At 59.3% G+C, this 227,755-nt stretch carries 207 protein-coding genes, 2 tRNA genes, 4 pseudogenes and 1 riboswitch; of the genes and pseudogenes, 133 read left to right on the top strand and 80 right to left on the bottom strand.

Going from position 1 to position 227,755, the window contains the following annotated elements:
• The first annotated feature begins 100 nt into the window (after positions 1–100).
• From NOM06_RS01065 to dtpB, 3 genes are all read left to right on the top strand, one after another.
• On the top strand, positions 101–1,282 hold the full coding sequence (locus tag NOM06_RS01065) for an MFS transporter (RefSeq protein WP_110303289.1): 1,182 nt from the start codon (positions 101–103) through the stop codon (positions 1,280–1,282).
• A gap of 8 nt (positions 1,283–1,290) precedes the next feature.
• Complete coding sequence (gene yidZ / locus NOM06_RS01060) at positions 1,291–2,253, top strand: HTH-type transcriptional regulator YidZ (RefSeq protein ID WP_110303288.1); 963 nt, start codon at positions 1,291–1,293, stop codon at positions 2,251–2,253.
• A 720-nt stretch (positions 2,254–2,973) separates the two neighbouring features.
• Positions 2,974–4,479 carry a dipeptide/tripeptide permease DtpB gene (gene dtpB / locus NOM06_RS01055; RefSeq protein ID WP_110303287.1) on the top strand — a complete coding sequence of 502 codons (1,506 nt, stop codon included), beginning with the start codon at positions 2,974–2,976 and terminating at the stop codon, positions 4,477–4,479.
• 60 nt (positions 4,480–4,539) lie between these two features.
• On the opposite strand, the gene ruvX is transcribed toward dtpB, so the two are convergent.
• The 7 genes from ruvX to metK all read right to left on the bottom strand — a co-directional run bounded on the left by ruvX (position 4,540) and on the right by metK (position 10,203).
• Entirely contained in the window at positions 4,540–4,962 is a 423-nt protein-coding gene (gene ruvX / locus NOM06_RS01050) for a Holliday junction resolvase RuvX (RefSeq protein WP_005343821.1), read from the bottom strand.
• A 43-nt stretch (positions 4,963–5,005) separates the two neighbouring features.
• The gene (locus NOM06_RS01045; protein WP_042010750.1) at positions 5,006–5,560 is read right to left on the bottom strand and encodes a YqgE/AlgH family protein; all 555 of its coding nucleotides are present in this window, start codon (positions 5,558–5,560) and stop codon (positions 5,006–5,008) included.
• A gap of 201 nt (positions 5,561–5,761) precedes the next feature.
• Complete coding sequence (gene gshB / locus NOM06_RS01040; protein WP_040066605.1) at positions 5,762–6,712, bottom strand: glutathione synthase; 951 nt, start codon at positions 6,710–6,712, stop codon at positions 5,762–5,764.
• A gap of 114 nt (positions 6,713–6,826) precedes the next feature.
• Positions 6,827–7,558, bottom strand: a complete 732-nt coding sequence (gene rsmE / locus NOM06_RS01035; RefSeq protein WP_075114978.1) for a 16S rRNA (uracil(1498)-N(3))-methyltransferase — start codon at positions 7,556–7,558, stop codon at positions 6,827–6,829.
• Positions 7,559–7,677: 119 nt separating this feature from the next.
• Positions 7,678–8,382: an endonuclease gene (locus NOM06_RS01030; RefSeq protein ID WP_255909241.1), complete on the bottom strand. Its 705-nt coding sequence runs from the start codon at positions 8,380–8,382 to the stop codon at positions 7,678–7,680.
• A gap of 73 nt (positions 8,383–8,455) precedes the next feature.
• Positions 8,456–8,983 (bottom strand): SprT family zinc-dependent metalloprotease, encoded by a 528-nt coding sequence (locus NOM06_RS01025; RefSeq protein WP_058057891.1) that lies wholly within the window; start codon positions 8,981–8,983, stop codon positions 8,456–8,458.
• A gap of 68 nt (positions 8,984–9,051) precedes the next feature.
• Positions 9,052–10,203 carry a methionine adenosyltransferase gene (gene metK / locus NOM06_RS01020; RefSeq protein ID WP_005338519.1) on the bottom strand — a complete coding sequence of 384 codons (1,152 nt, stop codon included), beginning with the start codon at positions 10,201–10,203 and terminating at the stop codon, positions 9,052–9,054.
• Between the two features lie 349 nt (positions 10,204–10,552).
• Between metK and tkt the strand changes: the two genes are divergently transcribed.
• Together tkt and NOM06_RS01010 are read left to right on the top strand one after the other, a co-directional pair.
• Positions 10,553–12,544, top strand: coding sequence for a transketolase (tkt, locus tag NOM06_RS01015; protein ID WP_110303284.1), 1,992 nt, complete (start codon positions 10,553–10,555; stop codon positions 12,542–12,544).
• 180 nt (positions 12,545–12,724) lie between these two features.
• Positions 12,725–13,351, top strand: coding sequence for a hypothetical protein (locus NOM06_RS01010; protein ID WP_133249565.1), 627 nt, complete (start codon positions 12,725–12,727; stop codon positions 13,349–13,351).
• Positions 13,352–13,571: 220 nt separating this feature from the next.
• Here NOM06_RS01010 and NOM06_RS01005 read toward each other — a convergent pair whose 3' ends face one another.
• Positions 13,572–14,600 (bottom strand): NAD(P)H-quinone oxidoreductase, encoded by a 1,029-nt coding sequence (locus tag NOM06_RS01005; protein ID WP_110303283.1) that lies wholly within the window; start codon positions 14,598–14,600, stop codon positions 13,572–13,574.
• A 135-nt stretch (positions 14,601–14,735) separates the two neighbouring features.
• Between NOM06_RS01005 and NOM06_RS01000 the strand changes: the two genes are divergently transcribed.
• The 3 genes from NOM06_RS01000 (at position 14,736) to NOM06_RS00990 (ending at position 17,336) form a co-directional block, all read left to right on the top strand.
• The gene (locus tag NOM06_RS01000; RefSeq protein ID WP_110303282.1) at positions 14,736–15,608 is read left to right on the top strand and encodes a LysR family transcriptional regulator; all 873 of its coding nucleotides are present in this window, start codon (positions 14,736–14,738) and stop codon (positions 15,606–15,608) included.
• Between the two features lie 145 nt (positions 15,609–15,753).
• The gene (hchA, locus tag NOM06_RS00995; RefSeq protein WP_110303281.1) at positions 15,754–16,617 is read left to right on the top strand and encodes a glyoxalase III HchA; all 864 of its coding nucleotides are present in this window, start codon (positions 15,754–15,756) and stop codon (positions 16,615–16,617) included.
• Positions 16,614–17,336, top strand: a complete 723-nt coding sequence (locus NOM06_RS00990; RefSeq protein WP_110303280.1) for a PA1136 family autoinducer-binding transcriptional regulator — start codon at positions 16,614–16,616, stop codon at positions 17,334–17,336. The genes hchA and NOM06_RS00990 overlap by 4 nt, the downstream gene beginning before the upstream one ends.
• Positions 17,337–17,408: 72 nt before the next feature.
• Here NOM06_RS00990 and NOM06_RS00985 read toward each other — a convergent pair whose 3' ends face one another.
• The gene (locus tag NOM06_RS00985) at positions 17,409–18,674 is read right to left on the bottom strand and encodes a RidA family protein (protein ID WP_255909239.1); all 1,266 of its coding nucleotides are present in this window, start codon (positions 18,672–18,674) and stop codon (positions 17,409–17,411) included.
• 1,148 nt (positions 18,675–19,822) lie between these two features.
• On the opposite strand from NOM06_RS00985, the gene NOM06_RS00980 reads away from it, so the two are divergent.
• Complete coding sequence (locus NOM06_RS00980) at positions 19,823–20,695, top strand: hypothetical protein (RefSeq protein ID WP_255909237.1); 873 nt, start codon at positions 19,823–19,825, stop codon at positions 20,693–20,695.
• 22 nt (positions 20,696–20,717) lie between these two features.
• Here the strand turns inward: NOM06_RS00980 and NOM06_RS00975 are convergent, their stop codons facing one another.
• Together NOM06_RS00975 and NOM06_RS00970 are read right to left on the bottom strand one after the other, a co-directional pair.
• A complete protein-coding gene (locus NOM06_RS00975; RefSeq protein WP_064341749.1) occupies positions 20,718–21,839 on the bottom strand; it encodes an anhydro-N-acetylmuramic acid kinase in 1,122 nt (373 codons plus the stop codon).
• A gap of 314 nt (positions 21,840–22,153) precedes the next feature.
• A complete protein-coding gene (locus NOM06_RS00970; protein WP_255909235.1) occupies positions 22,154–23,479 on the bottom strand; it encodes a peptidoglycan DD-metalloendopeptidase family protein in 1,326 nt (441 codons plus the stop codon).
• Positions 23,480–23,588: 109 nt separating this feature from the next.
• Here NOM06_RS00970 and tyrS point away from each other — a divergent pair, with 109 nt between their 5' ends.
• Entirely contained in the window at positions 23,589–24,788 is a 1,200-nt protein-coding gene (tyrS, locus tag NOM06_RS00965; protein ID WP_005347884.1) for a tyrosine--tRNA ligase, read from the top strand.
• Between the two features lie 42 nt (positions 24,789–24,830).
• Here the strand turns inward: tyrS and NOM06_RS00960 are convergent.
• Positions 24,831–25,765 (bottom strand): annotated as a pseudogene (locus tag NOM06_RS00960) (LysR family transcriptional regulator).
• Positions 25,766–25,873: 108 nt separating this feature from the next.
• On the opposite strand from NOM06_RS00960, the gene budA reads away from it, so the two are divergent.
• Entirely contained in the window at positions 25,874–26,668 is a 795-nt protein-coding gene (gene budA, locus NOM06_RS00955) for an acetolactate decarboxylase (RefSeq protein ID WP_005338506.1), read from the top strand.
• Positions 26,669–26,686: 18 nt separating this feature from the next.
• The gene (gene alsS / locus NOM06_RS00950) at positions 26,687–28,357 is read left to right on the top strand and encodes an acetolactate synthase AlsS (RefSeq protein WP_005338504.1); all 1,671 of its coding nucleotides are present in this window, start codon (positions 26,687–26,689) and stop codon (positions 28,355–28,357) included.
• A 115-nt stretch (positions 28,358–28,472) separates the two neighbouring features.
• On the opposite strand, the gene NOM06_RS00945 is transcribed toward alsS, so the two are convergent.
• The gene (locus NOM06_RS00945; protein WP_255909226.1) at positions 28,473–29,885 is read right to left on the bottom strand and encodes an MATE family efflux transporter; all 1,413 of its coding nucleotides are present in this window, start codon (positions 29,883–29,885) and stop codon (positions 28,473–28,475) included.
• A gap of 73 nt (positions 29,886–29,958) precedes the next feature.
• Complete coding sequence (locus tag NOM06_RS00940; protein ID WP_042055187.1) at positions 29,959–30,897, bottom strand: LysR family transcriptional regulator; 939 nt, start codon at positions 30,895–30,897, stop codon at positions 29,959–29,961.
• A gap of 498 nt (positions 30,898–31,395) precedes the next feature.
• On the opposite strand from NOM06_RS00940, the gene NOM06_RS00935 reads away from it, so the two are divergent.
• Positions 31,396–32,688 carry an HAAAP family serine/threonine permease gene (locus NOM06_RS00935; RefSeq protein ID WP_005338498.1) on the top strand — a complete coding sequence of 431 codons (1,293 nt, stop codon included), beginning with the start codon at positions 31,396–31,398 and terminating at the stop codon, positions 32,686–32,688.
• 91 nt (positions 32,689–32,779) lie between these two features.
• Here the strand turns inward: NOM06_RS00935 and NOM06_RS00930 are convergent, their stop codons facing one another.
• Together NOM06_RS00930 and NOM06_RS00925 are read right to left on the bottom strand one after the other, a co-directional pair.
• Positions 32,780–33,499, bottom strand: a complete 720-nt coding sequence (locus NOM06_RS00930) for an ABC transporter substrate-binding protein (RefSeq protein WP_021229181.1) — start codon at positions 33,497–33,499, stop codon at positions 32,780–32,782.
• A gap of 90 nt (positions 33,500–33,589) precedes the next feature.
• Entirely contained in the window at positions 33,590–34,606 is a 1,017-nt protein-coding gene (locus NOM06_RS00925) for an MBL fold metallo-hydrolase (RefSeq protein WP_255909224.1), read from the bottom strand.
• Positions 34,607–34,758: 152 nt separating this feature from the next.
• Here NOM06_RS00925 and NOM06_RS00920 point away from each other — a divergent pair, with 152 nt between their 5' ends.
• The 6 genes from NOM06_RS00920 to pdxY all read left to right on the top strand — a co-directional run bounded on the left by NOM06_RS00920 (position 34,759) and on the right by pdxY (position 44,191).
• Entirely contained in the window at positions 34,759–35,658 is a 900-nt protein-coding gene (locus NOM06_RS00920; RefSeq protein WP_167564664.1) for a LysR family transcriptional regulator, read from the top strand.
• A gap of 101 nt (positions 35,659–35,759) precedes the next feature.
• Entirely contained in the window at positions 35,760–37,037 is a 1,278-nt protein-coding gene (gene yjeH / locus NOM06_RS00915) for an L-methionine/branched-chain amino acid transporter (protein WP_255909222.1), read from the top strand.
• A gap of 373 nt (positions 37,038–37,410) precedes the next feature.
• Positions 37,411–38,943 carry a lysine decarboxylation/transport transcriptional activator CadC gene (gene cadC, locus NOM06_RS00910; protein WP_255909220.1) on the top strand — a complete coding sequence of 511 codons (1,533 nt, stop codon included), beginning with the start codon at positions 37,411–37,413 and terminating at the stop codon, positions 38,941–38,943.
• Positions 38,944–39,692: 749 nt separating this feature from the next.
• Positions 39,693–41,027, top strand: coding sequence for a cadaverine/lysine antiporter (gene cadB / locus NOM06_RS00905; RefSeq protein ID WP_100646560.1), 1,335 nt, complete (start codon positions 39,693–39,695; stop codon positions 41,025–41,027).
• A 77-nt stretch (positions 41,028–41,104) separates the two neighbouring features.
• The gene (locus tag NOM06_RS00900) at positions 41,105–43,237 is read left to right on the top strand and encodes a lysine decarboxylase CadA (protein ID WP_042055201.1); all 2,133 of its coding nucleotides are present in this window, start codon (positions 41,105–41,107) and stop codon (positions 43,235–43,237) included.
• 93 nt (positions 43,238–43,330) lie between these two features.
• Positions 43,331–44,191 carry a pyridoxal kinase PdxY gene (pdxY, locus tag NOM06_RS00895; RefSeq protein WP_255909209.1) on the top strand — a complete coding sequence of 287 codons (861 nt, stop codon included), beginning with the start codon at positions 43,331–43,333 and terminating at the stop codon, positions 44,189–44,191.
• Between the two features lie 76 nt (positions 44,192–44,267).
• Here pdxY and NOM06_RS00890 read toward each other — a convergent pair whose 3' ends face one another.
• Complete coding sequence (locus tag NOM06_RS00890; protein WP_255909207.1) at positions 44,268–44,711, bottom strand: PliI family lysozyme inhibitor of I-type lysozyme; 444 nt, start codon at positions 44,709–44,711, stop codon at positions 44,268–44,270.
• A 58-nt stretch (positions 44,712–44,769) separates the two neighbouring features.
• Positions 44,770–46,803: a M13 family metallopeptidase gene (locus tag NOM06_RS00885; protein WP_255909205.1), complete on the bottom strand. Its 2,034-nt coding sequence runs from the start codon at positions 46,801–46,803 to the stop codon at positions 44,770–44,772.
• Between the two features lie 180 nt (positions 46,804–46,983).
• Here NOM06_RS00885 and tilS point away from each other — a divergent pair, with 180 nt between their 5' ends.
• Positions 46,984–48,342: a tRNA lysidine(34) synthetase TilS gene (gene tilS / locus NOM06_RS00880; protein WP_255909203.1), complete on the top strand. Its 1,359-nt coding sequence runs from the start codon at positions 46,984–46,986 to the stop codon at positions 48,340–48,342.
• An 83-nt stretch (positions 48,343–48,425) separates the two neighbouring features.
• Here tilS and NOM06_RS00875 read toward each other — a convergent pair whose 3' ends face one another.
• On the bottom strand, positions 48,426–49,328 hold the full coding sequence (locus NOM06_RS00875; protein WP_005347848.1) for a GGDEF domain-containing protein: 903 nt from the start codon (positions 49,326–49,328) through the stop codon (positions 48,426–48,428).
• A gap of 118 nt (positions 49,329–49,446) precedes the next feature.
• Between NOM06_RS00875 and NOM06_RS00870 the strand changes: the two genes are divergently transcribed.
• Positions 49,447–51,399 (top strand): monovalent cation:proton antiporter family protein, encoded by a 1,953-nt coding sequence (locus tag NOM06_RS00870; protein WP_255909190.1) that lies wholly within the window; start codon positions 49,447–49,449, stop codon positions 51,397–51,399.
• A gap of 29 nt (positions 51,400–51,428) precedes the next feature.
• Here NOM06_RS00870 and NOM06_RS00865 read toward each other — a convergent pair whose 3' ends face one another.
• The 4 genes from NOM06_RS00865 to NOM06_RS00850 all read right to left on the bottom strand — a co-directional run bounded on the left by NOM06_RS00865 (position 51,429) and on the right by NOM06_RS00850 (position 55,002).
• Positions 51,429–52,574, bottom strand: a complete 1,146-nt coding sequence (locus tag NOM06_RS00865) for a patatin-like phospholipase family protein (RefSeq protein WP_005347843.1) — start codon at positions 52,572–52,574, stop codon at positions 51,429–51,431.
• Positions 52,575–52,686: 112 nt separating this feature from the next.
• Positions 52,687–53,565 carry an alpha/beta hydrolase gene (locus NOM06_RS00860; RefSeq protein WP_255909188.1) on the bottom strand — a complete coding sequence of 293 codons (879 nt, stop codon included), beginning with the start codon at positions 53,563–53,565 and terminating at the stop codon, positions 52,687–52,689.
• Between the two features lie 82 nt (positions 53,566–53,647).
• Positions 53,648–54,244, bottom strand: coding sequence for a TetR/AcrR family transcriptional regulator (locus NOM06_RS00855; RefSeq protein WP_235464122.1), 597 nt, complete (start codon positions 54,242–54,244; stop codon positions 53,648–53,650).
• A gap of 113 nt (positions 54,245–54,357) precedes the next feature.
• Entirely contained in the window at positions 54,358–55,002 is a 645-nt protein-coding gene (locus NOM06_RS00850; protein ID WP_005338467.1) for a response regulator transcription factor, read from the bottom strand.
• A gap of 171 nt (positions 55,003–55,173) precedes the next feature.
• Here NOM06_RS00850 and NOM06_RS00845 point away from each other — a divergent pair, with 171 nt between their 5' ends.
• Positions 55,174–55,800, top strand: coding sequence for a glutathione S-transferase (locus tag NOM06_RS00845; protein WP_255909179.1), 627 nt, complete (start codon positions 55,174–55,176; stop codon positions 55,798–55,800).
• 75 nt (positions 55,801–55,875) lie between these two features.
• Here the strand turns inward: NOM06_RS00845 and NOM06_RS00840 are convergent, their stop codons facing one another.
• The 5 genes from NOM06_RS00840 to NOM06_RS00820 all read right to left on the bottom strand — a co-directional run bounded on the left by NOM06_RS00840 (position 55,876) and on the right by NOM06_RS00820 (position 61,370).
• Entirely contained in the window at positions 55,876–57,987 is a 2,112-nt protein-coding gene (locus NOM06_RS00840) for an alpha-amylase (protein WP_255909177.1), read from the bottom strand.
• Positions 57,988–58,215: 228 nt separating this feature from the next.
• Entirely contained in the window at positions 58,216–59,382 is a 1,167-nt protein-coding gene (locus NOM06_RS00835; protein WP_005338464.1) for a hypothetical protein, read from the bottom strand.
• Positions 59,382–59,753 (bottom strand): GtrA family protein, encoded by a 372-nt coding sequence (locus NOM06_RS00830; RefSeq protein ID WP_005338463.1) that lies wholly within the window; start codon positions 59,751–59,753, stop codon positions 59,382–59,384. Before NOM06_RS00830 ends, NOM06_RS00835 begins: the two co-directional genes overlap by 1 nt.
• A complete protein-coding gene (locus NOM06_RS00825) occupies positions 59,750–60,769 on the bottom strand; it encodes a glycosyltransferase family 2 protein (RefSeq protein WP_255909175.1) in 1,020 nt (339 codons plus the stop codon). The genes NOM06_RS00830 and NOM06_RS00825 overlap by 4 nt, the downstream gene beginning before the upstream one ends.
• 55 nt (positions 60,770–60,824) lie before the next feature.
• Positions 60,825–61,370, bottom strand: coding sequence for a hypothetical protein (locus NOM06_RS00820; protein ID WP_041202288.1), 546 nt, complete (start codon positions 61,368–61,370; stop codon positions 60,825–60,827).
• Positions 61,371–61,686: 316 nt separating this feature from the next.
• On the opposite strand from NOM06_RS00820, the gene NOM06_RS00815 reads away from it, so the two are divergent.
• From NOM06_RS00815 to NOM06_RS00800, 4 genes are all read left to right on the top strand, one after another.
• Positions 61,687–62,451: an ABC transporter substrate-binding protein gene (locus NOM06_RS00815; RefSeq protein WP_255909173.1), complete on the top strand. Its 765-nt coding sequence runs from the start codon at positions 61,687–61,689 to the stop codon at positions 62,449–62,451.
• Positions 62,452–62,543: 92 nt separating this feature from the next.
• Positions 62,544–64,028, top strand: a complete 1,485-nt coding sequence (locus NOM06_RS00810) for a murein L,D-transpeptidase (RefSeq protein ID WP_201979346.1) — start codon at positions 62,544–62,546, stop codon at positions 64,026–64,028.
• Between the two features lie 164 nt (positions 64,029–64,192).
• Complete coding sequence (locus tag NOM06_RS00805) at positions 64,193–64,738, top strand: DUF882 domain-containing protein (protein WP_005338458.1); 546 nt, start codon at positions 64,193–64,195, stop codon at positions 64,736–64,738.
• Between the two features lie 47 nt (positions 64,739–64,785).
• Positions 64,786–65,037, top strand: a complete 252-nt coding sequence (locus NOM06_RS00800) for a hypothetical protein (RefSeq protein ID WP_005338457.1) — start codon at positions 64,786–64,788, stop codon at positions 65,035–65,037.
• A gap of 85 nt (positions 65,038–65,122) precedes the next feature.
• Here NOM06_RS00800 and NOM06_RS00795 read toward each other — a convergent pair whose 3' ends face one another.
• Together NOM06_RS00795 and cysZ are read right to left on the bottom strand one after the other, a co-directional pair.
• Positions 65,123–65,737, bottom strand: a complete 615-nt coding sequence (locus tag NOM06_RS00795) for a trimeric intracellular cation channel family protein (RefSeq protein WP_005338456.1) — start codon at positions 65,735–65,737, stop codon at positions 65,123–65,125.
• 146 nt (positions 65,738–65,883) lie between these two features.
• The gene (cysZ, locus tag NOM06_RS00790) at positions 65,884–66,648 is read right to left on the bottom strand and encodes a sulfate transporter CysZ (protein ID WP_005338455.1); all 765 of its coding nucleotides are present in this window, start codon (positions 66,646–66,648) and stop codon (positions 65,884–65,886) included.
• 214 nt (positions 66,649–66,862) lie between these two features.
• On the opposite strand from cysZ, the gene NOM06_RS00785 reads away from it, so the two are divergent.
• The 3 genes from NOM06_RS00785 (at position 66,863) to ligA (ending at position 73,528) form a co-directional block, all read left to right on the top strand.
• On the top strand, positions 66,863–70,237 hold the full coding sequence (locus tag NOM06_RS00785; RefSeq protein ID WP_255909171.1) for an AAA family ATPase: 3,375 nt from the start codon (positions 66,863–66,865) through the stop codon (positions 70,235–70,237).
• 15 nt (positions 70,238–70,252) lie between these two features.
• Complete coding sequence (gene zipA, locus NOM06_RS00780) at positions 70,253–71,422, top strand: cell division protein ZipA (RefSeq protein WP_255909168.1); 1,170 nt, start codon at positions 70,253–70,255, stop codon at positions 71,420–71,422.
• A gap of 99 nt (positions 71,423–71,521) precedes the next feature.
• Positions 71,522–73,528: an NAD-dependent DNA ligase LigA gene (gene ligA / locus NOM06_RS00775; RefSeq protein ID WP_255909166.1), complete on the top strand. Its 2,007-nt coding sequence runs from the start codon at positions 71,522–71,524 to the stop codon at positions 73,526–73,528.
• Positions 73,529–73,609: 81 nt separating this feature from the next.
• Here the strand turns inward: ligA and NOM06_RS00770 are convergent, their stop codons facing one another.
• Complete coding sequence (locus tag NOM06_RS00770; RefSeq protein WP_255909164.1) at positions 73,610–74,584, bottom strand: ABC transporter substrate-binding protein; 975 nt, start codon at positions 74,582–74,584, stop codon at positions 73,610–73,612.
• 444 nt (positions 74,585–75,028) lie between these two features.
• Here NOM06_RS00770 and nrdD point away from each other — a divergent pair, with 444 nt between their 5' ends.
• From nrdD to NOM06_RS00745, 5 genes are all read left to right on the top strand, one after another.
• Positions 75,029–77,146 carry an anaerobic ribonucleoside-triphosphate reductase gene (gene nrdD, locus NOM06_RS00765; RefSeq protein ID WP_042079841.1) on the top strand — a complete coding sequence of 706 codons (2,118 nt, stop codon included), beginning with the start codon at positions 75,029–75,031 and terminating at the stop codon, positions 77,144–77,146.
• A gap of 39 nt (positions 77,147–77,185) precedes the next feature.
• Positions 77,186–77,482, top strand: a complete 297-nt coding sequence (locus NOM06_RS00760; protein ID WP_230599605.1) for a hypothetical protein — start codon at positions 77,186–77,188, stop codon at positions 77,480–77,482.
• Entirely contained in the window at positions 77,479–77,988 is a 510-nt protein-coding gene (gene nrdG / locus NOM06_RS00755; protein ID WP_255909163.1) for an anaerobic ribonucleoside-triphosphate reductase-activating protein, read from the top strand. Before NOM06_RS00760 ends, nrdG begins: the two co-directional genes overlap by 4 nt.
• Before the next feature lie 64 nt (positions 77,989–78,052).
• Positions 78,053–78,223 (top strand): YqaE/Pmp3 family membrane protein, encoded by a 171-nt coding sequence (locus NOM06_RS00750; protein ID WP_005338440.1) that lies wholly within the window; start codon positions 78,053–78,055, stop codon positions 78,221–78,223.
• 176 nt (positions 78,224–78,399) lie between these two features.
• Positions 78,400–78,792 (top strand): TonB family protein, encoded by a 393-nt coding sequence (locus NOM06_RS00745; RefSeq protein WP_255909161.1) that lies wholly within the window; start codon positions 78,400–78,402, stop codon positions 78,790–78,792.
• A 56-nt stretch (positions 78,793–78,848) separates the two neighbouring features.
• Here NOM06_RS00745 and NOM06_RS00740 read toward each other — a convergent pair whose 3' ends face one another.
• The 5 genes from NOM06_RS00740 to NOM06_RS00720 all read right to left on the bottom strand — a co-directional run bounded on the left by NOM06_RS00740 (position 78,849) and on the right by NOM06_RS00720 (position 82,941).
• Entirely contained in the window at positions 78,849–79,205 is a 357-nt protein-coding gene (locus tag NOM06_RS00740; protein WP_005338437.1) for an MliC family protein, read from the bottom strand.
• Positions 79,206–79,347: 142 nt separating this feature from the next.
• Positions 79,348–80,112 carry a substrate-binding periplasmic protein gene (locus NOM06_RS00735; protein WP_370688880.1) on the bottom strand — a complete coding sequence of 255 codons (765 nt, stop codon included), beginning with the start codon at positions 80,110–80,112 and terminating at the stop codon, positions 79,348–79,350.
• A 172-nt stretch (positions 80,113–80,284) separates the two neighbouring features.
• Positions 80,285–81,382 (bottom strand): DUF2955 domain-containing protein, encoded by a 1,098-nt coding sequence (locus tag NOM06_RS00730; protein WP_216958824.1) that lies wholly within the window; start codon positions 81,380–81,382, stop codon positions 80,285–80,287.
• Complete coding sequence (locus NOM06_RS00725; protein ID WP_255909157.1) at positions 81,372–82,427, bottom strand: HlyD family secretion protein; 1,056 nt, start codon at positions 82,425–82,427, stop codon at positions 81,372–81,374. Before NOM06_RS00725 ends, NOM06_RS00730 begins: the two co-directional genes overlap by 11 nt.
• A 1-nt stretch (position 82,428) precedes the next feature.
• Positions 82,429–82,941 carry a MarR family transcriptional regulator gene (locus NOM06_RS00720; protein WP_005349886.1) on the bottom strand — a complete coding sequence of 171 codons (513 nt, stop codon included), beginning with the start codon at positions 82,939–82,941 and terminating at the stop codon, positions 82,429–82,431.
• 165 nt (positions 82,942–83,106) lie between these two features.
• Between NOM06_RS00720 and NOM06_RS00715 the strand changes: the two genes are divergently transcribed.
• The 5 genes from NOM06_RS00715 (at position 83,107) to NOM06_RS00695 (ending at position 89,104) form a co-directional block, all read left to right on the top strand.
• Positions 83,107–83,409 (top strand): hypothetical protein, encoded by a 303-nt coding sequence (locus NOM06_RS00715; RefSeq protein ID WP_255909155.1) that lies wholly within the window; start codon positions 83,107–83,109, stop codon positions 83,407–83,409.
• Positions 83,410–83,928: 519 nt separating this feature from the next.
• Positions 83,929–85,245, top strand: coding sequence for a 2-hydroxycarboxylate transporter family protein (locus NOM06_RS00710; RefSeq protein WP_255909153.1), 1,317 nt, complete (start codon positions 83,929–83,931; stop codon positions 85,243–85,245).
• Positions 85,246–85,268: 23 nt separating this feature from the next.
• Positions 85,269–86,819 (top strand): NAD-dependent malic enzyme, encoded by a 1,551-nt coding sequence (locus NOM06_RS00705; RefSeq protein WP_255909151.1) that lies wholly within the window; start codon positions 85,269–85,271, stop codon positions 86,817–86,819.
• Between the two features lie 17 nt (positions 86,820–86,836).
• Positions 86,837–88,405 carry a sensor histidine kinase gene (locus tag NOM06_RS00700; RefSeq protein ID WP_227341121.1) on the top strand — a complete coding sequence of 523 codons (1,569 nt, stop codon included), beginning with the start codon at positions 86,837–86,839 and terminating at the stop codon, positions 88,403–88,405.
• A gap of 3 nt (positions 88,406–88,408) precedes the next feature.
• Positions 88,409–89,104 carry a response regulator gene (locus tag NOM06_RS00695; protein WP_111805413.1) on the top strand — a complete coding sequence of 232 codons (696 nt, stop codon included), beginning with the start codon at positions 88,409–88,411 and terminating at the stop codon, positions 89,102–89,104.
• A 76-nt stretch (positions 89,105–89,180) separates the two neighbouring features.
• Here the strand turns inward: NOM06_RS00695 and NOM06_RS00690 are convergent, their stop codons facing one another.
• A complete protein-coding gene (locus NOM06_RS00690; RefSeq protein WP_164537483.1) occupies positions 89,181–90,080 on the bottom strand; it encodes a DMT family transporter in 900 nt (299 codons plus the stop codon).
• A gap of 233 nt (positions 90,081–90,313) precedes the next feature.
• Here NOM06_RS00690 and NOM06_RS00685 point away from each other — a divergent pair, with 233 nt between their 5' ends.
• Positions 90,314–91,099 carry a helix-turn-helix transcriptional regulator gene (locus NOM06_RS00685; protein WP_255909149.1) on the top strand — a complete coding sequence of 262 codons (786 nt, stop codon included), beginning with the start codon at positions 90,314–90,316 and terminating at the stop codon, positions 91,097–91,099.
• An 80-nt stretch (positions 91,100–91,179) separates the two neighbouring features.
• On the opposite strand, the gene NOM06_RS00680 is transcribed toward NOM06_RS00685, so the two are convergent.
• Positions 91,180–92,697 (bottom strand): aldehyde dehydrogenase family protein, encoded by a 1,518-nt coding sequence (locus NOM06_RS00680; RefSeq protein WP_255909146.1) that lies wholly within the window; start codon positions 92,695–92,697, stop codon positions 91,180–91,182.
• 236 nt (positions 92,698–92,933) lie between these two features.
• Here NOM06_RS00680 and NOM06_RS00675 point away from each other — a divergent pair, with 236 nt between their 5' ends.
• From NOM06_RS00675 to NOM06_RS00625, 11 genes are all read left to right on the top strand, one after another.
• The gene (locus tag NOM06_RS00675) at positions 92,934–94,613 is read left to right on the top strand and encodes a sigma-54-dependent Fis family transcriptional regulator (protein ID WP_255909144.1); all 1,680 of its coding nucleotides are present in this window, start codon (positions 92,934–92,936) and stop codon (positions 94,611–94,613) included.
• A 130-nt stretch (positions 94,614–94,743) separates the two neighbouring features.
• On the top strand, positions 94,744–95,154 hold the full coding sequence (locus NOM06_RS00670) for a VOC family protein (RefSeq protein ID WP_255909142.1): 411 nt from the start codon (positions 94,744–94,746) through the stop codon (positions 95,152–95,154).
• A gap of 101 nt (positions 95,155–95,255) precedes the next feature.
• Positions 95,256–95,945 (top strand): phosphate regulon transcriptional regulator PhoB, encoded by a 690-nt coding sequence (gene phoB / locus NOM06_RS00665; protein ID WP_005338414.1) that lies wholly within the window; start codon positions 95,256–95,258, stop codon positions 95,943–95,945.
• A gap of 8 nt (positions 95,946–95,953) precedes the next feature.
• Positions 95,954–97,249, top strand: a complete 1,296-nt coding sequence (gene phoR / locus NOM06_RS00660) for a phosphate regulon sensor histidine kinase PhoR (RefSeq protein ID WP_005338413.1) — start codon at positions 95,954–95,956, stop codon at positions 97,247–97,249.
• 178 nt (positions 97,250–97,427) lie between these two features.
• Complete coding sequence (locus tag NOM06_RS00655; protein WP_005338411.1) at positions 97,428–98,402, top strand: PstS family phosphate ABC transporter substrate-binding protein; 975 nt, start codon at positions 97,428–97,430, stop codon at positions 98,400–98,402.
• A 181-nt stretch (positions 98,403–98,583) separates the two neighbouring features.
• The gene (locus NOM06_RS00650; RefSeq protein ID WP_005338409.1) at positions 98,584–99,390 is read left to right on the top strand and encodes a M48 family metallopeptidase; all 807 of its coding nucleotides are present in this window, start codon (positions 98,584–98,586) and stop codon (positions 99,388–99,390) included.
• A complete protein-coding gene (locus NOM06_RS00645) occupies positions 99,378–99,884 on the top strand; it encodes a GNAT family N-acetyltransferase (RefSeq protein ID WP_255909140.1) in 507 nt (168 codons plus the stop codon). Before NOM06_RS00650 ends, NOM06_RS00645 begins: the two co-directional genes overlap by 13 nt.
• A gap of 108 nt (positions 99,885–99,992) precedes the next feature.
• Positions 99,993–100,895: an ROK family protein gene (locus tag NOM06_RS00640; RefSeq protein ID WP_042079821.1), complete on the top strand. Its 903-nt coding sequence runs from the start codon at positions 99,993–99,995 to the stop codon at positions 100,893–100,895.
• A gap of 41 nt (positions 100,896–100,936) precedes the next feature.
• Complete coding sequence (locus NOM06_RS00635) at positions 100,937–101,662, top strand: copper homeostasis protein CutC (protein WP_255909138.1); 726 nt, start codon at positions 100,937–100,939, stop codon at positions 101,660–101,662.
• Between the two features lie 150 nt (positions 101,663–101,812).
• Positions 101,813–102,424 (top strand): FKBP-type peptidyl-prolyl cis-trans isomerase, encoded by a 612-nt coding sequence (locus NOM06_RS00630; protein ID WP_005338405.1) that lies wholly within the window; start codon positions 101,813–101,815, stop codon positions 102,422–102,424.
• A gap of 188 nt (positions 102,425–102,612) precedes the next feature.
• A complete protein-coding gene (locus NOM06_RS00625) occupies positions 102,613–102,927 on the top strand; it encodes a DUF2845 domain-containing protein (RefSeq protein ID WP_005338404.1) in 315 nt (104 codons plus the stop codon).
• 52 nt (positions 102,928–102,979) lie between these two features.
• On the opposite strand, the gene NOM06_RS00620 is transcribed toward NOM06_RS00625, so the two are convergent.
• A complete protein-coding gene (locus tag NOM06_RS00620) occupies positions 102,980–103,198 on the bottom strand; it encodes a DUF1107 family protein (RefSeq protein WP_203118191.1) in 219 nt (72 codons plus the stop codon).
• 205 nt (positions 103,199–103,403) lie between these two features.
• On the opposite strand from NOM06_RS00620, the gene yfcD reads away from it, so the two are divergent.
• On the top strand, positions 103,404–103,886 hold the full coding sequence (gene yfcD / locus NOM06_RS00615; RefSeq protein WP_021229132.1) for an NUDIX hydrolase YfcD: 483 nt from the start codon (positions 103,404–103,406) through the stop codon (positions 103,884–103,886).
• Positions 103,887–103,969: 83 nt separating this feature from the next.
• On the opposite strand, the gene NOM06_RS00610 is transcribed toward yfcD, so the two are convergent.
• The gene (locus NOM06_RS00610) at positions 103,970–104,896 is read right to left on the bottom strand and encodes a phenylacetate--CoA ligase family protein (protein ID WP_255909136.1); all 927 of its coding nucleotides are present in this window, start codon (positions 104,894–104,896) and stop codon (positions 103,970–103,972) included.
• Between the two features lie 155 nt (positions 104,897–105,051).
• Here NOM06_RS00610 and NOM06_RS00605 point away from each other — a divergent pair, with 155 nt between their 5' ends.
• Positions 105,052–105,525, top strand: coding sequence for a peroxiredoxin (locus NOM06_RS00605; protein ID WP_255909134.1), 474 nt, complete (start codon positions 105,052–105,054; stop codon positions 105,523–105,525).
• Positions 105,526–105,651: 126 nt separating this feature from the next.
• Positions 105,652–106,620, top strand: a complete 969-nt coding sequence (locus NOM06_RS00600; RefSeq protein WP_005343920.1) for a calcium/sodium antiporter — start codon at positions 105,652–105,654, stop codon at positions 106,618–106,620.
• Between the two features lie 84 nt (positions 106,621–106,704).
• On the opposite strand, the gene NOM06_RS00595 is transcribed toward NOM06_RS00600, so the two are convergent.
• Positions 106,705–107,871: a type III PLP-dependent enzyme gene (locus NOM06_RS00595; protein WP_058056704.1), complete on the bottom strand. Its 1,167-nt coding sequence runs from the start codon at positions 107,869–107,871 to the stop codon at positions 106,705–106,707.
• A 507-nt stretch (positions 107,872–108,378) separates the two neighbouring features.
• Positions 108,379–108,494, top strand: a riboswitch (glycine riboswitch).
• 107 nt (positions 108,495–108,601) lie between these two features.
• Between NOM06_RS00595 and NOM06_RS00590 the strand changes: the two genes are divergently transcribed.
• Complete coding sequence (locus NOM06_RS00590; protein ID WP_255909132.1) at positions 108,602–109,978, top strand: sodium:alanine symporter family protein; 1,377 nt, start codon at positions 108,602–108,604, stop codon at positions 109,976–109,978.
• 114 nt (positions 109,979–110,092) lie between these two features.
• Here NOM06_RS00590 and NOM06_RS00585 read toward each other — a convergent pair whose 3' ends face one another.
• Positions 110,093–110,809 (bottom strand): protein ligase, encoded by a 717-nt coding sequence (locus tag NOM06_RS00585; protein WP_255909130.1) that lies wholly within the window; start codon positions 110,807–110,809, stop codon positions 110,093–110,095.
• A 99-nt stretch (positions 110,810–110,908) separates the two neighbouring features.
• Entirely contained in the window at positions 110,909–112,306 is a 1,398-nt protein-coding gene (locus tag NOM06_RS00580; protein WP_255909128.1) for a nucleobase:cation symporter-2 family protein, read from the bottom strand.
• Between the two features lie 246 nt (positions 112,307–112,552).
• On the opposite strand from NOM06_RS00580, the gene NOM06_RS00575 reads away from it, so the two are divergent.
• The gene (locus NOM06_RS00575; RefSeq protein WP_040066714.1) at positions 112,553–113,674 is read left to right on the top strand and encodes a GGDEF domain-containing protein; all 1,122 of its coding nucleotides are present in this window, start codon (positions 112,553–112,555) and stop codon (positions 113,672–113,674) included.
• A 33-nt stretch (positions 113,675–113,707) separates the two neighbouring features.
• On the opposite strand, the gene NOM06_RS00570 is transcribed toward NOM06_RS00575, so the two are convergent.
• The gene (locus NOM06_RS00570; RefSeq protein WP_255909126.1) at positions 113,708–113,956 is read right to left on the bottom strand and encodes a DUF2498 family protein; all 249 of its coding nucleotides are present in this window, start codon (positions 113,954–113,956) and stop codon (positions 113,708–113,710) included.
• A gap of 123 nt (positions 113,957–114,079) precedes the next feature.
• Complete coding sequence (locus NOM06_RS00565; protein ID WP_255909124.1) at positions 114,080–115,459, bottom strand: MATE family efflux transporter; 1,380 nt, start codon at positions 115,457–115,459, stop codon at positions 114,080–114,082.
• 120 nt (positions 115,460–115,579) lie between these two features.
• On the opposite strand from NOM06_RS00565, the gene NOM06_RS00560 reads away from it, so the two are divergent.
• Both NOM06_RS00560 and NOM06_RS00555 read left to right on the top strand, forming a co-directional pair.
• On the top strand, positions 115,580–116,437 hold the full coding sequence (locus NOM06_RS00560) for an AraC family transcriptional regulator (protein WP_005338380.1): 858 nt from the start codon (positions 115,580–115,582) through the stop codon (positions 116,435–116,437).
• 69 nt (positions 116,438–116,506) lie between these two features.
• Positions 116,507–118,201 carry an NAD-dependent malic enzyme gene (locus NOM06_RS00555; protein WP_255909121.1) on the top strand — a complete coding sequence of 565 codons (1,695 nt, stop codon included), beginning with the start codon at positions 116,507–116,509 and terminating at the stop codon, positions 118,199–118,201.
• A gap of 85 nt (positions 118,202–118,286) precedes the next feature.
• Here the strand turns inward: NOM06_RS00555 and NOM06_RS00550 are convergent, their stop codons facing one another.
• Both NOM06_RS00550 and NOM06_RS00545 read right to left on the bottom strand, forming a co-directional pair.
• Positions 118,287–119,324, bottom strand: coding sequence for an OmpA family protein (locus NOM06_RS00550; protein ID WP_255909119.1), 1,038 nt, complete (start codon positions 119,322–119,324; stop codon positions 118,287–118,289).
• A gap of 218 nt (positions 119,325–119,542) precedes the next feature.
• Positions 119,543–120,858 (bottom strand): annotated as a pseudogene (locus NOM06_RS00545) (IS4 family transposase).
• Positions 120,859–121,305: 447 nt separating this feature from the next.
• Here NOM06_RS00545 and NOM06_RS00540 point away from each other — a divergent pair.
• From NOM06_RS00540 to NOM06_RS00520, 5 genes are all read left to right on the top strand, one after another.
• Positions 121,306–122,544, top strand: a complete 1,239-nt coding sequence (locus NOM06_RS00540) for a uracil-xanthine permease family protein (protein WP_005334784.1) — start codon at positions 121,306–121,308, stop codon at positions 122,542–122,544.
• A gap of 551 nt (positions 122,545–123,095) precedes the next feature.
• Complete coding sequence (locus tag NOM06_RS00535; protein ID WP_005334783.1) at positions 123,096–123,827, top strand: ABC transporter substrate-binding protein; 732 nt, start codon at positions 123,096–123,098, stop codon at positions 123,825–123,827.
• Positions 123,828–123,891: 64 nt separating this feature from the next.
• The gene (locus NOM06_RS00530) at positions 123,892–125,418 is read left to right on the top strand and encodes a methyl-accepting chemotaxis protein (protein WP_255909117.1); all 1,527 of its coding nucleotides are present in this window, start codon (positions 123,892–123,894) and stop codon (positions 125,416–125,418) included.
• Positions 125,419–125,872: 454 nt separating this feature from the next.
• Positions 125,873–126,586: a helix-turn-helix domain-containing protein gene (locus NOM06_RS00525; protein WP_255909115.1), complete on the top strand. Its 714-nt coding sequence runs from the start codon at positions 125,873–125,875 to the stop codon at positions 126,584–126,586.
• A 10-nt stretch (positions 126,587–126,596) separates the two neighbouring features.
• On the top strand, positions 126,597–127,115 hold the full coding sequence (locus tag NOM06_RS00520; RefSeq protein WP_005353702.1) for a hypothetical protein: 519 nt from the start codon (positions 126,597–126,599) through the stop codon (positions 127,113–127,115).
• Here NOM06_RS00520 and NOM06_RS00515 read toward each other — a convergent pair.
• Entirely contained in the window at positions 127,105–127,524 is a 420-nt protein-coding gene (locus tag NOM06_RS00515; protein ID WP_040065353.1) for a GNAT family N-acetyltransferase, read from the bottom strand. The genes NOM06_RS00520 and NOM06_RS00515 overlap by 11 nt on opposite strands.
• Before the next feature lie 160 nt (positions 127,525–127,684).
• On the opposite strand from NOM06_RS00515, the gene NOM06_RS00510 reads away from it, so the two are divergent.
• The gene (locus tag NOM06_RS00510) at positions 127,685–128,185 is read left to right on the top strand and encodes an SRPBCC domain-containing protein (RefSeq protein ID WP_158109531.1); all 501 of its coding nucleotides are present in this window, start codon (positions 127,685–127,687) and stop codon (positions 128,183–128,185) included.
• Positions 128,186–128,391: 206 nt separating this feature from the next.
• On the opposite strand, the pseudogene glk reads toward NOM06_RS00510, so the two are convergent.
• Positions 128,392–129,363, bottom strand: a pseudogene (glk, locus tag NOM06_RS00505) (glucokinase); the annotation flags it as partial.
• A gap of 344 nt (positions 129,364–129,707) precedes the next feature.
• Here glk and NOM06_RS00500 point away from each other — a divergent pair.
• From NOM06_RS00500 to NOM06_RS00490, 3 genes are all read left to right on the top strand, one after another.
• Positions 129,708–130,565 (top strand): MurR/RpiR family transcriptional regulator, encoded by an 858-nt coding sequence (locus tag NOM06_RS00500; protein WP_005347620.1) that lies wholly within the window; start codon positions 129,708–129,710, stop codon positions 130,563–130,565.
• Between the two features lie 163 nt (positions 130,566–130,728).
• On the top strand, positions 130,729–132,168 hold the full coding sequence (pyk, locus tag NOM06_RS00495; RefSeq protein ID WP_005353698.1) for a pyruvate kinase: 1,440 nt from the start codon (positions 130,729–130,731) through the stop codon (positions 132,166–132,168).
• A 213-nt stretch (positions 132,169–132,381) separates the two neighbouring features.
• Complete coding sequence (locus NOM06_RS00490) at positions 132,382–133,167, top strand: hypothetical protein (RefSeq protein WP_255909113.1); 786 nt, start codon at positions 132,382–132,384, stop codon at positions 133,165–133,167.
• Positions 133,168–133,258: 91 nt separating this feature from the next.
• Here NOM06_RS00490 and NOM06_RS00485 read toward each other — a convergent pair whose 3' ends face one another.
• Complete coding sequence (locus tag NOM06_RS00485) at positions 133,259–135,010, bottom strand: amidohydrolase (RefSeq protein WP_255909111.1); 1,752 nt, start codon at positions 135,008–135,010, stop codon at positions 133,259–133,261.
• Between the two features lie 66 nt (positions 135,011–135,076).
• Positions 135,077–135,988 carry a GyrI-like domain-containing protein gene (locus NOM06_RS00480; protein ID WP_255909109.1) on the bottom strand — a complete coding sequence of 304 codons (912 nt, stop codon included), beginning with the start codon at positions 135,986–135,988 and terminating at the stop codon, positions 135,077–135,079.
• A 154-nt stretch (positions 135,989–136,142) separates the two neighbouring features.
• Between NOM06_RS00480 and fliE the strand changes: the two genes are divergently transcribed.
• From fliE to NOM06_RS00285, 39 genes are all read left to right on the top strand, one after another.
• A complete protein-coding gene (fliE, locus tag NOM06_RS00475; protein WP_005353687.1) occupies positions 136,143–136,460 on the top strand; it encodes a flagellar hook-basal body complex protein FliE in 318 nt (105 codons plus the stop codon).
• 62 nt (positions 136,461–136,522) lie between these two features.
• On the top strand, positions 136,523–138,232 hold the full coding sequence (gene fliF, locus NOM06_RS00470) for a flagellar basal-body MS-ring/collar protein FliF (RefSeq protein ID WP_005334750.1): 1,710 nt from the start codon (positions 136,523–136,525) through the stop codon (positions 138,230–138,232).
• A complete protein-coding gene (gene fliG, locus NOM06_RS00465; protein ID WP_005334749.1) occupies positions 138,225–139,286 on the top strand; it encodes a flagellar motor switch protein FliG in 1,062 nt (353 codons plus the stop codon). The genes fliF and fliG overlap by 8 nt, the downstream gene beginning before the upstream one ends.
• Positions 139,287–139,354: 68 nt before the next feature.
• Positions 139,355–140,179, top strand: coding sequence for a flagellar assembly protein FliH (gene fliH / locus NOM06_RS00460; RefSeq protein ID WP_255909107.1), 825 nt, complete (start codon positions 139,355–139,357; stop codon positions 140,177–140,179).
• Between the two features lie 52 nt (positions 140,180–140,231).
• Positions 140,232–141,563: a flagellar protein export ATPase FliI gene (gene fliI, locus NOM06_RS00455; RefSeq protein ID WP_255909105.1), complete on the top strand. Its 1,332-nt coding sequence runs from the start codon at positions 140,232–140,234 to the stop codon at positions 141,561–141,563.
• A 27-nt stretch (positions 141,564–141,590) separates the two neighbouring features.
• Entirely contained in the window at positions 141,591–142,031 is a 441-nt protein-coding gene (fliJ, locus tag NOM06_RS00450; protein WP_005334746.1) for a flagellar export protein FliJ, read from the top strand.
• A 67-nt stretch (positions 142,032–142,098) separates the two neighbouring features.
• Entirely contained in the window at positions 142,099–144,255 is a 2,157-nt protein-coding gene (locus NOM06_RS00445) for a flagellar hook-length control protein FliK (RefSeq protein WP_255909102.1), read from the top strand.
• Between the two features lie 57 nt (positions 144,256–144,312).
• Complete coding sequence (fliL, locus tag NOM06_RS00440) at positions 144,313–144,828, top strand: flagellar basal body-associated protein FliL (protein ID WP_255909099.1); 516 nt, start codon at positions 144,313–144,315, stop codon at positions 144,826–144,828.
• A gap of 7 nt (positions 144,829–144,835) precedes the next feature.
• On the top strand, positions 144,836–145,906 hold the full coding sequence (fliM, locus tag NOM06_RS00435) for a flagellar motor switch protein FliM (RefSeq protein WP_005334736.1): 1,071 nt from the start codon (positions 144,836–144,838) through the stop codon (positions 145,904–145,906).
• Positions 145,907–145,955: 49 nt separating this feature from the next.
• Positions 145,956–146,348 (top strand): flagellar motor switch protein FliN, encoded by a 393-nt coding sequence (fliN, locus tag NOM06_RS00430; protein ID WP_005298791.1) that lies wholly within the window; start codon positions 145,956–145,958, stop codon positions 146,346–146,348.
• The gene (gene fliO / locus NOM06_RS00425) at positions 146,345–146,725 is read left to right on the top strand and encodes a flagellar biosynthetic protein FliO (RefSeq protein ID WP_064340919.1); all 381 of its coding nucleotides are present in this window, start codon (positions 146,345–146,347) and stop codon (positions 146,723–146,725) included. The genes fliN and fliO overlap by 4 nt, the downstream gene beginning before the upstream one ends.
• Entirely contained in the window at positions 146,712–147,485 is a 774-nt protein-coding gene (fliP, locus tag NOM06_RS00420) for a flagellar type III secretion system pore protein FliP (RefSeq protein ID WP_255909097.1), read from the top strand. Before fliO ends, fliP begins: the two co-directional genes overlap by 14 nt.
• A gap of 25 nt (positions 147,486–147,510) precedes the next feature.
• Positions 147,511–147,780, top strand: a complete 270-nt coding sequence (fliQ, locus tag NOM06_RS00415; RefSeq protein ID WP_040065332.1) for a flagellar biosynthesis protein FliQ — start codon at positions 147,511–147,513, stop codon at positions 147,778–147,780.
• The gene (gene fliR, locus NOM06_RS00410) at positions 147,777–148,574 is read left to right on the top strand and encodes a flagellar biosynthetic protein FliR (RefSeq protein ID WP_005353677.1); all 798 of its coding nucleotides are present in this window, start codon (positions 147,777–147,779) and stop codon (positions 148,572–148,574) included. The genes fliQ and fliR overlap by 4 nt, the downstream gene beginning before the upstream one ends.
• Positions 148,567–149,697, top strand: coding sequence for a flagellar biosynthesis protein FlhB (gene flhB / locus NOM06_RS00405; RefSeq protein WP_005334720.1), 1,131 nt, complete (start codon positions 148,567–148,569; stop codon positions 149,695–149,697). The genes fliR and flhB overlap by 8 nt, the downstream gene beginning before the upstream one ends.
• A 107-nt stretch (positions 149,698–149,804) precedes the next feature.
• On the top strand, positions 149,805–151,907 hold the full coding sequence (flhA, locus tag NOM06_RS00400; protein WP_005353675.1) for a flagellar biosynthesis protein FlhA: 2,103 nt from the start codon (positions 149,805–149,807) through the stop codon (positions 151,905–151,907).
• A 16-nt stretch (positions 151,908–151,923) separates the two neighbouring features.
• Positions 151,924–153,348, top strand: coding sequence for a flagellar biosynthesis protein FlhF (gene flhF, locus NOM06_RS00395; protein ID WP_255909084.1), 1,425 nt, complete (start codon positions 151,924–151,926; stop codon positions 153,346–153,348).
• A 34-nt stretch (positions 153,349–153,382) separates the two neighbouring features.
• Positions 153,383–154,225, top strand: a complete 843-nt coding sequence (locus NOM06_RS00390; RefSeq protein WP_370688888.1) for a MinD/ParA family protein — start codon at positions 153,383–153,385, stop codon at positions 154,223–154,225.
• Complete coding sequence (locus NOM06_RS00385; RefSeq protein WP_005353671.1) at positions 154,218–154,937, top strand: RNA polymerase sigma factor FliA; 720 nt, start codon at positions 154,218–154,220, stop codon at positions 154,935–154,937. Before NOM06_RS00390 ends, NOM06_RS00385 begins: the two co-directional genes overlap by 8 nt.
• A gap of 111 nt (positions 154,938–155,048) precedes the next feature.
• On the top strand, positions 155,049–155,432 hold the full coding sequence (gene cheY / locus NOM06_RS00380; RefSeq protein ID WP_013723552.1) for a chemotaxis response regulator CheY: 384 nt from the start codon (positions 155,049–155,051) through the stop codon (positions 155,430–155,432).
• Between the two features lie 12 nt (positions 155,433–155,444).
• Positions 155,445–156,185, top strand: a complete 741-nt coding sequence (locus tag NOM06_RS00375; protein WP_005353668.1) for a protein phosphatase CheZ — start codon at positions 155,445–155,447, stop codon at positions 156,183–156,185.
• 11 nt (positions 156,186–156,196) lie between these two features.
• Positions 156,197–158,407: a chemotaxis protein CheA gene (locus tag NOM06_RS00370; protein ID WP_255909081.1), complete on the top strand. Its 2,211-nt coding sequence runs from the start codon at positions 156,197–156,199 to the stop codon at positions 158,405–158,407.
• 32 nt (positions 158,408–158,439) lie between these two features.
• Positions 158,440–159,555 carry a chemotaxis response regulator protein-glutamate methylesterase gene (locus NOM06_RS00365; RefSeq protein ID WP_064340924.1) on the top strand — a complete coding sequence of 372 codons (1,116 nt, stop codon included), beginning with the start codon at positions 158,440–158,442 and terminating at the stop codon, positions 159,553–159,555.
• A gap of 2 nt (positions 159,556–159,557) precedes the next feature.
• A complete protein-coding gene (locus NOM06_RS00360) occupies positions 159,558–160,295 on the top strand; it encodes a flagellar motor protein (RefSeq protein WP_255909078.1) in 738 nt (245 codons plus the stop codon).
• A 2-nt stretch (positions 160,296–160,297) separates the two neighbouring features.
• On the top strand, positions 160,298–161,218 hold the full coding sequence (locus NOM06_RS00355) for a flagellar motor protein MotB (RefSeq protein ID WP_255909075.1): 921 nt from the start codon (positions 160,298–160,300) through the stop codon (positions 161,216–161,218).
• Positions 161,219–161,222: 4 nt separating this feature from the next.
• The gene (locus NOM06_RS00350; RefSeq protein ID WP_005353663.1) at positions 161,223–162,017 is read left to right on the top strand and encodes a ParA family protein; all 795 of its coding nucleotides are present in this window, start codon (positions 161,223–161,225) and stop codon (positions 162,015–162,017) included.
• A complete protein-coding gene (locus NOM06_RS00345) occupies positions 162,014–162,886 on the top strand; it encodes a chemotaxis protein CheW (RefSeq protein WP_255909074.1) in 873 nt (290 codons plus the stop codon). The genes NOM06_RS00350 and NOM06_RS00345 overlap by 4 nt, the downstream gene beginning before the upstream one ends.
• A gap of 69 nt (positions 162,887–162,955) precedes the next feature.
• Complete coding sequence (locus NOM06_RS00340; RefSeq protein ID WP_005298836.1) at positions 162,956–163,444, top strand: chemotaxis protein CheW; 489 nt, start codon at positions 162,956–162,958, stop codon at positions 163,442–163,444.
• Positions 163,445–163,472: 28 nt separating this feature from the next.
• The gene (locus NOM06_RS00335) at positions 163,473–163,850 is read left to right on the top strand and encodes a DUF2802 domain-containing protein (RefSeq protein WP_005334692.1); all 378 of its coding nucleotides are present in this window, start codon (positions 163,473–163,475) and stop codon (positions 163,848–163,850) included.
• 198 nt (positions 163,851–164,048) lie between these two features.
• Positions 164,049–164,693, top strand: coding sequence for a cytochrome c biogenesis heme-transporting ATPase CcmA (ccmA, locus tag NOM06_RS00330; RefSeq protein ID WP_064335790.1), 645 nt, complete (start codon positions 164,049–164,051; stop codon positions 164,691–164,693).
• A 4-nt stretch (positions 164,694–164,697) separates the two neighbouring features.
• Positions 164,698–165,366 carry a heme exporter protein CcmB gene (gene ccmB / locus NOM06_RS00325; protein ID WP_005353658.1) on the top strand — a complete coding sequence of 223 codons (669 nt, stop codon included), beginning with the start codon at positions 164,698–164,700 and terminating at the stop codon, positions 165,364–165,366.
• A 170-nt stretch (positions 165,367–165,536) separates the two neighbouring features.
• The gene (locus NOM06_RS00320) at positions 165,537–166,277 is read left to right on the top strand and encodes a heme ABC transporter permease (protein WP_005334687.1); all 741 of its coding nucleotides are present in this window, start codon (positions 165,537–165,539) and stop codon (positions 166,275–166,277) included.
• Between the two features lie 2 nt (positions 166,278–166,279).
• Positions 166,280–166,486 carry a heme exporter protein CcmD gene (gene ccmD, locus NOM06_RS00315; RefSeq protein WP_019444732.1) on the top strand — a complete coding sequence of 69 codons (207 nt, stop codon included), beginning with the start codon at positions 166,280–166,282 and terminating at the stop codon, positions 166,484–166,486.
• Positions 166,483–166,974, top strand: a complete 492-nt coding sequence (gene ccmE / locus NOM06_RS00310) for a cytochrome c maturation protein CcmE (protein ID WP_108541341.1) — start codon at positions 166,483–166,485, stop codon at positions 166,972–166,974. The genes ccmD and ccmE overlap by 4 nt, the downstream gene beginning before the upstream one ends.
• An 82-nt stretch (positions 166,975–167,056) precedes the next feature.
• Positions 167,057–169,012, top strand: a complete 1,956-nt coding sequence (locus tag NOM06_RS00305; protein WP_255909073.1) for a heme lyase CcmF/NrfE family subunit — start codon at positions 167,057–167,059, stop codon at positions 169,010–169,012.
• Positions 169,009–169,539 (top strand): DsbE family thiol:disulfide interchange protein, encoded by a 531-nt coding sequence (locus NOM06_RS00300; RefSeq protein ID WP_255909071.1) that lies wholly within the window; start codon positions 169,009–169,011, stop codon positions 169,537–169,539. The genes NOM06_RS00305 and NOM06_RS00300 overlap by 4 nt, the downstream gene beginning before the upstream one ends.
• 11 nt (positions 169,540–169,550) lie before the next feature.
• On the top strand, positions 169,551–170,030 hold the full coding sequence (locus tag NOM06_RS00295; protein WP_255909069.1) for a cytochrome c-type biogenesis protein: 480 nt from the start codon (positions 169,551–169,553) through the stop codon (positions 170,028–170,030).
• Positions 170,027–171,295, top strand: a complete 1,269-nt coding sequence (gene ccmI, locus NOM06_RS00290; protein WP_255909067.1) for a c-type cytochrome biogenesis protein CcmI — start codon at positions 170,027–170,029, stop codon at positions 171,293–171,295. The genes NOM06_RS00295 and ccmI overlap by 4 nt, the downstream gene beginning before the upstream one ends.
• An 85-nt stretch (positions 171,296–171,380) precedes the next feature.
• Entirely contained in the window at positions 171,381–172,193 is an 813-nt protein-coding gene (locus NOM06_RS00285) for a VacJ family lipoprotein (protein ID WP_255909065.1), read from the top strand.
• A gap of 112 nt (positions 172,194–172,305) precedes the next feature.
• On the opposite strand, the gene sodB is transcribed toward NOM06_RS00285, so the two are convergent.
• On the bottom strand, positions 172,306–172,890 hold the full coding sequence (gene sodB / locus NOM06_RS00280; RefSeq protein WP_005334664.1) for a superoxide dismutase [Fe]: 585 nt from the start codon (positions 172,888–172,890) through the stop codon (positions 172,306–172,308).
• Positions 172,891–173,178: 288 nt separating this feature from the next.
• Between sodB and NOM06_RS00275 the strand changes: the two genes are divergently transcribed.
• On the top strand, positions 173,179–173,523 hold the full coding sequence (locus NOM06_RS00275; RefSeq protein ID WP_069555635.1) for a Grx4 family monothiol glutaredoxin: 345 nt from the start codon (positions 173,179–173,181) through the stop codon (positions 173,521–173,523).
• Positions 173,524–173,645: 122 nt separating this feature from the next.
• Positions 173,646–174,974: an IS4 family transposase gene (locus NOM06_RS00270; RefSeq protein WP_255909063.1), complete on the top strand. Its 1,329-nt coding sequence runs from the start codon at positions 173,646–173,648 to the stop codon at positions 174,972–174,974.
• Positions 174,975–175,123: 149 nt separating this feature from the next.
• On the opposite strand, the gene NOM06_RS00265 is transcribed toward NOM06_RS00270, so the two are convergent.
• The 3 genes from NOM06_RS00265 to NOM06_RS00255 all read right to left on the bottom strand — a co-directional run bounded on the left by NOM06_RS00265 (position 175,124) and on the right by NOM06_RS00255 (position 178,642).
• Entirely contained in the window at positions 175,124–176,335 is a 1,212-nt protein-coding gene (locus NOM06_RS00265; RefSeq protein ID WP_047434271.1) for an RsmB/NOP family class I SAM-dependent RNA methyltransferase, read from the bottom strand.
• A 247-nt stretch (positions 176,336–176,582) separates the two neighbouring features.
• A complete protein-coding gene (locus tag NOM06_RS00260; protein ID WP_005338217.1) occupies positions 176,583–177,968 on the bottom strand; it encodes an ATP-binding protein in 1,386 nt (461 codons plus the stop codon).
• Entirely contained in the window at positions 177,968–178,642 is a 675-nt protein-coding gene (locus NOM06_RS00255; protein WP_040066247.1) for a response regulator transcription factor, read from the bottom strand. Before NOM06_RS00255 ends, NOM06_RS00260 begins: the two co-directional genes overlap by 1 nt.
• A 156-nt stretch (positions 178,643–178,798) precedes the next feature.
• Between NOM06_RS00255 and NOM06_RS00250 the strand changes: the two genes are divergently transcribed.
• Positions 178,799–179,407: a polymer-forming cytoskeletal protein gene (locus tag NOM06_RS00250; RefSeq protein WP_370688872.1), complete on the top strand. Its 609-nt coding sequence runs from the start codon at positions 178,799–178,801 to the stop codon at positions 179,405–179,407.
• Between the two features lie 76 nt (positions 179,408–179,483).
• Here NOM06_RS00250 and NOM06_RS00245 read toward each other — a convergent pair whose 3' ends face one another.
• Together NOM06_RS00245 and tsaA are read right to left on the bottom strand one after the other, a co-directional pair.
• Complete coding sequence (locus tag NOM06_RS00245; protein ID WP_064341216.1) at positions 179,484–180,032, bottom strand: cytochrome b; 549 nt, start codon at positions 180,030–180,032, stop codon at positions 179,484–179,486.
• Between the two features lie 288 nt (positions 180,033–180,320).
• A complete protein-coding gene (tsaA, locus tag NOM06_RS00240) occupies positions 180,321–181,025 on the bottom strand; it encodes a tRNA (N6-threonylcarbamoyladenosine(37)-N6)-methyltransferase TrmO (RefSeq protein ID WP_255909059.1) in 705 nt (234 codons plus the stop codon).
• Between the two features lie 213 nt (positions 181,026–181,238).
• Between tsaA and NOM06_RS00235 the strand changes: the two genes are divergently transcribed.
• A complete protein-coding gene (locus NOM06_RS00235; protein WP_255909057.1) occupies positions 181,239–182,237 on the top strand; it encodes an NAD-dependent epimerase/dehydratase family protein in 999 nt (332 codons plus the stop codon).
• A gap of 159 nt (positions 182,238–182,396) precedes the next feature.
• Here NOM06_RS00235 and NOM06_RS00230 read toward each other — a convergent pair whose 3' ends face one another.
• The 4 genes from NOM06_RS00230 to cydD form a co-directional block, all read right to left on the bottom strand.
• Positions 182,397–182,783, bottom strand: coding sequence for a DUF488 domain-containing protein (locus NOM06_RS00230; protein ID WP_255909054.1), 387 nt, complete (start codon positions 182,781–182,783; stop codon positions 182,397–182,399).
• A gap of 9 nt (positions 182,784–182,792) precedes the next feature.
• Positions 182,793–183,164 carry an Rcs stress response system protein RcsF gene (gene rcsF, locus NOM06_RS00225; RefSeq protein ID WP_255909052.1) on the bottom strand — a complete coding sequence of 124 codons (372 nt, stop codon included), beginning with the start codon at positions 183,162–183,164 and terminating at the stop codon, positions 182,793–182,795.
• Positions 183,165–183,338: 174 nt separating this feature from the next.
• Positions 183,339–185,069 carry a cysteine/glutathione ABC transporter ATP-binding protein/permease CydC gene (cydC, locus tag NOM06_RS00220; protein WP_255909050.1) on the bottom strand — a complete coding sequence of 577 codons (1,731 nt, stop codon included), beginning with the start codon at positions 185,067–185,069 and terminating at the stop codon, positions 183,339–183,341.
• Positions 185,062–186,831 carry a cysteine/glutathione ABC transporter permease/ATP-binding protein CydD gene (cydD, locus tag NOM06_RS00215; protein WP_255909042.1) on the bottom strand — a complete coding sequence of 590 codons (1,770 nt, stop codon included), beginning with the start codon at positions 186,829–186,831 and terminating at the stop codon, positions 185,062–185,064. Before cydD ends, cydC begins: the two co-directional genes overlap by 8 nt.
• Before the next feature lie 201 nt (positions 186,832–187,032).
• On the opposite strand from cydD, the gene NOM06_RS00210 reads away from it, so the two are divergent.
• Positions 187,033–187,106, top strand: a tRNA-Gly gene (locus NOM06_RS00210).
• Positions 187,107–187,121: 15 nt separating this feature from the next.
• Positions 187,122–187,196 (top strand) — tRNA-Gly (locus tag NOM06_RS00205).
• A 161-nt stretch (positions 187,197–187,357) separates the two neighbouring features.
• Here the strand turns inward: NOM06_RS00205 and arcA are convergent.
• A complete protein-coding gene (gene arcA / locus NOM06_RS00200) occupies positions 187,358–188,077 on the bottom strand; it encodes a two-component system response regulator ArcA (RefSeq protein WP_005338193.1) in 720 nt (239 codons plus the stop codon).
• Between the two features lie 396 nt (positions 188,078–188,473).
• Between arcA and NOM06_RS00195 the strand changes: the two genes are divergently transcribed.
• Together NOM06_RS00195 and NOM06_RS00190 are read left to right on the top strand one after the other, a co-directional pair.
• The gene (locus NOM06_RS00195) at positions 188,474–188,881 is read left to right on the top strand and encodes a DUF3293 domain-containing protein (RefSeq protein ID WP_255909446.1); all 408 of its coding nucleotides are present in this window, start codon (positions 188,474–188,476) and stop codon (positions 188,879–188,881) included.
• Between the two features lie 42 nt (positions 188,882–188,923).
• A complete protein-coding gene (locus tag NOM06_RS00190; protein ID WP_255909040.1) occupies positions 188,924–189,403 on the top strand; it encodes a putative 4-hydroxy-4-methyl-2-oxoglutarate aldolase in 480 nt (159 codons plus the stop codon).
• A gap of 1 nt (position 189,404) precedes the next feature.
• On the opposite strand, the gene NOM06_RS00185 is transcribed toward NOM06_RS00190, so the two are convergent.
• Positions 189,405–189,884, bottom strand: a complete 480-nt coding sequence (locus NOM06_RS00185) for a hypothetical protein (RefSeq protein WP_255909038.1) — start codon at positions 189,882–189,884, stop codon at positions 189,405–189,407.
• A gap of 157 nt (positions 189,885–190,041) precedes the next feature.
• Here NOM06_RS00185 and NOM06_RS00180 point away from each other — a divergent pair, with 157 nt between their 5' ends.
• From NOM06_RS00180 to NOM06_RS00150, 7 genes are all read left to right on the top strand, one after another.
• Complete coding sequence (locus tag NOM06_RS00180) at positions 190,042–190,440, top strand: META domain-containing protein (RefSeq protein WP_005359119.1); 399 nt, start codon at positions 190,042–190,044, stop codon at positions 190,438–190,440.
• A gap of 242 nt (positions 190,441–190,682) precedes the next feature.
• Positions 190,683–191,051 carry a helix-turn-helix transcriptional regulator gene (locus NOM06_RS00175; protein WP_005338181.1) on the top strand — a complete coding sequence of 123 codons (369 nt, stop codon included), beginning with the start codon at positions 190,683–190,685 and terminating at the stop codon, positions 191,049–191,051.
• Between the two features lie 4 nt (positions 191,052–191,055).
• Positions 191,056–191,424 carry an arsenite efflux transporter metallochaperone ArsD gene (arsD, locus tag NOM06_RS00170; protein ID WP_005347398.1) on the top strand — a complete coding sequence of 123 codons (369 nt, stop codon included), beginning with the start codon at positions 191,056–191,058 and terminating at the stop codon, positions 191,422–191,424.
• 27 nt (positions 191,425–191,451) lie between these two features.
• Positions 191,452–193,215: an arsenical pump-driving ATPase gene (arsA, locus tag NOM06_RS00165; protein WP_255909036.1), complete on the top strand. Its 1,764-nt coding sequence runs from the start codon at positions 191,452–191,454 to the stop codon at positions 193,213–193,215.
• Between the two features lie 109 nt (positions 193,216–193,324).
• Entirely contained in the window at positions 193,325–194,389 is a 1,065-nt protein-coding gene (gene arsB, locus NOM06_RS00160) for an ACR3 family arsenite efflux transporter (protein ID WP_005338173.1), read from the top strand.
• Positions 194,390–194,463: 74 nt separating this feature from the next.
• Positions 194,464–194,889, top strand: a complete 426-nt coding sequence (arsC, locus tag NOM06_RS00155) for a glutaredoxin-dependent arsenate reductase (protein WP_255909033.1) — start codon at positions 194,464–194,466, stop codon at positions 194,887–194,889.
• A 358-nt stretch (positions 194,890–195,247) separates the two neighbouring features.
• Positions 195,248–196,459, top strand: coding sequence for a NupC/NupG family nucleoside CNT transporter (locus NOM06_RS00150; protein ID WP_255909031.1), 1,212 nt, complete (start codon positions 195,248–195,250; stop codon positions 196,457–196,459).
• 74 nt (positions 196,460–196,533) lie between these two features.
• Here NOM06_RS00150 and NOM06_RS00145 read toward each other — a convergent pair whose 3' ends face one another.
• Complete coding sequence (locus NOM06_RS00145; RefSeq protein WP_236321622.1) at positions 196,534–198,633, bottom strand: hypothetical protein; 2,100 nt, start codon at positions 198,631–198,633, stop codon at positions 196,534–196,536.
• Between the two features lie 443 nt (positions 198,634–199,076).
• Between NOM06_RS00145 and NOM06_RS00140 the strand changes: the two genes are divergently transcribed.
• Positions 199,077–199,226 (top strand): hypothetical protein, encoded by a 150-nt coding sequence (locus NOM06_RS00140; protein ID WP_005338159.1) that lies wholly within the window; start codon positions 199,077–199,079, stop codon positions 199,224–199,226.
• Positions 199,227–199,408: 182 nt separating this feature from the next.
• Here NOM06_RS00140 and NOM06_RS00135 read toward each other — a convergent pair whose 3' ends face one another.
• A complete protein-coding gene (locus NOM06_RS00135) occupies positions 199,409–200,185 on the bottom strand; it encodes a BPL-N domain-containing protein (RefSeq protein ID WP_255909029.1) in 777 nt (258 codons plus the stop codon).
• A 347-nt stretch (positions 200,186–200,532) separates the two neighbouring features.
• Here NOM06_RS00135 and NOM06_RS00130 point away from each other — a divergent pair, with 347 nt between their 5' ends.
• On the top strand, positions 200,533–201,066 hold the full coding sequence (locus NOM06_RS00130) for a metal-dependent hydrolase (RefSeq protein ID WP_255909027.1): 534 nt from the start codon (positions 200,533–200,535) through the stop codon (positions 201,064–201,066).
• Positions 201,067–201,210: 144 nt separating this feature from the next.
• Here NOM06_RS00130 and NOM06_RS00125 read toward each other — a convergent pair whose 3' ends face one another.
• The 10 genes from NOM06_RS00125 to NOM06_RS00080 form a co-directional block, all read right to left on the bottom strand.
• Positions 201,211–202,026 (bottom strand): hypothetical protein, encoded by an 816-nt coding sequence (locus tag NOM06_RS00125; protein WP_255909025.1) that lies wholly within the window; start codon positions 202,024–202,026, stop codon positions 201,211–201,213.
• A 94-nt stretch (positions 202,027–202,120) separates the two neighbouring features.
• Entirely contained in the window at positions 202,121–202,618 is a 498-nt protein-coding gene (locus NOM06_RS00120) for a hypothetical protein (RefSeq protein ID WP_255909023.1), read from the bottom strand.
• Between the two features lie 80 nt (positions 202,619–202,698).
• Positions 202,699–203,343: a hypothetical protein gene (locus tag NOM06_RS00115; protein WP_255909020.1), complete on the bottom strand. Its 645-nt coding sequence runs from the start codon at positions 203,341–203,343 to the stop codon at positions 202,699–202,701.
• A gap of 272 nt (positions 203,344–203,615) precedes the next feature.
• On the bottom strand, positions 203,616–204,056 hold the full coding sequence (locus tag NOM06_RS00110) for a hypothetical protein (RefSeq protein WP_255909006.1): 441 nt from the start codon (positions 204,054–204,056) through the stop codon (positions 203,616–203,618).
• A gap of 954 nt (positions 204,057–205,010) precedes the next feature.
• Entirely contained in the window at positions 205,011–205,817 is an 807-nt protein-coding gene (gene trpA / locus NOM06_RS00105; protein ID WP_075115669.1) for a tryptophan synthase subunit alpha, read from the bottom strand.
• Positions 205,814–207,007 carry a tryptophan synthase subunit beta gene (gene trpB, locus NOM06_RS00100; RefSeq protein WP_005347359.1) on the bottom strand — a complete coding sequence of 398 codons (1,194 nt, stop codon included), beginning with the start codon at positions 207,005–207,007 and terminating at the stop codon, positions 205,814–205,816. Before trpB ends, trpA begins: the two co-directional genes overlap by 4 nt.
• A gap of 47 nt (positions 207,008–207,054) precedes the next feature.
• A complete protein-coding gene (trpCF, locus tag NOM06_RS00095; RefSeq protein WP_255909004.1) occupies positions 207,055–208,563 on the bottom strand; it encodes a bifunctional indole-3-glycerol-phosphate synthase TrpC/phosphoribosylanthranilate isomerase TrpF in 1,509 nt (502 codons plus the stop codon).
• Positions 208,563–209,591 (bottom strand): anthranilate phosphoribosyltransferase, encoded by a 1,029-nt coding sequence (trpD, locus tag NOM06_RS00090; RefSeq protein ID WP_255908989.1) that lies wholly within the window; start codon positions 209,589–209,591, stop codon positions 208,563–208,565. The genes trpCF and trpD overlap by 1 nt, the downstream gene beginning before the upstream one ends.
• Positions 209,592–209,606: 15 nt before the next feature.
• Positions 209,607–210,206, bottom strand: coding sequence for an aminodeoxychorismate/anthranilate synthase component II (locus tag NOM06_RS00085; RefSeq protein WP_005359135.1), 600 nt, complete (start codon positions 210,204–210,206; stop codon positions 209,607–209,609).
• Positions 210,199–211,833, bottom strand: coding sequence for an anthranilate synthase component 1 (locus NOM06_RS00080; protein WP_255908987.1), 1,635 nt, complete (start codon positions 211,831–211,833; stop codon positions 210,199–210,201). Before NOM06_RS00080 ends, NOM06_RS00085 begins: the two co-directional genes overlap by 8 nt.
• Positions 211,834–212,269: 436 nt before the next feature.
• Between NOM06_RS00080 and NOM06_RS00075 the strand changes: the two genes are divergently transcribed.
• The 5 genes from NOM06_RS00075 (at position 212,270) to rluB (ending at position 216,354) form a co-directional block, all read left to right on the top strand.
• On the top strand, positions 212,270–213,151 hold the full coding sequence (locus NOM06_RS00075; protein WP_064336955.1) for a PHP domain-containing protein: 882 nt from the start codon (positions 212,270–212,272) through the stop codon (positions 213,149–213,151).
• A 106-nt stretch (positions 213,152–213,257) separates the two neighbouring features.
• The gene (locus NOM06_RS00070; protein ID WP_021231208.1) at positions 213,258–213,878 is read left to right on the top strand and encodes an L-threonylcarbamoyladenylate synthase; all 621 of its coding nucleotides are present in this window, start codon (positions 213,258–213,260) and stop codon (positions 213,876–213,878) included.
• Positions 213,871–214,740, top strand: coding sequence for a ScpA family protein (locus NOM06_RS00065; RefSeq protein ID WP_160880718.1), 870 nt, complete (start codon positions 213,871–213,873; stop codon positions 214,738–214,740). The genes NOM06_RS00070 and NOM06_RS00065 overlap by 8 nt, the downstream gene beginning before the upstream one ends.
• On the top strand, positions 214,724–215,296 hold the full coding sequence (gene scpB, locus NOM06_RS00060) for an SMC-Scp complex subunit ScpB (protein ID WP_005350230.1): 573 nt from the start codon (positions 214,724–214,726) through the stop codon (positions 215,294–215,296). The genes NOM06_RS00065 and scpB overlap by 17 nt, the downstream gene beginning before the upstream one ends.
• Before the next feature lie 134 nt (positions 215,297–215,430).
• Positions 215,431–216,354, top strand: coding sequence for a 23S rRNA pseudouridine(2605) synthase RluB (rluB, locus tag NOM06_RS00055; protein WP_005347347.1), 924 nt, complete (start codon positions 215,431–215,433; stop codon positions 216,352–216,354).
• A 153-nt stretch (positions 216,355–216,507) separates the two neighbouring features.
• On the opposite strand, the gene NOM06_RS00050 is transcribed toward rluB, so the two are convergent.
• Entirely contained in the window at positions 216,508–217,242 is a 735-nt protein-coding gene (locus tag NOM06_RS00050) for an ABC transporter substrate-binding protein (protein WP_255908985.1), read from the bottom strand.
• Positions 217,243–217,414: 172 nt separating this feature from the next.
• Here NOM06_RS00050 and tesB point away from each other — a divergent pair, with 172 nt between their 5' ends.
• Entirely contained in the window at positions 217,415–218,281 is an 867-nt protein-coding gene (tesB, locus tag NOM06_RS00045) for an acyl-CoA thioesterase II (protein ID WP_042032451.1), read from the top strand.
• A gap of 78 nt (positions 218,282–218,359) precedes the next feature.
• Here tesB and aceK read toward each other — a convergent pair whose 3' ends face one another.
• The gene (gene aceK / locus NOM06_RS00040) at positions 218,360–220,087 is read right to left on the bottom strand and encodes a bifunctional isocitrate dehydrogenase kinase/phosphatase (protein WP_255908982.1); all 1,728 of its coding nucleotides are present in this window, start codon (positions 220,085–220,087) and stop codon (positions 218,360–218,362) included.
• 206 nt (positions 220,088–220,293) lie between these two features.
• Between aceK and NOM06_RS00035 the strand changes: the two genes are divergently transcribed.
• The 4 genes from NOM06_RS00035 (at position 220,294) to thrC (ending at position 225,980) form a co-directional block, all read left to right on the top strand.
• The gene (locus NOM06_RS00035; RefSeq protein ID WP_255908979.1) at positions 220,294–221,001 is read left to right on the top strand and encodes a tRNA/rRNA methyltransferase; all 708 of its coding nucleotides are present in this window, start codon (positions 220,294–220,296) and stop codon (positions 220,999–221,001) included.
• A gap of 250 nt (positions 221,002–221,251) precedes the next feature.
• On the top strand, positions 221,252–223,711 hold the full coding sequence (thrA, locus tag NOM06_RS00030) for a bifunctional aspartate kinase/homoserine dehydrogenase I (protein ID WP_255908968.1): 2,460 nt from the start codon (positions 221,252–221,254) through the stop codon (positions 223,709–223,711).
• Between the two features lie 2 nt (positions 223,712–223,713).
• A complete protein-coding gene (thrB, locus tag NOM06_RS00025) occupies positions 223,714–224,709 on the top strand; it encodes a homoserine kinase (protein WP_255908966.1) in 996 nt (331 codons plus the stop codon).
• A complete protein-coding gene (gene thrC / locus NOM06_RS00020; protein WP_255908964.1) occupies positions 224,706–225,980 on the top strand; it encodes a threonine synthase in 1,275 nt (424 codons plus the stop codon). Before thrB ends, thrC begins: the two co-directional genes overlap by 4 nt.
• 180 nt (positions 225,981–226,160) lie before the next feature.
• Here the strand turns inward: thrC and NOM06_RS00015 are convergent, their stop codons facing one another.
• The 3 genes and pseudogenes from NOM06_RS00015 to NOM06_RS00005 form a co-directional block, all read right to left on the bottom strand.
• Positions 226,161–226,763 carry a hypothetical protein gene (locus NOM06_RS00015; RefSeq protein ID WP_255908962.1) on the bottom strand — a complete coding sequence of 201 codons (603 nt, stop codon included), beginning with the start codon at positions 226,761–226,763 and terminating at the stop codon, positions 226,161–226,163.
• A gap of 183 nt (positions 226,764–226,946) precedes the next feature.
• Complete coding sequence (locus tag NOM06_RS00010) at positions 226,947–227,363, bottom strand: hypothetical protein (RefSeq protein ID WP_255908957.1); 417 nt, start codon at positions 227,361–227,363, stop codon at positions 226,947–226,949.
• Positions 227,364–227,609: 246 nt separating this feature from the next.
• Positions 227,610–227,755, bottom strand: a pseudogene (locus NOM06_RS00005) (IS481 family transposase); the annotation flags it as partial.

Genomic DNA, 227,755 nt, shown 5'->3' with positions numbered 1-227,755 from the left:
TGGTAGCCCCCCCCTATAGTGCTCCACATAGTCACCCGCTTGCCTGCTGTTTGCCGCGCTTTTGGCCGAACAAGGGCCAGATTTTTGCTACGGAGCCTCCATGAGAACTTTTCTGCTGTGCACTTTTCTGATGATCATCCTCTATCCGGTCGGGATCGATCTCTATCTGGTCGCTGTGCCCCAGATTGCCGATGCCCTGCAGGCGAGCGAGGCGCAGATCCACACCGCCTTCTCTATCTATCTGTTCGGTATGGCGGCCACCGTGCTGCTGGGGGGGATGATTGCCGATCGCTACGGGCGGCGCTGGGTGGTGCTCGGGGGCGCGCTGATTTTTGTCCTTGCCTCGCTGGTGGCAGGCAATGCGGAGGGGATTGGCCAGTTCTATTTCGGCCGTTTCTGGCAGGGAGTCGGGGCGGGGGCGCTCTATATTATGACCTTTACCGTGCTGCGGGATGTGCTGAGTCAGGAGCGGTTGGCGATGGCGCTCTCGATGATTAACGGGGTGATCTGCGTGATCCCGGTGCTGGCGCCTGTGCTCGGTTACCTCATCCTGTCCCATTTTGACTGGCGCGGGATCTTCATGACGATGGCGCTGGTGGCTGTCGTCAGCGGTCTGGTCAATCTGCTGCTGCTCAAGGAAACCCGTCCAGCCCGGCAACCGGGCAGTGGCGCAGCGCTGCCCTTTGCCCTGCTGTGTTCGCCGCGTTTTATGCTGCTCTCCTTGCTGACCAGTGCCAGCGTGACCTCTATTCTGGTCTATGTCAGCGTCTCGCCGCTGATCCTGATGAAGGATCTTGGCTTCACCACCGAGCAGTATTCCATCGTGATGATGGTGATGGCCGGCGTGAGTATGTCCACCTCCTTCCTGACGCCCCTGCTGTTGCGCTGGCTGGGCAAACAGAAGGTGCTGGCGGTGTCTCATCTCTCCTATCTGCTGGCAGCGTGCTCACTGCTCGGCAGCTGGCAGGCGGGGGGCGATATCCATCTGTTGCTGCCGGGGTTTGCGCTGGTCTGTGTCGGCTTCTCCTGTGGCTTCGGGGTGGCGATGGGGGAGGCTCTCGACGGTTGTCAGCATAATGTGGCCTTTGCCAGCGCCGTGCTCTGCATCATGCAGATCAGCCTCTCCGGCCTCTATATCTGGCTGCTGGGTCAACTTGGCTTTGCCCCGACCGAGATGCTGATCTATGCCTTGCTGCTGGCACTGCTCAGTTATCTGGCCGTCAAAGGGCTGGTACCATGGCTCGCGCTTCGTGAAGCGCGGTCGCAGGGCGATGGAAGATGAGAGGGAATATGCGCAATCTGGGTGAACTCGATTTGAACCTGCTGGTGGTGTTCAAGTACCTGATGCAGGAGCGCAGTGTGGCAGGGGCGGCCAAAAAGCTCTGTGTCACTCCGTCGGCGGTGAGCAAGTCTCTGGCCAAATTGCGGGAGTGGTTTGACGATCCCCTGTTTGTGCGGGTGCGGCAGGGGTTGCAGCCGACCAACCTCTCCCTGACTCTGGAGGAGGAGCTGAAGGTCTGGTTCCAGCTCACCGACAGCATCACCTCGCTCAATAGCGAGGCGATCCCCGACGGTGCCCACTTCACGCTGGTGATGGAGTCCCCCTTCTACATCAGCTTCCTGAGCGATCTGCCCATGACCATCTACCAGAAGTACCCCAACTCGGTGGTCAGGATGCTGGGGTGGGATCACCACTCCCTCAACGACATCGTCAATGGCGATGCAGATCTCGGCTTTTGTGCCCGCGAGACCCATGGCCGCTCTCTGGCCAAGGTCAACCGCTTGCCTTATTACATCGATCATGAGGTGCTGTTCACCGATCGCCCGGTGGTTTTTCTGCGCAAGGATCACCCCTTGCTCGAGCAGAAGTGGTCGCTGGAGAACTTTCTGGCCTGCCCCCAGATCAGCATGGTGTGGGAAGCGAACGATACCTGGGCTCTCGACAGTCTGCTGGAAGATGAGGGGTTGAAGCGGGAGGTGCCCATCATGGTCTCCAGCTTCGAGCAGGCGCTGCATATTGCCTCCCAGTCGAGCCACGAACTGATTGCGGTGGCTCCTTCCTACTGCGGGGGGTATGCGGCCAAGCACCATGCCAACCTCATTGCCATGCCCTTGCCACTGCCGGAGAAACTCTATCAGCAGTTGGAGATCGCATTTATCCTGCTGTGGCACAAGCGGCACAATCAGGATGCCAAGGTGATGTGGCTGCGCAACGAGATCCGGCGACTCTACAACGACGAATCGCCACGCTAATGTGAGCGTGACGGTGCGCATCGATCAGCCGGAGCCATCTGCTCCGGCTTTTTGTTGTCGCATCGCTCGGATGAGCGGGCTTTGTCACGACTGAAGTGCCAAGCGCGGGTTCACGGGTTCATATGGTGTTTCATTCAACTCTCTTTATGCACAGATTGGCCTTGGTTGCACGTCTCGAGTGAAGCTATTTTCACGAAAAAAATTCATGTGGTTTCATTAGAAAACTTCACTGATGGTCACTTTTAAAGTGTGATCGACCATTAAGTTCCTGTATTTGCAGTGATATAGCATGACACCCCTTGGAATGGCGGGGTTAGATAGCGCCTGCGTAGGGTGACTGCCAGTAGAGCGCGGCGTGAGCCAGCCCCACAGGTCGTCTGTGACCGTGCCATGCCCCGGCTATCTGGCCACCAGCCATGAGTGACGGAGCAGAGGGGAATAAGCATCAAGGTTGATAAACCGGCTTGAGTAAAGGGATGCAGCAAAGGTAGAACCCGGAGCCGGTAACTGTACTGGGAGACGCCACTCACCATCCCCCGATAACCCGTAATTGAAACCGGCTAGATGAAAAACACCTTTCATCGAACGGGGCTCGTGCACCCGAAAATAGCCAGATTGGCAGGCTGACTGTGCTTTCCGTTATAGCAATGGCGGGCAAAAAAATAGTGCGGTAGCCACCACCAGATTAATAAAAATAAATCTCAGCAAAGGCAGGTTGATATGCGTCCAGCAACAGCACCGACCGGGTTGTTACAACAGCCCAAACCCTTCTTTATGATATTTTTCGTCGAACTCTGGGAGCGCTTCGGTTATTACGGCGTGCAGGGGATATTGGCGGTTTTCTTTGTGCAGCAACTGGGATTTTCCCAAGAGCAATCCTTTATTACCTTCGGTGCCTTCTCGGCGCTGGTATATGGCCTGATCTCGGTTGGTGGCTATGTCGGTGACCATGTGCTCGGCACCAAGCGCACCATGGTGCTGGGGGCCGTGGTGCTGGTGATAGGCTACTTTATGACCGGCCTCTCCATCTACAATCCCGACCTGATTTTCTATGCGCTGGGCACCATTGCAGTTGGTAACTGTCTGTTCAAGGCCAACCCGGCCAGCCTGCTGTCAAAATGCTACCAGCCAAAAGATCCGAGGCTGGATGGGGCGTTTACCCTGTTCTATATGTCGATCAATATCGGCTCCCTTATTTCCCTCTCGCTCGCGCCGGTGATTGCCGATCACTACGGCTACACCGTGACCTATAACCTGTGCGGGGTGGGGCTGATTATTGCGCTGCTCACCTTCTTTGCCTGCCGCAATATGGTGAAGGATATTGGCTCCGAGCCGGATCACCTGCCGCTCGATTACAGCAAGCTGCTGCTGGTTATATTGGGGTCGGTAGCCATGGTCTTCTTCTGTGCCTGGCTGATGCACCACGTGGTGATCGCCAACATGGTGTTGATGACGGTGACCATCGCCGTGGTGATCTTCTTCTTCCGCGAGGCATTCAGGCTCGACACAGTGGGCCGCAACAAGATGTATGTGGCCTTCGTGCTGATGCTAGAGGCGGTGCTCTTCTATGTGCTGTATGCCCAGATGCCGACCTCGCTTAACTTCTTTGCCATCAACAACATGCACCACGAAATGCTGGGCATGAGCGTCAACCCCATCAGCTTCCAGGCGCTCAACCCCTTCTGGGTGGTGCTGGGTAGCCCGGTACTCGCGATGATCTATACCCGGATGGGCAGCAAGGGGCGGGATCTCACCATGCCGCTCAAGTTCACCCTCGGGATGTTCTTTTGCTCGCTGGGCTTTCTGACGGCGGCGGCATCCGGCTGGTGGTTTGCCGATGAGCAGGGGCTTACCTCCCCCTGGTTTATGGTGCTTATCTACCTGTTCCAGAGTCTGGGCGAGCTGATGATCAGTGCGCTGGGGCTGGCTATGGTCGCCGCGCTGGTGCCGCAACGCCTGATGGGCTTCATTCTCGGAATGTGGTTCCTGACTCAGGCGATGGCGTCCCTGCTGGGTGGCTATGTGGCGACCTTTACCGCCGTGCCGCAAGGGATGACGGATCCGCTGCAAACTTTGCCCATTTACACCGGCGTGTTTGGCAAGATCGGGATGGCGACCTTGCTGATTGCGGTAGTGATGGGGCTGATGGTGCCCTGGCTCAACCGGATGATGAATGCGACGCCGACAGAGGCCGAGGGGCTGGTCGCGGGTCAATCACAGGCGTAATGAGGGGAGGATAGTGCGAGACAAGGCAAGGGCTGTGACCCTTGCCTTGCTGTTGATGGCTTAGTTGTACTGCTCTTCCATCCAGGCTTCGACGATCAGCTGCGCCGATACCCCGTCCACACTGCCTTTCTCCAGTGCGCGATAGCCGCCTCGCTCAAACAGGCGGGCGCGGGCATCTGTGGTGGTGAGTCGCTCATCTTTGAACTCCACCGGCTTGCCGAAACGGCCATGCAGCCGGTTGCCGAATTTGCGGGCCCGTACCGTGATCTCCTGATCGGTGCCATCCATGTTCAGCGGCAGGCCGACCACCAGCAGGTCCGGTTGCCACTCCTTGAGCAGCTTCTCAATCTCGTCCCAGTTGGGGATGCCGTCGTTGGCCTTGAGGGCGCGCAGAGGCTGGGCTGTGCCAGTCAGCTCCTGACCGATGGCGACGCCAATGCTCTTGGTGCCATAGTCAAAGCCCATGATGCTGCGTGATGACATAACTGATAAATCCTCTAAATAGAGAGCGGAGCGGGCCAGCCGATCAGCTGTGGCCGATATCGCTGGAGAGGTGAACCGGGTTCACCCCTATGCTGGCGGCAGCTTGCTGCCAACGTTTGTGAATGGGGGTCTTGAACACCAGAGCCGGATTGGGGGGGATCACCAGCCAGGCGCCATCCACCAGCTCCTGCTCCAGCTGCCCGGCGCTCCAGCCGGCATAGCCAAGGGCCACCAGCCAATGGGCAGGGGCCTCGCTCGTACCCAGGGTTTCCAGAATATCCTTGGAGGTGGTCACCATCATCTCATCCCCCACCTGCAGGGTGGAGTTGAAGCCGGGGCGGAAGCTGTGCAGCACGAAGCCGCGATCGGCGTGAACCGGCCCCCCTTGCAGCACCGGCTGCTTGAGTTCCGGGTTGTTGGGCGGGTTGAGCTTGAGCTGGGTCAGCATGGTTTCCAGCGACATCTCGACCGGAATGTTGACGACCAAGCCCATGGCGCCCTCTTCGTTGTGCTCGCACAGATAGACCAGCGAGCGCTCGAAGTAGGGATCCGTCAGGCTTGGCATGGCAAGCAGGAAGTGATTTTGCAGTGTTTGCATAGAGGCCAAATAGTGCAAAGGTATTTGAGGTCAATTATGGCAGTTGATCCCCATGGGAAAAACCGCTTTTTGGGCTGGACGAGATCCCGCCCCTTTCCGGATTGCCTTGAAACAGAAAGGGTGGCGCCGGGCCACCCTCTCTTTTTCCGGGCTTGTCAGGGACGGGTTACCCCTGAACAGGCCGGTTAGCCTGCCTGGCGATTATTTGCCCAGCCGACGCTCGATGGCATCCATCAGCATGCCGGTGATGTGCACATCGAAGGCCGCTTCAATCTCGCGAATGCAGGTCGGGCTGGTGACGTTAATCTCGGTCAGCCGATCGCCGATGATGTCGAGACCGACGAAGATGAGGCCTTTCTCTTTCAACGTCGGGCCCACCGCACGGGCGATGGCCCAGTCGGCTTCGCTCAGGGGGCGCGCTTCACCACGGCCACCGGCCGCCAGATTGCCACGGGTCTCCCCCTGCGCCGGAATACGGGCGAGGCAGTAGGGAACAGGTTCACCGTCCACTACCAGTACCCGCTTGTCGCCATCCTTGATGGCGGGCAGATAGGTCTGCGCCATGCAGTACTGGCTGCCGTGGGCGGTCAGGGTCTCGATAATCACGCCGACGTTGGCGTCATCTTCCTTCATGCGGAAGATGGAAGCGCCGCCCATGCCGTCCAGCGGCTTGAGGATCACGTCTTTGTGCTTGGCGTGGAAGGCGCGCAGCTTGTCGGCGCGGCGGGTGACCAGCGTGGTCGGGGTGTGCTCGGCAAACCAGGCGGTGTAGAGCTTCTCGTTGGCGTCACGCAGGCTCTGCGGCTTGTTGACGATAAGGCAACCCTCATCCTCGGCCCGCTCCAGCATGTAGGTGGCGTAGATAAATTCGGTGTCGAACGGCGGATCCTTGCGCATCAGGATCACATCGAGGTTGGAGAGGGGCTGATCCACCACCTCGCCCAGGGTGTACCAGTCGGCATAGTCATATTTGACGGTGAGCGGGCGCATGGTGCCAAAGGCGCGACCAGCTTCCATGTAGAGATCCTTCATCTCCAGATAGAAGAGCTCATAGCCGCGCTTTTGCGCCTCTTCGAGCATGGCAAAGCTGGAATCTTTCTTGATGTTGATGGCCGAGATGGGGTCCATCACGATGCCGAGTTTAATGGTCATCCGCTGTTCCTTTTTAATGGCTCGATAGGGTTGTAGGGTCGATTAGCGCAGCGTAATCGGCCGCTTGCGGCTGCGTCGATGCAGCCATGGGGCTGATTGATGCGGCCGATAGTATCAAGCGAGATCGCCAAAGCGGCACTGCAGCGCAGTAATCGCAGTCAGGGCGGCGGTTTCGGTGCGCAGCACCCGCGGCCCCAGCAGCATCTCTTTGAAATCTTCCTGCACGGTACGGGCGATCTCGTCGCTCGACAATCCCCCCTCCGGGCCAATCAGCAGGCGCACGCCGTGCTCGGGAACGGGCAGGGTGTTGATGCTGTACTCAGCGCGCGGGTGCAGGTTGAGCTTGAGCTCCTTGGTCTCTTCCGCCAGCCAGGCGTCCAGCTCCATCGGCATGCGCACCTCTGGCACCACGTTGCGGCCGCACTGTTCGCAGGCGCTGATCACCACCTTCTGCCACTGTTCGCGCTTCTTCTCCAGCCGATCGGCCGGCAGCTTGACGCCGCAGCGCTCGGAGAAGAGTGGGGTGATGCAGGTGACGCCCAGCTCCACCGATTTCTGGATGGTGAAGTCCATCTTGTCGCCACGGCTGATCACCTGACCGAGGTGGATGGCCAGCGGTGACTCCACTGATTGGACGTCGCAGCTGTCGATGGTCACTTCCACCGACTTTTTGCCGACGCTGGTGATGGTGGCGGGGTATTGATTGCCATCGCCGTTGAACAGCTCGAGCTGCTGGCCCGGCTGCATGCGCAGTACCCGGCCGATATGGTTGGCGCCGTCTTCCGACAGGGCGATGGTCTGGCCAACTTGCAGAGTGGCCGGTTCATAGATACGTGGAATGCGCATGGCTGCTTGTCAGTCTCTTGCTTGGAAACCCTTTATATCCTGCGGCGAGCAAGGCGCACGCGGCAGTGGGTAAGGGTTTCATGGTAGGAGGGGCGATCCCCCTCCCTGCTCAAATGGGGTTATTGGCACTGTTTTTCAATAAAGGGATTGGTATTGCCCTGCAGCTTGCCGATGCGGCGATTGCGCTCGCACTCCCAGCCCTCTGCCGGGTACTGGCGATCCCAAGCTTCAAACAGTTTACGCTGTTGCGCTGCCAGACGCAGCCCATACTGCTGGCTCATGTAGAGGTAGGCGCGGGCAATCTGGCCCCGTACCGGCCCCTTGGGCGGCTGCACCCGACGAGCCTTGAAATCCACCAGCATCTGGCACTGGCCGTACTGATCCGGCTTGCCATTCCAGTCGGAGAAGCGGTAGTTGGCCCGATCGCCGTTCACCTCGCCAATGGCGGGGAAGAGGTTGTGCATGTCCCCCTCCATCTTGTTGAACTCGGGGCTCGCTTTTTCGCAGTTCTTGCGACCGCCATCCTGCCAGCATTGCAGCTGGTGGCCGAACTCCCAGGCGGGGACCACGTGTTCCCACTCGATGCGGGCGGCGCGCTTGGCCTGCTTGCGCGGCTCATAGCCGCAACTGGCGAGATCCGGGCTCATTTTCTTGCCCTGATAGTCGATGTCGCAGCCGCAGTAGAAGGTGGTGACCGCAGGCTGGCTGCGATAGAGCTTCACCAGATCCTGCTTGGCTTCACGAAAGGTCTGGGCGTGCAGGGGGGGGCTGAGCAGCGGCAAACCGGCCAGCAGGGTCAGGGCGAGGGAGGAGATGAAACGCATGGGATTCCTTGCAAACGGGGTGATTGACGAACGATGGCGGGCACCCTACCACAGGGGCGCGACACAAGCTGGCTTACTGCTCTGGCTCCGGCCGTTCCCGCTCCAGCGGTTGCTTGCAGCGGCGGCAGTGGTAGCGGGCCTCGCCGCGCACCACCTTGTTGTGGCGGCGTATCGACAGTTGATGCTGCTGGCAGTGACAGCGATAGGGCACGGTGCGCTGGGCCAGTACCGCCAGATCGAAGCTGTGGGTGGTTCTGGGCTCAAGGCCGAATACCTCCCGCATTACCGATTGCCACTGGCGGCCGTGGGGCAAGACCCGGCTTTTGCCACGTCCTTCTCCCCACAGGGCGTGTACCAGCAGATGGGCCACCTCGTGGGGCACCACCTCATCCAGAAACGCCTGCTGGTTGGCCTGATAGAGGGCAGGGTTGAAGCGCAGCTCCCAGGTTTGCAGCCGCGCCGATCCTGCCGCCCGGCCCCGCATATTGCAGTAGATCCGCGGGCGGGGGAAGGTGCGGCCAAGGCGCGCCTCGGCCTGCACAAAACAGGCTTCTACGCGTTGTTGCAGCAGGGCGACAAGCTGGGCAGGGGTGGCAGACATCAACATCTCGTCAGATAGCGGATAAGCAAAAGGGGAGCCAGGCTCCCCTTTTATCACAACAGCGAGCCTTACAGGCCAGCGGCGGAACGCAGCAGTTCGGCCTTGTCGGTCTGCTCCCACGGGAACTCGTCGCGACCGAAGTGACCGTAGGCAGCGGTAGCCTGGTAGATCGGGCGCTTCAGATCCAGCATTTCGATCAGACCATACGGGCGCAGTTCGAAGTGCTCGCGCACCAGCTTGACCAGCAACTCCTCGGCGACCTTGGCAGTACCGAAGGTCTCGACGCTGATGGAGGTCGGCTCAGCCACGCCGATGGCGTAGGAGATCTGGATTTCACAGCGATCGGCCAGACCGGCGGCAACGATGTTTTTGGCAACGTAACGGGCGGCGTAAGCAGCGGAGCGGTCAACCTTGGACGGATCCTTACCGGAGAAGGCGCCACCACCGTGACGGGCCATGCCGCCGTAGGTGTCGACGATGATTTTGCGACCGGTCAGACCGCAGTCACCCATCGGGCCGCCGATAACGAAACGGCCGGTCGGGTTGATGAAGTATTTGGTGTCCTTGTTGACCCACTCGGCCGGCAGCACCGGCTTGATGATCTCTTCGCGTACCGCCTCAACCAGATCCTTGTGGCTGATGGATTCGGCGTGCTGGGTAGACAGAACAACGGCATCCACACCGATGATCTTGCCTGCGTCGTCGTAGGCGAAGGTCAGCTGGCTCTTGGCATCCGGACGCAGCCACGGCAGGGTGCCGTTCTTGCGCACTTCAGCCTGACGTTTCACCAGCAGGTGAGAGTAGGTGATGGGGGCCGGCATCAGCACGTCGGTTTCGTTGGTGGCGTAGCCGAACATCAGGCCCTGGTCGCCAGCGCCCTGCTCCAGCGGATCGCTGCGGTCAACGCCCTGGTTGATGTCCGGGGACTGCTTGCCGATGGCGTTCAGCACTGCGCAGGAGTCAGCATCGAAGCCCATGTCGGAGTGGGTGTAGCCGATTTCACGCACGGTATCACGCACGATCTCTTCGATATCTACCCAGGCAGAGGTGGTTACTTCACCGGCCACCATGACCATACCGGTCTTGACCAGGGTCTCGCAGGCAACACGGGCCTTGGTATCTTGCTTGAGGATGGCGTCCAGTACCGCATCGGAGATCTGGTCCGCAATCTTGTCGGGATGGCCTTCGGAGACCGACTCGGAAGTAAACAGCTTTGCCATGATAAGAGTCTCAGCTTGTCTGGGTTATCGCCACGGCAATAACCGGATGAATGGGATGGTGTAGAGGTATCTACATCTGGACGTCTATTTTAATTAGCGCCCCCCCCGATTGCCAGCACTATTTTGTCGCGCAGTGTCCAATGGGTCACAAGCGGTGCTCTCCTATCCCGAAAGGGATGGAAATCAAACGTTTTTCTCTGGTTGCTTTGGTCAATAGAGGGCAAGAAAAGCGATTGTCCTCCCAAAGCCACTTTATTCATCCAGATAATATTTGCACGCCGCGCGCCCTGCTGGGACAATAACGCGCCTTAATCTTGGCCATCAAATGAAGCAATCGCAGGAGATTCAGATGCCTTCTCGTAAAGAGCTTGCCAATGCCATTCGTGCATTGAGTATGGATGCCGTTCAAAAAGCCAACTCCGGTCACCCGGGCGCCCCCATGGGAATGGCGGATATCGCCGAAGTGCTGTGGCGTAGCCACCTCAGACATAACCCGAACAACCCCAAGTGGGCCGACCGCGACCGTTTCATTCTCTCCAACGGCCACGGCTCCATGCTGCTGTACTCCCTGCTGCACCTCTCCGGTTATGACCTCTCCATCGACGATCTGAAAAACTTCCGCCAACTGCACTCTCGCACCCCGGGTCACCCGGAGTACGGCTATGCACCGGGCGTGGAAACCACCACTGGCCCGCTGGGTCAGGGCATCACCAACGCCGTTGGTATGGCGATTGCCGAAAAAGCCATGGCTGAGCAGTTCAACCAGCCGGGCCACGACATCGTTGACCACTACACCTACGCCTTTATGGGCGACGGCTGCCTGATGGAAGGTATCTCCCACGAGGCTTGCTCTCTGGCCGGTACCCTGCAACTGGGCAAACTGATCGCGTTCTGGGATGACAACGGTATCTCCATCGACGGTCACGTTGAAGGTTGGTTCACCGACGACACCGTCAAGCGTTTCGAAGCCTACGGCTGGCACGTAATCCCGGCTGTTGACGGTCACAGCCCGGAAGCTATTAATGCCGCCATCGAAGCCGCCAAGGCCGAGACCGGCAAGCCGACCCTGATCTGCTGCCGCACCATTATCGGTTACGGTTCTCCGAACAAATCCGGTTCTCACGACTGCCACGGTTCACCGCTGGGCAACGACGAGATCGCCGCGGCTCGCGCCTTCCTGAAGTGGGACCACGCTCCGTTCGTTATCCCGGCCGACATCGCTGCCGAGTGGAACGGTCAGGAGAAGGGCGCCAAACTGGAAGCCGACTGGGCTGCCAAGTTCGCCGCCTATGAAGCCGCTCACCCGACTCTGGCTGCCGAATTCAAGCGCCGCACCGCAGGCGACTTGCCGGCCAACTGGGCTGCTGAATCCGCCAAGATCATCGAAACCCTGCAAGCCAACCCGGCCAAGATCGCAACCCGTAAAGCGTCCCAAAACGCACTGGAAGCGTTCGGCAAGCTGCTGCCGGAATTCATGGGTGGCTCCGCTGACCTGGCTCCGTCCAACCTGACCATGTGGTCCGGTTCCAAGTCCCTGACCAATGACGATGCCTCCGGCAACTACATCCACTACGGTGTCCGCGAGTTCGGCATGTCCGCCATCATGAACGGTATCGCCCTGCACGGTGGTTTCATCCCCTACGGCGCCACCTTCCTGATGTTCATGGAGTATGCCCGCAACGCCCTGCGCATGGCCGCCCTGATGAAGCAGCGTTCCATCTTCGTTTATACCCACGACTCCATCGGTCTGGGTGAAGATGGCCCGACTCACCAGCCGGTTGAGCAGATCGCCTCCCTGCGTCTGACTCCGAACATGAGCACTTGGCGTCCGTGTGACCAGGTTGAATCTGCCATCGCCTGGAAACACGCCATCGAGCGTACCGACGGCCCGACCTCGCTGATCTTCTCTCGTCAGAACCTGGCCCAGATGGATCGTACTGCTCAGCAGCTGGCCGACACCGCCAAGGGTGGTTACGTGCTGAAGGATTGCGCCGGTACTCCGGAGCTGATCCTGATCGCCACCGGTTCCGAAGTGGAACTGGCCGTTGCCGCCTATGAGCAGCTGACTGCCAAGGGCCGTGCCGTGCGCGTGGTCTCTCTGCCGTCTACCGACGTGTTCGACGCCCAGTCTGCCGAGTACAAAGAGTCCGTTCTGCCGTCCTCCGTCACCAAGCGTGTGGCCATCGAAGCGGGCATCGCCGACTACTGGTACAAGTACGTCGGTTTCGGCGGCAAGATCATCGGTATGACCACCTTCGGTGAGTCTGCTCCGGCCGAGCTGCTGTTCAAGGAATTTGGCTTTACCGTGGAAAACGTGGTTGCGACCGCAGAGTCCCTGTAATAGCTGACCATTGGGCCACCCTGGCCCAATAGCCGGAAAATAAAACGCCCTCCATCGAAAGATGGGGGGCGTTTTTATTGGCACAGGAAAATAGTAAATTAAAAATATATTTCAATGCCTGAGAGTTGATAGTACTTTTTCTTGATAATTGATCTTCATTGTCTTAATAAAGGCTAAGCTATGGTTATAAGAGGTTGGGTTATTATAGTTGTTGTTTTTGTACTTTTATTTTCCCCTGTTGCTTTATATGTAAATACATTTGGCGGAGATTTGTCACAAGACCACTCTCGATGGGCCGAATTTGGCTCGGCAATTGGAGGTATCTATGCACCAATACTCGGATTTATTACGTTAGTAGTTTTGATTCGTCAGCTTTCTTTACAGAAACAGATGAATGACCAGTATTATTTGCAGCAAGCACGAGAAGATATCGAGTTTTATGCATCGCAGTTATCTAATATTCTTGATGAATCACTGGTCGGTAATGTGCCGTTGAGGGCTGTACTTCACGAAAAGTTTATGTTTTGTAGCCCTGAACATCTATGTTCAATGGATATGAAGAATATTGCCATTGATATTCATAGGGTAATGCCACAGGCACTTGATATATGGGCAGCCATATACCCTGTATTAATAGGGCTATCTGCGGTTGATGACTCATTATTTAAAATGACATTGGCCTCTTCAAATCAAAAACTAGTTGCATTACTCAGTTTTGAAATATGTGTGGCTTTGGATAATTTGCATTTTTGTCGTACTGATGGGAAAAGCGGTTTTACATATACTTTTAACCAAAAATTGCAGTAGAGCTATCTAAATAGCTCGTAGGTTCGATTAGCGAAGCGTAATCGGACGTTCGCGTTCTTTAAGACGATGCCATAAAAATAATGCCCCTTCCTGTTACCTAAAAAGAGACCGGCATATAGCCGGTCTCTTTTTTATTTCCGCAACCCTTACGCCTGCGGCGGGAGACTTTCCGCGTTGGATATCACCGCATCCACCTCGGCCTGCTTCACGATGGGCTTTATCAATCTGACGACAACGGCACCATGGTTAATACCAGCTTGCCGATATGGCGGCCTGAATCCAGCAAATGGTGGGCGGCGGCGGCCTCATGCAGCGGGAAGGTCTGGTAAACCTGAGGTTTTACATCGCCGCGTTCGATAAATGGCCAGACATGAGTTTGCAGCTGGGCAATCAGCTCGGCTTTTTCCTGCGGAGTACGCGAGCGCAGGGTAGAGCCGATATGGGTCAGCCGCTTTTGCAGCATGGGAAACAGATCCAGATTGGGGGCTGCGCCCGCAATAATGCCGATCTGGACTATGCGGCCATTGATGGCGGCCGCCGCATAGTTGCGCGCGACATACTCCCCGCCAATGATATCGAGAATGATGTCGGCGCCATGGCCATCGGTGGCTGCATGCACTGCCTCGACAAAATCCTCCTCCTTGTAGAGCACGGCCACATCCGCGCCCAGCTTGATGCTGGCGGCCTGCTGCTCGGGTGAGCCGACCGTGGTGATGATTTTTGCGGCGCCAAATGCCTTGGCCAGCATGGTGGCGGTCGTGCCGATGCCGGAGGCGCCGCCATGGATCAAGATAATGTCCCCTTTTTTGAACTGACCCCGTTCAAACATATTTGACCAGACCGTCATAAAGGTTTCCGGCAGTGCCGCGGCTTCGACAAAGCTCAATCCGGGCGGCAGGGGCAGGACATTGCTCTGGTGGGCGACGCTGTACTCGGCATAGCCGCCACCCGAAATCAGCGCGGCGACCTTGTCGCCAATCTTGAGATGGGTCACCTGCTCCCCCTTGGCGACCACGACCCCGGCGACCTCCAGCCCGGGAATATCCGATGCTCCTGCCGGAGGCGGGTAGAGCCCTTTGCGCTGCATCACATCCGGCCCATTGATGCCGGTTGCATAGTGCCGGATCAAGACCTCATCCGGCTTGGGCTTGGGTGTGGCGCGGGTGGTCAGTTGCAAGACATCGGGGCCACCTGGCTGGGTAATCTCTACCGCGCTCATGGTGGCGGGAATGGAATAGGCGTTATGCATCAGCGGCTCCTTGTAACGAGGTGATATGAGGTTCCCCGAGTGGGATGAGCACCAAGATAGTGGAGATTGCTGATGAATAAACGCAGTATTATCCCTCACCTGTAATGCAAAAATGCATTTCAACCGGGAGTCGTGATGAACTGGGATGATGCGAAAATTTTTCTGGCGTTGCATCGGGAAGGGAGCCTGAGGGGCGCCGCCCGTGTGGTCGGGGTCGATCAGGCCACCATTGGCAGACGGATTGCCGCACTGGAGCATCGTCTGGCGGCCACGCTGTTTCTCCGCACATCCAAAGGGTATGTGCTGACCCATGTCGGGGAGATCGTGCTGGCCAGCGCCCAGCAGATGGAGCTGGCGGCCATTGATTTTGTGCGGGCGGCGCAAGGGGTCGACAACCGTCTGGTTGGGGAGGTCAGCGTGGCGACCACAGACACCCTGGGGATGGATTTCCTGATACCGGCTCTGACCGAGCTGCATCAGCGTTATCCCGATATCAGGGTCATCCTCAATACCTCGACCCAGGTGGTCAATCTGTCTCTGCGGGAAGCGGATATCGCGATCCGGACGGTGAAGCCGGACAATCCCGACCTGATTATTCGCAAGCTGGCCTCCTGGCCGGTCGGGTTGTATGCCTCCGCCGACTATCTGGCTCGCCATGGCATTCCCGAAGCGGGCACCGGTTTTGCGGGCCATTCGCTGGTGGTGTATGAGCCCCACTGGCAGAGCGCGCGATCCCCCATGATGCTCGAAGAGGCGGCCGAGGGAGCCACGGTCGCCGCGGGGGTCAATACCAGCCTGATGCTGCGTCAGGCCCTGTTGATGGGGTTGGGGCTTGGCGAGGTGGCGGTTCCGCTGGCCGAGCAAGCCGGGTTGATGCGGGTCTGGCCCGAGCGGCAGTTACAGCAATCCTACGATGTCTGGCTGGTGACCCATCAGGATGTGCAACATGCCGCGCGGGTCAGAGCGGTCATGGATGTCATCGTCAGGGCATTTGCCGCAGTGGCCTAAGTCTGGCGGGCGCTCTGTTCAGGTTTTGTCGCAGCGCTGTCACATCCCTTGCCATAGTCATGGCGGTTGAGGGAAAACCCTCATTTACTTGGTCTCTGACAGTCAATACTGTGAGACCGAGTCCACCACTACTGGAGCCTGACCCATGACCGATATGCTTGTTGACGATAAACAACCGACCCCGGATCCGGCAGAGCAGAATGCCTTCTTCCCGTCGCCCTACTCCCTGAGCCAGTTCACCTCGCGCAAATCTGACCTTGCCGGGGCTGACTATCCCGCTCCCTATCGGGAGGGGCGCTGGAAGATCCTGCTGATCGGGGCCGATGAGCGTTATCTGCCCACCGACAACGGCACCCTGTTTTCCACCGGCAACCATCCGGTCGAAACCCTGCTGCCCATGTATCACCTCGACAGGGCGGGTTTTGCCTTTGATGTGGCCACCCTCTCCGGCAATCCGGTCAAGTTCGAGTGGTGGGCCATGCCCGGCGAAGACGAAGAGGTGCTGGGGCTCTATGGCAAATATCAGGCGCAGTTCCGCCAACCGGCCAAGCTGGCCGATCTGCTGAAAGAGGCGCTGGCCGCCGACTCGGACTATATCGGCGTCTTTATTCCCGGCGGGCACGGCGCCCTGATGGGGCTGCCGCAGAGTGCCGAGGTGAAAGCGCTGCTGGAGTGGGCGATGGCCAACGATCGCTTCATCATCTCCCTCTGTCACGGGCCTGCTGCGCTGCTGGCGGTGGCCAATCCAGAGACCTTCGCGGGCTACAAGATCTGCGCTTTCCCCGATGAGCTGGATGCCCAGACCCCGGCAATTGGCTATATGCCGGGCCACCTCACCTGGAAGTTTGGCGAGAAGCTCAAAGAGATTGGCTTTGAGATCGTCAACAACGGCATCTCGGGAGAAGTGTGCCGGGATCGCAATCTGCTGACCGGTGACAGCCCGCTGGCGGGCAATAACCTCGGCAAGCTGGCCGCAACCACCTTGCTGGAGGCGGTTGCCAAACGATGAGGTTGTCGTCATCGCCAGCCAGTGCGCTGCAGGTCGCGGTGGCGCTGGAAGGGGGCCAGCGGCTGGAGGAGATCCAGCAACTGGTGCGCGCCTTCGCCACCCCGCTGGGATATCACCGCTTTGCGCTCTTCTCCATCAGTGCCAGCGAAGAGGGGGTGGTCGAGCACCTCTACTGGTTGGAGGGGGAGTGGCTGGAGAGCGGCGAGGCGGTCGACCTGCATGCCTATATGCGCGAGTGCCCGATGGCGATGCATATCAGAGAGCGAGACCAGCCCTTCTTCTGGAGCAAAACGGTTGGCACTGCTGGCGAGCAGTACCGTATCGTTCGCCATCCTGAGGGGCCGGGCCGACATGGCTTGCAGGTACCCGTCTATGGGCCGTTGGGACTGGAGGGGGCGATGAGCTTCGGCGGCGATCAGATCGATGCCAGCGCTCCCGCTCGGGTTGGCCTTGCGCTGATCGCGGTGGCAGCTTTTCATGCAGCTCGTCGCCTGATGGAGATGCCGGTAGCGGGCCACGAGCGCGGCCTCACTGGTCGTGAGCGCGAAGTGCTGGAGTGGGTCTCCCGGGGTTGGCGCCATGCCGACATCGCCACCACCCTGAAGCTCTCGGTGCGCACGGTCGAGAACCATCTGCGCAGTGCCCGCCGTCGGCTGGGGGTGGCCACCACGGCAGAGGCGGTCAGAGTGGCGATCAGGAACCGCGATATCGAGGGCTGAGGGGCTACCTCTTTGTCTGACATGTAAAAAGAGACCGGCATATAGCCGGTCTCTTTTTTATTTCCACAACCCTTACGCTTGCGGCGGGGTGCTTTCTGCGTTGGACATCACTGCATCCATCTGGATTCGCGCGCCAGCGGGCAGCTCGCGCACCGCGATCACGGTGCGGGCCGGCAGGTAGGCCGGGAAGTATTTGGTATAGATGGCATCCACCTCGGCCAGATCCGCGATATTGGCGAGCTGGATATTGACCTTGACGATATCGTCCATCACATGGCCGATGCTCTCCACAATCGCCTTGATATGGCTGAGGCACTGGGCGGTCTGCTCCCGCACGCAACCGGTCAGGATCTTGCCGGTGGCCAGGTCAATCGGTAACTGCGCAGAGAGATGGTTGTAGTGGGAGAAGGCGACGGTTTGGCAATGGATCGGGCTGCGCGGTGCCTTGTCGGTATTGCGGGCACGGATCACCAGATTGTGACGATCTTCCACCAGTTGCGGCGGGGTGCCGTCACCGTGGGAGATGACCGCATCCATCTGCACCAGCGCCCCCATGGGCAGAGCGGCGGCACTGACTACCGAGCGGGCAGGCAGATAGGCGACGGCGCGGGCAATGGCGGAGTCGGGGAAGAAGGTGGTGTAGACCTCGTTGACGGCCTCCAGATCGGCCAGATCGGTCAGATAGACGGTAACCTTGACGATATCGTCAAACGGCACGTCGATGCTCTCCAGCACCGCCTTGATATTGCGCAGGCACTGGCCCGCCTGCTCCTTGATGCCACCGGCAACCAGCTGGCCAGAGGCTGCATCCACCGGCAGCTGGGCGCCGATATTGTTGTAGTGGGAGAAGGCCACGGTATGGGTGGAGAACGGATTGTGCGGCGCCTTGTCACTGTTGCGGGCGATCTTCACCAGCGGGCAAGGATCTTGCGGGAAGGTACCTTCGCCGTTGGAGATGAGCGCATCCATCTGTACTTTGGCATGCAGCGGCAGAGCCGCTACGGCCAGTACGGTGCGTGTCGGCAGGTTGCGCGGGAAGAACTCGCGATAGACTTCATTGACCGCGTCGAGATCAGCCATCTCTTGCAGGAAGAGGGTCACTTTCACCACATCATCCATCACATGGCCGATGCTCTCGATGATGGCCTTGATATTGGTGAGGCACTGTCTGGCCTGCGCGGTGACATCGCCGCTCACCATCTTGCCGGTAGCGGGATCGACCGGCAGCTGGGCGGAGATATTGTTGTAATGAGAAAACGCCACCGTTTGGGTGCAGGGGCCCAGATCCTGGGGTGCATGGGGGGTATTTCTTGCCGACTTGATGATGGTGCCACTCATAGATATGCCTCTTTTTAATATTTGTTGTTCATTCAGGTACAGGTTTACCCCATCTTGTTGTGCGCCAGCGGCGGCATCCCCGGTTATTATTTGTGATCCACTCAATTACTGAGAGGAATAATGGAAGAGAGGATAGGGTAGATATTTCAGACGCAGCGATTCTATGAGTGGCTATCAGGGGTTGCAAACCGCTGATTGCATTTCTATGAGATGGCTCAATGGGCGCAAATTTAATCATATTGCTATTCAATTCACCCGAAATCGTAGCCAATTCGTGCGCAAATGGTGCCGAACCGGCGGACAGCCTTGCCCTGACTGGGTTTGCTCTCCCCCTCTTCGGGATATTGGCGTGTGAATAAAGGGTTAATATTATGCGCCGATGTGCAAATAATGCATATCATGGTGCATGGATATCTGTTTTAAGCTTTTTTAAGGGGCTATGAAAATTCCCGTGAATATGCATATCCACCTTATTAAAGATACCTCTGGAATATAATTCACGGCTTTTGCATTCCTCTCTGTTAATGATTATTCCGGCATACTCGGTGACGCCTTGCTGGCAGCCGGGATCTGTTATTAACGCCATAAAATTCTATGCCATGAATTTGCACGGCGGATCTGCTCCTGCTGCACAGGAGTGGGGAGCATGGCGTTGGCGTGACGGAGTGCGGGAGCTGTGGTGCTGGATGAGAGGTGGCGTTGGATGAGGGGCTGTGGTGGCAATCCGCTTATCTTCACGCCGGTTGCATCCCCCGATGGGGGGTGTTGCCCCGCGTCGTCGGTTTTTCCACTTTTTGCGGCTTTGTCTGATCTCCCTCTTATCTGTGGCTGGTTGTGATGATTGGGATGGTTTTCAGGGCTCGGGAACAGCTCAGGTGATTTCGCAGGTATAAAGTTCAATATATTGTTTTTAAAAGGAAATCAGCCAAAAAATGGATTTATCGACCGCTTCTTATGGTTTCTTGATGAAACTGTTAGTTAGTGGCGTGATTGCGAGTCAGGTCGCTTTTTTCATTCGCTATTAATCGTATGATTAATAAGGTAATCAAGGAGCCCTGACGGAGAGCATCGAAGCACCGGCAGGCCATTGCCCAGGATTGGCAAGCGAGATCGCATCGCGATCATCATTACCTGACTGTGGAGGATTTATGCTGGGTTTCGTTCTGGGCGATATGTATTGTCAAACATCTGGGCAGCGGTTACCTCCTCGCCTGGGAAAGAGCTTTCCCATTCCTGCCGATTACCGACTGCGCGGCCGGGTATCCGCCGCCATCATGACCATCGAGAGCCTGCTCGATACCCCTTATCCGCAAAAGCAGTTTCGTGATCTGGTCTTTGGCGCCTTTATCGAGCGCCAGCGTCGGCTGTTTGGCGAACATGTGATTGTGGCCCGCATGGAAGGGGAGGAGGGGCTGGAGCTGTCGATTGATCTCTCGTTTGTCAGCACCGCCGTACCTGTGGGCCTGCTGGCCATCTCTGAAGAGCTGGCTCTCGCCACGGCGCCGCGTCCCAAGAAGAGCCATCCCCACTACGAGGCGCTGTGCAAGGCGCTCGACTGCATGGTGATGCTGATGTTTTATGGCAAGGTGATCCGCCAGCGGAATACGGTGTTGGAAAATATCGGCCATCAGTTTGGTTATCAACCCGCGGCGACCCTGACGGCGCGGGTTGGCAAGGGTGGGGAGGATGATTACGACGCCTTCATGGTCAATATCATGACCTGTATTGCCCACTCCAACTCGCTCAAGGAGGCGCTGGAGAACGCCAGCCGGATGGGAATTCAGGAGCCCGCTTTCTTCTGCATCGTCGGTGCGATTGCCAGCACCCTGTGGGGCGTGCCCAGACAGTGGGCGTATCAAGCCTCACAGCTGATCCATCGCTCCCACCACCACTACATCCAGAATCTGCTTCGTTGTGAAACCCGTGCCGGGCGGCGCCATATCAATCTGGAGCCGCCAAAGCCCCCGCTGTTTGCACCGATCCGGCAACAGGTTGTGCGTCTGTTCAAGGGGGCACACTGATCCGCAGCCCCCTTGTCATCACTCAGGCGGGATAAAGCGCCCCCAGCACAGCCGGACGGCTGGCACCGGTGACGGCGGGCAGGTTGCCCGGCTTGCGGTGAACAAAGCACATGGCCAGCCAAGCAAAGGCAGCGCCTTCCACCCAGTCGGGGGCAAGGCCCAGCTCAGCGGTGCTGGCGATGCGCCATGCAGGCAGCAGGCTGGCCAGCTCCTTCAGCAAGGGGGCGTTATGGGCACCGCCGCCGCAGACAAACAGCTCGGCTTTCGGCTGGCTGGCACCGACTGACTCGGGCCGTGCGGGCAGTTGGCGGGCGATGCTGTGGCAGGTGAGCGCCTGCAGGGTGCGCTGCACATCCACGGGGGCGTATGAAGTGCCTGCCAGCTCCCCATCGAGCCAATCGAGGGTAAACATCTCCCGTCCGGTGCTCTTGGGGGCGGGGGCGGCGAAGTAGGGGTGAGCCAGCAGCTTCTCCAGCAGGGCCGGGATGGGCTTGCCACTGGCGGCCCATTTGCCACCGGCGTCATAGCTGCCGCCGTGGGGCTGATGGCGGCGATACCAGCCATCGAGCAGGGTGTTGGCCGGGCCTGTATCAAAACCATATACCCCGCCCGGATTGCCCGGCAGCACCGAGATATTGGCGATGCCGCCGAGGTTCAGTACCACTCGCAGGGCGCCGGGCTTGGCAAACAGCGCCTGATGGAAGGCGGGCACCAGCGGCGCCCCCTGACCGCCGAGGGCCATATCCATGGTGCGAAAATCGGCGATAACGTCGATGCCGGTTAGCGCCGCTAGCAGGGCGGCGTTGCCGATCTGCAGGGTAAAGCCAAGCTGGGGGCGATGGCGGATGGTCTGGCCGTGGCTGCCGATGGCGCGAATATCTTTGGGCTCAAGCTTCGCCTTGGCCAGCAGCGCGTGGGTGGCGGCGGCAAACTCTCGCGCCACCAGATTATCGGCCACCCCCATGCGGTCGATTTCGTTGTCGCCCGGGGTGCAGAGGGCATGCAGCGTGCGGGCGGTCTCTTGCGGCCAGGGGTGACAAAGCGCCGCTTCGACCCGCAGTTCATCCCCGGCGATCATCACCAGCACGGCATCAATGCCGTCCATGCTGGTTCCCGACATCAGACCGATATAGCGCTCAGCCATGGTGTCTCCTTACATTGCTGTTCGAAAATGCGGTGTGCAGAGAGGGTGAAGAGGGGGAACGGCTTTCATCCCATGCCACATGGCGTGGTCTTCGACATCAGACCGATATAACGCTCAACCATGTTGCATCCTCAATGCGGACCGGAAAAAGAGTGAGAGAGACAGGATAGATAAGCCCTTGCTTCCATGCCACATGCCGCTCCCGGTGTTCCATCTCATCTTATGTCTGAAAGAGGACTCATTTCAATCTTATTGCCTGGCGCGGGTTCAATAAAAGGGGCTGGCAGGGCCTTCACCCTGCCAGCCCTGATGGCTTAGTTGCCGCGACTATCCCGCTTGTTCTGGGCCAGCTGCAGCTCGGGGCTGTCGAGCTTGGCCAGTTGCGGCATCGCCAGCTTTTTGAAGTTGGCCAGCTCGCGTCCGCTCAGGGTCTCTGCCTGCGGCAGGGTGAGGGTGCGCGGGTTCTTGTGAATGCCGCCCACCACGAATTCGTAGTGCAGGTGCGGGCCGGTGACGCGACCGGTGCCACCCAGAGTGCCGATGGTCTGCCCCTGCTTCACCCGCTGTCCCTTGTTGACGGTGCGCTTGGAGAGGTGCAGGTACTTGGTCACATAGTTGCCGGCATGCTTGATAAAGACGTAGTTGCCGTTGAACTGGTTGTAACCGGCGGCCACCACGCTGCCGGAGCCCGCCGCCATGATGGGGGTTCCCACCGGCGCCACATAGTCGATGCCGTTGTGGGGGCGGATCTTGCCGGTCACCGGATGGAGGCGGCGCGGGTTGAAGTTGGAGCTGATGTATTTGAAGTTGACCGGCGCACGCAGAAAGCTCTTGCGCATCGCCTTTCCTTCCGGGGTGTAGTAGTTGCCATCTTCATTGAGCACGGCGCGGTAGGCTGTGCCCTGGTTGACGAACTCCGCCGCCAGAATATCGCCGGAGGCGACCCGCTCGTCGTCGCGGAACTTGTCTTCATAGACCACCCGGAAGCTGTCTCCCGGCTGCAAGTCCTGGGCAAAGTCGATGTCCCAGCCGAAGATGGCGGCCAAGTCCATGATCTGATCTTCGGTCATACCCGCATCCACCGCGGCGCCCCAGAAGCTGGAGCGGATCTCGCCCTTGCTCACCTGTTCGCGGGTGTCGAGGGCGATTTTGACGTTGCGGGCGACAAAGGTCTCCTCCTTGCGGCTCACCTTGAGCGCCAGCTCCAGACTGTGGGGGTAATAGAGGCTGTGCAGCTCGCCGTTCTCGGTGAGCTTGAAGGTGAGCTCCTGCCCAGGTTGCAGCATCCGCAGGGGATCGCTGCCCTCGAGCTGATCGATCAGGTGCAGATCCGTGGTGCTCAGGCCAATGCGTTGGAAGATTACTCCCATGTTGTCGCCACGGCGTACCTTCACCTGCTTGGTGATGTAGCGTGGTTTGGGCGGGGTGGCAGGCTGGGCGGCCTCGGCCGGCAGCTCGTCGTTCAGCGCGTTATCGTTAGCCGATTCCCGCAGGGCAATTTCGTTGCCGTTTTCATCGACCCGTGTTGCTACTGCCTGTTCGCTGGGCCAGGCAGCCAGCATCATGATCATGATGCTCAAGATCAGCACCATCTTGCGGTGCCAGTGGGGGAGTGCGTTGAAGGCGTGCCAAATAACCATGAGAAGCAGATGAAGTCGGGCAGAATGGACGGATTTTACAGCCTTTCCAATTGGCCCGCCATTCCAGTAATATGTTTGGCCCTGTGGAATCGTGATGGAGAGTCAAAAAATGTCCCAGCTCGAGGTGGCGCTAGCCGAGATCAAGCGCGGAGCGGAAGAAATTCTGGTTGAAGAAGAACTTGTCGCCAAGTTGAAGGAAGGGCGCCCGCTGCGCATCAAGTTGGGCATGGACCCGACCGCCCCCGACATTCACCTGGGTCATACCGTGATCCTCAACAAGCTGAAGACCTTCCAGGATCTGGGCCATGAAGTGATCCTGCTGATCGGTGACTTCACTGCCATGGTGGGTGACCCCTCCGGCAAGAACGCCACTCGTCCGCCGCTCTCCGAAGAGGCCATCAAGCACAACGCCCTCACCTATGCAGAGCAGGCGTTCAAGATCCTCGACCCGGCAAAGACCCGCATCGAGTACAACTCGACCTGGCTGAGCGAGCTGGGTGCGACCGGCATGATCAAGCTGGCAGCCAAGCAGACCGTGGCCCGCATGATGGAGCGCGACGACTTCAAGAAGCGCTACACCGGCGGCCAATCCATCGCGATTCACGAATTCCTCTATCCGCTGCTGCAAGGCTATGACTCGGTCGCGCTGAAGGCGGACGTCGAGCTCGGCGGTACCGACCAGAAGTTCAACCTGCTGATGGGCCGCGAGCTGCAAAAAGATGCCGGCATGGCGACCCAGTGCGTGCTGATGATGCCGCTGCTGGTGGGTCTGGATGGCGTCAAGAAGATGTCCAAGTCCGCAGGCAACTACATCGGTGTCCATGACGCTCCGGGCGAGATGTTCGGCAAGATCATGTCCATCACCGACGATCTGATGTGGAACTACTACGAGCTGCTCTCCTTCCGTCCGCTGGCCGAAATCGAAGAGTTCAAGGCGGGCATCGCTGCCGGTACTCTCAACCCGCGCGACGTGAAGATCTGGCTGGCCAAAGAGATCATCGCCCGTTATCACGACGAAGCGGCGGCTGAAGCGGCCCACGAAGATTTCACCCAGCGCTTCTCCAAGAACGCCATCCCGGACGAGATGCCGGAAATCGAGCTGGCTCTGGAAGGCGAAGGTCTGGCCATTGCCAACCTGCTGAAAGAGGCCGATCTGGTGGCCACCACCTCCGAAGCGCTGCGGATGATCAAGCAGGGCGCGGTCAAGGTGGATGGCGAGAAGCTGGAAGATGGCAAGGCACTCATCGGTGCCGGTACCGCTGTCTATCAGGTCGGCAAGCGCAAGTTTGCCCGGGTGACTGTCAAATAAGCAGTACCGTCAAATAAGCAGTCGCATCAGGCAAGCTGGCCATCAGGCCGGTTCAAGCTTGTTCAACAGGGCCTCCTTCGGGAGGCCTTGTCGTATCTGGGCGGCACGGATCTGGGCGATAAAGTGCCGCAGCACGGCACTGCTTGGGTGTGGCCGTGTCGCCAGACTGATACTGGTCATCATGCCGTTGCCCTCAATGGGGTGATAACTGACCCCGAGCGGGCGCAGCGCCGCCACTGAGCTGGGCACCAGAGTCACGCCAAAGCCCGCCTGCACCATGCCGACGGTAGAGATCACCTGCGGGCATTCGGGCCCCAGTATCGGCTCGAAGCCCGCCTCCCGACAGAGGCCCACGATGCCGTCATAGAGCCCGGGCCCGATGGCGTGGGGAAACAGAATAAAACTCTCGTCCTTCAGGCTGGCCAGTGACAAGGGGCCCGGCTTGGCCTTGGGGTGGCTGGTCGGCAGGGCGATCAGCAGCGGCTCCTGCTCGATAAGGTGATGGGCAAAGCCCTCGCTACCCCGGCAGGGCAGCCGCAAGATGGCGGCATCCAGCCGATCGTTGCGTAGCGCCTCCACCAGTGCCGGCATGGTGCCCTCCTGCGGGCTGAGGGCTACCTCGGGGTAGTGCTCCCGATAGTCGTGCAGCAGGGTCAGCACCGCGGGGTGGAGCACGGTGGAACCGGCAAAGCCGATCCGCAGCGCCCCCTGCTCGCCCCGGGCAATCCGCTTTACCTTCAGTTTTGCCGCATCGGCCAGCGCCAGGATCTGCGCCGCATCCCGATAGAGGCTCTCGCCCGCCTCGGTCAGTTCGACACTGCGGGTCAAACGGCGCAGCAGCGGGTGCCCAGGGTCTCTTCCAGCTTGCGGATCTGCTGGCTCAGCGGCGGCTGGGCCATGTTGAGTGATTCGGCTGCGCGGGTGAAATTCTGCTTTTCAACAACGGCCATGAAGTAGCGGAGCGTACGAAGTTCCATATCGATTGAGTCTCAAAGTCATGGGATCAGCGTATTGGTGTTGAAATGTGAACCAAGTCACCATTGGATCCGAACGCTAACAGGATTCACGGTGGAGGTGAAACCCGAATGGAACATATTGCAACATCTGACAGTGCCGGGTGCAGCTGTGCCCTCGAAGTGAGCCAGCAGTTTTCCCGCTGGCGCAGGCAGCATGACGGCGGCGAGATCTACCAGAGTTCCCTGATGAGCGCCCTGCTGGCGGGGGTCTACGAAGGGGAGACCACCATGAGCGAGCTGCTGCGCCACGGCGACTTTGGCCTCGGCACCTTCAATCACCTCGATGGTGAGCTGATCGCCTTCGAGCGCCAGATCCACCAGTTGCGCTCCGATGGCTCGGCCCGTCCCGCCCGCGCTGATCAGAAGACCCCCTTCGCGGTGATGACCCATTTTCGCCCCTGTCTGGAGCGTCGCTTCGACCATCCCCTCAGCCGTGACGAGATCCACCAGTGGGTGGATCGGTTGGTGGGATCCGACAACGTCTTCGTCGCCCTGCGCCTCGACGGCCAGTTTGAGACGGCCAAGGTACGTACCGTGCCGCGTCAGGAGCCCCCCTATCGCCCCATGCTGGAAGCCATCGAACAGCAACCGCTGTTCCGCTTTGCCGCGGTGGCGGGAACCCTGGTGGGCTTTCGCTGCCCGCCGTTCGTGCAGGGGGTCAATGTGGCGGGCTTTCACGAACACATGATCACCGCCGATCGCAAGGGGGGCGGTCATCTGCTCGACTACACCATGGCCCACGGCACCCTGCGACTTTCTGTGGTGCGTCACCTCAATCTGGCCCTGCCATCGGATCCCGCTTTCCGGCAGGCCGACCTCAACCCCGCCGATCTCGATCGCGCCATTCAGGCCGCCGAAGGCTGATAGACAAGGAGCAATATCATGGAAAACAGACAGTGGAAGTGCGGTGCCGAGCTGGTGGTTCGTCATCTGGAGGCGCAAGGGGTCAAGCAGGTGTTCGGGATCCCGGGGGCCAAGATTGACCGGGTGTTCGATGCGCTGGAGGACTCTCCCATCGAGACCATAGTGGTGCGCCATGAGGCGAACGCCGCCTTTATGGCGGCCGCGGTGGGGCGCCTCACCGGCAAGGCGGGGGTGGCGCTGGTCACCTCGGGCCCCGGTTGCTCCAACCTCATTACCGGGTTGGCGACGGCCACCTCGGAGGGGGACCCCATGGTGGCGCTGGGCGGCGCCGTGCGCCGTGCCGATGGCCTCAAACTCACCCATCAGAGCATGGATACGGTCAACCTCTGTCGTCCGGTCACCAAGTTCAGTGCTCAGGTCAACAGCGGGGCTGCGATTTCGGAAGTGATGGCCAACGCCTTTCGCGCTGCCGAGCTGGGGCGGCCGGGGGCGGCGTTTGTCAGCCTGCCGATGGATATCATCAACAAGCCGGTACAGGGCAATGTGCTGGTGCCCCGCGAGGTGCCGGAGCCGGGCTGCGCCGATGAGCAGAATATGGAGCAGGCATTGACCCTGCTGCGCAACGCCCAGAATCCGGTGGTGCTGCTCGGCCTGATGGCGAGCCGGCCGGAGAATGCGGAGGCAGTGCGCGCCTTCCTCGACAAGGCGCGGCTGCCGGTGACCGGTACCTATCAGGCTGCCGGGGTGGTGGACAGCTGCCACTTCGATGATTTTGCCGGACGGGTGGGGCTCTTTAACAACCAGCCGGGGGATCAGCTGCTGGCAGGGGCCGATCTGGTGATCTGCATCGGCTACAGCCCCATCGAGTACGACCCCGTGCTGTGGAATGGCGACAGGGAGCGGCGCATCCTCCATATCGACGTGCTACCTGCCGATATCGACAGCAGCTACTGCCCGACCGCCGAGCTGGTGGGGTCGATCCGCGCCAACCTGTTGCAGCTGACCCGCATCATGGGCAATCCGAAAATCCGTCCCCCCGAGGTGGATCGGCTGCTGCAAGGGGTACGCCAGCAGCGACTGCGACTGGCGATGCGGGCCGACGATCTGCACGGCAATCCGGTTCACCCCTTGCGTATCGTGCGCGAGCTGCAGGATCTGGTGCGCGACGACATGACCCTCTGCGTCGACATGGGCAGCTTCCATATCTGGATTGCCCGCTACCTCTACAGCTTCCGTGCCCGTCAGGTGTTGATCTCCAATGGTCAGCAGACCATGGGGGTGGCACTGCCTTGGGCCATCGGTGCGGCGCTGGTGCGGCCGGGTGAGAAGGTGATCTCGGTATCGGGGGATGGCAGCTTTATGCAGTCGAGCATGGAGCTGGAGACGGCGGTGCGGCTCAAGAGCAATATCGTTCACATCATCTGGGTCGATAACGGCTACAACATGGTCGCGATGCAGGAGCAGCAGAAGTATTGCCGCACCTCCGGCGTCTCTTTTGGTCCCATCGACTTCAAACGCTATGCCGAATCGTTCGGGGCGGCCGGTTTCGCGGTGCGCTCGGCCGACGAGCTGCGTGCCACCCTGCGGGCCGCGCTGGCGGTGGAGGGGCCTGCTGTGGTGGCCATTCCGGTCGATTACTCCGACAACCCGGGGCTGATGGCCCAGCTCAGGCCAGAAGTATTGGCATAAGTGTGGGCAGCAGTGCTGGCCTGAATCCCTGTGTAAGGGCAGGCAGACCCGTCCATATAGCAAAAACCGGCATCAGGGGATGCCGGTTTTTTATTGTTTTGCGGGATGGGTGGCCTTAACGGGCCAGCTGGACGGCGGCGCGTGCGCGGGCCGGTTGTGGGCGGTGTTTGGCTTTTGGCGCGCAGGCTATCTTCAGGCGCAGCCACTCGCGCCACAGCAGCCAGCAGAGCGGCAGGGTGAGCAGCAGCACGGTCGCGGGCTGGGCCATCAGCACCCCATCACGCCCCCACAGTTGCGGCAGCAGGAAGATGAGCGGCAGCAGCAACACGGTTTTGGCGATGGAGATGACCAGCGCCTGACGGGTACGCGCCATGGATTGCAGCAGCACGATGCCGAACATGATGATCCCCTCCAGCGGAATGGCGCCGAGGTTGAGGGTCAGGCTGCTGATGGCGGCGGCCAGCAGTTCGGGATCCTTGTCGCCGGTATAGAGCATGGCGACCTGTCCCGGCAGCAGCTGGATGGTGAGCCACACCAGCATGCCGTAGATAAAGGTGAACTTGAGCCCCATCTCCATCAGGTACTTGAGGTTGCGGTGGCGCTTGGCCCCCGCCGCCTTGCTGATGAGCGGCTGAATGCCGAACGCCAGCCCCTGCAGAATGACGATAAAGACCGCCTCGGTGTAACCGGCTACGGTAAAGCCCGCCAGATCCTTCACATTGCCATACACCATCAGCTGGCTGTTGTGCAGCATCAAGAGCAGGCCGAGATTGAACTGGGCAATCAGGCTTGGCAGGCCGGTAAAGAGCAGGTGCGGCATGGCGGGGAGGTTGGGCACCAGATCCCGCCAGCTGAGGCGAAGCCGCGCCCAGGGGGTAAAGAAGTAGCCAAGGCCGATCAGGCTCACCGCACCCTCTGCCATCAGGGTGGCTTGCGCGGTCCCGATCAATCCCAGCTCCAGCCGACCCACCATGATGTAATTGAGGATGATATTGAGCACGGCGCCGCTGCTCACCAGCACCATGGCCAGTTTCGGGCGGCCATCGTTGCGCAGCAGATAGGGCACTGCCAGATTGCTGGCCAGCAGCAGGGTACCGCCGCCAATCCAGGTGAGGTAGTCGCTCGCCTGTTTCCAGGTCTCGGTGCCCTGTTCAATCCCCAGCCCCAGCAGGATATCGGTGTGGGTGTAATAGAGCAGCACCGGCGCAACGCCCCCGAGTCCGGCCAGCAGCCAGAGGGCGTTGACCAGCGCTTGGCGGGCCAGCTTGTCGTTTTTCGCCCCTTGCTGGAAGGAGATGGCGGTGGCGGCCCCCATGCTGATCATGGCGGCCAGACCGATCAGCACCATGATGACCGGATAGACCAGGTTGATCCCGGCGAGGCCAGCGGCACCAACGTAGTGGCCGACGAAGATGCCGTCGATGAGGTAGTAGGCCCCCGAGACCAGCATGGCAAGAATGGAGGGGAGGGCGTAAGCCCAGAAGCGACGGGTCATGGCCCGTTGCCGCAGTGTTAAATAGGCAGACATATCTGTTCTCTCGGGGAGTTCGATTATCGAACAGCTAGTCTAGATTAATACTTATTTGGTGATAATCAGGGTTTCACTTGATGAATTGCTGAGTATTACTCACTAATCCGGGGTTTTGGTAGTGAGCCTTGAGCATGTCGATCAGGATGCGCAGCCCGCTGCCCAGTTGATGCCGACTGGGATAGAAGAGGTAGAAGCCGGCAAAGGTGGGGCACCAGGGCTCCAGCACGGTGAGCAGTTTCCCCTCCGCGACCTTTTGGCTTACCTCCTCTTCCAGACAGTAGGCCAGTCCCAGCCCCGCCTCGGCGGCGCCCAGATAGAGGGCCGGGGTGCTGGTGGTGAGCGGCCCGGTCACTTCGATCTCCAGCATGGTGCCGTCGGCGGCAAAGGCCCAGCGATAGTGGTGGTGCGGAGTGAGGCGATAGCCGATGCAGGCGTGGCGGCTCAGCTCGCTCGGGTGTTCCGGCGTGCCGTGCTCCGCCAGATAGGCCGGGGAGCCCACCACCAGATAGCGCTGGGGCGGGCCGAGGGGGATGCCGATCATCTCCTTGGGCAGCAGATCGCCATAAAAGAGCGCGGCATCGTAACCATCCTCAATCAGCCGGGGCATCAGCTCCTGCTCCACTACCTCCACCTGCATCCGCGGATAACGGGCCAGATAGTCGATCAGCACAGGTGCCAGCAGGCTGTCGATGGCGCCGCGCGGAGCGCAGAGCTTGAGTCGTCCTACCGGCTCGTCGCTGTTGCGGGCCAGCTCGCAAAGCGCCTCTTCCAGGGTATTGAGGGTGGGGAGCAGCTGCTTGAGCAGCCGCTGGCCCGCTTCGGTCGGCACCACGGCGCGGGTGCTGCGGTTGAGCAGTCGTACCCCCAGACGGGCTTCCAGCCCCTTCAGGCTATGGCTGAGGGCGGAGGCGGAGACCCCGAGCTCGAGGGCGGCCTTGCTGAAACTGCGGTGACGGGCGACGGCGGCAAACACTGCCAGTTCGGCGAGATCGGTACGGGTAATAGTCATCATCAATCAACAAAAAGGCGTGAGTCACAAGGGTACGCTAAGGCCGTGCTGCACACAATCCGCGCTAAATGGGTTAACTGTTGCAAATATGTAGCTGCTCGCAGGCCATTGATTCCAGTGAAACTAAGTTGAATTGTTAAAAAAAACTCACAACAAGGCGCTTTGAGTGTGATCTTGGTCGTCCGAAAGGCGACCAAAATCAAACTTTGGTTGATTAATTCAAAAAAACGCTGTGATTAATAAGGGCATTTAATTAAAGTCAGCCCATCAAGAGTGGCGCACGTTAATCGGTTGTTAAGTGAGACGGGCGCCGACCCTCAGGGTCAAAATCTCGCACTGTTGTTTGTTGCAATCCTGTTGTCACAAGGAGTGATGGCCAGGTTGCCGGGGGGCGAGAGGTTAATATCAAGGATGGACAGCAGGCGTTCCAGGGAGATGGAACCGGGCCAAGGCCCGACCAAACAAGAATCCCATTTTCCTAGATGACAGGAACAACGTATGTCTGACATGAATATTGCAGCTGATGGTCGTTTAGCCAGCAACACCTCCCGCGGCGTCAACAAGGCCGATGTGGTCTGGATGCTGGGTCTGTACGGTACCGCGATCGGTGCCGGTGTGCTCTTCCTGCCAATCAACGCCGGTGTAGGTGGCCTGTGGCCGCTGGTTGCCATGTTGATCCTGGCGCTGCCGCTGACTTTCTTTGCTCACCGTGGTCTGACCCGCTTCGTGCTGTCCGGCTCTACCCGTGATGGCGACATCACTGAAGTAGTAGAAGAGCACTTCGGCAAGACCGCAGGCAAATTCATCACCCTGCTCTACTTCTTTGCCATCTACCCGATCGTGCTGATGTATTCAGTCGCCATAACCAACACCGTCGAGAGCGTGATTGTTCACCAGCTGGGCATGTCTGCACCTCCCCGTGCCGTTCTGTCACTGGCCCTGATCCTCGGTCTGATGGCGGTTGTTCGTCTGGGCGGCCAGGTTATCGTCAAAGCGATGAGCGTGCTGGTATTCCCGTTCGTGCTCACCCTGATGGGTCTGGCGTTCTACCTGATCCCGCACTGGAACGGTGCCATCATCACTGAAGCTCCGGCCCTGTCCGACGCCTTCAACGGTGACTTCATCAAGACCCTGTGGCTGGCTATCCCGGTAATGGTGTTCTCCTTCAACCACTCCCCGATCATCTCCTCCTTCGCGGTGGACAACAAAGGTCGTTACGGTGAAGGTGCCGAGAAGAAGTGCAGCAACATCCTGCTGGGCGCCCACGTCATGATGGTGATGACCGTTATGTTCTTCGTATTCAGCTGCGTACTGAGCCTCTCCCCGGCTGACCTGGCTGCTGCCAAAGAACAGAACATCTCCATCCTGTCCTACCTGGCCAACCACTTCGATAACCCGGTTATCGGTACTGTGGCTCCGCTGATCGCCATGGTTGCCATTAGCAAATCCTTCCTGGGTCACTACCTGGGGGCGCAAGAAGGCATGAACGGCCTGATGGCCAAGGCGCTGCGCGAGAAGGGCAAGAACGTTGACACCAAGCAACTGAACAAAGTCACTGCCGTGTTCATGATCCTGACCACCTGGGCCATCGCTACCATCAACCCTAGCATCCTCGGCATGATTGAAGACCTGGGCGGCCCGATCATCGCAATGCTGCTGTTCCTGATGCCGATGTACGCCATCACCAAGGTTCCGGCCATGCGCAAATACGCTGGCAACATCAGCAACGGCTTCGTGACCATCATCGGCCTGATCGCCATGTCCGGTATCATCTACAAGCTGATTGCCTGATAACGCCGGTTACCAAGTTGAATGAAGAAGCCGCCTCGCAAGAGGCGGCTTTTTTTATGGCTGTTTGGGGCGGCGAGCGGATGCGGTATCGCTACTTCATCAGCTTCTTCACCTCGTCACTGGCCAGTGCCTTGTTGAATTTGTCCCGCGCCTCTTTCCCCTTGGCGGAGTTGGTAAAGCAGACGTGGAGAGACTTGTCCTCGAGGATCTTGCCGTTGAAGCCGAGGTTGGCGGCAACGTCCTTGAGTTGGGGATCGCTCTCCAGCAGATAGGTCATCACATTCTGGTCGATGACCGCCAGATCGAGCCGACCGTTGCCGAGCTTGAGCAGGTTCTGGCTGTCCGAGCTGGTGGCGTCAGCCGAGAGCGCCTTGCTGGCCACTTTTTCGTCGAACTCGGTGGTATTCACATAGCCGGTGACGACACCAATTTTCTTGCCCTTGAGGTCATCAAGGCTCTGCCAGGTGACCGGCTGATCGGCTCGCTGGGCAAAGCCGAGAGGGCCGTTACCTATGGGGTCGGAGAAGAGGCAACTACTTTTGGGGTCGAGATACTCGGGGAAATAACCCAGTACCTCGGGGTTGTTGGTCGCCTCGTCCACGGCCCGTTGCCAGGGATAGAACTTGATGGTCAGCGGGTCGCCAGCCAGGGCAAAGGCTGCGGTCACCACCTGACTGCTCTTGCCCTGTTCAGGGAGGCTGGCGCTGGTGTAAGGGGGCCATTCAAGGCTGGTCAACACCGCCGCCTGCGCGGCCGTCATGCCGAACAAGGGAAGAGTGGCCAGGGCGAGGTGCTTCCATTTCAGGCTCATAGAGATAACTCCTTGTGGTCAAACACCCTTAAAGATAGCCCCCGGTGTCGATTGCAGATGCCGGCCATTGCTGACCGGCATCCGTGCCATCTATTTGTTGTCGATATTCTCCGACTGCCAGAGGGCATAGCCCTTGCCAGAGGCAGTGGTGGGCAGATCAATCTGCATCAGGTCGTTGCCGATGACGAAGGGGCCCGTGTAGCGGGCACGCAGATCCTGCGCCAGATCTTTGACTCTGATCTTGCCGTTGAGCCCGATGTGGCTAAACACGGTCAGCGCTGGCTTGGCTTCGTTCATTACCCGGGCAGCCTGCTCTGGGGAGGCGAGGTGACCGGCGATCGCCTTGTAGCCAGGGTTGGCCTTCATCTGTTCGGCAGAGGTCATGGAGACGCAGTGCACCAGCAGATCGGCTCCCTTGGCCTCTTTCACCACCTGCGGGCTGTAGCGGGTATCGCCGGAGAGCACCACGCTGTGGCCGTGGTAGTCGATGCGATAGCCGAATGACGGCTTGATGTTGACCCCGTGGTCGTTGTCAAAGGCGGTTACCTTGACCCCGTCATGGTTGTAGATCACCCCGGCGGTGACCTCGTGGCTGTTGATCTCCACCCCGTCCAGCGGCGTTCCCTCATCCTTGACCCGGGTGGCGATGTCAGTGGCGTAGGCCTGCTGCAAGCCACGGGCGAGGGCGGTGGTGCCTTTGGGGCCGTAGAGTTCCATCGGCGCGTGGCGCTGGCCATAGGCCGGTTGCAGCCAGCCGGTCAGCCAGAGATCCGCCAGCCCGTTGGTGTGGTCGGAGTGAAAGTGGGTGAGGAAGAAGGCGTTGACCCGGCCGATGGGGATATGCAGCTGCCACAGGCGAGTGGCGGAGTTGCGGCCAAAATCGAACACCAGCTTCTGGTTGCCCGCTTCGACCAGGGTGCTGTAACCGCCCCGGCTGATCTGGGGTACCGGAGTGCCGGTGCCGAGCAGGCTGACCCGAAAGATATCGTGCCGGGCTTGAGTTGCTGAGGCTGGGGCGTGGTTGCTGATAAAGCTGCTTTCGGCGGCCTGACTGGCGCCGCTGGCCAGCAGACCGACCAGTAATGCGGCCAGATAGGTGCTTTTCATGGGAATTTATCCTGTGGGGAAGGGACGGCATCACTGTATTGGTAACTAAAAGTTGAATAAATTGGCTAAAATCCATTTCTTACTAAACTTTTGGTTGTGAATCGGGGCTCGGTAGCGGGTCGTGTTACTCAGGAACGAACAAAGGAGCGGTTGTGGACCGATTGACCAGCATGCGTATCTTCACCCGGGTGGTGGATCTCGGCTCCTACAGCGCGGTGGCGAGCGAAGAGGGGATCAGCGCCCAGATGGTGGGCAAGCATGTGCTGGGACTGGAGCAGTGGCTGGGGGGCAAGCTGTTTCACAAGACCACCCGCCAGCAGACTCTCACCGAGCTGGGCCAGCTGTTTTTGGCTCGCTGCCAGCGGGTGCTGGAGGAGCTGGCACTGACCGAGTCGCTCACCCAGAATCTGCTGGCCGAGCCGGCCGGCCGGCTGCGCATCGCCGCTCCCCTCAGCTTTGGCCACCACCGGCTGGTGCCGCTGCTGCCCGCTTTTCTCGACCGCTACCCCAGGCTGGATCTGGATCTGCAGCTCACCCCGCGCTGGGTCGATCTGGTGGAGGAGGGGTTCGACGCCGCCATCCGCACCCTGCGCCCGCAGGATGAGGCGCTGATTGCCCGTCCGCTGCTGACCCAGCACTACCGGCTCTGCGCGGCGCCCGACTACCTCAATCGCCACGGCGTGCCCCGTCATCCGGCCGATCTCGCCCGCCACCAGTGTCTGCACGGCAACTGGGGCGAGCACGAGCGTTGGCAGTTTGTCGGGGGCGATGGCCAGAGCGAGGAGGTGCGGGTCGCATCGCGCCTGCGCATCAACCACTGGCCGGCGTTGCTGACGGCGGCACTGTCCGGGGCCGGCATCACCTTGCAGCCCGCCGAACAGGTGCGTGACCATATCGCTGCAGGGCGTCTGCTGCCGCTGCTTGGCAACTATCAGAGCCCGGCCAAGACCCTCTACTTCATCTATCCGGCGGCGCGGCGGCAGGTGCTCAAAATCACCCTGCTGGGGGATTTTCTGGCCGAATCCCTGCAAGCTGAGCCCGAGCCTGAATAAAAGGCCGCATATTCTCGCCACCGCGCTTAACCATCGTGCTTAACAAAGGGGCGGGGGAGGCCTAACATGGCGGGATGTTTTTCTAGTCGGGACAAAAGGATATGTCTGGGTTGAAAAAGGATCTCGGGCTCTGGCAGGGGATGGGGCTGCTCGCCACCTCGCTGCTCGGCACCGGGATCTTCGTGGTACCGGCGACTGCCGCCTCGCTGGCGGGTGGGGCCTCGCTCTGGGCCTGGTTGCTGCTGATTGCGCTGGTGCTGCCCATCGCCTTTACCTTCGCTCGCCTCGGCCGTCGCTATCCCCATGCGGGCGGCGCGCCGCACCTGATCGGCCTCGCCTTTGGCAACGGCGCCGAGCGCTTCTCCGCCTTCCTGTTTCTGGCGGTGCTGCCGGTGGGGCTGCCTGCCGCCCTGATGATTGCCGCCGGCTTCTGGCACGCCCTGTTCGAGATGGGGGAGTGGACCCTCTGGGCCATCCAGCTGCTGACCCTGCTCGGGGTCTTTCTGCTGGGGCTGCGCGGGGCGCGCTCCTCCGGCAACCTGCAGCTGTTGATAGCTCTGGCTATTCTGGGGCTCACCCTGCTGATCTGGTTCAAGGGGGAGGTGAGCTGGCGCGATGCAGCCCGGCCGCTGCCGAGCGCGGACGAGTGGCCCGCCATGGCTACGGCGCTGGCGGTGATGTTCTGGTGTTTCGTCGGGCTGGAAGCCTTCGCCCACATGGGGGAGGAGTTCAAGCGGCCGGAGCGGGACTACCCCATCGCCCTGCTCGGCGGTGTGCTGCTGGCGGGGCTCATCTACTGGGTACACTCGCTGGTAGTGCTCAAATATGGCCTCTACGGCGATGAGGCGAAAAATGCCACCGCCATCCCCTCCCTGCTGGCGCTGCTGTTTGGCCCCACCGCCAAGTGGCTGGTGGCGGTGCTCGGCTACCTCTCCTGCTTTGCCAGCATCAATATCTACATTCAGGGCTTTGCCCGGCTGATCTGGAGCATGGCGCGGGAAGGCAAGTTGCCCCCCTCGCTGGCCGTGCTCACCGCGCGCGGCGCGCCGCTGCGGGCGCTCACTCTGGTGCTTGCCATCTGTCTGCTCTGTATCACCCTGATCATCTGGCTGCGACTGCCGCTCGATGAGCTGATCCGCTACGCCAACGGCAACTTCGTGCTGGTCTACCTGCTCTGCATGGCGGCGGGCTGGCGTCTGCTCGGCGGGGTGGGCAAGGGGCTGGCGGGGATAAGCGTGCTGCTCTGCGCTCTGGTGCTGGTGGCGCTCGCCACTCAGGTGCTCTATGCGGTGGTGCTCACTCTTGGCTACGGTTGCTTCTCCCTGTGGCGGCGCAGACGCCGGCTGCTGACCTCTGACGATATTTGCGCCATCAAGTAGCTCCCGAAAAAAGCCCCGCAGTGCGGGGCTTTTTGATATGGGCATAATGGATGCTCATATGGGTCATTAGTCAGCGCGCTTTTTGCCAAAATCCCCCTGTTGGATCAACTCATCGGTGATTTGTCGGCAAAAAAAGTGGGATCCGGCTCTCGTTTTGCTTAAAGTGACTCTTTTCCGGCTCAGCCCGGAATGCCCGCAAGGATGCCCTTCAGACGTCAACAGGATGGCCTGGCCAGACTGGCTCACAGAGATGTTACTGCTTCGGTTCTCTTCTCCTCTGTCGCCCTTGCGTGACAGCGCTTCGTTCCGTTCAGTCAGCCCAGGTCCTGCGTCACTCTCATCGAGCATTGTCTCCATCTGCTGCGAGTGAATCATGAGCGAATCGGTTTTTGAGATCCATGACTGGACCCTGAGCGTTGACGACAACACGCTCTGCCGTCCCGACCGCGAGGTCTACCTCGAACCCCGGCTGGTCAACCTGTTGCGGTTTCTGGCCCGCAATGCCGGCACCGTGTTTGGTCGCGATGCCCTGATCAACGAGGTGTGGGACGGCGCCGAGGTGACCGATCAGGTAGTGACCCAGTCCATCTTCGAACTGCGCAAGATCCTCAAAGATGGTCGCACCGACGCGACCGACTATATCGTTACCGTGCCCAAGCGTGGCTACAAGCTGGTAGCGCCGGTACGGCCGCAGCAGGAGCTGGTCGCTGCCGAGGAGCATGCGGTCTCCTCTGCCAATTCCCAGCTTAATCCGACCCTCTCCGATCTCAGTCCGCCCGCTGAGGATGAGCCACTCGCCAATGTGGCCCCTTTTCCCGCCGGGCCCCTGACCCGCGCCATCTCCACCCATGCCAAGGATGCTCGCAGCCGCTGGAAGATGGTGAGTTTCGATATCTTCGTTGCCATCGTGCTGATCGCCATTGTCAGCATGCTCAGCTACCAGCACACCAGCCCCCAGGTGCATGCCATGCTGGATCCCAATCTGCTGGTGTTCCGCTTCCACTCCGGTATGGATGACAACAACGAGAACGTGCGCCTCGCCGATGGCATTACCCGAGCCCTGATGGGGGAAGTGGCGGTGGCTACGCCGCTGCGGGTGCAGTATGGTGCCACCACTCTGATGGGGGGCATCATGCCCGGCAAGGAGCTGAGTGTGCGGGTCACCCGCCAGCCCCGTGGCACCTATCTCGATCTGGAGTATCGCAATATCAACACCAACCGGGTGCTGTTCAGCCATCAGTACCAGCTCAGTCGCCACAGTGTGCACGGCGTGTTGCAGGCCAGCAGCCAGGATCTGCTGCGCGCCCTCGACCAACCCGATGCCGAGCCGGGGATGGGTTGGCCGACAGATGATGCCTCCCTGATGGCGATGATGGAGGCGCAGTACTACATCAACAGCCGGGATCCGGTCGCCCTCAAGCGCGGCATCGATCTGCTGGAGCAGGCGCTGATTGCCCATCCGGATCAGCCGCTGCTGTTGGCGGAGCGCTATCTGGCGGGCGAGGCGTTGGCCACCCTTGCGGGCAAATCCGAGAGCGAGCGGCTGCAGGGGATTGGCACTCATCTCGCCAGCGTGGTGCAAAACAGCGGCGCCCTGCCAGCCCGGGTGTGGGAGGCGTTGACCCTGCAGGCGATCCTCAACGGGCAGCAACAGCAGGCCAACTATCTGCTGGAGAAGGCGGCGAGTCGCGGCCGCTCGGTGCTCTATTACATACTGCAGGGCAAGCTGGCGGAGCTGGATGGTCGCCCCGAGGCGGCGGGTGATGCCTACAGTCAGGCCTTCCTGATGGAGGCGACCGAGCAGACCTATCTGCTCTGCCAGCAGCTCGGTTTCTACAGCAATATGGAGAGCCTCACCCCGGCTCTGTTCAATGCACTGGGCCAGAGCAAGGTGAAGCTCTTCTAACACCGCAGTTTTGGTTTTCCCCCGGTCGGTGCGGTTGCCGACCCTATCCACAGGCTGCCTTCGGGCGGCCTGTGCGGTTTCTGCTTGTTTCAATCCTGCTTGTTTGCCACCGGGGATAGTCGTTCTGGTGCGGCCCGATTTATCCCCCGCAGCTCTCCACTATCCCCATTTGCCTTATCGCGGTATTTGCGGCACTCGCGTTTGTTCAGCTTCACACCGAGCGTGCAGCTTGTGACATCTGCTCATGGTTGGCGACGGGATAAGCTGTCTGTCATGACTCATTTCTCATTGCTTACCGGTTATCGCCGTTGCGCTTTAACTCTGAGTTTGGATTGTGATGAGCCGAGCGAAGGGGAAAGCAGGAGGTGAGCGGCCACTCAGGGTGATGATCCGCAGGGCTTCCAAATGGCCGCAAGGGCAGGGGGCGCAATGGAAGCTGCTTTATCGCGGGTTTATCTGGCCAAAAATATCAAGACGGCGAGATAAGGGGGTTATCAAGGGGCCAAAATGGGGCGGAAGGATATCAAGGTTTTATCAAGGTGGCGGTGTGACCTGATGTCAATTGACTGTTTTTAAATGGTTTTTATCAAAAACAATGAGACAGCGAAAAAAGTTGGCTCATATTTTTATCCGTTAGCTGGTCTTTATGTTTTCCGGGGATGAGAGGCCTAGTCTGTGCCCATTCTTTGGCGGGGCGTTCCGCCAAATGTGTATGTGACGACCCGACCTTTTATAGAACCGGAGATCTTATGTCCCTAGATACGAGCAAGAAGATTGGCCTTATCGCCTGTACAGGTGTGGTGGCCGGCAACATGATGGGGAGTGGTATTGCGCTGCTGCCTTCGGCACTGGCCACCATCGGCTCCATCTCTGTCTTTAGCTGGGCAATCTGTCTGGTAGGCGCCATGGGCCTCGCCTTCGTCTTCGCCCGCCTTGCTACCAAGAACCCGCAAGAGGGTGGCCCCATTGCTTACGCTGGCGAGATCTCTCCGGTGTTCGGTTTCCAGACCGGTGTGCTCTATTACCACGCCAACTGGATCGGTAATTTGGCCATCGCCATTACCGGCGTCTCCTACCTCTCGGTCTTCTTCCCCATTCTCAATAGCCCAATTCCGGCCGCCGCAGCCACCATCGCTGCCGTCTGGATCTTCACCTTCGTCAACCTGCTTGGCGGTAGCTGGGTGAGCCGACTCTGTACCCTGGGTCTGGTGCTGATCCTGCTGCCGGTTGTCGGTACTGCGGTGATGGGTTGGGGTCATTTTGATGCCACCGTCTACAGCCAGAACTGGAACACCACCAGCGGCAGCGACCTGCATGCGGTCATCAGCGCCGTGCTGATCTGCCTCTGGTCCTTCGTCGGTGTTGAATCTGCCGCCGTCTCTTCCGGCATGGTGAAGAACCCCAAGCGCACCGTACCGCTCGCTACCATGCTGGGTACCGGTATCGCCGGTGTTATCTACATCCTCTCTACCCAGGTGATCAGCGGCATGTTCCCGGCCGGTGAAGTGGCTGCCTCCGGCGCCCCGTTTGCCATGGCCTCTTCCGCCATCTTCGGTAGCTGGTCTGCACCCTTCGTCTCTGCCTTCACCGCTCTGGCCTGCTTCACCTCGCTGGGCTCCTGGATGATGCTGGTGGGCGAGGCGGGCAAGCGTGCCGCCAACGACGGCAACTTCCCGAAAATCTACGGTGAAGTGGACAAGAACGGCGTAGCCAAGAAGGGTCTGATCCTGGGCTCCCTCAAGATGACTGCCCTGATGGTTGGCCTGACCGCCTTCACTTCCCAGTCCGCTCACGCTGCCGATCTCTTCAACGTGCTGACCACAGATGCTGTGCTGCTGACCATGCTGCCCTACTTCTACTCCAGCATTAACCTGATCCGCTTTGAAGGCATGACCTCTCGCAGCATCGGCGCCATGATCTTCTCCGGTGTGGCCTGCGTCTTCTGTCTGGTAGCCCTGATGGGTGCCAAGGGTTCCAACCTCACCGCTACCTTCGTGGTGTCGCTCATCATCCTGATGTTCTACGCCAAAAAACTGGGTCTGCGTCAGCACGATGCCCTGCTGAACGAACAACCCAGCAACTGATTTCCCCTTTTATCTTCCGAGCGCTCTTCACTCACCATCCCTGATGGAGAGCGCCCCTTTACGTGTGGAGCATTACGATGAATATCATTGCCATCCTCAACCACCTGGGCGTTTTCTTTAAAGAAGAACCCATTCGCCAGCTGCAAGCCTCCCTCGAGCGCAAGGGTTTCGAGGTTGTTTATCCGGTCGACGTCGCCGACCTGCTGAAACTGATTGAGAAGAACCCCCGCGTTTGCGGTGCCATCTTCGACTGGGACAAATACTCTCTGGGTCTGTGCAAGGAGATCCACGATCGCAACGAGAAGCTGCCGATCTTCGCCTTCGCCAACGACCAGTCCACTTTGGATATTCACCTGACCGACCTGCGTCTGAACGTGCACTTCTTCGAGTACCGTCTCGGCATGGCTGACGACATCGCCCTCAAGATGGGTCAGGCCACTCAGGAGTATCAGGACGCCATCCTGCCGCCGTTCACCAAGGCACTGTTCAAGTACGTGGAAGAGGGTAAATACACCTTCTGTACTCCGGGTCACATGGGCGGTACCGCCTTCCAGATGAGCCCGGCCGGCAGCATCTTCTATGACTTCTACGGCCCGAACGCGTTCAAGGCTGACGTCTCCATCTCCATGCCGGAGCTGGGCTCCCTGCTGGATCACTCAGGTCCGCACAAGGAAGCCGAAGAGTACATCGCCCGTACCTTCAACGCCGATCGCTCCTACATCGTTACCAACGGTACCTCCACTGCCAACAAGATCGTCGGCATGTACTCCGCGCCTGCCGGCAGCACAGTGCTGGTTGACCGTAACTGCCACAAGTCGCTCACTCACCTGATGATGATGAACGACGTGACGCCGATCTACTTCCGTCCGACCCGCAACGCCTACGGCATTCTGGGTGGTATCCCGCAGAGCGAATTCAGCCGCGACACCATAGCTGCCAAGGTTGCCGCGACACCGGGTGCCCAGGCTCCCCGTTACGCCGTCGTTACCAACTCCACCTATGATGGTCTGCTCTACAACACCGGCTTCATCAAGGAAGCGCTGGATACTCCTTACATCCACTTCGACAGTGCCTGGGTGCCTTACACCAACTTCAGCCCGATCTATGAAGGCAAGTGCGGCATGAGCGGTGAAGCGATGCCGGGCAAGGTGTTCTACGAAACCCAGTCCACCCACAAGCTGCTGGCGGCCTTCTCCCAGGCCTCGATGATCCACATCAAGGGGGACGTGGAGGAGGAGACCTTCAACGAAGCATTCATGATGCACACCTCCACCTCGCCGCAATACGGCATCGTGGCCTCTACCGAGATCTCTGCTGCCATGATGCGTGGCAACACCGGCAAGCGTCTGATCAAGGACTCCATCGATCGCGCCATCTCCTTCCGCAAAGAGATCAAGCGTCTGCGTGATCAGAGCGAAGGCTGGTTCTTCGACGTATGGCAGCCGGACAACATCGACACCGTCGAGTGCTGGAAGCTGGATCCGAAAGATGATTGGCACGGCTTCAAGGACATCGATGACAACCACATGTACCTGGATCCGATCAAGGTCACCCTGCTGACCCCGGGTATGGGTCGTGACGGCCAACTGCTGGAGAAGGGCATTCCTGCTTCACTGGTCTCCAAGTTCCTGGACGAGCGCGGCATCGTGGTCGAGAAGACCGGCCCCTACAACATGCTGTTCCTCTTCTCCATCGGTATCGATCAGTCCAAGGCGATGCAGCTGTTGCGCGCCCTGACCGAGTTCAAACGTGGTTATGACCTGAACCTGACCATCAAGAACATACTGCCGAGCCTCTATCGTGAAGACCCGAGCTTCTACGAAGGGATGCGCATTCAGGAGCTGGCGCAGCGCATTCACGAGCTGACCAGCAAGTACCGTCTGCCGGAGCTGATGTTCAAGGCGTTCGACGTACTGCCGGAGATGAAGATGACTCCGCACGCCGCATGGCAGCAAGAGCTGGCCGGCAACGTGGTGGAAGTGCCGCTGCGTGACATGGTTGACCGCATCAGCGCCAACATGATCCTGCCGTACCCGCCGGGAGTTCCGTTGGTACTGCCGGGCGAGATGGTGACCCAGGATTCTCTGCCGGTGCTCGAGTTCCTCGAGATGCTGTGCGAGATCGGTGCCCACTACCCGGGCTTCGAGACCGACATCCACGGCCTCTATCGTCAGGCCGATGGCAGCTACACCGTCAAGGTGCTGCGTTAATCGACAGTGACAACAGTCGAAAGTGACAACAACGGGCCGCAAGGCCCGTTTTTCCCTCCGGAATTCCTGTTCTTATTGCGTGAGTCGCCAATCATGAAGCGAGTGCTCTCCATTCAATCCCACGTAGTCTTTGGCTGTGCCGGCAACAGTGCCGCCGTCTTTCCCATGCGTCGCCTCGGGATCGAGGTGTGGCCGATGAACACTGTGCAGTTCTCCAATCACACCCAATACCGCGAAGGCTGGCAGGGGATGGTGATGCCCGGCGGTCATATCCGTCAGCTGGTAAACGGCCTGGCGGAGATCGGTGTGCTGGCCCAGTGCGATGCGATCTTGAGCGGCTACCTCGGCTCGGCCGAACAGGGGGAGGAGATCCTGGCGGCGGTGGCCCGGCTCAAGGCACTCAATCCGGCCACCCTCTATTTTTGTGATCCCGTGATGGGTCACCCCGACAAGGGGTGCATAGTGGCACCCGGCGTCGCCGATTTTCTGAAACATCGGGCACTGGCTTGCGCCGATATGCTGGCCCCCAATCTGCTGGAGCTGGAACAGCTCACCGGCCGCGATATCCGCAATGTGCCGGAGGCCATCGAGGCGTGCCAGCAGCTGCGCGCGCAAGGGGTCAAGCTGGTGATGGTCAAGCATCTGGGCAAGGCCGGCTTTGCCATGGACCGCTTCGAAATGCTGCTGGTGTGCGAGGAGGGGAATTTTCACCTCTCCCGCCCGCTCTACCCTTTTGCCCGCCACCCCATCGGGGTGGGGGATCTGCTGAGCGCCACCATGCTGGCCAATCTGTTGGCCGGTTGCACCCCGGTAGCGGCGTTCGAACGTACCAACGCCAGCGTCGATGCAGTGCTGGCTCGCACCTGGCTGGCGGGGGCCTACGAGCTGCAACTGGTGGCGGCCCAGCACGAGATGGCGCTGCCGCAGGTCTCCATTCGGGCGACCCGCCTCTAGGCTATTTGCGTCAACAGCAGAAACAACAAAGCCCTGATCATCAGGGCTTTTTATATTTCAGATTCGGGGAGAGGGCTTAGTCTTGCGGGCTTTTGAGCGCCTTGACCACATCCTCTTTGGGCTCCAGCTCCTTGACCTGATTGAAGATCTCCAGCTCCCCCTGCGGGCTGACGGTGTAGGCATCGGCATCCTGATAGCTGCCGCTGCCGGCGCTCTCGATGATGACCACCAGCTCGGGCTGCTTGTCGCCATTCAAATCGACCAGTTTCAGCTCCCGGATAAAGCCGTTGCGGGCCATCACCTTGCCATCCAGAAACTCATCCAGTGGAAATTGGGCGTTCTGACCCGAATAGAGTCGCACGTCATAGCTGCCGATGGAGGCGGGTTCACCGGCCCCCTGCGCTACCCTGAGCACCTGCCCGGAGGGGAGGGTCAGTTGCTTGCTAAATCCCTCTTCGGCTTGTGCTTGCGCCGCCAGCGGCAGGGCCAGCAGCCCTGCCATGATCAATGCTCTGTTCATCTTGCAACCTCTTGCTGTCTGTTGAGGGCGGGCTCCCGGGGAGCCCGCCGTGATGTTGCTACCAGATCTTCACCCGCTTCTGGGGCGGCAGATAGAGCTTGTCCCCCGGCTGGATGTTGAATGCCTCGTAGAAGGCGGGAATGTTCGGCACTACGCCGTTGACCCGGTACTCGGGCGGCGAGTGGGGGTCGGAGCGCAGCAGCATCTGCATCAGCTCTGGGCGATACATCCCCTTCCACACCTGCGCCCAGCCGAGGAAGAAGCGCTGCTCGCCGGTAAAGCCGTCCAGCACCGGCGCCTCCTTGCCATCGAGCGACAGCTCGTAGGCCTTGTGGGCGATGGTGAGGCCGCCCAGATCGCCGATGTTCTCCCCCAGGGTGAACTGGCCGTTGACGAACTGACCGTTGATCGGCTCGAAGCGGTTGTACTGGGCCACCAGACGGCTGGTGCGGAAGCGGAACTCCTTGAGATCCTGCGGTGTCCACCAGTCGCGCATCATGCCGTCGCCGTCGGATTTGGCCCCCTGATCATCAAAACCGTGGCCCATCTCGTGGCCGATCACCCCGCCGATGGCGCCGTAGTTGACCGCATCATCCGCCGTCATGTCGAAGAAGGGGGGCTGCAAAATGGCCGCCGGGAAGACGATCTCGTTGTTGCTCGGGTTGTAGTAGGCGTTCACCGTTTGCGGCGACATGTGCCACTCGTCCCGGTCGACCGGTTTGCCGAGGCGCGCCAGACTGTCTGCGTATTCAAAGGCTTGCGAGCGTTGCAGGTTGCCCACCAGATCATCCGGTTTGATGGCGATGGCGCTGTAATCCTTCCACTTGTCGGGGTAGCCGATCTTGGGGCGGAACTTGGCCAGCTTCTCGAGTGCCTGCGCCTTGGTCTCGGGCGACATCCAGTCGAGCTCCTTGATGCTCTGGCCGTAGGCGGTGCGCAGGTTCTCCACCAGCTGCTCCATCCGCTCCTTGGCCGCAGGCGGGAAGTAGCGGGCCACATAGAGCTGGCCGACCGCTTCACCCAGATGATCGTTCAGCACCCCGAGCGCCCGCTCCCAGCTGGCCCGCTGCTTGGGCGTGCCGCTCAATGTGGTGCCGTAGAAGGCGAAGTTGGCGCGGTCGGTCTCGCTGTCGAGATAGGGGGCGTAGTCGGTCAGCAGTTGCCACTTGAGGTAGGCCTGCCAGTCGGCGATGGGGGTCTGGGCCATCACCTGATCCAGCGCGCTCAGATAGGTCGGCTGACCGATGATGATCTCCGGCTGGCCAGCAATGCCCGCGGCATTGAGATAAGCCTGCCAGTCGAGATGAGGGGCGAGCCGTGCCAGTTCACTGGCGGGGCGCTTGTTGTAGTTCTTCTCCCGATCCCGCAGGGCCACGTTGTCCCACTGGATGGTGGCGAGCCGGGTTTCGAGGGCCAGAATCCGCTTGGCCTTGCCGCTCGGGTCAGATTCCCCGAGGCGGCTCAGCATGGCGGCGATATGCTGCTGGTACTTCTGGCGCAGGGCCTGACTGTCGGGATCCTGCTTGAGGTAGTAGTCCCGATCCGGCAGCCCCAGGCCACCTTGATAGAGGTAGACCGCATAGCGGTCGGGGGACTTGGCATCGGCGTCGATCCAGATGCCAAACGGCGCGCCGCCGCCCATGCGGCCACTTTGGGCAAAGGCGCGGGCCAGCGCGGCCTGATCACCGATCCGGTCGATATCGGCCAGCGCCGGTGCCAGCGGGGTGAGCCCCTTGGCGTCACGGCTAGCCTGATCCAGATAGCTGGCGTAGAGATCGCGGATCTGCTGGGTCGGCGTGCCGGTGGCGGCCTCCTGCTTGGCCAGCCCCTCGACCAGCACCCGCACATCGGCGAGGGATTTGTCCCGCAGCATGTAGAAGGCGCCATCGGCGGGGCGATCGTCGGGGATCTTGGCGGTGGCGAGCCACTTGCCATTGACGTAGCGGAAGAAGTCATCGCCGGGTTTGACCTGGGTGTCCATATTGGCCAGCGCCAGCCCGGAGTGTTTGGGGGAGTCTTGCGGTGCCTGACTGCAGCCAGCCAGCAGGGCCAGTCCAATCAGGCCGGCCAGTAAGCTTTTCTTATTGTTCATCTTGTTTGATTCCAATTCCGATTGTTTGCTTCCCTGCCCATCTTCCTTGCTCCAACCGGTTGTGCGGCCGCCTTGAGGCCAGCTTGGTGGAGAGGGCGGGCGAGCCTCACTCTAGCAGCAGGGTTGCAGCTTGATAAGCCCGACTCTGCTAAGATCGGCCGGTCCGTTTTGGGGAAGCCTATGATTTCTCATCTTTATTCTCGCTTTTGTCTGACTATGCCAGCGCCGGAAGGTTCCACCGGTCTGCTGGTGGCCTTCAGTGGCGGCCTCGACTCCACCCTGCTGCTGGTACTGGCGGCGCAGTATGCCCGCGAGCACGGCCTGCCACTTCGCGCCCTGCACGTGCACCACGGCCTCAGTCCCCATGCCGATGAGTGGGTCGCTCATTGTGAAACCGTGTGTCAGCAATTGGCGGTTGAGCTGCTGGTCGAGTGGGTGACTCTGGCCCGTGGCAATGGCGAGAGTCTGGAGGCGCAGGCGCGCACCGCCCGTTACCAGCGGCTGACCGCCCGGATGCGGGAGGGGGAGTGGCTGCTCACCGCCCACCATCAGGACGATCAGCTGGAGACCCTGCTGCTGGCCCTCAAGCGCGGCGCCGGTCTGCGCGGGCTGGCGGGGATCCTGCCAAGCCAGCCCTTTGCCGGCGGCCTGTTGCTGCGGCCGCTGCTCGATATGAGTCGCGCCGAGCTGGCCGAGGCGGCGGCGAGCCTCCCCTTTGGCTGGGTGGAGGATGAGAGCAATCTGGACGTGAGTTATGACCGCAACTTTTTGCGCCAGACGCTTATCCCCCAGCTCAAGGCGCGCTGGCCCGCCATGGCCCAGACCGCGGCGCGCAGCATGGCCCTGTGCGCCGAGCAGGAGGCGCTGCTGGATGAGCTGGCCGAGAGCGACTGGCAGCTGGCGGGCGAGGGGGAGGCGCTCCATATCGGCCCGCTGCACGCCCTTTCACCCACCCGGCGCAACAACCTGCTGCGCTACTGGATCCGCCGTCAGGGGGGGGAGATGCCATCCCGTGAACAGCTTGCCCGACTGTGGCAGGAGGTAGCGCTGGCGCGCGGCGATGCCAATCCCCAGCTCAACTGGGGGCGCCAGAGCTGCCGCCGTTTTCAGGAGCGGCTCTATCTGGTGAGCCCGGACTTGCAACCCTGCCATCAGCTGTTGCCGCTCACCGTGGGCGAGCCGCTGACCCTGCCGGACGGGCTGGGTGAGCTGGTGGTGCGCATGGTGGAGCACGGAGAGGATCTGTTGCGTTCCCCCCGGCCGGACGAGCCGCTCTCGGTGCGTTTTCAGGTAGCGCCCGGGATCCCCCTCAAACCGGTGGGGCGAAGCGGCAGTCGGCGGATGAAGAAGCTGCTGCAAGAGTATGGTGTTCCCTCGTGGCAACGGGGACGCATTCCCATCCTCTACTATGGCGAGCAGGTGGCGGCGGTGGTGGGGCTCTTTGTCTGCGACGGTTTTATGGCACAGAGTGCCGGGCTGGTCTGTCACTGGCAGGGAAACGGTGCAGCCCCGGTTTTGCCCGAGCAGGATCTTGCCTGAGGTGATCGGTGTGAGCGGGGCCCCCAAAAAAAGAAGCTCCGGTCACATGGTGCGCATGTGCCGGAGCAAAGAAGAGTTCGGGATTATTCGTTAGGGCTGGCCTTGCCTGCTTTCTTGCGGGCGTAGAGGTGACTGTCGGCCGCCTCGTAGAGGCTCGGCACATCGACCCCGGATTGCCAGCTGGCGGCGCCAAGGCTGCATCCGACCGAGAAGGTGCTGAGCTCCTTGTTGGTCATCAACATATGCTGCAGTCGCAGCCAGACCGGGCGCCACGCCTCGGGTTCGGCCGGTTGCAGCAGCAGGGCAAATTCATCTCCCCCGAGCCGGAAGGCTTGATCCGTGCTGCGGATGCACCCCTTGAGCAGCTGGGCGAAGCGGCTCAGCACCAGATCCCCCACCGGATGGCCCCAAGTGTCATTGATCTGCTTGAAGCGATCGAGATCCAGCAGCACCAGCACCAGACCGTGGGGCTCGCGGCTGTGCTGCTCGATGGCGCGGCCGATGGCTTCGTCAAAGTAGGAGCGGTTGCCAAGGCCGGTCAGGTGATCGAGCCGGACCAGCTGATCCAGTTTTTCCAGCCGCAGATAGAGGGGCAGCAGCAGGCAGAGCAGCTGATGGTATTGCATCAGTACCCGTTGCTGGCTGCCGCTCAGCGGATGTTCCAGCTCGTAGTGGAGCTGGCCGAGCAGCTGGCCATGCTGACCGCGCAGCTCGAACGGATAGTTGTGCAGGTTGAGGGTGGCCAGCGGCGGGTGCTGGATCAGCACATGGGGTTGTCCACAATCGAGGTAGAGACCGTGGATCCTGACAATTCTTGCCGCACGATCGGCAAAAGTTGTCAGCAGACCGCCGAGATCGCTCTGCCCCAACAACTGCTCGAGCAACTGGTTGCGTTCAACGCTGGGCAACGGCGTGAGCCGCTCCATCTGGCGAACCCACTGCTCGATGCCATGGCTAAAGCCATTAAGTGACGACGTATTTTCCATGGTCTTCCACCTGTAACACCTGACTACTGTCTCCTCCATGCAATTGGCATGCCCAATATATCTTTCCTGCCCGCCAGATCGGCTGACTAAGCTTAAGTCGATAAAAGGAGAGGAAAATTTGTACACCGACCTGTTGATCCTGCTGTTCGCCGCCGTCCTGCTGGTGGCAACTTTCCGGCGCCTCGGCTTGCCGGTCATCCTTGCTTACCTGATTGCCGGCGTCTTGCTCGGCCCCCACGGGCTAGCGGTGATCACCGGCCAGTCGATCATGCAGACCATTGCCGAGCTGGGGATCGTCTTTCTGATGTTCTCGTTGGGGCTGGAGTTCTCCCTGCCGAAATTGCTGGCGATGCGCCGGTTGGTGCTGGGGGTCGGGATGTTGCAGGTGCTGCTCACGTCACTGCTCTTCTTCGCCATCGGCTGGTGGTGGGGGCTGGGTCTGGCCCAGTCGCTGGTGGTGGCGGGAACGTTGGCACTCTCCTCGACGGCTGTGGTGATCAAGCAGCTCGGCGAGCAGAAGCAGCTCCATACCCGCCGCGCCCAGCTGGGGGTGAGCGTGCTGCTGTTTCAGGATCTGGCGGTGGTGCCCCTGCTGGTGATGATCCCGATCCTCGCCCAGCCGGAAGTGCAGGGCAGCGCCCTGGCCGCCGAGATCGCCTGGGCCACCCTCAAGGGGCTGTTTGCTCTCTTCACTCTGCTGGCGGTGGGCAAGTGGTTGCTGCCGCTGCTGTTTCACGAGGTGGCGCGAGCCCGCTCCGACGAGTTGTTCGTGCTGAGTGCCCTGTTGGTGGCGCTGCTGGCTGCCTACATGACCCATTCGCTCGGGCTGTCGATGGCGCTGGGGGCGTTTCTGGCGGGGATGATGCTGGGGGAGTCCCACTACCGTCATCAGCTTGAGGTAGACATCAAGCCCTTTCGCGATGTGCTGATGGGTCTCTTCTTTATCACCATCGGCATGGCCATGGAGTGGGAGCTGGTGGCGCGGGCTTGGTGGCAGGTGCTGATCTGCGTGGTGTTGCTGGTGCTGTGCAAATCCCTGCTGGTGCTGCTGGCCGGGCGGCTGATGGGGGAGCGCAAGCGCGACAGCATGGCCGCCGGCATCATGCTCAGTCAGGTGGGGGAGTTTGGCTTCGTGCTGCTGGCGCTGGCGCTCCACCACGGCTTGCTGGGTCAACAACTGGTCTCCATGCTGATCGGCATCGGCATCATCTCCATCGCCATGACCCCCTGGCTGGTGACCCAGGCCCATTCGCTGGCCCGCAGCCTGACCGATCCGGCGTTGCTGACCCGCTCCGAAGTCGCCCAGTCGGGTCTGAGCAAAAACCAGCACGTCATCATTGCCGGGTTTGGCCGGGCGGGGCAGACCTGTGCCCGCTTTCTCAAGATCGAGGAGATCCCCTTTCTGGCCCTAGACCTCGACCCCGAGCGGGTGAGCGAGGCCAAGCTGGCGGGGGAGCAGGTGGCCTTCGGCGATGCCAGCCGCCGCGATATTCTGCTGGCCGCCGGGTTGTTGCGGGCGCGGCTGGTGATCATCACCTTCGATGATCGCAAGCGGGTGGAGGCGATGCTGGCACTGATCCGCGAATTGGCGGGGGATCTCAAGGTGCTGGTGCGTACCCGGGATGACAGTTTTCTGGAGCAGTACAAGCAGGCGGGGGCGTTTGAGGTGATCCCCGAATCCCAGGAGGGGGCCCTGATGCTGGTCTCCCACCTGCTGCTCAATTGCGATATCCCCATCGGTCGGGTGATCCGCCGGATGGAGCTGGAGCGCAGCAGTCAGTATCGCTTCCTGCACGGCTTCTACTGGGGGGATCAGAGTGCCAGCAATCTGGAGGCAGATCAGCTGCTTGAACGCCTCCATCCCCTGTTGCTGCACGATCAGGCGTGGGCGGTGGGCCATGAAGTGCGCGAGCTGCCGCTCGATGAGGTGCGGATCAAGGAGGTGCAGCGCGGGGATCAGAGTCTGGAACCCAGACCCGAGCTGGTGCTGGCGGCCGGTGACCGGCTGATCCTGTTTGGTACCGTGGTGGCGATGGAGCAGGCGGAGCAGCGTTTGCTGGAGGGGCGCTGAGTCCCCTCACACTCATCGGCCGTGCTCCTTTACTCCCGCTCTTTTGGTAGCCCTTCGATATCGAGGAAGGCGACGACGCGCTCCCGCTCCCTCAGAGTGTCCTGATAGCCCAGCTTGATCAGCTGTTGGCAATAACCCGGATAGAACATCAAAAAGCTGGCCAGACTGCTGGTCTCATCCCCCTTCACGCCCAGCACCCGCAACAGGCGGCGCAACTTTAGCGGCAGTTTGCGCAGGTAGGCCAGTGCGATGGTGTCGAGATCCTGACTCGGTTTTAGCACGCAGGTCTCCACCCGCTTCAGCTTGAGGCGATTGCGCTCCCGCTCAGGGATCAGATCCAGAGTCTGGTTGATGCGCCACAGCCGCTCCAGATCGGAGTTGAGGGTGTCGGTAAAGACCGTATCGAGCAGATGGCTGGCAATATTGGAGCTGGTGAGATGGCCGTGGTGATGGGTCGGCGCCGAGTGGGCTGGCGGATCCAGGGTGATCAGCAGGATCCGCTCTGCCCCCAGATGGATGGCGGGGCTGAGCGGGCTCAGCTGGTGGATGGAGCCGTCGCCGTAGAACTTCTCGCCGATCCGGGTGGCAGGAAAGACAAAGGGCAACGCCGAGGAGGCGAGCAGGTGCTCCGATGTAAGCACGGTGCGAACCCCGCGCCGTCTGGCCCGCTCCCAAGGATGGTGGTCGGCCCGACCCTGAAAGAAGGTGGTGGATAGGCCGTCGTCGTAATCCGATGCCGTGATAGCCAGCGCCTCCAGACTGCCGTAGAGGATATTGTCATCGATGCGGTGATAGTCGATGAGCTGATCCAGCAGGCGGTGCAGCGGCGCGTTGTCAAAGAGGTGAAAGGCGTGGTTGGTGTGGGGATTGATCAGCCCCGCCGACCCTTCGTACATCAACCGCCACAGCAGGCGCCCTGGGTGAAAATCGAATATGTGGTGAGTCTCGAAGCGGCGCCAGACCCACTCCAGCTTGCGCACCCCCAGATGGAAGCAGGAGGCGTAGCAGGCGAGCGCAGTGACATTGATAGCCCCCGCCGAGGTGCCACACAGGATGGGAAAAGGGATGCCGAGATTACGCGGGTAGAGCTCCGCAATCGCCTTGAGGGCGCCGACCTGATAGGCGGCGCGGGCACCGCCACCGGTGAGCAACAACGCTGTATTGGGTCTGGCCATATGCTGGCGCCTTATTGTGTTCTGACAAGAATGTTCCCACTGACAAATTAACTATAAGGCGCTGTATCAAATATAAAAACGGGCGCTTGCCCGTTTTTTTCATGGCCCCATGTCAAAGGGCGCGGTGAGGATTTTCCGGCCGCGCCAGCTGATCGAAGGCGGCGAATACCGGGGTGCTGGCGAGGATACGACCGTGGCCCAGACCCCGGGTGCTCACCAGCCGGGTATGACCTTCCTGACTGGCCCGCAAGGAATCGCCGTGCGGGGCAAACCTGTCCTCCTCGTCGTGCACTATCATCGCCGCGCCGCTGCGACTGGCGAGCCGCCCCAGCGGATCGACCGTGCTCAAGGGGTGCAGGTACTCTTGCTCAATCTCCTTGACCACCGCATCGAACAACCGGATGGAGTAGCCGGAGCGTGCCACCATGCCGTAGAGCTGGGGCACATAGTCGAGCACTGGCGAAATCAACAGCAGTGGCAGGGCATCGATACCAGGCTGACGGCTGGAGAGGGTGACGGCGCCCCCCATGCTGTGGGCGATGACCCCGTGCAGCGGGCCTGCTTCGCTGACCAACTTGCTCGCCAGCTCGTCGAAGGCGCGCACGAAGCGGGGCAGGTGGCCGGTGTTGCCTGCGCTCTGGCCGTGGGCCGGATGATCGTAGGCAATGGCGGTGAAACCCTGCGCGGCGATATGGCTCATCAGCGGATAGAACTGGCTGGCGCTGCCGGACCAGCCGTGCATCAGCAGCCACAGTGGCCCCTGACCGAGCCGATAGCTCATCAGCGTCCCTTCGCTGGTATGAACGGCCTGTTTCACCAGACCGGCAGGTTCGCTGCCATCCCGCTGGTTGCGCTGGGGGGTGAGCAGCAACTTGCTGGCGGTGCGCTTGGCATGGCTGGGGGCGAGTCTGTGGTGCAACCGGGTGCCGATACCCAGCAGCCATTTGCTCGGGCTGAAGCGGCGGGTGTTGAAGTAGATCTTGCTGCTCATGGTCATCCTGTGGTTTTTATGTGCGAACGGTCGTGCTTTTTTGTCGGTTTTTAAAAAGTTGTATTGAACGGATGCCAAAACATTAGCGCCAGCTGCTCAGCAGAGCGTCCACTTCGGGCCAGAAGTGGCGGGCCGGATCCTGACACAGTTCGAGGTCGTTGAACACCTGATCCGCCAGATAGAGGCCATAGAGGCGGTAAACGGCGCGCCAGGGATCCATCTCCTGTCGCCACTCACCAGCGGCCTGACCCTGCACCACCTGACGGGCCAGATAGTCGAGCCAGAAGCGCACCAGTTGCCTAGCGGCTTGTTGTACAGGGCTCTTTTGCTCATGGCCATCCTGCACCGAGGTCCAGGCGTCGAGGAACATGCAGCGTCCGGCAAAGCAGTGGTTCCATGCCTGCCAGGCGCGCAGCAGGGCGATCAGCTTGTCGTGCTGGCTCTGGTGCTCCTGCTGGCGTACCGGCTGGATCACCCGCAGCCGGAACACCTCGGCGGCGTACTCCAGCACGGCGATCTGCAGATTGTCGCGGGATTGAAAGTGGGCAAACAGGCCGCTTTTCGACATCTCGCAGGCGCTGGCCAGCGAGCCAATGGTCAGGCTCTCCAGCCCTTGCTGGCTCGCCTGCTCAAAGGCAGTCTGCAAAATGGTTTCCCGGGTTAGGCGCCCCTTGCTCATCACTCTCTCCTCGTTGGCGCTGGCAGCATAAAGTACGATCGTGCTAATTGTCGAGCAACAAATAGCCAGCATGGCTGGCTATGTCGTCTCGCGCGTGTCACTGCACGCTGGGATCAGCTCTCCTTGATATCGAGCTGTTGCAGGGCGATAACCGCCTGAGTGCGGTTCTTGACGCCCAGTTTTCTGAAGATGGCGGTGATATGGGCCTTGATGGTGGCCTCTGAGACGTTGAGCTCCCAGGCGATCTGTTTGTTCAGGCTGCCATCGCGCAGCATGATCAGCACCTTGTACTGCTGGGGGGTGAGGCTGGCCAGCTTGCTGGCGAAATCGGGGCCATCTTCCGATTCGGGATGGAGCGAGATGCCTTCCGGCACCCAGTTATCCCCCCCGATCACCGTATTGAGGGCGTTGACCAGCTCCTTCATCGGCACCGATTTGGGAATAAAGCCGAGCGCCCCGAGCCGCAACACCTGCTGGATGATGGCCGCATCTTCCGAGGCGGAGACCACCACGATCGGCAGGTCGGGATACTGGCCGCGCAGGTGGGCCAGCCCTTCGAAGCCATTGGCCCCCGGCATCTTGAGATCGAGCAGCAACAGGTCAACTTCGGGGTGCTCGCCGAGCAGGCTGGTCAGGCTGTCGATGGAGTCCGCTTCCAGCAATTGAGCATCGTTGATGGCCATGTGCACCGCTTGGTAGAGGGCGCCCCGAAACAGGGGGTGGTCATCTGCGATGACGATGGTAAATTGGCTGTCCATATTTCGGTTAATGGCTCACATTGTTGCTAACTGATTGTTTTGAAAAATCAAACTAGCATCGCTCACCAAGAGGGTCAAACCCGCCGGTGCGCAAATGTGAAGCGACCATCGGATGTTTTGCCATCAAGGGCAGACCGGCTGGTCGCAGGCAACTCATGCAGGAGGCAACAGATGGGATCCTTGGTATTGGCGGTGGGCACCGGCTCCACCTGGGCGATGCGGGCGGCACTGGTGCTCGCCATGTGCGGGCTGACGTGGCAGGAGCAGGTGTTCGATCTGGAGGATGCCAAGTCGCTGGCGCGGCTCAAGCGGCTGGCACCGGCCGGTCTGGTGCCCTGGCTCGAACACGATGGCGTGCGGGTTCACGACTCGCTGGCCATCGCCGAATATGTTCACGAGCTCTGTCCCGACCGCCAGCTCTATCCTGTTTCGCTGGCCGAACGGGCATTGGCTCGCAGCCTCTGCGCCGAGTTGCATGCAGGATTTCGGCAGATCCGTTCTCTGCTCCCCTTCTTTCTTGGGGCGCCAACCCGTATCGATCCCCCGGTGGAGGCGGTCGGTGAGCTGGCCCGTTTGCAGGAGATCTGGTCGCAGACGCGGGGCCCCTTCTACTTTGGCGAGGCGGGTATTATCGACGCCTTCTATGCCGTGATGGCCTATCGGCTGGCCAGCTACGGCATCCTGTTGCCCGGTCAGGCGGGAGCCTATCAGCAGGCGCTGCTGGCCTGGCCCCTGTGGCAAGAGATGTTGGTCAAGGCGCGGCTGCAGTGGCCAGTGGCGGCGCGCCAGTCACAGTGAGCCTTGGCAGATAGATAAACGAGAGAGGGGAGCCACTGGCTCCCCTCTCTGTTGCTGGTATATATGGCCCAAGAGTTACTTCTGCCGACCGGCAAAGACCACCACCACCTTGTCATCCCCCTTCTCCCGAACAAAGGCGTAAGGGGCATCCGAGAGTTTCTGGTGGCTGCCTGCCGCAATGGCCGGATGGGCGGCGCGGAACTGGCCCAGTTGCTGCCAGTGCTTGACCAGCTCGGCCTTGTCTCCGCTGGCCAGCTCCTGCCAGTTCATGTCCGAGCGCAAGCCTTGATCGAACACCCCGCCATCCTTGGCCAGCCCGCGGCCGGACTCGTCGCCATAATAGAGCTGGATGCCGCCCGGCAGCAGCATGAAGCTGCTGGCGACCCGGCGTTGCAACGGCACGTCCTGATAGTCGCCAAAGAACAACTTGGTGTCGTGGGAGCTGATGTAGCTCAACACGTTGAACTCGGGATCCTGATTGATGCGGCTGGCGTAGCTGGCATAGGTGGGCTCGGCGCTGGCCATGCACTGGGCCTGGGGCAGGGCAAACTCACGCTGATAGTCGAAGTTGATCAACGAATCGAAACCGTTCTGATACCAGAAATCCTTGGCCACCCCGTGATCCCACACCTCGCCCACCATGTAGAAGGGCAGATCGTCGAGGGCCTTGCTCGGGTTCGCAGTCTTCCACTCCTTGAGCGCAGCGGTGCCCGCCTGCTTGAGCTTGGCCCACACTTCGGGCTCCAGATGCTTGACTGTGTCGGCGCGGAAGCCGTCGATACCAAAGCGGCGCACCCAGTCGGTGTGCCAGGCGATGAGATAGTCACTCACGGTAGCGTCGGGCTGCGCCTTGGCGAGGGTATCTTTTTTCGCCGCCAGCAACGGCGGCAGCCCTACCGGTTTGGCCGATTCGGTCAGAAAGTCCGGCAGCCCCGCCACCGAGCCGGTGACATCGTCGGTGCCGGGCTGCGGGTAGCCGGGCAGACCGGCGCGCACCCAGTCACCACTCCACCACTTGTTCCACGCGGGTGATTGATAGTCGATGAACTGGTTGTAGCCATGCCAGTTAAGGCCGCCGCTCGGGAGCCACTGGTTCCAGACGGTCGGCAGCTTGTCTGTGTTCTGGGTCAGCTCGGTGAGCCCCAAATCCTGCAGGTCGGCGAGGGTGGCGTAGCCAGCGTGGTTCATCACCACATCGAGGATGATCCGCATGCCGCGCTTGTGGGCCTCGTCCACCAGGGTTTTCAGGCTCTCTTCATCGCCGTAGTTGGGGTCAATCTTGGTGAAGTCGAGCGCCCAATATCCGTGGTAGGCGTAGAAAGGGAAGTTGCCCTGCTCGCCACCGCCGATAAAGCCGTGAACCTGCTCCACCATGGGGGTGATCCAGATGGCGTTCATGCCGAGGCTCTTGATGTAGTCGAGCTTCTCGGTCAGCCCCTTGAAGTCACCGCCGTGCCAGGTGGCCACCTCGTCCTGACCATCCTTCTGGCGGCCGAAGCTGTGGTCGTTGGCGGGGTCACCATTGTGGAAGCGATCGGTCAGCAGAAAATAGACGCTCGCCTGATCCCAGCTGAATGGTGCTGGCTTGGCTGCCTTGACCGGCTCGAGCAGCAGCAGGCCGCCGCTCTCTTTGCTCGGGGTCAGGGTCAGTTTGCCCTGTTTGACCACCGCCTCCTGTTTCGAGTAGGCATCCCTCAGTCGGGTGCCGTCGGGCCAGACCCCTTTCAGGGATACCGTGACCGGGCCGCCATCCCAGCTGATGCAGGGCTCTTGTGGTGGCTGGCGCTTGAACTCGCTCTTCTTGGTCGCCCGCAACACCTTGAGGCTGGGAGTATCCGGGTTGAAGGTGAACTGATACTCCCCGGCCAGCATCACCCGCAGGGTAAAGCTCTGATCCTTGCTGCATTTGTCCATGGGCTGGGCGGTGCCGAAGGGGAGCGGTCTGCTCTCGCTTGGGCCAAAGCTGGTACCGCAACTGTTGCTTGCGTCGCTGATGCGGATCTGGTGGCTCCCCTTGGCAAGGGGATGGGTCAGCTCCACCGTGCCCTTGTCCAGCGCGATCGGGGTTGCGACCGGTTGACCATCCACATAGAGGCGAACCTCGGGGGCGGCTATCGCCTGCTGGGTGAACAGAGGGGCGGCCAGCAGGGCGAGCCAGAGAGGGGATAAGTGATGAGCACGACGCATAAGCCATTCCTTGAGCAGGGCAGTTCGGACAAGGGCCCATTCTAGGAGCAGCAAAGAGTGCCTTGGATCGGCAAAATGCCGATTTGTGACATCAGTTCAAATGGTTACGTTTTCAAGCCGAGGAAAGTGTGACGGGGAAGTGGTGGGATGCTCTGTCGATATAAATGGTGCCTATAAAAAATGCCGGTCATGTGACCGGCATTTGGTGTATCAGGCATCGTCGTCACATCAGACGGTGAAGAACTTGAAGTTGACGAAGGCCACCGCGATGAAGGAGGCAACCATACCGCTGATACAGAGCACTGCTGGGCGGATGGCGGGCCAGCGATGGGTCAGCAGAATGATGGCCAGCAGGGTCGGGTAGAGCCCGAACATATAGCGCGGCATGGCGTTGAGGCCGGTCATCAGCGGGATGGTGCAGCAGATGAACATCAGGGTCGCTTCAGCCCAGCGCTTCTGGCTGAACAGGTAGCCGTTCAGGCACCAGCCGAAGATCACCATGATGGAGAGGTAAGCCTTGCGGCCGCCCAGCTCGAAACCGCTTAGCCACCAGTCCAGCGGGCTGTCCATATAGCGACCCCAGGCCACCTGAATGTGCTTGAAGGCAAAGGCATCGCCGGTCAGGTGATAGAGGTAGACCATGTAGGCAAACAGGCCAAACGGGATCATCCAGAGGGTGAACACCACCTTGAAGGCGCGCTCGGTAAAGCGGAAAAATTCCCGCCAGCCGTAAGCTTGCAGCGCCAGGATCAGCACCGGGAAGACCATCATCACTCCCAGGTTGCGGGTGGCGGAGATACAGACCCCCAGCACGGCCACCATCAGCCACTGCTCCCGATAGGCGAACAGGAACATCCCCAGCATCAGCGCCATAAAGGTCGACTCGGTATAACCGGAGACGAAGTAGGCGGAGAAGGGGGAGAAGGCGAGCAGCCAGACGCCGAAGCGGGCGGTATCGTCCCCCAGCTTGAGCTGACGCAACACCAGCAGCATCAGCGGCAGGCTGGCGAAGAAGGAGATATTGGTAACAATGATGAGGCCGATCAGGCTCTCGACATTGAACAGGTTGGAGATGGCACCGGAGACCATCGGGTAGAGCGGCATAAAGGCCCAGTTGGCCGCATTGCCCTTGCTCAGCCAGCGCGGGTAGAGATCGTAGCCGTTCTCGATGATGCGCTGGAACCAGACGCAGTCGAACTGACAATAGGCCTGCAGCGGGCCGATGTCGGGGGAGCCATAGAGCTGGACCCCGAAGTAGCCCATGCCATACAGCGCCACCCGGCTCAACATGAAGGCGGCGATGATCATCAGCCAGTCACGACCGCTGATGCGCAGTGACGGGCGATAGGGGAGTGCAGCCCCGGTTAGCGGGGCAGTATTGGTCATATCATTCATCAGGCAAAAACCCAGACGCGAGAGAGAACGTAAGTGAGGACGGTAACGGTCAGGGTGGCGATGACCACCGGCAGCAGACCGGAGAGCCCCGCAAACAGCAGGCCGCTCAGGATCAGGTTACGCACCGCCAGCGAGAAGAGGGCGACCAGCAGAAACTTGCTGGCGGCTCCCTGCTTCTGGAAGGTGATGTAGCGGTGACCAAAGAAGGAGAACCAGAACGCGATGGCAAAAGCCAGCGTGGTAACCAGGTGCTCCGAGATGGTGGGCCAGGTATGAAACAGTGCGATGGAGGTGCCAAGGTCGACGAGGGTAGCCCCCCCGCCGACAAAACCGAAACGTACCAGCCGCCAGAATTCCTCGCGGGAGATCATTGAGGCGCTTGCTCCTGCTGCTCTTGCGGGTTGCTGTCAGCGCTCTGCGGTGTGGCCGCATCCTGCCTGGCATACTGGCCATAGACCCCTTCAATGAGGTAGACCGGGCGCTGTTTCACTTCCACGAACATGCGGCCGATGTATTCGCCGATGATGCCGAGCGACAGCAGCTGGATACCACCGAGGAACAGCACTACGGACATCAGGGAGGCGTAACCGGGCACGTCGATGCCGAAGAAGACCACCTGGGTCACGATCTTGAGGATGTAGAGGAAGGCGACGAAGGAGACGCCGACACCCACATAGCTCCAGACCCGCAGCGGCCAGCTGGAGAAGCTGAGCAGACCGTCGAGGGCGAAGTTCCACAGTTTCCAGTAGTTGAACTTGGTTTCACCGGCGTGACGGGCCGGGCGCTCGTAGGGGACGCCAACGGCACGGAAACCGGCCCAGGCAAACAGACCCTTCATGAAGCGGTTGCGCTCCGGCAGCAGCTTGATCGCCTCGACCACGCGACGGTCGATCAGGCGGAAGTCACCTGCGTTTTCCGGCAGCTTGGTGCTGGTGGAGAGGGCGTTGAAAAAGCGGTAGAAGCCACCGGCAGTCAGGCGCTTCATCGGGGTATCGGCACTGCGATCGACGCGGATGCCGTAGACGGTGTCATAGTCACCGGTCTGCCACAGTTTGACGAACTCCAGGATCAGGGCGGGCGGGTCTTGCAGGTCCACGTCCATCGGCACGATGGCATCCCCTTTGGCCTGATGCAGACCGGCGGTCAGAGCCGCCTCTTTACCGAAGTTGCGTGCCAGGTTGACAAGGGTTACGCGCGGATCGCGGGCGATGGCCTGCTCGACCACTTCACGGGTGCGGTCACGGCTGCCATCGTTGACGAATACAATTTCAAGCTGGTCTTTCAGCGGGGCCAGTTCGTTGTCTATCGCGTTGATGAAGGCATCGATGCTCTCTTCCTCGTTGTAAACGGGAACGACCAGAGAGAGTCGAAAATCTGGATGCGACATAAGAACGTCCTTATTTGGGATAGTTGTTTTTATAAAATGGTATTCGGGGCAAGGATCACTGGGCTACGGTCAAACGTACCGACTGCACATTGATGGGAGTAGGTGCCGAGAGCGCCAGAAAATTGGGGCGCTTGGGATCTGCCGTGAGCGAGTCTCCGGGCAGACTGAGGCGGATTTCGTTGATGCCCGCTTTGGCCAGTTTCACCGTGGTAGTGAAGTCGTGACCCAGCGCCACTTTCAACAGGGCACCGGCTTCCGGGCTGTTGATGCGGGCTTGTACGGTAAGCTGATCCGGATTGGCTGCTTGCTTGGGCAGCACAAAGTAGAGACCGCCCTGACCGCTGAGCAGGGTACCTTCGTCGCTCGGCTTCTTGGCCCAGCCTTCGCTGGAGAGGAAGCGGCTTGGCTTGGTCAGATTGAGCTCGTTACCCGGCTGATAGGTCATGCTGGAGTTGTGTTCCCAGAAGCGTGTCTTGCCTTCCAGATAATAGAGTTTGTAGGCCAGGCTCACGTTGGGGTGAGCAGCCAGATAGAGGGTGTAAAGATAAAAACCGCTTAACGCCAGAATGGCAGTCAAAAAACCGAACTTTTTGTACGTCATATCACTCTCTATGCCTGACAGAATGGGTAGGCCGATGTCGCGCATATGCTAATCCAATTGCAAAAAAAGCATAGTGGATCACAAAAAAATATTTGGTCACATATTAACCCCTTTTTACCCCTGTTCCAAACGTTGCTGTTTCCCGGTTAAACAGGTCTGACGGGGCGCAGGTTGCCAGTAGCGCTCCGGCAGGGCGTTTGGCAAATAGACGTGCTTTGCTGCGTCATTTTCTAGCGGATGCGATTGTCATCTGGCCTCTATCGCCATTTTGCAGGGGGCGATTTATGATGACTCACCTATTCGTCAAGGATGACCTATGAAGTGGCTCTCCCTCTCTCTGCTGCTTGGATTATGGGCGCCAATGGCATTGGCCAAGGCCCTGTGTCCCGAGCCTATTCAGGTCGGTTACGATAACTGGCCCCCCTACCATTATTACGAAGCCGATTCACCGCAACAGGTGCGCGGTTATGCCGCCGAGGTGCTGACGGCTGTACTCACTTCCATGCACTGCAAGGTCAACTATGTGGAGTTGCCCTGGAAGCGGGTACTTCACGAAATGGAGTATGGAGAGATAGACATGGCGATGGAAGCGAACATCAATGATGAGCGCGCCCGTTATGCCTGGTTTTCCGACTCCTACAACCCGGGGCGCACCTTGCTGTGGATCCGCAAGGGCAGCCACTACCCCGAGCAGGATCTGGCGAGCTGGCTGGCCAGTGGTTACTCCCTCGGTGTCACCAAAGAGTACTTCTATGGTGATGAAGTGATGTCGCTGCTCGATCGCTATGCCAAACAGGTGAGTGCGGTGAGCGACCAGCAGAATTATGAGAAGCTGGCCCGCGGGCGGATCGACGGTTTCCTCGGTGACATGCTGGCTACCCCCAGCGCCCTCAACAAGGAGGGGATGAGCGGTCAGTTCACCAGCCACCCCATGGTGGTATCTGAATCGCCGAGCTTCTTTATGTTGGGCAAGCGCAGCTTTTCGCCGCAGTTCTTGCAACAATTCAATCAGGCGTTGGCGCGGTTCAAGGAGACAGATGCGTATGACATTATCTGGCAGCGTTATGCCCCCGGGCGCTAGCAAAGTATTGGCCGTTCACGCATCATGAGCGGCCTGAGCATCAGGTCTGCTTGTCAGGCCCGACAGAGTGAACAAACCGTTTTGAGGTACCCATGGGGATGAAGTATTGGCTGGCTCTTGCCAATCTGGTGTGGCTGGGATGTTTGCCCGCTGGCGCGGTACATGCGACCGAAGCACAAGTTGTGGTGGCGGCCAGTGAAACCGGACACGACTGGTATCAGGGCAGTCAGGCCGAACAGGCCCGTATCGAGCTGGAGCAGCAGTTGCAAGAGGCTGTGCTGGCCCAGCTGCACCCCGATTTTTTCACGCTTTGGAAGCGCCTGCAGGCCACTCCTGCAGACAAGCGTGGCGCCATCTATGACGACATTTTTACCAAGCTGAGCCGTTTCCAGCACGCCTGGCGGGGGATGGATCTGGTTTCTCGCGAGCAGATGAAGACCCTCAAGCTCGATTTGAACCGCCCTGTGGTGACCCAGCCCAGCGATGATGACCTGCTCACTCAGGTGAAATCCCTGCGCCCTCAGGTGGCGGAATACGAGGCGGTGCGGGCCAAAGTGCACAAACTGCTGGCGATGCCGATGGCCAGCAAGTGGCCGACCCTTGATATGCCGACCCTGCGTGCCGGAGAGAGCTCCGCCGAGCTCGGCCAAATCCGCGCCATGCTCAACGAGCTGGGCGACAGCGCCCCGAGTCATGGTGATCAGATTTACGATGGTGATACCGAGCAGGCCATCAAGCAGTTCCAGCGTCGTCACGGTCTCACCGCGGACGGCATCATCGGCCGTCAGACCCGCTCCTGGCTCAATACCGGCCCGCAAGTGCGCGCCAGCCTGTTGTTGCGTAACCTGTGGCGTCGCGATCTGGTGGATCAGCTCGCCGGTGGTCGCTACGTGCTGGTCAATATTCCCGACTACCGCCTGAGCGTGGTGGAGTCCGGCAACGAGGTGTTTACCAGCAGGGTCATCGTCGGCAAGGAGCAGCGCGCCACCCCCATTCTGGCCAGCGAAATTCGTTCTATCGTGCTCAATCCCTCCTGGCATGTGCCGCGCTCGATCCTGAGCAAGGACATCCTGCCCAAGCTGGGTCGCGATCCCGCCTATCTGAGTCGCGAGCAGTTCGAGGTGATCGACAGCGAGGGCAATCCGGTGCAGTTCACCGAAGAGGGGTGGCATCAGGCGCTGGCAGCCGGTTTCCCCTATCGTCTGCGGCAAAAACCGGGGGATCACAATGCCCTGGGGCGCTACAAGTTCTACCTGCCCAACAATGACGCCATCTATCTGCACTCCACCCCGCGCAAGGCGCTGTTCGAACAGGGGGCGCGCGCCTTCAGTTCGGGCTGCATCAGGGTGGAACATGCGGACGATCTGGCCGAGCTGTTGCTGGCGGACTCCCGCTATCAGCCGGACAAGGTGGCCAATATCCTCAAGGAGAGCCAGACCAAATGGTTGCCGCTCACCACGCCGATCCCGGTCTTTACCGTTTACTGGAGCAGCTGGATCGACGAAAATGGTCGCCAGCAACTGCGTAACGACATCTACGGATTTGATCGGGTCAGCTTCCAGAGCCGCCTGCTGTGATCCCTGCCACAGAGTGAAAAGCCCGGCCTGTGCCGGGCTTTTCTATGGGCGATTGAGGTTTGACAGGTCCCCCCGCCGGAGGGTAGTTTCAAGCGCCTGTATCACATTCAATCAGTGATCTTATTCAACTATTTTCGCTTGAATCTGCGATGGACGAACCCCTTATGCTGGAACAAGAGATAAGTCGACGTCGCCTGTTGCTGGGAGCCGGTTGCCTGCTGGGCAGCTCGCTGATCTCCTTCCCTGCACTGGCCAGCCGCAGTACCACCGGGCGTGAACTCAGTTTCTTCAATCTCAATACCGGCGAGCGGGTGCGCGCCAGCTATTGGGAAAATGGCCACTATCTGAGCGACGGGTTGGCCGAGCTCAATCACATCTTCCGCGATTACCGGCGCAACGAAGTGTTCAACATCGACAAGAAGCTGTTTGATCAGCTGTTTCTGTTGCAGCACAAGCTGGGTCGGCGCAGCGAAATTCAACTGATCTCCGGTTATCGCGCCCCAGCGACCAATCGCCAAAAGCGCCACAAGAGCCGCGGCGTGGCCAAACACAGCTACCACACCCTGGGGCAGGCGGTGGATGTGCGGATCCCCGGCGTACAGCTGGCCCATCTGCGCAAGGCGGCGCTCCAGCTCAAGGTGGGTGGGGTTGGTTACTATCCCCGTGATAACTTCGTTCACCTCGATACCGGCCCGGTGCGCAGCTGGTAAAGGGGTTGGCAAACTGCCAAGCTCTTCCCACCAGAGAGGAGATAGCGATGAAAAAGATAGTGATTGGCGGCCTGATCGCCCTGTTGCTGACCGGTTGCAGCAAGCTCAACCGTGAAAATTACGACCAGTTGAAGATGGGGATGAGTTACGCCGAGGCCAGCACTATTCTGGGCAAGGCGGAGCGCTGTGATGATGCGCTGGGCACCACCAGCTGCCTCTGGGGCGGAGAAGGGAAGAACATCAAGATCCGCTTTATCGCCGACAAGGCGACCTTCTTCAGCTCGGAAGGGATTAACTGAGTCGCAGAACGTCCATGAAAAAAGCGCCACTCGGGCGCTTTTTTGTTGCTCGCAATCCAACCCGATTCGCCAGAAGCTGGCGTACTCAGTGGGTCGCGTACTGGTAGTTGAAGGTGGGCAGTCCCCACTTGAAACGTACCGCCAGCAGCCGCAGTACAAAGCCGATCCCGATGGAACCGAACGCTGCCCAGTTGGTGGGCAAGCCCTGATCCAGCGCCAGACAGTAAAGCGCTGCGGTGATCAGCGAAATGGCTGCATAGAGCTCGCGACGAAACACCAGCGGAATGCGCTGGCAGAGCAGATCCCGCAGCACACCGCCAAAGACTCCGGTCACTACCGCCATGATGCAGGCAATACCGGCGCCGTGGCCCATATCCAGCGCCCGGGCCGCACCGAAGATGGAGAAGACCACCAGTCCCAGGGCATCAAGGGCCATGAACAGCTTGCCGAGATAGCGCATCAGGGGGGCAGAGACCACACCTGCCATCGCGGCTGCGGCAACCAGCAGCACATATTCCGGATGTTCAATCCAGAGCAGCGGATAGTGGCCGAGCAGCACATCGCGAATGGTGCCACCACCAATGGCCGTCGCCGAGGCGATGATCACCACACCAAACAGATCCATCCGTCGCCGACCCGCGGCCAGCGCGCCGGTCATCCCTTCGGCCACCAGGCCCACCAAGAAGAGTGCATGTAACATGAGATATCCCAGGGAACGAGAAAGGCCAGAATCCTACCAACTCGTGTCATATGGGACAAGCTATCGAATGCATGCATTAATTTAATTCATGCTAAATGCGAAAAAGGCACCGTTTCGGGTGCCTTTTTCTAATCAATGTTCAAGGGTTAGCGCCCCAACTGCTCCTGCCGGTAGTGATCGACCCACATGGCGGTGGCGCCACAGATGGCGACCGGCATCACGAAGAGGTTCACCACAGGAATGGCGGAGAAGAGGGTCACCAAAGCGCCGAAGCTCAGACACTTGCCGCGGCGCTGCTTCAAGGCGTCGCGCATGGTGATGAAGTCGATCTTGTGGTTGTCGAACGGATAATCCACATACTGGATCGCCATCATCCAGGCGCTGAACAGGAACCAGAGCACAGGCGCCAGGGTCTGGCCTACCACAGGGATCAGGAACAGGATCAGGCAGCCAATGGCCTTGGGCAGGTAATACTTCAGCTTGGTCCATTCGCGGCCGAAGGTGCGTGGCACATCCTTGACGATATCCAGCATGCCGCTGTCATTGGCGGGCTGACCGGTGAGGATCTGCTCCACCTTCTCCGCCAGCAGGCCGTTGAAGGGGGCGGCTACCCAGTTGGCAACCGAGCTGAAGATAAAGGAGAAGACCACAAGTATGGTGATGAGCGCGATGGGCCACAGCAGGTAGTCCAGCCAGTCGAGCCAGGCGGGGATCTGCTGATGGAGCCAGGCGAACAGGCCGTCCAGTTGCAGCAACAGGGCATAGAAGGCCCCGGCAAACAGCACGAAGTTGACCAGCAGGGGGATCAGCACAAAGGTGCGGATGCCCGGTTGGCGAATAAGGGAAAACCCGCGCAGGAAATAGTCTGCACCGCTGATTGAATCTTTGACCATATGGGGTGATTGGCTCATGTGAGCTCCATCTATGCATGGGAGAACTGCCAGCATATTACAAACAAGCCTTTGATTTGGTAAAGTCGCCGACTATTCCTTATTTCGTGCCGTGGCGACTGAAAATCGGGCATTGAATGGGGATGATGCCTGCATATTACAAACAAAGCCGGGTCTGGATTTGGTAAAGTCACCTGCCCGCATCCTCTTTATTTAGCCACTGATACAGGTCGCCATGCGTCTGAAACTGATCAAACTCGCCGGCTTCAAGTCGTTCGTCGAGCCGACCCGCATCGAACTGTCGGCAGACATGACCGCCGTGGTGGGCCCCAATGGCTGTGGCAAATCCAACGTCATCGACGCGGTGCGCTGGGTGCTGGGGGAGAGTTCCGCTCGCCATCTGCGCGGTGAGAACATGACCGATGTCATCTTCAACGGCTCTATCAATCGCAGTGCGCACGGGCGCGCCTCGGTCGAGCTGGTGTTCGACAATCCCCACAACCGGGTGCCCGGCGAGTTTGGCCGCTTTACCGAGATCTCGGTGCGCCGCGAAGTGCTGCGCGACGGCTCCAACCACTATCAGATCAACGGCCAGAAGTGCCGCCGCAAGGATGTGACCGACCTCTTCCTCGGCACCGGCCTTGGCCCCCGCAGCTACGCCATCATCGAGCAGGGCACTGTCAGCCGACTGGTGGAGTCGCGTCCGGCCGATCTCAAGCTCTTTATGGAAGAGGCCGCCGGGGTTTCCCGCTACAAGGAGCGGCGCCGCGAGACCGAGCAGCGCATTCGCCACACTCAGGAGAACCTGGAGCGCCTCGGCGATATTCGCGGCGAGCTGGGTTCGCGCCTTGACCACCTCAAAGCCCAGGCCGAAACGGCCGAACGCTACAAACAGCTCAAGAGTCGTTCGCGCGCCGCTCGTGCCGAGCTGATTGGCTCCGAATTGTGGGCGCTGGAGACGCGCCTTGGCGAGGCCAAAACAGAGCTGGCGCAGGCCGAGCAGGCGCTGGCGGCGCTCGATGCCAAGCGCACCGCCGATGAGGGGCGCCACGTCACCCTGTCGGTCGCCAGACAAGAGGCGCAAGCCGAGCAGGCGAGCCGTCAGCAACAGATTTTTCTCGGCGGGCAGGCCATCGCCCGTCTCGAGCAACAGCAACTGCACCAGAGTGAACTGGGGCGCGACTGGCAGGCCCGTGCAGAGGCACTCGGCGAGCGGATCGCCACTCGCAAGGCGCAGCTGGCCAGCCAGCAGGATCAACTGACCGAAGGGGTATTGCGCGCCGAGCAGGAGAGCGCCCGGCTGGAGCAGTGTGAGCAGTTGCTCACCGAGCAGCAGGAGGCCCGCCAGCACGCCAGCGAGCGGCTGGAGCAGGCCCGCTTGCGCCAGCAGCAGTGGCAGCAACAGTTGGCCGGGTTGCAGGGGCAGCTCAACCAGACCCGTACCCGGTTGGGTGGTCTGCAGGAGCTGCAGGCCAAGACCCGGCTGGCCCGCCTCAAGCTGGAAGATGAACGCGCTGGCCCCCTCGGCACAGAGGTCGACGATCTGCAACCGGCCCTCGATGCCCTGAGTGGTGAGCTGGAGCTGACGCGGGCGGCCAATGGTGAGCTAACCGAGCAGCTGGTGCAGGCGGTCGACGCCCATGAACAACTCAAGCAGCAGCATGGCCAGCAGTTGAGCCTGCAACGGGAGTTGGAGGCGCGGCTGGTGACGCTGGATCAGATCCTCGGCGAGCAGATGGAGGGGGCGACCCTGGCCGATCGACTGCAGGTTGCCCCTGAGTGGGCACAGGCACTCGACAAGGTGCTGGGGCGCTGGCTCACTGCAACGCCGGCGGACGAGTGTAATCTGGCGCAAGAAGGGCTCTGGATTGGCCCGGCGCAACCGGCGGTTGCCGGTACGCTGGCGGCGCAACTGGGTGGTGAGCATATTCCTGCCTTCCTCAACGCCATCTGGCTGGTGGAGAGCCGGGAGGCCGCATTGGCACGCCAGCCAAGCCTTGTGGCCGGTGAGTCGGTACTGACTCCTGCTGGCGACTGGCTGGGGCCAAACTGGGCAGATCTGGGGCAGGGCGCGGCGCTCGGCACCATGGCACTGCTCGGTGAGCGTGAGCGGTTGTATACCGAGCAGGAGAGGGTTGCCGTGGGGCTGGCACAGCTGAGCGAGCAACTTGTTGCTGCCGATGTCCGGCGCGCCCAGCTTGCCAGTGCGCAGGAGTTGTCGCAGCGAACCTTGCGCGAGCAAGAGCAGAAATGGCAACAACTGCGCGAAGCCTGGAGCCTGCAACAGGGTCAGCGGCAGGAGCGGTTGCAGCGGCTCGGTCAGCTCGGCGAAGAGCTGATCCGGCTCGATCAGGAGCAGGCCGAAGAGGCAGAGCGACTGGCCAGCGCCCGTGAACAACTGGAACTCGATGAGGCGCGCCTTGCCGAGTTGCAGGAGCAGGGGGAGCCGCTGACACAAGGGTTGCAGCTCGCTCAGGAGCTGCTGACCCGCTGCGAGCGGGCGGTCGACGAGGCCCGTGTGCGCCGCGAGCAGCAACAAGCGGCCTGCCAGCGTTTGCAACTGGAGTTGGGCAATCTGCGCCAACTCATTACCCTGGGCGAAGAGGAGTTGGCGAGGCTCGGGCTGGAGCTGGCCGGGCTGAAAGGGCCGGATAGCGAGGCAGTGCCGGATCTGGCGCCCCTGCTGGCCGAGCAGCGTAATCTGGAGGCGCAGCAGCTCGCCTGCCATCAACGGCTTGCGGAGCTGGAGCGCCAGCTCGGTGAGCTGGAGCAGGCCAGAAGTGCCGATCACAAGCAGCTGGTGACGTTGCAGGAGAAGCTGGCAACCCTGCGCCTTGAGCGCGAACGTAACCTCACCCGTCGACAGGGGCTGCACGAGCAGTTCGAAGAGTTGGGGGTTCGACTGGTAGATCTCGATCAGGCAGTGTTGATCGCCGCTGATCGCGGCAAGCTGCGGCAGGAGATCCAGACGCTGGAGGGGCAAGTGGAGGCGCTCGGCGCCATCAACCTGGCGGCACTGGAGGAGTACGAAGAGGCGAAAACCCGGGCAACCTACCTCGAAAATCAGTGTCAGGATCTCGAGCAAGCGCTGGAAACCTTGAGCCAAGCCATTAAAAGAATTGATAAAGAGACACAAATACGGTTCCGGGACACTTTCGATAAGGTCAACGAAGATTTAAAATCCCTGTTTCCAAAAGTGTTCGGTGGGGGCAGTGCCTGGCTTGAGCTTACCTCCGATGATCTTTTGGAGGCCGGAGTGAGCATCATGGCGAGACCTCCGGGTAAGAAGAATGCTACCATTGCCCTGCTTTCCGGGGGGGAGAAGGCGTTAACCGCGCTTGCGCTGGTTTTTGCCATCTTCAGACTCAACCCAGCACCTTTTTGTCTGCTGGATGAGGTGGATGCACCGCTCGATGAAGTGAACGTCGGTCGCTTCTGTTCTCTTGTCAAAGAGATGTCGAGCACAGTACAGTTCGTTTACATCAGTCATAATAAGGTCTCCATGGAGATGGCTGAGCAGCTGGTTGGCGTCACGATGCAAGAGCCCGGGGTTTCTCGCATCGTGTCGGTCGATATCGGTGAAGCCGTCGCTTTGGCTGAGCAAAACTAGAAAGAGAAGCAGCTAATGCAGGAATTGCGTTACATCTTGGTTGCCCTGGGCGGTATTGCTATTGCGGCATTGCTCATTCACGGGTTGTGGAGCAACAAAAAGAATCGTCAGGCACCGATCAAAGAGAAACCGATTGGACGGATGGACTCCAAGTCGCGGGATCGTGATAACGACGCCTTCGACAGCGATGGCATCGGCCAGGTACGTGTGGTCAGTGGTGGCCGTCGTGCCGAGCCCAAGCTGCGCAGTGAAGAGAGCCGCCAGCCGGAACTCGGTCGTCGCCCTGCCGTCCCCGCCTTTGATGATGAAGATGACGAGGACGATCTGCCGCCGCCCGTAGTGCGCAAGCCTGCTGCCCGCCCGGTTCCGCCGCCTCCTGTCTATGAAGAGGAGGAAGCGTTCGACGAACCGCTGCCCGAGGAGATCGACGAGGCGCCCGCCGCGCCGGTGCGCAAACCTGCTCAGGTCAATCGTCGTACCCCGGTCTACCGTTCCCGTCCCCAGCGCGAGCCCATGATGCAGTCGCTGGACGATGAGCCGCTGGTCGAGCCCGCTTACGCGACCGCCCCGACTTTTGGTGCCCGTGCAGAGACAGTCCGTACCGCCGACACCGTTCGTGCCGAACCGGTGCGTGCTCCCGAGCCGGAATATCAGCCGCAGCCCCGTCATGTGGCTCCCGAGCCTGTTTATGAAGAGCCGGCCTATGTGGCACCTGCACCTGTGGTTGAAGAGCAGCGCATGGCGCCCCAGCCGGTCGAGAAGATCTGGCAGGATGTCTATGTCATCAACCTGATGGGCCGTCCGGGTCACGACTTGCAAGGTGCAACCCTGCTCTCATCCCTGATGGCGCTGGGCTTCAAGTTTGGCGAGATGGATATTTTCCACCGTCACGAAGATCCCAACGGCAAGGGTGAAGTGCTCTTCTCCATGATCAACATGGTCAAGCCGGGTACCTTCAATCCGTACCGGATGGAACAGTTCACCACGCCGGGTGTCTCCCTGTTCATGCAACTGCCGCTGCGCAGCAATGCCGCGTTTGCCTTCGAGGACATGCTGCAGGCTGCCGATCAGCTGGCCAGCGATCTCGATGCCATGCTGACCGATATGGATCGCAGCCCGCTGAGCGACGAGACCATTGCCCGTTACCGTCACGAGCTGGCTGCCTACGAGGCCAGCCGCGACTAATACGCCATGCGGGTCGAGTGAATAAAAAGTGCGGTACCCTGGTACCGCATTTTTGTTTCTACCCCGGCCGTATGTTCAATCACACTTCGAGACTTTTTCATGAGCGACACCCTCTCCCGCCACCGTCAATTGTGTGAACTGCTTACCGAATATGGTCACCAGTATTATGTGCTGGATAACCCGACCGTACCGGACGCCGAATACGACCGTCTGATGCGCGAGCTGATCGCGCTGGAGGCTGACCACCCCGAGCTGAAAACCCCGGCTTCCCCCAGCGTGCGGGTCGGCGGTCAGCCGCTGACGGCGTTCAGTCAGGTGCGTCACGAGATCCCCATGCTCAGTCTGGATAACGTCTTTAGCAGCGAAGAGTTGCAGGCGTTCGAACAGCGCATGAGCGATCGCCTCAAGCGTGACGTGCGTTTCACCTTCTGCTGCGAGCCCAAGCTCGACGGTCTGGCGGTGAGCCTGCTCTATGTAAATGGTCAGCTGGTGCAGGCGGCCACCCGGGGCGATGGCGCCACCGGTGAGGAGATCACCGAGAACGTGCGTACCATCAAGGCCATTCCGCTCGCATTGCGGGGCTCTGGCTGGCCCGAGCGGCTTGAGGTGCGTGGCGAAGTCTTTATGCCCAAGGCCGGTTTTGAGGCGATGAACACCAAGGCGCTGGCAGCGGGCGAGAAGGTGTTCGTCAACCCGCGCAACGCCGCCGCCGGCAGCCTGCGTCAACTCGATTCACGCATCACCGCCAGCCGTCCCCTGAGCTTTTACGCTTACGGTGTCGGTGTTGGTGGCGAGCAACTGGGCGACTCCCACTTTGGCCGTCTCACCCAGCTCAAGGAGTGGGGGCTGCCGCTCAGTCCAGAGGTGAAGCTCAAAGAGGGGGCCGCCGGTTGTCAGGCGTTCCACGACGACATTCTAGCCCGCCGTGGCGAGCTCCCTTATGAGATCGACGGCGTAGTCTACAAGGTGGATGCCATCCCCCTGCAAGAGGAGTTGGGCTTTGTGGCACGTGCGCCGCGCTGGGCGACCGCCCACAAGTTCCCGGCGCAGGAGGAGATGACTCTGCTTGAGAACGTCGAGTTTCAGGTTGGTCGCACAGGCGCCGTGACGCCGGTGGCCAAGCTCAAACCGGTGTTTGTTGGCGGCGTGACTGTCTCCAATGCCACTCTGCACAATGCTGATGAAATTGAACGTCTCGGCGTGATGATTGGCGATACGGTGATCGTGCGCCGGGCGGGGGATGTGATCCCGCAGATCGTCGCTGTGGTGGAGGCACAGCGCCCAAGCGACGCCCGCGCGATCCTCTTCCCGACCGAGTGTCCGGTGTGTGGCTCTGCGGTCGAGCGGCTGGAAGGGGAAGCTGTTGCCCGCTGCTCCGGTGGCCTGTTCTGCGAGGCGCAGCGCAAGGAGGCGATCAAGCACTTCGCTGCCCGTCGTGCCATGGATGTGGATGGCCTTGGCGACAAGATTGTCGAGCAGTTGGTAGACAAGGGGCTGGTGAAGACTCCCGCCGATCTCTTCAGCCTCAATGCCATCCAGCTGGCAGGTCTTGAGCGGATGGGGCAAAAATCGGCCCTCAATCTGGTAGCCGCAATCGATGCAGCGCGCAGCACCACCTTGCCGCGCTTCCTGTTTGCTCTGGGGATCCGCGAAGTGGGGGAGGCGACTGCGCTCAACCTTGCCAACCACTTCCTCACCCTGGATGCACTGCGCGCAGCCTCGGTGGAGCAGCTGCTCGAAGTGGCCGATGTGGGCGATGTGGTGGCCAAGCATGTCTACTACTTCCTGCGTCAGCCCCACAACGTGGAGGTGTTGGAGGCTCTGCTGGCTGCCGGCATCCACTGGCCGGCTATCGAGAAGAAAGAGGCCGCGGAGCAACCCTTTGCCGGTAAGACCTTCGTGCTGACCGGCACCCTGACCACCTTGTCGCGCAACGACGCCAAGGCGGCGCTGCAGGCGCTGGGGGCCAAGGTGGCGGGTTCGGTATCTGCCAAGACCGATGTGCTGGTCGCGGGGGAAGCGGCCGGTTCCAAGCTGACCAAGGCGCAGGAGCTCGGCATTACCATCTGGACCGAAGAGGAGCTGCAACAGGCGTTGCAGGGCTGATAGCCCTCACCAAGCCTGCTAACCGCAGCACCCGATAAAAGAGAACCCGGCATGGCCGGGTTCTCTTTTTTGTTTCGGCGGTTACTCACGCCAGAGGATCTTGTGGCGCCACTTGTCGGGCACGGTGAGTTGCCAGCGGGCCAACTCGCTCTTACTGAAGACATATTCGCCGCGCAGGGCCGCGCGCGGGGAGATGGTACGGGGCAGGGTGCCCGCCAGAATGGTATTGATGAGGCTGGCTGCCTGTATCCCCTGATCGTGGCCGTCCAGCACCAACCCGCCGATGGCCATCCCCTTGCCGACGGTAAATTCCCAGAAACAGAAGAGCGGCACCGGCGTGTTGGCGCTGGTCCACTCCAGCACAGTCTTTTCGCTCACATGCTTGCCATTGTCATCGACCAGCGTGTGGTAGAGGCCGAGGAAGATTGCCTGATAGCCGTTCTTCTTGGCGTTGAGCACCGCCTCCTGCCAGAGACTGTAATCCCCCATCAGCTGGCTGTTGATCCGGGTCTGACCGACCCGCAGCTCGGTCTGGGTCTTGAATTCATCCTCAATGGCAGTGAGGGCCACATTGCTGGAATCAAACAATACCAGCGCCTTGTCGAGCCCCCCCATCATCTGGCTTATTTCGCTGATGTTGCGCTTGAGCAGGGGGCGCTCCAGCACGCCGGTGATCTTGGGGTGGCCGACAAAGCCTTTGAGCCGGGGATTTTCGTTCATGCCGAGAAAGACGACGGGGGTACCGAGGGACGAGATCTCGCTGGCGAGATAGTTGATGGCGTTGTCATCCCCCAGTACTACCAGATCCGGTTTGCTCTTCAGATAAAAGGCGATGGCTTGCTGGGCGATCTCGTCGAACTTCTCCCGTGGATGGCGTTTGGTGTCCATATAGAAGTGGGTGATCTTGTGCTCCCCCTGCAAGCCATCGAGCAGCCCTTTGTTGTAGCTTTGGTCCCACAGGTATTCGGGATGGTAGCTGCTGATCACCAGAATGTTGGCGGCCCAGAGCGGCAGAGAGAGGGTGGATAACAGTAGCAACAGCAGAGAGGTGCGCATGGGTTGTCCCTTGTCGAGGGGGAGAGAGTTCTTGTTCAGTATGGGCGGTTTTGGTTGGCGCTGTCATCTCGAAACCTGTGCGGCGGGGGGCGATTTTTTTCGGGTGGGTGGATCGGACGCCAGCCCGCACCCTGCTTGAGGTTGGATTTGAACGGGGCTCTTTTAGGTTGGTCGTGAACTGTCCCGCTCGCTGAAAAACCTGTTCTGGATCAAGAAATGAGGCTTCGCTTTGGTGCCTAATAGACACCACATATAGGGACGCATTCGTTTTTAATCCCTATATGTTGTGTTATTAAGCTGTGTATAAGCTGTTCCCCTCCTATCTTCAGCCCAGGCTTGTCAAGCCTCGGCTGAATTTATTTGCGTCCAGGACGAGATGCCGGGAGGGGGGCCCAACAAGGGTGAGCCAGAGGCAAATGCCTGGCCTTTTAACGGGGAAAATTCATGAAACCGGTTGTGATCAAACGTGACGGATGTCGCGCACCATTCAATGCTCAGCTGATTGCAGAGGCAGTCAGCCGAGCGGCGGAAGCGGTCAATCAGGCCAATCCGGCACTCGCCTCCCGCATTGCCAATGCCGTGAGTCAGGAGCTGGAAGGGCGTGGTGAAGTTGATATTCACGAGATCCAGAACCGGGTCGAAAACCACCTGATGGCTTCCGACGACAAGGCCATCGCCCGTGCCTATATCGAATATCGCCACGATCGGGATCAGGCCCGCGAGGCGCGCGGCCGTCTGGCACAGGAGATCCGCGGTCTGGTCGAGCAGACCAACGCCGCCCTGCTCAACGAGAACGCCAACAAAGACTCCAAGGTGATCCCGACCCAGCGCGACCTGCTGGCCGGTATCGTCGCCAAGCACTATGCCACCAGCCACATGCTGCCCCGTGATGTGGTTCAGGCCCACGAGAGCGGTGATCTGCACTTCCACGATCTCGATTACTCACCTTTCTTCCCGATGTTCAACTGCATGTTGATCGATCTGAAAGGGATGCTGACTCACGGCTTCAAGATGGGCAATGCGGAGATCGATACCCCGAAATCCATCAGCACCGCCACTGCCGTGACCGCCCAGATCATCGCCCAAGTGGCGAGCCACATCTATGGCGGCACCACCATCAACCGTATCGACGAAGTGCTGGCTCCCTATGTGACCATCAGCTGGCAGAAACACCGTGAAGTGGCCGAAGAGTGGGGCATTGCCGATGTGGAAGCCTACGCCATGGCTCGCACCGAGAAAGAGTGCTACGACGCCTTCCAGTCGCTGGAGTACGAGGTCAACACCCTGCACACCGCCAACGGTCAGACGCCGTTCGTCACCTTCGGCTTTGGCTTGGGGGACAGCTGGGAGTCGCGAATGATCCAGCGCGCCATCCTCAGCAACCGCATCGCTGGCCTTGGCAAGAACAAGAAGACCGCCGTGTTCCCGAAACTGGTGTTTGCCATCAAGGATGGCCTCAACCACAAGCAGGGTGATCCCAACTACGACATCAAGCAGCTGGCGCTGGAGTGTGCCTCCAAGCGGATGTATCCGGACATCCTTAACTACGACCAGGTCGTGAAAGTGACCGGCTCCTTCAAGACCCCCATGGGTTGCCGATCCTTCCTCGGTGCCTACGAGGAGAATGGCGAGCTGATCCACGAAGGTCGCAACAACCTGGGTGTGGTGAGCCTCAACCTGCCGCGCATTGCCCTGAAATCCCGTGACGAAGCGGACTTCTGGGATCGTCTCGATGCCTCCCTGCGGGTCGCCAAGAAGGCGCTGATGTACCGCATTACCCGTCTGGACGGGGTGAAAGCACGGGTTGCTCCGATCCTCTATATGGAAGGGGCCTGCGGCGTGCGGCTGAAGGCGGACGACAACGTCAGCGAGATCTTCAAGAACGGTCGTGCCTCCATTTCCCTCGGTTATATCGGGGTTCACGAGACCATCAACGCCCTGTTTGGTGACAAGGTGCACCTGTTTGACAGCGCCGAGCTGCAACAGAAGGCCATCGCCATCATCGCCCGTCTCAGGGCAGCCATCGACGAGTGGAAAGAGGAGACTGGCTACGGCTTCAGCCTCTACTCCACCCCGAGCGAGAACCTCTGCACCCGTTTCTGCCGCATCGACGCCAAGGAGTTTGGCGTGGTATCCGGCGTGACCGACAAGGGTTACTACACCAACAGCTTCCACCTCGATGTGGAGAAGCAGGTTAATCCGTACGACAAGCTGGACTTCGAGGCGCCCTATCCGCCCATCGCCAGCGGTGGCTTCATCTGCTACGGCGAGTACCCCAACATCCAGCACAATCTGGAAGCGCTCGAAAACGTCTGGGATTACAGCTATGACAAGGTGCCTTACTACGGTACCAACACTCCCATCGACGAGTGCTACGACTGCGGCTTTACCGGCGAATTCGAGTGCACCTCCAAGGGCTTTACCTGCCCGCGCTGCGGTAACCACGACCCCGCCAAGGTGTCGGTGACCCGCCGTGTCTGCGGCTACCTCGGTAGCCCGGATGCGCGCCCCTTCAATGCGGGCAAGCAGGAAGAGGTGAAGCGCCGCGTCAAACATATGTAAATCGCTAAAGACTCCCTGTGATACAGGGAGTCTTACTTTATGAAGGTTGAGCTTATGTTTCTAAAACCGATGTCGGAGAAAATGCTGAGGCAATGGGTAGCGCGAGATACTTGGCATGAAGTGCATATTAATGACACCCAATTTTTCTATCGTTTTATTCATGCCTATGTGACAGAGCATGGCTACGCACTAGATGAAGAATTGCTGCGGGATAAGATCTTATTCATGTTGAACCGGAGTGAAGATCAGTATTTCCAGACACTTGCTAGTGAAAGAGTCCGTTTTATGAGTGGTCTGCTGGAATATCTCAAATACACCCAGAACCTTCAGTCATGAATTACCACCAATACTACCCGGTCGATGTGATCAACGGCCCCGGCACCCGTGCCACCCTGTTTGTCTCGGGCTGCGAGCATCAGTGCCCGGGTTGCTACAACCAGAGCACCTGGCGGCTCGATGGCGGCAAGCCGTTCGATGAGGCGATGAGCGATCGCGTCATTGCGGATCTCAACGACAGCCGGATCAAACGGCGAGGTCTGTCGCTTTCCGGCGGCGATCCGCTCCACCCGGCCAACGTGCCCCACGTGCTGGCGCTGGTGAAACGGGTGCGCGCCGAGTGTCCGGGCAAGGATATCTGGTGCTGGACCGGCTATCTGCTCGGCGAGCTGTCAGAGGCCCAGCGTGAGCTGGTGGCTTTGCTGGATGTGCTGGTGGATGGCAAGTTTGAAAAGGAGTTGGCAGACCCGGGCCTGCTATGGCGTGGCAGCAGTAATCAGCAGATTCACGACCTCAACGCCTGGCGTGATGCGGGTGAGCGAATTCCCTGTCTGGTTTGCAGTTGAAGCTCGGGATGTTTATGGTTAGCCCATCCCAATCCTGACGACATTTTTGAAAAGGAGAGCCGAGATGAACAATCTGCTCAAGATCCTGCTGGCGATTTTCCTGCCCCCGGTGTGCGCGTTTATCCAGGTGGGCTTTAGCCTGCACTTTTTAATCAACATAGTGCTGACCCTGATGGGCGGTCTGCCGGGCATGGTGCATGCGCTCTGGCTGGTGGTGAGCGACAAGCGCGGCTGATGCCAGCGGATGGTTAGTGAGCTTATTGACGATAAAAGGGCCAACCTCTCGGGGTTGGCCCTTTTGTTCATGTTCATACGAATACTTTTTCGTTAGGATGGGTGACTGACCAAGCGGGCCGCGTTGAGCGCCCTGCAGTCCGGCAACAAGCACCGGCAGAGAACAAGGAGCGTTACATGAAGTGGAAAGTCGCAGTATGGTCAGGTCTGGCAGTGACACTGTTGCTGGGGTGCTCATCCCATCAGGAGGTAGCGCACGAGCGCGCTCCGATCGCTATCCCTCTCGAGCAGTTGTCCAGCTACTGGGTTCAGGATAAGCAGTGGTCATGGCTTGGTAATGACGAGCCCGCCCTGCCGGCCAAACCGGTCAAGGGGTATGTGGAAGTTCGCTATCAAATCGACGCCAGCGGCACGCCGGTCAAGCCGGAAGTGGTGGCGGCCGAGCCTCCCGGCGAACTGGAACAGAGCGCGCTGGCGGCCCTCTCGCGGATCCGCTACAGCCCGGCAGAGGGCAATCCGGATGCCATTCCGGTCGAGGTGACCAACCGTTTCGAAATCGAGATCAACTGATCCCCCACCACTCTGATGCCAGTGAAAGAGAGACCCCGGCCAGGCCGGGGTCACGTTTATTGCTGTTTACAGTCGTTGTAGGCGGTCTGCCACTCGCCATCCTGATCCCGCAGTTCCACAAAGCCCTCATCCCCCTTGTTCCACCAAACGGCCTCATGTTCGTCCGTATAGCGGGCGCCGGAGGCCGAAATGGCTTGGGGCAGGGTGTAATCCTTGCCGTCCGGCAGTGACAGCTTGATAAAGTTGAGGCTTTCGTCGGAGAGAGAGAAGTAGCGCACCTGCACCTTCTTGCCCTGCTCGCACTGGTAACTGACCGGTTCGCCACCAGTGACTGAGAGGGTATTGCCCTGATTGCAGCCAGCGAGCAGGCCGAGGGCCAGCGCACCAGCGGCCATCATATGTACCTTATTCATGATTATAGCTCCATTGGTGTCATACGGGCGTGAGCCTAACAGGTTGCCGTTATTGTGCAATCAGCGGGGCCATTCGGTGCGTCGCTGGCTGTCCGGCATACCGCGCGAGTATGAGGGGGCGCTATCAGGAAGGCATCGTCAATCAGTAGAGGCCAAGTCTGGTTTCAAACTGGCGGATCAGCGTCTCATAGATGCCGTTGTTTTTGATCTTCTGCAGCCCCTGCTCGAACTGTTTGGCCAGCGCTTCCCCTTGCGGGTGGTGGCGGGAGAAGGCAAGCCAGAAGCCATCAGTGGAGAGCTTGCCAACCTTGACCACCTTGCCGGTCAGCTGCTTCTGCTGGATCTTGAGGTAGCCCGGCATGCCGTTCATCAGGATGTAGTCGACCCGGCCACGTACCAGCATCTCGAGGATCTGGGCATCGGATTTGGCCTGAAAGCGGGTGATCCTGGGGTTCTCCATAAAATCGGTGGGGTAGGTGTAGCCGAGGGTGATGCCCACCCGCTTGCCCTCCAGCGAGGTGAGTTTGAGATCCCGTTGCGGGTCGCTGGCAAGGGCGAAGATGGCAAGATCCTCTTCGAACATGGGGGTATCGTGCCAATGGTACTGGTAGCGGTTCTCTTCGGTGATGGTGGCGTTGAAGCACCCCGCAAGTTTGCCGCTTTTCGCATCGTGCATGCAGCGGGCGAAGGGGAGGGTGCGAAAGACAATCTCGATCCCTTCGGCGGCGAACACCGCCTTGACCAGCTCAGGCGCCAGTCCGTGGGGCTGGTCATCCTCATTGTCCTTGTCGCGCTCGCAGTAGGGGGCCCAGTCATCTTCGGCACCAATGACAAGCGAGGTGGCCCCGAGCGGGCTGGTAGCCAACAGCATCAGACAAACCAGCCATTTTTTTAACAACGCGACCATAGGTACACCTCATCGACAGCAGCCTTACAAGCATAGCCACACTTCTGCGCTGACTTATAGTGGCAGGAGTATTGGTGAGGGAGGTAAACGAGGGCGAGAAAAAAAGCCCCGGCAGGCGACGGGGCAAAAGAGAGCTCATCCATGGGCTGACAACAGTGCTTACAACAGGAAATCAATAACCGAAGCGGGTTGCCTCGAAGCGGTTGAGCAGCCGATGGACGAGGTAGCAGGCCAGCAGGGTGACCACGATGGCAAACAGGATGCTGCTCACCCGGTAGAGGGCGCTGAACACCAGATCGTTGCCCGGGGTGAGGTACTGGCCAAACAGGATGCCGAGGGTAGTGAGGGCGCCAAAGCCGACCCCGGAGCCGCCTGCCTCCTTGACGTGGGCATGGCTGAACAACATGGCGCCGAGCCACAGCAGCGGGGCGACCAGCAGCAGTTGCCCTGACCAGTCATAGAGCAGCAGTTGGCCGAGCAAGCCGAAGGTGACCCCCAGCAAGGTGCCCATCGCCCGTTTGCGGGCATAACTCAGTGCACCGTTCCAGTGCATGGGGAACAGCACCAGCAAGGTCGTGGCCTGGGCAGACATGGAGTCGCGCAGGTCAAACACCTGAAATACCAGAAACGACAGGGTGGCCACCGTGGCCCCCAGCAGGGCTTCATGGCGCATCCGGTGCGGCGCCTTGGGGGCCGAGGCGGGCTTGGGTCTGGCCTCCACATCCGGGATCAGCATGGTCATCAGGTAAGCGATCAGCACCGACAGCACGCTCGCCCAGATATTGTTGAGGATCAGGTCGTTGAGGTCGGTCTGCGGATAGCTGGCAAAGTGCAGCATGATGCTGAGGCTCAGCACCCCGTTGGCCCCGAACAGAAACAGGCTGCCCCGCGACATGGCGGCGAAACGGTAGAGAAACAGCAGAAAGGCGATAGGGGTCATCAGCGCCGGATGGCTGCCAAACAGCCCCCCCAGCAGCCCGACCTCCACACCACAGACCACCGCCGCCGCGATCAGCTGGCGTGCGGCATGGCCATTCATCACCGGCACCATCCCCAGCAGCAGCACCGGTGTGACCGTATAGAAGACCCCGTAATTCCAGCCAAACAGCTTGCAGAGCAAAAAGCCCGTGGTGCAGCCAAAGGCGATGCGCAGGCACTGGCGCAGCTCGTTGCCGGTGAGGGGCCTATACCAGAGGTGGGTGGCAGCAACACCGGCGGGGTGTGCTGCGGCGGTATTGGCCGACGGGTGAGTGGCGTGGTTAGTAGACATAATGGAGCAGGCTGAGCAGATGGATCTGGCCCCGTGCCAGCATGGCGGTCAGGGCATTGTCCGGCAGCAGTTGTACCGTGGCCCGAGCCCCGGCTGGCAGATGATCGGGGAGCAGCTCCAGCTCGAGGTGCAGCCGCATCCGCTGGGCATCCCGCACCCAACGATCCGATTCGACCGGCGCTGCCAGCCGACCGTTGGCATCAAACTGACCGGCACTCACCCCGGCATCCAGACTGCTCACCCGGGCAGAATAGATCTGACCCGGCTCGCCATCGAAGGCGACCAGTGCGCGGGTTTGCTCGCCGACATGGCGCAGGCTCTTCTCCCGAAAATCGGCTATGACATCGACCTGTTCCGACACCAGCGCCAGCAGCGGGCTGCCCGCGCTGGCGATACTGCCCGGCTTGAGCTGCAGGTTGGTGATGGTGCCATCCTGATCCGCGTGGACCCGGCTGTAAGAGAGGGCCAGCTGCGCTTGCGCCAGCTTGTTGCGGGCCTGGCGCAGCAACAGATTGTCCTCACCGGTCACGCCACGACTGGCCTTGATCTGGGCCAGTTTGGCCTGACTGGCGCGCAGGTTGGCCTGGGCGCTGCGCAGGGCGCTGTCAGCCTCATCTTTTTGTTGCAGCGAAACCATGTGACGTTGGTACAGCGCATCGATCCGCTCAGCCTCGCGCCACTTCTGGCTGGCCAGGGTCTCTTTGGCGTTGATCTCGGCAACGGCGGCGGTCAGGGCGGCATCCAGTTCACTGTTCTGCTGCTCTGCCTGCGCCAGCGCAAGGCGGGCCTGCTCCACCGCCAGTTCAAAAGGGGCCGGATCCAGCCTGAACAGCAGATCCCCCTTCTTGACCTGCTGGTTGTTGTGAACGGCGACCTCGATCACCTTGCCGCTCACCTGGGGGGCCAGCTTGGTGACCACCCGGGTCGCCATCGCCTGAGGGGTGAGGGGCATCAGCAGGTCGGCTATCAGAAAATAGGCAAACAGGGTGGCAAAGCCCGCCATGGACCATTTGATCCAGCGGGTAAATTGTTGATCCGGGGTCATCTTATTCTCTCTCTGTGTCGGTCTCGGGAGGACTTGTATCGCCTCCGGCTTGTCGGTCGTGGTGTTGTTCAATCTTGCTGAGGGCGTTGGCCGAGATCCGCTGCACCGTGGCTTCGAACAGCTGCAGGGTCTGCTCGTCGATGCCCCCCAGCAGCTCCCGGCGGATATTCATGATGCGGTCGGCGATCTGATCGAGCAGGGTCTGGCCAGCCGGGGTCACGCAGACGATGCGGGCCCGCTTGTCCTGACTGCAGCAGTGACGCTCAATCAGTCCCTGCTCTTCCAGCTGGCCCAGGGTGCGCATCAGGGAGGGGAGCTCTATCTCGAGGGCTTCGGCCAGGGTCTTCTGGCTGACATGGTTCCCCATGCGGGAGAGCTTCCACAACGCGGTCCAGCGGGGATGGGTGAGGCCAAGGGGAGCCAGCTCCAGATCGGCGGCAGTACGCCATAGCCGGTGCATCCGCGCTATCTGCTCGGCGAGCGACAGCTCGCGCAACCTTTCCAGATCCGTCATCTTCTCATCCTCAATGTACTTAGCCTGCTAAGTATCATACTTGTTTAGCAGGCTAAGTAAATAGTGTGATGCTGATCATGTTTCTGGTCGGATCTTTCGTTGGTGAGGGCGAGCAGCATTCGAGCCCCTGATATTATTCTTGGGGCTGATCCACTCGAGGCTCTCTTGCCGATTCGGATATTGCACCGTGAATGGAGGATATCCGGCAGTTATTTTCATGAAATTTTCAGCTTCAGCGAGCAGCTCTTTTTTTATCCGCTAATATTATGGGGTTATAAAACAAGGGGGAAACGGGTTGTGGATGGATATGACAGTGGATGTGTGTATCTGGCAATTGAAGCGCTGTTGAGTGATGGGGAATATGGTGCAGAGTCACACCATGGCGTGAATCGGGAAGGCGCTATCAGAAGTACCGATATCAGTCATGATTTTGACCCCGCCAATATTCCATTGCTGTTGGCAGAATAGACCTGACCGTGTGTGATCCTTGTGAGTTCAAGCCAGTGCTCTGGTATTCGCTGGCTTGACTCATCACTATTTCAATCTCCCCTTTTTGCATCTTTCTCCTCACCCTTTTTCATCGTGAGAGCTTCCTATATGCTGACATCAAACCCTGATGTGGCATGCCGTGGCACTCGCGTTATGGCGATGATATTGCCCGCTGATTATCACTCACAGGCTCTGTGGCGATAAATGGTCGCAGAGCTTGTCATCTGGCTCTGTTATTTCCCCGAAGGGGGGGAGATCATCGCATCGTTATTACTGCTGATCATCCAAATATCCGCCATTATGGTCGCTAGTTTTATCACCCTGTTTCCTGACTTGGTCGGGTATCGGATGTCTGGTGTTCTATTGTGCTGCGCACGTTAGCGGCACCATGATGTTTAAGTTTTTAATGTTTTTATATGGCTTTGCAGTCTGGCTAACCGACAGGAGTGAGGGGGATCAATAAAGTAGCGGTCACAATCACACGCAGAGTACATAACAATGAAAAACCTCTCTCCCCTACAAACCACACAAGAAAAGGCCGCCTTTATGGGCGGCCAACAAATTGCCGGTATGCCGCTCTTTATATTTCTGGGGCTGGCGACCTGTGTTCTCTTTTCCGGCTGGAATGGCTCGCTGCCGCTCGGCATGGTCGGTGCGTTGGCGCTGATGTTTGTGCTGGGCACCCTGCTGACCGAGCTGGGTGAGCGGATCATGCCGATCCGCGAATACCTGGGGGGTGGCACCATCCTCGCCATCTTCGGTGGCGCCGCCCTGTTCGAATACCAGCTGCTGCCGGCGCAGGCGGGGCAGGTCATCACCAACTTCATGAAGGAGGGGGGCTTTCTCAACTTCTTTATCGCCAGTCTGGTGACCGGTTCGGTGTTCGGCATGAGCGGCGCTTTGCTGAAAAATGCCGCCATGCGCTATCTGCCGGTCATTCTTGGTGGCGTCGCACTGGCGTTGCTGAGCGTGGGGCTGGTCGGCTCCCTGATGGGATATGGCTTCAAGAATGCGGTGCTGCTGATCGGCCTGCCCATCATGGGCGGTGGCATGGGGGCTGGCGCGGTGCCTCTGGTGGAGATCCTCTCCGGCCCGATGCAGATGTCCAGTGCGGATCTCTTGTCGCGCATGGTACCGGCGGTGGTGATCGCCAATACCCTGGCCATTCTGGTGGGCTCTCTGCTGGCGCGCCTTGGTCGCCGTTACCCCTCCCTGACCGGCAACGGCAAGCTGATGGTCAAGGAAAGTAGCCAGAACATTGCCGATGAGCAGGCCGAAGCGCCGACCCTGCAGAGTCTCGGCATGGGCCTTTTCATCAGCTCCAGCATGTTTGTGCTGGGCTCCCTGCTTGGCAACTTTATCCCGATGCACCCCTTCGCTCTGATGATTTTGGCGGTCGCCTTTATCAAGGTGAGCGGCCTGCTGCCGCGCCGTTATGAGCAGGCGGCGGCCGACTGGTATCAGTTTGTGGTGAGCAACCTGACCCCCTCCCTGCTGGTGGGGATCGGCGTCGCCTATACCAGTATTCCCGAGCTGATCAGTGCCTTCTCCGTCAGCTACTTCGTGCTGGTCATGGTCACCGTAATCGGTGGGGCACTCGGCGCGGCACTGGTCGGCAAGCTGATCGGTTTCTATCCCATTGAGGCAGCCATCACCGGCGGGCTCTGTATGGCCAACATGGGGGGCACCGGCGATGTGGCCGTGCTCTCGGCGGCCCAGCGGATGAAGCTGATGCCCTTTGCCCAGATCTCCTCCCGTCTCGGCGGTGCCGTGATGCTGATTTTGGCGACCGCTCTTATCTCCCTGCTCGCCTGATACCGGATTGAGGAACAAACAAGATGAACGACATCATGATGGGCACCAGCCTGCCCTATGCCGAACGCAAGCGTCAGGGTGTACGCGGCCGCATGCCGCACAAGGAGGAGTCTCTCTCCCAGCAGCGGCGCCGGATCTACCGACTGGTCAGCGCCATGCAGAGTCCGTTTGACCAGCATCTGCTGCTGCGCCAGTTGCAGGAGGACAACCCGGTGCTGTTCTACGATCTGGTGCGCCACCACCTGCCGGAGCTGCTGCCGATCATCTACACCCCGGTGGTGGGGGAGGCGTGCCAGCGCCACAGCGATCTCTATCTGCGCAGCCACGGCCTCTACCTCTCCTGGCATGACAGGGACGATCTCGACGACATCCTCGAGTCGGTGGAGCAGGAGGTAGATGTGATCGTCATCTCCGACGGCGAGCGAGTGCTGGGGCTTGGCGATCTCGGTATCGGCGGCATGGGGATCTGTATCGGCAAGCTGGCGCTTTACTCCGCCGCGGGTGGCATCAACCCGGCCCGTACCCTGCCGCTCTGCGTCGATGTGGGCACCAACAATCCCGAGCTGCTGGAGGATGACTCCTACCTCGGCTGGCAATCCCCGCGCATCGATGGCGAGAGCTACTACCACTTCATGGACAAGGTGGTGGTCGCCATTCGCAAGCGCTGGCCTCAGGTGGTGCTGCAGTTTGAAGACTTTGCCGGCAAGCACGCCGCCAATCTGCTGGCCCGTTATCGGGACGAGCTCTGCATGTTCAACGACGATATTCAGGGCACGGCGGCAGTCGCCTCCGCCTGCGTGCTGGCCGGGTTGCAGCAGGCGGGTACCGCCTTGTGCGATGCCCCGGTACTGATCGTCGGCGCGGGTTCTGCCGGTTGCGGCATCGCCGCCATGCTGGCCCAGTTGGCTGGGAGCCACAACGGCGTCTGGCTGTTTGATCAGGACGGGGTGGTCTGCAGCGATCGTCCCAACCTGACTCGCGCCCAACAGCCGTTTGCCCGCGCCGTTGAGGAGGGGAGTAGTTCGCTGCTGGAGATCATCCGTCAGGTGCGCCCGGCTGTGCTGATCGGGGTGAGCGGTCAGGGCGGCCTCTTTACTGGCGAGGTGTTGCAGGCGATGGGGGAGGTGTGCGATCAGCCGGTGATCCTGCCACTCTCCAACCCGACCCGCAGCGCCGAGGCCACCCCCGAGCAGGTATGGGCTGCCACAGATGGCCGCGCCCTGCTGGCCACCGGCAGCCCGTTTGCGCCGGTGACGGTGGCGGGGGAGCGGCGGGTAGTCTCCCAGTGCAACAACGTCTATGTCTTCCCGGGGATTGGTCTCGGGGCCTGCGCCGTCAAGGCGCGCCGCATCAGCGATGGCATGTTGCTGGCCGCGGTGCGGGCTGTCGGCGTCTATCCGCTGGTGGCGGGCCGGCTGTTGCCCCCCATCGAGCAGGTGGGAGAGGTGGCCCGCGCCGTCGCCAGAGCGGTGGCGCTCTGTGTCCGCGAGGAAGGATTGGCCGATTTTGTTGGCGATCCGGCACCTTTGATTGACCAGACCTGGTGGCATCCGCACTATTGGGCTGCGTCCTGACGTTTTAAGGTATGTGCATGAAACTTCGCCACCAGTTGGTCACCCTCTCTCTCGGGCTCTCCCTGCTGCTGATCCTCATTCTGGGCAGTCTGCTGGCCCTCTTTATCCGTCATCTGCTGGAGAGCAACCTGCAGGATAAGGGGAGCGATCTGGCACGGGTGATGGCGGCGGATACCCGGGTGGTCGAGGCCCTGCGTCAGGGCAGTGACCCTACCCTGCGCGACTATGTGGAGGCGGTCTGCAATCGCACCGATGCCACCTATATGGTGGTAACCGACGAGCATGGTCGCCGCCTCAGCCACCCCAACCCCGAGCTGGTGGGACAGAAGTTTCGCGGTGAGGATATCTGGCCCGCGCTGCAGGAGCGGCGCAGCTACTGCTCCAAGGATCGGGGCACCATGGGGCCGGCGATCCGCTGCTTCTCCCCGGTGGTTGGCGGGGATGGGCGCGTCATGGGGGCCGTGGTGGTGGGCTACCTGATGCAGCAGGTGGAGGGCATCTATATGGAGCGGGTGGCCCTGCTCATCTGCGCCATCGTTGCGGTGCTGGGGTGCGGCCTGCTGCTGGCGCTCTGGGTGCAGTATCTGCTGCGCAAGACCCTGCTCGATCTGGAGCCGGAGGCAATCGTGCGCCGTTTCACCCTGCAGGATCTGGTGCTGGAGCACATCACCGAAGGGGTGATTGCCCTCGATGGCCGCGGCAACATCAACATGATCAACAGCACCGCCAGCTATCAGCTGCGGCTGCCGGTTACCGGGCGCCACGCCCTGCAGGGGCAGTCGCTGGCGGAGCTGGTGCCGCCCCTTGCCCCCTGTCTGGAGCAGGAGGGGGGCGAGGTGAGCTTCACCATTCAGGGGGAGTCCTTTGTCGGTCGCTGGCAGGCGGTGCAGGGCAAGGCGCCGGGGCGGTTGCTGATCTTCAGCCGTCCGGAGGTGGCCGCCTGTCTGGGGGTGCAGGTGACCCATCTGCGCCAGTATGCCGAGATGCTGCGGATGCAGAGCCACGAGTTTGCCAACAAGCTGAGCAGCCTCTCCGGTCTGTTGCAGCTGGGCCATGTGGATCAGGCGGTGGAGCTGATCCAGCAGGAGAACGAAGCGTGCCAGACCATGCTGCAGGAGCTGCTGCGGCTGATCGACAACAAGCCGGTGGCGGGGCTTATTCTCGGCAAGTTCAGCCGGGCCCGCGAGCTGGGGGTGACCCTGGAGCTCGATCCCGATTCGGCGCTGGCGGAGTATCCGGCCTCGGTCTCGGCCGATCTCATCACCCTCATTGGCAACCTGCTGGACAACGGTCTGCTGGCGGCCTGGCGCAACCGCCAGCAGCGGCCGCCGCGGGTGCTGCTCTCTCTGTGCGATGTGGGGCGGCGACTGGTGATCGAGGTGGAGGATAGCGGCGAGGGGGTCGACGAGGAGCTGGCCGATCATCTGTTCGATTACGGGGTGAGTCGCCAGAGCGGCGATCACGGGGTGGGTCTGTTCCTGGTCAAGGAGACCGTGGGTCGGCACGAGGGTGTGATAGAATGGCGGCGAACCGCCGAGCAGACCACCCTGTTTGGTATCTACTTGAATAAAAACCAATTAATGTGAGCCATGGACCCAATAATCACGCTTGTTATTGAAGATGACGATCGGATCGGTGCCATCTTGTCAGAACTGGTGGCGGCGACATCCGGTTTCTCCCTGCTGGGGCGGGCCGGCACCCTGGCCCAGGCCGATGCCATGATGGCCGGTGTGGTGCCCCAACTGCTGCTGGTGGATGTCTCCCTGCCCGATGGCTCCGGCCTTGAGTGGGTGAGCCGCCTGCGCAGCCACAACCGCGAAGCCTACGTCATCATGGTCACCGCCTCGCGCGATGTGGAGACCATCCAGCAGGCCCTCAATCTGGGGGTTCATGACTACGTCATCAAACCATTGCGGCTGTTTCGCATCCAGCAGAGTCTGGACGAGATCCTGCAACTGCACAGCCGTCTGTGCGAGCGGGGTCGGCTGGAGCAGGAAGATCTCGACAAGTTGCTGGGCAAGGGGGGGCGCTCCCAGATCAAGGAGATGCGTGTCACTCCCAAGGGGATCGACAGCATCACCCTGCGTCAGGTGCTGGATCTGCTGGCGGGCGAGCCGGAGAACGTCTTCTCCACCGACACGGTGGCGCTGCGACTCTCCCTCAGCCGCACCACGGCGCGCCGCTATCTGGAGTATCTGGAGTCGGAAGATCGGGTGGATGTAGATCTCAACTACGGTCAGCGGGGGCGGCCGGAGCGGCGCTACCGCTGGCGCCGGGCCGGTTGAGGTGCTCACTGGCGTGTATTGCAGAAACAACAAGGGAGCCATGGGCTCCCTTGTTGTTTCCGGACGATGTACGTTCTCAGGCGGCTTCCCGTTCGGCTACCGGCGCACGCCCCTTCAGCTGGGAGGCCATCACCCCGCAAAGGATCAGCCCTCCACCCAGCAGGTGATAGCCGTGGATCGGCTCGCCCAGGCCGACGACAGCGATCAGCGCCGTACAGAGCGGCATCAGGTTCATAAAGACCGAAGTGCGCTCGGCGCCCATGCAGGCGAGGCCGCGCATCCAACAGTAAGCCGCCAGCAGGGAGGAGGCGAGCCCGGCGAAGAGCACCAGTCCCCACCCTTCGGCTGGCACCGCCATCGAGTCGGCGCTGAGAGCGAGCGGCACCAGCAGCAGTACGGCCAGCAGGATCTGCATGTAGAGGTTGAGCCAGGGGCCAAACGGCAGGTGCCAGCGGCGGATCAGCAGGCCGTAGAGGGCATAGCTGGCGGAGCCCAGCAACATCATGCCATCCCCCGGGTTGATGCCGTTATGGAGCAGGGCGAGCGGTTCGCCCTTGCCAAGCAGCCAGAGCACTCCGAACAGGGAGATACTCATGCCGAGCAGTGCCTGTTTGCCGGGACGCTGGCCGAAGAAGAGCGCCCCTTGCAGCAGGGTGAGCAGTGGAATGAGGGAGCCAATCACCCCCATATTGGTGGCCGAAGTGCTGTGAGCAGCGTAGTAAGCGAGGCACTGGTAGAGCACCATACCGAGCGCCGCCAGCACCAGCAGCTTGCCGAGCCAGGGGCGAACCTCACTGCGTCGCCGCCAGAGGGTTGGCAGACAGAAGGGGGTCAGCGCCAGGGCGGCAATCACCCAGCGATAGAAGGAGATAGCCGCGGGGTCGAGCACGCTGGCGGCCGCCTTGGAAACCACGGTATTGGTAGCCCAGATCAGCACAGCCATCAGCGGAAAGAGAAGAGGGGAAAAGATTCGCATCAGAGGCTCCTTATTAACAGGGGGCCAAGTCTACCCTTGTCTTTATATTATCAAGTAGCGTAAAACAGACAGATGACCCAGCAGAAAAGACAACTCTTTCTGATGCACCTTATTCCGGCCCACACGGGCTGCGTCTGCCCGCAACTGGTGGCTGCTTTTGGCCTGTGCCGGCGACCGAGCCAACAGGGCGTTGCATCACGCCTGCTCCTCTCTCTCGCTGACAAGGGGCGCTGATGGCCACTCACCACTTTCAGCCGGTAGATGTCGTTCTGCCCGCTCCCAATCCGCTCTATTTCAGTTACCAGCAGATGCTGGCCGACAGCGCGACCGTGCTGCACTCCCACCCCTGGGGCCAGCTCAACATGATCAGTCTGGGGATCATGGAGATAGAGCTGGGTGATCAGCGACTGGTGGCCCCTGCCGACTATCTGATCTGGGTGCCGGCGGAGCTCGACCATACCTCCTACAACGAGCAGACCCTCGACTACACCTCCATCTACGTCAGCCACGAGCTGGCGGCCAAGCTGCCGTCAGAGCCCAGACTGCTACTGCTCACCCCGCTGATCCGCGCCCTGCTGAGCGACTTTTGCGAACGGCGGGTAAGCCATATGGCGGATGAGTGGGATCAGCGTCAGGCCGAGTTGCTGGTGGAGCGACTGGCGCGCACCCGCTGTCAGGAGAGCTACCTGCCGATGAGTCAGGACAAGCTGCTGGCTCCCATGCTGGCGGCGTTGCACAGCGATCCTGCCGATCCCCGTACTCTGGCCCAGTGGGCAGGACAACTGCACACCACAGAGCGCACCCTGGCGCGGCGCTGCCTGCGGGAGCTGGGGATGAGTTTCGGTCAGTGGCGGGCGCGGCTGCGGTTGCTCAAGGCGCTGGCCTGGCTCAAGGGGGACATGCCCATTCAGGAGATCAGCTGGCGGCTCGGTTACGGCTCCACCTCGGCCTTTATCGCCATGTTCAACCGGGAGCTGGGCTGCTCCCCCCAGCGTTATCGCCTACAGTCAGGCCGATAACAAATCGCCGGACATGTCATCTGGTGAAGCAAAACAAGAAGGGCGCCCGCAGGCGCCCTTTCTGATGACATGTGCTTGCGCTAGAAGAAGCCGAGCGGGTTGATGTCGTGACTCACCAGCAGGTTCTTGGTGTTCTGGTAGTGGTCCAGCATCATCTTGTGGGTCTCGCGGCCGATCCCCGACTTTTTGTAACCGCCAAAGGCGGCGTGTGCCGGGTAGGCGTGGTAGCAGTTGACCCAGACCCGGCCAGCCTGAATGCCACGCCCCATGCGCCAGGCCAGATTGCTGTCGCGGGTCCACAGGCCCGCACCCAACCCGTACTGGGTGTCGTTGGCAATGGCCAAAGCATCCGCCTCGTCCTTGAAGGTAGTGACCCCGAGTGCCGGCCCGAAGATCTCCTCCTGGAACACCCGCATCTTGTTCTGACCGGAGAAGATGGTGGGCTGGATGTAGAACCCCCCCTCCAGTCCGCTCACCTTGGCCGGGCCGCCGCCGATCAGTATCTTGGCCCCTTCGCCGCGGCCGATCTCCATGTAGCCCAGGATCTTGTCGAACTGCTCGCGAGACGCCTGCGCTCCCACCTGAGTGGCGGTATCGAGGGGGTTGCCCTGCACTATGGTGCGGGCACGGGCCAGCACCCTGTCCATGAAGTCGTCATAGATGCTGGCCTGCACCAGGGCGCGGGAGGGGCAGGTGCACACCTCGCCCTGGTTGAAGAAGGTCATCAGCATCCCTTCCACCGCCTTGTCGATGTAGCTGCTCTCGTGCTGCATCACGTCGGCGAAGTAGATATTGGGGGACTTGCCGCCCAGCTCCACGGTGGAGGGGATCAGCTTGTCGGCTGCGCAGCGCAGGATATGGGCGCCCACTTCGGTCGAACCGGTAAAGGCCAGTTTCTGGATCCGGTTGCTGGTGGCCAGCGCCTGACCTGCCTCGGCGCCGAAGCCGTTGACCACGTTGACTACGCCGGGGGGCAGGATGTCCTTGATGAGATCCATCATCAGCATGATGGTGACCGGGGTCTGCTCGGCGGGCTTGAGCACGCTGCAGCAACCCGCCGCGAGCACAGGGGCCAGCTTCCAGGCCGCCATCAGCAGCGGGAAGTTCCACGGGATGATCTGGCCGACCACGCCGATGGGTTCCTTAAAGTGGTAGCTGACGGTGTTCTGATCCAGCTCGGCGGCCGAGCCCTCCTGAGCGCGAATGCAGCCAGCGAAGTAGCGGAAGTGATCCACCACCAGCGGCAGGTCTGCCGCCAGGGTTTCGCGCACCGCCTTGCCGTTCTCCCAGGTTTCGGCGATGGCGAGCCTTTCGATGTTCTGCTCGATGCGATCGGCGATACGCAGCAGCAGATTGCTGCGCTCGGTGACGCTGGTCTTGCTCCAGCTGGTGAACGCCTTGTGGGCGGCATCCAGCGCCAGTTCGATATCGGCGGCGTCGGAGCGGGCGACCTCGCAGAATACTTTGCCATCCACCGGCGAGATGTTTTCAAAGTAGCGGCCGGCGCGAGGAGCCACCCACTCACCGCCAATGAAGTTGTCGTAACGGGACTTGAAGCTGACCAGGGCACCTGCCTGACCGGGAGCGGTATAAATCATCTCATCATCCTTTATGTGTGTGGTCCTGACCGGGCTGGCTGACAGACCGGTTGCCAGCTGATATCGCAAGGGGCATGCCAAAGGGTCTGACCAGCAGGTGAAAGGTTACAAAAACGTTATCAAATGGGGTGTGGCAGCGTATCTTGGTTAACCAATGACCACGGCTATTGCGATAAAACTGTACCGTTTCTGGACAGTGGCCGAGACAGTCGTGCTGTTTGTGAACAGGAGGCGTGATGAGTGAGTCACTTCAACCCGGTCCCGGTCCGATCCAGCGTTCCTGGCAGCGTTGCCTGCATCAGGGGCTGAGCCGCCAGCAGAGCGCCGATCTGGACTTGCTGCCCCTGGGGGAGCTGTCGGCCCGTCAGGAGCAGCACAGGGCGCTGATTGCCTGCTTCCAGCGCTTCGTGCTGCCGCTGTTTGCCCAGCTGCTGGCAGGACGCCCCTGTCGCCTGTTGTTGTGTGACGGTGAGGGGGCCATTCTGGCCGCCAGTGGTGATGAGGGGTTCGCCCGCCATGCCGAGCGTATCTTTTTGCGCAGTGGCGCCCGCTGGGGGGAGGCGAGCAAGGGGACCAACGCTATCGGTACTGCGCTGGCCGAGCAGAGCGAAGTGCAGGTACTCGGCAATCAGCACTTCTTCGCCCAGCACAGCTTCCTCAGTTGCAGCGCTTGTCCGTTGCTGGGGCCGGACGGGCAATTGCTCGGGGTGCTCGATATCTCCACCGATGCGGCCCACCACGACGGCGATATGCTGGGCACGGTGCGGCTGCTGGCGATGACGCTGGAAAATGCACTCTTGGCGCGTCAGCCGGGCTGGCTGGTGGATCTCGAGCCCCAGAGCCTCTGGTCCGCTCGCCTGTTGCTGGGAGAGGAGGGGGAACTGCTCGGCGCCAACCGGGCAGGCCGGCTCTGGCTCGGCCAGCACCCTTTCGATGGCAGACAACTGCTGCGCGAGGGGCGTGGCTTGCGGCTGGTGCCAGAAGCGGACGCGACACCCTCCTGCACCGTGCTGCCGGGTCACTCAAGCCCGGTGCCACATCCGCAGCAGGTGCCGCTCAAGATGCTGGAGCGCGGCATTTCGCTGCTTATCGAGGGGGAGACCGGCAGCGGCAAGGAGCATCTGGTGCGGGCCCTGCACCGAGCGTCGAGTCGGCGGGAGCAGCCACTGGTGTGTGTCAACTGTGGCGCGTTACCAGCAGATCTGGTGGAAGCCGAGCTGTTTGGGTATGTGGGCGGGGCCTTCAGCGGTGCCCGCAGCCAGGGCAGTCAGGGTTATCTGCGCGCAGCCCACGGCGGCATGCTGATGCTCGATGAAATTGGCGAACTGCCGCTGCAGGCTCAAACCCGACTGTTGCGGGTATTGCAGGAGCGCAGCGTGACGCCGGTTGGCAGTCACAAGCCGGAGGTGGTGGATTTCTGGCTGGTCAGTGCCAGCCACCGGGATCTGGCGGCCATGGTGCAGAGCGGCGCATTTCGCGAAGACCTCTATTACCGGATCTGCGGCTGGCGCCAGCAACTGATGCCGCTGCGCCGTTGGCCTGCCGCTGAGCGTCTGGGGCTGATCCAGCGGCTGCTCGCGGAGATGGACCCGACCCTGCGTCTGACCCGCGATGCGGAGCAACAGCTGCTGGCCCATCCGCTGCCCGGCAACGTGCGTCAGCTCAAGCAGGCACTGGAAGTGGCCTGTGTGCTGGCAGAGGGGTTGGGCTGGATAGAGCCCGCCCACCTGCATCTGCCCAGTGTGGCCACAGAGCCCGGCGCCTTGCCGATGGGGGATGCGATCAGCTTGCGTGAACAAACCCGGCGGCAGGTACAGCAAACGCTGGCGGCATGCGGCGACAACATCAGCGAGGCCGCGCGCCAGCTGGGGATCAGCCGCACCACCCTTTACCGGACGCTGCGCGAAGCTCCTTGAGTGCTCACTCCCCCTCATCGGTCGTTTTCAAGACGCACATGACGACTGGAGCCCTGCCCATCCAGCCGATATGATGCGCCCTTGCTGGGGGCATTGCGCCCGTTGACTCATCCGTTGAGGATTTTCTGCCATGTCACAACATATAGGGGCGCTGACCCTGCTGGTGGCTGATTACGATCAGGCCATTCGCTTTTTTACCGAGGGTCTTGGCTTTGCGCTTTTGGAGGACACTCGGCTCGATGAACCGGGCAAACCGGGCAAGCGCTGGGTGCGGGTTGCCCCCAAAGGCGTCTCCGGTTCCGCGTTGCTGCTGGCACAAGCGGCCAATGTGCAGCAGCAGGCTGCCATCGGTCAGCAGGGCGGTGGTCGGGTATTTCTGTTCCTCGAGACCACTGATTTCTGGGGGGATTACCAGCGCATGCAGGCGTACGGTGTTCATTTTTGTGAACAGCCTCGTGACGAGCCTTATGGCACCGTGGTGGTGTTTGAGGATATCAGTGGCAACCGGTGGGACTTGTTGCAACGTACTGCTGCCAACTGAATCTGAAAACGTTTATCATCCCGCCTGTCATAAAGTCATAAAAGTGTCACAGAAAATTCTAATAATTGGCGCACCCATCTTCACAGAGGAGAGAGAAGGGAATGGCTAAGCGAATTCTGGTGGTCGAGGACGAAGCACCGATCCGCGAAATGCTCTGCTTCGTGTTGGAGCAGAAGGGATATGAGACGATTGAAGCGGAAGATTACGCCGATGGACTGGCGAAGGTGCGCGAACCCTACCCCGAACTCATCGTGCTCGACTGGATGATGCCGGGCGGCAGTGGCATCCAGTTTATCAAGCAGCTCAAGCAGGATGAGGTGACGCGCCAGATCCCGGTGGTGATGCTCACCGCTCGCGGTGAAGAGGAGGACAAGGTGCGTGGTCTGGAGGCCGGTGCCGACGACTACATCACCAAGCCGTTCTCGCCCAAGGAGCTGACTGCTCGCCTCCATGCGGTGATGCGCCGCGTGTCGCCAACCTCGGTGGACGAGGTGATCGAGGTGCAGGGGCTGAAACTCGATCCTGTCTCCCACCGGGTCAGTGCCGAAGAGAAGGCGCTCGACATGGGGCCGACCGAATTCAAGCTGCTTCACTTCTTCATGACTCACCCCGAGCGGGTCTACAGCCGTGAACAGCTGCTCAATAATGTCTGGGGTACCAATGTGTACGTCGAGGACAGAACCGTGGATGTGCATATTCGTCGCCTGCGCAAGGCGATTGAAGAGACAGGGCACGACAGATTGATCCAGACGGTGCGTGGAGCCGGATACCGCTTCTCAACCCGTCTCTAGAGGCAGTTATGTTGCAACCTTACGCCTGGCGGCGACAGTTGTGGCGAATGGCGTTTTTTTACGCCCCCTTCGCATTGGTTGGCTGGTTGATTGATCATCTTGCCCTCTGCCTGTTGGTGGCGGCGGTGTTGCATCTGGGCTGGCACTATCGCTTCCAGAAGCGGCTCTCTGACTGGCTGTGGCACGACCGCAGCCTGGTGCCCCCCAGTGGCAATGGCAGCTGGGAGTACATCTTCAACGGTATCTACAAGTTGCAGCAGCGTCACCGTGCCCGTCGCCGCGAGCTGGCGGGGCTGATCCGCCGCTTCCGGGAGGGTGCCGAGGCGCTGCCCGATGCCGCCGTGGTGTTTCGCACCGATGGCAGTATCCTCTGGTGCAACCGGCTGGCGGAGCAACTGCTCGGTTTTCGCTGGCCGGAGGATGCCGGTCAGCATATCGGCAACCTCATTCGCAATCCGGCCTTTAACGCCTATCTGGGCAAGGGAGCGTATGACGAGCCCCTCGAGATGCACTCCCCGGTCAACGAGGAGAAGTTTCTCGAGTTTCGCATCATGCCCTACGCCTCGGATCAGGCGATGCTGGTGGTGCGGGATGTCACCCGCCTGCGCAGTCTCGAGAAGACCCGCAAGCACTTCGTTTCCAACGTCTCCCATGAGCTGCGCACGCCACTCACCGTGCTCAAGGGCTATCTGGAGATGACCGAGGAGCCGCCCCCGCCCGCCATGTGGGCCAAGGCGCATCGGGTGATGATGGAGCAGACCATCCGGATGGACAATCTGGTCAATCAGCTGCTCACCCTCTCCCGTATCGAGGCGGCCCCGACCGTGGATCTCTCCCATCTGGTGGACATGCCTGCCATGCTGGGGCTGCTGGAACAGGAGGCGCGAGCGCTCTCGGGCGAACGGGCCCACCAGCTCGAATTTGTGGTGCAGCCCAATCTGTTGGTGCGCGGGGATCAGGAGCAGCTGCGCAGTGCTGTCTCCAATCTGGTCTACAACGCCATTCACTACACCCCGGCGGGGCGAAAAATTACCGTGGAGTGGCGCAAGCAGGGGGCGATGGCGCTGTTTGCCGTGAGCGATGAAGGGGAGGGGATTGCCCCCGAGCATCTGGCGCGGCTGACCGAGCGTTTTTATCGGGTCGACAAGGCACGCTCGCGCCATACCGGCGGCTCAGGCTTGGGCCTTGCCATCGTCAAGCATGCCCTCAGTCATCACGACTGCCAGCTCGATATCGAGAGCCGGGTCGGCCTTGGCAGCCGCTTCAGCTTTCTCATTCCTAGCCGCATGGTGGTGATTAAATAGTTTTTCGTGGCAATGAGTTAGCTGCAAAAAGAGGGCCTTTGAACGGGCCCTCTTTTCATTTGTTCAAATCTGTCGCCATGTCATTAAAGTGTCACATTAAATCCATAAATTTGTCACTGCCAGGTCAGATACTGGCGCCGTCTTAAGAACGGACCTTCTGTAACTTTGGAGAGATTGGATGAAACTCAACAAACTGGCTGGTGTAATCGGATTCACCGCAGCAACCCTGTTTTCTGTCAGCGCCCTGGCTGCCGGTGTGGATAAAGACCTGCCGGATTACACACCGACCAGCGGCATTTCGGGCAACCTGTCCTCTGTCGGCTCGGACACCCTGGCCAACATGATGACCCTGTGGGCCGAAGAATTTAAGCGTCTGTACCCCAACGTCAACGTGCAGATCCAGGCCGCCGGTTCTTCTACCGCCCCGACTGCCCTGACCGAAGGTGTTGCCCAGTTCGGTCCGATGAGCCGTGCCATGAAGGCCGGTGAAGAGGAAGCATTCGAGAAGCGTTACGGCTACAAGCCGACTGCCATCCGCGTTGCAGTCGATGCCCTGGCGGTGTTCGTCAACAAGGACAACCCCATCAAGGGGCTGACCATGCCGCAGATCGATGCCATCTTCTCCAGCACCCTCAAGTGCGGCGAAGCCAAGGCTGCCACCAAGTGGTCTGATCTGGGTCTGGACGGCAACTGGTCCTCTAAGGATCTGCAACTGTTCGGTCGCAACTCCGTATCCGGTACCTACGGTTACTTCAAGGAGCACGCCCTGTGTAACGGCGACTTCAAGAGCGGCGTGAACGAGCAGCCGGGTTCTGCCTCCGTGGTGCAGTCTGTTTCTGCCTCCCTGAATGGCATCGGCTACTCCGGTATCGGTTATGTCACCTCCGGCGTGCGTGCAGTACCGCTCTCCAAAGATGGCAAGACCTTCATCGAAGCGACCTCCGATAACGCCATCACCGGCAAGTATCCGCTGTCACGCTTCCTGTACGTTTACGTGAACAAGCATCCGAACAAGCCGCTCTCCCCGATGGAGCAAGAGTTCGTCAAGATGATGCTCTCCAAAGCAGGTCAGAACATCGTTGCCAAAGATGGCTACGTGCCGGTACCGGCCAAGGTGGTTCAGGCTGACCTGAAAAAGCTGGGTATCATGTAACTGCCTGCAGTCAGCATGCCCTGATAAAACGAGCCCCAAGCGGGCTCGTTTTGTTTTTGGCGGCTGTCAGTTTTGTTAATAGCGCAGGATGGATATTTTTCCGCCAGCCGGGGGCTGGCTCCCTTGCGCAGCAGGGCGGCATTTCCGAGAATAGGGCAACGTTATGGCAAAGGATCCCTTCATGATTGCGTCCCTCACCAAGTTTGGCATGGTAGCCCTCTGTAGTTCCCTGCTGGTCGCCTGCGCCCAGTCGCCGACCGGCCGCAGCCAGATGCTGCTCTACTCTCCCCAGCAGATGAACCAGCTGGGCGCCGACTCCTTCGAGCAGATGAAGAAGCAGGAGAAAGTGAGCAAGGATGCCAAACTCAACGCCTATGTCTCCTGTGTCGCCAAGGCGGTGACCGCCCAGGTGCCGGCCAGCTATGGCATCACCAACTGGGAAGTGGTGGTGTTTGACTCCAAACAGGTCAACGCCTTCGCCCTGCCCGGCGGCAAGATCGGGGTCTACAGCGGCCTGCTCAAGGTGGCCAAGAATCAGGATCAGTTGGCGACCGTCATCGGTCACGAGCTGACTCACGTACTGGCCCAGCACTCCAACGAACGGCTCTCGCGCAGCCAGTTGGCGGGGATCGGTCTGGCGGCTGCGGACATTGCCATGGGCACCAGCGAGTATCGCGGCGCCACCATGGCCGCCCTTGGCCTCGGGGTCGAGGTGGGGGTGATGTTGCCCTACGGCCGAACTCAGGAGAGCGAAGCGGATCGGCTGGGGCTTGAGCTGATGGCGCGCGCCGGGTTCAATCCGGCCGAGGCAATCCCCCTGTGGCAAAACATGAGTGCCGCCGCCGGTGGCAACACCCCGCCGCAACTGCTCTCCACCCACCCGAGCAACGAGAACCGGATCGCCGAGTTGCAGGCGCAACAGGCGCAAGTGTTGCCGCTCTATGAGCAGGCCCGCGCCAACGGTCTGGTGCCCCAATGCAAGGCATAAGCCTGCGCATGGCGCGCAGCGACGATGCCGCCGCCATGACGGTGATGCAGCGAGCCAGCTGGCTCGCTGCCTATGGCCAGGTGCTCGGTGCCGACCTGCTGGAGCAACTGGATGTTACCGCTCATCTGCAGATTTGGCAGAGCCGTCTGGCCGAGCCGGGCCCAAGGCCCATGCTGCTTTGTCTCGATGAGGTGGTGATTGGCCTGCTCTACTGGCAACCACAGCAGGAAGTGGGGCAGAGCAGCGCCCTGATCCGCGCCTTTTACCTCCATCCCGACCATTGGCGACAAGGCTATGGCAAACGGCTGTGGCAGGCGGTGGCGATGCAGATGCGCCGCGCCGGTTGCCATAGCGTCAAATTGTGGCTGCTCGATGGCAACCACATAGGCGAGGGGTTCTACCTGCGTCGCGGCTTCGTCTTTGATGGTGAGGAGCGCACCCTGATAAGCCTCGGGCAGCCCTGCCTGCAGCGACAAATGAGCCGTTTGCTCTGATCACTCTCCCGTTTTTCGCCTTCGGTCACTTTATTTTTTTTGCGAATTAATACAATGTCCCCCTTGAAACAGAGTTGGATAAACACGGGCTGACAAGGGAGTGCTGGCATGTATTACGGCTTTGATATCGGTGGCACCAAGATCGCCTTCGCGGTCTATGACGGTGCATTGAACCTCTGCCACGAGGAGCGCATGAGCACCCCGGGCAATGATTATGAGGGGTTGCAGCAGCTGATCCGCTCCCGGGTCGAGCAGGCGGATGCCCGCTTCGGCGCACGGGGCTCGGTCGGCATCGGTTTCCCCGGTGTCATCAACAGCCAGGATCACAGCATAGTGGCGGCCAATCTGCCCTCCATCAATGGTCGCCATCTGGGCGCCGATCTGGCCGAGTTGCTGGAGCGGCCGGTCAAGGTGGATAACGACGCCAACTGCTTCCTCTGGTCCGAAGTGCATCAGGGAGCTGCCGACGGCGCAGGCAGTGCGCTCGGCGTCACCATCGGCACCGGTATCGGCGGCGCCGTCTATCTGGCGGGCAAGCTTATTCAGGGGCGCAACTGGCTGGCTGGCGAGATTGGTCACTACCCCTTGCCCGCGACCATGCTGATGAAGTATCCCGAGTTGCCCCGTCCCCGTTGCGGCTGTGGCCGTCTGGTCTGTTTTGAAACCTATGCCTCCGGCACCGGTCTGGAGCGTCTCTATCACCATTTCCATGGCCAACGTGCCACGGGTCACCAGATTGTGGGACGCTTCGAGGCCCATGAACCCCATGCGGTCGAGACGGTCGAATGCTGGCTGGAGATCATGGCCGCCGGGCTTGCCACCGCCATTTCGGTGATTGATCCCGAAGTGGTGGTGTTGGGGGGCGGCCTGAGCGGCCTGCCCGCCCTCTATGAACAGCTGCCGCTGCGTCTGCCCGGTCACTTGCTGCCCGGGGTCGCCCTGCCCGAGATCCGCCAGGCCCGCTTCGGCGGTGCCGGTGGTGTGCGCGGCGCAGCCTTGCTCAATCTATGAGATCAGATGTGGGGTCTGATCTCCCCGAAAAAGGAGTCCTCATGACCCGTCTTGAAATCTGTATCGACAACCTGGAATCCCTCTTCACCGCCCAGCAATCCGGGGCGGATCGCATCGAGCTCTGCTCTGCGCTGGGTCTGGGCGGCCTGACCCCCTCCTACGGCTTTATGCAGCAGGCAGCCCGCCACGCCTGCGTGCCGGTATACGCAATGATCCGCCCGCGCGCCGGGGATTTTTGCTTCAACGACGGCGAGTTCGAGATGATGCTGCAAGATATCGCGGCGGCACGCTCTGCCGGTCTGCAAGGGGTGGTGGTCGGTTTGCTGGATGAGGAGGGGCGGGTGCCTGCCGCCAAGCTCAAACAGCTGGTGGATGCAGCAGTGCCGTTGGGGGTCACCTTCCATCGTGCCATCGACCTCTCCTCCGACTGGCGCCTCGATCTGGAGACCATAGTTGCTGCCGGTTGCGAGCGCATTCTGAGCTCGGGCCATGCGCCGACCGCGCTGGCGGGGCTGGAAACCCTGCAGGAGATGCAGCAGGCTTTGGCGGGGCGTGCCAGCCTGATGCCGGGTGCCGGGGTCAATGCCGACAACGTGCGTACCATCATCGAGTTCACCGGAGTGAGCGAAGTGCATATGTCCGGCATGGGCTGGCGCGGTGGCATGGTGCCGCACGGAGTGAATATGGGCACTTCGGATGATGGTCGGGTCAATATCACCGATGGCGCCAAGGTGGCTGCGGTCAGAGCCTTGCTGGATCGCGGTTAAGCAGATCGCCGCCGTTGGGCGGCGTTCATCCGCATCTTGTGTGAAGTTCCTCCCACTGACGGGGAAATCAGGGGCGCCCCCGGCAGCACCCCGGCCAAAAGTCTGATATTATCCCGCCTCTTTACTACATGGATCTGGAGCAACATCTCAATGTCCCAATACGACTCTATCGAACAGAAGGCCAGCTATGGCATCGGCCGCAACATGGGTGATCAGCTGGCGCAGCAAGCCTTCGCCGGTCTGGATATCCCGGCCCTGCAACAAGGTCTGGCAGATGCTCTGAATGGTCTGGAGTTCGCGGTCAGCCGTGACGATATCAATGATGCCTTCCAGGTGATCACTGCGCGTATGCAAGAAGAGCAGGAAGCCGCCGCCAAGGCCGCCGCTGCTGACGGCGAAGCCTTCCTGGCTGATAACGCCAAGCGCGCTGAAGTGAAGGTGACCGACTCCGGTCTGCAGTACGAAGTGCTGGTAGAAGGCAACGGTGCCGTTCCGGTAGCCGGTCAGTCCGTGCGTGTGCACTACCACGGTACCTTCACCCACGGTGGCGTATTCGACAGCTCCGTCGCTCGCGGCCAGCCGGCTGAATTCCCGGTGACCGGCGTGATCGCTGGCTGGGTTGAAGCGCTGCAGCTGATGCCGGTTGGTTCCAAGTGGAAGCTCTACATCCCCCACGATCTGGCCTACGGTGCCCGTGGTGCCGGTTCCATCCCGCCCTACTCTGCACTGGTATTTGAAGTCGAGCTGCTGGACATCCTGTGATCCTGCTGGCTTGATGCAAACGGCGACCCTCGGGTCGCCGTTTGTTTTTGGGTTATGTGATAGACAGCATTTGTCGCGACCAGCGGGCTGGAGAGCAGAAAAGGGCGACACTTTTGCGCCATTGGCTGGTTTTTTCAGAAACGGGAACAGGCATACTGCGACTCATTAGAGAGGATAAGGAGAACCCGATGAGCAAGAAGATGAAGAAAGTAGCGGGGCTTGCTCTGTTGCTGCTGAGCATTCCGGCCAGTGCCGATGCCATGCGCTGCAAGAACGCCCTGATCACAGAGGGAGACACCACCGCCGAGATGCTGCTCAAGTGCGGTGAGCCGATGTTGCGTGAAGAGCTCAACCGCAACGAGGAGAACCAGTTTGGCAACATGGTACAGGTCAAATATGGTGAACGCTGGACCTACAACTTCGGCAAGAACGAGTTCATGCGCTTTGTGACGGTGCGCAACGGCATCATTACCGATATCGAAAACGGCCCGCGCGGCCAGTAGCCGGCGGGCAAAGCATGGATGCACAACAGACAGTAGGGCAAGACCCTTTGACTCACATGTCCGGCAAGGGGTTGTGGTGACCAAGTTGTCTGACCGCCAGATTGATCTGGCGAGCCAGTCTTAGCCGCTGGCGGCAGGTCAGGCCATGGAGGCTGATCCTGCCTGCGTTGAATTCAAATGTCCCCAGCGACTCGATGGCAAAATAGCCTCGATGAAAGCTCTTGATGTAGCGAGCGATCTGCCGTGGGGATAACTGCTTGAATACCTTCATCACACGGTTCCCTGATATTGCCTGGACAGGGCACACTATGGTGTCGGTCGATGACACTGATATGACGGTTTATAAAGATTTGCATGAATCCTTATTTTGCCAGTGAGTTCGGCAAATTGACGGCGTCATCGAAAAAGTTGTGCCATGACAAACCACCGCACCGATATACTGCGGGCTTGAATGGAACAAATAAAAGGGCCTGTGCGTGGAATGGGTTGATGTGGTGGACGGGAATAACCGGGTGATTGGCGTGGCCGAGCGAGCCAAGGTGCGGCGAGAGAATCTCTGCCATCGCGCCAGCTATATTCTGGTGCTCGACGACGCGGATCGGATCCTGGTGCAGCGACGCACCCTCAGCAAGGATTTCTGCCCCGGCATGCTGGATGCCTGCGCCGGTGGCGTGGTCACCACCGGTGAGGAGATGGAGCGCTCCGCCCGCCGCGAGCTGGCCGAAGAGCTGGGGATTATGGATGTTCCCCTGCAGGGCTTTGGCAGCTTTTATGCGGAAGGGGAGGGCTACCGGGTCTGGGGTGGCCTCTTCAGTTGCCGTTATCAGGGGCCGCTGCAGTTGCAGGCCGAAGAGGTGAGCGCGGTGCACTGGATGAGCCTGGCCGAGATTGCCGAGCGCGCCAGTGAATTTACCCCCGACTCCCTGCTTGCCATCGCCACCTGGCAGGCAAGGCGCTGACCAACTTCATATATTCTCTTCTCCAGAGACAAGACGGGCAGCCTGATGGCTGCCCGTCTGCCTTTGTGCATTTAGTTGGTCTGCTACACCAGCTTGAGGCGCCGGTTGGTGCGCCCGCAAGCGCTCGGCTTGGCGAGCCAGTGACCTTGCCAGTCGGTGGCCAGACGCAGCAATGGATACTCCAGATCGAGCCGGGTCACCACCAGCTGGCCGGTCTCGTCGCCACTCACGGGATTGCCGCTGGCGGGATCGATGATCTCGACGATGCAGCTCTCATTGACGATAAAGCCCTGACCGGGCTGACTCTCGTAGGCCACCACCCCCACATCCTGCCACACCAGACAGTTGAGGGCCGCAATGCCGTGAACGGCGCGCAGTGGTGCGGTTTCGGGATGGGTTGCTTCACACAATAGGGCACGGCGCAGCGAGTCGCTCGGGATCTCCGCCGCTTCGGCCGCTTCCAGCAGGTCGAGCAGGGTCACCAGCGGACCGACGTAGCCGGTGGGTTGATAGCGCAGCAGTGCCTCCAGCTGGCGCTGGGTATCGTGGGGCCCGCAGGGTACCACTGGAGCCCCCAGCTGGCGGGCGCCGTTATCGAAGATAAAGGCGGTGGGGCCAGCATGATAGTCGTGGCCGTTGAGCATCACTTCCCCCGCCTTGAAACCGGCGGCAAACAGCGCCCGGGCGGCGCCCCACCAGTCTGCCCCGGCATATTCGGGGATGGCCAGCTGGCCCGGACAGGAGAATACCCGCAGCGCCTGACTGGCGGGGCGGCCGGTGAGACCGGCAAAGGGGGGATGAGCCTGCTGGGCGGCAAAGAGTTCTTTGCTGTCGAGCAGTGGCAGGGTGGCCAGATCTGCCAGATCCTCGAGGCGGCACTGGCGATAGGCGCTGGAGTAACCGGCGCAATATTGACTGACATGGGTAAGCTGATGATTGAGCTGGTCCAGTTGCTGCTGTTCGCGCATGGCGGGGGGACGAATTTCCAGACCATCGTAATAGTGTTGCATGGGGCCTCCTGGCGCCGTGAAACCAGCTCAAGAGTAGTCTGCCCAAGGGGAAAATGCCTGCCGCTATCCATGGTCAGGATCAGAGCCGCTGTTAGGCGGCATCGTCACTCTGGGATAAACTGGCGACTTCCCATCACGACTCAGGACGAGAAATCATGATTGCTGTAGGACAACCCCTGCCTGCGGGCGAATTTACCTTTATCACCGCCGAGGGCAAGCAGCTGCGGGATAGCAAGACGCTGTTCGCCGGTAAAAAAGTGGTGCTGTTTGCGGTACCCGGCGCCTTTACTCCCACCTGCTCCAATGCTCATCTGCCCGGCTATGTGGTGCTGGCCGATCAGTTTATGGCCAAAGGGGTGGATGTTATCTGCTGTCTGTCGGTCAACGATGCTTTCGTGATGCGGGCCTGGCAGACGGCCCAGAATGCCGAGGTGATCACCATGCTGGCGGATGGCGATGGCAGCTGGACCCGGGCGCTGGGCCTGGCCAAGGATACCGGCGCCTTTGGCGGCATCCGTGCCCAGCGCTTTGCGTTGATCGCCAACGATGGTGTGGTTGAACAGCTGTTTGTGGAGGCACCGGGCAAGTTCGAGGTCTCCGATGCCGCGAGCCTGCTGGCTGCACTGTGAAATGTTAATCACGGTTTGATTTCCCCTTGAAATGGGAGGCGGCACAGCTACACTGGCGCCACTTTCCCATGGTGCCTGCCCGTTTGGGCTGGCGCTTCGTTGCAGATAACAAGAGATGAAGATCCTATGACCCTGGCTTTTGTTGCCCTGATTGCCGGACTGGCGCTGCTGGTCTGGAGTGCAGACAAGTTTGTCGACGGTGCCGCCGCCACTGCCCGTTATGCGGGGATGCCGCCGCTGCTGATCGGCATGGTGATCATCGGTTTTGGTACCTCGGCCCCGGAGATGGTGGTCTCGGCGCTGGCGGCGTCCCAGGGCAATCCCGGGTTGGCGCTCGGCAACGCCTATGGCTCCAACATCACCAATATCGCGCTGATCCTGGGTCTGACGGCACTGATCAGCCCTATCGCGGTGGCCTCTCAGGTGGTGCGCAAGGAGATCCCGATCCTGCTCGGTATTACCCTGCTCTCTGGCGCCCTGCTGATTGATGGGCATCTGGGCCGGATGGATGCGGTCATTCTGGGGGCCGTCTTCGTTGCCCTGATGGGCTGGTCCATCTGGGCTGGCATGAATGGCAAGGGAGATGCGCTGGATACCGAGACCGCCGAGGATATCGAGAGCGAGGGGATGTCCCTCAAGAGCGCCATCTTCTGGCTGGTGGTCGGGCTGGTGCTGCTGATCGGCGCTTCCCGCCTGTTGGTCTGGGGGGCAGTGACCATCGCTCAGGCGCTCGGTATCAGCGATCTGGTGATTGGCCTCACCATAGTCGCGGTGGGAACCTCCCTGCCGGAGCTGGCCTCGTCGCTGATCGCCATTCGCAAGAACGAGCATGATCTGGCCCTTGGCAACGTGCTCGGCTCCAACCTGTTCAACACCCTGGCGGTGGTGGGGATTGCGGCGGGCATCCACCCGCTCGATGTGGCGCCGGAGGTACTCACCCGTGACTGGAGCATCATGATGGGGCTGACCTTGCTGCTGCTGGTGATGTGTCTGGGCCGCAAGGGGCAGGGCCGTATCAACCGGTTGGAGGGGGGCGTGCTGCTCACCTGCTTCGTCGCCTACACCGGCTGGCTGCTGACCAGTCAGTTTATCTGATAGAGGTTGGTGAAATGAGAGAGGGGGAAGCTCAAGCTTCCCCCTCTTGTTTTTGCCCAGTGAACCTGTTGGCGAGCGGTGTGCTCAGGCTACTGCCACCAGCTTCTGCCCCTTCTGACTGCTGTCCAGAATGAGGATGCTGGCCTTGGGGAAGAAGTTGAAGGTGGAGGCGGAGGCCCAGGTGTAGGCGCCCATCACCTTGCCAACCACCAACTCGCCGATAGCCAGATCCGGCAGCATGATGCCATCGCGGATCACATCCACGCTGTCGCAGGTGGGGCCGGAGAGCACCGAGTTGTGTTGCTCGCCACTGGCATAAGGCGTGCTCACCGGATAGGTGACGTGGTCATAGAGCTGGCCGTTGTAGCTGCCGTAGAGACCGTCATCCAGGTAGTACCAGATCTTGTCGCCGCGGTGGGCCTTGCCCATCACGCTTGAAACCGAAGTCATGGCCGGTGCGCTGATAAAGCGGCCCGGTTCGGCAATCTTCTGCACGGTAGCGGGCAACTTGGCCAGTGCTTCGCGGATCGGCGCGCAGAAGCCGTCGATATCGAACTCGCCCCCCTCATAATCCACCGGGAAACCGCCGCCGATATCCAGCACCCAGGGCTTGAGCCCGAGCGCCCAGGCCTGCTCCATGATCTCGCGGCAGGCGTCGATGGCCTGCACATGGCGACGGGCATGAGGCACTTGCGAGCCGACGTGGAACGACAGCCCCATCACCTTGATCCCCTTGGCGTGGGCCAGTTGCAACAGCGGCAGCGCCTGCTCCGGAGTGCAGCCGAACTTTTTGGAGAGATCGACCTTGGTCTCGGGGTTCGGAAAGCTGACCCGCAGCAGCAGTTTCACTTCGTCCTTGTAGGGAATGAACTTCTCCAGCTCCAGCGGGTTGTCATAGACAAACACGGTGCAGCCGAACTCGAGCGCATAACGGATATCGCTGTCGCGCTTGATGGGATGGGTATGAATGCAACGTCCCGGGCGAACCCCCTGACTGCGCACCAGATCCACTTCGCCATTGGTGGCCAGATCGAAACAGGCCCCCTCTTCCTTCAAGACAGAGACCACCGCCTCATGGGGCAGTGGTTTGAGTGCATAGTGCAATCGTACATCGGGCAGGGCGGCGGCCAGGGCCCGATACTGTTTGCGGACGGCTGCCTTGTCGAGCAGCAGCAGGGGGGAGCCGAATTGTTCAACCAGCTGACGGTAATCTTGTGCTACCACATCTTTTGCAACCAGGGCGTCGTTCATTCTCTTTTGAAAGTCCTTAGGGGGCGTGATATGCCCAAGCCATATGCGATTGAACCGGCGACGGCCGGGTCAGGCGAGCGGTCCGGTGGGACCAACCGAACACAGTGCATAAATTGATAGCAAAGTGATTGGTTATGCAGCGGATTATCGGCTTATTGATTCTGTGTGCAAGCATTTTGATTGGATATGTCGGCAAGATTTTCTTGGCGAAACGAGAGGGATCACTGTTCTCTATCCGCCATTTTTCCCGTTTGGGCCACATTTGATCCGTGAGAGCCTAACTTGTTGATAGTTAACTAACATTTAACATTCTTGCTGCGATTCTGGTGGTCACTAAAAAAATATAAATGGGGGCGGCCAAGTGCGAGACAGCTCACATTTTTTGGATTAACATGCCGACTTCCTAATCCAAACTAGTTCGGATGAAGGTAGCAGGAGAGCGATGGGCAACCATCCACCGAAGAAGTGAATCTTTCAGGTACCGGGCAACCGGTGTGGACTGCTACTGGACGATACTCTGGAGAGACCCGTTAAATCGGGCGCCGAAGGAGCAAGGCACCATGACTACCCGCAAGGGCAGGCAGGCGCCGGAAACTCTCAGGCAAAAGGACAGAGGGGATGGGATGGTTGTACCTGGGCTTGGCCCGCATCCGATCGCCTCTGGCCGATCGCGACACCTATGGGAAGATCATCCTTCTCCTCCTTAATTTCTGTTTCTTAAGGAGGATGCATGTCATCAATTCAATCGGCGTTAACCGCCATCGATAGCTTTATCTGGGGCCCGCCCCTGCTGATCCTGCTGGTCGGGACCGGTATCTATCTCACCCTGCGTCTGGGTCTGCTTCAGGTCGTGCGCTTGCCGCTCGCTCTGCGGCTGGTCTTTGGTCGCGATCAGGGGCAGGACAAGCAGGGGGATGTCTCCAGCTTCGGCGCCCTCTGTACCGCCCTCTCTGCCACCATCGGTACCGGCAACATCGTCGGGGTGGCTACCGCCATCAAGCTCGGCGGCCCCGGTGCCCTGTTCTGGATGTGGATGGCGGCGCTGTTCGGCATGGCCACCAAGTACGCCGAGTGTCTGCTGGCGGTGAAGTATCGCGAGCAGGATGCCAACGGCCAGATGGCGGGTGGCCCCATGTACTATCTGGAGAAGGGGCTCGGCTCTAAGCCGCTGGCCAAGCTGTTTGCCCTGTTCGGCATCGGCGTAGCTTTCTTCGGGATCGGTACCTTCCCGCAGGTCAATGCCATCTCCGACGCCATGAGCCTCTCCTTCTCGGTGCCCCGTGAGGCGACCGCCGTGGTGCTGACCCTGATCGTGGCGCTGGTGACCCTGGGGGGGATCAAATCCATCTCCAGCGTGTCGAGCAAGGTGGTGCCCTTCATGGCCATCTTCTACATCGTCGCCTGTCTGGGCGTGCTGGTGAACAACGCCAGCGCCCTGCCCGATGCAGTCATGCTGGTTATCGAGAGTGCCTTCACCGGCCATGCGGCGACCGGCGGCTTCGTCGGTGCCAGCATCATGCTGGCCATTCAGTCCGGGGTGGCGCGCGGGGTCTTCTCCAACGAGTCAGGTCTGGGCTCTGCGCCCATCGCGGCGGCGGCAGCCAAGACCGATTCGTGCGTGGAGCAGGGGCTGGTCTCCATGACAGGTACCTTCATCGACACCATCATCATCTGCACCATGACCGGCCTGACCCTGGTGGTGACCGGCGTGTGGAGCGGCGATGCAAGCGGCGCGGCCATGACCAGTCTGGCCTTTGCCCAGGGGCTCGATGCCCATGTCGGTCAGTATCTGGTGAGCATTGGCCTGCTGTTCTTCGCCTTTACCACCATCCTTGGCTGGAACTACTACGGCGAGCGCTGCACCGAGTACCTGTTCGGGGTGAAGGCAATCAAGCCCTATCGTCTGGTCTATCTGGCGCTGGTGGCGAGCGGTGCTTTCCTCCATTTGGACATGATTTGGCTGCTGGCCGATATCGTTAACGGCCTGATGGCGGTGCCCAACCTCATCGGCCTGATTGGCCTGCGCCATGTGGTGATCGCCGAAACCCGCGCCTACTTTAGCCGGGATCTGGATAGCGAAGCCGAGCCGGAGCCGCAGACGGCCTGAACGCCTCGGCCCGTTTCACGCTCCCCTTGAAAAGAACAAGCCACGACTCCGGTCGTGGCTTTTTTGTGCGCCGTGTCTCTGGATGGGGACTTTCCCTCTCCCTTCGGGATAAGGTCAGGATGAGGAGGATAGCCCCTCGCTCAGCAGGCTATCCAGACGTGCTCGCACTTTCTCTACCAGTGCCTGATCGCTACCGCGCCAATCGATGCAGCTTGCCAGCGTGGTGGAGGTTCCCGCCATAAAATGCAGTTCGCCGCCCGCCAGCTCGTAGAAGCGACTCGCCATCCTGGTCCCCTCATCCACATCACCAGCCACCAGCAGCATGGCTTGTGCCAGCACGGCGCCTTGGTGATCCTGCCCCGGTGCCAGCCAGCGCTGGGCGGTACCGGTGATCTTGCGTCCCCCGATCACCAGATTGTACTGACCATCGCAAAAGGAGCCGGGCACGAAGTCATAGCTTCCCTCAAGGCCGTACTCCGCCAACAGGGTCAGCAGCGGTGCCCCCAGCAGCCGGTAGTAGTGGGCGAGATCTGTGGTGGTGCGGGGCAGCAGCAGGGATAGGTTGAGGATCCCCGCCCCGTGGGGCACGGCGGTGCCGCCGCTGTCGCGCACATGTACCGGCCAGCCTTCAGCTGCAAGTTGCTGGCAGGCGGCTTCGTAATGGGGGAGGCGGGTATCCTTGCGGGTGACAATCAGGCATTGGGGCGCCTGCCAGAGGTGAGCGCGGGGCTGGCCGTCATGGGCACAGTCGCGCAGCCAGCACTGCTCTTGCGCCAGTATCTGTGCGGGTGAAGCGGTATCGGGGAGGGGAGAGAGCAGGCGATAGGGCATGGCGGCATCCTCAAAAAAGGCTGCCCAGCACACTACCCGTGGCGACTGGCAAGGTAAAGCCCCGCAGTGCGGGGCTGTTTGCTATCGGTAGGCTGTGTCTCAGGAGTGGCGCGCTTCGCGCTTGGGCAGCAGCAGGTTGAGCACGATGGCGGTAATGCCACCGGTGGCGACGCCGTAGGAGAGTACGCTCTTGGCCAGCTCCGGCAGGTGTTGCAGCACTTCCGGCACCTGCGCGACCCCCAGCCCCATGGCCAGCGACACCGCCAGGATCATCAGGGCGCGGCGATCCAGCTCCTCGCGGGCAATGATGCGCACGCCAGCGGCGGCGATGGTGCCGAACATCACGATGGTGGCACCCCCCAGCACGGGCTCGGGGATCTGCTGTACCAGACTGGCGACCGCCGGGAACAGGCCGAGCAGGGCCAGCATGGCGGCGATAAAGAGCCCGACATGGCGGCTGGCGACGCCGGTCAGCTGAATAACGCCGTTATTCTGGGCGAAGGTGGACATGGGGAAGGTGGAGAAAACTGCCGCCAGCATGGAGTTGGCACCATCAGCCAGCACGCCGCCTTTGATCCGCTCCATATAGACAGGCCCTTCCAGTGGCTCGCCGGAGATATCCGAGGTGGCGGTCATGTCGCCGATCGCTTCGAGCGCCGTCACCACGAAGATGATGGCGAGCGGCACGAACAGCTGCCAGTCAAAGCCGAGACCGTAGTGGAGCGGAATGGGCACCATCATCAGCGGGCCGTCGAAGGTGGGGGCGCTCACTTTGCCCAACAGCAGGGCCACGGCATAGCCCGCCAGCATGGCGATCATGATGGCGGAGAGGCGCAACCAGGGGTTGCGACTGCGTTGCAGCAACACGATAAGGCCGAGCACCAGCAGGGAGAGGAAGAGGTTGGTGTGACTGGCGAAGCTGCCATCAGAGAGGGCTGCATAGCCGCCGCCCATGCTGATGAGACCTACCTTGATCAGGGTCAGGCCGATCAGCAGCACCACTATGCCGGTCACCAGCGGGGTGATGATCCGTTTCACCAGATGGAGGAAGCGGCTCATCACCACGATAGTGAATGCGGCAACCATCATGGTGCCGAACAATGTGCCCAACAGATCCTCGGTGGGCATGGCCGCCTGTTTGAGGGCGAGACCGGAGGCGATGATGGGGCCGAGGAAGTTGAAGCTGGTGCCCTGTACCGAGAGCAGGCCGGAACCGATGGGGCCGAAGCGGCGGGTTTGAATGAAGGAGGCGATGCCGGACATGACCAGCGACATGGAGACGATATAACGGGTGTCGGCGGCAGGGAGGCCGAGGGCATTGGCGATAATCAGGGGCGGGGTAATGATGGCGACAAACATGGCGAGCATATGCTGCAGGGCGGCGAACAGCGTCTGGGGCAGAGGCGGGACATCCTCTATGCCATAGACCAGTTCGCTATGGGCTCGCCTGGGGGGATGGGCCTCTCGATTGGCGCGTGTGACAGCAGCCTGTTCCATAAGTACCTCGAATTGTGTGGGGAGGGGGAGAAAATTGGGCGCTATTGTAGTGATTGAAATGAGGCTGACCAGCGCTAATTATGCAAAAAAAGGTTTATTTTTTGATGGGTTGAAACGTTTGCGCGCTGCGATTATCATCTGTCGGTTTGTGTGACCGACCTCTCCTTTTTATTCTCCCCGCTAATGACATTTTTACCACTTTGTAGGTGTAGAATGAGCCCTCAGTATTCATCGTGGAGACTCTGGATGCTCAAGTTGTCAGAGTTCTGGAGTGCGAGGGTTCACTCCGAAGACTTTACTCGTACTCGCATGGGCTTTATGACGGTGCGTTTGCGCCTGCTGACCTGCTTGCTGATGCTCGGATTGCCCGCCTGGGCCGTGGTGGATTGGCTGACCTTGCCCGCCGTTCATTTCGAGCAGCTATTCCAGGCCAGGATCTTCTGCACCCTGGCGCTCTCGCCACTTATTCCGCTCTCGTACCTCATTCACTTCAAGCGGGAACGGATGAAGCTGGCCCTTGGCTACCTGATGGCCGTGATGATGCTCTTCTCCCTCTTCTGCCTGAACAGCTTTGGCGCCGGACAGGAGTTGCAGGCGGGCTATGCGGCCTTTCCCTATCTGCTGATCACCCTGTTTGCCATCTTCCCCATCCCCCTCTCCCTCGGCTTGCAACTGGCTGGTGTGGTACTGGTGACCATGCTGCTGGGCCACTGGCTGCTGGTGGGACAGAGTATCTGGAGTCAGGCCACCCTGAATCAGGTGTGGGTGCTCGGCATGTTTACCATGGCCAGTTGCTGGGTGCAGTGCGGTCAACTCAACATGCTGCTGCGGCTCTATCGGGAATCGACCACCGATGAGCTGACCGGCATGATGAACCGCCGCCTGCTGATGAAGCAGCTGGAGCAGGCCAGAATCCGGCTGCAACTCAAGAAGAAGCCCTTTGCGGTGATGCTGCTGGATCTCGATCGCTTCAAGCGGATCAACGATATCTACGGCCATCTGGCGGGGGATGCGGTGCTCAAGGAGGTGGCTACCACCCTGGGCGAGCAGCTGGAGCCTGACATGGTGCTGGGGCGTTATGGTGGTGAAGAGTTTGCCATCCTGATGCACAACTGCGCAGATCCGGCACTGGCGAGCAAAATGGCTGAGCGGCTGCGCATTGCCGTCGAGGCGCGGCTGGTGAAGAGCCCCACCTCGGACGAATTGCTGGAGGTGACGGTGAGTATCGGGATTGCCATGGCCCGTTGTGATGACACCATCGATATTCTGATCAACCGTGCCGACGAGTGCCTCTATCAGGCCAAGATGGCGGGACGCAACTGCGTGGTGGTCGAGGGGCAGAACCGCGCAAAAACAGATGCCGCCTGAGGGCGGCATCCTGTTGGCAATGAGCTGGCGAGATCAGGCCAGCTTGTACTTGCCGGAGAGCTGCTGGGCCAGCAGCTTGAACATGTTGAAGACTGCCATGGTCTTGCCGGTCGGGGTGCCGTCTTCGGCCAGGAAATACTCCCCCTTGAACACCAGAATATCCCCCTTCTGCTCCACCGAATCGGCGCGCATACCGTGGATGAAGTCTTCATGCTCTTTGATGATCTTGTTGGCCATCTCAAGCAGGACCGTCTCGGTGATCAGCTCTTTCTGTGGTTGCATGCTCGTCTCCTTAAACGACTACTGGACAGGGATACCGTGGATCCCTGCCTCTGATTGAAGAGGCGCCCAGCATACTGCAAACAGGGTTTTTCTGTCATTGATATGACCCCGATTTGTGGCTGTTTATCCGATCACCAGATTCTTCAACCAGCAGCGCTGGCGAATACGACGCTGCACCAGCAGCACCTTGCTAAGCTCCTCCAGCAGCACTACTGCCACCACCCAGGAGAGGGGCCAGCCGAGCAGCGTGACCGCCACCCAGGCGAGCGGGATGCCGATGCACCACATGCCGACAATATCGATAAAGATGCTGTAGTTCACATCACCGCCAGAGCGCAGCACCCCGATGATCCCCACCATGTTGAACACCTTGAGCAGCATCCCGAGGCACATGATGCCGAGCACCTGCCCCGCTTCCGTCATCAGCTCGGGGGGCAGGTTGCCGACCCACTGCAGCAGGTTGGCTTGCAGCAGCCAGACGATGATCCCCACCAGTAGTGCGCCAATCGGTGCCAGCAGCAGGAACAGCTGGGAGTGCTGCCAGGCGACCTCGTACTCCTCGGCCCCGAGCCGGTGACCGAGCAGGGTGGAGCAGGCCACCGCCAGTCCGAAGAAGAGGGAGATAAGGATGCTCTCCAGGGTGCCGAGGGTGGTCATGATGGCCAGCGAATCGGTGCCAAGATGGGCATAGAGAAAGCCGTAAATCAGCATGCCGAAGGCCCAGAGGCCGTCATGGAACAGCAGCGGCAGGGCGATCAGGGTAAAGCGCACCACCTCCTTGCGCTTGAAGGCGGCCAGCCAGTCTGATGCGCGCGGGATCAGGCGCGCCTCATAGCGCTTTACGTAGAGCAGCAGCAGGGCTGTCTGCAGCAGCCGGGAAATGGTAGTGCCCCAGGCCGAACCGGCGACCCCCATCGCCTCGAAGCCGAAGTGACCGAAGATGAGGGCGTAGTTGAGGATGACGTTGGCGATGATGGCGATAATGCCGATGCGGGTTGGCGCAGCGGCATTGCCGACCGAGCGCAGGGCTGATTCCAGCGGCACCACTATGGCGGTACAGAGGATGGTGGCGCCGGTGATCATCAAGAATTGATCCGCCAGAGCTCGCAGTGCCGGATCCTGACTGGCAAAGCCGAGTACGCTGCCCGGTGATAACACATAGATGAAGGCAAAGGGCAGGGTGACCAGCAGGGCGCCCACTATGGCCAGCGCCAGGGAGCGGCGTACCCCGGCCATCTCCCCGCGCCCGAAGTATTGTGCTGCCAATACCGAGACCCCGCCCGCGAGGCCCGCTATCACCAGCAGATTGAAGAAGAAGACCCGGTTACCCAAGCCGACCGCCGCCACAGCCGTGGTGCCAAGCTGGCTCACCATCATGATATCGATGAGGCCGAGCAGGGAGAACATCATGGATTGCAGCGAGACAGGCAGGGCCAGCCGCCACAATCGGGTCATGAACTCGCGATCGGTGGTTTGTTTTAAAATCGCTTGCCAATAATTCATAGTTGTTAACCGGGTATGAGAAAAGCAAGGTTTGTCAGGGGTATGATAGGGGCTGGCGAGGCTCTTCTCACTGTGAGTAGCTATCGGTTTTCTTGTGTAAAACTATCCTGTTGAGGTGTTATGCCATTTGCCAGCGAGTGTCTGGAGATAGCGCCAGCCTGTGAAGAGCAGATGCTGGGACGTGAAGGGCTGCCCCTGCTCGGCGAGGCGGGGATCTTCCTGACCGGCCTATCCCGGGTGCGGGATCACTACCTCATCCGCCGCAATCGCCCCGAGTTTCACATCCTGATGGTGAGTCACGATGAGGGTGGCGCGCTGCTTACCGATGAGGGTGAGCAAGCCATTCCGGCCGGATCGCTGATTTTCCTGCCCGCCGCCGTGCCAGGCGGTCTCAAGCTGATTGGCGAAAGCTGGCAGATCAGCTGGATTTTGCTCGATGACGTGCCGCGCTGGCAGCACCTGCATCGCCTTGGTCACCGTATCTGGCAAGGGGATGGCGGCGATCAGCTCTACCATCTGCTCAGCCTGATGCAGGGGGAAGGGGTTCGTTCTTCGCTGCAACCTCAACTGCTCAGCCTGTTGCTGGCGCTGCTGGAGCGGACCCTGCAAGGGGAGGTGCGCGGCACCCCTGAACTCAGATTGCAGGCTCTGTTTCGCCGGGTGGAGGCGCGCCTGGACGAACCCTGGAGTGTCGCCCTGCTGGCCCGACAGATGGCCTGCTCGGTGCCCCATCTGCATCGCCTCTGCCAGCAAGCGTTCGGTATGGGGCCGATGGCTAGGGTGACCGAGCTCAGAATGAACAAGGCGCGCCAGCTGCTGCTCTATACCAACTGGCCACTTGGCGAGCTGGCGGCCCGGGTCGGTTACAGCGATGGGGCCAACTTTGCCAACCGCTTTCGTCGTCTGACTGGTCAGACCCCCGGCGCCTTTCGTCGACTGGGTCGCAAACCTTTTGCAACGGATGTGCAAACTCTTTGAAATTAATGAGACAAGCCCCTAGGATCGGCGGGTCCCTGCGTCTAGCTAACCGTTTAGGTACCAAGATCCATGTTTGAAGATAATAACCAGAAACGTCCTCTCTACATTCCCTACGCCGGTCCCGCCCTGCTGGAGACCCCTTTGCTCAACAAGGGCAGCGCCTTCACCAGCGAAGAGCGCAGCAACTTCAACCTCGAAGGTCTGTTGCCCCAGAATATCGAGACCATCGAGGAGCAGGCCGAGCGCGCCTATCGCCAGTTCATGGCGTTTGGCAACGACATGGACAAGCACATCTACCTGCGCAACATCCAGGATACCAACGAGACACTGTTCTACCGTCTGCTGCACAACCACCTGACCGAGATGCTGCCCATCATCTACACCCCGACGGTGGGCAAGGCGTGCGAGGAGTTCTCCAACATCTATCGCCGCGCCCGTGGCCTGTTTATCTCCTATCCGGACAAGGATAGGATCGATGACATGCTGCAAAACGCCACCAAGCAGAACGTCAAAGTGATCGTAGTGACCGATGGTGAGCGGATCCTGGGTCTGGGTGATCAGGGGATCGGCGGCATGGGCATTCCCATCGGCAAGCTCTCCCTCTACACCGCCTGTGGTGGCATCTCGCCCGCCTACTGCCTGCCGGTGGTGCTGGATGTCGGCACCAACAACCAGCAACTGCTGAATGACCCCTTCTATATGGGGTGGCGCAATCCGCGTATCTCGGGGGATGAGTACGCCGAGTTTGTCGATGCCTTCATTCAGGCGGTCAAACGTCGCTGGCCCGATATCCTGCTGCAGTTCGAGGATTTCGCCCAGAACAACGCCATGCCACTGCTCAACCGCTACAAGAACGAGCTCTGCTGCTTCAACGACGACATTCAGGGTACTGCTGCCGTGACGCTGGGCAGCCTCATCGCCGCCTGCAAGGCCTCCGGTGCCAAACTCTCCGAGAAGCGGGTCGCCTTCCTCGGCGCGGGCAGCGCCGGTTGCGGCATCGCCGAGCAGATCGTGGCGCAGATGAAGGCCGAAGGGCTGACCGATGCCCAAGCCCGCAGCCGTGTCTTTATGGTGGACCGCTTCGGTCTTATCACCGACAAGATCCCCAACCAGCTCGACTTCCAGCGCCGTCTCTCCCAACCGGTGGAGCGCATCGCCGACTGGCCGGTGGGGGACAATATCTCCCTGCTGGAGGTGATGGAGCATGGTCGCCCGGATATCCTGATCGGGGTCTCCGGTCAGCCGGGGCTGTTCACTGAAGAGGTGGTCAAGACCATGCACAAGCACTGTGCCCGTCCCATCATCTTCCCGCTCTCCAACCCTACCTCCCGGGTCGAGGCGATGCCGGCTGACCTTATCCGCTGGACCGACGGTCAGGCGCTGGTGGCCACCGGCAGCCCGTTCGCACCGGTGGAGCACAAGGGCAAGCGCTACGTCATCGCCCAGTGCAACAACTCCTTCATCTTCCCGGGGATCGGCCTTGGCGTCATCGCCTCCGGCGCCACCCGGGTGACCGACGCCATGCTGATGTCGGCCAGCCGCGCGCTGGCGGAGTGCTCGCCGCTGGTGAAAGGGGAGGAGGGCTCCCTGCTGCCGGATCTGGCGGATATCCATCAGGTATCCCACTACATCGCCAAGATGGTGGCCAAGACCGCCATGCTGCAGGGCAAGGCGGTGCAGACCCCGGACGAGGTGATCGATCAGGCCATCGACGCCAACTTCTGGCATCCGGAATATCGCCGCTACCGTCGCACCTCGTTCTGATTTCTGCGCAAAGACGCAAAGCAAAAGGGATGCGCAAGCATCCCTTTTTACTGCACGTCTGACATGGTTATCGCCTCAAGATGAACTACTCGCTGCCGCCCTGTACGCCGGTGACACGCACCTCTACCCGGCGATCCAGCCCAAGGCAGTCGATGAGCGCCGCCTTCGCCTTGATGGCATCACACTGGTTGCCGGTGACCGGATTGCTCGCGCCATTGCCCTGGATGCTCACCTTGTCGGCAGGCAATCCCTTGCTGATCAGAAAGTCGGCAACGGTTTGGGCCCGAGCTTCTGACAACTTCTGATTGTTGGCATCCGAACCGATACGGTCGGTATACCCCATCACGACTGCACTGCCATCCTTGGGCTGCACGTCGACGATCTGCTGGTAGAGATCGTCCAGCGCACTCATCCCCTCCTGCTTGAGATCGGCCTTGCCAAAGGCGAACAGCACATCGGAACTGAGGTTGAAGGTCTGATCCACCACTTCTGGTTCGGCCGGTGGAGGGGGAACCACGACCGGGGCGGGCGTGGGGGCCGCTTCTTTGGGTTGGCTGCGGTTCGGGTGGATCACCAGCTCCAGCGTGGCGGTGCTGATGTCGCTGCCCCAGCGCTGGGTGCCGCTGTTGGCTTTGCCGTTATCCGGATCATCGCCAACGCGCACTATGTAGCGGTAGCGTGCCTGCAGATCGACCCAGTCATGGAGCCGGGCCGTCACTCCCAGACCCGCCAGCGGCGCCAGGTTGTCGTCCCCGCCATTGACTGACTCGACGTGATAGATATAGCCACCGCCTTCGGCAAAGAGCGAGAACATCTCGCTGAGCGGCAGGCGGCCAATGACTGACAGCGTGGCTCCCTTGCTGTTGAAGTCATGGCCGCTGATATCCCAGTCACCGGTGGAGAGATAGCCAATCTCTGCCCCCAGATTTTCCGTGAAGTTGTAGCCGCCAAACAGGGAGAGCGCAGTCGCATCCTTGCCGACATCCTGACTGAAATCATTCAGATTGTGGGCAATGGCCCAGCCACCGCCAACCCCGGCATACCAGTCGTGAACCGGTTTCGCTTGTGCGCCTGTGCTCGCCAATGCCAATGCAATCCACACAGGTTTTACTCTTATGTTCATCGCGTATCCTCGTCGATGTTTGGTGTAGTGGGGTTGCCTGCTGCTCAAACCCCACACTTATGTATAGGTGACGGGCTGTTTTTAACCACCAAAGAGGTATGGGGGGCGACACGCCGTGAACTAGGGCGCGACACGGGAAGAGGAAGAGCAAAAGAGGGTTACAAGGTGGGCGAATAAGCGGCAAGAAAAAGGAGGCCAAGTGGCCTAATGCCAGTCAGTTAAGCCTGACTGGCATTGTTTTTATTGGCTTTTGCACCGCATACTTTTGTGGTCTTGCCTTCACACTGCGGGGATAATTCCGCTCCCTTCGCTCCGGTAATACAAACTGCCCCGCCTGCTTATCCAGCTCCGCCACCCGCTTCGGGATACTCCCCGGTGACAGGTACGGCATGCAGCTCAGTTCATGGATAAGATAGACCGACGCCATGTGAAAACTCAGCTGGCTCGCAGTGTATCCCTTCAGACTCGCCGCCATCTTTACCATCTGGCTGCGCAGCAGGTTATACGCCAGCAGCACGCCCCACAGCTCTTGCCGTATCCCCGCCGCCTTCTTGCTGCGCAGGGTTAGCCGGTGTTGTTGCAGGCTGTGCTTCATCTCCCGATAGCCCAACTCGATTTCCCAGCGGTGGCTGTAGAGCTCGACGATGTCGGCGCCCGGGAAACGCATCGGGTCGACCATCGAGGTCAGTACCTGCCGCTCTTTGCCGTTGATAGTGCGAGTCAGCAAGCGGGCTTCCACTGTATCCGGCAGGTGCGGCCACTTCTTCCTCGTCTGTGGACTGGTTTTGAGACGCACTAGCACATCCTGACGCCCCAGCTTGCGCACCACCTCGTATTGCGTGCCCTTTTTGAGCGGCAGCAACCAGTGTCGCTCAACGCCCGCACTCTGCCATGCGTGGAGCAAGCCGAGGGAGTAGAACCCCTTGTCGAACAGGGTGAGCGAGTGGTCCGGCGTGCGTGCGACAAGCTGTTCGGCCAACACCATCTCGTTGACGGCGCAACTCTCCATGACCGCCTGAACAAGCAGGTGACTGGTCAGCTTCATTTGACAAAGCATGCGCACCTGCGGATAGGTGGTCTCCCCATGCTGGGTACCGGGCTTGGCAAACTCGGCAGCATTGTCCGGGGTATCAGGCGTGCGCCACATCACGCCATCGACGGCGAGCAGTTGCAGCCCGGCCCAACCGGGGTGGTTGGCCTGCTGGTACCAGAGAGAGGCGGTTTCGTGAAACAGGCGTTCGATGCTCTTGTCCCCCAATTTTTGGCGAGCTTGCAGGAAGGCGCTGGGGGCGACAAAGGGGCGGTCGCCGGGCAAGAGGATATCAAGCTGAGTCATGGGGATATGGCGGAAGATGGCGATGCCGATGATAGCCCAGACCAGACGCTCCATGGGCATACGGCGGCGACGCAGGGTCACGACATCCTCTTCGGCAAGCAGCGTCGTGATGAGCTCGGGAGCAATGAGGTCTGAGAGTGACTCAAACTGAGCTGCATTGCTGGCGTGGAGGAAGTCGAGAGCCTGGGCGATACGCATAAAAAAATCCGAAACCAATCAACAGGTTTCGGATTTTCACACAGCAGAAGGAGCGGTCAATGGATCCTTAACTGATCGGCATTAGGCCAGGTGGCCTCCTTGTTATGTCGGATGTGTCCTGGTATTGGTTGCCAGATAGTGAGCGTGTCAGCATCGGGGTCAAGTCCCCGCCGTTTTCTTCATTTAGCGTACAAAACATCACCATGTTGAATGGGATTTCAATAAACCGGTCAGAAAAACGATTGGCGTTCGTCACAATAATACGTAAAATCGCATACTCGATGCTTGTAGCAACGAATCCTGCCTAAAAAGCCAGTTTCATGCCCTTCCCAAGCAGTAAAAGGTAACAAGTGACGCATTTGTGTTCATTTTGTGCCTTGAAAAAGTCTTGTGATAACTGAAAAGTGATAAATATCCCCATCAGTTATCAAAAAATTAAGGACATCCATGTTTTCCTTAGTCAAGCAAAGTGTCGCCGGGCTGCAAATTCTGTTTGTCGCCTTCGGTGCCATGGTTCTGGTGCCCCTGCTCACCGGATTGAACCCCTCCATGGCCCTGCTTGGCGCCGGTGTGGGCACCCTGTTGTTCCAGCTCTGCACCCGCCGTCAGGTCCCGATTTTCCTCGGTTCCAGCTTTGCCTTCATCGCCCCCATCATCTACGCCACCCAGACCTGGGGATTGCCATCCACCATGTTTGGCCTGTTTGCCGCCGGTTTCATGTATTTCATTCTGGCTGCGCTGATCCGGGCAAAAGGGATGGGCTTTGTGCACAAATTGCTGCCGCCCGTGGTGATTGGCCCGGTGATCATGGTGATCGGTCTTTCTGTGGCGCAGGTTGCCTGCAACATGGCGATGGGCCGCGCCGGTAGTGAGCAGGTGGTTCCTGCGGGAACTGCGCTGACACTGGCCGGTATCTCGCTGGCGGTCACCCTCATTGCAGCTGTGTTTTGCAAGGGGTGGATCAAGCTGATCCCCATCCTGTGCGGCGTGATTGCCGGTTATGTCTCGGCGGTCTTCATGGGCCAGGTGAGTTTCGATGGCATGGTGAACGCCCCCTGGTTGGCGCTGCCCCACTTCGAAACCCCGGAGATCAACTGGGCTGCTGCGTTGTTCATGTTGCCGGTAGCCATCGCCCCCTGTATCGAGCATATCGGTGGCGTGTTGGCGATTGGTGGCGTGACTGGCAAGGATTACACCAAGGATCCGGGTTTGCACCGTACGCTGGCCGGTGACGGCATCGGCGTCTGCTTCGCCGGTTTCATCGGTGGCCCACCCGTGACCACCTACGCCGAAGTGACCGGTGCCGTGATGATCACTCGCAACTTCAATCCGGTCACCATGACCTGGGCTGCGGTGTTTGCCATCATTCTGGCCTTCTTCGGCAAGTTCAATGCGCTGCTTACCTCCATCCCGATGCCGGTGATGGGCGGTATCATGCTGCTGCTGTTCGGATCCATCGCTGCCATCGGTCTCAAGACTCTGGTGGAATCCAAGGTGGATCTGGGGCTGTCACGCAATATCGCCATCGTCGCCGTGACTCTGACCGTCGGTGTCGGTGCGCTGGAGATGAAGATTGGCGACTTCGCGCTGGCCGGTGTTGGCCTGGCCTCTGTTGCCGCCATCCTGCTCAACCTGATCCTGCCTGCGCACTCCGAAGAGGGTGTGATGGACGCGGCCAAGGATTGAGTTCCACCAGACGTTCATTGTTGATTTGGAGAAGGCCACCTCGCGGTGGCCTTCTCATTTTCGGGTATCTCGCGCCACTTTTTGGCTCGACGGAGCTCATCTGGAATCTAATTTGGAAGCAGATGAGGGGGTTAGCATTCTCATTTGACGTATCTCTTTTCGTGACCTTAGCTAAAGGACAGGTTTGGCTCTGAGGTCTCCTCGAGCAGTATGGGAAAATGGATGTTGGCGTTTTCTATCATTTCTCTCCCAGACCCCTGTCGTAAAACGATGCGCTTTTTCTTTGCCACGGCGCTGTTGTATGGCAGAGGCTTATCCGCCCCACTCCGCACTCCCCTTATGCTGCCCTGGCATGTTTCCACCTCGATTTGTTGTGAGCCTGCCTCGCCGGTTGCGTTTCGTTGCGCACAGGCAAAATCCGGATCTGTTTGCTGCTGCACGTGGGTGGGCGGCGAGCCGTGAAAGCCGGCATGACCCCAGCGGGTCAGACGTGCACCGCCCTCAATAACGGCGGATGTTCAGGGATGAATGGCAAGCAAAGCGAGGTTGCAATGAACTATCAACTGCTGTGGAAAAGTGCAATTTTTTCAGTCTCTTCCATGATGGCGATAAGCGCTGTTCAGGCTGCGCCACTGAATGTGATGACCGAGGATTACCCGCCATTCAACATGCAGGGGGAGGGGGGCAAGATTGTCGGGCTGTCGACCGAGGTGGTCGAAGAGCTGTTCAAGCGTGCCGGGGTCGAATACAAGCTGACCCTGATGCCCTGGAAACGGGCGTACGAAGATACCCTCGGCACCCCCAATACCGCCCTCTACTCCACGACCCGCACTCCGGAGCGGGAAGCACTGTTCAAGTGGGTAGGGCCGCTGGTCAATAACAACTGGGTGTTTTTCTCCAGTTCGACCGCCAATATCACGGTCAAGTCGCTGGAAGATGCCAAGCAGTATTCGGTGGGTGGCTATAACGGCGATGCGGCTGCCGAATATCTCAAGGCCCAGGGATTTGCCAAGTTGCAGCTGGCTGCCAACGATACCGCCAACGTGAAGAAACTGGAGGCAGGCCGCATCGATCTCTGGGCAACCGGCCAGTATCTGGCCCCCTATCTGGCCAGCAAGGAGAAGGTGGCCTCACCCAAGCCGGTCTTCGTGTTCAAGGAAACCCAGATGAGCTTGGCGTTTAACAAGGATACGCCCGATGAGCTCATCACCAAGCTCAACGAGATCCTCGCTGCCATGAAGGCGGATGGCACCATCGACAAGATCAATGCCAAGTACCAGTAACAGTACCAATAGCAAGTGCCGCTCAATGGCACTGCGCCGGCTGCCGTAAAACCGGGAGGAAACCATGGATTGGAAAAGTCTGACGTTCAGGATTGCCGTGTTGACCTCCCTGTCGGTGAGTCTGCTACTGGTGTTGTTTGGCGCTTACAACTACAACGCGGTCAGGGCGGAGAGCTACAGCAAACAGAGTGCGCTGGTCGAACAGGCCATCGGTCGGCTGCAGCTCTCCCTGCCCGGCCCGCTGTGGAATTATGAATCGGCCTTCATCGAGGCATCGCTCAAGTCCGAGCTGGCGGCCGATATCCTGAGTACGCTGCTGGTGGTCAACAAGGACAAGCTGGTGGCCGGGTTTGCCCGTGACTCGGCGGGGAGCATTGCCCCCGTGACAGCCATGCCTGCCGATACCGCTGCCTATGGGGGATATGATCTGGTCTATGACGACAGCGGCCAGAAAAACACCGTGGCCCGATTACTGGTTCAAACCAGTGATGCCGCCATTCAGGCCCAACTGCGCCAGCAGTTGATCACCACCGTCTGGCAGATCCTGGTGCTCGATCTCTGCATCATCGCGTTGCTGATGGTGCTGATTCATCGCAATGTGCTCAGGCCGCTCCATCAGATGAATCAGGCGGTGTTTGATCTGGCCAAAGGAGAGGGGGATCTGACCCGGCGTCTGAAGATCAGCCGTCAGGATGAGATGGGCGCGCTGGCCACCAACATCAACCACTTTATTGCCAAGTTGCAGGAGATGGTGGCGGAGATCAACGAGCTCTCTGCCGGTGTGTTGCAAACCGCCGAACTCTGTGACTCCCTCTCGGCAGATACCCGGGTAGGCAGTGACGCCCAGCAATCCGAGTTGGATCAAGTCGCCACCGCCATCACCGAAATGAGTCAGGCTGTGCAGGAAGTGGCTGGCAATGCGGTGAAAACCTCTGGCGCCACCGATGAGGCCAACCTCTATGTGGAGCAGGGTTACAATCTGGCGGGCCATGCCAATGAGGCCATCCATCAACTGGTGGGGGAGGTGGAGCGAGTCGCCACCCTGATGCGCACCCTTTCGACCGAGAGCAGCAGCATTGGCACCATCATCGAGGTGATCAACGGCATTGCCGAGCAGACCAATTTGCTTGCCCTCAATGCGGCCATCGAGGCGGCGCGGGCGGGTGATCAGGGGCGCGGTTTTGCGGTGGTGGCGGATGAGGTGCGCACCTTGTCGGGCCGTACTCGCCAGTCGACGGAGGAGATCAGCGCCAGTATCAAGCGGTTGCAGCAAGCGACCCAGAATGTCGGTGCCGGCATGCAACAGAGTCAGGAGAAGGCATCCCGCGCCGGAATCGAGGCGGCAGATGTGCAGATATCGGTGGAGAAAATTAAAAATCAGGTCAGCCTGATCCGCGAGATGAACATGTATATCGCCCAGGCATCGGAAGAACAACACTCGGTGGCGGAGGCGGTCAGCCACAGCGTCAACCGGATTGCAACGCTCAACAGCGAGAGTGCGGCCAGAGTGGCACAGGTTGCCGAGGCCAGCAGCGATCTGCGGCAGCTGTCGGCCCAGCTCGACACCCTGCTCAAGCAGTTTCGGGTCTAGTCAGTTAACTTCGCCCCGTTGGATCATCCTGCGGGGCAGGTCGGTTCCCATTATTTTGAGGCGCGGCGAGATGTTGTGAGGGGCAAGGGGCCTTGTCCTGCAGCGCTTTTCGTCATGCCCATGTCACTGTTCAGCTGAGATTGGCGTGACCGCGATACGCAAAACTCGCAGCATCATGCTCTGCCCGATACGCAGTCCGACAGCGCTGGACGCATATTTTCATTTTCCCCGCTCATGCCTGCCTGCATCTATTGTGCCGCTGATCCCGACCCTTTAGAATTTCGTTTAATTACAGCGAGTCCTGAGCCGCCATCTGGCTTTATCAGGTGTGGAATCCCATCTTCTTCATGATGAATGCAAATAACAGGTGGTTGGTATGACGGGGGTTGCGCCAGGCAATAACATATCAGCCTATCACTTCGGTGATTATGTCTTTGATGTCAAAAGGCGAGAGTTGATCTTCTGTGCCGACAAGGACAACTTGCAAAGCGCCCGGGTGGTGCGCTTGTCATCGGCAGAGAGCCTCATTTTCAGCTATCTGCTCGATCACCATGACGAGGTGTGCGACAAGGATCTGTTGCTCGAAATCGGCTGGTTGGGTCGCCCCATCAGCCCCAACTCCCTGAACGTGGCCATCGCCAATATTCGCCGCCACTTCGCCTCATCCCCCCAGACGCTGGATATCAGAAGTACCCCGAAAAAAGGGTACTCCCTGCATCTTAACTGCAAGATGAAGAGCTATTACGGCAAGGCACTGCCAACAGAGAGTGAGCCCTTGCCCGAGCCGATGAGCGAGCCCACGCCTGCAGCGGCTGCGCAGCCACCGTCGACATCACCAAGCTCCGACCACGAGGTCATCAAAGAGCCTGCTGCTCCCCGTACTTTTGGTGAGCGCGCCAAACTTGCCTTTCTCAGCGGTATCGGGCGGCCAATGCTGGCAAGGGGCCTGATATACGTCAATCTGCTACTGGCTGTGCTGGTGGCGTTTGTCGCCAGCTATCTCCATTTCGAGTGGCTCCATGTGCACTGCACCGACTCGCCGACCGGCGTTGTTTGCCAGATGGAGGCACGGAGCGATGTGCCACCAGTCAAACCGGCATCGCTGGTGCTGGTCTCCGGCCACCAGGTTCGCGTGCTTTCCTACAAAGAGCTCGAAAAAACGCTGTAAGGGATCTCTGATGAAACGAACGCTGAAAAATACCTTGCTGCTGTTGCCACTGCTTGTCGTGCTGCTGTTTGTGGTCGGGATGTTTATCAACAGTCTGGGCTGCCATTACGACCTGAAAATGTCGGCCAATGGAGTTAACTATCACGGGGTGTGCCGCTGGGGCAAAATCACCGTGATCGAAGAGGAGGAGGCGACCAGGGAGAAGTGGCGGGTGACCGGTTTTCAACTGACCTTCTTCAACCAGCTTGTCTACCTCATCGACAGTCGTACCCAACTGCACGAATCGGGTAACGATGACTCCTATCTCAATGAGTACAACCTGATCCAGTCGCAATATGCGCTGGTCAACTATGCCTGGGTGCCGCTGACTGAAAACAAGGTGGCGATCTTCCAGCGCGATCCGGTGCACGAGGTCGTGATTGCCCAGCGAGATGGCTGGTTCGATCTCTACCGCTGGTTCTTCCCCCCGGCACCGCTGGTGCCTGTTCAACCACAAAGCGCAGGTGCCGGGCGTCCCGCTAGTTTCTAAGCAATTTGCACCAGGGGCCGGTGACCTCGCAGTGGCCTGTCTCATCACTGTTTTGCCAGCCCAGCCGATGGTAGAAGGCTACTGCCGCCGTGTTGCGGGTCGCAACCTTGAGCGAGCCGTGCGGCGAATCAGCGAGGCCCCGCTCCAGCAGGGCGCGTCCTATCCCCTGACCGTGCCAGTCGCTTGACACATAGAGGTGATGGACGAAGTGATCGGGCTGCCAGATGGCGATAAAGCCGCAGATATTGCCCCCCTGTTCGGCTACCCACACCTGTTCACCTTTGGTCTGTTCCTCGAAATCCTCGAGTTGGAAACGGGCGGGATCGACCCAGTGAAAGGTGTGGCGGCGGCTCTTTAAAAACAGCCGGGCCAGTTGGGGAATGTCGTGTTCTTCCATGAGCCGGATCATGATGCCCTCCCGGATCAAGCCAATGTTCATTGAGGCAGCTGCACAGCGGCAGGTTAATCGATGCAAATGACAAGGGTGTGATTAAGCACTGTCCATTGTATTTGCCATGGGGCTATACTGCCGGAGTCCCTTGTATGGATGGCTTGAGGATCGCTGATTTATGGACAATAAACTGATTGAAGGCAACATTTTTGTTCCGGCGCACATAGACGATGTCTGGCACGCCTGGACTACCGAAAGCGGTCTGCGCAGTTTTCTGGCTCCCGAATGTTTGATGGTGGCCGAACCGAATGGTCCTTTCGAGATCTACTTCAGGCCTGATGCCCCGCTGGGTGAACGTGGCAGCGAAGGGTGCCGGGTCATGGCCGTCATGCCCTATGACCTGCTCAGTTTCAGCTGGAATTTCCCGCCCAGCCTACCCCATATCCGCCAGCAAAAGACCCAGGTTTGCCTGCGCTTTGTGCCGGAAGGGCAGGGCACTCGCCTCTACTTCCTCCAGAGCGGTTGGGCCAATGATCCGGATTGGGATCTGGGTTATGCCTATTTTCGAGAAGAGTGGCTGGAGACCAGTCTGCCACGGTTGCAGTACCGTTTTACCCACGGTCCCATCGACTGGAACAATCCTCCCGACAAGGCGCAGCTAAAGGCGCTGGCCCAGTAATCCCGGATATCAGACATAAAAAAAACCGGCCAAAAGGCCGGTTGAAACAGTTCAGGCTTGTCAGGTGACAAACGTATCCAGCGGATGAGAGTCGCTTTCCACTCCTTGTGAAGCACAACACTCTTGGTTACGTGCGGCTACTTTATGCCATTCACACTGAATCGAGGCTGAACCATGGATGATCCCGCCTCGTTCCCCCTCTTCAATCAGATAGTGATCCCCATCGACTGGCGCAAGTAAGCACCCGCACCGAGCAGCCCCGGCCCTTCATGGGTGATCAGAAACACCGGGATCTCCTTGAGGTAGGACTTGAAGCGCCCCTTGTCTTCAAAGGCGACCCGGAAACCGGAACCGGTAAAGAACTCCTGGAAGCGCGGCACTATGCCACCTGCGATATAGACGCCGCCAAAGGTACCCATATTGAGGGCCAGATTGCCGGCAAAGCGGCCCATCAGCACGCAGAACAGGCTCAGGGTGCGACGGCAATCGAGGCACTCCCCGGCCAGTGCGCGCTCGGTAATGTCTTTGGGGGCAAACGGTTCTGGCTCACGGCCATCGGATTTCACCAGCCCGCGATAGAGATTGACCAGGCCCGGGCCGGAGAGGAAACGCTCTGCCGAGACATGGCCCAATTCGCCTCGCATCACCTGCAGCACCGCATCTTCCTCTTCGGTGTTGGCAGCAAAATCCACATGACCACCTTCACCCGGCAGGCTCAGCCACTGCTCACCCGCCTTGACCAGATGGGCGACCCCAAGACCGGTGCCCGCACCATAGATGGCGATGGGTTTGCCCGCTACCGGCGCGGCGCCGCCAAGCTGGATGCGATCCGATTCAGCCAATACCGGCACCGCCATCGAGACCGCAGTAAAGTCGTTGATCACTTGCAGGCGCGCCAGCCCGAGATTGCTCTGCATCTCGCTGATGGAGAACTCCCAGCTGTGGTTGGTCATGGCAACCCAGTCACCGTTGATGGGGCAGGCGATGGCGATGCAGGCTTCAGCCACCTGTACCTTGTGTTCTTCCAGATAGAGGCGTACCACGGCTTCAAGGCTGGGATGGGCCAGACCTGAGTAGGTCTTTGCCTGAGAGATAGTTCCGGTGGCCAGCTCACACAGGGCCAGACGCGCATTGGTGCCGCCGACATCGCCGACCAGCGCATGGGTATGCTGCATAACAACTCCTTCGTTACAGGATGGGGACGACTCTGGTGTCCCGAGATTATTGTTGGATTATGACGGCCCATTCTATCCGAGCTCAGGCTTGCTCACCCGCCGGATCGATACAAACGTGCGCCTGCTCACAGTGTTGTTGCTTTGCAACATTTGTAAGCGCTTTCATGGCTAGGTGACGTTTTGTAACGAAAAGTACGAAATAATTAGAGATGAGTCATACTTTGTATGGCAGGCGTTAGTTGCCATAACCGCTTGTCTTGTATAGTCCTTAGCTTGAATGGAAACTTGCTTAGCCGTAGATTGAGTGCAAAGACACTGAAGCTAAATTACAAAAACGCCTGGTGGTGATGATGAATACCCTTGATAAAATTACGAACAACTTGGAAAGTTTCAGTAAATCAGAACGCAAGGTTGCCGAGGTGATCCTGGCGTCTCCCCAGACCGCCATCCACTCCAGCATCGCCGCTCTGGCCAAGATGGCCGACGTCAGTGAACCGACCGTCAACCGCTTTTGCCGCCGTCTCGATACCAAGGGCTTTCCTGATTTCAAACTCCATCTGGCCCAGAGCCTGGCCAATGGCACCCCTTACGTAAATCGTCATGTGGAAGCGGAAGATGGGCCCGATACCTACACCGCCAAGATCTTCGAATCCACCATGGCTTGTCTGGATGCCGCCAAAAACAGCCTGGATATCTCTGCCATCAACCGCTGCGTCGATATCCTGACCCAGTCCAAGAAGATCAGCTTCTTTGGCCTTGGCGCCTCCTCCGCCGTTGCCCGCGATGCCCAGAACAAATTCTTTCGCTTCAACATTCCGGTAGTGAGCTTTGACGATATCGTCATGATGCGCATGAGCTGCATCAACAGCAGCGAAGGGGATGTGGTGGTGCTGATCTCCCATACCGGCCGCACCAAGGCGTTGGTCGAGATCGCCGCGCTGGCGCGCGAGAACGACGCCACCGTGATCGGCATGACTGCCAAGGACTCCCCTCTGGCCCGCGAGTGCAATCTGGTGCTCTCCATGGATGTGCCGGAAGATACCGATGTCTATATGCCGATGGCATCCCGCATCGCCCAGCTGGCGCTGGTGGATGTGCTGGCGACCGGTTTTACCCTGCGCCGGGGGATGAAATTTCGCGAAAATCTGAAGAAAGTAAAAGAGGGATTGCGCGAATCCCGCTTCGAAACCCCGCACTCTTCCTGAACCGTCGGGGGCTCCGGCCCCCGACTGTCTATGCCACCCGCCTTGGTGTAGTATTGTAATTTAATAACAAAAACCACCCAGATGGTTTGTAAACGGGTGCATCGAGCCATGGGCTTGATGGGGCAGAATCTCAAGTCATATCAACTTCATATTGGAGTCTTTCATGCCTAGACGTACAAAGATTGTAACCACACTCGGTCCGGCTACCGACCGCGAAGGGATCCTCGAAGGGATCATCCGCGCCGGGGCCGACATGGTGCGGATGAACTTCTCTCACGGCACTGCTGAAGACCATATCCTGCGCGCCAATCAGGTGCGTGACATTGCTGCCAAGCTCGGTCGTCACGTCGCCATCATGGGTGATCTGCAAGGCCCGAAAATCCGTGTTTCCACTTTCAAGGATGGCAAAATCTATCTGGCCATCGGTGACAAGTTCATTCTCGACGCGGCACTCGGCAAGGGTGAAGGTTGTCAGGAGCAGGTCGGTATCGACTACAAGAGCCTGCCAGACGATGTGGTGCAGGGCGACATCCTGCTGCTGGACGATGGCCGTGTGCAGCTGAAGGTCGAGCAGGTTGAAGGCACCCGCATTCACACCACGGTGACCGTGGCCGGGCCGCTCTCCAACAACAAGGGCATCAACAAGAAAGGGGGCGGTCTCTCCGCTCCGGCCCTGACCGAGAAAGACAAGGAAGACATCAAGACTGCTGCCCGCATGAATGTGGACTATCTGGCTGTCTCCTTCCCGCGCTGTGGCGATGACCTGCGTTACGCCCGCGAGCTGGCCCGCGAAGCCGGTTCCAATGCCAAGATCGTGGCCAAGGTCGAGCGTGCCGAAACCGTCGCCACCGATGAGGCGATGGAAGACATCATCCTCGGTTCCGATGCTGTGATGGTCGCCCGTGGCGATCTGGGTGTAGAGATCGGTGACCCCGAGCTGGTTGGCGTACAGAAGAAGCTGATCCGCCATTCCCGTCGTCTCAACCGTGTGGTGATCACCGCGACCCAGATGATGGAGTCGATGATCAATGCGCCGCTGCCGACTCGTGCAGAGGTCATGGACGTGGCCAACGCCGTGCTGGATGGTACCGATGCGGTGATGCTCTCCGCCGAGACTGCCGCCGGTCAGTTCCCCATCGAGACAGTGACCTCCATGGCGAGCGTCTGTGTCGGTGCCGAGAAGCATCCGAGCCTGAACGTCTCCAACCACCGCATGAGCTACACCTTCACTTCCGTTGAAGAAGCTGTAGCCATGTCCACCATGTATGCGGCCAACCACCTGGAAGGGGTCAAGGCGATCGTGGCGTTGACCGAATCCGGCACTACTCCGCTGCTGATGTCCCGTATCAGCTCCGGTCTGCCGATCTTCGCCATGTCTCCCCACAACAAGACCCTGGCCTGGACCAATCTCTACCGCGGCGTCACTCCGGTGATGTTTGACGGTGACGAGACCAAACCGGTCTACGAAGTGTGCCGCGACGCGCTGGCCGTGCTCAAGGATAAGGGGCTGTTGCAGAGCGGTGACATGGTGCTGCTGACTCACGGTGATAAGATGGAAACTGTGGGTAGTACCAACACCTGCAAGGTGATGATGGTCGAATAAGCCCGTCCGGTTTTACTGTGCTTAAAAAGGCTGCTCCTCTTTGATGAGCAGCCTTTTTGTTAACCGCAGTCGGGCTGTGGCGGTATAAACAGGACTCAATGATTGCTTAACCGGATTCCCCTTCCGATAATGCGGGAGTGATTTTCAGCGGGTAGCCTGTTGTAGGTGATCGTCTCAGGTAACCCAGACACTCGACAATACGGGAGTGAAAAAATGAACAAGCGTAACTGGTTGCTGGCCTTGTCACTGAGTCTGGCCTTCTCACCCTGTTATGCCGACTGGGCCAAGCTCAAGGCCGCAGCGTCGGATCTGGGAGCGGCAGTGAGCGAGACCGGCAAGGAGGTGTGGCAGGATGTCAGTGATTTCTCCAAGAAGAGCTGGGCCTCCATCTCGGCCTGGGGAGAGGATGCTTTCAATACCGCTGGCGTCTGGACAGACAAGAGTATCGCCACTGGCAAGGAGTGGCTGAAGGCGGCCGATAAGGAGCTCAACGAGATGCTCAACCCCAAGACGGCGAAAGAGGCGAGGATCGCGCTCAATACCATGGCCGACACCGCATTGATCCGGTTGTTCAACGAGCAGCCATCAGCCAAGCTGTTGTTTGACAAGGCTTATGGCTATGCGGTGTTCGATTCGCGCAAGTTCTCCCTGATGCTGCATACCAATCAGGGAGCCGGAGTGGCGGTCAATCGCAAAACCGGCAAGCACACCTATATGAAGATGTTTGGTGCAGGTCTGGCGGCCGGGATTGGCGGCAAGTTCTATCAGCAGGTGATCCTGTTTGAAGACAAGGTCAGATTCGATGCCTTCGTAACCCAAGGGTGGGAAGCCACCTCCGAAGTGGGGGTGGTGGCCGGCAAGGAGAGCGCCGAGCTGACCGCCAAATACAACGGCGGCATGGCGATCTACCAGATTGGTGAGAAGGGCCTGCTGCTCGATGCCAATATCTCCGGCTCCAAGTACTGGATTGACAAGGACCTGACTGAAACGAGCCGCTAATCCTGTCGTTATCGGTTGCTCACTGCACACCATGCGCTTGTCGTGATCTTGCCAACAGGCCCGCAATGCGGGCCTGTTTGTTCTCTCGGTGTCAGTGGGCTGAATAGACCTGCTTGCCCTTGAACATGGTCCAGAGCACCTTGGTCTCCTTGAGCTCTTCGCTTGCTACCTGTTCCAGATTGCGATCCAGCAAGATCAGGTCAGCACTCTTGCCCGCGCTGATGGAGCCAATCTCCTTCTCCCGTCCAATTACCTTGGCGGCGTTGAGGGTATAGGCCTGCAAGATGGCCTGACGGCTGATCTGCTCGCTGGCGGGGGGCAGCAAGCCAAGCTCCCCTTGACGAGTGATCGCGGTATACATGGCGAGGAAAGGGTTGGGGCTGGAGACCGGCCAGTCACTGGCACTGGCGATAATGGCGCCGCTTTGCAGCAAGCTGCCTGCCGGATAGAGGCGGGCTAGCAGTGCCGGGGGCACTTTTCCTTCAAGCAGCAGGGTGGTCGCCACGTTTTTCCCGGCCCACAAGAGTTGCATCGATGCGGCCACATTGAGCGGTTTGAAGCGGGCAATGCTGGCCGGGCTCACCACCTCCAGATGGGTGATGCTGTGCAGCAAGCGGTGATCCTGATTGTGGGCCCGGGCATAGGCGATGGCATCGAGGGATTCACGGACGGCCCGATCGCCGATGGCATGAAAGTGAGCGATAAGTTGATGGGCATCCGCGGTGCGGATCAGCTCGTTGAAACGCTGCTTGTCCAGATCGTCCTTGCCGCTGTAACCGGGACGGTTGAGGTAGGGCTCGCTCAACTTGGCGGTCTGGGATGGATACTCGATGACACCATCTTGCAGGATCTTGATCCCCACCAGTTTAACGTCCGGGGCATCTTGAAACTGCTGTCGCAGCGCCAATACGTCATCAATGATGACGGGTGATGCATGTATCCCCACCAGTGCCAGTGCGGATACATGTCCGGTCAGCTTGCCTTCCCGGGAGAGCATGCTGTACGCCGGCAGCAGGCCGGTATCGCGGCGATCCGGCTCGGCGTTGAAGATGGGCGCAAGGGGGCGAATGTTGCTGATAGGGTCCATCCAGGCGGTAATGCCCACCTGATTGAGCTGTTTGGCGGCGGTCATGATGGCCTTGGCAATCGTCTCGTCGCTGACGGGGGGCAGGGCCTTGAGGATGGCATCCCAGCCGCCTTCCGAGGCAAAGCCATTGAGCTTGCCGGATGGGGTGAGGCCAAAAGTGCCTTTCAGCGGAGCATAACGGCCGTCAAGGGAGCCGGCATCAATGCCAGCCTTGCGCAGCATGGCCTGATTGGCCCAACCGGTGTGGGCATCCGAACCGGCAAGCACTACCGGGATCTGCCGGTATTGCGGGCCATTGAACAGCTGATCGAGCAGGGGAAGCTGATGCCAGTAGTCGAGGGAGACATTGCTGTATAGCTCTACATCGCCCAGTGTCAGGCGGGGATCATCTTTGCTGCGGGTCAGAAATTGCTGCACCTGCTCAACCTCACTCATGGCATCGGGAAAGTTAACTGTCATCCCCTGAAAACCGGCAAATGCCGCATGAACATGGCTGTCGATGAGCCCTGGCATCAGGTACTTTCCTTTCAGATCAAGACGCTTGGCATGGTTGCCGAGGCGGGCGCTGACCTCCTGATAGCTGCCGACTGCCACGATCTTTTTACCTTCAATGCCGACCGCTTCCGGGTGAGGGTTCGCCGGATCACCACTGTAGATGGTGCCGCCAAAGATCAGCGTCTGGCTCTGTGACTGGGCATTGGCGGCAGCGGGAAGCGTTACCAGCAGGCTGGCTAGAAACAGCGTTTTGATATTCATGGGCATGACTCCGTCGCTTCGGTGCCCGAAGGCACCGAAGTGGGTAAATGGAAATGAGGTATCGGCTTATCGGTTGATCAGCGGGATACAGATATCAAACACGTAATGATCCCGGTCGGAGTCCGTGCCTGCGTGGTATTGCTCGTAACACGGGCGATCGTCGCAGTTCAGCCCTTGGCCCACTACCCAGCGAAACGCCGTCTCCCAGCAGGCAACCAGTTGATCGCCGCGAGCGATAAAGTGACATACAGCATAGGGGCCCGCTGCGATGGTCTGGGTGGTTAACTGGCGCCCAGCGGGGATCTCTGGCCCCAGCTCGATGCAGACGTCAGTACGACAACGGGTCTCATCGGTGATATCGGGGATATCCCAATAGAGACTCAGGGTACCCGCTGGTGTCATCGCCTCGTCTGAGGCGAACAGCGCGAGCAAATCCCGATGAGCTTGCTCGCAGGTCTCTTTGCCATAGGGGCCCAGGCGGCGCATGTACGCCACGCGCCGGGCGGGCATCAGCCTGACGCTAGCCCCCTGCAACAGACCCGGGTGTTCGGTGACCGGGTGCATGACCAGGCCATCATAGGTGTCAAAGGGAAGGGGATCGTTTCCAATCTTGCTTTTCCAGTTTCCCCCCTGCTGCTGGCGGTATTCCGAGGGGCTCATGGCGAAGTGCAGGCGAAAGGCCTTGGCGAAATTCTGCGAGCTGGAGAACCCGGCGGCCAGTGCGAGGGTGGTGATGTCGCTTTGGGGGGAGGCGAGCAAGCGACGGGCAGCGCGTTCCATACGCAGGCGCCGGGTAAATCCGGCAATGGTCTCGCCGACCATCGTCTTGAAAATACGGTGGAAGTGGAAGGTGGAGATGGCTGCCGCTGCTGCGACCTCATCCAGGCCCGGATTGTCATCCAGATGGTGGCTGATGTAGTCCATCGCCTTGAACACGGGTTTGCGATAATCCAGAGCGGACTCCTTGCCAGCCAGCAAAAGTGGGCGTCAGAGTCGGATTTAATCAGAGCCACCTGCCGTTGTCGAACCCGTCCGGCCTGGTCTGGCCACTCATCCTCGTCGCATTTTTAACGCATTGGCACTCTAATTGCTTGTTGCATGCCAGCGTCAATGATTTGTCTGGGGATGGAAAATGGAAATTAGTGCAAGCAGCCTGATGCAAGAGATGCAGGCGCTCAAGATCGAAGCAGGCGCAACGCCGCTGGCACAACCCGGTCGTCAGGTAACCTCCGACTTTGGTCTGCTGCTGCAACAGGCGCTTGGCAACGTCAACGAGCTGCAAGGCGCCGCCAATGATCTGCGTACCCGTTTCGACATGGGCGACAAGTCGGTGGATCTGGCCGAGGTGATGATCGCGGGCCAAAAATCCTCCATCGCCTTTGAAGCCACGGTACAGGTGCGCAACAAGATGGTCGATGCCTACAAGACCATCATGAACATGCCGGTATAAGCGACGCCAATAAACCATGACGACTGAACATCATGAACATGTCAGCAATAAGGACATAAATCGTGGCTACTGACCAAAACGGCGATCTGCTGATAAACGATGAGGGCACCGCCGCCCTCGATGAAAATGAGCAGAAGAGTTCGGCGCTGGGCTTCCTGTCCAACACCGATGTGCTGCGGCAAATCACCCTGATCCTGGGGCTTGCCATCTGTCTGGCCATTGCGGTGTTTATCCTGCTGTGGGGCAAGGAGCCGGACATGCGTCCCCTCGGCACCTACACCACCCAGGAGCTGGTGAAGACTCTCGACTTCCTCGATCAGCAGAAGATCCCCTACGAGGTGGATGGCAAGAGCGTGCTGGTCAACGCCGAAAGTTACCCCACTATCCAGTTGGCCCTGACCCGTGCCGGTCTTGCCAATGCCACCGATAGCAACATCGGTGGTGAAGATATCCTGCTGAAAGATTCCAGTTTCGGCGTCAGCCAGCGGATGGAGAGTGAACGTCTGAAGCTGAGCCGCGAGCGCCAGCTGGCGAGCGCCATCGAGCAGTTCCAGAATGTGGCCAAGGCCCAGGTGCTGCTGGCCATTCCGAAAGACAACGTGTTTGCCCGCAACGAACGCAAACCCAGTGCCACCGTGGTGCTCAACCTGAAAGGGGCTGCGCTGGGGCAGGGGGAGGTGGACTCCATCGTCGATATGGTGGCTTCCGCCGTACATGGCCTTGAGCCGACCCGCGTCACCGTCACCGACCAGAATGGCCGCCTGCTCAACTCCGGCTCGCAAGACCCGATCTCTGCCCAGACTCGCAAAGAGTTTGCCATGCAGCAGAAGCAGGAGCTGGAGTACAAACAAAAAATTGACGCCATCCTGATCCCGGTGCTGGGGGCCGACAACTATACGGCGGAAGTGGATCTCTCCCTCGACTTCTCCCAGCAGGAGCAGACCCGCAAGACTTACAACCCTGACTTGCCTGCAGTGCGCTCCGAGATGACCATGGAAGAGAACAGCGCCAGCGGCAGCAATGGTGGGGTGCCCGGCGCCCTCTCCAACCAGCCCCCTGCCGCCTCCAATATTCCCGAGGAGGCGACCGGTGGTGATGGTGCCAGCGCTGCCGCTTCGGGCCGTTCCCGCAAAGAGGCGACTCGCAACTTCGAGCTGGATACCACCGTCAGCCATACCCGTCGCCAGATGGGAGGCATTCGCCGCATGACTGTTTCGGTTGCAGTGGATTACAAAGCGGTGCCCGGTGCCGACGGGGCTGTGACCCGTGAGGCGCGCACCCAGGCAGAACTCGATACATTGCGTCGTTTGCTGAGCGGTGGCCTTGGCTTTGATGTGACCCGTGGTGATACCCTTGAGGTGGTCGCGATTCCGTTCAATCGCCCAGAGCTGGATACCGTGGCCGAAGTGCCGCTCTACGATCAGCCCTGGTTCTGGCGTGCGGTGCGGATTGCCGCCTCGGTACTGGTGATCATCGTCTTGATCGTCACCGTGGTTCGCCCCATGCTCAAGCGACTGCTCTACCCGGATGCCAAACCGGAAGGGGAAGTGGATTTCGACAACCACACCGTACTGGGTGGCGACGACGAGTTGAGTCTGCTGTCAGCGCAAGTCGAGAACGATCAGGTATTTGGTGTCCGCGATGGTCAGCTGAAACTGCCGGATCTGCACCGTGATGAAGACTTGCTCAAGGCGGTACGTGCGCTGGTGGCGAACGAGCCGGATCTGGCCGCTCAGGTCATTAAAGAATGGGTAACGAACAAAGATGCCTGAAGAAAAGAAGAGTCAAGTCACCGGCAATGACATCACCGACAGTCAGCGCCAGATCCTCGACCAGATGTCGGGGATGGAGATGGCTGCGGTGCTGATGTTGAGCCTCAATGAAGAGGATGCTGCCCAGATCTTCCGTCATCTCGAGCCCAAGCAGGTGCAGCGGCTCGGTATGTCGATGGCTTCCATGTCTGACTTCAGTCACGATCGGGTGGCGGCGGTGCACCGTCAATTCATCGACGATATCCAGAAGTACACCAACATCGGTATCGGCAGCGAAGACTTCGTGCGCAAGGCGTTGGTGGCGGCCCTTGGCGAGGACAAGGCGAGCAACCTGGTGGACCAGATCATTCTCGGTTCCGGCGCCCGCGGCCTCGATTCGCTCAAGTGGATGGATGCCCGTCAGGTGGCCAGCATCATCCAGAACGAACACCCCCAGATCCAGACCATCGTGCTCTCCTATCTGGAGCCGGAGCAGTCCGCCGAGATCCTGAGCCAGTTCCCGGAGCAGGTGCGCCTCGATCTGGTGATGCGTATCGCCAACCTCGAAGAGGTACAACCGGCGGCACTGCAAGAGTTGAACGACATCATGGAGAAACAGTTCGCCGGTGCGGCCGGTGCCCAGGCAGCCAAGATGGGCGGCCTGAAGGCAGCCGCCAACATCATGAACTACCTGGATACCAATATCGAAGGCCAGCTGATGGACTCCATCCGCGAGTCGGACGAAGAGATGAGCCAGCAGATCCAGGATTTGATGTTCGTGTTCGAGAACCTTATCGATGTGGACGATCGCGGCATCCAGACCATGCTGCGGGAAGTGCCGGGGGATCTGCTGCAACGCGCCCTCAAGGGCTCCGACGATCAGATGCGCGAGAAGATCTTCAAGAACATGTCCAAACGGGCGGCCGAAATGCTGGCGGACGATCTGGAGGCCATGGGGCCGATCCGGGTCTCCGAAGTGGAAGCGGCCCAGAAAGAGATCCTCTCCATCGCCCGTCGTCTGGCGGATGCTGGCGAAATCATGCTGGGTGCCGGTGGCGGCGAGGAGTTCCTCTAAGCCATGGCCCATAAACCGAATTGCGATGCCAAACCCGCATCAGGCAGTGGTGAGGAGCCGCGCAAAGCATGAACAACAAACTGCGTGGGTATGTGCGCCCCGAGGGCGATGATGCCCGGGTTGAGACCTGGGGCTGGCCCGAGATGGAGGTCGAGGTAGAGGCGGGAGCGCCTACCAATGCCCTTGGCCTGGCCCCTGACTGGTATCAGCAGGAAGAGGAGGTGGTGGAGCCGGAGCCCGAACAGGAGCCGGCCCCCAGCATCACCGCCGAAGAGCTTGAAGCGATCCGTCAGGCTGCCTGGGAAGAGGGGATGGCCGAGGGGCGCGAGTCCGGTTATGCCAAGGGGATGGAAGAGGGCAAGCTGGAAGGATTGCAACAGGGCCACTCTGCCGGTCTCGAACAGGGGCGCGAGGAGGGGCTGGCTATGGGGCGCGAGCTGGTGGAGCAGGAGATCGCCCACTGGCAGGGGCTCGCCGCCCGCCTTGCCAATCCGCTTAACGAGCTGGATCAGGCGGTGGAGCAGCAGTTGGTCTCGCTGGTGATGCAACTGGCTCGTGCGCTTATTCGTCACGAAGCGGAGACCTCTCCTCGCATTTTGCTGGAGGCGCTTAAAGAGGGGCTGGCCTTGCTGCCTGCCGCCGAGCAGGGGGTGACTCTGATGTTGCATCCCGACGATATCGCGCGAATCGAACAGGCATTTGGCGCCGACGAGTGCGCCAAGCGCCACTGGCGATTGCAAAGCGATCCCACCCTCTCCCCCGGCGATCTGCAACTGGCTACCGAGCTCTCCAGCATCGATTTGACCCTCTCCGGTCGCATCGATCAGTTGCTGCGCAACTTCTTGCGGGACAATGCGTCGCAGAAACCGGCTTCGCAGGACTCACGCCCATAACCGATGCCGGACGTTGCTGTCCGGCTGCACTTTTTAGCTCTCAGGAGGCCAGATGAGCGGCTCGCTACTGAACCGGTTGCAAGGGTACAAGGTACGCGACAGCGCCCCCAAACCGCCGGTCGCCGGTAAATTGACCCGGGTGGTGGGGCTGACCCTCGAAGCCATCGGCTGCCGCGCCGCCATCGGTGCCCTCTGCCGCATCGATACCCTTGATGGGACGCTGGAGGCTGAAGTGGTCGGTTTTTCTGGCGATCGCCTCTATCTGATGCCGAGCGAGCAGCTCAAGGGGGTGATCCCCGGTGCCCGGGTGGTGCCCATCACCGAAGAGCACGGCATTCTGGTCGGCATGAACCTGCTAGGTCGAGTCATCGACGGCATCGGCCAGCCACTCGATGGCCTCGGCCCCATTCTCTCCTCCCAGACCGTGCAGTTTGCCCAGCACCGCATCAACCCGCTCTCTCGCCGCCCGATCCATCAGCCGATGGACGTGGGGGTGCGCGCCATCAACGCCGTGCTGACGGTGGGGCAGGGCCAGCGGATGGGGTTGTTTGCCGGTTCCGGTGTTGGCAAATCGGTGCTGCTTGGCATGATGACTCGCGGCTCGGTGGCGGATGTGGTGGTGGTCGGCCTCATCGGTGAACGGGGCCGGGAAGTGAAAGAGTTTATCGAAGACATTCTGGGAGAGGAAGGGCGTGCCCGCTCCGTGGTGGTGGCGGCTCCCGCCGATGCCTCGCCGCTGATGCGGCTCAAGGGGTGTGAAACGGCGCTCGCCATTGCAGAATATTTCCGCGATCAGGGGCTTAATGTGCTGCTCTTGATGGACTCCCTCACCCGTTACGCCCAGGCCCAGCGTGAGATCGCGCTGGCGGTGGGCGAGCCGCCGGCGACCAAGGGTTATCCGCCCTCGGTATTTGCCAAATTACCGGCGCTGGTGGAGCGGGCGGGTAACGGCAGTGACGGCCAGGGCTCCATCACGGCATTCTTCACCGTCCTGACCGAGGGGGATGACCTGCAAGATCCCATTGCCGATGCGGCGCGGGCGATCCTCGATGGCCACATAGTGCTGTCACGCGAGCTGGCCGATGCGGGCCACTATCCGGCTATCGATATCGAGAAGTCCATCAGCCGGGTCATGCCCATGGTCACTTCGCCGGAACATATGGATCTGGCGCGCACCCTCAAGCAGTTCTACTCCCTCTATCAGCAGAACCGGGATCTCATCACCATCGGTGCCTACAGTCAGGGTTCCGATCCGCGCATCGACCGTGCCATCATTCAAAAACCCTATCTGGATCAGTTCTTGCAACAGGGGATGCGCGAGGTCATTCACTACGATGATGGCCTGCAAGCCTTGCAGATGGTGGCGATGCCATTGATGCGCTGATGATGGTCGGTAACAGAGAGGTCGACGATGAGTAAAGGGTTGGTATTGTTGGCCGATCGGCTGGTGGAGGCGGAGCAGCAGTGTGCGCTGGCGCTGGTGAAGGCGCAGCAGGATCTCAAGCTGTTCATGGATCAGCAAAATGCCCTCAACCAGTACCGCCAGATCTATCACCAGCAGTGGACCGATCGCGGTCTGCAGGGGATTTCGCCCCAGCAAAATACCCAGTATCACGCCTTTATCAACAAGCTCGAACAGGCAGCGACCCAGCAGTACGAAGGGGTGTTGCAGGTGCGTCAGGCGCTGGAACAGCGTCGTGAAGAGTGGCTGGCGGCCCAGCAGCGGCGCAAGGCGGTGGAGCTGTTGCTGGAGAAGCAGGCGAGCCGCGAGCAGCAGAAAGCCCAGCGTCAGGAGCAGAAGATGCTGGATGAGTACGCCATGTTGCGACGCTTTCATCAATCTGGCCTGTAACTTGCTTTGATATGGACATTGTCGGCGGCCATCTCTTTGGGGGCCACCAGAATTCAGGGATCCCATCATGATGCAGACACTGTTGACACAAACGCCTTCGGCTCCGGCCAACGGGTTGGACAAAGCGCCTCTGAGCGGTTCCGTCGAGAGCAAAAGCATCGATGGTGGAACAGGCAGCGACAGCAAGGGGGATTTCGCCACCCTGATTGCCAAGGCCCGGAACAGCGAACAGGGCGCCGCCGAGGCCACTCCGGGCGGTAACCATGTCCGCTCAGCCAAATCTTTGGCGACCGAGAGCGCCTCTCCCAAAGAGGAGACCGGCAAGGAGCAGGATCCTGACGCCGACAACAAGGTGGAGGAGGTCCCTGCCACCGACTTTCTGCTGCGCCTGCAAGACTCCCTCAAGCTCGACACCTCGCTAGTGACACCCCAGCTGGCGGTGGCGGCCCAACAGAGCGCCACTGCGGTAGACGGCAATCCGTTGCCGCAAGAGGGTGAGCTGGAGGGGATTGCGCTTGATGAAAGCGAGCAGACCCCAGCCGCAGCCAGGATTGCCCAACAGCTTGCTGGTCAGACCGGGGCGCAGTCGCCGCTGGCGACGACCGCCAACTCGACTCTTGATACCACGGTATCGTCCTCTGCGGCGCGAGTGGTGACGCAGGGCGATGCCTCTTCAGCCGTTCTCTCCTCTGAAGGTGAAGATGCCGCCACCACTGCGGATGGGCAGACCGGGGAGAAAGCCTCTGCCAAGGGCGAAACCCTCGGAGCAGATGGCAAGCACACCAAGCCCCTCACGGGGGCAGAGCGGATGGCCCAGCTGGCCAAGGTGCTGCCGGTCGATGAGTCGGCAAGCACCGCCAAATCCGCTGAGTCACTCGCTGCAAAAGAGGCTGGCGACAGCAAATCCGATCTCGCCGCCAGCAATGCTTTGACTAACAAGGGGCAGGCGACGCAAGCTGCGACTCAGGGGGCTGCGCTCAAGGCCTTCAGCGAGGGGCTTTCAGCTACCGTAGAGGGGCATGATGGTCATAAAAGTGCGGGCAATAGCAGGGCTAAGGGGAATCAGATTGACGAATTGCTTACCGTTAAACAGGAAGAGCTATTAACAGAAAAAGAGAGGGGCGACAGCAAATCCGATCTCGCCGCCAGCAATGCTTTGACTAACAAGGGGCAGGCGACGCAAGCCGCGACTCAGGGGGCTGCGCTCAAGGCCTTCAATGAGGGGCTCAAGCAGCCTGAGGCGGGCGCTGCAACCACTTCAGCAGCTGCGGATGGAAGTGGGGTAGCTGGCAAGGGGGCAGAAAAGAGTGCCGCCGAGGGTAGCCAGCAGCCAGCCACCGCCGCCAATCAAGGTTCGGCGCCCGTGAGGACGGCGCAGAGTGCCGCAGAAAGTGCCGCAGCCCAGAGCAGCGTAACGGCAAATGCGACGGCTCAGAGCGATAGTGCTGCCGCCCCCGTGATGGTGGCGCCGCAGCAGGTGTTGGCACAGGCTGAATCTCAGGGGCCGCAAGCGCCGTTGTCGACCATTTCAGCCGGCATCAAACAGATGGAAGTGACCGGCACCGACGAGGTACGCAAAGCGGTTTCGCTTGAGGTAAAACCGAAGGCCGGTGAGGCGGAGAAGAGCCTGGTTGCGACGACATCGAGCGGCGAGAGCAGCCCGAGCCAGACCGTTCAGCATGGCCAGAACAGCCAGACTCAGCCACAGGTGGCCGATAGCCGGGCGCCCGCTGCTGAGACGACGTTGCGCCGTGAGCCGCAGAATTTACCCCATTTGAAACTGGCCAGTCAGGAAGCGCCTGCCGAATTGCACCAGAAGGTCAATGTGATGCTGGCCGAAAAACTGCAACAGGCGGAAATTCAGCTCGACCCCCTCGGCCTTGGCAAGATGAAGATCCAGATCCAGATGGGGTCAGACAGCCAGGCCAACGTCCATTTTGTGGTACAACATGGCCAGACCCGCGAGATGCTGGAGCAGGCGATGCCCCGGCTGCGTGACATGCTGGCAGGGCAGGGGATCCAGCTTGGTCAGACGCAGGTGCAGCAGCAGTCGCAACAACAGCAGCAACAGGGCCAGCCCACCTTTAACGGGCAGGGGCAGCAAGGTCAGAGTAGTGGTCAGCAGCGGTCCGGTAACGGGCTGGTTGAAGGGGAACTCACCACTTCCAACCCCAGTTTGCTGGTGGAATCGACAAACGGTTCCGGAATTGATTTCTATGCTTGATGCAATCCCGAGTAAGTTTATGATATCGAACAAGTTTGAGACTAGGGTGGACAAGGGATGGCTGACGATAACGAGTTGACGCTAAAAGACCCGGCTGCGGGCAAGAAAAAGAAGCTGATCATTATCATTGCCCTGGCGGTAATTTTGCTGGGCGGTGGTGGTGTTGGCGCCTTCCTGATGCTCTCCGGCTCCGATAAACCGCCCGCTGAAGCGGCGGAAGGTGCCGAGGCCGCACCCAAGGTGGAAGCGCCTAAACCTTCCCTCTATGTCGGTATGCCGCGCCCATTTGTCTTCAACGTCGCCGGTGCCCAGCGAGATCGACTGGTGCAGATCAAGATCCAGCTGATGGTGCGCGGTACCGCCGACGAGACGCTGGCCAAACAGAATATCCCCCTGATTGAAGGCACCTTGCTGCGGGTATTCAGCGCAGCCAGTGCCGAACAGCTGATGACCTTTGAAGGCAAGGAGAAGCTGCGCAAGGATTCACTGGAAGAGTGCCGTCGGGTGCTCAAGGACCTGGTCTCTTCCCCCGTTATCGAACAAGTGCTGTTTACCGGCTTTGTAATGCAGTAGGTGAAGCGTGAGCGATCTGTTAAGTCAGGACGAAATTGATGCCCTCTTGCACGGTGTCGATGATGTCGAAGAGGAAGAGATAGGCGGCGCTGGAGACCCCGGCGTAGCCCAGTTTGACTTCTCCTCCCAAGACCGCATCGTCCGTGGTCGCATGCCGACGCTGGAGCTGGTGAATGAGCGTTTCGCCCGCCATATGCGGATCAGTCTGTTCAACATGATGCGTCGTACCGCTGAGGTCTCGATCAACGGCGTGCAGATGCTCAAGTTTGGCGAGTATGTTCATACCCTGTTTGTGCCGACCAGTCTCAACATGGTGCGGTTCCGCCCGCTCAAGGGGACGGCGCTCATCACCATGGAGGCCAGACTGGTCTTCATCCTGGTAGAGAACTTCTTCGGTGGCGATGGCCGTTATCACGCCAAGATTGAAGGGCGCGAGTTCACGCCGACCGAACGGCGCATTATCCAGATGCTGCTCAAACTGGTGTTTGAGGATTACAAGGATGCCTGGGCGCCGGTGATGGATGTGGGGTTCGAGTATCTCGACTCCGAAGTGAACCCAGCGATGGCCAACATCGTCAGCCCGACCGAGGTGATCGTGGTCAGCTCGTTTCACATCGAGCTTGATGGTGGCGGCGGCGACTTCCACGTGGCGATGCCTTATTCCATGCTGGAACCGATCCGCGAGCTGCTGGATGCCGGTGTGCAGAGTGACAAGGGGGATACCGACGTACGTTGGAGCAAGGCGCTGCGTGATGAGATCATGGACGTCAAGGTGGAGCTGCGGGCCAAGCTGCTGGAGACCGAACTCACCCTGCGTGAACTGATGGAGCTGCGACCCGGCGATATCATTCCGGTCGATATGCCGGAAAATCTGCTGGTTTTTGTGGAGGACTTGCCCACTTTCCACGCCAAGATGGGCCGCACCAAGGATAATGTGGCGCTCAAGATCACCGACAAGCTCAAACGTCCGGAAGGGGTCAAGACGGAGATGCATCTGGTGACCCGGGGCGGGGTACGAATTGATGGCGAGGCCGAGCTGGAAGAGCTCGAGCGCAGTATCGAAGATCAACAGCGATAATTGACGGTTTATTACGGTAAACGGTCACGAAGTAGCATAAGGAAACAAGATGAGCGGAACTGAGGAAGAGGATCTGATGGCTGATGCCTGGGCTGCGGCTCTGGAGGAGCAGGTGACGGCGGAAGCCAAGCCAGCCCCGCTGGAAGAGTTGAAAGATGATGCCCCTATCAGTGCCGAGGAGCGTCGCAAGCTCGACACCATTCTCGATATTCCGGTCACTATCGCCATGGAGGTGGGCCGCAGCCAGATCAGCATCCGCAACCTGTTGCAGCTGAACCAGGGCTCGGTGGTGGAGCTGGATCGTGTTGCAGGCGAGCCGCTGGATGTATTGGTCAACGGTACCCTGATCGCTCACGGCGAGGTGGTGGTGGTGAACGACAAGTTCGGTATCCGCCTGACCGACGTCATCAGCCAGATTGAACGGATCAAGAAGCTTAAATGATGCGCCTCCTGTTGTTATTGATGCCTGTTCCGGCCTTTGCCGAGACAGCGGCATCTGCCAACGTGCCTAGTCTGAGCTCCTGGTTGCTCTCCAGTCTGATGGTGATTGGTCTCATTCTGGTGCTGGGCTTTCTGCTCAAGAAGAGCAAGCTGGCAACCGCCATGGGGGGCGGCCAGATGCGGGTCATCGCCTCGTTGCCGGTGGGTTACAAAGAGAAGCTGCTGGTGGTCAAGGTGGGCGAACAGCAACTGCTGGTCGGCGTAACACCGCAGCAGGTCAACTTTCTCTACCGGCTGGAGGAGCCGCTGGACGAAAACCAGCCGCAGGCGTTTTCCCAGCAGCTTGGCAAATTGATGGGCAAGCATGAAAAAAGCTAACGGCTTATGGCTGAAAACGGGGCTGTTGGTCAGCCTGCTGATACCACTGTTTTACTCCTGGCCTGCGCTTGCACAGGACGCCATGTCGGCGGTGACCGTCAAGACCATGGGGGATGGCTCTCAGGAGTACAGCCTGACCCTGCAAGTGCTGGCGCTGATGACCGCGCTCTCCTTCTTGCCGGCCATGGTGATCATGATGACCTCGTTTACCCGCATCATTGTTGTGTTGGGTATCTTGCGCCAGGCGATAGGTCTGCAACAGAGTCCCTCCAACCAGGTGTTGATCGGCATCGCCCTGTTCATGTCGTTCTTCATCATGTCGCCGGTGCTGGATCGCATCAATGATGAGGCGTTGCAGCCCTATCTGGCCGAAACCATTCAGGCAAAGGAGGCGCTGGAGCGGGCCGAGTTGCCCATCCACCAGTTCATGCTGGCCCAGACCCGGATCAAGGATCTCAATACCTTTATGGAGATCGCCAACGTGCAGGTGGAGAAACCTGCCGATGTACCGCTACGGGTGCTGATCCCTGCGTTTGTCACCAGCGAGCTGAAAACCGCTTTCCAGATTGGTTTTATGCTGTTCTTACCGTTCCTGGTCATCGATCTGGTGGTCGCCAGTATTCTGATGGCGATGGGGATGATGATGCTCTCGCCGATGATCGTCTCGCTGCCCTTCAAGCTGATGCTGTTTGTGATGGTGGATGGCTGGAACCTCATTCTGGGGTCGTTGGCCAGCAGTTTCGGACTGGGTGCCGGTTAGCCGGTCGAGCGCAAGGAGCCCAAACATGAGTCCTGAAACCTTTGTCGACGTCTTTCGCGAGGCGCTCTGGCTGGTCAATATCATGGTCAGCGCCGTGATCCTGCCCAGCCTCGCTATCGGCCTGGTGGTAGCCATTTTTCAGGCGGCCACCTCCATCAACGAACAGACCCTGAGCTTTCTGCCCCGTCTCATCGTGACACTGTTTGCGCTTGGCGCGGGCGCTCACTGGGGTCTGCAGAGTCTGATGGACTTCTTTGTACTGATGGTGAATCAAATCCCCGAGGTGGTGGGATGACCTACACAACCGCTCTGATCATGGAGTGGTTGTCTTCCATCCTCTGGCCGCTGGCGCGGGTGAGCAGTCTGCTGATGGTGATGGCGGTGTTCGGCAGCCGTCTCGCTCCTGCGCGGGTACGGATGGGGCTGGCTTTGGCCATCACCTTTCTCATTGCCCCGCTGCTCCCGAAAATGCCTCCTATCGAGCTATTCTCTGCCGGCAGTTTTCTGGTATTGGGCCAGCAACTGCTGATCGGAATTGCCCTCGGCCTGATGACCCAGTTTCTGATGGAGAGCTTCGTGATGGCCGGTCAGGTCATCGCCATGCAGACCAGTCTGGGTTTTGCCACCCTGGTGGACCCTATGAATGGCCAGTCGGCCCCCGTGGTGGGGCAGTTTTATCTGATGCTGGCGACCCTGGTGTTTCTGGCGCTGGATGGTCATCTGGTGATGCTGCGGTTGGTCATTCTTAGTTTCGAGACACTGCCTGTCTCCGAGCACGGCCTTTCGGTTTCGTCCATGAAAACCCTGAGTGCGTTTCTGGGGGTGATGTATCAGGCTGCTTTGGTGATGTCGCTCTCAGCCATCGTCGCCTTGCTCTTAATCAACTTCGCCTTTGGTGTCATGACCCGGGCGGCGCCGCAACTCAACATTTTCAGTATCGGTTTTGCGGTCAGCATGATGTCGGGTCTGCTCATCCTCTGGCTCACTATCGGTGGGTTCCTCGGTCACTTCGACATCATGTGGGAGCGGGTGCAGGAGGTCAGCTGCGAGTTGATCAACACCCAGTGCTTCGGGGGCGCTCATGGCTGATACCGACCAGGAACGTACCGAACAACCCACGGGCAAACGACTGCAACAGGCCCGTGAAAAAGGGCAGATTGCACGTTCAAAAGAGTTGGGAACCGCCAGCGTTTTGCTCTCGGCGGTATTTGGCCTGCTGATGCTCAAGGGCTCGCTGGCGACCGCCATGATCAAGGTAGTCACCATGGGCTTTACCCTGGATCGGGAGCAGGCTTTCGATCCCAATGCCATGATCGCCATGGTGCCGGCGCTGCTGGGGGAACTGGTGCTTCCGCTGGGACTCTTGTTTGCGCTGGTGGCGATTGCCGCTTTTATTGGCAACACCCTGATGGGGGGAATGAACTTCTCCACCGAAGCCATGATGCCCAAGATGAGCAAGCTGAGTCCACTCAGCGGCCTCAAGCGCATGTTCGGGGTGCAGTCGCTGATCGAGCTGGTCAAATCCATCGCCAAGGTGGTGTTCATCACCCTGTTTGCCTGGTGGATGCTATCCAGCCAGTTCAATCACCTGCTCAATCTCTCAATGGAGGGATTTCCCGGCGGCATTATCGATGCGCTGGAGTTGTTTCTCTGGATGCTTATCATCCTCTGCTGCGCCCTGCTTCCCATCGTAGCCATCGACGTGCCGTTCCAGCAGTGGAACCACATGCGTCAGCTCAAGATGACCAAACAGGAGGTCAAGGACGAGTTCAAGGACAGCGAAGGCAAGCCCGAGGTAAAGGGCAAGATCCGTCAGTTGCAGATGCAGATGGCGATGCGCCGGATGATGGGGGATGTACCCAAGGCCGATGTGGTGATCACCAACCCGACCCACTACTCGGTAGCGCTCAAGTATGATGCGGGCAAACCCGGTGCCGCGCCCAAGGTCGTGGCCAAAGGAACAGATGAAATTGCAATGAAGATCAGGGAGATCGCCAGAGAGTACGAGATCCCCATCATGCCGTCACCAGCCTTGACCCGGGCCATTTACCACTCAACCGAGCTGGGCCACGAGATCCCGGAAGGGCTGTTTGCGGCGGTTGCCCAGGTGCTCGCCTATGTCTTCCAGCTCAAGAAATTCCGTCGTGGTCAGGGGCGTCGTCCCCAGCCGCTGGCTAAAGATCTACCCATTCCGACCGAATATCGAAAATGACAAAGTTCTGACGTAGTCAAAATAAATCCATTGCATTTCAATGTCTTGTATTGTTGGCTTGATGTTTGCTTTAATCTGGCACCAGCAGGTTGAAATTGAGAAGCGCGATGGAATTCAAGGCAGTATTGGGCCAGTTCAAAGAGTACCGGGGAGTATTGGGCAAAGGCCTTGGTACCCCTCTGCTGGTATTGGCCGCGCTCGGCATGGTGGTGTTACCCATCCCGCCGCTGATGCTGGATGTGCTCTTCTCCTTTAACATTGCCCTCTCCATCGTGGTGCTGCTGGTATCCGTCTATACCCGCCGCCCCCTCGAATTTGCTGCCTTCCCGACCGTACTGCTGCTCGCTACCTTGCTGCGGTTGGCGTTGAACGTCGCCTCGACCCGGGTGGTGTTGCTGGAAGGTCACAATGGCAGTGCGGCGGCCGGCCATGTGATCGAGGCGTTCGGTAACGTGGTGATCGGCGGCAACTATGCGGTCGGCATCATCGTTTTCACCATCCTGATGATCATCAACTTTGTGGTGATCACCAAGGGTGCCGGGCGGATCGCGGAAGTGAGTGCTCGTTTTACCCTTGATGCGATGCCGGGCAAACAGATGGCCATCGATGCCGATTTGAACGCCGGTCTCATCAATCAGGAAGAGGCGAAGAAGCGTCGTCAGGATGTAACCCAGGAAGCCGACTTCTACGGCTCCATGGATGGTGCCTCCAAGTTTGTCAAAGGGGATGCCATTGCGGGCATCATGATCCTCTTTATCAACATCATCGGCGGCTTCATCATCGGGATGATGCAGCACCAGCTGACCTTCAGCGAATCGGCCGAGATCTATACCCTGTTGGCAATCGGTGACGGTCTGGTGGCGCAGATCCCCTCCCTGCTGCTCTCAATTGCAGCCGCCATCATAGTGACCCGTCAGAATACCGATCAGGATATGGGAACCGCGGTGCTGGGTCAGCTGTTTGACAATCCCAAGGCGCTGATCATCTCTGCCGGGATTCTACTGATGATGGGACTGGTGCCGGGGATGCCGCATTTTGCCTTCCTGAGTCTGGGGGCTCTTGCCGCCGCTGGCGCCTGGTGGTTGCTGCGCCGCGAGAAACTGGCGGCCGCCAAAGCGGCCAAGGGTGAGTTGCTGCCGGCCACTGCCGAACAACCTCATGAGCAGAAAGAGCTGAGCTGGGACGATGTGATGCCGGTGGACATCATCGGGCTTGAAGTGGGTTATCAACTGATCCCGCTGGTGGATCGCAATCAGGGGGGCGAACTGCTCAACCGGATCAAAGGGGTGCGCAAGAAACTCTCGCAAGAGCTGGGCTTTCTGGTCCCGGCCGTCCACATTCGCGACAACCTGGATCTGGCGCCAAACCAATACCGCATCACCTTGATGGGGGTCAGTACCGGCGAGGCCAATGTCTACCATGATAAGGAGATGGCCATCAATCCGGGGCAGGTGTTCGGCCAGATCCAGGGGATAGCGACCCGGGATCCCGCCTTCGGGCTGGAAGCGGTCTGGGTTGCCAAGGAGATGGTCTCTCAGGCACAGACGCTGGGGTATACGGTAGTGGATACCGCGACCGTGGTGGCTACCCATCTGAGCCAGATCCTGACCAACCATGCGGCTCTGTTGCTGGGTCATGACGAGGTACAACAGCTGCTCGACATGATTGGCAAACATCAGAGCAAGCTGGTCGAAGGGCTGGTGCCGGAAGTGATCAGCATGGGTAACCTTGTGAAGGTATTGCAGAATTTGCTCAATGAAGGCGTGCCAATCCGCGATATGCGCACTATCCTGCAGACCCTGGTTGAATACGCGCCGCGCAGTCCGGATCCGGAAGTGCTAACGGCCGCTTGCCGGATTGCCCTGCGTCGCCTGATTGTGCAGGAGATTGCAGGCCCGGATCCCGAGTTGCCGGTGATTACCTTGGCGCCGGAATTGGAACGTATATTGCATCAATCCTTGCAGGCAGGTGGTGGTGATGGTGCCGGTATTGAACCGGGTCTGGCTGAGCGGATGCAGCGTTCGCTGGTGGAAGCCACTCAACGACAAGAATTGGAAGGCCAACCGGCCGTGCTTCTGACATCGGGGATCTTGCGCAATACCCTGGCGAAATTTGTCAAGAATGCCATTCCTGGATTGCGCGTTCTGTCTTATCAGGAAGTGCCCGACGACAAGCAGATCCGCATCGTCAGTGCGGTAGGGCAGAACTAGTTAGCGGAGACGACGGGTGAAGATTAAGCGGTTTTTTGCCAAGGATATGCGAACGGCTCTGGCCGAGGTCAAGGAGACTCTCGGGCCTGACGCCGTCATCATGTCCAACAAGAAGGTCACCGGAGGGGTAGAGATAGTCGCCGCAGTCGATTATCAATCCCAGGTTCCGGGGCCCAAAGATGCGCCGGTTCGCCGTCAGCTGAACGATGAGAGCGTCAATATTTCGTCTGCTGCACGGCAGATGATCCGCCCCGAGCCGTCGCCGGCGAAGGAGCAGAACGAACATTATGCCGATACCCTGGCCGCCTTGCTGGCGCGCCAGCAGAAGCTCAAGCCGGGCAATGGGGCGCCAATGGGCAATACCCAATCGTCCGGGCTGGCCGCTGCCAATGCAGCGCCCAGAACATTGGCCGAGCAGGGGCAATGGGGCGCCGCCCCGGAACCTGCCAAGCCCAAAGCCCGAGTTGCGTCCGGCCAGCGCGCCCCTCAACCTGCCCAGCGGGATCAGGAGATGGAAGGGATGCGCAAGGAGATGGCCAGCATCCGTAAATTGCTGGAGCACCAGATCTCCGGGCTGATGTGGCAAGAGGTGGAGCGCCGCGAACCGATGCGGGCCCTGTTGATCAAGGAGCTCAAGAAACTGGGCTTTGATGATGCGTTTGCCGATCAACTGGCGGGACTGATCCCCGAAGATATGTCCATCCATCAGGCGATGGCCCAGTTGGCCGAGGTGCTGACGGCCCAGCTCAAGATCAGTGAGGACGAGATCATGCGTCAGGGCGGCGCGGTGGCGCTGCTTGGCCCGACCGGGGTGGGCAAAACCACCACTATTGCCAAGCTGGCGGCCCGTTTCGCCATGAAGTATGGCGCCGAGCAGGTGGCGCTGATCACCACCGACAACTACCGGATTGGTGCCCATGAACAGCTGCAGACCTATGGTCGCATCATGGGGTGTCCGGTGCGGCAGGTGCGTGATGCAGAAGAGCTGGCCAATGCCCTTTATCAGTTCCGCCACCGTCGGCTGGTACTTATCGATACGGCTGGAGTTGGCCAACGGGATATCCGGCTGACCGAGCAGCTCGATACCCTGGTCAAGAATGCCAAGGTGCGGATCCGCAGTTATCTGGTGATGTCGGCAACTTCCCAGCGTCGGGTGATGCAGGAGGCGGTTGACCATTTCCGGCGTATTCCATTAAGCGGCTGCATACTTACCAAATTGGATGAAAGTCTGAATCTGGGCGAAGTGATTAACGTGTGTATCCAGAATTCATTGCCCATCAGCTATATCACTGACGGACAAAGGGTTCCGGAAGATATTCAGGTTGCCAATGCGGCGCAGCTCGTCGGGGCTGCCATGGGCTCGCTGGAGCGAGAAACAGAGGAGCCCTATTTCTGGGGCGCAGGCTTTGGCGAGGCCGAAGATTCGGAGTTTTATGAGTAACATGTATATGGATCAGGCGAGTGGTCTGCGCAAAATGCGTCAAAACAATCGAGTAAAAGTAATCGCCGTTTCCGGTGGTAAAGGGGGCGTGGGCAAGACCAACGTAACCCTGAACGTGGCCGGAGCCATGGCTGCCCAAGGCAAGCGGGTGATGGTGCTGGATGCCGACCTGGGTCTGGCCAACGTCGACGTCATGCTGGGGCTGCGGGTTCATCGCAACCTCTCTCACGTGCTGGCGGGTGAATGCACCATCGACGATATCATCGTCGAAGGTCCATACGGCATGATGATCGTGCCTGCGACCTCGGGCACCCAGTCCATGGTCGAGCTTTCTCCGGTGCAGCATGCCGAGCTTATCCGTGCCTTCAGCGAGATGAAGACCCAGGTCGACATCCTGCTGGTGGATACGGCTGCGGGGATCTCCGACATGGTGCTGAGCTTCACCCGTGCCGCTCAGGACATCATGGTGGTGGTCTGTGATGAGCCGACCTCCATCACCGATGCCTACGCCCTCATCAAGATCCTCTCCAAGGATCACGGCGTGTTTCGTTTCAAGGTGGTGGCCAATATGGTGCGCAGTCTGCGCGAAGGGCAGGAGCTCTTTGCCAAACTGACCCGGGTCACGGATCGTTTCCTCGATACCTCGCTGGAGCTGGTCGCCTGTGTACCTTATGACACCAATCTGCGTGCCGCCGTGCGCAAGCAGAAGCTGATTGTCGAGGCGTTTCCCAAGTCGCCGGCCGCACTGGCGTTCCGGTCCCTTGCCAACAAGGCTGCGAGCTGGCCGGTTCCCAACCAGCCGGGCGGCCATCTGGAGTTTTTCCTGGAAAATTTGTTGCAGAAACCGGCCACAACACAGGAAGGTTCCCGTGAATAAAGCCCAAGCGTACTTGCGTCATCAGGATTCCTATGTGCTGGTGGAGCGTCATGCTCCCCTGGTCAAGCGAATTGCCCAGCATTTGTTGGCTCGCCTGCCCAGCAGTGTCTTGCTGGATGACCTGATCCAGGCAGGTATGATTGGGCTGCTTGAAGCCTCCCGCAACTTTGACGGTAGCAAGGGAGCAAGCTTCGAGACGTATGCCGGGATCCGCATCCGAGGCGCCATGCTGGATGAGATCCGGCGTGGTGACTGGGTACCCCGCTCTGTGCATCGCAACAGTCGGGCTATTGCAGAAGCGATCGAGAATGTCGAGCAGACCCACGGGCGTGACGCGCGAGATACCGAGGTTGCTGCCGAGATGGGGGTCTCCATCGCTGATTACCATGCGATGCTGCAAGATGTCTCCTGCGGCAAAATTATCGGCATCGAAGATTTGGGGGTCAGCGAGGATGTGATCGGCCACCCCGATGATGCCCCTTCCGGCTCGGGATTCGATGAATTGGCTGCCGAGCGATTTCAGATTCAATTATCAGAGCAAATTGGTCGTCTACCAGAGAGAGAAGCTTTGGTTCTCTCTCTTTACTACGATGAAGAGCTGAATTTGCGTGAAATTGGCGAGGTTTTGAATGTCAGCGAGTCGCGTGTGAGCCAGATCCACAGTCAGGCAATGCACAGATTGCGTGCTCGTTTGAGAGATTGGCATCTATAAGTGTTTGTACTGGCTACACTGAGATGAAACTCTAAGGCATAATCCGCACGACACAACCCGTTTTTAGCATCATGTAAGTGAGCCACTCTGGTGGCTATTTAGGAGGGAATTTTGGACAAGAACATGAAAATCCTCATTGTTGACGATTTTTCAACGATGCGCCGGATTATCAAGAACTTGCTGCGCGACTTGGGATTCAACAATACCCATGAGGCGGATGACGGCAATACAGCGCTGCCGATGCTTAAAAATGGTGATTTTCAGTTTGTAGTTACCGACTGGAACATGCCAGGCATGCAAGGTATTGACCTGCTTAAAGCCATCCGTGTCGATGAGAAGCTCAAGCATCTGCCGGTACTGATGGTAACCGCTGAAGCCAAACGTGAGCAGATCATTGAAGCCGCCCAAGCTGGCGTCAACGGTTACATCGTCAAGCCCTTCACCGCAGCAACGCTCAAAGAAAAACTCGACAAAATTTTCGAACGAATTGGCTAAGGAGCTGCAGGGATGATGGCCAAAACGAGAGCAATGATTTCGCTCGACCAGGCAAGGATGCTTGTTGCTCATCTGGAGCAAGGCGAATTTGAGCTGGCCGATGAACTGCTTGCCGAAGTATGTGCCCCCAACGCAGCCGATCTGTTTGAAAAAGTAGGTCAGCTGACCCGACAACTGCATGATTCACTTCAAGAATTTCGCCTCGACCCCCGTATTCCCGATTTGGCTACCCATGACATTCCCGATGCTCGGGAGCGTTTGAGCTACGTTATCGATATGACCGACAAAGCGGCCAATCGCACAATGGATGCGGTGGAAGCCAGTTTGCCGATAGCGGATCGCCTGAATGACAATATCCAGCTGGTGATGCCGAACTGGAATGCCCTGATGTCTCGTGACATGAGCGTAGGGCAGTTCAAATCCTTATGTCACCAACTTGATGATTTTATTAAGGCTTCAGAGTCTGATGCCGATAAATTACGGCAACTGCTGACAGAAATCCTGATGGCACAAGATTTTCAGGATTTGACAGGTCAGATGATCCGCAAGGTCATCAAGCTTGTTCAGGAAGTTGAAACAAAATTAATAGAAATGCTGACCATGTTTGGTGAGGCTTCTGCTGAGCATTCAACTCGTAGTATTCCTGTCAACGGGATTGAAGCAGAGGGCCCTATCATGAACCCCGAGGCTCGTGCCGACGTGGTCAATGGTCAGGATGATGTGGACGATCTGCTGTCTAGCTTGGGATTCTAATGGAGTGACGCATGGCCTTCGAAGTTGATGAAGACATACTGCAAGACTTTCTGGTCGAAGCATCCGAAATATTGGAACAGTTGTCTGAACAACTGGTCGACTTGGAAAAGCGGCCCGATGACAAGAACCTGTTGAATGCCATCTTTCGCGGTTTCCATACCGTGAAAGGGGGGGCAGGTTTTCTGTCGCTCGGTGAACTGGTGGATGTATGCCACGGTGCGGAAAACGTGTTCGATATCTTGCGTAATGGCAAGCGAACCGTTACTGCGGAGTTGATGGATGTGATCCTGCAAGCGCTGGACGCCATCAATGTCATGTTCGCCCAGGTTCAAAATCGCGAAGCACCCAGCCCTGCGTCAGATGATTTGCTTCATGACCTCCATGAGTTGTGCAAGCCGGAAGGGGAAGAGCAACTGCGCACTGCTACGAGTGCGGCTGCGGTTGTAGAATCTGAACCTGCAGCACCGGTAGTTGTTGAAGAAGTTGCTCCAGAAGTTGTTGAACCCACAGCCATCAGCAGCGAGCCTGCTCCTGTCAATGGCGGCGGCTCGATCGATGAAATTTCTGCAGACGAATTTGAACGTCTGCTGGACGAGCTCCACGGCGTGGGGGGGGCACCGACCAAGACGGCTGCAGCAGTCCCGATAGCGGGTGGCTCTGGCGATATCACCGATGATGAGTTTGAGGCCTTGCTGGACCAGCTCCATGGCCAGGGACAGCACATGGGGGCGCCAGAGGTAAATCCTCTGAAGTCGGTGCAAAAAGAGGTGGACGAGCTTATCGATGATGATGAGTTTGAGCGTCTGCTTGATGAATTGCATGGCCGTGGCCAAGGGCCTCAGAGTACTCTGGCACCTGCCGCACCTGCCGCACCTGCCGCACCTGCCGCACCTGCCGCACCTGCCGCACCTGCTGCGGTGACTCCGCCCAAACCGGCCACTCCTGTAGCCAAACCTGCACCGGCTGCTCCCGCAAAACCTGCCGAAGCAGCCAAAGCACCAGCGCCTGCCGCCAAGGCGGCGCCTGCGCCAGTAGAAAACAGTGCCGTGCAAAGCGATACGACGGTGCGGGTGGATACCAAGACTCTCGATGTCATCATGAACATGGTAGGCGAGTTGGTACTGGTTCGTAATCGGCTGGTGAGCCTGGGTATTGCAAGCAATGATGAAGAGATGTCAAAGGCGGTTGCCAATCTGGATGTGGTAACGGCTGACCTGCAAGGTGCGGTGATGAAAACCCGCATGCAGCCAATCAAGAAGGTATTTGGTCGTTTCCCGCGCGTGGTGCGTGATCTAGCCAGAACCCTCAAGAAAGAGATTGAGCTGGTGATGGTGGGGGAAGAGACAGATCTGGATAAAAACCTGGTGGAGGCGCTCGCCGATCCTCTGGTTCACCTCGTTCGCAACTCCTGCGATCATGGGGTCGAAATGCCGGATGTGAGGGAGAAAGCGGGCAAGCCGCGGCAAGGGACGATCACCCTTAGCGCCTCCCAGCAAGGTGACCATATTCTGCTTTGCATCGAGGATGATGGGGCAGGGATGGATCCTGAGAGACTCAAGTCCATCGCAATCAGTCGCGGTGTTCTGGATGCAGATACTGCCGCTCGCATGAGCGACAACGATGCCTATAACCTGATCTTTGCCCCGGGCTTTTCAACCAAGGCCGAGATCTCCGATATCTCTGGCCGTGGTGTCGGAATGGATGTGGTTAAAACCAGCATTGTCAGCCTCAATGGGTCGGTGCACATCGATTCCACTTGGGGTAAAGGTACCCGTCTCGAAATCAAGGTTCCGCTGACGCTAGCCATTCTGCCGACTCTGATGGTGGAAGTGGGTGAGCAGACCTTCGCACTTCCCCTTGGTTGTGTGAACGAGATTTTCCATCTGGACCTGAAAAAGGCCAATATGGTTGATGGTCAGCTCACCATCATTGTGCGCGAGAAGGCGATACCGCTCTTCTATCTGCACAAATGGTTGATTCGTGGCGCCAACAAACGTTCACGTCAGGATACCGGACATGTGGTGATCGTGCAGATTGGCACTCAGCAAATCGGGTTTGTGGTAGACAGCTTGATTGGTCAGGAAGAGGTGGTGATCAAGCCACTTGATAACCTGCTGCAAGGCACCCCTGGCATGGCCGGGGCGACAATTACCAGTGATGGCGGAATTGCTCTTATTTTGGATGTGCCGAGTCTGCTCAAAGCATATGCGCGTAGACATTAATAGCTCAGGCCCAAGGAGTTAGAAAAACAACAATGGCAGTCAAGGTATTAGTTGTCGACGATTCGAGCTTCTTTCGCCGTCGGGTGAGCGAGATCATCAATCAGGATCCCATGCTGACGGTGATTGATACGGCCCAGAATGGTCGTGAGGCGGTGGACAAGGCGATGTCGCTGCGCCCTGATGTGATCACCATGGACATCGAGATGCCCGTGATGGATGGCATAAGTGCGGTGCGGGAGATCATGGCCAAGTGCCCAACCCCCATTCTGATGTTCTCCTCCCTGACCCATGAAGGGGCCAAGGCTACGCTGGATGCGCTGGACGCCGGAGCCCTCGACTTCTTGCCCAAGAAGTTTGAGGACATTGCCAGAGACAAAGATGAAGCTGTCAGACTGTTGCAACAGCGGGTGAAGGAGATCTCCCGCAAGCGCTTCCTGATGACATCCGCTGCTCGCCCCAAAGCACCTGAACCGGTTGCTCGTGCTCCTCTGGGCAGCACTGTGCCCAGAACTTCAGATCGTCAGCCTGACTTGCAACGTACTGTGCCAAGTGCTTCATTCAAGCGCAGTGGCAAGAGTTATCAGTTGGTGGCGATCGGCACTTCTACCGGCGGACCTGTTGCGTTGCAAAATGTGCTGACCAAGTTGCCGGGAGATTTTCCCCATCCCATCCTGCTTATCCAGCATATGCCAGCCACTTTTACTGCCGCGTTTGCTGCCCGTCTCAACGGGTTATGTCAGATTGGCGTCAAGGAAGCGGAAGATGGCGATGTGCTTAAACCCGGGCATGCCTATCTTGCTCCCGGTGGCAAACAGATGCTGCTGGAAGGTCGTGGTGCAGGGGCCCGCATTCGCATCGTGGATGGCAACGACAAGGTCAATTACAAGCCTTGTGTGGATATCACTTTTGCCTCTGCGGCCAAAACCTATGCCGACAAGGTATTGGCGATTGTGCTGACCGGTATGGGGGCTGATGGCCGTGATGGCGCCAGACTGCTGAAAGAGCAGGGATCAACCATCTGGGCTCAGGATGAGGCTTCCTGCGTGGTATATGGTATGCCGCAAGCGGTAGCCAAAGCGGGGATTGCCAGCGAATCACTCCCTCTGGACAAGGTGGCCCAGCGTATTCTGGTTGAGTTGGGGCGCTAATCATGGGCTTGCTCGGTCTGCTCCTGGCATTGGGGGCTATTGCCATTGCCCAACTGTGGCATGGCGGCTCCCTGTTGACGCTGGTGGACGGCCCTGCTTTTTTGATCGTGCTGGGTGGTACCGTCGGTGCCGTCACGTTGCAGACCCCAGCCAAGTACATCTTGCTGGCGTTGCGCCAGCTGTTATGGATTTTTACCCCTCCCCGCCAGGATCTCGCGACGCAGGCCGAACGGTTGCAGTCATGGGCAGTCTTTGCGCGCCAGCAAGGGCTGCTTGCCCTTGAAAATCAGGCCGAGCAGGAGGAAGACAACTTTACCCGCCAAGGGCTTGGTATGATTGTCGATGGGGTCTCCACAGAGGATATCCGTATGCTGCTGGAAGCGGACATCGATATCGAGCAGGAGCGCAATGAACATGCCGCCAGGGTATTTGAAGCCATGGGGGGGTACAGTCCGACCATCGGGATCATCGGTGCCGTGCTGGGCCTGATCCAGGCCATGTTTCATCTCGAAGACCCGTCAGCGCTGGGGGCGGGTATCGCAGTGGCATTTGTGGCAACCATCTATGGTGTGGGGTTTGCCAACCTCATCTACCTGCCTATCGCCAACCGGCTACGCGCATTTCACTATCACTATGCACTCTTTCAGGAGATGACCCTGGAAGGGCTGCTGGCTATCGCCCATGGTGAAAACGGCTTGCAGGTTGAACGCCGGCTCAAGGCCTATTTGAAAGGAGAGTAGCCATGCGCAAGCGCTATCGGTTGCACTTGCAGGGTCGTGAGCATCTTGACCGCTGGCTGGTCTCCTATGCCGATTATATGACGCTGATCTTTGCCTTGTTCGTGGTGCTCTACTCTGTTGCACTGGTGAATAAGGACAAGTATCGCGCGGTGATTGATGGTATGAGCCAGGCGTTCAGTGTCATGCAGTCTGGCGGCAATGGCTTGCTTGAAGGGCAGGGTAATTCCCTGCTGGATAACCCGGTATCTGCCTCTCCATCATTGCTGGAAAGCCCAGCATCCCCCTCTCCTTCACGTGCTCCTATTTCTGGTGTGCCAGTGCTGCAAGATGGCGCGACACTTGCAAAACTCGATATGCAGTTGCAACAGAGCATGGGCTCGCTGGTGGATGCCGGTATCGTCAAACTGACGCAAGATGAGAACTGGCTGATGGTTGAACTCAGTTCCGGCTTGTTGTTTGGCAGCGGCAGTGCCTTTTTGGGACCAAACGCTGCACCGGTCATTAATACTCTTTCAAGTATTCTCAAACCGGTCGATAACTATGTAAGGGTTCGGGGTTATACCGATAACCAACAGATAAATAATGAAATTTATCGTTCTAACTGGGCGCTTTCTGCTGCTCGGGCCGAGGCGGTACTCAATGGCTTGATTGCCGATGGGATCGCCCCCCAGCGTCTGGCGTTCGAGGCATATGGCGAGTTTTCCCCCTTTGCTGACAACGGCAGCGAGCAGGGCAGACTGCAGAATCGCAAGGTTGTGGTCGCTATCTCCAAGTTTGCCTGGGTGCCGCCAGCACCTGTGGTTGCAACGCCTACGGTAGTTGCCGAACCGGTTCCTGCTGTACAACAGGCGGTGGATGCAGGAGAGATAAAGGTGATCACCTTGCCCGGTGGTGGCATACGTATAACAACAAGGCAGGATTGATACAGTGATTGTTTGGACGGTTGCCAACCAGAAAGGTGGTGTGGGTAAAACCACCACAGTGGTCTCGCTTGCGGGGATCCTGGCCCAGCGTGGCCAGCGGGTGCTGTTGATTGATACCGACCCCCATGCTTCGCTGACTGCATATCTTGATTTTGATTCAGATCGCCTGGATGGAACCCTCTATGAGTTGTTTCAAGCTGTCAAACCGACAGCCGAGCTTGTCAATAAACTGACGCTCAAGACCAAGTTCGAAAATATCAACTTACTGCCAGCATCTATTACCTTGGCAACCCTTGATCGGGTGATGGGCAATCGTGAGGGGATGGGACTAGTACTGAAGCGGGCACTGCTGCGAATTCAGGAGCAATATGATTACGTGCTGATCGATTGCCCGCCAGTACTGGGGGTGATGATGGTCAACGCGCTGGCTGCCTGCGATCGGATTCTGGTGCCTGTCCAGACCGAATTTCTGGCTCTCAAGGGGTTGGAGCGGATGATGAAAACATTCGAGATCATGCAGCGTTCCAAGCGTGACAAGTTCCGTTATACCGTGATCCCGACCATGTTCGACAAGCGCACCCGTGCTTCTTTGATGACCTTGAAATCGATCAAGGATCAATATGGGGATTCAGTGTGGAATGCGGTAATCCCTATTGATACCAAGTTTCGGGATGCCAGCTTGCTGCATATCCCCCCGTCTATCTATTCTCCCGGGAGTCGTGGAACCTATGCATATGAAACGCTGCTCAATCATCTTGATGCCCTTGAGCGGCAACGGGTTCATGAGGTGACGGCATGAGAGATACCATTCAAGTTCGGGCGATGGATGACTATTTCCACTCCCTGCTGCTCGATGAGCCGCTGGTGCTGGATGAGGTGGAAGAGGTTCAATCTGCCCCTGTTTTACAGTTGCAACGTCAGCCCCAAAGCGTCCCCGAGGTAGTCGCCGCACCTTACCTCGAAAGCGATCCACGGCTTGCCCAGCTCGGTGAACTATTGGCTCAGGTGGGACAAGTCCAGTTCGAAAATGATGCCTTCACCCAGGAGATAACACTCACCGCACCGCTGGAGATTGTGGCGGAGGAGTCACTGTTGCCGGTAGAGCCTGAGTGGCCTGCGGAGGTGCTACTCCCCGAGGTTGCGGAGCCCCATACTACTATCCTGACCGAGACTGCGGTGGAGGTTGCTCCGGTAGAAGCCAGTGAACCTGTTGCCTGGGAAAATATCGATACCGGTAAAGAGTTTCAGGCCCTTTTCTTTGAAGTCGCGGGTGTGACGTTTGCGGTGCCGTTGACCGAGCTTGGTGGTATTCATCAGCTGGGCGAGATCACCTCCCTGTTTGGCCAACCGGGCTGGTACAAGGGGATCATGACCTCTCGCGAGCAGAAGATGAATGTGGTCGATACTGCCCAGTGGGTCATGCCGGGTCAGCATCTCGAGATGGATGATTACAAGTATCTGATTATGCTTGGTGAATCGCCGTGGGGATTAGCCTGCCACCATCTCAAAGGGACTGAATTATTACACCGTGACCAGGTGAAATGGCGCCATCAGGAGGGCAAGCGCCCCTGGTTGGCGGGCATGGTTAAAGAAAAAATGTGTGCCCTGTTACACGTCCGCGAACTGCTCCTGTTGCTGGAGCGTGGGGTTAACATAGAAGGTCGCTGATAACTTCTGCAATCGAGCTGTTTTATTGCTAGTTTTAGCAGTAGACGTTTTCATAAAAGGAATAAAAACATGACAGAAAAGCGCAATATTGCACAGAATCTGGCCGAAGATGAAGTGCTGCAATGGGTAACCTTCCAACTGGAAAACGAAACTTACGGCATCAATGTGATGCAGGTTCAGGAGGTGTTGCGCTACACCGAAATTGCACCGGTGCCGGGTGCACCTGAGTACGTACTGGGGATCATCAACCTGCGTGGCAATGTGGTGACTGTCATCGATACCCGTTCCCGTTTCGGTCTGCCTTCCGGTGATGTGAGTGAAAACTCCCGGATTGTGATCATCGAGGCAGAGAAGCAGGTGATCGGCATCATGGTCGACAGTGTGGCAGAAGTGGTTTATCTGCGCTCTTCCGAAATCGATGCGGCACCTGCGGTCGGCACTGAAGAGAGCGCCAAGTTTATTCAGGGGGTGAGCAACCGCGATGGGCAACTGCTGATCCTGGTTGACTTGAACAAGCTGCTCTCCGATGAAGAGTGGGAAGATATCGGTTCCCTCTGATAAGTAAGGTGATGTTTTGATAATCGAGATGGTTGCCTTGGGGATGTCCCTGATTGCCTTGGCGTTTGCCTCTTATATCTGGTTCAAGAGCAAGCGCAGCAAGCAGGAGTCCGAGGCCAGTGTGGCAACCCTGCAAGGTCAGTTGGAAAGCTTGCGCAAGCAGATGATGGAACTCCATACCGGCGCCATTGGCATGGGGCAGCGTCTGCAGTCGGTGGAAGGGGCGATGCAGCAGGTCAATGAGCGCCAGCAAGAGCTGACCATGCAGGATCCCGAACGCAGGCTCTACAGCCGAGCGGCAAAGATGGTCGAACTGGGCGCCGATCTTGATGAAGTCATGAGTGAGTGCGAGTTGCCAAAGGCAGAGGCCGAGCTCTTGATATCGTTGCGAAAAGGTCGCTCATGATGATTCAGGAAGGCAATTGCCTTCCTGAATTTTATGGCGTGCAGCCGCTTGTCCCCCAGCTGCGTTGAGCAGGCGGTTTCTACCATATTTTCTTTGTGATCCCGGTCGCCAGTCAGTTCAATTGTTGCATCTTTGAAAAGACGTATTCCAATACTGTGTTAAGATGCAGACCGCTTCATTTTCTCTGAAAAAATCCCCATGCTGCTTCAAGTTAACAATCTGAGCTGCGTGCGCGAAGATCGCACTCTGTTTGAACACCTCTCTTTCTCTGTTGCGCCCGGCGATCTGGTGCAAATTGAAGGGCCCAACGGTGTTGGCAAGACCAGCCTGTTGCGGTTGTTGACCGGGCTGTCGCAGCCGTTTGCCGGTGAGGTGTGCTGGAATGGGGAGAATATTCGTCATTGTCGTGATGAGTATCATGCCAATCTGCTCTATCTCGGCCATCAGCCCGGCGTCAAAGCGGCGCTGACCCCTTTTGAAAACCTGAAGTTCTACCAGCAGTTGCATCACCCGCAGCAAACAGAGACTGACTTGTGGCAGATATTGGCCCGGGTAGGGCTGGCCGGATTTGAAGAGAACCCGACCGGGCAACTCTCTGCCGGTCAGCAACGCCGGGTGGCTCTGGCCAGACTCTGGCTGTCACAAAAACCGGCGCTCTGGATCCTCGATGAGCCCTTTACCGCTATCGACAAGCAGGGGGTCAAGGTGCTCGAGCAGCTCTTTCTGGCCCACGCCGAGCGGGGCGGCATGGTGATCCTCACCACCCATCAGGATCTGACCCTGATGCAAGGACGGCTGAAGACTATCTCGTTGATCCCCTTCGCATCGACATTGCAGGAGTAACGCCATGTTGCGCGCTGTTATGCACCTTATTCACCGTGAACTGCTGATGGCTCTGCGCCAGCGTTCCGATATTCTCAATCCGCTCTGGTTTTTCCTCATCGTCATCACCCTGTTTCCGTTAGGGATTGGCCCGGAACCCAAACTGCTGGCCCGTATTGCCCCGGGGATCATCTGGGTGGCGGCGCTATTGGCTGCCATGCTGTCGCTGGAGCGACTGTTTCGCGACGACTTTGCCGATGGCGCGCTGGAGCAGATGATGCTGATGCCGCACCCGCTGGGCTTGCTGGCGCTGGCGAAAGTGGTCGCTCACTGGCTGCTGACCGGCTTGCCGCTGCTGCTGATCTCTCCCTTGCTGGCGATTTTGCTGTCGCTGGATATGAACACCTATCTGGCTGTCGTTGCGACGCTGGCACTGGGCACTCCTGTATTGAGCCTGCTCGGCGCGGTCGGGGTCGCGTTGACGGTGGGACTGCGCAAAGGCGGGGTGCTGCTTAGTCTGCTGATCCTGCCGCTCTATATTCCGGTACTGATTTTTGCCACCTCAGCCATCGATGCCGCGGGGATGAGCTTGCCCTATGGCGGGCAGCTTGCCATTCTGGCCGCCATGCTGGTGGGGGCTCTGACACTGACACCGCTGGCAGTGTCGGCGGCGTTGCGGGTCAGCCTCAACTGATGGCCGTGAGCTGAACCGAATTTGGCTCCGAACGGAGTCTTTTTACAAAAAATAATGTTGCGATGGATCAAGGAGAGTGCCGCTTATTGCTTTCGGGGTATTTGATGCTGCCCTGCGGTCGGTATGGTAGGCCTCGCCAAACGATTAATAACAAAAAGGTTTTGTGAGCTATGTGGAAATGGTTGCACCCTTATGCCAAACCGGAGCGAGCCTATCAGCTGGCAGGCACGTTGTTGCCCTGGTTTGCGGTGATTAGTCTGCTCTCGTTTGTGATCGGTACTGTCTGGGGCCTCGCGTTTGCGCCAGCGGATTACCAGCAGGGAGATTCGTTCCGGATCATCTATATCCACGTGCCTTCCGCCATTCTCTCCATGGGAGCCTACTCCACCATGGCGGTGGCCGCCTTTATCGGCCTGGTGTGGCAACTGCGGATGGCGGACATGACGGTTGCAGCCATTGCGCCGGTCGGCGCCGTATTTACCTTTATTGCCCTCTTTACCGGTGCCGCCTGGGGCAAGCCGATGTGGGGAACCTGGTGGGTGTGGGATGCACGGCTCACCTCTGAACTGATCCTGCTGTTTCTCTACCTCGGCGTGATTGCCCTCTACAACGCCTTCAGCGACAAGGTGGTCGCTGGCCGTGCCGCCGGCATTCTGGCACTGGTGGGGGTGATCAACCTGCCCATCATCCACTACTCGGTGGAGTGGTGGAACACCCTGCATCAGGGGGCCACCATCACCAAATTTGACAAACCCTCCATTTCACCCGAGATGCTCTGGCCGCTGCTGATCATGATCCTGGCGTTTGCTGCGTTTCTCGGGGCCCTGACCCTGATGCGTTTTCGCAATGAACTCCTGATGCGGGAGTGGCATCGCCCCTGGGTCAAAGAGATTGCAGAGCAGGAGAAGTAAGCATGCACTTTGCCTCTTTCAGTGATTTTATGGCGATGGGCGGTTACGCCTTCTATGTCTGGCTCTCATTTGGCCTGACGCTGGTGTGTCTGGTCGGCATCATCATTTCTACCCGCATGAAAACCCGCAGCCTGCTCGGTGAGTTACGCAGCAAACAGGCGCGTGAGGCCCGTCGCAAGGCGGCCCAGCAGATGGAGAACACCCTATGAACCCGAGACGTAAAAAACGCCTCACCATCATTCTGGCCATTACCCTGGGTCTGGCGACCGTCAGCGGGCTGGTGCTCTACGCCCTCAGTCAGAATATCGACCTCTTCTATACCCCGAGCGAGCTGGTGGAGGGGAAGGGGCCGGACAAGGTCAAGCCGGAAGAGGGGCAGCGCCTGCGCATCGGTGGGTTGGTCGTGCCGGGATCGGTACAGCGGGATCCCCAGAGCCTCAAGGTTGCCTTCAAGCTGGTGGATAACGGCGGTCATCTGGTGAAGGTCGAGTTTGACGGCATCCTGCCGGATCTGTTCCGTGAAGGGCAGGGGATTGTTGCCCAGGGCACCCTCAAGGATGCCACGACCGTAGAGGCGTTCGAGGTGCTGGCCAAGCACGATGAGAACTATATGCCGCCGGAAGTGGCCGATGCCACCAACGGCATGCACTTCAAGCCGGAGTATACCGAGGCGCAGTTGAAGGGAGCCAAGCAGTGATCCCTGTGGTGTTTGCCTTTTCCGCTTTGCCTGCCGTGCGTGGTGCGGCTGTTGTCACCGTTCAATTGAAAGGAATGCCTTCATGATCCCGGAATTAGGTCAGTTTGCGCTGATCCTGGCCTTTGCCACCGCCCTGCTGCTGGGGAGCTACCCACTACTGGGCGCCAGTTGGGGGCGTCTTGGCATGATGTCGGCGGCCCGTCCGCTCGCCTATGCCCAGTTCTTGTTGCTGCTGCTGTCGTTTCTCTGCCTGACCTGGGCTTTTATCGATAATGACTTCACCGTGCAGTATGTGGCCACTAACTCCAACAGCCTGCTGCCGCTCGCCTATCGCATCTCGGCGGTGTGGGGCGCCCACGAAGGCTCCCTGCTGCTGTGGGTACTGACCTTGGGTGGCTGGACCGCGGCGGTAGCCATGTTCAGCCGCCGTCTGCCGCTCGATGCGGTGGCTCGGGTACTCGGTGTGCTGGGGCTGATCTCGGTCGGCTTCACTGCCTTCGTGTTGTTCACCTCCGATCCCTTCACCCGCACCTTGCCCTATTTCCCGGTAGATGGTCGTGACCTCAATCCGCTGCTGCAGGATCCGGGTCTTATCTTCCATCCGCCTATGCTCTACATGGGTTATGTGGGCTTCTCGGTGGCGTTTGCCTTTGCCATTGCTTCGCTGATGACCGGCCGTCTCGATGCGACCTGGGCCCGCTGGTCGCGCCCCTGGACCATGGCGGCCTGGGTATTCCTGACCCTCGGCATCGTGCTCGGCTCCTGGTGGGCTTACTACGAGCTCGGTTGGGGCGGCTGGTGGTTCTGGGATCCGGTAGAAAACGCCTCGTTTATGCCCTGGCTGGCGGGTACCGCTCTGCTGCACTCGCTGGCGGTGAGCGAGAAGCGCGCCACCTTCAAGGCGTGGACCGTGCTGCTGGCCCTCTCAGCTTTCTCGCTGAGCCTGCTGGGTACCTTCCTGGTACGCTCCGGCGTGTTGGTGTCGGTGCATGCGTTTGCCTCCGATCCGACCCGCGGTCTGTTTATTCTCGGCTTCCTGCTGGCGGTGATTGGCTCATCCTTGCTGCTGTTTGCCTTCAAAGGCTCGCAGGTGAAGAGCCACGGCAAACACGAGCTGTGGAGTCGCGAGACCCTGCTGCTTTGCAACAACATCATGCTGGTGGCGGGTCTGCTGACCGTGCTGCTCGGCACCTTGTTGCCGCTGGTGCACAAGGAGCTGGGGTTGGGGAGCATCTCTATCGGTACTCCCTTCTTCAACCACATCTACAGCTGGTTGATCATCCCGTTTGCCCTGCTGCTGGGGGTTGGCCCGCTGTTTCGCTGGCGTCGTCAGGAGCTGGGGGAACTCAAAAGCAAGGTGCTCGTGGCACTGGTGCTGAGTCTGGCCGCAGCCTTGCTGTTGCCGCTGCTCTTTGCCGAAACCTTCAAGCCGTGGGCGGCGGTAGGGATTGGTCTGGGCGCCTGGATCATCGTAACCAGCGTGCAGGAGACCTGGGCGCGCGCTACCCACAAGCACAGCCTTGCCATCGGGGTTCGCAAGCTGGGCAACAGCCACTGGGCCATGATCCTTGGCCATGTAGGGCTGGCAGTCAGCATCATCGGCATCGCCTGTACCCAGAACTACAGCATCGAGAAAGATTTGCGGATGCAGGCGGGGGATCGAGTCCATTTTGCCGATTACGAGTTTGTCTTCACCGGCATCAAGGAGAAGAACGGCCCCAACTACGACGGTTTTAAAGGCGTGCTGGAAGTGCACAAGGATGGCAAGCAGGTGGCCATGCTCAAGCCGGAGAAGCGGATGTACAAGGTGACCCGGATGCCGATGACCGAGGCGGCCATCGATGCCGGCATTACCCGTGACCTTTACGCCGCCCTTGGCGAACAACTCGACAACGGTGCCTGGGCGGTGCGGATCTACTACAAGCCGTTCGTGCGCTGGGTCTGGTTCGGCGGCGTCTTTATGGCTATTGGTGGCGTGCTGGCGATGCTCGACAAGCGTTACCGTTTCGGCCGTCGTGAGGAGGAGGCCAAGGCATGAACAAAAAGACCTGGTTGTTTTTAATCCCCTTTATCGTCTTTTTGCTGGGGGCGGTGTTCCTGTTCAAAGGGCTCTACTCCGATCCCACCAAGCTTGAGTCCGTGATGGTGGGTAAAGAGGTGCCGGTGTTCACTCTGCAGGACATTTACGATCTGAACAAGCAGCACGATCGCAGTATCCTGACCGGTCGCCCCATGCTGCTCAACGTCTGGGCCACCTGGTGCCCGACCTGCTATGGCGAGCACACCTACCTCAAACAGCTGGCGGGGCAGGGTATTCCCATCATCGGCATGAACTACAAGGATGAGCGCGACAAGGCGATCAAATGGCTGGCGGAGCTAGGCAACCCCTATCAGGTCAACCTCTATGATCCGGACGGCATGCTGGGGCTGGATCTCGGGGTATATGGCGCGCCGGAAACCTTCTTTATCGACAGCAAGGGGATCATCCGGTATCGCCACGTGGGGGATATCAACCCCGAGAACTGGGGGTCGACCCTCAAACCCATCTTTGATGCCATGAAGTGAGGGGAGTCTTGATGAGAGTATTTATTGCTTCCCTGCTGCTGTTGCTGGGATGGGTGGTGCAAGCACCCGCCATGGCCGCTATCGATGTCTACACCTTCGACAACGACAATCAGGAGCAGGTCTTTCGCGAACTGACCAAGGAGCTGCGTTGCCCCAAGTGCCAGAACCAGGATATCGCCGACTCCAATGCGGGGCTGGCCAAGGATTTGCGCGACAAGACCTACCAGATGGTGCGCGAGGGCAAGGATAAAGAGGAGATAGTGGATTACATGGTGGCCCGCTACGGCAACTTTATCCTCTATAACCCGCCCCTGATGGCCTCCACCCTGATCCTCTGGCTCGGCCCGCTGATGGTGATCCTGATCGGTGGCGCCGTGGTCGTGATGCGTAGTCGCCGGCCCTCTGCGGTGAAAAAACAACTGGATAACGCCTTGAGCGAGGAGGAGCAGCGCCGACTGGCCGAGCTGCTCAAAGAGGAAGAGAAACAATGACCGCTTTTTGGATAGTGATTGCGGGCTTGCTGGTGCTGGTGAGTCTGGCGCTCGTCGTGCCGCTGTGGCGTGGTGAAGGCAAACAGAGCATCAGTCGCTCGGCGCTCAACAAACAGCTCTATCGCCAGCGGCTGCTGGAGATTGGCGAAGAGCGTGAACAGGGTATCCTGGCTGAGGAGTCCGACTCGCTGGTCGAGCTGCAACGAAGTCTCTTGGATGATATTCCCGATGTGGAGCAGACTGCCCGCAGTGGCAAGAGTCTGATCTGGATCCCGGGTGTGCTGGTGCTGTTGGTGGTAAGTCTGGGGCTCTACTACAAGTTGGGCTCCTGGCAAGAGGTGAGTCGCTGGCAAGATGCCAGCAGCCGTCTTGGCGAGCTGAGCAACCGCATTCTGGTGGAACGCGATGCCCAGGTGACCGAGCAGGATCTGCTGGATTTCACGCTGGCACTGCGTACCCGCCTCAAGGATGAACCGAACGACTACCGCGGCTGGCTGCTGCTGGGACGCTTGGCGCTGGATGGAAATGATCCCGAGATGGCCAACGAGGCGCTGGAGAGGGCCTACACGCTTGCCCCCCAGAAGTCGCTGGTGGCGGTGCCCTATGCGCAGGCGCTGATGATGACGGGGGATGAGGCGCAAGCTGATGCCCTGTTGCAGGCTGCTATCGCGCAGGATCCGGACAATATTGAAGCGCGTTCCGTCTATGCCTTTATGGCGCTGCAAAAAGACGACTTCCAGACCGCGCTGGCTCGCTGGCAGGCGATGTTGCCACTGATGGAGAAAGGCACTCCCCGTTACGTGATGGTCGAGCGCTCCATGGAGTATGCCCGCGCGCAGCTTAAACAGCGCGGCATCGAGGTGACGAATTCAGGCGCAGCCAACGCGGGCGAAGCTGAGGGAAAACCGCTCGCGGTGAAGGAGGGGGAGTTCCCCATCCACGTCACGTTGGCGACGGGCATTCAGATGCCGGAAGATGCCCATCTCTTCGTCTTTGCCGTGGTGCCCAACGGGCCGCCCATGCCCATCGCCGTGAAGCGTATCGCAGGGCCAACCTTGCCTGTAACCCTGTCACTCGGGGATGGCGATGCCATGATGGAAGGCAGCAAACTGGCGGCCTATCCGGAGCTGCAGTTCAAGGCACGTCTCTCGCGCGGTGGCAATGTGATGAACAAGGAAGGAGCCTTCGAAGGGGTATCCGTGCCGGTCAAGACGGCCGAGATCCCTGCTGCTCCGATTGACATCCGCATCGATCACGCCCTCTAATATGCCTTTGGATAACTCGGCTCCTGGATAGGAGCCGGGTTATCTATACTTCTGATAAATCAAAATAAAACGTCAGGACTATCATATGTATCTTCGTTCAGGGGCCATACTGGCAGCCCTCTTGCTGGCTGGCTGTGCCGGTGGCCCACCCAAGCCTGGCCCAGAGAGTCTGGATCTCAATCCCGGCATGAATAATCCGGGTGCCACCAGTACGGCGGCCGATCCCCGCGATCCCTTCCAGGGGGCCAACCGGGCCATGTGGGCGGTCAACTATGATGTGCTGGAGCCCTATGTGGCACGTCCAGTGGTACATGCCTATGCCCGCTACATTCCGGTAGGGGTGAAGGATGGCATTGCCAACTTTGTTGCCAACTTTGATGAGCCAAGCAGCATGGTAAACCATCTGATCACCGGTGATTTGAAGGGGGCGGGCACCAACCTGGGGCGCTTTACCCTCAACACCACGGTCGGTCTGCTGGGTATCTTCGATGTGGCCAAACATGCTGGCCTCGAGCGTAACAAGCTGGAAATGGACACAGTGCTGGGCAGGGCCGATATCGGTAATGGTGCCTACATCATGGTGCCTGTCTACGGCCCGACCACCACCCGGGAGCTGGTTGGCGATACGATTGACAGCTTCTACTTCCCCTATGCCCTGTTAACCTTCCCGATGAAGGTTGCACACTGGGCCCTAGATGGCTTGGGCACACGTGCCAAGCTGATCGATCAGGAGCGGATCATCGACAACTCCCTCGATCCTTATGCGCTGACCAAGGACTTCTACCTGCAATATAACCAGGGCAAGGTGACGGGCAAGCAGACCGAGCTGAAAGCGTCTCAGCAAGAGCAGGCTGACGATGCCAATCTGGATGAATACATGGACGAGCTGGACCAGTAAGCGGGTTATCTCGATATGTAAAAGGCGCCAGCGGGCGCCTTATTCATTTTCGCAGCCATATCGAGATAAAAAAACGCCCCGCAGTGCGGGGCGTTTTGGCAAGCGAGGCTGATTAGGCAGCCAGATTCTTGGCCACGAATTCCCAGTTAACCAGAGCCCAGAAGGTTTCCATGTACTTCGGACGCAGGTTGCGGAAGTCGATGTAGTAGGCGTGCTCCCACAGGTCAACGGTCAGCAGCGGGGTGGTACCGGCTTCAGTCAGCGGGCAGCCAGCGTTGGAGGTGTTGACGATAGCCAGAGAGCCGTCAGCTTTCTTCACCAGCCAGGTCCAGCTGGAACCGAAGTTGCCGATGGCAGATTTGGTGAAGGCATCTTTGAACTCGGCGAAGGAGCCGAATGCCTTGTTGATGGCATCAGCTAGGGCACCAGTCGGCTCGCCACCGCCATTCGGGGAGAGGCAGTGCCAGTAGAAGGTGTGGTTCCAGATCTGAGCGGCGTTGTTGAAGATGCCGCCGTTGGAGGTCTTGATGATCTCTTCCAGAGACTTGCCTTCAAACTCGGTACCCGGCACCAGATTGTTCAGGTTGACCACGTAGGTGTTGTGGTGCTTGCCGTGGTGATATTCCAGAGTTTCCTGGGAGATGTGCGGTTCCAGAGCGTTGATTGCATAGGGCAGAGCGGGAAGTTCGAATGCCATTTTCTACTCTCCATTGGCTGGACCGTGCGAAGGCGACGGTTGCAAGACATTGCGTACTCTTTTCTATATGTGAAAAGAGTTGTTTTTAAAATGATGGGGCTGGGTAGCCCAAAGCCAAGGGATTGTAGCAGTATCAAAGATGGCCTAACAACTCTTGATTGGCGCCATGATCACGATCAATCCTGTGTGGGTTCTTTGCGCAATTCGAGCCGGGTCACCCCTTTGTCAGTTTGTGCTCGGGCAAGATTGCAGTAGAATGGCCGCCGAAATCGCTCTAGTGAGGCACCTATGGAAACTATTGAAAAGATTAAGCAGCAGCTGGCTGACAACCCCATCATCATCTACATGAAGGGCTCCCCCAAGCTACCCAGCTGTGGCTTCTCTGCCCAGGCCTCCCAGGCTCTGATGTCCTGCGGCGAGCCGTTTGCCTACGTTGATATCCTGCAGAATCCGGATATCCGCGCCGAATTGCCAAAATTCGCCAACTGGCCGACCTTCCCCCAACTGTGGGTTGAAGGTGAGCTGATCGGTGGCTGTGACATCATGATCGAGATGTTCCAGGCTGGCGAGTTGCAGGCTCTGATCAAAGAGACTGCTGCCAAGTACAAGCAGGATGACGCTGCTGCTGAATAAGCGGGTGTTCACATCGCTAAAAAGGGAGCCATCATGGCTTAATGCCGATCAGTTAAGGACCCATTGACCGATCCTTCTGATGTGTGAAAATCCGAAACCTGTTGATTGGTTTCGGATTTTTTATGCGTATCGACCAAGCTCTCGACTTCCTCCACGCTAGCAATGCCGCTCAGTTTGAGTCACTCTCCGACCTCATTCCCAACGAGCTCATCACCACTCTGCTCGGCGAAGAGGGCGTCGCTACCCTGCGTCGTCGCCGTATGCCCATGGAGCGTCTGGTCTGGGCCATCATTGGCATGGCTATCTTCCGCCACGTCCCCATGACCCAGCTGGTCAATCAGCTTGATATCCTGTTGCCCGGCGACCGTCCCTTTGTCGCCCCCAGCGCCTTCCTGCAAGCTCGCCAAAAACTGGGGGACAAGAGCATCGAACGCCTGTTTCACGAGACCGCCTCGCGCTGGCACCAGCAGGCTAATCATTCCGGTTGGGCCGGGCTGCAACTGCTCGCCGTCGATGGCGTGATGTGGCGCACACCCGATACCCCGGACAATGTCGCAGCCTTTGCCAAACCTGGCACCCAGCATGGGGAGACCGCTTATCCGCAGGTGCGCATGCTCTGTCAGATGGAGCTGACCAGCCACCTACTCACGCAAGCCGTCATGGAGAGCTGCGCCGTCAGCGAGATGGTACTGGCCGAGCAACTCATCGCGCGCACACCGGACCACTCGCTCACCCTGTTCGACAAGGGGTTCTACTCCCTCGGCCTGCTCCACGCATGGCAGAGTGCGGGCGTTGAGCGGCACTGGTTGCTGCCGCTCAAAAAGGGCACCCAATACGAGGTGGTGCGCAAGCTGGGGCGTCAGGATGCCCTGGTGCGTCTCAAACCCAGTCCACAAGCGAGGAAGAAGTGGCCGCACCTGCCGGACACAGTGGAAGCCCGCTTGCTGACCCGCAACATCAATGGCAAGGCGCGCCAAATATTGACCTCAATGGTCGACCCGATGCGTTTCCCGGGGGCCGATATCGTTGAGCTCTACAGCCACCGCTGGGAAATCGAGTTGGGCTATCGGGAGATGAAGCACAGCCTGCAACAACACCGGCTGACCCTACGCAGCAAGAAGGCGGCGGGGATACGGCAAGAGCTGTGGGGCGTGCTGCTGGCGTACAACCTGCTGCGCAGCCAGATGGTAAAGATGGCGGCGAGTCTGAAGGGATACACGGCGAGCCAGCTGAGTTTTCACATGGCATCGGTGTACCTCATCCATGAACTGAGCTGCATGCCGTACCTGTCACCGGGGAGTATCCCGAAGCGGGTGGCGGAGCTGGAGAAGCAGGCGGGGCAGTTTGTATTACCGGAGCGAAGGGAGCGGAGTTACCCCCGCAGTGTGAAGGCAAGGCCACAGAAGTATGCGGTGCAAAAAGCCAATAAAAACAATGCCAGTCAGGCTTAACTGACTGGCATTAGCCATCATGGCTCCCTTTTTTATTTGCTGGCGATGCAAGCCGCACACACTGTAACCCCCGTCGGGAGTGAGTCAGCAAGCCAAAACAGAGCGGCTGCCAATGGCAGCCACTTTTGTCTATATGGTCATCGGGCAGCTCAGGCGATCCGTTCGATACGCGCCATGTAGAAGCCGTCGAAGCCGGTCTCGGACGGGCTCACGGTGTGATCGTCACGCAGACGGAAGTTTTCGTTGGCGGCGAGGAACTTGTCCACCTGCTGGCGGTTCTCCTCGGGCAGGATGGAGCAGGTTGCATAGACCAGCAGGCCGCCGACTTTCACCATCTGGCTGTAACGCTGCAGGATCTCTTCTTGCAGCGCGACCAGCACCGGCAGACGCTCGGCGGTATCACGCCACTTGGCATCCGGATTGCGCTTGAGTACGCCAAGACCGGAACAGGGCACGTCAAGCAGTACGCGGTCGGCGCTCTCTTTGAGGCGCTTGACGGTCTTGCTGCTGGTGATGACCCGGGTCTCCACGTTGTGGGCACCGGCGCGACGGGCGCGCTGCTTGAGGTTCTCCAGCTTCCACTCTTCCACATCCATTGCCAGCAGACGGCCTTTGCCCTGCATCATGGCGGCGATATGCAGGGTCTTGCCACCGGCACCGGCGCAGGCGTCGATAACGCGCATGCCTGGGGCAACTTCCAGCGCAGCAGCAACCAGCTGGGAGCCTGCGTCCTGCTGTTCGAAGCAACCATCGGCAAAGGCCTTGGTACGGAACAGGGCGGCGTCAGAGGTGACCTGCAGGGCAGTCTCCACACCTTCAACCGGAATGGTGGTGACCTGCTCTTTGGCCAGCATGGCTTGCAGTTCATCACGGGTGCACTTGAGGGTGTTGACCCGCAGGTATCGCTTGGGCATCCAGGCCAGGGCGGCACGCTCGGCAGGCCAGGCTTCACCCAGCTGCTCGCTACCCAGTTTCTCCAGCCAGCTCGGGCAACCATCCATCAATACCGGGTTCTTCTTCGCCTCGGTCAGACGGCGGCGGAATGCCTCTTCATTGAAGCGATCCAGGGTCGGGTGGTTGGGCTGGGCAATTTTGTGGAAGGCATGCCAGCTGTGTAGCAGCGGCCAGACATTCTTTTCGGCCTGACGCACCTGAATGCCGGTGAGGAAGCAATAGAGGCTGAGACGGCGCAGCAGGTCGCCGGTGACCAGGGCAATCCTTGCCTGTTCTTGCGGTTTGAGTTCGATGCCTGAGAAGTGACGGGCATAGGCGCGGTCGAGGGTAAGACCCTGACCGAGCACATCGTCAACAATGGCAACGACCAGATCCCCGAAACGGGGCAACAGTGGGGATTTGAGCATGAGATTAACCTTGGCCAGATAAAGATGAACCGCACCTTTGTGAAGAGGGGCAGTTCTAAAATTGACAAATCCGCGCAATGATAGGGGTTAGACGGGGTTGGCGCAACACTCCCCATGCTGGAATGATAGATGGGGGATTGTTCTTGCGAGCCCGTAATATGTTTTTGTTTGCCCTTTCACAAGGCCCCCGAGGTTGGGGGCCTTGTGGTAGGGCCATCACTGGCGAGGCTGAGCAGGGCAATGCCGATCAGGGCAAGTCCAGGGTAAAGCGGGCGCCGCCGAGGGGGGATTCATCGACCCGGATCTGGCCGCCATAGCTGTGGACGATTTCGGTCACCACCGCCAGACCTATGCCCTGACCGGGTGAACTGTCTGCCCGCACGCCGCGCTGGAAGATCTGCTCCGATTTGGCCGGATCGATTCCCGGGCCATCATCTTCCACTTCGATACGCAGCCGCTCGAGATGGCGACGCACCGTCACCTTCACTTCGCTGATGGCAAACTTGCAGGCATTGTCGAGCAGGTTACCCATCAGCTCCATCAGGTCGCCCTGTTCGCCGTGGAAGAGGGCGTCATCGTCGAACTTGAAGTGGGTTTGCAGCTTTTTGTGGCGATAGACCTTGGTCAGGCTGGCCAGCAGTTTTTCAATCAGCGGTACCGGCTCGGTGCCCTTGCTGGCAAGGCGCTGGCGGCCGGTCACGGCCCGTCTGAGCTGATACTGGATCATCTGATCCATGGTGAGGATCTGCTCGTTGATGTTGTCGTGGATCTCCCGCCCCAGCTTCACTTCGCGGGTGGTGATCTGGATCAGCGCCAGCCGGGTTTTCAGGCTGTGAGCGAGATCGTTGAGGGCGTGCTGGTAGCGCTGGGTCTGCTGGCGTTCGTTCTCCAGCAGCTGGTTGATGGAGTCGGTCAGCGGGGCCAGCTCCCGCTCAAAATCGCTTGAGAGGTCATCGCGCTTGCCGGCCCGGATATCGTCGATCTGACGGGCGATGGTGCGCAGGGAGCTGAGGCTCCAGAAGGTGGTGAGCAGCAGCAGCCCGGCCAGCAGCATATAGGCGAGCAGCGCCTGTTTGGCGGTCTGGTAGAGATAGGTGCGGGACTCTTCGTGGTAGCGTTTGGCCGAGTCGATCATCACCACGTAGTAGGCGGTGGTGCCGCTGCCGGGATTGCGGATAAACCGCAGGCTGTAGACGAAGTAGCTCTCGCCGTTCTTGATGGTGTGCTTCTTGAAGAAGTAGTCGAGATCCATCCCCCCCAGATACTTCATCAGATCGCCGCAGATGGTCTGTTTGGCCTTGATCACCTCCGGCATATGGAGGCTCGACCAGACCAGATCGCCATCGGCGCGGCAGATCAGGGTATCGAGGTTGCGATCCCCCGCACCACGGGATATCCGCCCCAGCTCGACGTTCGACCCCTTGTCATCCGGCTCGGTGGAGGAAAACAGCTTGGCCAGGTTCTCCTGCATCCGGGCGCTGGCCTTCTGGGTCTGCTCCTCGACGTGGCCGAGGTAGAGGGCGTAGACGGCAAACCCCATGATCAGTGCGATCACCAGCAGCGAGCTGAGCAGCAGTTTGATGTGCAGTGAGCTGCGGATCATCTTGATGGGGCGCGGCAGATGAAACTGCATCAGTTACAGGAGAGGTTGAAGATGTAACCCTGACGCCGGATGGTGGAGATGGGTTGAATCGTCCCTTCCGGATCCAGCTTCTTGCGCAGGCGGCTCACCATCACCTCGATGGTGTTGGGGTCCCCTTCGCCGTCGCCGTAGAGCTGGTCGAGCAGTTGCTGCTTGGAGACCACCTGACGGGCATTGCGCATCAGGTACTCCAGAATGAGGTATTCAAAGCTGGTGAGCACCGCCACTTCTCCGGCGATGGTCAGCTCCTTGCGGGAGAGATCCAGCTCGTAATCACCGGCCTTCACCTTGGGCGAGATAAAACCGGCGCTGCGGCGCACCAGCGCGTTGAGTCGGGCCAGCAGCTCATCTTTCTGGAACGGTTTGACCAGATAGTCATCAGCACCTGCTTCCAGTCCTTCGACCTTGTCCTGCCAGTTGCCTCGGGCGGTCAGCACAATGATGGGGAAGGGGATCTGCCGTTCGCGCAGTTGCCGGATCAGTTGCAGGCCGTCCATATCGGGCAGACCGAGGTCGATGATGGCCACATCAATGGGATAGTCGGCGGCGTAGTGCAGTGCAATCCCGGCCTGGTCGGTGCTGTAGACCTGATTGTCGGCTTCGGTCAGCAGAGAGGAGAGGTGGTGATTGAGCAGCTTGTCGTCTTCGACCAACAGAATTTTCATGATGTGAGCGGTCATAGGGATCCAGGCTGTCAATTAGAAAGTGTATGTCGCTTCGAGTCAATTCGAATCCTAATGCATCCCGGCTGTATCGGGACTGAATCAGCGGGACTTCAGAGTTCGCGCCAACTGGTCGTTTAACCATGGTCCGGGTTGTCGATGGCATGCTGGGGGGCAGCCTTGCTGCTCTACGTGCTGGGGTCGCCCTGTTTTCTGTGGCCAGTGGCGCCGATGCCGCTGGTTCTGCTTGTGTGGTTGGTGGAGAGAGTACGGATGTTTGGAAGAAACAAAGGTGGTGCGGCTACTGGGTCGGCCGGGGCCACTGTGATTGCAGCCGGTGCCCGCTTCAAGGGCGAGTTGCAGGTGGAGGGGGATCTGGAGGTGCGCGGTCAGATCAATGGCACCATCCAGCTCATCGGTGGTGTGCTGCGCATCATGCAGGGCGGTAGCGTTGAGGGGGAGGTGAGTGCGCCCCACGTGATCATCAATGGTCTGCTGGAAGGCACCTGTACCTCCGCCGAGGTGGAGATCCTGGAGAGCGGCAAGATGCAGGGGATCTTCAAGGGGGGCAGTCTCTCCATCTGCAAGGGCGGCAACTTTGTTGGCCAGTCCCAGCCCACCGTGGCCGGCAAGGCCGATCCCGTGTTGCAAGCCCTGTCTGAAAACAGTTCGTCCGGGAGCAAGCAGCCGGAGAGCAAGAGCAATGTGAAAAAGCTGCCGCACGAGCCGAAAGGCAAGCCGACCGAGGAGCTGGCCAAGCAGGCGTGATGCCGTTTGCCAGAATGCTGTTCAGGAAAACAGAGAGGGGGCCACGATGGCCCCCTCTGCGTTTCTCTGTCACCCGTTAGCTGCGGCGCGGCGGCAGCATATTGGTGAGGGTGTTGTCTTTGAGAATATGGTGGTGATAGAGGGCCGCCACCGTGTGCAGGCCGATCAGGGCGTAACCGATATTGCCCAGCGTCTCGTGCACCTCCTTGATCAGTCCCTTGAGATCCGGACTTGGGGAGAGCAGGGCAGGCAGCTCAAGCCCGAAGAAGGGGATGGGCTTGCCCGCAGCGCTCAGCAGCAGCCAGCCAAACAGCGGGGTGAGAATGAGAAAACCGTAGAGGGCGAGATGGGCCAGTTTTGCCAGCTTGTGCATGACCGGGGAGAGCTCGGGCACGATACGTGGCGTCGGGCTCATCCAGCGCAGGGCCAGTCTGACAAACACCAGGGCGAAGATAAGCAGCCCCAGCATAAAGTGCCACTCCTTCATCAGATCCCGGCCAGGGTCCCCTTTGGGGAAAATATCGCGAAATTCGATCAGGGCGTAGACGGCGATCATGGCCCACAGGGTCAGCCAGTGCAGCCCGATATTCAGGGTGCCATAACGTTGTTCACTGTTCATCAGCATAGGTTTGTTCCTTCGAAGTGCTGTCACATCCGTGTGGCATCCCCGCACTCAAACGTGTCGGGGCGAGGCCAGATCCCTTGGCGGCAACTGCCGAGCAGCCATGCTTGCCATACACCGGCAGCCTGCCGCTGGTATCAGTCAGAGAGGAGATGCCCTCTGCTGTCTGCATGGTATCACTGGTAACCGGGTGGATAGTCTGATCAATGCCACACAATTTACAGGCTCATTAAGCCCCTTGTGACGTGAAGAAGGCGTGAAATAGCATCAGTGATGTCGGCCCGCCCAGGTTCAGGCGGGCTCGATGGCCAGCACCACGCAATCCGGCTCGCTGATGCGAAAACGGACGTTGCAGTCAAACAGCCGCACCCCGTACTCCTTCTCATCGGGTTTGCCCTTCTTGTAAGCGGGGCGCGGATCTTGCGCCAGCACTTCGCTTACCAGCTGGCGCAGCTCGGGATGGGCCTTGAGCCAGTGTTGCAACTGCTGCTCGGCCTCGGCACTGAAGCTCACCGCCAGTGGCGGGGTGGGGGCGTCGGGGGCAAAGCCGCCACGGGCATCCGGCAGGCTGTCGGCATAGGGAATATAGGGTTTGATATCGACGATGGGGGTGCCATCGAGCAGATCCACCGCCCCCAGCTCCAGCCACAGCTTGCCCCGCTCACGGCCGATCCCGTGCAGCTCGACCACCGAGAGACCTAGCGGATTGGGGCGGAAGGTGGAGCGAGTGGCAAAGACGCCGACCCGTTCGTTGCCGCCAAGGCGCGGCGGGCGCACCGTCGGGTGCCAGCCCTGCGCCATGGTCTGGTGAAAGACGAAGCTGAGCCATAGATGGGAGAACTGCTCGATGCCGCGCAGCACATCCGGCTGATCGTAAGGGGGGAGCAGCTCGAGGCGGGCGCGGGCCGATTTAACCAGTCCGGGCTGGCGGGGGATGGCGAACTTCTCCTTGTAGGGAGAGCGGATGATCCCGAGGGTGTCGATTTCGAACTTCATGGCGGATCCTGACTGAAAACCCCGGCAATTTAGCACAGGCGGCCCCAAAACGCAGGTTCGGCCTCACTACGCCCTTTTCTGCGGCGCTGCCGTGATCCCTGTCCCATCCCGGCCAGTCGGGGGCTGTGCCCGCGCGCCAAGTTGCGTAGGGTGGAGGCAACTGGCGTGTCAGGATGAAATGTGCGCACTCGCGCCGAAGGGGGAGGGAGAGGGATGAAACTGCTGATTATCGGTGGCACCGGCTTTTTGGGGCGCCACCTCACCGCGCTGGCACTGGATTGGGGCCATGAAGTGACGCTGTTCAACCGCGGCCTGCACCAGCATCCGGACTGGCGCGATCTGGTGCAGCTCGCCGGCGACAGGGACAAGAGCCTGAGCGCCCTGCAAGGGGCCAGTTTGCAGTGGGATCTCGTCATCGATACCTGCTGCTATCGTCCCGAGCAGGCGGCGAGCCTCTCGGCCGCTTTGCTCGGGCGCTGCGCGCGGCTGATCTTTATCTCCACCATCAGCGTCTATCGCGATTTCTCAATGCCCGGGATGAATGAGTCGGCGCCGCTGCATGCTATCCCCGAAGGTGAAATGCCCACTGACTATGGCCCCCTTAAGGTGTTGTGCGAGCAGGAGTATCGCGCCCGCTGGGGCGAGCGGCTTTGCATCCTGCGCCCGGGCGTGCTGTGTGGCCCCCATGATCCTACCGGGCGCATGGCCTGGTGGATTAAGCGGGTGCAGCAGGGCGGGCCCTGGTTGCTGCCGGGCAGTGGTGAGGATCGCTTGCAGTATCTCGATGTGCGCGACTGCGCCGAGTTTGTGTTGCGCGCGGCCGAGCAGCAGTTGGGGGGCATATTCAACCTGCTCAAACCCGGCATTACCCTCTGCGACTGGCTGGAGCGGCTGAGCGCCCGGTTGCAGCCCGCCCGCCCCATCCAGCCCGAGTGGTTGCCCTGGTCGACCCTGATGGCAGCCGGTATTGAGCCCTGGCAGAGCTATCCCACCCTGCTGCCTTGCGCGCAGGCGGAGTTTGCCGGTTACGGCTCTATAAGCGCCGAGGCGGCCATCGTCCACGGGTTGAACTTCCGGCCGCTGGAAGAGACCGCCGCCGACCTTGCCCACTGGCTGGCCATCGAGCCTGCCGCCGGGGTAGCGGCGAATGCCATGACTCAGGCCGAGGAGACTTCGCTGCGGCAGCAGTTGCTGGAGCCCAGTTTGCAATAGGAGAGGTGCATCGAGCCGCTGCTACCGAGCGTGGCGCGGCAGGTGTGAATACAACGAGAGAGGGCATCCCGCGGGATGCCCTCTCTGTCTATCCAATGTCTGATGGTTGCCGAATACAGGCTGACGCGATTCCCCATCCCATCGCTGTCGCTCACCGAGTTAGCGGATGGCGGCGCCTGCGGCTACCAGCAGCTCTTTCAAGATAGCGCGATGGCAGCGGGACTCCTGCTCGCAGTAGCAACCGACCGAGAGGTTGGTGGTATGAGAGAGGGCGGCCAGCAGCGCCAGATCGTGCCTGGCGGCAGGTTGCGCCATCTCGGCCTTGTACTGTTTGCCAAACGCTGCCCACTGGGCGGGTGTCTCGGCTGCCTGCCCCAGCTTCATGGTATCGCTGCTGGGAGCAAGGTTGGGAAACCAGACGTCATACCAGTTCTGGCTGGCAAATTCGCTCTTGGGGTCGCCGCGGGGCGGGCGGCGCACCGTGCCGATCCGCAGCCCCTCATCGGGCAGGCGCGGGCTGCCAAGGCGAACGATAGCGAGGGCCATGACAGCGGGTTACTTCTCTTCGGCTACTTTCAGCGCCTGCCCGTAGCAGATCACCTGTTTCAGGCAGCCCGGGGTGTCGCTGAACTCGGCGCACTTGTCGATGGTGACGCCGTTGCCACCCATGTCGGCTGCGCGGCGGCGGGCCAGGGTGCGCGCTTCACCGGCGTTGGGCACCGGCTGGTTGGCATCGGCCTGGCAGGATTCACCCTCGATGGTGCCGAGGTAGAGGTAGTTGAGGTCAGCCAGCTCATTCTGTTCATAGATGCGCACGCTACCGGGTTTGAAGTATTCGTCGAAGTTCTCTTTATCCAGATTGCTGTTGAAGGCGTAGTTGGCACAGCCGGAGGCAATCAGGGGCATCATCAGGATCAGGCGTTTCATCGTCTCGTATCTTGTGTCGGTGATGAGGACAGTAGAAATGCGCAGGCGCTCCATGTCGGCATCTTGTTGAATAATGAGGGGGACATTATAGGGGCCAGCCGCCTGCGGCGACCAGCCCCGTTTTGCGCCCGTTTGTCAGGGTGTGACCCCCATCAGGCTGATATCAGCCTGATATCAAACCGGAGCCAGCCGCTGATAGAGGCTGCGGTAGTAATCATCCGCCAGCAGCTCGTTGTGAGGGGCGCAGAGGCGGATCTGTCCCTCTTCCATCAGGGCAATCCGGTCCATCTGCTCCATCCCCAGCAGACGGTGGGAGATGAGCAGCAAGGTGCGATCTGCCCCAAGCCGGAACAGCAGATCCATGATCTCCCGCTCGGTCTGGCTGTCGAGCCCTTCGGTCGGCTCGTCCAGCAGCCAGAGCGGCGCATTGTGCAGCAGGGCGCGGGCGATACCGATACGGCGACGCTCGCCACCGGAGAGGGGGCGGCCGCCGTCACCGAGCCAGGCGTCGAGGCCCGCCTCATCTTCCAGCAGATTGGCCAGCCCGACCTGGGTCAGCACCGCAATCAGCTGCTCGTCAGAGGCGGTCGGGGCGGCCAGTTTGAGGTTGCCCCGCAAGGTATCGGCAAACAGATGCACCCGCTGGCTCACCACCGAGATGGAGGCGCGCAGCGCCCCTTCGCTGTAGTCGGTGAGCGGCTTGCCACCCAGCAGGATCTTGCCAGCCTGCGGGCTCCACTCTCGGGTCAGCAGCCCCATCAGGGTCGATTTGCCGCAGCCGGTCTGGCCCAGCAGCGCCAGCTTTTCACCGGCGTGCAGTTGCAGGGTGCAGCCACGCAGCACCGGCTGGGGGTTGCCGGGGTAGCCAAAATAGAGGTCATTGATCTGCAGCGCGCCAGCGGTGGCATGGGTCTGCTCGTCGCCCCACACGGGGGCTTTGGCCTCTTGCAGGATCTCGTTCAAACGACGGGCCGAGGTGAGGCTGGTGGATAGGTGCTGGAAAGCCCCCGCCAGCGGCATCAGAGCCTCGAAGCTTGCCAGGGTGGCAAAGACCATCAGTGCGGTAATGGGGTCGGGCGCAGCGCCCGCTACCCCATGACCGGCCAGCCAGAGCATCAGGGTCAGGGTCCAGCCGCTCAGCAGTTGCACCGAGAAGTTGGCCAGCCCGCTTACCTTGGCCATGCGGGCCTGCGCGGCGAGCAGCGCCTGCTCGGCTTGTTGCAGCTCAACCAGCGCCTTGGGGGCGGCGGCAAACATCTGCAGTTCGGCCTGACCATCCAGATAGTCCACCATCCGGGTACGCAGGGTCGATTTTTCGGCAATCAGCGCCTGACCGGGGCGACGGCCGAGGAAGTAGAACACCAGCGGCAGGGCGATCATGCCAAACAGCAGAATGGCCCCCAGGGTGAGGGCGAGGCGACTGTCGAAAAACGACAGGAAGAAGACCAGTCCGGTGGTGCTGAGCAGGGCCGCGCCTATGGGGGTGATCAGCCGCAGATAGACGTGATCCATTGCATCGATGTCGGCCACCAGTCGGTTGAGCAGATCCGCCTGACGGAAACCGGCCAAGGTACCGGTGGAAAGCGGCGAGAGTTTCTGCCAGAACCAGACCCGCAGTCGGGTCAGCACCCTGAAGGTGGCGTCGTGGCTCACGACCCGCTCACCCCAGCGACCGGCGGTGCGGACGATGGAGAAGAAGCGCACCCCGCCTGCAGGGGTCATGTAGTTAAAGGCATGGGTCGTCGCAACTGTCATCCCCGCCACGGCGGCGGCGGAGAGGAACCAGCCGGAGAGGGAGAGCAGCCCCATGCCGGCGGCCAGGGTCACCAGCGCCAGCAGCAAACCAATGGTGAGGCTGAGCCAGTGTTGGCGATAGAGGCGCAGAAACGGCAACAGATCACTCATCGAGAGAACCTCCGGAACGTTGGGAGAGCAGGCGGGCAAAAGGCCCATCCGCCTGACTCAATTGTTGGAAGCTGCCTTGCTCCACCAGCTGGCCATGGGCCAGCACCATTATCTTGTCCATCTTGGTAAGCTGGTCGAGGCGGTGGGTGATCATCAGCAGGGTCTGGCCAGCCATCGCCTGCTCGAGGGTGGTCATGATGGCGCGTTCGGAGTGGCGATCCAGACTGGCGGTTGGTTCGTCTAGCACCATCAGCTGGGTTGATTTGAGCAGGGTTCGCGCCAGTGCTAGACGCTGGGCCTGACCGACCGAGAGGCCACCGGCCTGATCGCCGATCGGATAGTCGAGCCCCTTCTCCATGGCAAATTCCCACGCCTGTGCCCGTTTCAGGGCATCTTCCAGCTCGGCATCGCTGGCCGTTGGCTTGGCCAGCAGCAGGTTGTCGCGCAAGGAGGCGTGGAACAGCTGCGGGTTTTGCGAGAGCCAGCCTAACTGCAGGCGCCACTGGCTCATGTCGAGGGTGGCAAGCTCCTGCCCGTTGACCTTGAGCTCGCCACGATAGGGAGCAAATCCGAGCAGGGCGTTGACCAGCGAGCTCTTGCCTGCGCCGCTGACGCCGATGAGGGCGGTGCGCGAACCGGCTTCCAGGGTGAAGTCGATGGGGCCGACCAGCACCTTGCCTTCGGCGCTCAGCACTTCAAGTCCTTTTGCTTCTACCTTGACTGGGCTGTCGGCATGGAACGGCGCTGTGCCTGCGGCCGGCTCGCTCACCTCGGCTTCTAGGAATTCCAGCAACTGCTCGGCAGCACCGATAGCCTGCGCTTTGGCGTGGTAGTGGGCACCCAGTTCCCGCAGCGGGGCGTAGAACTCGGGGGCGAGAAACAGCACGAACAGGCCGGTAAAGAGGGTGACCTTTACCCCATAGCTACCAAAGTTCAGATGGTCGATATAAGAGAAGCCGAAGTAGACGGCGACCAGCGCGACTGAAATGGCGGCGAAGAACTCCAGCACTGCGGTGCTCAAAAATGCCAGGCGCAGCACCTCCATGGTGCGCTCGCGAAAATCTTCCGAGGCGTCGCGAATGGCGTCACCTTCTGCCTGGGTACGCATAAAGAGTTGCAGGGTACGCAGCCCTTTCAGCCGATCGAGGAAGTGGCCGGAGAGACGGGCCAGCGCCTGAAAGTTGCGGCGGTTGGCATCGGCGGCGCCCACACCTACCAGGATCATAAAGATGGGGATGAGGGGCGCAGTGCCGAGCAGGATCAGACCTGCCGCCCAGTTGACCGGGAACACGGCCACCAGAATGACCACCGGAATAAAGACGGCGATGGCCATCTGCGGCAGATAGCGGGAGAAAAAATCCTGCATGTTTTCAATCTGTTCCAGCAACAGGCTGGCCCAGCTACCGGCCGGGCGGCGCTGGATATAGGCAGGGCCGAGACGACTCAAGCGCGTGAGCACCAGCTGGCGGATGGTCTGGCGCACCGCGCTGCCCGCCTTGAAACTGGCCACTTCGCGGCCGTAGGCCAGCGCCGCTTTGCCAAGCGTCACCAGCAGCAGGGTAATAAAGAGCGTGATGGATTGCTCAGGCGCGGAGCCTTCTATGATAAAGCCGTGCAACAGGGTCGCCAGCAGCCAGGCTTGCGCCACCATCAGAATGCCCTGGCCAAGGCCAAAAGCGATGGATATCGTGATCCAGCGGCGACCGTGACTCGATTGCTTGCGCAACCAGCCATAGAGACGTTTTTGCGTTTTTTTATCCATTACCACCATCCTCGCGTCGAGTGGCGCAAGACTATCCTTGCCGTTTGGCCTTGGCAACCTTGTAAATTATCTGTGTTGAAAATGTTTGATTGAAAAAGCAACCGTCTGTTCAATCCTTGTCCGAACAGATTGATTTATTGAAAAAAGTGGCAGAGGCGCCATTGCGCTCGGCAGCAAAATGCATATAGTAGAAGCCCTGACGCGGGTGTAGTTCAATGGTAGAACGGTAGCTTCCCAAGCTGCATACGTGGGTTCGATTCCCATCACCCGCTCCAAATTTCAGATGCCAAGCGGGCATCGTATAATGGCTATTACCTCAGCCTTCCAAGCTGATGATGCGGGTTCGATTCCCGCTGCCCGCTCCAGCTTCAAAACAAAAAGCCCACTCCTGCGAGTGGGCTTTTTGTTTATCATCTGTCTTGTGCGCCGTTCGACGTCACGCTTACCGTTTCTCAGCTTTAAGGCAAACAGCAGAGACAGAAAAGGCGCCCGAGGCGCCTTTTCAGATCAACAGCGTAGCGGGAGCTTATTCCTGCTCCAGCTCACCACAGAACCGGTAGCCTTCGCCGTGGATGGTGGCGATGATCTCCGGAGTATCGTTGACGCTTTCGAAGTGCTTGCGAATGCGACGGATGGTCACATCGACGGTACGGTCGTGGGGCTTGAGTTCACGGCCGGTCATCTTCTTCAGCAGCTCGGCACGGGTCTGGATCTGGCCCGGGTTTTCGCAGAAGTGCAGCATGGCGCGGAACTCGGAGCGCGGCAGCTTGAACATGTCGCCAGTCGGGCTGACCAGTGCGCGGCTGTTGATATCCAGCGCCCAGCCGTTGAACAGGTAGCGCTCAACCAGCTTCTTCTCTTCGCCACCGGCAGCCACGTTCATGGTGCGGCTCAGCAGGTTGCGGGCACGGATGGTCAGCTCGCGCGGGTTGAACGGCTTGGTGATGTAATCATCGGCGCCGATCTCCAGACCCAGGATCTTGTCCACTTCGTTGTCACGACCGGTCAGGAACATCAGGGCGATGTTGTCGTTCTCACGCAGCTCACGGGCCAGCAGCAGGCCGTTCTTGCCCGGCAGGTTGATGTCCATGATCACCAGATTGATGGTGTGGGAAGTGAGGGCCTGGTGCATTTCGTCGCCGTTGTTGGCTTCGAGCACGATGTAGCCTTCGGCTTCAAAAATGCTTTTCAGGGTATTGCGTGTGACCAGCTCGTCTTCGACGATCAGAATGTGTGGTGTTTGCATGAGTATTCCCAGATTCTTATCAGTTAATTATCTTAAATTTAACACTCTTTGGCGTTTCAAACCGATTTCCTGACTGATCCTGAAAATTTATTACGTCATCCTGGGTATGAGAGTCAGGTCGGAATATCGCGAATTAGGCATCAGTACCGGCAAGTATCCCTGTGCCACTTATAGGTTCCCGACAAGTCTGGTCGAGCAGAGCCTGGAAAGGTCGTCCATTACGAAAGTGGCCGCATTTTATCAGTTAACAGGAGCATAACAACACTCTTTGCCGTCAGATAGCAACTTTTTAACTCTGATTTGATATAGGTCAAACCCTGGTACAGCTGCATCATACTTGGCCTGAACCGGGTTTTCGCCCCTACAAAATGTAATGGAATGTAACATGTGATTGACATGAATTTGTGGGAAAGCTACAAGAAAATCTGCTTTATAGCGCCATTTGAGCCACCAGACTGGTCTGCTTTTGCCATCATCACAGCCTGGAATCCGGCCAGCCAGTGGGTCACACAACGACGCAATATACGGCGGGAACGGGCGCTGTGGCGCCATCTGACCGTGGATTTGCAGGTACCCGTAGTGGGGCCGTTTTGGGGATCTGACCCGGACGAACGCTGGCAGGAGTCATCGCTGGCGGTGGCGCTATCCCTGCCACAAGCTCGTCAGCTGGCAGCGAGTTTTGGCCAGAATGCTCTCTACTGGGTGGACGATGGCCAGCTCTGGCTGACACCGGTATTGACGGATAAATCAGCAGTTTGCTTGGGCAATATTGAATCCTTCTGGATTGCCAGAAACCTTGCCTGATGAAAGAATGAACACCTTCATGCATCTGAAAGGAATCAAATCATGCTGGATCTCCTGCCCGACCTCTGCGATCAACATGGCGACTTGCTGCAAGTGGCTGACCCGGTGTTTCAGGATTTTGGCGGCAAGGCCATCTTCTATGGTCGCGCCGTAACGCTCTCCTGTTATGAAGACAACAGTCTGGTGCGGGATCTGGTGACCCGCCCCGGTCACGGCAAGGTGATGGTGATCGACGGCGGCGGTTCGCTGCGCCGTGCGCTGCTTGGCGATCAACTGGCGGTCAAGGCGGTGGAGCAGGGGTGGGAGGGGATCCTGATCCACGGCGCGGCGCGGGATGTGGGCACCCTGGCGACATTGGCACTCGGGGTCAAGGCGCTGGCGGCCTGTCCGGTCAAGACCGAGAAGCGGGGATTGGGAGAGCTGGGTACCGTGGTCAGCTTTGCCGGTGTGACCATCCACGAAGGGGATTACGTCTATGCGGATCGCAACGGCGTGGTGGTGAGTGCCACGCCGCTGATCTGATTCAGAAGTTGAAATCGACCCCTAGGCTCAGCGCCTGATCGGCAGTGATGGCGCTGACGCCGTAGTTGGCGGTGAGGGAGAGTCTGGGTGTCAGCAGTAGGCTGGAGTTGAGCTCCAGCAGGGTGCTGGCCTTGTTGAGATCGAGATGCTTGATCTGGCTGCCGATATTGAATGCCGGAGAGAGCTGGTAGCGTACCCCCGAACTCATATTGAAACCGGATGTGCGATTCTGATCCGCCACCGCCGGGCCCGCTTCCATAAAGAGGGTCACATCATCCACCACCGGATATTGATAGCCGCTATTGACCAGCCAGAGATCAAAACTGTCGCTGTGATGGCTATGGCCATTGAGCAGCACACCCGAGTAACTTTTGACATAGAGAGACGGGTTGGATTGCGGCTGAACCACTGCCCAGTCGGCGGCCTGAACAGCCATGCTGGCGCAGGTTGCAAGCAGTGTGATGATGAGCGATTTGACCATTCGTTTCCCCTCCCTGGGTCCGGAACTGAGCCTAAGCATGGCACATGCCAGCTGGTAGTAAAGTGAAGCGAGATCACAATAAAATCCTTTGGCATGGGCGCCAGCCATGATAAACAGGCTGCCGTATTGATGGCTCTAATCATTAAGAGGTGAATCCATGAACAAGAAACTGACTCTGCTGGCCGCGCTGGCACTGGGAGGCTGCGCAATGGCAACAGGTTCCAGCATGGCTCAACTGCAAGCATCCAGCTGGCAGCTGCAAGGCGCCACCGGCGATACCTTCACCCTGCAAGTGGTCGACGGCAAGGTGGCGGGCAAGGGCGGCTGCAACCGCTATTTTGGCGGTATCACCAAACAGGGTGACGGTGTCTTGACGCTGGGCGCCATGGGCTCCACTCGCATGATGTGCATCGGCGACGCCATGAACAAAGAGACCGAGTTCCTGCAAAAGCTGGAGAAGGTGGCAACCTACTCCATCAACGGCAACCAGCTGACTCTGAGCGATGCCAACAAGGCGGCCCTGCTCACCTTCAACGCTGTGCCAGCTGCCAAATAAGGCACGCGTTCGTCTGATTGCCCCGACAGCTCTGACTGTCTGATACACGCCCTCCCTCTGGAGGGCGTCTGTTTATCTGCGATGAACCCTGTGTGGTCATCCGCGATTGTTGTTCACTCGTCGATTCTCCAGTCGGCCCGCTTTGATGCCAGAACCTCGTATCTTCGCTTCGGTACGTATCTTGATCATTTCAATAATTCTTGTATAGTTGAAATGAAAAGGTCGCACCAAGGGGAATGAAGATGAACAAAGAGATGGCCACCAAGGTCTTTGAATCGCTGGCATCCGGCATCCGGCTCGATGTATGGCGGCTGCTGGTGAAGGCCGGGCTGGAGGGGCGGGTCGCCGGTGAACTGGCCAGCGAGCTCGATATTGCCCCCAATACCCTCTCGTTTCACCTCAAGGCGATGCTCAACACTGGTCTGCTGTCGGTGGAGCAGGAGGGGCGCTTTCTGCGCTACCGCGCCAATATTCCCCTGATGCTGGATGTGATCGCCTACCTCACCGAGGAGTGCTGTGCCGGTCATCCCGAGGCGTGCGGTGTGATGCGTGCCGAGTCAGCCTGCTCCCCCCATGTTCTGCCTGCGCAGCCCTGCTGCAACAAGGAGTAATGCCATGTCCTCCATTCAGATTTTTGATCCCGCCCTCTGCTGCTCCAGCGGTGTCTGCGGTACCGAGGTTGATCAGGCACTGGTCACCTTCGCAGCCGACCTTGCCTGGGCAAAGGAGCAGGGAGTTGCCATCGAGCGTTTCAATCTGGCCCAGCAGCCGATGCAATTTGCCGAGACACCTGCCGTCAGCGCTTTTCTGACCCACGCCGGGGAGGAGGGATTGCCACTGGTGCTGGTGGAGGGACAGGTGGTGTTGACCGGCCGTTATCCGAGCCGCAGCGAGCTGGCCCGTTATGCCGGGCTGCCTGCGCCACAAGCGGCCATCAAGGGGATCGTCAAGGGCGGCTGCTGCTCTGGCAGCGGTTGCTGCTGAGTCGCGACGCACCATTCGGGAGAGGCTATGTACCATTTTCTGACCAATCCACCGCCGTTTCTTTTCTTCACCGGAAAGGGCGGGGTGGGCAAGACCTCGCTGGCCTGCGCCAGTGCGGCGGCTCTCTGTGATATTGGCAAGCGCGTACTGCTGGTGAGCACCGACCCTGCCTCCAACGTGGGGCAGGTGTTTGCCACCGAGATCGGCAATCGCGTCACCGCCATCGCCGCTGTGCCCGGTTTGTCGGCGCTGGAGATAGATCCCCCCGCGGCGGCCAAAGCTTATCGGGAGCGGATTGTCGGGCCGGTGCGCGGCAAGTTGCCCGAGAGCGTGGTGCGCAGCATCGAGGAGCAGCTCTCCGGCGCCTGCACCACCGAGATCGCCGCTTTTGACGAATTCACCGCCCTGCTGACCGACCAAACGCTGCTGGCGGAGTATGACCATATCGTCTTTGATACGGCCCCAACCGGCCACACCATCCGGCTGCTGCAACTGCCGGGCGCCTGGAGCGAATTTCTGGAGCAGGGCAAGGGGGATGCCTCCTGCCTCGGCCCGCTGGCGGGGCTGGAGAAACAGCGCAGCCAGTATGCCGAGGCGGTCGCCGCCCTGGCTGATGCTGCCAGCACCCGCTTGGTGCTGGTGGCGCGGGCCCAGCAATCCACTCTGCGGGAAGTGGCTCGCACCCACGAGGAGCTGGCTGCCATCGGCTTGCTGAATCAGCAGTTGGTGATCAATGGCCTCTTCCCCGAAGGCGCCATTGCCGGAGATCCGCTGGCAATGGCGCTCTGGCAGCGCGAGCAAGAGGCTCTCGCTCAGATGCCGCAGGGGATAAAGGGGTTGGCGCAGGATCATATCCCGCTGCTGGCCACCAATCTGGTGGGGGTCGACAGTTTGCGCCAGCTGCTGCAATCAGAGGGAAGAGCCGCTCAATTCTCGACCGCACACTCCACAGTCAAGCAAGCCCAGCCCGAGTTGAGTTCGCTGGTGGACGAGCTGGCCGCCGACGGTCACGGCCTTATCATGCTGATGGGCAAGGGCGGGGTAGGCAAGACAACCTTGGCGGCCGCCGTGGCGGTGGAGCTGGCGAGCCGCGGCCTGCCGGTGCACCTCACCACCTCGGATCCTGCCGCGCACCTGAGCGAGACCCTGGCAGGTAGCTTGCCCCATCTTGAGGTGAGCCGCATCGACCCCCACGCCGAGACCGAGCGTTACCGCGCCCAGGTGCTGGCCACCAAGGGGGCGGCCCTGGACGAGCAGGGGCGGGCACTGCTGGAGGAGGACTTGCGCTCCCCCTGTACCGAGGAGATTGCCGTGTTTCAGGCTTTCTCGCGCATTATTCGCGAGGCGGGCAAGCGCTTCGTGGTGATGGATACTGCCCCCACTGGCCACACCCTGCTGCTGCTCGACGCCACCGGCGCCTACCACAGGGAGATCGCTCGCCAGATGGGAAACAAGGGGCTGCACTTCACCACCCCCATGATGCAGTTGCAGGATCCCAAGCAGACCAAGGTGTTGATTGTGACGTTGCCCGAGCCGACGCCAGTGCAGGAGGCGTCCAATCTGCAGGCCGATCTGCGCCGGGCCGGTATCGAGCCCTGGGGCTGGCTCATCAACCACAGCTTGCAGCAAGCTGCGGTCAGCTCGCCGCTGCTGCAACTGCGGGCCGAGCGCCAGTTGCCCCATATCGAGGCGGTCGAGCAGCAACATGCCAGCCGCTACGCCGTGGTGCCGCTGCTCGCCGAGGAGCCGGTGGGGCCCGATGCCCTGCGCCGCCTCTGCCAGCACCATTGAGTCGCCGTCCCGGTCTGCTGCCGGGGCGGTTTGAATATGCCGTTACTTGTTATAAACCCGTGTTTTGAACCAATAGAAGATGCGGAATTGCGCCGCATCGGGAGCTGTGATGTCTGCAACATGTGATGCCAAGGCCGTGCCTGCCATCGGCTTTTTTGAACGTTATCTGACCGCCTGGGTCGCCCTCTGCATTCTGGTGGGAATTGGCCTCGGGCAGGGGTTGCCGGATCTCTTCAAGGCGATCGGTGCCATGGAGGTGGCCAAGGTCAACTTGCCGGTGGGGCTGCTGATCTGGGTGATGATCATCCCCATGCTGCTCAAGATCGACTTTGGCGCCCTGCATCAGGTGAAGGGCCACATGAAGGGGATTGGGGTCACCCTCTTTATCAACTGGCTGGTCAAGCCCTTCTCCATGGCCTTCCTCGGCTGGCTCTTTATCCGCGTGCTGTTTGCCGACTGGCTGCCGGCGGATCAACTCGACAGTTACGTAGCGGGCCTGATCCTGCTGGCGGCGGCCCCCTGCACCGCCATGGTGTTTGTCTGGAGCCGCCTCACCAACGGCGATCCCTACTTCACCCTGTCGCAGGTGGCGGTGAATGACCTCATCATGGTGTTTGCCTTCGCGCCGCTGGTGGCGCTGCTGCTCGGAGTCTCCAGCATCATAGTGCCGTGGGATACCCTGCTCACCTCTGTGGTGCTCTATATCGTCATCCCGGTCATCATCGCCCAACTGCTGCGCAAGGCTTTGCTGAAAAAGGGTGAGGCCCATTTTGACGGCGTCATGACCCGCATCCAGCCCTGGTCGGTGGCGGCCCTGCTGCTCACTCTGGTGCTGCTGTTCGCCTTTCAGGGCAACGCCATCATCGAGCAGCCGCTGGTTATCGCCCTGTTGGCGGTGCCCATCCTGATCCAGGTGCTGTTCAACTCGGGATTGGCTTACTGGCTCAACCGCAAGGTGGGGGAGAAGCATTCGGTCGCCTGTCCTTCCGCCCTGATCGGTGCCTCCAACTTCTTCGAGCTGGCGGTGGCCGCCGCCATCAGCCTGTTTGGCTTTCACTCCGGCGCGGCGCTCGCCACCGTGGTCGGGGTGCTGATCGAGGTGCCGGTCATGCTGCTGGTGGTGCGGGTGGTTAACGCCAGCAAACCCTGGTACGAAGCGGGGCTGAGCCGTTAACTGATGGCCGCTAACAGATGGCGCGAACTGATGCTATCCATTTTCTATTCACTTGATTAATGAGAGACACGCAAATGAGTGCAATCACCATCTATCACAATCCGGAATGTGGTACCTCCCGCAACACCCTGGAGCTGATCCGCAACAGCGGCGTGGAACCCACCGTCATCCACTATCTGGAGACGCCCCCCTCCCGCGACCAGCTGGTGGCGCTGATCGCCGCCATGGGTATGCCGGTGCGCGATCTGCTGCGCATGAACGTGCCCCCCTACGAGGCGCTCGGTCTGGCGGAAGATCGTTTCAGCGATGATGAGCTGATCGATGCCATGCTGGCTCATCCCATCCTCATCAACCGCCCCATCGTCGTCACGCCGCTTGGCACCAAACTGTGCCGTCCGTCGGAAGTGGTGCTCGATATTCTGCCCGATCAGCAAAAAGGGGCCTTCGCCAAAGAAGATGGCGAGCAGGTGGTGGATGCGAGTGGCAAGCGCCTCAAGTAATCATCTGAACGCTCAAGTACGGATTGAAACAGGGCCAGCGTCACGCTGGCCCTGTTTCGTTGTGTGAACAAGTTGAAAAAGTTACTCCGGCCAATCGTTTTACCGCTTTTTCTGTGACGATGATCACTGTACCATCGCCGCCCGACCTGCCACTCGGCCGCATCTCCCCCTGCGACGGCGCTGGCGTCACCCGATACATGCTGTCACCCGGAACGTGAATGACCCCAGGATGGGACCCGCCACTAACCTGTAGGTTTGTGGTCTGCGTGTCGCGTGGGTCGGCACCTCTCCCGCCGGATCGCCCGCGACGCCTGTCTGCAGACTTGCCATATGAAACTCCTCTCTTCATAGGTGCAAGATGACACTGTTATTGAGTCTGGTCGGCATGCTGGCCCTGATGTTTATCGCCTGGTTGGCCAGTGAAAACCGCCGCGCTATCCGCTGGCGAACCGTGCTGGGTGCGCTCGCCCTGCAAACCGGTTTTGCCGCTCTGGTGCTCTATTTCCCCCCCGGACAAATCATGCTCGGTGCCATGAGTAATGGCGTCTCCGCCCTGCTCGGCTTTGCCGACAGCGGCATCCGTTTCGTGTTTGGCGATCTCGCCAGCAACGGCTTTATCTTCGCCGTGCGGGTGCTGCCGCTGGTGATCTTTATCAGCGCGCTGATCGCTGTGCTCTACCACTTCGGCATCATGCAGTGGGTGATCCGGGTATTGGGCGGCGCCATTCACCGTCTGCTCGGCACCAGCCGCGCCGAATCCCTGGTGGCCACCGGCAATATCTTCTTGTCGCAAGGGGAGTCGCCGCTGCTTATTCGCCCCTTCCTCGCCGGTATGACCCGCTCCGAGCTCTTTGCGGTGATGACCTGCGGCATGGCTTCGGTGGCGGGCTCGGTGCTGGGCGGTTACGCCGGTCTGGGTGTGGATCTGAAATACCTCATCGCCGCCTCCTTTATGGCGGCGCCGGGTGGCCTGCTGATGGCCAAACTGCTGGTGCCGGAGCAGCAGCAGGTGAGCGATCAGACCGAGATCACCCTCGACAAGAGCGACTACAGCAACGCCATCGATGCGCTGGCGGGCGGCGCCATGGGCGGCATGAAGATCGCGGTGGCCATCGGCACCATCCTGCTCGCCTTTGTCAGCGTCATCACCATGATCAACGCCGGTCTCACCACGGTCGGCGAGTGGTTCGGCTGGGCCGATCTCTCCCTGCAGCAGCTGCTGGGTTACTTGTTTGCCCCGGTGGCCTGGCTGATTGGCGTGCCTGCCAACGAGATGATGGCGGCAGGCTCCCTGATTGGTCAGAAGGTGATCATGAACGAGTTTGTCGCCTATCTGGACTTCGCCAATATCAAGGCGGATCTGAGCGCCCACACCCAGATCATCATCACCTTCGCGCTGTGCGGTTTTGCCAATCTGGGTTCCATTGCGGTGCAGCTTGGTTCCATCGGCACCATGGCGCCGGAGCGCCGCCACGACGTGGCGAGCCTCGGCTTCAAGGCAGTGCTGGCGGCGACCCTGGCCAACCTGATGAGCGCCACCCTGGCCGGGATCTTTGTCTCCCTCCGATGAGATAAAGCCAGGCTGCGCCAGTAAAAAAGCGCTCGCCCCATCTGGGGCGGGCGCTTTGCTTTATGGGCAGAGAGCTAGCGAGCGTTCGCTTCTCCCAACCTTGGGTTGAGGGAGAGGATCCGGGTCTTGCTGACCCGGTGGCGATAGATCTCCCGCAGATAGAGCAGCGCCTTTTTCACCGATTCACGGCTGAGGCGAATATCGTTGATGGAGACGAACTTCTCTTTTTCGCGGATAAGCTCCCGATATTTCTTCTCATACATGGGCTTGATGGCGTACCAGTTGGTATCGAGGATCTTGGCCGGGTTCTCGAACTCGTTGAGCATGCTGTCGAGCAGCGTATCGTTCCACTCCTCATTGCAGATCATCTCGATCACCGCCTTGTCCAGATGCTCATCGAAGCGATAGTGATCCTTGGCAAAGCAGCGCTTGATAAAGGCCACGATCAGGGTCAGGAAGTCATCGCTCAGGCAGGGGCTCTTGACGATCAGGGTGGTGAGGGAGATGTTGGCCGACGCCCCGATGACCAGCGCATAGCGCTTGAGGGTGGTATTGGGGAAGAGCCCGTTGAGGTGAGACTTGAGCCGGTTGAGATCCATATAGGAGAGCTTGTACTCCTTGGGCAGGGAGATGATCGACACCACAGAGGAGCAGTTCTTGAAGAAGTGCAGCTCGTTGAGGTGGGCCGGGTCATGACCACTTTTCACATAGTCGTCCAGATACTCCCGATAGTTGCCCGCCTCGATGGGCAGCAGACTGATCCCCTCGATGGCCTGGGTCATCTTGTTGAAGTGGGGCAGCTCGATGGAACGGGTGAAGAGATCGTCCACATTGAGCCCATCCTCCTTGTCAAACAGGCCGCCGGGGGGTGAGATGGACTCGGCATACGCCACCGCCACCGGCCCCGCCAGACTCATAAAGAGGTCGTTGGCATCGAGTCGAATGGTCTCGCTGATGTCGATGCCCGCCCGGCGAAAGTAGTTCTCGTCGTAGTCGGTGGTGACGGCCTGGGCGGTAAGAATGTTGAAGATCTGCTGTGAGATGTATTGGTTGGCGTACTTCTCCATGGTGTTGACGTCAACGTGCTGGATCTCGCCATCGTCGCTCTCTTCGGCGTAGCGCATGATGTCGTTGGAGATCAGCATCATGGCATTCCAGGGCCTGATCCGCTTGAGCATGCTGGCATCGCAAGCCTGCTCGTTGTCGAAGTGATAGGAGAAGTCCCACTCCTCGGCCAGATACTTGCACAGCAAACGCCCCGCGTTGATGTGCAGCGCTTCCGAGATCTCGATACCCCGATCACAGATATTGGGCAGGATGCAGATGCCGCTGGTGAAGATGGGATCGAACATGAAGTGCTCCCCGAGGGAGAGGTGCTCCTCCTCTTCTGACGGGGGTGAAAAGGTCTTGCTCATGTAGGAGTACTGCTGGGCCAGCCCGAACTCGGAGGCCATGCCGGAGCCGGTACCGCCCCCGGCACTGAAGATGTAGAAATAGAGGCGGGACTGGTTGGCCTTGATGCCGCAGGAGTCCACCAGATAGGTATGAATGGCCTGCCACTCGGAGTTGGCGAAGTAGTGGGGGCTCTTGTTGAGGATGATCTTGGCCAGATACTGGCCAAGGATAGGGGCGTTACCCGCGCCTCCCGCGTGGATCTCCGACAAGTCCATCACCCGCATCTTGGCGTAATCACGCAAGGAGCCACCTTCGCCGCTGCGATTGGAGTGGCGGATGCGGCCATCGATGTCCTTGTCCAGATCCCCCAGCATCACCATGGGCTCGATCAGAAAGACCGGCCGGGCCCCGTTGTTTGGCAGCCGCAGATTGCGCCGGATCCAGCTTACCGGACCAAACTCCTTCTCCCGCTTGCGTTGCTCTTCACTGTTGAACTCATTGAGATAAAAGCTGCGGGCGTTGTAGACCAGCGAGGCCACATCCTGCGCGATGTTGGAGCCGCAGCGCCCCAGCCCCACCAGACAGACGGACGGAAAGTTGTGGGGCACGGCGGCGCCCGTTTCGCTCTCTCCGATGGCGGCCGGAAACACCGCGTGGCGCAGCTGTTCCAGATTGGCGAGAATGCGGGCCAGATCCCCTTCGGTGTAGTAGAGGTAACGGTTGCCTGCGTCCTGCTCATCATCCGTGCTGATAGGTAGCAGATCGATATGCTCGGTCATGAAAAAAGATCCCTCTTGGCGGCGAATGTATATAAATCAGCAGCTTTGGACTGCCCGGTAACTCTAGATGATAAAAAGCGGGGGCGCGGTGAGAGGAGGGCGAGAGTTGTGACTGTGTGATCATGGACACAGCCACGCGCCGTAAATCTGCCGGTACCCCGCCCTGGACGGATTGGGCAACGGCGCCCCATTCCCCTGAAAGGGGGGACGATCAGACTCAACAACGTGTTGGCCGCGTGCCGGATGATCCCGCTCTGAGCGGCCTGTTTCCCTTGCGCTGGCGTGGTGGAATAAACACGAAAAAGAATTTTTAGATTGGTTTTCCTATTTTCAATCGATTATTTGATTGGGCAGTAACGGCATTAGCGGTGTCAGATTAGGGGAGCAGGTTGGCCAACGCGCCGTCAGCCAGTCTTTACGCGGTCACACAAGGAGACACTCTGATGGAAACACTTGACCAGAAAATCGACACCATGCGAGAAGCATTTATGCAGCAGGAGCGCAAACAGGCCCACGACAAGTGGCAAGCCAGGGTCGAGGAGCTGCTACAGATACGGGGTGAGGAGAGACAACCGGAGGAGCAGGAAGAGTAGTGCTCGCTCCCGGGCGAAAGTTGAGGTAGCGAACGCTTCGTATCGGCTACCCGTTATCTACCACCGATAAAAAAACCACCGACCTTTTGCAGGTCGGTGGTTTTTTTATGGATTGCGGCCGATTGGCTGCCCTCACTTCCGGGCCGAGCAATGGGGTCACATCTAGGGGCGTAGGGATGCGCCTACTTCGAATGGGTGATGGGCTCTTCGGAGAGCAACTCGTTAACGAGTCCTGCAGCCAGATGAATATTCGACTCCATCTTGTCGCCGTCCACCGCATTCTCTTTCCACGATTCGGGGGCTTCGGGGTGTGGCCCGGAAACGGCCACCTTGCCTTTGCCGTATGAGCTGATCAGCGCGGCAATCTGATGGTTTTGAAAATGGGCGACGACCTTGACTTGCTCTGGGCTTGGCACCGGCCTAAATTGCGGGCCGGCCTGGTAATACATCTGGCGCTCTTCACCAAGCCAGTTGATCGGGAAGATCCTGGCGCTAAAGTCGCCGTCATAATCATCGGATGTCGCAGGGACAAGGCCCAGCGCTGGCACAAAGCCCTCTTCTTCAGACCAGCCGGTGGATGCCACAAATGCCCCCCCACAGATCCCTAGATAGCGGCCACCGCTTAGCAAATAGGTTTTTAATGCCGAACGCGCGTCCGTGGTGAAGGCGTTGAGGAGCGGCTCAACATCGTCCTCAGTACCGCCAACGATAAACAGCCTGGCATTATCGAGCTCTGCAGGCAGCGCCTCGATATTGGAGAGATACCTGACCGGCAAGCCCACCTGCTTGACCACATCTGCAATCGCTCTGGTGCTATCCCCATCAGAAACCGGCCCGTTATAGATCAGCGCGTACGGCTCTTGCTGCGGCTGCGCAGAGGCTGCCTCTGCCATGCATCCTGTCATTAACCAAAGGCTGATAACGCTCGCAATCAGCCTGATGCTTTTTGAAAAATTCATCGCTGCCACTATCCCTGTGATGTGAACCGAAGAGACTACTTAGCACGATCCCGTTCTGCATGTCAGCCGCAGTTAAATGAACATTTCAAGTTAACGTGCCAAGGCTGATTGGGCCTGCGTTCGACACACAACGAACGAGCCAATACAGAAGGGACAAACGACAGAAGCTCGGCCCCGGCTTAGGGGGCCCGTGTAACAGCCATTTTCATCACTTTCTGAGTGACGCCTCTTATGGCTGATGGATAAGGATTCGAGGGGGAATACAGCAACATAAGAGTGGGCACTTCACCTTCACTTCACCGAGCGGGGGTAGGGTAGGCTCACGTTTTCAGTTGGAGCTTCACCGTATGCCCACCATAGTCACCCACGCCGCCGTGCCTCTCTGCCTTGGACTCGGGCTTGGCAGCCGGATTATCCCGCCCCGCTTGCTGCTGGCGGGGGCCGCCATCGCCATGCTGCCCGATGCCGATGTGCTTGCCTTTAAACTGGGGGTCGCCTACGGCCATGTCTTTGGCCACCGCGGCTTTACCCACTCATTGCTGTTCGCCTTTGCCCTGCCCACTCTGGCCATGCTGTTTCACCGCCAGTTAAGGGCCCGCGCTGCCACCGTCTGGGCGTTTCTGCTGGTCTCTCTGCTCTCCCATAGCCTGCTCGATTCCCTCACCACCGGCGGCAAGGGGGTTGGCTGGCTCTGGCCGTGGCGTGACGATCGTTTCTTCGCCCCCTGGCAGGTGATCCGGGTCGCCCCCTTCAAGCTGGAGGCCTATCTCACCGCCCGAGGCGAGGCGGTGCTCCTCTCCGAGCTCTACTGGGTCTGGCTGCCGGGGGTTGTATTGATGCTGGTGTTGATGGGATGGCGGGTGTGGGGCAGGGCGTGGTAGTGGTGGAGTTGGGAAGGGGGGAATATATCGTGGGTGAGCCAAAAATAAAAAATTGAATATCCATCTATTGTGTTAAAGATGGGCGCTCTAATTTTTATTTGCCAGTGCGCTTTTGGTATACCCTTTTGCCACTTAACGTTCAGCTCAGCGGCGCACTCCTTTGGCACGTCCGCTGGAGTTATTTATTAGTGAATTGCTATCTAAAAAATCTCCCGCCAAATCAAGTACAGAGCGGATTTTTGAGACATCATTGTTCAGTTGGACAAACCATCGTTCGTAAACATCCCCACACTCAGAAAACATCTTTCTGAGTGCATCATTTTCAGCCTCCATGACGATCTCGTACACGTAGTTGGTATCATAATTATGAGCGTCCACATAAAATGATTGCACTTTTGCATTTGAAAAAACTCGATTAGACTTTTCCACTAGCTCTGCTGATAGGGCTGCCAATTCATTCGATAGAACCATAGGGTTTTCTTGGGATGCATCGCCAATTCTTTTTACCGCATTGGTAAACTGAGATGGGTCATCATCATGAATTTCCAGAAAGTCGGCATTGTCTACAATCGACTGATCTATTTCCTTTTTGAGGTTCAATAGCTGGCCGTAAACTTCCACCCTTTTTGAAAATAAATCCTGATAAATCTCTTTTGAAATTGAGGTATATGTTTCGTACTTCAAAAATTCAGATTGTAGCTGTGCCTTAATTCGCTCTATGTCAGCGGTGTACTGATTCTTCAATGCTTCTATTTCTTTGGCTCCGGTGTCTTTAACATGCTGGAGCTCTTTGCTGCTTTCTGATTTGAATGATTCAAGTTGTAACTTATTTTTTGCCAGCTCGCCTTCTACGATCCTCCTAGTGCTTATGTGAGCTAACCAACCGACCATAGCAACGAGTACGACAGATACTCCGCCAAATGGAATTAGCACTAGCCGAATGATTTCGTTAATTTCCATATGTGATGCCTTTCAAACGCTAAAGATTAAGTTAAAGAGCTGGATTTAGTTGGTGCTAGTGAGCAAAATGAATGACTTAGGTGCATTGCTGGCTTTATTTTTTACTGCGGGTTTGCGGGAATAGGTTGCGAGCAATTATATATAAAAGTCCTATGAATTGAATGGGGGTTTCAATAATTAGGGCTGTGATTGCTATTTCTGAAACACCCCAATTATACATTGCATCTAACACAACTATCGCGTAAGAGGCAACTGTAAAAATACAGGTTAGGATGAGGAAGGTAATGCCAAAGTTTACCTTTAACTTTCTGTCAAGCTCGTTTGTTAAGAGTGTGTCGAAGGTCTCCGGGTCAACATCTAGCTTGGCTAGCTCTCGCATTAGCTCTGTTTTCTCTTCAGCCAGAGACTTCTTTTTCTCGCTTGAAATAACAATTTCTGGGAATTGGAGAAAATTTGTAGTCATTATGTGTGCCACCGCTTTAGCTAATAGCGGTGTAGTAACTTTTGTAAGGGTTACTATGTTGTCTGCAATGGAGTCACCCGCTGGTTCTTTTCCATTTCTTGCTGTTTCATTGATGTTTTCATCAGTCACAGGGTTTCCCTAATGAAGTTAACGCATTAATAACGAGCGAGACTCTTATGAGGTCGGCGCCGTTGGTTATTCGTTGTGTTTTATTTTGGCCACAAGACATTAGCTGCTGAAACCGGTGCTCTAAATTCTATTTTTGGAATCTTATTTAAGAACCCGCAAGAAGTATCGTAAATAGCATTACACCTTCTTTTGCCGAACCTGTCTGGTTCACAATTTAGACCTGAACCATGGTGCTCCCAGTAAAGTACATGCTGAGAAGTAGATATTTCAGAGGGATTAAATGTAAAGACTATATTTGTTCTTTTCTGTTTTTTCTTCTCTTGAACTACATAATGTATATGATAGCCCATGCCATGATTTTCATTAATTAGCCCCTCATCCTTTATTTTAGCTAATGTTACCAAACAGTAGAATGCAATCGGATAGTTTTCTTCAGATATTAAAGATCTCTCTCTTCTCAATTCTAAGTTGTAGTCAATACCAAAGCTCATTGAGGCCAACTCACTGTATGTAAGCAGTTTTACTGCACTTTGTATTTCTTTATCGATCTCATAAAAGAATTCCTCTCCTCTTTCAGTGAGAATTATCTCAAGTTTCTGTTCAAGTATTTCTAAGAAATCATATGTATTATAATAATAGTGAGCTCTAATTTCTTGGGGGTAATCAAGATCAAATCTCGATGCCAGAAATTTGAGCGCTTTCCATTGTTGCCTAGACCAGAACATCGAAAATCTCCTATAAATTTAACCGTGATTAGATGTGGGTGGATACTAACACGACAGCGTGGTTTTCCATATATCTCTACTTTGCATTGATGGTTATCACGAAAATTGAATTAAAGCATTATCAGTCTGTCTCTGATATTTTAGCGCATTAGCTTGACCTCCTTTGCTACTTCCTCATTACCACTGTATAAAAACTGAACTGTGACGCCCACCTTTTTATGTACAGACCCTGCACCTTGCTCAGAATACTGGCACCCTATTTTTAGGGGTGTTCATTTAATCGCCAATATAGCTGAGGCTGTGGCGAAAACTGCAGATACAATAGCCATGGAAATACTGGCGTAGCGGAAGTATTTCTCGTTGTCTTTATCTTGTTCAATGTGATCAACCAAGTTATTTATCCATCTATATGACAGCCCTATTGGTATGCCTACAAAAAATGTCAAAATCAAGCTGACACTTTGCACATTGAAGTCAGCAACCCCCGTGAACGGAAAGTTAATAAACTCAAACAATTTTATGGTGACTGGATCTGAAATATATCCCACGTAAAATCCGACAAACACAATTGAAATGGATGTCATGATAACTGGCTTTTTTAAAAACGACTTGGCAAATACAGGCTTGTATGCGGGTAAATGTTTTGCTAATCCAAAATAGACAGATAAAACGCCAAACCAAGCAGACGCTATTGCTGATACAGCTGACAACATTATTCAGTTTCCTAAAATTATAAGTTCGTTTTTTTTCGCAAAAAATACTCTAAAATAAAGTCTCGCATGTGGATGCTGAGCGAAGTGAAGCCCAACGTTTACCGCGAAATATATTTGTAAATCAGTTTTACTGATCTGCCACATCCATATTTATCCCGCGTTGGTTGGCGTAATAATGCTCACCTGCTGGGCTTCGCTCTGCATCCACCTACAAAAACCCACGCTACCGCCCCTGAGTGACAGCTCCCAGTTCGCTGTTGTTAACCTGCGAGATAGTAACAATCGCTGTCATGGCGTTCTTCCGAGAGGTTGATTGTCATTCGGGTATCTTAAGGGCGAGGGGGGGGCGTTGAGAAGCGTGTTTTGGCGGGAATCAGTGTTGGATCAATAAATTAGTCATTAAGACGTGGGCTGATTGAGCATCTTGCTTGGCTGGAGATGCACCATCCCCTCATCCCAGCCCTCTCCCGGAGGGAGAGGGGGCTTGTTCACTGTTGCACGGTAGCCTCACGCGGGCACGGTTTTGATCCCCCTCTTATTCGCTGAGGTGAGTCCTCTTGTTCAGGCCGTGAGACAGGATGCCGAGCGAGCGGCGCTGGGCCATGGACGGCCCATCGGCGCGTGCCGTTGGACAGGAGGATGAGCCGAAGGTACCCGACGTCAGTCGGGCGAATAAGCGGGGGAGAAGACTTTTGGTGTGATTTGCTAAAGAGAGTGGGTCTTTCCAAAGTCACTCGCCCACGCCCGAAGGGCGGGCGAAACCCTGTCGAGGGCGGCGCCCTCGTGTCCTGCGTGGCGAAGCCGCGCCATAGCATCAGCATCAATTCCGCGAACGTCTGATTACGCTTCGCTAATCAGACCTACAAGGGTGGCACCAACCAGGGATGGTGGATAACAAAGGGAGCCCGCTTGGGCTCCCTTGCTTGTCATGGGGGTGGGCGTTTGACTGAACGCTTAGCGCAGGGTCGCGGCCTTCATCCCTTCCACAAACTCTTTCAGACGGGTGAGCATATGTTCCGGGTTTTGGTGGTGGGTCTCGATGATCTTCACCACGGCTGAGCCGGAGATGGCACCGGCGGCGCCAGCGGCAATGGCTTCACGCACCTGAGCCGGTTCGCTGATGCCAAAGCCGAGCAGGGCGGGGGGGGCGTTGAACTCGCGCAGGGTATTGATCAGCCCCTCCACCGGCATGCCGGCCTTGGTCTCGGCACCGGTGACACCGGCGCGGCTCACCAGATAGGTGTACCCATTGCCGAGCTCCGCCACCTGTTTCAGGGTCTCGGCGTCGCCATTGGGCGGGGCGATAAAGATGCTGTCGATGCCGAACTTGTCGGCGGCCGCCTTGTAGGGGGCGCACATCTGCACCGGCACGTCGGCGACCAGCACCGAGTCCACGCCCGCCTGCTGGCACTTCTCGTAGAAGCCGTCAATTTTGCGCACATAGACCAGGTTGGCGTAGACCAAGAGGCCAATGGGCAGCTGCGGGTACTTGGCGCGGATGCGGCCAAGCAGCTCGAAGCAGTCGTCCGGGGTGGTGTGGCTGGCAAACGCGCGCAGAGCGGCGCCCTGAATGGTGGGGCCGTCCGCTACCGGATCGGAGAAGGGAATGCCGAGTTCGAGGGCATCGGCGCCCCCTTCGACCAGCGCATCGACGATGGCCAGCGACAATTCGGGGGTGGGGTCACCCAGCATCACGAACGGCACAAAGGCGCCCTGATTGGCCGCGTCCAGACGGGAGAAGAGTTGTGCGTAACGGTTCATGACAAGGTTCCTTCTTTTTCAAAGATGTCGGCAACGGTGAAGATATCTTTGTCGCCACGGCCGGAGAGGTTGACGATGAGCACCTGCTCTTTTTCCGGTTCACTGCGGGCCATCTTGAGGGCGTGGGCCAGTGCGTGGGAGGACTCCAGCGCGGGTATGATGCCTTCGGATTTGGCCAGCTCCTGGAAGGCATCCAGCGCCTCCTTGTCGGTCACCGAGGGGTACTCGGCGCGGCCGATGGCGGCCAGATGGGCGTGCTGCGGGCCAACGGAGGGGAAATCGAGCCCCGCCGAAACGGAGTAGGACTCCTGAATCTGGCCCTGATTGTCCTGCATCAGGTAGGAGTGCATGCCAAAGAAGACCCCCTTGCTGCCGTGACCGAGCGGCGCACCGTGCTCGCCGCTCTCGATACCGTGACCGCCCGGCTCGACGCCGATCAGGCGCACCGACGGCTCATCGATAAAATCGGCAAACATGCCGATGGCGTTGGAACCGCCGCCGACGCAGGCGATCACCGCATCGGGCAGCCGCTCCTCCTTCTCGAAGCACTGGGCCTTGGCCTCTTCGCCGATCATCTTCTGGAACTCCCGCACGATAGTGGGGAAGGGGTGCGGGCCCGCGGCGGTGCCGAGCAGGTAGTGGGCCGACTCGTAGTTGGCGGCCCAGTCACGCAGCGCCTCGTTGCAGGCATCTTTCAGGGTGCTGGAGCCGGAGTGCACCGGAATAACGGTAGCGCCCATCAGCTTCATGCGAAATACGTTGGGCTTCTGGCGCTCGCAATCCTTGGCACCCATATAGACCCGGCACTTGAGGCCGAGCAGGGCGCAGGCCAGTGCCGTCGCGACGCCATGCTGACCGGCGCCGGTCTCGGCGATGATCTCGCTCTTGCCCATCCGCTTGGCGAGCAGGGCTTGACCCAGCACCTGGTTGGTCTTGTGGGCGCCGCCGTGCAGCAGATCTTCACGCTTCAGATAGAGGCGGGTCTTGGTGCCCTTGGTCAGATTGCGGGTCAGGGTGAGGGGGGTCGGGCGGCCGGCATACTCGGTCAGCAGGGACTGAAATTCGGCGATAAAGGCGGGATCATCCTTGGCATCGACGAAGGCTTTTTCCAGCTGGAGCAGGGCCGGGATAAGGATTTGGGGTACATACATACCGCCAAATTCACCGAAAAACGGGTTGAGCAGGGTCATGGCTTCTTCCTTGTATTAGCTAAATCGAAACATCAAAAAGGGTTGCGTTACAGGTTGCGCAGTGCGCCGAAGGCGGCTGCAATCTTGTGCGCATCCTTCTGGCCCGGGGCACTCTCCACCCCGGAGTTGAAATCAAGGCCGAGGCAGCCCACTTGCGCCGCCTGCAGGGCGTTGTCGGGATTGAGGCCGCCCGCCAGCATCAGCTTGGCTTTATCGAGATGGGCCAGCAGGGCCCAGTCGAACGCCTGACCGGTGCCGCCGCTCTGGCTGCCGACTTTCGTATCCAGCAGCAGGCGATCGGCCGGGTAGTCGAGGGCGGGCAGCGGCTCGCCGCTTGTGACTCCGATTGCTTTCCAGATCTGGCAGCCGGTTGGCAGCAGCGCGCGCAGTTCTTCGATATAGGCGGCATCTTCATCGCCGTGCAGCTGGACTGCGGCTAGTCCCAGCGCATCCACCGTCTTGGCAATGGTGGCGGGCTGGGCGTTGCGAAATACCCCAACGTAAGAGAGCGGCGCTCCCGCCATCACGGCGCGGGCGGCAGGGATGTCCACATAGCGCGGGCTTTTCGCCACAAAGATAAGACCGCCAAACACCGCGCCCGCCTGATGGGCAGCGGCGGCATCCTCGGCGCGGGTCAGGCCGCAGACCTTGTTCTGACCCAGTACCAGCTTGCGCACAGCCGCTTCCAGATCCGGCTCGGCCATCAGGGATGAGCCCACCAGAAAGCCCTTGGCGTGGTGGCGCAGATCCGCTACCTGGGCGCGATGGTTGATGCCGGACTCGCTGATCACCACCCGATCGCTCGGAGCTTTTTGTGACAAGATGTTGGCCAGCTGTTTGGTACGGTTGAGATCGACGCTGAGGTCGCGCAGATCCCGGTTGTTGATGCCAATCACCGGCGCCCCCAGCGCGATGGCGCGGGTCAGCTCCTCCTCGTTGCTCACCTCGGTGAGTACGCCAAGGCCCAGCTCTTTGGCGACCGCGAACAGGGCGCGATAGCCCTCGTCGGTGAGCACCGAGAGCATCAGCAGGATGGCGTCAGCCTGATAGTGGCGGGCCAGATAGACCTGATAGGGGTCAATCATGAAATCCTTGCAGAGCACCGGCTGCGATACGCGGCTGCGCACCCGCGGCAGGAAGGCAAAATCCCCCTGAAAGAACTTCTCGTCGGTCAGCACCGAGATGGCGGTGGCGTATTTGCCATAGATGTCGGCGATGTCCTCCGGGCTGAAATCGTCGCGGATCAACCCCTTGGAGGGGGAGGCCTTCTTGCACTCCAGAATAAAGCGGGTGGAGCCCGCCTTGAGCGCCCCGACGAAATCCCGATCGCTCGGGGTCAGCGCGCTCTGGAAGCTCTCCAGCGGTTGGGCCAGCTTGCGGGCGGCAACCCACTCCTGTTTGGCCGCCACGATCTTGCCGAGAATGGTCTGGCTGATGGAGGCCATGTTCAGAAATGCATGGGGGGCAATAAGGTCTGACATCTCGTTATCCTTGCGAAACTGGCTCTTGCCCTGTGGGCGTTCTGAATGACTGCTGTGCAATGTGGTGGCTGACATCATGCCTCCTGATGGCCCGCTTCCTGATGGCTCAAAGTGGCCAGCTGAGCGGCCAGATCCGCAGCCTTGCCGCTCGCCAGCACCGCCAGCACCTCGGCCGCCGCGCTCTTGAGGTCTGTCGCCTTGCCCGCCATCAGCAGCAGCGGCGCCACATTGGCGGCAATGGCGGCGTTGTGGGCCGGGGTGCCACGCCCTTCCAGAATGGCGGCGGTGATGGCGCGGTTCTCTTCAGGCTCACCACCCTGAATGGCACTGACCGGATAGGTCTCCAGGCCAAAGTCAGCCGGGGTGAGCAGAAATTCGCGGATCTCGCCGTCACGGATCTGGGCCACCTGGGTCGGGCCGTGGATGGCAATCTCATCCAGCCCGGCACCGTGCACCACCATACCGGTTTTCAGCCCCAGTGCCAGCAGGGTTTCTGCAATGGGACGCACCAGCTCGGGGGCATAGACCCCCATCAGCTGATAGGTGGGGCGAGCGGGGTTGATAAGCGGCCCCAGTACGTTGAACAGGGTGCGGGTCTTGAGGGCTTGGCGCACCGGCATGGCGTGGCGCACGCCGGCGTGGTACTGGGGGGCGAACAGGAAGCAGATGCCGAGTTCGTCCAGGCAGCGGCGCGCCTGTGCCGGGCTCATGTCGAGCTTGATGCCCATCTTGTCGAGCAGATCGCTCGACCCCGACTTGCTCGAGACCGAGCGGTTGCCGTGCTTGGCCACTTTCAGGCCGCAGGCGGCGGCGACCAGCGCCGAGGTGGTGGAGACGTTGATGGTGTTGAGGCCATCGCCACCGGTGCCGACGATGTCGCAGAACTCGTAATCCGGACGCGGGAAGTCGCGCGCTTCTGCCAAAAGCGCCTCGGCGGCGCCGGCGATCTCCTCCGGGGTCTCTCCCTTGATCTTGAGGGCGGTCAGGAGACTGGCGAGCACGATGGGGTCCACTTCGCCACGTACCACCTGACCGAAGGCGTCGCGGGTACTTTCACGGCTCAGAGACTGACCCTGATAGAGGGTGTTGAGATGTTGATGCATGTTGGTCTCCTTACCTTAACGCACGCTGCTTTCTGGGCGGGTGATATGGGCGAGCGCCTGAGTCAGCAGACGGGCCCCTTCCGAGGTCATGATGGATTCCGGGTGGAACTGGAAGCCCAAAACCCGCTCATCCTGCTGCTCGATGGCCATGGGCATCCCCTGATAGTGGGCAATCACCGTCAGCTCTTCCGGTACATAGGTGGCGACCAGCGAGTGGTAGCGGGCCACCGGCAGCGGGCTCGGCAGACCGGCGAAGGCGCCGTGGCCGTTGTGCTCAATCAGCGAACGCTTGCCGTGGACGATTTCGCCCGCCGCCCCGACGGTGCCGCCGTAGGCTTCGCACAGGGCCTGATGGCCGAGACAGATACCGAGGATGGGCACCTGACCACGAGCCAGCTTGATCAGATCAATCAGGCAACCCGCCTCGTGGGGGGCGCCCGGCCCCGGTGAGAGCACCAGTACGGCGTCCCCTTCGCAGGCGGCGATCTCGCTCATGATGCGGCTGGCCGGCAGGCTGTTGCGGTAGATCCGCACCGGATAACCGAGGGAGCGGAACTGGTCGACGAGGTTGTAGGTAAAGGAGTCGAAGTTATCGAGCAGGAAAATGTTAGTCATGGCTCACGTCCTTATGTTGCTCCTGCTGGGCGCTCAGGGCTTGCAGGGAGGTGCCATGGCTGGCAGCGATGGCGGCCAGCACGGCGGCCGCCTTGGCGCGGGTTTCGTCCGCTTCGGCTTGCGGCTTGGAGTCATAGACCACCCCGGCACCGGCTTGCACATGGGCTACACCCTCTTTGACAAAGGCGGAGCGGATCACGATGCAGGTATCCATCTCGCCTGCGCCGTTGATGTAGCCGACCGCGCCGCCGTAGCTGCCGCGGCGCTTGCCTTCCACCATGCGAATAAGCTCGCTGGCGCGGATCTTGGGGGCGCCGGTGAGGGTACCCATGTTCATGCAGGCCTGATAGGCGTGCAGGGCGTCAAGGTCGGCGCGCAAGGTGCCGACCACCTTGGAGACCAGGTGCATCACGTGGCTGTAGCGATCCACTTTCAGCAGCTCCTTGACGTAGCGGGTGCCGGGCTCCGAGATGCGGGCGATGTCGTTGCGGCCCAGATCCACCAGCATCAGGTGCTCGGCCACCTCTTTCTCGTCCTGACGCAGCTCCAGCTCGATACGGCCATCGAGATCGCGGTTGATGCTGCCATCCGGGTTGAAACCACGGCGGCGGGTACCGGCGATGGGGTACATCTCCACATCGCGGCTGGCGGCGCAGAATTTCACCGCGCTTTCCGGCGAGGCGCCAAACAGGGTGAAGCCCTCATCCTGCACGTAGAACATGTAGGGGCTGGGGTTGGTCTGTTTGAGGCGGCGATAGGCGGCCAGGGGGCTCGGGCAGGGCAAGGAGAAGCAGCGGGACGGCACCACCTGGAAGATGTCGCCACGGCGGATAAAGCCCTTGAGCTTCTCCACCTCGGCGCAGAACTGTTTGTCGCTCTTGTCCACGCTCATGCCGCCGGTCAGGGGCTGGGTGGTCAGCTCGGCGCAGAGGGGTTGCTGGCAAATCTGTTTGAAGTCGGTGAGCCGTTCGGTCAGGCGGGTGTATCTGTCTTCAACCTGGCTTTCGTCGCTATCGCCGCCAAAGATACAGGCCAGCAGTTGAGTGGTGCGTTCGATATGGTCGATGGTGATCAGGGTTTCGGCCACATAGAAGCAGTAGTCGGGGCAGCTGTTGCTCCCCTGTGGCACTTCAGGCAGATCTTCAAATGAGGCGATCAGGTCGTAGGCAAAGCTGCCCGCCATAAAGAGAGCCTCTTTACCCAACTGGCAATCGAGCTCCCGCTGCAGGGTGCGCAGCACGTCCAGCACGCTGCTCCCCTTGAGGCGGGAATCTTCGTCCAGCTCCCGATCGGAGGCCGGGAAGTCGAGCTGCAGCTCGCCATCTACCAGCGAGCGGGTCACCACCGCAGGCAGCCGCTCGGCCAGCAGGCTCTGCAACTGGGCGCCGTTGTCGTTCAGGCTGCGAACCTGCACGGTGCGACCACGGCACTCGATGCGCAGGCAGGCGTCAACCAGCAGCAGGCTCTGCTTGCCCGCCTTGGAGTCGATCTCCACCGATTCCAGCAGCAGGTTGTTGGGGCGGCCCTGACAGAGGCGGGTATAGAGCGCCAGCGGATCGGCCACATAGGGGGCGTTGAGCTTGAGGGTATCGAATTCACCCAGAGGAAGGCGATGTGTGGCTGTCATAGTGCGTTCCCTTGCGTGTGATGCGTGTTACCGATGTTCATGACGTTGAATTCCTTGAAAATTTAATTGGTCCGGGGTGGCTGGTTCAGGGGCGCCATCGCCAGGTCAGCTTGCTTGTCTGAATTCTCGGTTTCATCACAGGTCCATTTGCCGGATAATAAAAAAGCCCGCTGGGGTCAGCGGGCTTTTTCTTTGGGTTCTTAATTTGCTGTCAGATTACAGGTACAGCAACGACCACACGCCCGCATGTCAGGGAGTGTGCCACCACCAGATGGTCAGGATGGAAGTCGTTTGCATGATAAAGTCCTGTAAAAAGATGTTTGCAATGAAGTGCCTACAGAAAACGATAAAGCCGCGGCCAAGTCAAGTCGCTTTTTAGCCTTCTTTCACCGATTTGCCATGAATGGTGACCTGACCACGAGAGCGGAATAACCTGATGAGATTCGATCTTCACTGCCATACCACTGCCTCCGACGGGGTGCTGAGCCCAGCCGAACTGGTGCGCCGCGCCGCCGAAAAACAGGTTGAGGTGTTAGCAGTTACTGACCACGATACCCTTGCCGGGCTTGATGAGGTGCGCCGCACTATCGACGCCGAGCAACTGCCATTGCGATTGGTGAGCGGGGTCGAGATCTCCACCGGCTGGGAGCACCACGAGATCCATATCGTGGCGCTGGGGGTGGATGAAAAAAATCCGCAGCTGACCGACTTTCTGGCCGGTCAACTGGCCCGTCGCGAGGCGCGCGCGCTGGAAATCGGGCGTCGTCTGGAGAAGTGCCTCATCCCCGGCACCTATGAAGAGGCCAAGGCTCTCGCCGGTGACGCTGCCGTGACCCGCGCCCACTTTGCCCGGGTGCTGGTGGCACGCGGGGTTGCCGACAACATGCAGAAGGTATTCAAAAAGTACCTGAGCCGTGGCAATAAAGGCTATGCCCCGGCCGAGTGGCCCGAGATGAGCGAAGCCATCGCTGCCATTCACGCCGCTGGCGGGCTGGCGGTGCTGGCCCACCCCAGCCGTTACGATCTCACCGCCAAGTGGATCAAGCGGCTGCTGGTGGCCTTCAAGGCGGCCGGTGGCGATGCAATGGAGGTCTCGCTGCCCCAGCAGAGCCCGCAGGAGCGGGCCAATCTGGGCCAGTGGGCCAAGGATCACGACCTCTATATCTCGGTGGGATCGGATTTTCACTTCCCCTCCAACTGGACCGAGTTGGGCCGCCACCTCTGGCTGCCCAAAGAGGGGATGCCCGTCTGGTTGGCCTATCCCGGTCACTTTGGGCTCACCACCGAGCAACATGCAGAGCTGCTGGCGAGTCGGTAACGGCGCCAGCGAAGCAGCCACAAACAGGTTAAGGTAGTGTCATGGGTCTTTGGCCCGTGACCATACGAGCGGGCAGGTATTGCTGCCCCCATTGCGAGAACAAGCTATGAGTCAGCATTTTTACGTACATCCGGAAAACCCCCAGGCCCGTCTGATCGGTCAGGCGGTACAGATCATCCAGAACGGCGGCGTCATCGTCTATCCGACCGACTCCGGTTATGCGCTGGGTTGCCAGATGGGTGACAAGGGCGCGCTGGAGCGCATCTGCCGCATCCGTCGCCTCGACGCCAACCACGACTTCACCCTGGTGTGCCGCGATCTCTCCGAGATCTCCACCTACGCCAAGGTCGACAACAGCGCGTTTCGCCTGATCAAGAACAACACCCCGGGCGCCTACACCTTCATCTTCAAGGCGACCAAAGAGGTGCCGCGCCGCCTGATGAACGAGAAGAAAAAGAGCATCGGCATCCGGGTGCCGGACAACAAGATTGCTCAGGCGCTCTTGGAAGCCCTCGGCGAGCCGCTGCTCTCCACCACATTGATCCTGCCGGAGTCCGAGATGGCCGAGTTCGACCCGGAAGAGATCTTCGACAAGCTGGGCAAGCAGATCGATCTGGTGGTCAACGGCGGTTATCTGGGCGAGCAGCCCACCACAGTGGTCGATTTCTCTGACGACGAGCCGGTATTGCGTCGTCGCGGCGCCGGAGACCCGACTCCGTTTGAGTGATGTCGCTGAACCGGTGACAGTCCCTTCCGCCGAGACGGGGACTGGCGCCGCACTACCCATCGCGAAAGTCCTGGGGCAGCCCTATCACGAGCTGCCCCAAGACTTGTTCATCCCGCCCGATGCGCTGGAGGTGTTCCTCGATACCTTCGAGGGGCCGCTCGATCTGCTGCTTTACCTCATCCGGCGTCAGCAGCTCGATATCCTCAACCTGCCGATCCTGCAGATCACAGCCCAGTACATGGAGTACGTGGAGCTGATGCAGGGGCTCAACCTTGAGCTGGCGGCCGAATATCTGCTGATGGCGGCCTGGCTGGCGGAGATCAAATCCCGCCTGCTGCTGCCCAAGGCGCCGGAGCTGGAGGATGAAGAGGAGGGAGAAGACCCGCGGGTGACCCTTATTCGCCGCCTGCAGGAGTACGAGCGCTACAAGGTCGGTGCGGAGCGGGTCAATGAGTTGCCAAGGGTGGAGCGGGAGATTTATATCGCAGCCGCCCTGCCCCCCGATTTTGGCGCCCTCAAGCCACTGGCGCCCGATGTTTCGCTGGTTGAGCTCGCCCTTTACATGCAAAGTGTGGTAAAACGCGCGACTCATTTCGAACATCACCAGATCCGCCGCGAACAGATCCCTACCCGGGTGCGCATGGCGGAGATCCTCGCCATGCTCACGCTGGGGCAGACCCTGCGCCTTGAGCAGGTGCTGCGTGCCGAAGAGGGGCGAATGGGGGTACTGGTGACGTTTCTGGCCCTGCTGGAGCTGTGCAAGGAGCAACTGATCTGGATCCTGCAGGCTGAACCACTCGGCCCAATCCATTTCGCATTGGCCGAGCAGAGCGAGGAGGGCAACCGTGGCGCTGCCCACTGAACGACTCAAGACCCTGATCGAAGCGGCATTGTTTGTGGCCGGTCGTCCGCTCAATGTCAGCGAACTGAAAAGCAGTGTGCTGGCGGATTATCCGGTGACCAGTCGCTATGTTCAGCTGCTGTTGGCCGAGATCAGGCAAGATTACAGCTCGCGGGGCGTCGAGCTCAAAGAGGTCGCCTCCGGCTGGCGCTTTCAGGCGCGTCAGGAGTATGCCGAGGAGCTATCAAGGCTCTGGAGCGAGCGGGCGCCGCGCTATTCGCGCGCCGTGATGGAGACGCTGACCTTGATCGCCTATCGCCAACCCATCACCCGGGCCGAGATAGAAGCGATCCGCGGGGTGGCGGTGTCGAGCCAGATAGTGAATACCCTGAAAGAGCGTGGCTGGGTGCGCAGCATCGGCCACAAAGAGGTGGCAGGTCGCCCCGAGCTGCTCGCCACCACCAGAGAGTTTCTGGATTACTTTAATCTGCAGAGTCTGGAGCAGCTCCCCGAGCTGGATCCGGAGCTGCAACCCCTGTTGCCCTCTGCGGTGGACGGGGAGAGCGATGCCCGGTGAATGGCGCCCAAGCGTGCCGACGTCACCGAGATATACATTTTTCAACTGTGGCGAGTGCTCCAACCGGCGTTTGTTACAGTTAACCCCGTTGCCCCTTTCACCAGTGGGCAGCGATCAACAATCAGGTAACCCCGATGAGTGAAAAACTGCAAAAAGTGTTGGCCCGCGCGGGTCACGGCTCCCGTCGTGAGATGGAGGCCCTGATCACCGCAGGTCGGGTCAGTGTGGATGGCAAGGTCGCCACACTGGGGGATCGCGTGGAAGTGAACGCCGTGATCCGGGTGGATGGTCACCAGGTCAAGACCCGTGCCGCAGAGGAAGTGATCTGCCGCGTACTGGCTTACCACAAGCCGGAAGGGGAGATGTGTACCCGTCACGATCCGGAAGGTCGTCCCACCGTGTTTGATCGTCTGCCCAAGATGGAAGGTGCCCGCTGGATCGCAGTCGGCCGCCTCGACGTTAACACCTCAGGTCTGCTGCTGTTCACCACCGATGGTGAGCTGGCCAACCGTCTGATGCACCCGAGCCACGAAGTGGAGCGGGAATACGCGGTACGTGTCTTTGGCGAAATCACCGAAGCCATGCTGCAGCGTCTGCGCAAGGGCGTGCAGCTGGAAGATGGCACCGCCAAGTTCAACAAGATCAAACCGGCTGGCGGTGAGGGTCTGAACCAGTGGTTCAACGTCACCCTGACCGAAGGTCGAAACCGTGAAGTGCGCCGCCTGTGGGAATCCCAGGAAGTGCAGGTGAGCCGCCTGATGCGTATCCGCTACGGCGACGTCAAGCTGGACCGCGGCATCCCGCGCGGCGGCTGGCAAGAGCTGAAACTGCCGGAAGTGAACTACCTGCGCGGTCTGGTCAACCTGCCGCCGGAGACCGAATCCAAAGTCGATCTGCAGCAGGATGGCAAAACCAGCCGTCACAAGCAGGCCGCCCAGATCCGTCGCGCCGTGCAGCGTCACAAAGAGATGCAGGGCAAAGAGCCGCGCGCTCGCGCCACCACCGCCCGTCGCAAGCCGCAAGCCTCTACCCGCAACTCAGGTACCGGCAGCAAGTAAGCCGATAGCCCGTTGCGAACTGCGTGCCGCTCAAGTGCGCAGTCGGCCAAGCAAAGGCCCGCACCAACTGGTGCGGGCCTTTTTCATCTCTAGCGGGTGACCTCCAGCTGCCGGCTGGCTCCGGTCATATGGCAATGATTGCTCTCACACTCCTCAGTTGGCCGGTGTCATCCACTCTTTGTTAAAGTCGCGGATAAACATCTCTCCCTCTTCATTGCGGGCGGTGACCAGATAGAAGGTGACGTTCTGGCGAAACTGCGAGAGACGGTAGAGGGCGGCGTTGTCCTCCTCCGAGAGGTTCTTTTTTGAGGTGTCGTTGATGGGCACCAGATCGACTTTGCCCTTTTTCAGTAGTTCGACACACTGGTTGAGGCGGTTGGTAGTTCTGACGATCAATCCCTGATCGTTGATGACCCGCTCGATGGCGTCGGAGAACCACCCCTTGGGCACGCAGGCGGTTTTTTGCTGCCAGGGCGGGGATTCCAGCCCCTTCTTGTCGGGTGTGGTGTACCAGGACTGGATATCGAAGGCGATGGGGGTGCTGAACAGCAGGCTGTTGCTGCGCTCGTTGGTCCAGGTAAAGGGGAACGCGGCGATGGCGTTGCCCAGCTCGATGTTTTTAAGTCCGCGTGGCCAGGGCTGATAGGAGATCTGCAGGTCCGGGTGGCCAGCCTCTTTGAGGATGGTGAGCACCTTGCTTGCCAGTTCGCCGCCGTTGGCCAGCTCCGCAGAGGAGTAGGGGGGCAGTTCGCCGGTGATGATCACCGCGCTCTGCGCCGCGCTGGCGGGGAGCAGCGAGAGCGCAAGGAGAGGGGCAAGCAACGGATGGCGCAGGCGCAAACAAGAGGGATGAGCGACAGAGAGGGTGAGTGGATAACGAATGTGCATGGCTGGTGACCTCGCCTCTATCGACTTTTTTCAGATTAACGGTTTCACCGGGGAAAAAACAGATTCGAAGCGCACTGTTTCTGCGCCTTGCGGGCGACATGAACGGACGCATGGCGGTTGCTCTGCTCCGGTGAGCTTGTTAGCCTGTGCGGCTCTGACAGAGGAGTGAACAATGAGCAAGGTACTTGATGGGCTGCTGGCGTTGCTGGCGCTGGAAAAAATCGAGGAGGGCCTGTTTCGGGGCCAGAGCCAGGATCTCGGTCTGCGGGCCGTGTTTGGCGGACAGGTAATGGGGCAGGCCTTGTCAGCCGCCAAGCAGACGGTCGAGACCGGCCGTCAGGTTCACAGTTTTCACTCCTACTTCCTGCGTCCGGGGGATGTGACCCGTCCCATCGTCTATGACGTGGAGAATATCCGTGATGGCCAGACCGTCTCCACCCGCCGGGTCAAGGCGATTCAGGGCGGCAAGCCCATCTTCTATCTCAACGCCTCGTTTCAGGTGCCGGCCGATGGTTTTGAGCATCAGGCGCAGATGCCGACCGGCATCACCCCGCCGGAGGAGCTCAAGAGCGAGCTGGAGCTGGTGCGCCCCTACGAGAACCTGATCCCGGCCTCCCTGCGGGACAAGATCCTCTGCGAGCAGCCCATCGAGATGCGCCCGGTGACCCTGGTCGACCCTATCCGGCCGACGGTGCAGGATCCGGTGCGTCACGTCTGGTTTAAGGCCAACGGCCAGATGCCGGACGATCTGCGGGTGCACAAATACCTGCTGGCCTACGCCTCCGACTTCAACTTCCTGCTCACCTCGCTGCAGCCGCACGGGGTGTCGTACTGGGAGCCGGATATGCAGGTGGCCACCATCGATCACTCCATGTGGTTCCACCGGGATTTCCGCTTCGACGACTGGCTGCTCTACGTGGTAGACAGCCCGAGCGCCAGCAGCGGTCGCGGTCTGGTGCGCGGCCAGTTCTTCACCCGCGACGGGGTGCTGGTGGCGAGCACCATGCAGGAGGGGGTGATCCGCCGTCGCGGCAGTTAAGGCGCAAAGCGGATAGCAAAACGGGGTGGCTTGGGCCACCCCGTTTTCGTTGCTGCCATTCGCACTGGGCCCGCGGGATCAGCCGCCGCGCTGGTACTTGAAGCGTTTCTTGCGCCGGTAGGGATAGACATCCTCGAACACCCCCACCTTGATGTTGCTCTGCAGCATCTTCCAGTAGTTGGCGTCGAACATCTCCTTGTGCAGCTGCAGCATGATCTCCCGCACCTGCGGCTTTTGCAGCAGGAAGGTGGCGAACTCCTCGGGGAAGATGTCGTTGGGGGCCACCGAGTACCAGGGCTCGGCGCTCCACTCATCCTCGGGGTAGCGGGGCGGCGGGATCTGGCGGAAGTTGCACTCCGTCATGTAGCAGATCTCGTCGTAGTCGTAGAAGACCACCCGTCCGTGGCGGGTGACGCCGAAGTTCTTGAACAGCATGTCCCCCGGGAAGATGTTGGCCGCCGCCAGCTGCTTGATGGCGTTGCCGTACTCCTCCAGCGCGAGGCGGGTCTGCTGCTCGTCCGCCTTGTCCAGATAGAGGTTGAGGGGGATCATCTTGCGCTCGGTATAGAGGTGCTTGATCACCAGCTTGTCGTCCGTGATGGTGAGGGCCGAGGGTGCAACCGTCTTGAGCTCGGCAAGCAGCTCCGGCGAGATGCGATCGAGGGGAAACTCGAAGTTGGTGAACTCCTGGGTATCGGCCATCCGGCCAACCCGGTCGTGCTGTTTTACCAGCCGGTACTTTGCCTTCACCTGCTCGTGGCTCACATCCTTGGGCGGGGTGAACTCGTCCTTGATCACCTTGAACACCACATCGTAGGAGGGGAGGGTGAACACACTCATCACCATCCCCTTGATGCCGGGGGCGATGATGAACTGATCCCGACTCTGGGCCAGATGGTGGCGGTAGTGGCGATAGAGCTCGGTCTTGCCGTGCTTCTGGCAGCCGATGGCGTTGTAGATCTCGTAATCGGGCTTGTGGGGCATGATCTGGCGCAGGAAGGCGACAAACAGCGCCGGTTCACGGGCATAAACCATAAAGTAGGCACGGGCGAAGCCAAACACGATGGAGGCGAGATCCGGCTCGAAGATGACGGTGTCCACATAGATGCTGTGGCCGGTGCTGAGCAGGGGCAGAATAAAGGGGAACACCTGCTCCCGGGCCCGGATCAGTCCCACCAGATAGGCCCCCTTGTTGCGGTAGAACACCTCTTTGAGCAGCTCGATGGCAAAGGGCTCGTCATGGATGATTTGCGGGCCGTTCTCCGCAAGATGGCGGTGGATGTCGACAATATCCCGCTGCTTGTCTTCGTAGGGGAGGGTGAAGCTGTAATCCCCCAAAAGCTGGCTCAACGTCTGCGGCAAGTGGGCCAGATCGGTGCGATAGATCCGCAGCAGGGAGCTTAAATCCGGTTTTTCGCCACGGCTGACAAAGGGGTGGATATAGAGGTTCTCGTCGCGGATATTGCGATGGCGAAAGATCCGCCGATAGACGGAGTTGAAGAAGGACTCCGCCACCTCGAAGTTGTCACAACGGGGCAGCAGATCGCTGAAGGCGCTTTTGACCCGTTTGAGCAGCTCCTGGGTGGCGTGGTGCTCCCCCATCATCTGGCGGATGGAGCTGGCGGTGGCCCCCACATGGTGGTCATAGAGGCGAATACGCTCCCGTCCGGCGAGTTGCACTCCCAGCCAGTCACTGTTCTCGAAGCGGCTCTTGCTGCCCTGGGTTATCTCGAGAAACCGGCTGTAAAACGACTCGAAGCGTTGCAAGATAGTCTCGGCGACGGCCTGTTCCAATGGCTGCTGCATCTCTCTCTTCCTTGTGATCTGTCGGGCCGATAGCGCGAAGGATTGGGTGTAATTTGTTCACACGTCTGGCCACTATCGCAACATTCAAACGTCTGTTCAAGTGGCAATTTTCGGGGATAAACGGTAGATTGCGCCCCTGTTTTGGCGATGGTTTAGCGACTGTTTGCTGTCTGTTTGAGAGGCCGTCCGGCCTGTGAGGAAACCCGATGAAGCTCTATTTTGTCCTGGTGGCACCTGCCCGACCTGCAAATGTGGGGGCGGCTGCCCGCGCCATGAAAACCATGGGATTCGATGCCATGCGACTGGTGGCGAGCCGGGTACACGAAGAGGAGGAGGCGAGCTGGGTGGCTCACGGTGCCCAGGAGATCCTGACCCAGGCCGAAGCGTTCGATACCCTGCCCGAGGCGCTGGCGGACATGGATCTGGTGATCGCCACCACCGCCCGTGAGCGCGGTCGCTACCAGCACTACCTCACGCCGGGGGAGATCCGCGAGCAGATCCGCAGCAAACCTTCCCTCGGCAAGGTCGCCATCGTTTTTGGCTGCGAGGAGTCGGGACTCTCCAACGAGCAGTTGGCCGAGGTCGATCTCATCAGCTATCTGCCCCTCAAGGTAAGCTACCCCTCCCTCAATCTGGGGCAGGCGATCATGCTCTACGCCTATGAGATGAGTCAGCTGATGGATGAGCTGAACGCCAACGGCGGCGCTGCGGTAGCAGAAAATTTTGATAATGCCGGGCAGGTTCGGGTGCTCAAAAGCAAAACAGCAGAATTGCTGGGTGAACTCGGAGTTTCGCAGGATGAAAAACTGCATCAATGGGTGATGGACCGGGTACCCATGCTGCCGCAGCGGGATTTGAACATGCTCCACCTGCTCTGCAAAGACCTTGCGCGCAAACTTGGCAAAGAGGTTTAAGTTGACAGCCCATCGCCCGCCGCGGTATTGCTAAAAGCCAGCTTCGTCAACGAGTGTTCGTCATGCAGTTATTCACCAACGTTATCACCACCACCATTATTACCGGTACCACCACAGGTGGCACTGGGGCCGGTTGATGCGCTGACGAACAAGCACAGAAATCAAAAAAGGCCCGTACCCACCCAGTACGGGCCTTTTTGTTGGATTGGTTTTTAGATTGAATTTCATAGATTTACAGGGAGAGAAAGCGATGAGAGTGTTGAAATTTGGCGGGTCTTCACTGGCCGATGCAGAACGTTTTTTACGGGTGGCCGATATCGCGGTCAACACCCACGGCCAATCTCAGGTAGCCCTGGTGCTCTCTGCACCTGCCAAGGTGACCAATCATCTGGTGGCGCTGGTGGAACAGACCAGTCGCGGCATGGATGCCAGTTCCACCCTGTTTGAAGTCAACGGTATCTTCTCCCGCCTGCTGGCCGGGTTGAAGGCGGCCTATCCGGCGCTCGATGACAAGGCGCTGTTGGCCCGTCTCACCGCCGAGCTGGATCAGGTGGAGCGCCTGATGCAGGGCATCCGTCTGCTGGGCCTCTGCCCGGACAACGTGCAGGCGCGCATTCTGAGCCGTGGCGAGAACCTCTCCATCGCCTTTATGCACGAGCTGCTGCGGGTGCGCGGTCTGGATCTGGAGCTGATCGTACCGGAAGAGTTGTTGGTGACCGACGGCGGTTATCTGGAAGCCCACGTCGATATCGAAGCCTCCCGCCTGCGTTTTGCCGCCAAGGGGCTGCGTAGCGATTGCCTCTACCTGATGCCGGGCTTTACCGGTGGCAGCGACAAGGGCGAGACCGTGCTGCTGGGCCGTAACGGCTCCGACTACTCCGCCGCCGTGCTGGCTGCCTGCGTCGATGCCGAGTGCTGCGAGATCTGGACTGACGTCGAGGGTTGCTACAGCTGCGACCCCCGTCTGGTGCCGGATGCCTACCTGCTGAAAACCCTCTCCTACAAGGAGGCGATGGAGCTCTCCTACTTCGGCGCCAAGGTGCTGCACCCGAAAACTATCGCGCCGGTGGCCCAGTTCCATATTCCCTGCCTTATCAAGAACAGCTTCAACCCGCAAGGGCCGGGCACCCTGATCGGCCCCGAGAGCGGCGACGATGACCTGAAAGTGAAGGCCATCTCCGACTTGTCCGGCATGTGCATGTTTAACGTCTCCGGCCCCGGCATGAAAGGGATGGTCGGCATGGCCGGTCGCATCTTCTCCGCCGTTTCCCGCGCCGGGGTCAGTATCGTGCTGATCACCCAGTCATCTTCCGAGTACAGCGTCAGCTTCTGTATCCACAGCTACGACCAGGATAAGACCCGCAAGGTGCTGGAGCGCGAGTTCGAGCTGGAATTCAAAAACCAGCTGCTGGAGCCGCTGGATATCATCAGCGATCTGGCGATCATCTCCCTCATCGGTGACGGCATGCGCACCAGCAAAGGGATGGCAGCCCGCTTCTTCACCTCGCTGGCACAAGCCTCCATCAACATCGTCGCCATTGCGCAGGGCTCCAGCGAGCGCTCTATCTCGGCGGTGGTGCGGGATCGCAAGGTGGCGGAAGCCATCAAGGCGTGCCACCAGAACTTCTTTGGCAGCCAGCAGTTTATCGATCTCTTTGTGGTCGGGGTCGGTGGCGTCGGCGCCGCGCTGGTGGATCAGATCGCCCGCCAGCAACCGGTACTGGCCGAGCAGGGCACTGGCCTTCGCGTGGTCGGCATCGCCAACAGCCGTCAGATGGCGGTCAACAAGGATGGCCTGAACCTCGCCAACTGGCGCGAACAGCTGGCGGAAGCCCGCGACAGCTTCTCGCTGGAAGGGGTGAAAAAGCTGGTGGAAGATAGCCATATCATCAACCCGGTGATCGTCGATTGCACCTCCTCCGAGGCGGTGGCCGTCCAGTATGCCGACTTCCTTGCCGCCGGTTTCCATGTGGTGACTCCGAACAAGAAGGCCAACACCGGCTCGCTCGATTACTACAAGGCGCTGCGTCGCACCGCCCGCCAGACTCGCCGCAAGTTCCTCTATGAAACCAACGTGGGCGCAGGCCTGCCGGTTATCGAGAACCTGCAGAACCTCATCAAGGCCGGTGACAAGCTGCGAGCCTTCGACGGCATTCTGTCCGGTTCGCTCTCCTTTATCTTCGGCAAGCTGGACGAGGGGATGGCCTTCTCCGAGGCGACCCAAATCGCCCGTAGCAACGGCTTTACCGAGCCGGATCCTCGCGACGATCTCAACGGCATGGATGTGGCGCGCAAGCTGCTCATCCTGGCTCGCGAGGCGGGTATGGCGCTGGAGCTCTCCGATGTCGAGGTGGAGCAGGCGCTGCCGCCCGGATTTGACGTCAGTGGCGATGTCGAAGCCTTTATGGCCCGCCTGCCCGAAGCCGACGGCTGGTTCCGCGACCAGTTCGCCGCCGCCCAGCGTGAAGGCAAGGTGCTGCGCTATGTGGGGTCGATTGAGGGTGGCAAATGCAAGGTCGCCATCAAGGCGGTCGGTGGTGACGAGCCGCTGTTCAAGGTCAAAGACGGGGAGAACGCGCTCGCCTTCTTCTCCACCTACTACCAGCCGATCCCGCTGGTGCTGCGCGGCTATGGCGCCGGTACCGAAGTGACTGCGGCGGGCGTCTTTGCCGACGTGCTGCGCACCCAGAACTGGAAGCAGGAGCTATAAGCATGAGTTCAGACATGTACCCCTCTTATATGACGGACGGCGGCAGCGTGGTCGCCTACGCGCCCGCCTCCAGCGCCAACCTGAGCGTGGGATTCGATGTACTGGGGGCGGCGCTCGCCCCCGTGGATGGCTCTCTGCTCGGCGATCGGGTGCAGGTAAAAGCGGCTGACGTGCCTTTTGCCCTCTCATCCGTGGGCCGCTACGCCCACAAGCTGCCGGACGATCCGAAAAAGAATATCCTCCATGACTGCTGGGTCGCCTATGGCGAGGCGCTGGAGAAGCGCGGCCTTAAACTCAAGCCCCTCGAAATGGTGCTGGAGAAGAACCTGCCCGTCGGCTCGGGTCTGGGTTCCAGCGCCTGCAGCGTGGTCGCGGCACTGGAGGGGCTCAACGCCTTTCACGGCGAGCCGCTTGATGAGCACGACATGCTGCTGCTGATGGGGGAGATGGAAGGCAAGATCTCCGGCTCCGTTCACTACGACAACGTCGCCCCCTGTTATCTCGGCGGCATGCAGCTGGTGCTGGAAGAGCACGGCGTTATCAGTCAGGGCATTCCGGTGTTCGATCAGTGGTACTGGGTGGTCTGCTACCCGGGTACCGTGGTTTCGACCGCTGCTGCCCGCGCCATTTTGCCGGCCCAATATCGCCGTCAGGATTGCCTCACCTATGGCCGCCGCCTGGCTGCCTTTGTCCACGCCAGCTACACCGGACAGGAGGGATTGGCGGCGAGCGTACTGAAAGACGTGATTGCCGAACCCTACCGCGCGGCGCTGATCGAAGGCTTTGTCGAGGTGCGGGCGCAGGCGGCCCAGAACGGGGCGCTGGCTACCGGCATCTCCGGCTCCGGCCCCACCGTATTTGTGGTGATGAAGGAGCTGGCGCAGGCCGAGCGAATGAAAGATTGGATGGAAGCACATTTTGTGCAGAACGAAGATGGATTTGCCCGGGTCTGCAAACTGGACATGGCCGGGGCACGGGTAACAGGAAGCGAGCTATGAATCTCTACAACATCAAGGACAACAGCGAACAGGTGAGCTTCGCGCAGGCGGTGCGTCAGGGCTTGGGTCGCGAACAGGGGCTCTTCTTCCCCGAACAACTCGAACCGCTCGCCAATGTGGATGCCCTGCTGGATCTGCCGCTGGCCGAGCGCTCTGCCCGCATCCTGAGCCACCTGCTGGGGGACGAAGTGCCTGCAGCGAAAGTGAGCGAGCTTATCAACGCCGCCTTCACCTTCCCGGCGCCGCTGGTCAAATTGAAAGACGGCACTTATGCCCTTGAGCTGTTCCACGGCCCGACCCTGGCGTTCAAGGATTTCGGCGGCCGCTTTATGGCCCAGTGCCTCGCGGCCTTTAGAACCAACGACAAAATCACTATCCTCACCGCCACCTCCGGCGACACCGGTGCCGCCGTGGCCCACGCCTTCTACGGGCTGGAGGGGATTGAAGTGGTGATCCTCTATCCCAAGGGCAAGATCAGCCCCTTGCAGGAGAAGCTCTTTTGCACCCTCGGCGGCAATATCCGCACCATCGCCATCGATGGCGATTTCGATGCCTGTCAGGCGCTGGTAAAACAGGCCTTTGACGACGAAGCGCTGAAACAGGCCATTGGCCTCAACTCTGCCAACTCCATCAATATCAGCCGTCTGCTGGCGCAGGTTTGCTACTACTTCGAAGCGGTGGCCCAGCTGCCCAAAGCCTCCCGCGCCAAGGCGGTCATCAGCGTGCCGTCCGGCAACTTTGGCAACCTCACCGCAGGCCTCATCGCCAAGGCGCTGGGGCTGCCGGTGAAGCGCTTTATCGCCGCCACCAACGCCAACGACACCGTGCCGCGCTACCTCAAAACCGGTCAGTGGGAGCCGCACCAGACAGTGGCAACCCTGTCGAATGCCATGGATGTCAGCCGTCCCAACAACTGGCCACGAGTAGAAGAGCTCTGCCGCCGCAAGGGCTGGGCGCTGGAGACCCTGGGTTCCGGTATGCGTGACGATGCCCAGACTCGCGCTGCCCTGAAACGGCTGCACCAGCTGGATTACCTGTGCGAACCCCACGGGGCGATTGCCTGGGATCTGCTGGGGGAACAGCTGGCCGAGGACGAAGTGGGGGTGTTCCTCTGCACCGCCCATCCCGCCAAGTTCAAGGAGTCGGTGGACGAGATCCTGAATCTCGATGTGCCGCTGCCCGGACCGCTCGCCAAGCACGCCGAGCTGCCGCTGCTCTCTGTTAATTTGCCCGCGGAGTTTGCCCGGTTAAGGGCGTTTTTGGTGGGCTAAGCCGCTGAGCTGAGATAACCGATAGAAATAAAAAATCCCCCGGTAATGGGGGATTTATAGCTTTCACGCTTCGTCATGCTATGGGATGCCAATTTTATTTATAACACATTAATCAAAAAATGACGAATAGTAAAAGTGCACGTGTTGGCTATCTATATTGAAGCGTTTCCTATTTTTTATCTACGGCCCAGATGGCCCTGATGAATTTTTATAGGACGCTGTCAGTTGAAAGTTTTTGAAATAATGCAATGGGATCAAAGTGGCTGTTTTTTTTGATTTTGATATGGCTAAAACGCTTTGGTAAACATTGCCTCCAGAAGAGCCACTCGAGTTATCACCAACATCACCTTGGACTTTAAATTTCGTTAATTTTTTGGTGTAATCCTGCATTTCATTAAGGGTTACCCCTTCTTTGAAAACTTGCGCTAAGCCTCCTGAAATAATCGAGGGTTCAAAGTATTTTCTTACTTGAATTTCTAAAGTTTTACTGGCCTTGTCTAACTTTCCACCAATAAGAAAATGAGCTTGGAATGCAGGCATATCCTTTAATTCTATACCAGCAGAAAGAAATCCGTTTTCTCCACCCACATACTTCTTATACTCTCCCAATAGGTCAGATAGTGACTTTTTAAACTCTAAAATGAAATATGTTGAATCTTTGCAAACAACAGTATCCCCGATTGATTCAACATCACCATCTAAGGGTGCAAAAAGGTTAAATATACCTTTTTCTGCAGCATCTAGGACAAATGAGTATTCAACAGTTTTTTCCCACCACTTCATATTATTCGATATCCTTATACTTATGTATATTGATGCCACGTTGGCTAACACATAAGAGTGCCGACTTAGCGAGTCCGACTCGGCGCGCTTTTATTAGCCCGACCACTCTCTATGATCCTAAGCGCCTAACTTCATAATTGTGGAGCAGCGTAACTGTCCCACACTTATTATTTGTTAGTTTTCTCACTGTTTGTTTAATGAACTATGTCTAGCTACTATGTTTTCTATTGACTCCTTGTCATGTGCATTAAGTATGGCTATTCTTCTCTCATAAATAGACAACACATCCGATGCTGGTTTATAGCGTTTTAAACCGACTGATTTTAAAAGACGTAGATCTATGGATTCATTAGCTATGGTAACAAACTCGTCAATAAATTTCATAAAATCAGAAAGTGTCTGATCAATAAGTTCGATTGTGGCTTCCGCAAGGATCAGATAATTTGATAATTTTAATGGTGTGATTATATCAATCAGCTCATCCGTGATCTGAAATGTCGCATCAGTACCAATATAGTTAGAAATCACTTCATTTATATCAGACTTTTGATTTTGTATTTTTTCCCATCTATCTATAATTTGATTATAAGTTGTGAACATTTTCTTTATTTTGAAGTAATTTCTAAATCCTAGTGCATCTATTTCAAAGTTAGAATCTAATAAAAAATGAAGCTTTGTGATGTTTTTAAGATCTATACGTTCATATTTTACGATTTGATATTTTAAATTGATAGTTCTATATTTTCCAGAATCACCTATTTCAAAATAACACTTTTTAATTTGAGTTAATGATAGTATGTACAGATCTAGTTATCACCTGACACCGGCCTCAAACCGGTGTCTTGTTTACGCTACTTTAGTGCGCACTTCCTTCGGTATCAATTTCAGACCCTTCCTGAACATGCTGTAGGGGGTTTGCCCCTCCATCATCCTGCCCTGATGTGGCCGCTGGGTGTTGTAGTGCTCTAGGTAGCTATCCAGGTCTGTCTGCA

This window comes from Aeromonas sp. JL9 (assembly GCF_024436075.1).
Lineage (GTDB): Bacteria > Pseudomonadota > Gammaproteobacteria > Enterobacterales > Aeromonadaceae > Aeromonas > Aeromonas veronii.
The sequence above is the reverse complement of the archived record's forward strand: the minus strand, read 5'-3'. Positions and strand labels throughout refer to the sequence as shown.

What these genes read in the sequence shown, in the direction of transcription:
- NOM06_RS00125 (WP_255909025.1), bottom strand. Translation starts at nt 202,026, where the DNA reads ATGGAAATTAACGAAATCATTCGGCTAGTGCTAATTCCATTTGGCGGA.
- arsB (WP_005338173.1), top strand. Translation starts at nt 193,325, where the DNA reads ATGTCTGCAACATGTGATGCCAAGGCCGTGCCTGCCATCGGCTTTTTT.
- NOM06_RS00050 (WP_255908985.1), bottom strand. Translation starts at nt 217,242, where the DNA reads ATGCACATTCGTTATCCACTCACCCTCTCTGTCGCTCATCCCTCTTGT.
- fliJ (WP_005334746.1), top strand. Translation starts at nt 141,591, where the DNA reads ATGAGTAAAGGGTTGGTATTGTTGGCCGATCGGCTGGTGGAGGCGGAG.
- NOM06_RS00840 (WP_255909177.1), bottom strand. Translation starts at nt 57,987, where the DNA reads ATGCGTCGTGCTCATCACTTATCCCCTCTCTGGCTCGCCCTGCTGGCC.
- NOM06_RS00245 (WP_064341216.1), bottom strand. Translation starts at nt 180,032, where the DNA reads ATGCTGATGAACAGTGAACAACGTTATGGCACCCTGAATATCGGGCTG.
- zipA (WP_255909168.1), top strand. Translation starts at nt 70,253, where the DNA reads ATGCAGGAATTGCGTTACATCTTGGTTGCCCTGGGCGGTATTGCTATT.
- NOM06_RS00300 (WP_255909071.1), top strand. Translation starts at nt 169,009, where the DNA reads ATGAACAAAAAGACCTGGTTGTTTTTAATCCCCTTTATCGTCTTTTTG.
- NOM06_RS00935 (WP_005338498.1), top strand. Translation starts at nt 31,396, where the DNA reads ATGTCTGACATGAATATTGCAGCTGATGGTCGTTTAGCCAGCAACACC.
- NOM06_RS01030 (WP_255909241.1), bottom strand. Translation starts at nt 8,382, where the DNA reads ATGCGTTTCATCTCCTCCCTCGCCCTGACCCTGCTGGCCGGTTTGCCG.
- NOM06_RS00970 (WP_255909235.1), bottom strand. Translation starts at nt 23,479, where the DNA reads ATGGTTATTTGGCACGCCTTCAACGCACTCCCCCACTGGCACCGCAAG.
- fliL (WP_255909099.1), top strand. Translation starts at nt 144,313, where the DNA reads ATGGCTGACGATAACGAGTTGACGCTAAAAGACCCGGCTGCGGGCAAG.
- NOM06_RS00085 (WP_005359135.1), bottom strand. Translation starts at nt 210,206, where the DNA reads ATGACTAACATTTTCCTGCTCGATAACTTCGACTCCTTTACCTACAAC.
- fliP (WP_255909097.1), top strand. Translation starts at nt 146,712, where the DNA reads ATGAAAAAAGCTAACGGCTTATGGCTGAAAACGGGGCTGTTGGTCAGC.
- NOM06_RS00515 (WP_040065353.1), bottom strand. Translation starts at nt 127,524, where the DNA reads ATGATCCGGCTCATGGAAGAACACGACATTCCCCAACTGGCCCGGCTG.
- NOM06_RS01045 (WP_042010750.1), bottom strand. Translation starts at nt 5,560, where the DNA reads ATGCAAACACTGCAAAATCACTTCCTGCTTGCCATGCCAAGCCTGACG.
- NOM06_RS00270 (WP_255909063.1), top strand. Translation starts at nt 173,646, where the DNA reads ATGCGTATCGACCAAGCTCTCGACTTCCTCCACGCTAGCAATGCCGCT.
- NOM06_RS00610 (WP_255909136.1), bottom strand. Translation starts at nt 104,896, where the DNA reads ATGCAACACTATTACGATGGTCTGGAAATTCGTCCCCCCGCCATGCGC.
- cadB (WP_100646560.1), top strand. Translation starts at nt 39,693, where the DNA reads ATGTCCCTAGATACGAGCAAGAAGATTGGCCTTATCGCCTGTACAGGT.
- NOM06_RS00585 (WP_255909130.1), bottom strand. Translation starts at nt 110,809, where the DNA reads ATGCCCTATCGCCTGCTCTCTCCCCTCCCCGATACCGCTTCACCCGCA.
- NOM06_RS00595 (WP_058056704.1), bottom strand. Translation starts at nt 107,871, where the DNA reads ATGAACGACGCCCTGGTTGCAAAAGATGTGGTAGCACAAGATTACCGT.
- NOM06_RS01025 (WP_058057891.1), bottom strand. Translation starts at nt 8,983, where the DNA reads ATGTCTGCCACCCCTGCCCAGCTTGTCGCCCTGCTGCAACAACGCGTA.
- rsmE (WP_075114978.1), bottom strand. Translation starts at nt 7,558, where the DNA reads ATGCGCATTCCACGTATCTATGAACCGGCCACTCTGCAAGTTGGCCAG.
- NOM06_RS00760 (WP_230599605.1), top strand. Translation starts at nt 77,186, where the DNA reads ATGAAGGTTGAGCTTATGTTTCTAAAACCGATGTCGGAGAAAATGCTG.
- NOM06_RS00865 (WP_005347843.1), bottom strand. Translation starts at nt 52,574, where the DNA reads ATGGCCAGACCCAATACAGCGTTGTTGCTCACCGGTGGCGGTGCCCGC.
- NOM06_RS00655 (WP_005338411.1), top strand. Translation starts at nt 97,428, where the DNA reads ATGAAACTCAACAAACTGGCTGGTGTAATCGGATTCACCGCAGCAACC.
- NOM06_RS00945 (WP_255909226.1), bottom strand. Translation starts at nt 29,885, where the DNA reads ATGTCTGCCTATTTAACACTGCGGCAACGGGCCATGACCCGTCGCTTC.
- cysZ (WP_005338455.1), bottom strand. Translation starts at nt 66,648, where the DNA reads ATGAGCCAATCACCCCATATGGTCAAAGATTCAATCAGCGGTGCAGAC.
- pdxY (WP_255909209.1), top strand. Translation starts at nt 43,331, where the DNA reads ATGAAGCGAGTGCTCTCCATTCAATCCCACGTAGTCTTTGGCTGTGCC.
- ruvX (WP_005343821.1), bottom strand. Translation starts at nt 4,962, where the DNA reads ATGTCATCACGCAGCATCATGGGCTTTGACTATGGCACCAAGAGCATT.
- NOM06_RS00175 (WP_005338181.1), top strand. Translation starts at nt 190,683, where the DNA reads ATGAACAAAGAGATGGCCACCAAGGTCTTTGAATCGCTGGCATCCGGC.
- NOM06_RS00745 (WP_255909161.1), top strand. Translation starts at nt 78,400, where the DNA reads ATGAAGTGGAAAGTCGCAGTATGGTCAGGTCTGGCAGTGACACTGTTG.
- NOM06_RS00730 (WP_216958824.1), bottom strand. Translation starts at nt 81,382, where the DNA reads ATGTCTACTAACCACGCCACTCACCCGTCGGCCAATACCGCCGCAGCA.
- nrdG (WP_255909163.1), top strand. Translation starts at nt 77,479, where the DNA reads ATGAATTACCACCAATACTACCCGGTCGATGTGATCAACGGCCCCGGC.
- NOM06_RS00900 (WP_042055201.1), top strand. Translation starts at nt 41,105, where the DNA reads ATGAATATCATTGCCATCCTCAACCACCTGGGCGTTTTCTTTAAAGAA.
- yjeH (WP_255909222.1), top strand. Translation starts at nt 35,760, where the DNA reads ATGTCTGGGTTGAAAAAGGATCTCGGGCTCTGGCAGGGGATGGGGCTG.
- NOM06_RS00885 (WP_255909205.1), bottom strand. Translation starts at nt 46,803, where the DNA reads ATGAACAATAAGAAAAGCTTACTGGCCGGCCTGATTGGACTGGCCCTG.
- cydC (WP_255909050.1), bottom strand. Translation starts at nt 185,069, where the DNA reads ATGAGTGATCTGTTGCCGTTTCTGCGCCTCTATCGCCAACACTGGCTC.
- NOM06_RS00345 (WP_255909074.1), top strand. Translation starts at nt 162,014, where the DNA reads ATGAGAGATACCATTCAAGTTCGGGCGATGGATGACTATTTCCACTCC.
- NOM06_RS00690 (WP_164537483.1), bottom strand. Translation starts at nt 90,080, where the DNA reads ATGCGAATCTTTTCCCCTCTTCTCTTTCCGCTGATGGCTGTGCTGATC.
- thrB (WP_255908966.1), top strand. Translation starts at nt 223,714, where the DNA reads ATGAGTTCAGACATGTACCCCTCTTATATGACGGACGGCGGCAGCGTG.
- NOM06_RS00855 (WP_235464122.1), bottom strand. Translation starts at nt 54,244, where the DNA reads ATGAGCAAGGGGCGCCTAACCCGGGAAACCATTTTGCAGACTGCCTTT.
- dtpB (WP_110303287.1), top strand. Translation starts at nt 2,974, where the DNA reads ATGCGTCCAGCAACAGCACCGACCGGGTTGTTACAACAGCCCAAACCC.
- arcA (WP_005338193.1), bottom strand. Translation starts at nt 188,077, where the DNA reads ATGCAAACACCACACATTCTGATCGTCGAAGACGAGCTGGTCACACGC.
- NOM06_RS00680 (WP_255909146.1), bottom strand. Translation starts at nt 92,697, where the DNA reads ATGATTTATACCGCTCCCGGTCAGGCAGGTGCCCTGGTCAGCTTCAAG.
- NOM06_RS00145 (WP_236321622.1), bottom strand. Translation starts at nt 198,633, where the DNA reads ATGACCGAGCATATCGATCTGCTACCTATCAGCACGGATGATGAGCAG.
- ccmA (WP_064335790.1), top strand. Translation starts at nt 164,049, where the DNA reads ATGCTGCTTCAAGTTAACAATCTGAGCTGCGTGCGCGAAGATCGCACT.
- NOM06_RS00490 (WP_255909113.1), top strand. Translation starts at nt 132,382, where the DNA reads ATGAACAAGCGTAACTGGTTGCTGGCCTTGTCACTGAGTCTGGCCTTC.
- NOM06_RS00285 (WP_255909065.1), top strand. Translation starts at nt 171,381, where the DNA reads ATGTATCTTCGTTCAGGGGCCATACTGGCAGCCCTCTTGCTGGCTGGC.
- yidZ (WP_110303288.1), top strand. Translation starts at nt 1,291, where the DNA reads ATGCGCAATCTGGGTGAACTCGATTTGAACCTGCTGGTGGTGTTCAAG.
- NOM06_RS00620 (WP_203118191.1), bottom strand. Translation starts at nt 103,198, where the DNA reads ATGAAGGTATTCAAGCAGTTATCCCCACGGCAGATCGCTCGCTACATC.
- gshB (WP_040066605.1), bottom strand. Translation starts at nt 6,712, where the DNA reads ATGACCATTAAACTCGGCATCGTGATGGACCCCATCTCGGCCATCAAC.
- NOM06_RS00670 (WP_255909142.1), top strand. Translation starts at nt 94,744, where the DNA reads ATGTCACAACATATAGGGGCGCTGACCCTGCTGGTGGCTGATTACGAT.
- NOM06_RS00555 (WP_255909121.1), top strand. Translation starts at nt 116,507, where the DNA reads ATGTTTGAAGATAATAACCAGAAACGTCCTCTCTACATTCCCTACGCC.
- arsA (WP_255909036.1), top strand. Translation starts at nt 191,452, where the DNA reads ATGTACCATTTTCTGACCAATCCACCGCCGTTTCTTTTCTTCACCGGA.
- NOM06_RS00445 (WP_255909102.1), top strand. Translation starts at nt 142,099, where the DNA reads ATGATGCAGACACTGTTGACACAAACGCCTTCGGCTCCGGCCAACGGG.
- ligA (WP_255909166.1), top strand. Translation starts at nt 71,522, where the DNA reads ATGAGCGACACCCTCTCCCGCCACCGTCAATTGTGTGAACTGCTTACC.
- NOM06_RS00815 (WP_255909173.1), top strand. Translation starts at nt 61,687, where the DNA reads ATGAAGTGGCTCTCCCTCTCTCTGCTGCTTGGATTATGGGCGCCAATG.
- trpB (WP_005347359.1), bottom strand. Translation starts at nt 207,007, where the DNA reads ATGACCCTGCTCAACCCGTTTTTCGGTGAATTTGGCGGTATGTATGTA.
- rluB (WP_005347347.1), top strand. Translation starts at nt 215,431, where the DNA reads ATGAGTGAAAAACTGCAAAAAGTGTTGGCCCGCGCGGGTCACGGCTCC.
- NOM06_RS00810 (WP_201979346.1), top strand. Translation starts at nt 62,544, where the DNA reads ATGGGGATGAAGTATTGGCTGGCTCTTGCCAATCTGGTGTGGCTGGGA.
- NOM06_RS01000 (WP_110303282.1), top strand. Translation starts at nt 14,736, where the DNA reads ATGAACTGGGATGATGCGAAAATTTTTCTGGCGTTGCATCGGGAAGGG.
- NOM06_RS00990 (WP_110303280.1), top strand. Translation starts at nt 16,614, where the DNA reads ATGAGGTTGTCGTCATCGCCAGCCAGTGCGCTGCAGGTCGCGGTGGCG.
- NOM06_RS00890 (WP_255909207.1), bottom strand. Translation starts at nt 44,711, where the DNA reads ATGAACAGAGCATTGATCATGGCAGGGCTGCTGGCCCTGCCGCTGGCG.
- NOM06_RS00485 (WP_255909111.1), bottom strand. Translation starts at nt 135,010, where the DNA reads ATGAATATCAAAACGCTGTTTCTAGCCAGCCTGCTGGTAACGCTTCCC.
- NOM06_RS00705 (WP_255909151.1), top strand. Translation starts at nt 85,269, where the DNA reads ATGAACGACATCATGATGGGCACCAGCCTGCCCTATGCCGAACGCAAG.
- NOM06_RS00355 (WP_255909075.1), top strand. Translation starts at nt 160,298, where the DNA reads ATGCGCAAGCGCTATCGGTTGCACTTGCAGGGTCGTGAGCATCTTGAC.
- phoB (WP_005338414.1), top strand. Translation starts at nt 95,256, where the DNA reads ATGGCTAAGCGAATTCTGGTGGTCGAGGACGAAGCACCGATCCGCGAA.
- arsD (WP_005347398.1), top strand. Translation starts at nt 191,056, where the DNA reads ATGTCCTCCATTCAGATTTTTGATCCCGCCCTCTGCTGCTCCAGCGGT.
- NOM06_RS00535 (WP_005334783.1), top strand. Translation starts at nt 123,096, where the DNA reads ATGAACTATCAACTGCTGTGGAAAAGTGCAATTTTTTCAGTCTCTTCC.
- NOM06_RS00565 (WP_255909124.1), bottom strand. Translation starts at nt 115,459, where the DNA reads ATGAATTATTGGCAAGCGATTTTAAAACAAACCACCGATCGCGAGTTC.
- NOM06_RS00180 (WP_005359119.1), top strand. Translation starts at nt 190,042, where the DNA reads ATGAACAAGAAACTGACTCTGCTGGCCGCGCTGGCACTGGGAGGCTGC.
- NOM06_RS00930 (WP_021229181.1), bottom strand. Translation starts at nt 33,499, where the DNA reads ATGAGCCTGAAATGGAAGCACCTCGCCCTGGCCACTCTTCCCTTGTTC.
- NOM06_RS00295 (WP_255909069.1), top strand. Translation starts at nt 169,551, where the DNA reads ATGAGAGTATTTATTGCTTCCCTGCTGCTGTTGCTGGGATGGGTGGTG.
- alsS (WP_005338504.1), top strand. Translation starts at nt 26,687, where the DNA reads ATGGAAAACAGACAGTGGAAGTGCGGTGCCGAGCTGGTGGTTCGTCAT.
- pyk (WP_005353698.1), top strand. Translation starts at nt 130,729, where the DNA reads ATGCCTAGACGTACAAAGATTGTAACCACACTCGGTCCGGCTACCGAC.
- phoR (WP_005338413.1), top strand. Translation starts at nt 95,954, where the DNA reads ATGTTGCAACCTTACGCCTGGCGGCGACAGTTGTGGCGAATGGCGTTT.
- NOM06_RS00795 (WP_005338456.1), bottom strand. Translation starts at nt 65,737, where the DNA reads ATGTTACATGCACTCTTCTTGGTGGGCCTGGTGGCCGAAGGGATGACC.
- NOM06_RS00110 (WP_255909006.1), bottom strand. Translation starts at nt 204,056, where the DNA reads ATGTTGTCAGCTGTATCAGCAATAGCGTCTGCTTGGTTTGGCGTTTTA.
- NOM06_RS00980 (WP_255909237.1), top strand. Translation starts at nt 19,823, where the DNA reads ATGCTGGGTTTCGTTCTGGGCGATATGTATTGTCAAACATCTGGGCAG.
- NOM06_RS00250 (WP_370688872.1), top strand. Translation starts at nt 178,799, where the DNA reads ATGGCATGCTGGGGGGCAGCCTTGCTGCTCTACGTGCTGGGGTCGCCC.
- NOM06_RS00695 (WP_111805413.1), top strand. Translation starts at nt 88,409, where the DNA reads ATGGACCCAATAATCACGCTTGTTATTGAAGATGACGATCGGATCGGT.
- NOM06_RS00195 (WP_255909446.1), top strand. Translation starts at nt 188,474, where the DNA reads ATGAATTTGTGGGAAAGCTACAAGAAAATCTGCTTTATAGCGCCATTT.
- tkt (WP_110303284.1), top strand. Translation starts at nt 10,553, where the DNA reads ATGCCTTCTCGTAAAGAGCTTGCCAATGCCATTCGTGCATTGAGTATG.
- ccmI (WP_255909067.1), top strand. Translation starts at nt 170,027, where the DNA reads ATGACCGCTTTTTGGATAGTGATTGCGGGCTTGCTGGTGCTGGTGAGT.
- NOM06_RS00255 (WP_040066247.1), bottom strand. Translation starts at nt 178,642, where the DNA reads ATGAAAATTCTGTTGGTCGAAGACGACAAGCTGCTCAATCACCACCTC.
- NOM06_RS00735 (WP_370688880.1), bottom strand. Translation starts at nt 80,112, where the DNA reads ATGGTCGCGTTGTTAAAAAAATGGCTGGTTTGTCTGATGCTGTTGGCT.
- NOM06_RS01065 (WP_110303289.1), top strand. Translation starts at nt 101, where the DNA reads ATGAGAACTTTTCTGCTGTGCACTTTTCTGATGATCATCCTCTATCCG.
- fliG (WP_005334749.1), top strand. Translation starts at nt 138,225, where the DNA reads ATGCCTGAAGAAAAGAAGAGTCAAGTCACCGGCAATGACATCACCGAC.
- NOM06_RS00080 (WP_255908987.1), bottom strand. Translation starts at nt 211,833, where the DNA reads ATGACAGCCACACATCGCCTTCCTCTGGGTGAATTCGATACCCTCAAG.
- fliQ (WP_040065332.1), top strand. Translation starts at nt 147,511, where the DNA reads ATGAGTCCTGAAACCTTTGTCGACGTCTTTCGCGAGGCGCTCTGGCTG.
- NOM06_RS00630 (WP_005338405.1), top strand. Translation starts at nt 101,813, where the DNA reads ATGTCCCAATACGACTCTATCGAACAGAAGGCCAGCTATGGCATCGGC.
- NOM06_RS00805 (WP_005338458.1), top strand. Translation starts at nt 64,193, where the DNA reads ATGCTGGAACAAGAGATAAGTCGACGTCGCCTGTTGCTGGGAGCCGGT.
- NOM06_RS00320 (WP_005334687.1), top strand. Translation starts at nt 165,537, where the DNA reads ATGTGGAAATGGTTGCACCCTTATGCCAAACCGGAGCGAGCCTATCAG.
- NOM06_RS00510 (WP_158109531.1), top strand. Translation starts at nt 127,685, where the DNA reads ATGGACAATAAACTGATTGAAGGCAACATTTTTGTTCCGGCGCACATA.
- NOM06_RS00335 (WP_005334692.1), top strand. Translation starts at nt 163,473, where the DNA reads ATGGTTGCCTTGGGGATGTCCCTGATTGCCTTGGCGTTTGCCTCTTAT.
- NOM06_RS00075 (WP_064336955.1), top strand. Translation starts at nt 212,270, where the DNA reads ATGAGATTCGATCTTCACTGCCATACCACTGCCTCCGACGGGGTGCTG.
- NOM06_RS00230 (WP_255909054.1), bottom strand. Translation starts at nt 182,783, where the DNA reads ATGGCCCTCGCTATCGTTCGCCTTGGCAGCCCGCGCCTGCCCGATGAG.
- NOM06_RS00235 (WP_255909057.1), top strand. Translation starts at nt 181,239, where the DNA reads ATGAAACTGCTGATTATCGGTGGCACCGGCTTTTTGGGGCGCCACCTC.
- NOM06_RS00645 (WP_255909140.1), top strand. Translation starts at nt 99,378, where the DNA reads ATGCAAGGCATAAGCCTGCGCATGGCGCGCAGCGACGATGCCGCCGCC.
- NOM06_RS00850 (WP_005338467.1), bottom strand. Translation starts at nt 55,002, where the DNA reads ATGGACAGCCAATTTACCATCGTCATCGCAGATGACCACCCCCTGTTT.
- tesB (WP_042032451.1), top strand. Translation starts at nt 217,415, where the DNA reads ATGAGCAAGGTACTTGATGGGCTGCTGGCGTTGCTGGCGCTGGAAAAA.
- NOM06_RS00390 (WP_370688888.1), top strand. Translation starts at nt 153,383, where the DNA reads ATGCGTCAAAACAATCGAGTAAAAGTAATCGCCGTTTCCGGTGGTAAA.
- nrdD (WP_042079841.1), top strand. Translation starts at nt 75,029, where the DNA reads ATGAAACCGGTTGTGATCAAACGTGACGGATGTCGCGCACCATTCAAT.
- tsaA (WP_255909059.1), bottom strand. Translation starts at nt 181,025, where the DNA reads ATGAAGTTCGAAATCGACACCCTCGGGATCATCCGCTCTCCCTACAAG.
- fliO (WP_064340919.1), top strand. Translation starts at nt 146,345, where the DNA reads ATGATGCGCCTCCTGTTGTTATTGATGCCTGTTCCGGCCTTTGCCGAG.
- trpCF (WP_255909004.1), bottom strand. Translation starts at nt 208,563, where the DNA reads ATGTCAGCCACCACATTGCACAGCAGTCATTCAGAACGCCCACAGGGC.
- NOM06_RS00685 (WP_255909149.1), top strand. Translation starts at nt 90,314, where the DNA reads ATGGCCACTCACCACTTTCAGCCGGTAGATGTCGTTCTGCCCGCTCCC.
- NOM06_RS00580 (WP_255909128.1), bottom strand. Translation starts at nt 112,306, where the DNA reads ATGGAACAGGCTGCTGTCACACGCGCCAATCGAGAGGCCCATCCCCCC.
- budA (WP_005338506.1), top strand. Translation starts at nt 25,874, where the DNA reads ATGGAACATATTGCAACATCTGACAGTGCCGGGTGCAGCTGTGCCCTC.
- NOM06_RS00720 (WP_005349886.1), bottom strand. Translation starts at nt 82,941, where the DNA reads ATGACGGATCTGGAAAGGTTGCGCGAGCTGTCGCTCGCCGAGCAGATA.
- NOM06_RS00860 (WP_255909188.1), bottom strand. Translation starts at nt 53,565, where the DNA reads ATGAGCAGCAAGATCTACTTCAACACCCGCCGCTTCAGCCCGAGCAAA.
- NOM06_RS00825 (WP_255909175.1), bottom strand. Translation starts at nt 60,769, where the DNA reads ATGTCGCATCCAGATTTTCGACTCTCTCTGGTCGTTCCCGTTTACAAC.
- fliH (WP_255909107.1), top strand. Translation starts at nt 139,355, where the DNA reads ATGAACAACAAACTGCGTGGGTATGTGCGCCCCGAGGGCGATGATGCC.
- metK (WP_005338519.1), bottom strand. Translation starts at nt 10,203, where the DNA reads ATGGCAAAGCTGTTTACTTCCGAGTCGGTCTCCGAAGGCCATCCCGAC.
- NOM06_RS00835 (WP_005338464.1), bottom strand. Translation starts at nt 59,382, where the DNA reads ATGAATGATATGACCAATACTGCCCCGCTAACCGGGGCTGCACTCCCC.
- NOM06_RS00260 (WP_005338217.1), bottom strand. Translation starts at nt 177,968, where the DNA reads ATGCAGTTTCATCTGCCGCGCCCCATCAAGATGATCCGCAGCTCACTG.
- NOM06_RS00520 (WP_005353702.1), top strand. Translation starts at nt 126,597, where the DNA reads ATGAAACGAACGCTGAAAAATACCTTGCTGCTGTTGCCACTGCTTGTC.
- flhB (WP_005334720.1), top strand. Translation starts at nt 148,567, where the DNA reads ATGGCTGATACCGACCAGGAACGTACCGAACAACCCACGGGCAAACGA.
- hchA (WP_110303281.1), top strand. Translation starts at nt 15,754, where the DNA reads ATGACCGATATGCTTGTTGACGATAAACAACCGACCCCGGATCCGGCA.
- NOM06_RS00340 (WP_005298836.1), top strand. Translation starts at nt 162,956, where the DNA reads ATGACAGAAAAGCGCAATATTGCACAGAATCTGGCCGAAGATGAAGTG.
- NOM06_RS01010 (WP_133249565.1), top strand. Translation starts at nt 12,725, where the DNA reads ATGGTTATAAGAGGTTGGGTTATTATAGTTGTTGTTTTTGTACTTTTA.
- flhA (WP_005353675.1), top strand. Translation starts at nt 149,805, where the DNA reads ATGGAATTCAAGGCAGTATTGGGCCAGTTCAAAGAGTACCGGGGAGTA.
- sodB (WP_005334664.1), bottom strand. Translation starts at nt 172,890, where the DNA reads ATGGCATTCGAACTTCCCGCTCTGCCCTATGCAATCAACGCTCTGGAA.
- fliI (WP_255909105.1), top strand. Translation starts at nt 140,232, where the DNA reads ATGAGCGGCTCGCTACTGAACCGGTTGCAAGGGTACAAGGTACGCGAC.
- NOM06_RS00150 (WP_255909031.1), top strand. Translation starts at nt 195,248, where the DNA reads ATGACACTGTTATTGAGTCTGGTCGGCATGCTGGCCCTGATGTTTATC.
- ccmD (WP_019444732.1), top strand. Translation starts at nt 166,280, where the DNA reads ATGCACTTTGCCTCTTTCAGTGATTTTATGGCGATGGGCGGTTACGCC.
- NOM06_RS00015 (WP_255908962.1), bottom strand. Translation starts at nt 226,763, where the DNA reads ATGAAGTGGTGGGAAAAAACTGTTGAATACTCATTTGTCCTAGATGCT.
- trpD (WP_255908989.1), bottom strand. Translation starts at nt 209,591, where the DNA reads ATGCATCAACATCTCAACACCCTCTATCAGGGTCAGTCTCTGAGCCGT.
- NOM06_RS00600 (WP_005343920.1), top strand. Translation starts at nt 105,652, where the DNA reads ATGACCCTGGCTTTTGTTGCCCTGATTGCCGGACTGGCGCTGCTGGTC.
- NOM06_RS00070 (WP_021231208.1), top strand. Translation starts at nt 213,258, where the DNA reads ATGAGTCAGCATTTTTACGTACATCCGGAAAACCCCCAGGCCCGTCTG.
- trpA (WP_075115669.1), bottom strand. Translation starts at nt 205,817, where the DNA reads ATGAACCGTTACGCACAACTCTTCTCCCGTCTGGACGCGGCCAATCAG.
- NOM06_RS00375 (WP_005353668.1), top strand. Translation starts at nt 155,445, where the DNA reads ATGATGGCCAAAACGAGAGCAATGATTTCGCTCGACCAGGCAAGGATG.
- NOM06_RS00650 (WP_005338409.1), top strand. Translation starts at nt 98,584, where the DNA reads ATGATTGCGTCCCTCACCAAGTTTGGCATGGTAGCCCTCTGTAGTTCC.
- NOM06_RS00560 (WP_005338380.1), top strand. Translation starts at nt 115,580, where the DNA reads ATGCCATTTGCCAGCGAGTGTCTGGAGATAGCGCCAGCCTGTGAAGAG.
- NOM06_RS00985 (WP_255909239.1), bottom strand. Translation starts at nt 18,674, where the DNA reads ATGAGTGGCACCATCATCAAGTCGGCAAGAAATACCCCCCATGCACCC.
- NOM06_RS01005 (WP_110303283.1), bottom strand. Translation starts at nt 14,600, where the DNA reads ATGCATAACGCCTATTCCATTCCCGCCACCATGAGCGCGGTAGAGATT.
- NOM06_RS00115 (WP_255909020.1), bottom strand. Translation starts at nt 203,343, where the DNA reads ATGTTCTGGTCTAGGCAACAATGGAAAGCGCTCAAATTTCTGGCATCG.
- NOM06_RS00500 (WP_005347620.1), top strand. Translation starts at nt 129,708, where the DNA reads ATGATGAATACCCTTGATAAAATTACGAACAACTTGGAAAGTTTCAGT.
- NOM06_RS00035 (WP_255908979.1), top strand. Translation starts at nt 220,294, where the DNA reads ATGAAGCTCTATTTTGTCCTGGTGGCACCTGCCCGACCTGCAAATGTG.
- NOM06_RS00700 (WP_227341121.1), top strand. Translation starts at nt 86,837, where the DNA reads ATGAAACTTCGCCACCAGTTGGTCACCCTCTCTCTCGGGCTCTCCCTG.
- NOM06_RS00975 (WP_064341749.1), bottom strand. Translation starts at nt 21,839, where the DNA reads ATGGCTGAGCGCTATATCGGTCTGATGTCGGGAACCAGCATGGACGGC.
- NOM06_RS00740 (WP_005338437.1), bottom strand. Translation starts at nt 79,205, where the DNA reads ATGAATAAGGTACATATGATGGCCGCTGGTGCGCTGGCCCTCGGCCTG.
- NOM06_RS00185 (WP_255909038.1), bottom strand. Translation starts at nt 189,884, where the DNA reads ATGGTCAAATCGCTCATCATCACACTGCTTGCAACCTGCGCCAGCATG.
- NOM06_RS00575 (WP_040066714.1), top strand. Translation starts at nt 112,553, where the DNA reads ATGCTCAAGTTGTCAGAGTTCTGGAGTGCGAGGGTTCACTCCGAAGAC.
- NOM06_RS00710 (WP_255909153.1), top strand. Translation starts at nt 83,929, where the DNA reads ATGAAAAACCTCTCTCCCCTACAAACCACACAAGAAAAGGCCGCCTTT.
- fliR (WP_005353677.1), top strand. Translation starts at nt 147,777, where the DNA reads ATGACCTACACAACCGCTCTGATCATGGAGTGGTTGTCTTCCATCCTC.
- NOM06_RS00820 (WP_041202288.1), bottom strand. Translation starts at nt 61,370, where the DNA reads ATGACGTACAAAAAGTTCGGTTTTTTGACTGCCATTCTGGCGTTAAGC.
- arsC (WP_255909033.1), top strand. Translation starts at nt 194,464, where the DNA reads ATGAGTGCAATCACCATCTATCACAATCCGGAATGTGGTACCTCCCGC.
- NOM06_RS00365 (WP_064340924.1), top strand. Translation starts at nt 158,440, where the DNA reads ATGGCAGTCAAGGTATTAGTTGTCGACGATTCGAGCTTCTTTCGCCGT.
- NOM06_RS00360 (WP_255909078.1), top strand. Translation starts at nt 159,558, where the DNA reads ATGGGCTTGCTCGGTCTGCTCCTGGCATTGGGGGCTATTGCCATTGCC.
- NOM06_RS00845 (WP_255909179.1), top strand. Translation starts at nt 55,174, where the DNA reads ATGGGATCCTTGGTATTGGCGGTGGGCACCGGCTCCACCTGGGCGATG.
- NOM06_RS00540 (WP_005334784.1), top strand. Translation starts at nt 121,306, where the DNA reads ATGTTTTCCTTAGTCAAGCAAAGTGTCGCCGGGCTGCAAATTCTGTTT.
- NOM06_RS00800 (WP_005338457.1), top strand. Translation starts at nt 64,786, where the DNA reads ATGAAAAAGATAGTGATTGGCGGCCTGATCGCCCTGTTGCTGACCGGT.
- NOM06_RS00625 (WP_005338404.1), top strand. Translation starts at nt 102,613, where the DNA reads ATGAGCAAGAAGATGAAGAAAGTAGCGGGGCTTGCTCTGTTGCTGCTG.
- NOM06_RS00635 (WP_255909138.1), top strand. Translation starts at nt 100,937, where the DNA reads ATGACCCGTCTTGAAATCTGTATCGACAACCTGGAATCCCTCTTCACC.
- NOM06_RS00305 (WP_255909073.1), top strand. Translation starts at nt 167,057, where the DNA reads ATGATCCCGGAATTAGGTCAGTTTGCGCTGATCCTGGCCTTTGCCACC.
- NOM06_RS00190 (WP_255909040.1), top strand. Translation starts at nt 188,924, where the DNA reads ATGCTGGATCTCCTGCCCGACCTCTGCGATCAACATGGCGACTTGCTG.
- NOM06_RS00590 (WP_255909132.1), top strand. Translation starts at nt 108,602, where the DNA reads ATGTCATCAATTCAATCGGCGTTAACCGCCATCGATAGCTTTATCTGG.
- thrA (WP_255908968.1), top strand. Translation starts at nt 221,252, where the DNA reads ATGAGAGTGTTGAAATTTGGCGGGTCTTCACTGGCCGATGCAGAACGT.
- rcsF (WP_255909052.1), bottom strand. Translation starts at nt 183,164, where the DNA reads ATGAAACGCCTGATCCTGATGATGCCCCTGATTGCCTCCGGCTGTGCC.
- NOM06_RS00925 (WP_255909224.1), bottom strand. Translation starts at nt 34,606, where the DNA reads ATGAAAAGCACCTATCTGGCCGCATTACTGGTCGGTCTGCTGGCCAGC.
- cydD (WP_255909042.1), bottom strand. Translation starts at nt 186,831, where the DNA reads ATGGATAAAAAAACGCAAAAACGTCTCTATGGCTGGTTGCGCAAGCAA.
- NOM06_RS00530 (WP_255909117.1), top strand. Translation starts at nt 123,892, where the DNA reads ATGGATTGGAAAAGTCTGACGTTCAGGATTGCCGTGTTGACCTCCCTG.
- NOM06_RS00010 (WP_255908957.1), bottom strand. Translation starts at nt 227,363, where the DNA reads ATGTTCACAACTTATAATCAAATTATAGATAGATGGGAAAAAATACAA.
- NOM06_RS00725 (WP_255909157.1), bottom strand. Translation starts at nt 82,427, where the DNA reads ATGACCCCGGATCAACAATTTACCCGCTGGATCAAATGGTCCATGGCG.
- NOM06_RS00675 (WP_255909144.1), top strand. Translation starts at nt 92,934, where the DNA reads ATGAGTGAGTCACTTCAACCCGGTCCCGGTCCGATCCAGCGTTCCTGG.
- NOM06_RS00830 (WP_005338463.1), bottom strand. Translation starts at nt 59,753, where the DNA reads ATGATCTCCCGCGAGGAATTCTGGCGGCTGGTACGTTTCGGTTTTGTC.
- NOM06_RS00750 (WP_005338440.1), top strand. Translation starts at nt 78,053, where the DNA reads ATGAACAATCTGCTCAAGATCCTGCTGGCGATTTTCCTGCCCCCGGTG.
- tilS (WP_255909203.1), top strand. Translation starts at nt 46,984, where the DNA reads ATGATTTCTCATCTTTATTCTCGCTTTTGTCTGACTATGCCAGCGCCG.
- NOM06_RS00570 (WP_255909126.1), bottom strand. Translation starts at nt 113,956, where the DNA reads ATGCAACCACAGAAAGAGCTGATCACCGAGACGGTCCTGCTTGAGATG.
- NOM06_RS00140 (WP_005338159.1), top strand. Translation starts at nt 199,077, where the DNA reads ATGGAAACACTTGACCAGAAAATCGACACCATGCGAGAAGCATTTATG.
- NOM06_RS00370 (WP_255909081.1), top strand. Translation starts at nt 156,197, where the DNA reads ATGGCCTTCGAAGTTGATGAAGACATACTGCAAGACTTTCTGGTCGAA.
- NOM06_RS00135 (WP_255909029.1), bottom strand. Translation starts at nt 200,185, where the DNA reads ATGAATTTTTCAAAAAGCATCAGGCTGATTGCGAGCGTTATCAGCCTT.
- NOM06_RS00875 (WP_005347848.1), bottom strand. Translation starts at nt 49,328, where the DNA reads ATGGAAAATACGTCGTCACTTAATGGCTTTAGCCATGGCATCGAGCAG.
- ccmB (WP_005353658.1), top strand. Translation starts at nt 164,698, where the DNA reads ATGTTGCGCGCTGTTATGCACCTTATTCACCGTGAACTGCTGATGGCT.
- ccmE (WP_108541341.1), top strand. Translation starts at nt 166,483, where the DNA reads ATGAACCCGAGACGTAAAAAACGCCTCACCATCATTCTGGCCATTACC.
- cadC (WP_255909220.1), top strand. Translation starts at nt 37,411, where the DNA reads ATGAGCGAATCGGTTTTTGAGATCCATGACTGGACCCTGAGCGTTGAC.
- NOM06_RS00940 (WP_042055187.1), bottom strand. Translation starts at nt 30,897, where the DNA reads ATGACTATTACCCGTACCGATCTCGCCGAACTGGCAGTGTTTGCCGCC.
- NOM06_RS00130 (WP_255909027.1), top strand. Translation starts at nt 200,533, where the DNA reads ATGCCCACCATAGTCACCCACGCCGCCGTGCCTCTCTGCCTTGGACTC.
- NOM06_RS00640 (WP_042079821.1), top strand. Translation starts at nt 99,993, where the DNA reads ATGTATTACGGCTTTGATATCGGTGGCACCAAGATCGCCTTCGCGGTC.
- NOM06_RS00265 (WP_047434271.1), bottom strand. Translation starts at nt 176,335, where the DNA reads ATGCTCAAATCCCCACTGTTGCCCCGTTTCGGGGATCTGGTCGTTGCC.
- fliN (WP_005298791.1), top strand. Translation starts at nt 145,956, where the DNA reads ATGAGCGGAACTGAGGAAGAGGATCTGATGGCTGATGCCTGGGCTGCG.
- NOM06_RS00770 (WP_255909164.1), bottom strand. Translation starts at nt 74,584, where the DNA reads ATGCGCACCTCTCTGCTGTTGCTACTGTTATCCACCCTCTCTCTGCCG.
- NOM06_RS00275 (WP_069555635.1), top strand. Translation starts at nt 173,179, where the DNA reads ATGGAAACTATTGAAAAGATTAAGCAGCAGCTGGCTGACAACCCCATC.
- thrC (WP_255908964.1), top strand. Translation starts at nt 224,706, where the DNA reads ATGAATCTCTACAACATCAAGGACAACAGCGAACAGGTGAGCTTCGCG.
- tyrS (WP_005347884.1), top strand. Translation starts at nt 23,589, where the DNA reads ATGTCCCAGCTCGAGGTGGCGCTAGCCGAGATCAAGCGCGGAGCGGAA.
- fliE (WP_005353687.1), top strand. Translation starts at nt 136,143, where the DNA reads ATGGAAATTAGTGCAAGCAGCCTGATGCAAGAGATGCAGGCGCTCAAG.
- NOM06_RS00605 (WP_255909134.1), top strand. Translation starts at nt 105,052, where the DNA reads ATGATTGCTGTAGGACAACCCCTGCCTGCGGGCGAATTTACCTTTATC.
- aceK (WP_255908982.1), bottom strand. Translation starts at nt 220,087, where the DNA reads ATGCAGCAGCCATTGGAACAGGCCGTCGCCGAGACTATCTTGCAACGC.
- NOM06_RS00785 (WP_255909171.1), top strand. Translation starts at nt 66,863, where the DNA reads ATGCGTCTGAAACTGATCAAACTCGCCGGCTTCAAGTCGTTCGTCGAG.
- NOM06_RS00550 (WP_255909119.1), bottom strand. Translation starts at nt 119,324, where the DNA reads ATGAACATAAGAGTAAAACCTGTGTGGATTGCATTGGCATTGGCGAGC.